Genomic DNA, 230,686 nt, shown 5'->3' on the forward strand with positions numbered 1-230,686 from the left:
TCAGCAGCCGCCGCAGCCTGTCGCACCGCAGCAGCATTATCAGCAGCCGCCGCAGCCTGTTGCACCGCAGCAGCACTATCAGCAGCCGCCACAGCCTGTCACACCGCCGCCGCAGGAAAGCCTGATCCATCCGTTATTGATGCGTAATGGCGACAGCCGCCCTGTACAGCGTCCGACGACACTGCTGCCATCGCTGGATCTGCTCACCCCACCACCGGCGGAAGTTGAGCCAATAGATACATTCGCGCTGGAGCAAATGGCGCGTCTGGTGGAAGCGCGTCTGGCTGATTTCCGTATTAAAGCCGATGTGGTGAACTACTCGCCCGGACCGGTGATTACCCGTTTTGAGCTAAATCTGGCACCGGGTGTTAAAGCTGCGCGTATTTCTAACCTTTCCCGAGATCTGGCGCGCTCGCTATCAACCGCAGCAGTTCGTGTAGTGGAGGTTATTCCAGGTAAACCGTATGTCGGACTGGAGTTACCGAACAAAAAACGCCAGACCGTCTATCTGCGTGAAGTACTGGATAACGCGAAATTCCGTGATAATCCGTCACCGCTTACTGTCGTTCTCGGCAAGGACATTGCTGGTGAACCTGTGACTGCCGATTTGGCCAAGATGCCGCATCTGTTGGTGGCAGGTACCACGGGGTCGGGTAAATCTGTTGGGGTCAACGCCATGATCCTCAGCATGCTCTACAAGGCGCAGCCGGAAGATGTTCGCTTTATCATGATCGACCCGAAAATGCTCGAGCTGTCGGTTTATGAAGGTATCCCGCATCTGCTGACTGAAGTCGTTACGGATATGAAAGACGCAGCCAATGCCTTGCGCTGGAGCGTTAATGAAATGGAACGCCGCTATAAGCTGATGTCAGCGCTGGGAGTGCGTAACCTTGCGGGCTACAACGAGAAGATTGCGGAAGCAGATCGTATGGGACGTCCAATCCCGGATCCGTACTGGAAACCAGGCGATAGCATGGATGTCACCCATCCGGTGCTGAAAAAAGAGCCGTATATTGTGGTTCTGGTCGATGAATTTGCTGACCTGATGATGACTGTCGGTAAAAAAGTGGAAGAACTGATTGCCCGTCTGGCGCAAAAAGCGCGTGCGGCAGGTATCCACCTGGTGCTGGCAACCCAGCGTCCGTCGGTTGACGTTATCACTGGGCTTATCAAAGCAAATATCCCGACGCGTATAGCGTTTACTGTGTCGAGTAAGATTGACTCTCGTACCATTCTTGATCAGGGGGGGGCTGAATCCCTGCTAGGCATGGGTGATATGCTCTATTCTGCGCCAAACTCAACGATTCCAGTGCGTGTACATGGTGCTTTTGTGCGCGATGAGGAAGTTCACGCGGTCGTGCAGGACTGGAAAGCGCGTGGTCGTCCACAGTACGTGGAAGGCATCACCTCAGACACCGAGAGTGAAGGTGGTGGTGGTGGTTTTGACGGTGGGGAAGAGCTGGATCCGCTGTTCGATCAGGCGGTGAATTTTGTTACCCAGAAGCGCAAAGCCTCCATCTCAGGCGTCCAGCGCCAGTTCCGCATTGGCTATAACCGTGCGGCGCGCATCATTGAACAGATGGAAGCGCAGGGAATTGTCAGTGAGCAGGGACATAATGGCAATCGTGAAGTGCTGGCTCCACCGCCCTTTGATTGATTGCAAAGTTAAGTAATTCAGTATTTTCTACTTTCCTCATGCTGATTTTTGGCCTGAAATGGATAGCAGAAGGAGCTCCCCGTTGGGAGTGACGTATTTTGAGGAATAACGATGAAAAGAATCGCAATCACCTGTGCATTACTGTCGAGCTTTGTGGTGAGCAGCGTTTGGGCTGACGCCGCTAGCGACCTGAAAAGCCGTCTGGATAAAGTCAGCAGCTTCCACGCCAGTTTTACCCAGAAGGTAACGGATGGTAGCGGCGCAGCGGTGCAGGAAGGCCAGGGTGATTTATGGGTTAAACGTCCGAATCTGTTTAACTGGCATATGACACAGCCTGACGAAAGCATCCTGGTTTCCGATGGGAAAACGCTGTGGTTCTTTAACCCGTTTGTTGAACAGGCGACGGCGACCTGGCTGAAAGACGCCACGGGCAATACGCCGTTCATGCTGATCGCGCGTAACCAGGCCAGCGACTGGCAGCAGTACAACATTAAGCAAAACGGCGATGATTTCGTGCTGACACCTAAAACCAGCAGCGGTAACCTGAAGCAGTTTACGATCAATGTTGGGCGTGACGGGACGATCCACCAGTTTAGCGCCGTTGAACAAGACGATCAGCGCAGCAGCTATCAGCTGAAATCTCAGCAGAATGGTGCGATCGAACCTTCCAAATTCACCTTTACCCCGCCGCAAGGTGTAACGGTTGACGATCAACGTAAGTAGAGGCGTGTGAGTGAGCAATCTGTCGCTCGACTTTTCTGATAATACTTTTCAGCCACTGGCCGCGCGTATGCGGCCAGAAAATTTAGCGCAGTATATCGGCCAGCAGCATCTGCTGGCTGCGGGCAAACCTTTGCCACGTGCTATTGAGGCCGGGCACCTGCACTCCATGATTTTATGGGGGCCGCCGGGGACGGGCAAAACCACGCTTGCCGAAGTGATTGCCCGTTACGCCAACGCCGATGTTGAACGTATTTCGGCGGTTACGTCTGGTGTAAAAGAAATTCGTGAAGCGATTGAGCGTGCGCGTCAGAACCGTAACGCTGGCCGGCGTACGATCCTGTTTGTGGACGAAGTTCACCGTTTTAATAAAAGCCAACAGGATGCGTTTTTACCGCATATTGAAGACGGTACCATCACGTTTATTGGCGCGACCACTGAAAACCCCTCGTTTGAGCTGAACTCGGCGCTGCTGTCACGCGCACGCGTTTACTTACTGAAATCATTAACCACCGACGATATTGAACAGGTGCTGGACCAGGCGATGTCAGACAAAGCGCGGGGTTACGGCGGCCAGGATATCGTACTGCCGCCGGAGACGCGTCGGGCGATTGCCGAACTGGTTAATGGTGATGCGCGCCGGGCGCTGAATACGCTGGAAATGATGGCCGATATGGCCGAAGTTGATGATTCCGGCAAGCGCGTATTGAAAGCAGAGTTGCTCACTGAAATTGCTGGTGAACGCAGCGCGCGTTTCGATAATAAAGGCGATCGTTTTTACGATCTCATCTCCGCATTACACAAGTCAGTTCGCGGAAGCGCTCCGGATGCGGCGCTTTATTGGTATGCGCGTATCATCACCGCTGGCGGCGATCCGCTGTACGTTGCCCGTCGTTGTCTGGCGATTGCCTCTGAAGATGTAGGCAATGCCGATCCTCGCGCCATGCAGGTGGCGATTTCCGCATGGGATTGCTTTACCCGCGTGGGGCCAGCGGAAGGTGAACGCGCGATTGCTCAGGCGATTGTTTATCTGGCCTGTGCGCCGAAGAGTAATGCGGTTTACACCGCCTTTAAAGCCGCGCTGGCTGATGCCCGGGAACGTCCGGATTACGACGTGCCTGTCCACCTGCGTAATGCGCCGACGAAGCTGATGAAAGAGATGGGCTACGGTCAGGAATATCGTTACGCTCATGATGAGCCAAATGCCTATGCTGCCGGAGAAGAGTACTTCCCGCAGGAAATGGCACAAACGCGCTATTATCACCCGACAAACAGAGGTCTTGAAGGCAAGATTGGCGAAAAGCTCGCCTGGCTCGCCGGACAGGATCAAAATAGCCCTATAAAACGCTACCGTTAGTGTTATCGTTGCGGTAATGTTGTCGATGTATCCCTGTGACCGCAGGCTGTGGTCACTTTCTCCTATTTTAATTCGATAAGCACAGGATAAGCATGCTCGATCCCAATCTGCTGCGTAATGAGCCAGACGCAGTCGCAGAAAAACTGGCAAGCCGGGGCTTTAAGCTGGATGTAGATAAGCTGCGCGCTCTTGAAGAGCGTCGTAAAGTTCTGCAGGTACAAACTGAAAACCTGCAGGCAGAGCGTAACTCTCGATCGAAATCCATCGGCCAGGCAAAAGCGCGCGGGGAAGATATCGAGTCTTTACGTCTGGAAGTGAACAAACTGGGCGAAGAGCTGGATGCCGCGAAAGCTGAACTTGATACCTTACAGGCCGAGATCCGCGATATTGCGCTGACCATTCCTAACCTGCCAGCGGACGAAGTTCCGGTGGGTAAAGATGAAAATGACAACGTTGAAGTCAGCCGCTGGGGTACACCGCGCGAGTTCGATTTCGAAGTGCGCGATCACGTTACCTTGGGTGAAATGCACACGGGTCTTGATTTCGCCGCTGCGGTTAAACTGACCGGCTCTCGTTTTGTTGTCATGAAAGGGCAGATCGCGCGTATGCACCGTGCGCTGTCTCAGTTTATGCTGGATCTGCACACTGAGCAGCATGGTTACAGCGAAAACTACGTCCCGTATCTGGTTAACCATGACACGCTGTACGGCACTGGCCAACTGCCGAAATTTGCTGGTGACTTGTTCCATACGCGTCCGCTGGATGAAGAAGCTGACAGCAGCAACTATGCGCTGATCCCAACGGCGGAAGTGCCGCTGACCAACCTGGTACGCGACGAAATCATCGACGAAGATGCGCTGCCGATCAAAATGACTGCGCATACGCCGTGCTTCCGTTCCGAAGCGGGTTCTTACGGTCGTGACACTCGTGGTCTGATCCGTATGCACCAGTTCGATAAAGTCGAGATGGTGCAGATTGTTCGTCCGGAAGATTCGATGGACGCGCTGGAAGAGATGACCGGCCATGCTGAGAAGGTCCTGCAACTGCTGGGGCTGCCGTATCGCAAGATCATCCTGTGCACAGGCGACATGGGCTTCGGCGCATGCAAAACCTACGATCTGGAAGTGTGGATCCCTGCACAGAATACCTATCGTGAAATTTCCTCCTGCTCCAATGTGTGGGATTTCCAGGCTCGTCGCATGCAGGCGCGTTGTCGTAGCAAATCTGACAAGAAAACACGTTTAGTGCATACACTGAACGGCTCTGGTCTGGCAGTGGGACGTACGCTGGTTGCCGTTATGGAAAACTACCAGCAAGCTGATGGCCGTATTCAGGTACCGGAAGTATTACGTCCGTACATGAATGGCCTGGAATTCATCGGTTAAGTCATTTTTCCTTGCTAAAAAAGCGCCTCAGGGCGCTTTTTTTACGCCCGTTTGATGCCGGACAATAACCCTTACTCCATTAGTGGTAATACTGCCTTCGAATGAAAGTCAGTATTTATCTCTGTCTTTGCATAAATTCGATATATAACGGTCTGTATAACGATAGTATCGATATATAAACGACTATACAACGAACATTCCCTTTTTGTTTATTGTGAGCAGCAGAGTGAGCCACTATGAAAACTAAGATCCCCGATGCCGTACTGGCAGCTGAGGTTAGTCGCCGCGGTCTGGTGAAAACGACGGCGATAGGCGGACTGGCGGTGGCCAGTAGCGCGTTTACCCTGCCATTTACCCGTATCGCAAATGCCGCAGAAGCCCTCAATCCAACACAGATTAATGAGAAAGTGATCTGGAGCGCGTGTACGGTGAACTGTGGTAGCCGCTGTCCGCTGCGTATGCATGTGGTAGACGGTGAAATAAAGTATGTCGAAACCGACAACACCGGTGATGACAACTATGACGGTCTGCACCAGGTACGCGCCTGTCTGCGTGGGCGCTCTATGCGCCGTCGCGTCTATAATCCCGATCGTCTGAAATACCCAATGAAGCGTGTCGGCAAACGCGGCGAAGGTAAATTTGAGCGCATCAGTTGGGATGAAGCCTACGATATCATCGCCAGCAATATGCAGCGTCTGATTAAAGACTACGGTAACGAGTCTATCTATCTGAACTACGGTACCGGCACGCTGGGCGGCACGATGACGCGCTCATGGCCGCCGGGTAAAACGCTGGTGGCACGTTTAATGAACTGTTGCGGCGGTTACCTGAACCACTATGGGGATTATTCTTCTGCGCAAATCGCGGCAGGACTGAACTATACCTATGGCGGATGGGCTGACGGTAACAGCCCGTCTGACATTGAAAACAGTAAGCTCGTTGTCCTGTTTGGTAATAACCCAGGCGAAACTCGTATGAGCGGTGGTGGGGTGACCTACTACCTTGAACAGGCGCGGCAGAAATCTAATGCCCGCATGATCATAATCGATCCCCGCTACACGGATACCGGTGCGGGACGCGAAGATGAATGGATTCCCATTCGACCGGGTACAGATGCAGCGCTGGTTAACGGTATTGCCTATGTATTGATCAGCGAGAATATGGTTGATCAACCGTTCCTCGATAAGTACTGCGTGGGCTATGACGAAAAAACCCTCCCGGCGGGCGCGCCGAAGAACGGTCATTATAAGGCGTATATTCTCGGTCAGGGTAAAGACGGTATCGCGAAGACCCCGGAATGGGCCGCGCAGATAACCGGTATTCCTGCTGATCGAATTGTTAAGTTGGCGCGTGAAATTGGTAGCGCGAAACCCGCCTACATTAGCCAGGGTTGGGGGCCGCAGCGTCACGCCAACGGTGAGATTGCGACCCGTGCCATTTCGATGTTGGCCATTCTGACCGGCAACGTTGGTATTAACGGCGGCAACAGCGGTGCACGTGAGGGATCATACGATTTACCGTTTGAGCGTATGCCAACGCTGGAAAACCCCGTCGAAACCAGTATCTCAATGTTTATGTGGACGGATGCGATTGAGCGTGGTCCGGAAATGACGGCGCTGCGCGACGGTGTTCGTGGTAAGGATAAGCTCGATGTTCCGATTAAGATGATCTGGAACTATGCCGGTAACTGCTTGATTAACCAGCACTCTGATATCAACCGCACGCATGAAATCCTGCAGGATGATAAGAAGTGTGAAATGATCGTCGTTATTGATTGTCATATGACCTCCTCGGCGAAATATGCCGATATTCTGCTGCCGGACTGCACGGCCTCTGAGCAGATGGACTTCGCGCTGGATGCATCTTGCGGGAATATGTCCTACGTGATTTTCACCGATCAGGCGATCAAACCACGCTTTGAATGCAAGACTATCTACCAAATGACCAGCGAGCTGGCGAAACGCCTTGGCGTCGAGCAACAGTTCACGGAAGGCCGTACTCAGGAAGAGTGGATGCGTCATCTGTATGAACAGTCGCGCAAGGCTATACCGGAACTGCCGACATTTGAAGAGTTCCGTAAGCAGGGCATCTTTAAGCAGCGTGATCCTGAAGGACATCACGTGGCGTATAAAGCATTTCGTGAGGACCCCAAAGCCAATCCGCTTACCACGCCGTCAGGTAAGATTGAAATTTATTCTCAAGCGCTGGCAGAAATCGCTGCAATCTGGGAACTGCCGGAAGGCGATGTGATCGATCCATTACCGATTTATACACCGGGCTTTGAAAGCTTAAACGATCCACTGGTGGAAAAATTCCCTCTGCAATTAACGGGCTTCCATTATAAATCTCGCGTCCACTCGACCTATGGCAACGTTGACGTTCTGAAAGCGTCCTGTCGCCAGGAAATGTGGATTAACCCGATGGATGCACAACGCCGTGGTATTAACAACGGTGACAAGGTACGTATCTTTAACGACCGTGGCGAAGTGCATATTGAGGCTAAAGTTACCCCACGTATGATGCCTGGCGTTGTAGCGCTGGGTGAGGGCGCCTGGTATGACCCGGATGTGAAACGTGTGGATCAGGGCGGTTGTATTAACGTGCTGACGACCCAGCGACCTTCTCCTCTCGCTAAGGGGAACCCATCACATACGAACCTTGTTCAGGTTGAAAAGGTGTAAGGAGTAACCGATGACAACCCAGTATGGATTTTTTATTGATTCCAGCCGTTGCACCGGTTGCAAAACTTGCGAACTGGCCTGCAAAGACTTCAAAAATTTAACGCCTGACGTCAGTTTCCGCCGTATTTACGAATACGCTGGCGGTGACTGGCAGGAAGATAACGGTGTCTGGCACCAGAACGTTTTCGCCTACTACCTCTCCATTGCGTGCAACCACTGTGAAGACCCGGCCTGTACCAAGGTGTGTCCAAGCGGCGCGATGCACAAACGTGAAGATGGTTTTGTGGTCGTGGATGAAGACGTGTGCATTGGCTGTCGCTATTGCCACATGGCCTGCCCGTATGGCGCGCCGCAATACAATGCCGCCAAAGGACACATGACCAAGTGCGATGGCTGTCATGAACGCGTTGCTGAGGGTAAGAAACCCATCTGTGTCGAATCCTGCCCGTTGCGTGCGCTGGACTTCGGCCCGATAGAGGAACTGCGTAAAAAACACGGCACCCTGGCCGCGGTTGCGCCGCTCCCTGGCGCGCACTTTACCAAACCGAGTATCGTCATCAAACCAAATGCCAATAGCCGCCCGACCGGGGATACCACGGGTTATCTGGCTAATCCGAAGGAGGTGTAAGATGGGAAGTGGATGGCATGAATGGCCGCTGATGATCTTCACTGTTTTCGGGCAGTGTGTTGTGGGTGGCTTTATCGTTCTGGCGCTGGCGCTGATGAAAGGGGACTTACGCCCTGATTCACAACAGCGTGTGATTGCCTGCATGTTTGGCCTGTGGGTATTGATGGGCATCGGTTTTATTGCTTCCATGCTTCATCTGGGCTCACCGATGCGGGCGTTTAACTCCCTCAACCGTGTCGGTTCTTCCGCGCTAAGTAACGAAATCGCCAGCGGCTCGATCTTCTTTGCCGTTGGTGGTATTGGCTGGTTACTGGCGGTGTTGAAAAAAATGTCACCAGCATTACGCAATCTGTGGTTAGTTCTCACCATGGTGCTGGGCGTAGTTTTTGTCTGGATGATGGTGCGCGTATATAACACTATTGATACGGTGCCTACCTGGTATAGTGTCTGGACGCCGGTTGGGTTCTTCCTGACGTTGTTCATGGGAGGTCCGCTGCTGGGATATCTGCTATTACGCGTTGCCGGAATTGACGGCTGGGCGATGCGACTGCTGCCTGCTATTTCAGTGCTTGCTCTGGTTGTGAGCGGCATCATGTCCGTGATGCAGGGCGCCGAGCTGGCGACAATCCACAGCTCAATTCAGCAGGCATCTGCGCTGGTGCCCGATTACGGTTCGCTGATGGCATGGCGGATTGTGGCACTGGCTTTAGCGTTGTGCTGCTGGATTGTTCCGCAGGTGAAAGGTTACCAGCCGGCAATACCGCTGCTTTCCGTCGCGTTTATTCTGCTGTTAGTCGGTGAGCTGATTGGCCGCGGCGTGTTCTATGGTCTGCATATGACGGTCGGCATGGCGGTCGCCAGCTAACCTGAAAATGCCGAATGGCATCGCGCTTGTCCGGCCTACACATTACAGTACTGAACGTGTAGGTCGGATAAGGCGTTAATATGGTCATCCCACAAATAAAAGATGCCTATTATCCATGAATTTTTTCGACTGAACGTAGCGGGGCAATTTTGTTTTAGATCAATTAAAACAAATAGATGTATTTTCCCATTTTTTATCAATCCGCATTAAGAATCAGTAATACGAATCGATCCCCCTGAAAGCGCCTCAGGCCCCTGATTGCGCCGATTGACAATGTTTTTTGCAGTGGCATGATGCGCATGAAATTTGAACTTCCTCACGGTTTTTATTCATGTCCACCTATACCCGTCCCGTTATGCTATTGCTGTGCGGGCTGCTTCTGTTGACCCTGGCGATCGCCGTGTTAAACACGCTCGTCCCGCTTTGGCTCGCCCATGAAAATCTGCCAACCTGGCAGGTAGGAGTGGTCAGTTCGTCCTATTTCACCGGAAATCTGGTTGGGACGTTACTGACCGGGTACTTAATTAAACACCTCGGTTTTAACCGCAGCTATTACATAGCCTCGCTTATTTTTGCTGCGGGCTGTGTCGGACTGGGCGTCATGGTAGGTTTTTGGAGCTGGATGACCTGGCGTTTTATTGCGGGTATCGGTTGTGCCATGATCTGGGTGGTGGTGGAAAGTGCGTTGATGTGCAGCGGGACGTCGCGTAACCGTGGACGCTTACTTGCCGCCTATATGATGGTCTATTACGTAGGGACGTTTTTAGGACAATTATTGGTCAGTAAAGTCTCGACAGAATTAATGAATGTTCTGCCGTGGGTGACCGGCACTATCCTTGCCGGAGTATTACCGTTGCTCTTTACCCGCATTGTGAATCAGCAGGGTGATGAACAACAGTCAACCCCCATTGTCTCTATGCTGAAGCTTCGCCAGGCGCGTCTGGGCGTGAATGGCTGCATTATTTCCGGGATTGTGCTGGGGTCGCTGTATGGCCTGATGCCGCTGTACCTCAACCATCAGGGTGTCAGCAATGCCAGCATTGGTTTCTGGATGGCGGTACTGGTCAGTGCAGGTATTCTGGGACAATGGCCAATTGGTCGTCTGGCCGATAAGTTAGGTCGCTTGCTGGTTTTGCGCGTTCAGGTCTTTGTGGTGATCGTCGGGAGTATCGCTATGCTGAATCAGGCGGCAATGGCACCTGCATTGTTTATGCTGGGCGCGGCAGGTTTCACCCTTTATCCGGTTGCGATGGCCTGGGCCTGCGAGAAAGTAGAACATCATCAGTTGGTCGCTATGAACCAGGCATTGTTATTAAGCTATACCGTGGGTAGCCTGCTTGGGCCGTCATTTACCGCCATGCTGATGCAAAATTATTCTGACAGTTTACTGTTTATCATGATTGCCAGCGTATCGTTTATTTATTTACTGATGCTGCTGCGTAAGACAGGGCATACACCGAATTCTGTGGCGCATATCTGATTTGATTTAACAGGATAAAAACAGGTTCCCATACATGTTGTTTATGTATACTTTATGGGAGCCTGTTTTATTTAATCATCGCTATTCTTTCCTGAAAATAAAATGTGCAGAAGATTATAGTTTTACATTCTGCCGTTTCCGCTTGGCCATTTTACCGCGCATAATCCCTCGCTTCATTTATTGATTATCAAAAATAGCGTCTACGAAGGATCGCCAATGGCAAGTGTGCAGGAAAAACAATTGCGGTGGTACAACATCGCATTGATGTCTTTTATTACCGTATGGGGATTCGGCAACGTTGTAAACAACTATGCTAATCAGGGATTGGTGGTTGTTTCTTCATGGATATTTATTTTCGCCCTCTATTTTATCCCTTATGCACTGATTGTCGGACAACTTGGCTCCACGTTTAAAGACGGTAAGGGTGGGGTTAGTACATGGATTAAACACACAATGGGACCGGGACTGGCTTATCTCGCAGCGTGGACCTATTGGGTGGTGCATATCCCTTATCTGGCGCAAAAGCCACAGGCTATTCTGATTGCGCTGGGATGGGCTCTGAAAGGCGATGGTTCGCTGATTAAAGAGTATACCGTGGTGGCGTTGCAGGGGCTGACGTTAGCGCTGTTTGTCTTTTTCATGTGGGTTGCATCCCGTGGCATGAAATCGCTTAAAATCGTTGGATCGGTTGCGGGGATCGCGATGTTTGTGATGTCCATTCTGTATGTCGTAATGGCCGTCACCGCCCCGGCGATTACTGATGTGCAAATCGCCACAACCAATATCACCTGGGAATCTTTTATCCCGCACATCGATTTTACCTATATCACAACGATCTCGATGCTGGTCTTTGCGGTCGGTGGCGCGGAGAAAATCTCTCCATACGTTAACCAGACGCGTAACCCTGGCAAAGAGTTCCCGAAAGGGATGTTAGTTCTGGCGGTTATGGTGGCGGTGTGCGCGATCCTGGGTTCTCTGGCAATGGGGATGATGTTTGACTCTCAGCATATTCCTGATGACTTAATGACTAATGGCCAGTATTACGCTTTCCAGAAACTCGGGGAGTATTACGGCATGGGTAACACATTGATGGTTATTTATGCAGTTGCCAACACGTTAGGTCAAATTGCGGCTTTGGTGTTTTCTATTGATGCTCCGCTTAAAGTTTTACTGGGCGATGCTGATCGCAAATATATCCCTGAAAGCCTGTGTAAAACCAATGCCTCTGGTACACCGGTGAATGGCTATATTCTGACACTGGTGCTGGTGGCCATTTTGATTATGTTGCCAACGCTGGGTATCGGAGACATGAACAATTTGTATAAATGGCTACTGAATTTGAATTCAGTGGTGATGCCTCTGCGCTATCTGTGGGTGTTTGTGGCATTTATTGCCGTTATTCGTTTGGCGCAGAAATATAAACCGGAATATGTCTTCATTCGTAACCGCTCTCTGGCGATGACGGTGGGAATTTGGTGTTTTGCGTTTACTGCGTTTGCTTGCATCACGGGGATCTTTCCGAAAATGGAAGCCTTTACTCCAGAGTGGACATTCCAGCTCACGTTGAACATTGTGACGCCGTTTGTGCTGGTTGGGCTGGGATTGATTTTCCCGCTGCTGGCAAGAAGAGGGCGTTAAGGGGAAATGTGGTGGGTAACAGGCTCGTTACCCACCACAAAGCTTAGTACATCACTTTGTGACCATACTGCTCAAGGATACCTTTCACGCGCTCCATGGTCTCTTTTTTCGGCGGCTTCACGCCGTCGAGTTTGTACTCTTCACCCATTGCCACCCATTTGTGTTTGCCAAGTTCGTGGTATGGCAGCAGTTCAATTTTTTCGACATTGCCCATATCACGGGTAAACTCGCCCAAACGGTGTGCTGAATCATCATCATCGGACCAGCCAGGCACGACAACGTAGCGGATCCACACTTTGATGTCTTTGTTAGACAGGTAACGAGCGAACTCCAGCGTACGATGGTTAGATACGCCGACCAGGTTCTGGTGGATCTCGTCGTTCATCTGTTTCAGATCGAGCATCACCAGGTCGGTGACTTCCAGCAGTTCATCAATCACTGGATCGTAACGGCGAACAAAACCGTTAGTATCAAGACAGGTATGAATCCCTTCTTTTTTACAGGCACGGAACCAGTCACGGACGAATTCAGCCTGGAGAATGGCCTCTCCGCCGGATGCCGTTACGCCACCACCGGATGCGTTCATAAAGTGACGATAGGTCACGACTTCTTTCATTAATTCATCGACGGTGACTTCTTTACCGCCGTGCGTATCCCATGTGTCACGGTTGTGGCAGTACAGGCAGCGCATCAGGCAGCCCTGGAAGAAGGTAATAAAACGGATGCCCGGGCCATCTACAGTGCCACAGGATTCAAAGGAGTGAATGCGACCAATAACTGACATTGCGGTGTTTCTCCAGGTGTGGCCCATCCGGGGCCAGTGTTAGTGCACAGTTATTAACTGTGTCGAGTCTGTTTTGGCTGATATCCATAAGTATAGATAGCTGACAAAGCAGGCTATTAAAAAGGCCCCACTTACGTGGAGCCTTTATTGTACGCTTTTTAAAGTACGATTTCAGTCAAAACCAATTACATGGTCTGAGTGAAGGTACGAGTAATAACGTCCTGCTGCTGTTCTTTAGTCAGGGAGTTAAAACGTACTGCGTAGCCAGAAACACGGATGGTCAGCTGCGGATATTTTTCCGGATGTTCCATCGCGTCCAGCAGCATTTCACGGTTCATGACGTTCACGTTCAGGTGCTGACCACCTTCGATGGACGCTTCATGGTGGAAGTAACCATCCATCAGACCAGCCAGGTTGGTCTTACGAACTTCGTCGTCTTTACCCAGTGCGTTCGGAACGATAGAGAAGGTGTAAGAGATACCATCTTTAGCGTAAGCAAACGGCAGTTTAGCAACAGAAGTCAGAGAGGCAACGGCACCTTTCTGGTCACGACCGTGCATTGGGTTAGCACCTGGGCCGAACGGTGCGCCAGCACGGCGACCATCTGGGGTGTTACCAGTTTTCTTACCATAAACCACGTTAGAGGTGATGGTCAGAACAGACTGAGTCGGGATAGCGTTACGATAAGTAGTCAGTTTCTGAATTTTCTTCATGAAACGTTCTACCAGGTCAACCGCCATGTCATCAACGCGAGAGTCGTTGTTACCAAACTGCGGGTATTCGCCTTCGATTTCGAAGTCGATAGCCAGACCGTCTTCGTCACGAATCGGTTTAACTTTCGCATATTTGATTGCAGACAGGGAGTCAGCAGCAACGGACAGACCAGCGATACCACACGCCATGGTGCGGATAACGTCACGGTCGTGCAGCGCCATCAGAGAGGCTTCGTAGCTGTACTTGTCGTGCATGTAGTGAATAACGTTCAGTGCAGTGACGTACTGTTTAGCCAGCCAGTCCATGAAGTGATCCATGCGGTCCATAACTTCGTCGAAGTTCAGAACGTCGCCTTTGATCGGTTCAGATTTAGGACCAACCTGCATTTTCAGTTTTTCATCAACGCCACCGTTGATTGCGTACAGCATGGTTTTCGCCAGGTTTGCACGCGCACCGAAGAACTGCATTTGTTTACCAACAACCATCGGGCTTACGCAGCAAGCGATAGCGTAGTCATCGTTGTTGAAGTCCGGACGCATCAGGTCATCGTTCTCGTACTGCAGAGAAGAGGTGTCGATGGACACTTTAGCGGCGAATTTCTTGAAGTTCAGAGGCAGTTTTTCAGACCACAGAACAGTGATGTTCGGCTCCGGAGAAGGACCCATGGTGTACAGGGTGTTCAGGAAGCGGAAGCTGTTTTTGGTAACCAGAGTACGGCCATCAACGCCCATACCACCGATTGATTCAGTTGCCCAAATCGGGTCACCGGAGAACAGTTCATCATATTCAGGAGTACGCAGGAAGCGAACCATACGCAGTTTCATGACCAGGTGGTCGATCATTTCCTGTGCGTCTTGCTCGGTGATTTTGCCTGCTTTGATATCACGTTCGATGTAAGCATCCAGGAAGGTGGATACGCGACCGAAGGACATTGCTGCGCCGTTCTGAGATTTAACCGCGGCCAGGTAGCCGAAGTAAGTCCACTGGATAGCTTCCTGAGCGTTGGTAGCCGGACCAGAGATATCGCAGCCATATTTAGCAGCCATTTCTTTGATCTGACCCAGAGCGCGGTGCTGTTCAGCAATTTCTTCACGCAGACGGATAGTTGCTTCCAGGTTTACGCCATTTTCCAGATCGGACTGCAGAGAGACGAACTGAGCGTATTTGTCTTTCATCAGGTAGTCGATACCGTACAGCGCAACGCGACGGTAGTCACCGATGATACGGCCACGGCCATAGGCATCTGGCAGACCAGTCAGAACACCGGATTTACGGCAGTTCAGAATGTCTTTGGTATAAACATCGAATACACCCTGGTTGTGGGTTTTACGGTATTCGGTGAAGATTTTTTTCAGCATCGGGTCCAGTTCGCGATTGTACGCTTTGCAGGAACCTTCAACCATTTTGATACCGCCAAACGGGATAATCGCACGTTTCAGCGGAGCTTCAGTTTGCAGACCAACAATTTTCTCAAGTGCTTTGTTGATGTAGCCAGCGTCGTGAGAAGTGATGGTAGAAGCAACGGAGGTGTCAAAGTCAACAGGCGCGTGAGTGCGGTTTTCCTGTTTAACGCCTTCCATTACGCTGTCCCACAGTGCAGTGGTCGCTTCAGTTGCGCCAGCCAGGAAGGACTCGTCACCCTCATACGGAGTGTAGTTTTTCTGAATGAAGTCACGGACGTTTACTTCATTCTGCCAATCACCTTTGGTAAAACCTTCCCAGGCTGTGGCTAACTTTTCATTAAGCTCGGACATGTAACACCTACCTTCTTAAGTGGATTTTTTATTTACTGCGTGTAATGAGCATCAACAGATTAATGATGATCGTTACCACGCAGGTAAATGACCCAGTATGTCAACCCGACCAACAAACCGCCGCCGATAATGTTACCGATCGTAACCGGAATCAGGTTATCGGTGATGAAATTCATCACGGTCAGGTGAGAAAAATTCTCCGGAGAAGAACCGACAGCGGTCCAGAATTCCGGGGTGGCGAAATCGCGTATTACGATACCCATAGGGATCATAAACATGTTTGCGATACTGTGCTCAAAACCGCTGGCAACAAACATTGCGACCGGTAATACCATGATAAACGCTTTGTCCATCAGGCTGCGGCCAGAGTAGCTCATCCATACCGCCAGGCACACCATTAGGTTAGCCAGAATACCAAGGCTTACAGCTTCAACAAAAGTATGGTGCACTTTGTGGTCGGCAGTTTGCAGGACGTTGAGTCCCCACGCGCCGTTGGCGGTCATATACTCGCCAGAAAGCCACATGAGTAACACAAAAATCAGCGCACCAATCAGGTTACCGACATAAACGTTAAGCCAGTTCTTCGCTAACTGACCCCAGGTAATACGACCACTGGCTTTAGCGACGACAATCAGTACGGTTGAAGTGAAGAGGTCAGCGCCGCAGACAACGCAAAGGATCAGCCCCAGGGAAAAGCAGATACCACCCACCAGCTTTGCCATGCCGAAAGGCATTGTGCCGGTACCGGTTGTGGCAGTGATATAGAAAACAAAGGCAATTGAAATGAACACACCGGCAGTAATTGCCAGATAGAACGTCTTAAGCGGATGTTTCGTTGCTTTATAGACGCCTGCTTCTTCGGCAACTTTGGCCATAGCAGCAGGAAGTATAAGATCAAAAGGGTTGTCAGCTTTCACACTAACTCTCTCTTTATTAAGTCGGCGACGAGATACTAACAAAGCATTATAGATGAGAATTTGATATAGATCATATCTCGCCTGGCTTATAGGCCCGTAAGACGCATGGTTTTTATGCAATTACGGTGTAACTTGTTGATTATCCATGTAAAAATAAATTTTAAAAATTATAAAGTGAGTTGAAATTTTTCTTTATACCTCCAGTCGGACGGTTAATTAAAATGGAGTAATTGAGATAAATAGCGATATTAATAAACCAAAAATTTTAATATCAACTACTAATATTTAACCTTGTTTTTACATTTATTTTTGAGTACACAAAAATAAAAAAACAGGGCGCTTAGAGCGCCCCGTAATATAGCCCAGACAATACGTTTAGCCTACTCAACGCGGGCTGTTTGCCACTATTTTGACCAGTGTGCTGCTTTCGCGCGTTGCAGCTTCTCATAGGCTTTCAGCAGAGACTGATGTGCCGGGAAAGCCCGCAGATCGCTATCAACCGTTTGTAATCCGTAGAATGGCGCTTCTCCGCTCATTGCTGCACTTGCTGCTTCAACTGCCTCTGCACCGTACATACGAACAAATGCGTTAAGATACTGCAGCGGCTGACGATCTTCTTCCTGAGAGAGCAGCAGCAGAGTTTGCAGGCAACGGTAATAGTTTGCGCGTTCAGCACTAAAGACGGATGCATTAAATTCCATTGTCCATTCCGTCCAGATCAGTGCCTGCTCAAGGTCACCGCCCGCCAGAGCCAGCATTACTTTGAGCTCGCCAATGCGCAGGGTATACCAGCCATTATCTGCACCGGTCGCCAAACCCAGCAGCTCACGTACGCGAGTGAAGTCGTCAAATCCTTCTTCATCCAGCTGTGCGAGCAGGTTGAGGTAGTCATCTTTTTCCCATTCGCTGCCTGGCAGAGAGAGAATGGTCTCACGCAGGTGCGCTCCCATGCTGTTGTTGGCTAACCACAAATCTTCTGCAGGGTAGATGTCAGACATGCCCGGGACGATAATGCGGCAAGCGTAAACGCTCAGATGCTCGTAGTCGGCTATGTAGACTTCCTTATCTTCCGCTTTGAAGATGGCCATCAGGGTTGCGAACTCTTCTTCCGTTGTGCCGGAGAAATTCCAGTCAACGAACGGGTAATCGGCATCTTGCTTGAACAGATCCCAGGAGATCAGACCGCTGGAATCGATGAAGTGCGTTTCGAGGTTAGTGTGCTCAGCCACTTCTTCATCGTCGAAGGTTGGGGGAGTGAAGACATCAAGATCTTTCAGGCCACGGCCCTGCAACAGTTCAGTGACGGTACGCTCCAGTGCAACACCGAAATCCGGGTGCGCGCCGAAAGAGGCAAAACAGGTACCGTTAGCAGGGTTGAACAGTACAACGCAGATAACCGGGTATTTGCCGCCCAGCGAGCCGTCGTATGCGAAGATTGGGAATCCTTCGGCTTCCAGCTTTGCAATGGATTCAACGACTGCCGGGTAACGCGCCATCACTTCGGCCGGAATTTCCGGCAGGCTGATGCTTTCCGCGATAATGCGGTTTTTCACATAGCGCTCAAAAACTTCAGACAGCCCCTGAACGCGGGCTTCATTCGGTGTGTTACCCGCAGACATACCGTTAGATACGTACAGATTACCGATAATGTTCATCGGAATGTAAACGGTCTGATTATCTGACTGACGGGTAAACGGCAGGCCGCAAACGCCGCGTTCTTCATTGCCGGATTGTAGATCGATAAGCATGCTACCGGTCAGTTCATTGTCTGGATCGTAGAATGCACGCAGACGCGCATCCAGCAAACCTTCAGGTACGTCATCATCTTCTGTCAGTGGGAACCATTTTTCGTTCGGGTAATGTACGAACGGGCCGTTAGCGATGGTGTCGCCCAGCCAGAAATCCGCAAAGAAGTAATTCGTGGACAGACGCTCAAAATATTCGCCCAGTGCGGAGGCCAGCGCCGCTTTTTTCGTCGCACCTTTACCGTTGGTAAAGCACAGCGCGCATTCTTTGTCGCGAATATGCACAGACCAGACGTTAGGAACGGGATTCAACCACGAGGCTTCTTCAATTTGAAAACCGAGGTCGAGTAATTTTTGCTGGAAGCGAGCGATGGAATCTTCCAGTGCGGCATCTTTGCCGGGGATAAATGTTTGCGTCATGAAAATCACTTTTGTCGTACGGAAAGCGCGCAATGATACGGGTTTTCAATGAATGGCGCTATCGCCGCCCGAGCCTCGGCGTAAATAAAGCATTTGATTCACACCGTAGCGTGTTCAGTCGAATGTCTGCGGACTATCTGCTGAAGGGAAGGGGGCTTCTTTCTTTATATATCTCTGCGCTATGCAAAACCAGAATGGTCGAAGGTTGGCTGGGCCAAATGCGCCTCCTGATAGCGAAAATCTCGGTTTTTATCCGTCAATCCGATAGATTCTTTTGTGTGATGCACCGCTCATTTTTGCCCTGGCCAGTTTTACCCATTGCGGCGCGTGTCACTGAATGATAAAACCGATATCCACAGGAATAACTTATACCCAATGTCTGTCACAGGAATTATCGTAAACGACAGGATGTTGATCGGATAACAACACAACGTGGTGAGGGGAAATGGCTCAGGTCTTTAATTTTAGTTCAGGTCCGGCAATGCTACCGGCAGAAGTACTTAAACTGGCTCAACAGGATCTTCGCGACTGGAACGGTCTTGGCACGTCGGTGATGGAAATTAGCCACCGTGGCAAAGAGTTCATCCAGGTCGCAGAGGAAGCGGAGCAGGATTTTCGCGATCTTCTCAGTATCCCCTCCAACTATAAAGTGTTGTTCTGTCATGGCGGTGGCCGTGGGCAGTTTGCGGGTATCCCATTAAATATTCTGGGTGACAAAACCACGGCGGATTACGTCGATGCCGGTTACTGGGCCGCCAGTGCAATTAAAGAAGCGAAAAAGTACTGCACGCCAAATGTTATCGACGCCAAAGTCACCGTTGACGGACTGCGTGCTGTTAAACCGATGAGTGAATGGCAGCTTTCTGACAATGCGGCGTATCTGCACTATTGTCCGAACGAAACCATCGACGGTATCGCGATTGATGAAACGCCGAATTTTGCCAGCAACGTGGTGGTTACGGCGGATCTGTCCTCGACCATTCTTTCCGCACCGCTTGACGTTAGTCGTTATGGCGTAATTTACGCCGGGGCGCAGAAAAACATCGGCCCGGCCGGGCTGACCATTGTCATCGTACGTGAAGATTTGCTGGGTAAGGCTCATATGTCCTGCCCGTCAATCCTCGACTATACCGTGCTGAATGACAACGACTCCATGTTCAATACGCCACCGACCTTTGCCTGGTATCTGTCTGGCCTGGTTTTTAAATGGCTGAAAGAGCAGGGCGGTGTTAACGCGATGGATAAAATTAACCAGCAAAAAGCGGAACTGTTGTACGGCGTGATTGATAACAGCGATTTCTACCGCAACGATGTGGCGAAATCGAACCGTTCACGCATGAACGTCCCGTTCCAGTTGGCTGACAGCGCGCTGGATAAACTTTTCCTGGAAGAGTCGTTTGCTGCCGGTCTGCATGCACTGAAGGGACATCGTGTAGTTGGCGGAATGCGGGCTTCAATCTATAACGCTATGCCGCTGGAAGGCGTAAAAGCACTGACCGATTTCATGGTCGATTTCGAGCGCCGCCGCGGCTAATCTGCTGTACTTTTCATCCCCACAGCCAGCCTGTGGGGTTTTTCTGTCTGTTTTTGAGAGTTGAGTTTCATGGAATCCCTGACGTTACAACCCATTGCGCGGGTGGATGGCACCATCAATCTGCCTGGATCCAAAAGTGTTTCTAACCGCGCTTTGCTGCTGGCTGCATTAGCAAATGGCACCACTGTCCTGACCAACCTGCTGGACAGCGATGATGTCCGCCATATGCTTAATGCTCTGAATGCGTTAGGGATTAGCTATACCCTTTCTGCCGATCGCACGCGTTGCGAGATAATCGGTAACGGCGGCACGCTGCATGCAGAAGGCGCTGTAGAGCTGTTCCTTGGCAATGCCGGAACCGCAATGCGCCCGCTGGCCGCAGCGCTGTGCCTGGGCAGCAATGACATCGTGCTGACGGGCGAACCGCGCATGAAAGAGCGCCCGATTGGTCATCTGGTTGATGCGTTACGCCAGGGCGGAGCCAACATTGAATACCTGGAGCAGGAAAATTATCCGCCTCTACGTCTGCGCGGTGGTTTCACCGGAGGGCAAGTTGAGGTAGACGGCAGCGTATCCAGCCAGTTCCTCACTGCATTGCTGATGACTGCGCCGCTGGCGCCGCAGGACACGACGATCGCCATTAAAGGTGAGCTGGTATCCAAACCTTACATTGATATCACACTGAACCTGATGAAAACGTTTGGTGTTGAAATTGAGAATCAGAACTACCAGCGCTTTGTCGTGCAGGGCAACCAACAGTACCAGTCTCCGGGCGCCTATCTGGTAGAAGGCGACGCTTCATCGGCCTCGTATTTTCTTGCGGCTGGCGCGATCAAAGGCGGTACGGTGAAGGTTACCGGGATTGGGCGTCATAGCATGCAGGGTGATATTCGCTTTGCTGATGTGCTGGAAAAAATGGGCGCGACCGTGACATGGGGCGATGATTTTATTGCCTGTACTCGCGGTGAGTTGAACGCTGTCGATATGGACATGAACCATATTCCTGATGCGGCAATGACCATTGCGACCGCCGCGTTGTTTGCAAAGGGCACAACGACTTTACGGAACATTTACAACTGGCGCGTCAAAGAGACCGACCGTCTGTTTGCGATGGCAACGGAGTTGCGGAAAGTGGGCGCGGAAGTTGAAGAGGGGCATGATTTTATCCGTATCACTCCACCGGTTAAGCTGCAGTTTGCGGATATTGCGACCTATAACGATCACCGTATGGCGATGTGTTTCTCGCTGGTGGCGTTGTCTGACACGCCGGTAACCATTCTGGACCCTAAATGCACCGCCAAAACCTTCCCGGATTATTTCGAACAGTTGGCCCGTATTAGTACTCCTGCCTGATCCTCACGAAACGCCGGTCCCTGGACTGGCGTTTTGGTGTCCGTAACCGCACTGTTTTTACGCTTACAACTAATGCTAATTTGTTGATGATTTAACTTATTTATTTGTTTTTATTATAAATATCATCGGAAGATTAGCATGAAAAATAAATCACTCTTTTTGGCGTTGGCGGTTTCCGCTACGTTGTTGGCAGGTTGTAAAAATGGCGTAAATGGCGACCTTGTTGCCAGTTCCGGTATGGCGGCTTATAAAGCTGCGACGCTTTCCGACGCTGATGTCAAATCTCTCTCTAACAGTTCATGTAAGCAGATGGATAGCGAAAACCAGCTAGCGGGCGCAAAAAGCAAATACACTAAGCGTCTGAATAAAATTGCGAAAGCGTTGGGTAATAACATTGATGGAACGCCGGTCAACTATAAGGTTTATATGACCAGTGATATCAATGCCTGGGCAATGGCGAATGGATGCGTACGTGTTTATTCGGGTTTGATGGACCAGATGACCGACAATGAGATTGAAGGTGTGCTGGGTCATGAGTTGGGCCATGTTTCTTTAGGACACTCACGTAAAGCAATGCAGACTGCGTATGCCACACTCGCTGCGCGCGATGCTATTTCTGCGACCAGCGGCGTCGCTTCTCAGCTTTCCCAGTCTCAGTTGGGCGATCTGGCGGAAGGTGTGATTAACTCAGCGTTCTCCCGTAGCCAGGAATCGGATGCGGATGACTTTTCCTATGATTTGCTGAAAAAACGCGGTATTGACCGTCAGGGGTTAGTGACTGCGTTTGATAAGTTTGCCACGATGGACGCAGGCCATGCAAAATCACTGATGGATTCTCATCCGGCATCTGACGATCGTGCTCAGCATATGCGTGAACGTATCGCTGCAGATAAAAAGTAAAACAGTGTCATCTTCCGGGCTGGTTTCTCGCCAGCCCGCTATAATTGCGCAATTCTTCCTCATATCGTTACAGACTAATCGGGTTTTTACACTCTGTGTTAACGATTATTAGAGTTGGCGCGTATAATGCGCGGCGTTCACGTTAACGTATGCCCGTTTAAGGAGAAAAAGATGACGGCAATTGCCCCGGTTATTACCATTGATGGCCCAAGTGGTGCAGGAAAAGGCACCTTGTGCAAGGCAATGGCGGAAGCATTGCAGTGGCATCTGTTAGATTCAGGCGCGATCTACCGCGTACTGGCGCTCGCAGCGTTACATCACCATGTTGATGTCACTTCTGAAGATGCTCTGGTACCGCTTGCCTCACACCTGGATGTGCGTTTTATCTCAACGGACGGCAACCTGGAAGTCATTCTGGAAGGCGAAGATGTCAGCGGCGAAATCCGCACCCAGGAAGTGGCGAATGCCGCCTCTCAGGTCGCTGCGTTTCCTCGCGTACGCGAAGCGCTGTTACGTCGCCAACGCGCGTTTCGTGAAGCGCCCGGCCTGATTGCCGACGGACGTGATATGGGCACGGTGGTGTTCCCTGATGCGCCAGTAAAAATTTTTCTGGACGCCTCCTCGCAAGAACGTGCGCATCGACGTATGCTACAGTTGCAGGAGAAAGGCTTTAGTGTTAACTTTGAACGCCTTTTGGCCGAGATCGAAGAACGTGATTACCGCGATCGTAACCGTGCTGTAGCGCCGCTGGTTCCCGCTGCTGATGCTTTAGTTTTAGATTCAACCCGATTAAGCATTGAGCAAGTGATTGAAAAAGCGTTACAATACGCGCGCCAAAAACTGGCTCTCGCATAAGTGCGACCGAATTTGCAGTACCCCCGTTGCAATGGATTGACAGCGGGTATGTTAAACAACCCCATCCGGCATGGAGCCAGGTGGACGTTAAATATGAAACCTGAAGATTAAACATGACTGAATCTTTTGCTCAACTGTTTGAAGAATCCTTAAAAGAAATCGAAACCCGCCCGGGTTCCATCGTTCGTGGTGTTGTTGTTGCTATCGACAAAGACGTAGTACTGGTTGACGCCGGTCTGAAATCTGAGTCCGCCATTCCGGCAGAGCAGTTCAAAAACGCCCAGGGCGAGCTGGAAATCCAGGTTGGTGACGAAGTTGACGTTGCTCTGGATGCAGTAGAAGACGGCTTCGGTGAAACCCTGCTGTCCCGTGAAAAAGCTAAACGTCACGAAGCTTGGATCACGCTGGAAAAAGCTTACGAAGAAGCTGCAACCGTTACTGGTGTTATCAATGGCAAAGTCAAGGGTGGCTTCACTGTTGAGCTGAATGGTATTCGCGCGTTCCTGCCGGGTTCCCTGGTAGACGTTCGTCCGGTCCGCGACACGCTGCACCTGGAAGGCAAAGAGCTTGAATTCAAAGTAATCAAGCTGGATCAGAAGCGTAACAACGTTGTTGTTTCCCGTCGTGCCGTTATCGAATCCGAAAACAGCGCAGAACGCGATCAGCTGCTGGAAAACCTGCAGGAAGGCATGGAAGTTAAAGGTATCGTTAAGAACCTCACTGACTACGGTGCATTCGTTGATCTGGGTGGCGTTGACGGCCTGCTGCACATCACCGACATGGCATGGAAACGCGTTAAGCATCCGAGCGAAATCGTAAACGTTGGCGACGAAATCACTGTTAAAGTGTTGAAGTTCGACCGCGAGCGTACTCGTGTATCTCTGGGCCTGAAACAGCTGGGCGAAGATCCATGGGTAGCTATCGCTAAGCGTTATCCGGAAGGTACCAAACTGACTGGTCGCGTGACCAACCTGACCGACTACGGCTGCTTCGTTGAAATCGAAGAAGGCGTTGAAGGCCTGGTTCACGTTTCCGAAATGGATTGGACCAACAAAAACATCCACCCGTCCAAAGTTGTTAACGTTGGCGACGTAGTGGAAGTTATGGTTCTGGATATCGACGAAGAACGTCGTCGTATCTCCCTGGGTCTGAAGCAGTGCAAAAACAACCCATGGCAGCAGTTCGCGGAAACCCACAACAAGGGCGACCGTGTTGAAGGTAAAATCAAGTCTATTACTGACTTCGGTATCTTCATCGGCCTGGACGGCGGCATCGACGGCCTGGTTCACCTGTCTGACATCTCCTGGAACGTTGCAGGCGAAGAAGCAGTTCGTGAATACAAAAAAGGCGACGAAATCGCAGCAGTTGTTCTGCAGGTTGACGCAGAGCGTGAGCGTATCTCTCTGGGCGTTAAACAGCTCGCAGAAGATCCGTTCAACAACTGGGTTGCACTGAACAAGAAAGGCGCAATCGTAAACGGTAAAGTCACTGCAGTTGACGCTAAAGGCGCAACCGTAGAACTGGCTGACGGCGTTGAAGGTTACCTGCGCGCTTCTGAAGCTTCCCGCGACCGCGTTGAAGATGCAACTCTGGTTCTGAGCGTAGGCGACGACGTTGAAGCTAAATTCACCGGCGTTGATCGTAAGAACCGTGCAATCAGCCTGTCTGTTCGTGCTAAAGACGAAGCTGATGAGAAAGATGCAATCGCAACTGTTAACAAACAGGAAGATGCAAACTTCTCTAACAACGCAATGGCTGAAGCTTTCAAAGCAGCTAAAGGCGAGTAATATCGAGTACTCTATACCCGCACATGCAACTTGAAGTATGACGGGTATAAATCCTTTGTGCTGTTAACAGCACAAAGGGTGACGAGTAGCTTGACAGATTACAGGATTCGTCCTGTAATCAATGACAAAGGGCGGCTACGGCCGCCCTTAATCAATGCAGCAGCTAATTTTGCCTTTAAGGAACCGGAGGAATCATGACCAAGTCAGAATTGATTGAAAGACTTGCAACCCAGCAACCTCATATTCCCGCGAAAGCGGTTGAAGATGCAGTAAAAGAGATGCTGGAACATATGGCCTCGACTCTTGCGCAGGGCGAGCGTATTGAAATCCGCGGTTTCGGCAGTTTTTCTTTGCATTACCGCGCACCACGCACCGGACGTAATCCGAAGACTGGCGATAAAGTGGATCTGGAAGGAAAATATGTTCCGCACTTTAAGCCGGGTAAAGAACTGCGCGATCGCGCCAATATTTACGGTTAAGTCCTCAGCAAGACTTAGCCCCGAGAAAAGCACCTGTATGGGTGCTTTTTTCATTTTCACCTCCCTGTGCTGGAATCTCTCTCCCAACATATTTGTATGTTACATCTGCAGTTAAATAACATCGGAACGCACCTCGTTTACCGGTAAATAGTTGCCAGACATCTGCTGAATTGTCCTGCACACTCCCTGTCACAGGGAGGTGTCATATGAAACTAACAACAATCAGTACGTGTGCGTTATGCGGCATTCTCCCGCTGACGGTATTACCCGTATTACCTGACATGCTGTGTGTCAGCTTGGTATTTGGTCTGGCGTGTCTGCTTTGTCTCATTCCTCATCGATATATGCATTACGCTGGATTAGTCCTGCTGTTTTTCCTGTGGGGAATACTGGCTGCGAAAGAGGTTATCTGGGCCGGTAATACGCTGCCTGCGAAAACCCAGCAAGCCATTGTGAGGATAACCGGAACTGATAATATGACAACGCACTACGGCCAAATCACTCACCTTCAGGGGAAACGAATCTTTCCTGCCGTTGGCGTCGTACTGTATGGACAGTACTTACCTGGCGATGTTTGCGCAGGTCAGACATGGGCGATGATGCTGAAAGTTCGCGCTGTGCATGGGCAACTGAATGAAGGTGGATTTGATAGCCAGCGCTATGCATTGGCACAGCATCAGCCGCTAACGGGGCGATTTCTGCAGGCCTCAGTGATTACACCGCAATGCAGTCTGCGTGCACGTTATCTCTCCTCGCTAAAAACCACGCTTGCCGCCTATCCCTGGCAGCAAGTCATACTGGGGCTGGGGATGGGGGAACGTTTGTCTGTATCGCAGGCGGTAAAAAATATAATGCGTGATACCGGAACAGCACATTTGATGGCCATTTCCGGGCTGCATATTGCTTTTGCCGCACTCCTCGCTGGCGGATTGATACGAGGCGGACAATTTTTATGCCAGCACGCTGGATCTGCTGGCAGGCTCCGCTAGTCGGGGGTGTGCTCTGCGCTGCATTTTATGCCTGGCTGACGGGGCTGCAACCACCGGCATTACGCACGGTCATCGCGCTAATGGTATGGGGGGCACTAAAACTAAGCGGCAGGCAGTGGAGTGGCTGGGCGGTCTGGATTACCTGTCTGGCAGCAATTGTGGTAGTAGATCCGGTCGCGGTGATTTCACAAAGTCTGTGGTTGTCTGCTTTCGCCGTAGCGGCGCTGCTATTCTGGTTTCAGTGGATGCCGATGCCGTGCTGGCCGCTCTCGCGTATCGGACGTGCAGTGCTGGCGCTTGCTCATCTTCAACTGGGAATTACGGTACTGCTTCTGCCTGTCCAAATCGCATTATTTCACGGTGTTAGCCTGAGCTCATTGCTGGCCAATTTATTTGCGGTACCGCTGGTCACATTTGTTTCAGTTCCTCTGATATTGGCGGGTATGGTCGTGCATTTAACCGGTCAGGTGATGATCGAGGCAGGGCTGTGGTATCTCGCTGACCGTTCTCTGGAGCTGTTATTTTGGGGTCTCAATAGCTTACCGGAAGGATGGCTCAACATTGATGCGCGTTGGCAATGGCTTGCACTGTCCCCATGGCTGATGCTTATTGCATGGCGATTAAATGCCTGGGAAACGCTACCGGTTGCCTGTTTTACCGGGCTTTTGTTATTGAGTGGACCGTTCTGGAGGACACCCCGCGCTGATTTGTGGCAGGTACATATGCTGGACGTCGGGCAGGGGCTGGCGATGGTGATTGCGCGTAATGGTAAAGCACTGCTTTATGATACTGGTCTGGCATGGCCTGAAGGTGATAGCGCGCAACAGCTGATTATTCCCTGGCTACGTTGGCACAACCTGGAACCGCAAGGGGTAATTCTAAGTCACGAGCATTTGGATCACCGGGGAGGGTTGCAATCGCTACAGCAAGCCTGGCCGTCACTGTGGATCAGAAGTCCGTTGGGCTGGAAAGGGCATCTCCCTTGTTTTCGCGGGGAGCATTGGCAATGGCAGGGATTAACATTTAGTGCACATTGGCCAGTCAGTGGAAATAAAGAGCAGGGGAATAACCATTCCTGTGTGGTAAAGGTGGATGACGGACATCAGAGTATTCTCCTGACTGGTGATATTGAATCCCCTGCTGAACAAAAAATGCTAAGTCACTACTGGCAGCATCTGCAGGCTACGTTTGTGCAGGTTCCACACCACGGGAGTAACACGTCATCCTCATTGGCGCTGATTCAACGCGTTGGCGGACAGGCCGCAATAGCCTCAGCATCCCGCTACAATGCCTGGCGTCTACCGTCATGGAAAGTCCGACAGCGTTACCGGAAACAAAATTATCAGTGGCTGGACACACCCCACCAGGGGCAAATCACGCTAGATATTTATCAAAAAAGTTGGCGCATACGCAGCTTACGGGATCAGATTTTACCCCGTTGGTATCATCAGTGGTTTGGCGTGTTGGAGGATAACGGGTAGAATATGCGGCTATTCTAACAAATGCTGGTTTTTTGAATGCATAACGATAAAGATCTCTCTACGTGGCAGACGTTTCGCCGACTATGGCCAACCATAGCGCCTTTTAAATCGGGTCTGATCGTGGCGGGTATAGCGTTAGTCCTTAACGCGGCCAGCGATACCTTCATGTTATCGCTCCTCAAGCCATTACTGGATGATGGTTTTGGTAAAACTGATCGCTCTGTGCTGCTGTGGATGCCTCTGGTGGTCATTGGGCTAATGATAGTTCGCGGTATTACGAGCTACGTCTCCAGCTACTGTATTTCATGGGTGTCAGGCAAAGTGGTCATGACCATGCGCCGCCGCCTGTTTGGTCATATGATGGGTATGCCTGTCGCCTTTTTTGATAAACAGTCTACCGGTACGCTGCTGTCTCGTATTACCTATGATTCAGAGCAGGTCGCGTCATCATCTTCTGGTGCGCTAATCACCGTAGTACGTGAAGGTGCCTCGATTATTGGCCTGTTTATCATGATGTTCTATTACAGTTGGCAGCTGTCATTGATCCTGATTGTGCTGGCACCAATTGTGTCAGTGGCAATCCGAGTGGTTTCCAAGCGCTTTCGTAGCATCAGTAAAAACATGCAAAACACCATGGGGCAGGTTACGACAAGTGCGGAGCAGATGCTGAAAGGCCACAAAGAAGTTTTGATTTTTGGTGGCCAGGAAGTTGAAACCAAGCGTTTTGACAAAGTCAGCAACAAGATGCGTCTGCAGGGTATGAAGATGGTTTCTGCCTCTTCTATCTCCGATCCTATCATCCAGTTGATCGCTTCTCTGGCTCTGGCCTTCGTGTTATATGCGGCCAGTTTCCCAAGCGTGATGGAAAACCTGACGGCAGGGACAATCACCGTTGTCTTCTCTTCAATGATCGCCCTGATGCGTCCACTGAAGTCACTGACTAACGTCAATGCGCAGTTCCAGCGCGGTATGGCGGCATGCCAGACCTTATTTACGATACTGGATAGCGAACAAGAGAAAGATGAAGGTAAACGCGTCATTGAGCGCGCTTCTGGCGATCTGGAGTTCCGTAACGTGACCTTTACCTACCCGGGCCGTGACATTCCTGCACTACGTAACATCAACCTGAATATTCCGGCGGGCAAAACCGTTGCCCTGGTTGGTCGTTCGGGTTCTGGTAAATCCACTATCGCCAGCCTGATCACGCGCTTCTACGATATTGATGAAGGGCAGATTCTGATGGATGGGCACGACCTTCGTGAATACACCCTGTCATCGCTGCGCGCTCAGGTGGCGCTGGTATCGCAGAACGTTCACCTGTTCAATGATACGGTTGCCAACAACATCGCCTACGCGCGTACCGATATGTACAGCCGCGAGCAGATCGAAAAAGCGGCACAGATGGCCTACGCCATGGATTTCATCAACAAGATGGATGATGGTCTGGATACGGTGATTGGCGAAAACGGCGTGCTGCTTTCAGGTGGTCAGCGCCAGCGTATCGCCATCGCTCGCGCCTTGCTGCGCGACAGTCCGATCCTGATCCTCGATGAAGCTACGTCGGCGCTGGATACCGAATCCGAACGCGCGATTCAGTCTGCACTTGATGAGCTACAGAAAAACCGTACTTCTCTGGTCATTGCTCACCGTCTTTCAACCATTGAACAAGCCGACGAAATCATCGTGGTGGAGGATGGTCTGATTGTCGAACGCGGAACCCATAGCGACCTGATTGAGCAGCGCGGGGTCTATGCGCAATTACACAAAATGCAATTCGGTCAATGATCGCACGTATCTGGTCTGGTGAATCGCCGCTGTGGCGATTGTTACTTCCACTCTCCTGGCTTTATGGCCTGGTGAGTGGCGGGATCCGTCTATGCTACAAGCTTGGGCTGAAACGCGCTTGGCGCGCGCCAGTACCGGTTGTGGTGGTCGGCAATCTTACAGCCGGCGGCAATGGCAAAACACCGGTGGTAATTTGGCTGGTTGAACAACTGCAGCAACGCGGGATTCGCGTGGGCGTGGTGTCGCGTGGTTACGGCGGGAAAGCGGCTGCTTACCCGTTGTTATTGACCGCAGAGACCACTACCGCAGAAGCGGGTGATGAACCTGTGCTGATCGCCCAACGTACCGGCGTGCCGGTAGCGGTATCCCCGGTAAGATCGGATGCGGTAAAAGCGATCCTTGCTCACCATGACGTGCAGATTATTGTGACGGACGATGGTCTACAGCATTATCGTCTGGCGCGGGATGTTGAAATCGTGGTGATTGACGGTGAACGTCGGTTTGGCAATGGCTGGTGGCTTCCTGCAGGCCCAATGCGGGAACGCGCAGGTCGCCTTAAATCGGTAGATGCGACTATTGTGAACGGTGGTATTGCGCAGCAAGGAGAAATCCCGATGCGACTCGAACCTGGACTGGCGGTTAATTTACGCTCGGGCGAACGTCGCGATGTGGCGCAACTGCCTGATATTGTCGCCATGGCGGGCATTGGCCACCCACCGCGTTTTTTTGCCACGCTGAAAGCATGCGGTGCCAGCGTGCAAAAAAGCATTGCGCTGGCAGACCATCAGTCTCTGACCTACAGTGACGTCAGTGCGTTGTTAGCAGAAGGACAAACGCTGGTGATGACGGAAAAAGATGCGGTTAAATGTCGTGCGTTTGCCGATGAAAACTGGTGGTATTTACCGGTTGACGCTCATCTGTCAGGCGAACGGCCTGATGTGTTGCTGGATAGCTTAATCTCGCTGACTCGCTGACTGATTCACGCTGCGGCAGCGAATCATTTATGAGGCCATAAATGTCGTTGCCGCACCTTTCTTTGACAGATGCCCGTCATCTTCACCTTGCTGCCCAGGGGCTACTGAAAAAAACACGCCGCCGGGCAACGCCTGCAGATATTCTTCCCACCATTTCGCGTATGTCGTTACTGCAAATCGATACCATCAATATTGTGGCGCGCAGTCCCTATCTGGTGCTGTTTAGTCGTTTGGGTGACTATTCCCCCCAATGGCTGGATGAGTCCTTACTGCAGGGCGAATTGATGGAGTATTGGGCGCATGAAGCCTGTTTTTTACCACGCAGCGACTTTACGCTGATACGCCATCGTATGTTGGCTCCGGAAAAAATGGGCTGGAAATACAAAGCGGCGTGGATGAAAGAGCATGCTCATGAAATTGAGCAACTGTTACAGCATATCCAGCATAACGGGCCGGTACGTTCAGCCGATTTCGAGCATCCGCGTAAGGGCGCCAGCGGCTGGTGGGAATGGAAACCACAAAAGCGGCATCTGGAAGGGCTTTTTACATCCGGGAAAGTGATGGTGGTGGAGCGGCGTAATTTTCAGCGAGTGTATGATTTAACGCATCGCGTCATGCCTTATTGGAATGACGAGCGTGATCGGCTGTCGCAGGATGAAGCCGAAATTGTGATGCTGGATAATAGCGCCCGTAGTTTGGGTATTTTCCGTGAGCAGTGGTTGGCGGACTACTATCGCCTGAAGCGTCCGGCGTTAAAAAACTGGTGCGATATGCGAAGGGAACAGCGACATATAATTCCTGTTGATGTAGAAGGGCTGGGCACCTTGTGGTTGCACAGCCACCTTCAGCCGCAACTGGAACTTGCTCTGGCGGGAAAGTTGACTGCCACCCACAACGCTGTTTTATCCCCGTTTGATCCGGTGGTCTGGGATCGTAAACGGGCAGAACAGCTGTTTGATTTTAGCTACCGACTGGAATGCTATACGCCAGCGCCGAAACGTCAGTATGGTTATTTCGTCTTGCCGTTGCTGCATCGCGGGCAGTTAGTTGGGCGCATGGACGCCAAAATGCACCGTAAAACCGGCGTGCTGGAGGTTATTTCGCTGTGGTTGCAGGATGGCATCAAACCAGGGGTTAATCTGCAAAAAGGATTGTTTCAGGCGATTGATGATTTTGCCCGCTGGCAGCAGGCGACGCGAGTGACATTGGGGAATTGCCCGGACGGTTTATTTGCTGAATCTCGGCACGGTTGGGAAATAGACCCAGCCTCTTAATTGATTATGTTAATATTTACGGATTCACAATCCGGTCCATCTGGAGGAACTATGGATCATCGTCTGCTTGAAATCATTGCCTGCCCGGTATGCAATGGCAAACTCTGGTTTAACCAGGAAAAACAGGAACTGATTTGTAAACTGGATAACCTTGCTTTCCCACTGCGCGACGGCATTCCAGTTTTGCTGGAAACCGAAGCCCGTGTTCTGACTGCTGATGAGAGTAAATCATGAGTTTTGTGGTCATTATTCCTGCGCGTTATGCGTCCACACGTTTGCCGGGTAAGCCGCTGCTGGATATCAACGGCAAGCCCATGATTGTGCATGTCCTGGAACGTGCGCGTGAATCTGGCGCCGAGCGTATTATTGTTGCCACCGATCATGAAGATGTCGCTCGTGCGGTAGAAGCGGTGGGTGGCGAAGTGTGCATGACCCGTGCCGATCACCAGTCTGGCACGGAGCGACTGGCGGAAGTTGTCGAGAAATGTGGCTTTAGCGATGATACCGTTATTGTGAACGTCCAGGGTGATGAGCCGATGATCCCGGCGGTCATTATTCGTCAGGTCGCTGAGAATCTGGCGCAGCGCCAGGTTGGTATGGCGACCCTTGCAGCCCCGATTCACAGCGCGGAAGAGGCGTTTAATCCGAATGCGGTAAAAGTTGTGCTGGATGCCGAAGGTTATGCTCTCTATTTTTCCCGTGCGACGATCCCATGGGATCGCGACCGTTTTTCCAAAAGCCTCGAAACGGTGGGCGATACCTTCCTGCGTCACCTGGGCATTTACGGTTATCGCGCCGGATTTATTCGCCGTTATGTAAACTGGCAGCCGAGTCCGCTTGAGCATATTGAAATGCTGGAGCAACTGCGTGTGCTGTGGTACGGCGAGAAAATTCACGTTGCCGTCGCAAAAGAAGTCCCAGGAACCGGCGTAGACACTGCCGAAGACCTTGAGCGCGTTCGCGCTGAAATGCGTTAGTTTTTCTCATGACACTCCCCCCGGTGATGCGATTTTTTGGGAGGAGTGTCGTATCGTTACGCTTTCCCTCCACTTTTCTTTTCATCAATTGATCTCATCCGGGTGACATCTGTCTGCACGACGCTCATTATGAAAGCAGTAGCATTAATGAGGGCAATCTGAAATGGAACAGTTGCGTGCCGAACTCAGCCATCTGCTGGGTGAAAAACTCAGTCGTATTGAATGCGTAAATGAAAAAGTGGATACGGCCCTGTGGTCACTGTATGACAGCAAGGGAAATCCGATGCCACTGATGGCGAGAAGTTTCACCACACCGGGGATGGCGCAGCAGTTAGCATGGAAAACCACCATGCTGGCACGTAGCGGGACTGTGCGTATGCCAGTCATTTATGGGGTCTTAACGCACGAAGAGCATCCCGGCCCTGATGTCCTGTTGCTTGAGCGTTTACGCGGTGTGCCGGTAGAAGCGCCAGCCAGAACGCCCGAACGCTGGGAACATTTAAAGGATCAGATTGTAGAAGGTCTGCTTTCATGGCATCGACAGGATAGCCGCGGCTGTGTGGGAATGGTGGATAACACGCAAGAGAATATCTGGCCATCCTGGTATCGTCAGCGAGTTGAGGTGCTGTGGACTACGTTAAGTCAGTTCAACAATACCGGGCTGACAATGCAGGACAAACGGATCCTGTTTCGTACCCGTGAGTGTTTGCCCGCTTTATTTGAAGGATTCAATGATAACTGCGTGCTGATCCACGGTAATTTCAGCTTACGCAGCATGCTTAAAGACGCCCGTAGCGATCAGCTTCTGGCAATGGTGGGGCCGGGGTTGATGCTGTGGGCGCCCAGGGAATATGAACTGTTCCGCTTAATGGATAATGCGCTGGCGGAAAGCCTGCTATGGCAATACCTGCAGCGCGCGCCAGTGGCGGAGTCGTTCATCTGGCGGCGCTGGTTGTATGTGTTATGGGATGAGGTTGCGCAACTGGTCAATACCGGACGTTTTAATCGTTCCAACTTTGACCTGGCAACGAAATCACTGCTGCCGTGGCTCGCCTGAACCTTTTAGCCACTGCCAGATGCGCCCCAACGTTTCGTAACCAACACGATCGCTATGCATCAGCCAGACAGGCGAAGGAATTGCTCGCTCCCACGGATTGAGTGGTGAATCGATGGCCAGTTGATTAGCGGGTGCAGGCAACGGATGCAGTCCGGCCTGCTGGAAGAAAATCATCGCACGCGGTAAGTGCGATGCGGATGTCACCAGCAGGAACGGCGTATCGCCAATGGCCTGTTTTACTTCTATCGCTTCTTCTTCGGTATCTTTAGGTTTGTCCAGCGTAATGATCTCGCTGCGGGGCACGCCCAGCGACTGCGCCACGCGAGCGCCAGCTTCAGCCGTGCTGACATTATTGGTCTTTGCGGCAGCGCCGGTAAAGATAAGCTTCGAGCCCGGGTTTGCGCGCCATAGGCGAATACCTTCATTCAGACGTGGAAGGCTGTTGTTGATCAGGTTTGAACTTGGCGCCCACTGCGGATTCCACGTATATCCGCCACCCAACACCACAATGTACTCCACTTTTTGCGTACCCTGCCAGGTTGGATAACTATCCTCAAGCGGTTTCAGCAGACGATCGGCGACAGGTTGCAGGCTAAGCAGTAAAAGTGCGAGCCAACTCAGGCTGATACACACTTTCCCCGTTTTCTGAAAGCGGCTAAACCAGATTAACCCCAGGCCGATGCCCATCACAAGCAGCATCAACGGAAGCGGCAGCATCATACCGCCAATCACTTTCTTCAGCGTAAAAAGCATCCTTTTTGGTTCCTTTTTTAACCATATAGCAGGGGATCTGCAGCGATATTACACCAGGAAGGTTCATTCTCGGCGTGGGTGTGACAAAATAGCGGTTTTACTTAGTCGCCCTAAAGCCAGCCTGTGGAGAGCCCGATGCGGGATCGCAATTTTGATGACATTGCAGAGAAGTTTTCCCGTAACATTTACGGCACCACCAAAGGTCAATTAAGACAGGCTATTCTCTGGCAGGATTTGGATCGCTTACTGCCCACGCTCGGTGAACAGAAATTACATATTCTGGATGCGGGTGGGGGCGAAGGGCAAACGGCCATCAAAATGGCGGAGCGCGGTCACTTCGTGACATTATGTGACCTGTCCGGTGAGATGATCGCCCGTGCGCAACAGGCAGCAGAGGCAAAAGGTGTGAGCGGAAACATGCATTTCATACAATGCGCCGCTCAGGATGTTGCTGCGCATTTGGAAAGCCCGGTTGATCTGATATTGTTTCATGCTGTGCTGGAATGGGTGGCCGAACCGGTTTGCGTGCTGCAAACCCTGTGGTCGGTATTACGTCCCGGCGGCGCGTTATCGTTAATGTTCTACAATGCTAACGGTCTGCTGATGCACAACATGGTCGCAGGGAATTTCGACTATGTGCAGGTTGGGATGCCAAAACGTAAAAAACGTACGCTTTCACCAGACTATCCGCGTGAACCAGGACAGGTTTACCAGTGGCTGGAAGAGATCGGTTGGCAGATAACCGGTAAGACAGGCGTGCGCGTGTTTCATGATTATCTGCGAGATAAGCATCAACAGCGTGACGGTTATGAAATGTTACTTGAGTTAGAAACGCGCTATTGCCGCCAGGAACCGTATATCAGCCTTGGCCGCTATATTCATGTCACCGCGCGCAAACCGCAGATGCAAGGATAACCTATGAGTGAATTTTCCCAGACAGTCCCCGAACTGGTTGCCTGGGCCAGAAAAAATGACTTCTCCATCTCTCTGCCGGTAGACAGACTTTCGTTCCTGCTGGCGGTAGCCACGTTGAACGGTGAGCGACTTGACGGTGAGATGAGCGAAGGCGAGCTGGTGGATGCGTTCCGCCATGTGAGTGATGCGTTTGAGCAAACCAGCGAAACCATCGGTGTTCGCGCCAATAACGCGATTAACGACATGGTACGTCAACGTCTGCTGAACCGCTTTACCAGCGAGCAGGCGGAAGGTAACGCTATTTATCGTTTAACGCCGCTGGGGATTGGCATCACGGATTACTATATTCGTCAGCGCGAATTCTCTACATTGCGTTTGTCGATGCAGTTGTCGATTGTTGCTGGTGAGCTGAAGCGCGCGGCAGATGCCGCCGCAGAAGGTGGTGATGAATTCCACTGGCACCGCAACGTCTATGCACCATTGAAGTATTCGGTAGCGGAAATTTTCGACAGTATCGATCTGACCCAGCGCATCATGGATGAACAGCAGCAGCAGGTAAAAGACGACATCGCACAGTTGCTAAACAAAGACTGGCGGGCGGCAATTTCCAGCTGTGAAATGCTGCTGTCTGAAACGTCTGGTACGCTGCGTGAACTGCAGGATACGCTGGAAGCCGCAGGCGATAAGCTGCAGGCGAACTTGTTACGCATTCAGGACGCGACGATGGCTCATGACGATTTGCATTTCGTCGACCGGCTGGTGTTCGACCTGCAAAGCAAGCTCGACCGTATTATCAGCTGGGGTCAGCAATCCATCGATTTGTGGATCGGCTACGATCGTCACGTGCACAAGTTTATCCGTACCGCTATTGATATGGACAAAAATCGCGTCTTTGCCCAGCGTTTACGTCAGTCTGTCCAGAGCTATTTTGACGATCCGTGGGCGTTGACCTATGCCAATGCCGATCGTCTGCTGGATATGCGTGACGAAGAGATGGTGCTGCGTGATGAAGAGGTCACCGGTGAGCTCCCGGCCGATCTGGAATATGAAGAATTTAACGAGATCCGCGAACAGCTGGCGGCAATTATCGAAGAGCAGTTGGCTATCTATAAATCCAGACAAACGCCACTGGATCTCGGATTGGTCGTGCGCGAGTATCTGGCGCAATATCCACGTGCGCGTCACTTCGACGTTGCGCGTATTGTTATCGATCAGGCGGTACGTCTTGGCGTAGCGCAAGCAGACTTCACCGGACTGCCAGCCAAATGGCAGCCGATTAATGATTACGGAGCCAAGGTACAGGCGCATGTCATTGACAAATATTGAACAAGTGATGCCGGTCAAGCTGGCGCAGGCGCTGGCGAATCCGTTATTTCCGGCGCTGGATAGCGCGTTACGTTCGGGTCGTCATATCGGCCTGGATGAACTGGATAATCATGCCTTCCTGATGGATTTTCAGGAATATTTTGAAGAGTTTTACAGCCGCTATAACGTGGAATTGATCCGTGCGCCGGAAGGGTTCTTCTACCTTCGTCCGCGTTCAACGACGCTCATTCCCCGTTCGGTCCTGTCTGAATTGGACATGATGGTCGGTAAAATTCTTTGCTATCTCTATCTCAGCCCGGAACGTCTGGCAAACGAAGGGATTTTTACTCAGCAAGAGCTGTACGACGAGCTGCTAACGCTGGCGGATGAAGCCAAACTGCTGAAGCTGGTGAACAACCGTTCGACCGGTTCGGACGTTGATCGCCAGAAACTCCAGGAAAAAGTGCGTTCTTCACTTAACCGCCTGCGTCGTTTAGGCATGGTGTGGTTTATGGGTCACGACAGTAGCAAATTCCGCATTACGGAATCAGTCTTCCGCTTTGGCGCGGACGTGCGCAGCGGTGACGATCCGCGCGAAGCGCAGCGTCGCTTAATTCGTGATGGCGAAGCGATGCCGGTCGAGAACCGCCTGCAGCTCAACGATGAGCCCGAAGAGAATCAGCCGGACAGTGGAGAAGAAGAATAATGATTGAACGCGGTAAATTTCGCTCACTTACGCTGATTAACTGGAATGGTTTTTTTGCCCGTACGTTTGACCTTGATGAGCTGGTTACCACGCTGTCGGGCGGGAACGGGGCGGGTAAATCCACCACCATGGCGGCATTCGTTACAGCGCTTATCCCGGACTTAACCTTGCTGCATTTTCGTAATACCACCGAAGCCGGTGCAACCAGCGGCTCACGCGATAAAGGTCTGCACGGAAAGCTGAAAGCAGGTGTCTGTTACTCGATGCTCGACGTCCTCAACTCGCGTCATCAGCGCGTGGTCGTGGGTGTGCGTCTGCAACAGGTTGCGGGTCGTGATCGCAAAGTGGATATCAAACCGTTTGCCATTCAGGGGCTGCCGATGTCGGTACAGCCAACCCAACTGGTGACGGAAACGCTGAACGAACGCCAGGCGCGCGTACTGTCTCTACCTGAGCTGAAAGAGAAGCTTGATGAGATGGAAGGTGTGCAGTTTAAGCAGTTCAACTCAATAACCGATTATCATTCGCTGATGTTCGATCTGGGCATCATTGCCCGGCGTCTGCGCTCCGCGTCTGATCGTAGTAAATTCTACCGTCTGATTGAAGCCTCGCTGTACGGCGGGATCTCCAGCGCCATTACCCGTTCACTGCGTGACTACCTGCTGCCGGAAAACGGCGGCGTGCGTAAAGCGTTCCAGGATATGGAAGCCGCGCTGCGTGAAAACCGCATGACGCTGGAAGCGATTCGCGTCACCCAGTCAGATCGCGACCTGTTTAAGCATTTGATCAGCGAAGCGACTAACTATGTGGCGGCAGATTATATGCGCCACGCTAATGAACGTCGTATTCACCTCGACAAAGCGCTGGAATATCGGCGTGAACTGTATACCTCGCGCCAGCAGCTGGCCGCAGAGCAGTATAAGCATGTGGATATGGCGCGTGAACTGGGCGAGCATAACGGCGCGGAAGGCGATCTGGAAGCCGATTATCAGGCCGCGAGCGATCACCTGAATCTGGTGCAAACCGCACTGCGTCAGCAGGAAAAAATTGAACGCTACGAAGCGGATCTCGAAGAGTTGCAGATCCGTCTCGAAGAACAAAATGAAGTCGTGGCAGAAGCTGTCGATCGTCAGGATGAGAATGAAGCCCGTGCGGAAGCCGCCGAGCTGGAAGTGGATGAGCTGAAAAGCCAGCTTGCCGATTACCAGCAGGCGCTGGACGTCCAGCAAACGCGCGCCATCCAGTACACTCAGGCGATTCAGGCACTGAGCCGAGCCAAAGAGCTTTGCCACTTACCGGATCTGACCGCCGATAGCGCCGCTGAATGGCTGGAAACCTTCCAGGCCAAAGAGCAGGAAGCGACCGAGAAGTTGCTGACGCTGGAACAAAAAATGAGCGTGGCGCAAACTGCGCACAGCCAGTTCGAACAGGCTTACCAGCTGGTGGCGGCTATCAACGGTCCGCTGGCGCGTGGTGAAGCCTGGAGCGTGGCGCGTGAGCTGCTGCGCGAAGGCGTTGAACAGCGCCACCTGGCGGAACAGGTTCAGCCATTGCGCATGCGTTTGAGCGAGCTGGAACAGCGTCTGCGCGAACAGCAGGAAGCCGAGCGTCTGCTGGCTGAATTCTGCAAGCGTCAGGGTAAACAGTTCGATATCGATGAGCTGGAAGCGCTGCACCAGGAACTGGAAGCGCGTATCGCCGCCTTGTCGGACAGCGTCTCGTCTGCCAGCGAACAGCGTATGACGCTGCGTCAGGAGCAGGAGCAGCTGCAATCGCGTATCCAGCATCTGATGAAACGCGCGCCTGTCTGGCTGGCCGCGCAAAATAGCCTGAACCAGCTTAGCGAACAGTGTGGTGAAGAATTTACCTCCAGCCAGGATGTGACCGAGTATCTGCAACAATTGCTGGAGCGCGAGCGTGAAGCCATTGTTGAGCGGGATGAAGTCGGCGCGCGCAAAAATGCGGTTGATGAAGAGATTGAACGTTTAAGTCAGCCGGGCGGGGCGGAAGATCAGCGCCTCAATGCGCTGGCGGAACGCTTCGGCGGCGTGCTGCTGTCTGAAATCTATGACGATGTTAGCCTTGAAGATGCGCCGTACTTCTCTGCGCTGTACGGTCCTTCGCGCCATGCCATCGTGGTGCCGGATCTATCACTGATTACTGAGCAACTTGATGGGCTGACGGATTGCCCGGAAGACCTCTACTTCATCGAAGGGGATCCGCAGTCGTTTGATGACAGCGTCTTCAGCGTCGATGAACTTGAAAAAGCGGTAGTGGTGAAAACCGCCGAGCGTCAGTGGCGTTATTCCCGCTTCCCGACGGTGCCGATTTTTGGTCGTGCTGCGCGCGAAAGCCGTATCGAAACCCTGCATGCCGAGCGTGAAGGGCTGTCTGAACGTTTTGCAACGCTCTCCTTTGACGTCCAGAAAACCCAGCGTCTGCACCAGGCGTTTAGCCGCTTTATTGGCAGCCATCTGTCGGTGGCATTTGAAGCCGATCCGGAAGCGGAAATTCGCCAACTGAACAGCCGTCGCGTTGAACTCGAACGTGCGCTGACCAATCATGAAAATGATAATCAGCAAAGCCGTATGCAGTTTGAACAGGCGAAAGAGGGGGTTTCTGCTCTTAACCGCCTGCTGCCGCGTTTGAATTTGCTGGCAGATGACACGCTGGCCGATCGTGTGGACGAAATTCGTGAGCGTCTGGATGAAGCCCAGGAAGCGGCGCGTTTTGTGCAGCAGCACGGCAACCAGTTAGCCAAACTGGAACCGATGGTTTCGGTTCTGCAAAATGACCCGGAGCAGTTTGAACAGCTGAAAGAAGACTACGCGTATTCTCAGCAGATGCAGCGTGATGCGCGTCAGCAGGCTTTTGCGCTGACTGAAGTCGTACAGCGCCGGGCGCACTTTAGCTATTCCGACTCCGCCGAAATGCTCAGCGGTAACAGCGATCTGAATGAGAAACTGCGTGAGCGTCTGGAACAGGCGGAAGCTGAACGTACCCGCGCCCGTGAAGCGTTGCGCAGCCATGCCGCGCAGTTGAGCCAGTACAATCAGGTTATGGCCTCGCTGAAAAGTTCTTATGACACCAAGAAAGAGCTACTGAACGATTTACAACGTGAACTGCAGGATATCGGCGTTCGCGCAGACAGCGGCGCTGAAGAGCGTGCGCGTATTCGTCGTGATGAACTGCATGCGCAGCTCAGTAATAACCGCGCTCGTCGCAACCAACTGGAAAAAGCGCTAACCTTCTGCGAAGCGGAGATGGAAAACCTGACCCGCAAGCTGCGCAAGCTTGAGCGCGATTACCATGAAATGCGTGAGCAGGTAGTCACCGCCAAAGCCGGCTGGTGTGCGGTGATGCGGATGGTGAAAGATAACGGCGTGGAACGTCGTCTGCACCGTCGCGAGTTGGCCTATCTTTCCGGTGACGAACTGCGTTCGATGTCGGATAAGGCGCTCGGTGCGCTACGTCTGGCGGTTGCGGATAACGAACATCTGCGCGATGTGCTGCGCATGTCTGAAGATCCAAAACGTCCAGAACGTAAAATTCAGTTCTTTGTTGCGGTTTACCAGCATCTGCGTGAACGTATTCGCCAGGATATTATCCGTACCGACGATCCGGTTGAAGCCATCGAGCAGATGGAGATTGAATTGAGCCGTCTGACGGAAGAGTTAACCTCCCGTGAACAGAAGCTGGCCATCAGCTCTCGCAGCGTGGCAAATATTATTCGTAAGACGATTCAGCGCGAACAGAACCGTATTCGTATGTTGAACCAGGGTCTGCAAAGCGTGTCGTTTGGCCAGGTAAACAGCGTTCGTCTGAACGTCAACGTACGCGAGACGCATGCCACCTTGCTGGACGTACTCTCCGAGCAGCATGAGCAGCACCAGGATCTGTTTAACAGCAATCGTCTGACCTTCTCTGAAGCGCTGGCGAAGCTGTATCAGCGTCTGAATCCGCAGATTGACATGGGACAGCGTACGCCGCAAACCATTGGTGAAGAACTGCTCGACTACCGCAACTACCTGGAAATGGAAGTTGAGGTTAACCGTGGTTCTGACGGTTGGCTGCGTGCCGAATCGGGCGCCCTGTCCACAGGGGAAGCGATCGGTACCGGGATGTCAATCCTCGTGATGGTTGTTCAAAGCTGGGAAGATGAAGGGCGTAGACTGCGTGGGAAAGATATCTCGCCATGCCGCCTGTTGTTCCTTGATGAAGCCGCACGACTTGATGCCCGCTCCATCGCAACCCTGTTTGAACTGTGCGAGCGTTTGCAGATGCAGCTGATTATTGCTGCGCCGGAAAATATCAGCCCGGAGAAAGGCACAACCTACAAACTGGTGCGTAAAGTCTTCCAGAACACCGAACACGTTCATGTGGTGGGTCTGCGTGGTTTTGCCCCTCAGTTACCTGAGCCCTTACCTGGGATAGAAGATGCCTCTTCGCAGGCAAGCTAAGTAAAAAGGCGGCGCTAAAGCCGCCTTTTTCTTTTCCGATATGCACATGATACCTGGTGTAATTTCTTTAGACTTCTTTACATTAGGTTAGGCAAAAATGATTTGATGTTTATATACTGAAGGTAAGCCTAACGCGTCACCGGGCTTGCTCGTCATACTTCAGAATGTATTGGCGTTTTACAGGCCCGCTCCCTTGAGAGTAATGGGGAATACAGGCGGTCTGGCTACTCAAAGTATGATAAAGAAAACAGGGGGCAAGGGATGTTGCTTAATAAAATGTGTGGTCGTCGGCTGTCGGCAATCAGTTTGTGCCTGGCCGTAACATTCGCTCCACTGTTCAACGCGCAGGCTGATGAGCCTGAAATGATTCCTGGCGACAGCTCTGCGGCCGTCAGCGAACAGCCTACAGCGTTATCGCAACCGCAGGTACAATCTTACGCGACAGGTGTGATGGCGGGAATTCAGTCTCTGCCCAATGGCACATCTGTGGACAAAGCCCGCGCTGAATTGCAATCTCAGCTACCAGCAGGCTATACGCCGGTTTATATGAGCCAGCTGGAATTACTGTATGCCGCACGCGAAATGAAACCGATGTGGGAAAATCGTGATGCGGTAAAAGCCTTTCAACAACAGTTAGCCGAGGTGGCGATTGCCGGGTTTCAGCCGCAGTTTAACGCCTGGGTTGCGTTACTAACTGACCCGGCAGTCACAGGCCTGGCACGTGATACTGTGCTTTCTGATGCGATGATGGGCTATCTGCACTTTATTGCCAATATCCCCGTCAAAGGTAGCCGCTGGCTCTACAGCGATAAGCCTTATGCACTGGCAACGCCACCGCTCTCCGTTGTTAACCAATGGCAGGTAGCGCTGGACAACGGTCAGCTAACTTCATTTATCACCAGCCTTACACCTCAGCATCCACAGTATGCTGCGATGCATGAGTCGTTGCTGAAGCTGGTGGGGGATTCGCGACCCTGGCCACGGTTAACCAGCACCACGACGTTGCGTCCCGGTGAATGGAGTAATGATATCCCGGCGCTGCGCGAAATTCTGCGTCGTACCGGAATGCTGAACGCCGGTGTCAGCACTTCTGCCAAAGAAGGGCGTAGCGCCTACGATCGCGAACTTGTTGACGCGGTGAAACGTTTTCAGACATGGCAGGGGCTGGGGGCCGATGGCACGATTGGCCCTGCGACGCGTGACTGGCTGAACGTGACGCCTGCTCAACGCGCGGGCGTACTGGCGTTAAATATTCAGCGTTTGCGCCTGCTGCCGAGCGATCTGTCTACCGGCATCATGGTAAACATCCCAGCCTACTCGCTGGTTTATTATCAGAACGGAAATCAGGTGCTGGCTTCCCGTGTTATTGTCGGACGTCCCGATCGTAAAACGCCGATGATGAGCAGCGCGTTGAATAATGTGGTTGTAAATCCACCGTGGAACGTGCCGCCGACGCTGGCCCGAAAAGATATTCTGCCTAAATTGTGGAACGATCCGGGGTACCTTGAGCGTCACGGGTATACTGTAATGCGCGGCTGGAACAGCAAAGAGACGATAGATCCGTGGCAGGTTGACTGGGCTACAATCACCGCCTCAAATCTGCCGTTCCGCTTCCAGCAGGCACCGGGCGCGCGTAATTCGCTGGGTCGCTATAAATTCAATATGCCGAGTTCGGACGCCATTTATCTGCACGATACGCCAAACCATAATTTGTTCCAGAAGGATACTCGGGCGCTAAGTTCTGGCTGTGTGCGCGTGAATAAGGCCTCGGAACTGGCGAATATGCTGCTGCAGGATGCTGGCTGGAATGATACGCGCATCTCGGATGCCCTGAAGCAAGGGGATACGCGGTATGTAAATATCCGCCAGAATATTCCGGTCAACCTGTACTATCTGACTGCCTTTGTGGGAAGCGATGGACGTACGCAGTATCGAACAGATATTTACAATTACGATCAGACAGCGCGATCCAGCGCACAAATCATGTCGAAAGCTGAGCAATTAATCAGATAAATGAAGCAGTTCGAGGAAAATGATTGTCGTAAGTTATGACGAAAACGGGGCAGGATGGCTGCAAGCCCCGTATTTCCTGGGTTTGGGAGCCTTGACGTGGACTACTTAGCCAGATAAGGTTTCCCGCGTGCGCTAGAGCATACATACGATAACATTGACCTGTAGACCTTAATACCATGGACAAATTTGACGCTAATCGCCGCAAACTGCTGGCGCTTGGTGGCATTGCCCTCGGCGCTGCCATCCTGCCTACGCCTGCGTTTGCTACACTCTCCACCCCACGTCCGCGTATATTGACTCTGAATAACCTGCATACCGGTGAGTCAATAAAAGCAGAGTTTTTTGATGGCAGGGGCTATATTCAGGACGAATTAGCAAAACTTAATCACTTTTTCCGTGACTTTCGGGCGAATAAAGTGAAATCCATCGACCCGGGATTGTTTGATCAACTCTTCCGTCTGCAGGGATTGCTGGGTACGCGTAAACCCGTACAACTGATCTCCGGCTATCGTTCCATCGATACCAATAACGAACTCCGTGCACGTAGTCGTGGTGTGGCAAAGAAAAGCTACCACACGAAAGGCCAGGCCATGGATTTCCACATTGAAGGCATCGCATTAAGCAATATTCGCAAAGCTGCGTTATCTATGCGCGCAGGTGGTGTAGGATACTACCCCAGCAGTAACTTTGTGCATATCGACACCGGGCCTGCACGGCACTGGTGATCCGTAAGCTTAATGAAACAGGAGCTGTATGAACTATCGTATTATTCCGGTCACTGCATTCGCCCAGAACTGCTCGCTAATCTGGTGTGAGCAGACGCGTCTGGCCGCACTGGTCGATCCCGGCGGTGATGCCGAGAAAATCAAACAGGAAGTCGATGCCAGCGGTCTGACGCTCATGCAGATCCTGCTTACCCATGGACATCTTGACCATGTAGGGGCAGCGGCTGAACTGGCACAGCATTATGGTGTTCCGGTTATTGGTCCGGAAAAAGAAGATGAGTTCTGGTTACAGGGGCTCCCTGCTCAGAGCCGCATGTTTGGCCTGGGCGATTGTGAGCCGCTGACGCCCGATCGCTGGCTAAACGAAGGCGATCGGATTAGCGTCGGCAACGTAATCTTACAGGTGCTGCATTGCCCGGGTCACACGCCAGGGCATGTTGTCTTCTTTGATGAACAATCAAAGTTACTGATTTCAGGCGACGTGATTTTCAAAGGTGGCGTAGGGCGCAGTGATTTCCCGCGTGGGGATCACAGCCAATTGATTGATTCGATTAAACGTAAACTCTTGCCATTGGGTGATGACGTGACGTTTATCCCGGGTCACGGCCCACTTTCTACGCTGGGTAACGAACGGCTACATAACCCGTTCCTGCAGGATGAAATGCCAGTCTGGTAACACCGCAGATAAATAAAAAGGCCGCGATTGCGGCCTTTTTATGCGCAATAAATTACAGCACTGCGACAATCGCTTCGCACAGCGGTGCCATGTTATCTGGCGTCATTCCTGCGACGTTTACACGTCCGGAAGCGACGGCATAGACACCAAACTCTTCACGCAGACGCAGAACCTGTTCTTTTGTCAGGCCGCTGAAAGAGAACATACCGTTCTGTTTGATGATAAAGCTGAAGTCGCGGTTTGCACCTTTCTCCTGCAGCGTATTGACAAACAGTAAACGCATGCGCTGAATACGTTGGCGCATGTCAGTCAGTTCCTGTTCCCAGATGGCACGCAGCGCATCGTTGCTCAGAATTGTGGCGACTACGGATGCACCGTGGGCTGGCGGGTTGGAGTAGTTCGCACGAATTACCGATTTCATCTGGCTAAAGGCACGGTCAACGGTTTCAGCATCAGCTGCAACCAGTGTACAGGCACCTACGCGCTCATTGTACAGACCAAAGTTTTTGGAATAGGAGCTGGCGACAATCAGCTCTTTATGCAGCGCGGCGAATGCACGCAGACCCTCTGCATCTTCTTCCAGACCACGCGCAAAGCCCTGGTAGGCGAAGTCGAACAGTGGTAACCAACCTTTTTCGACTGACAGCTGAGCCAGCGTTTGCCACTGCTCCAGCGTCGGATCGATACCGGTCGGATTGTGGCAGCATCCGTGGAATAATACGACGTCGCCAGCTTGTGCTTCAGCCAGGCTTGCCAGCAACGCATCAAAGCCCAGTGAATGGTTTGCAGCATCGTAATAGTTATATTCACGCACTTCCAGACCAGCAGAATTAAATACGCTCTTATGGTTCGGCCAGCTTGGGTTGCTGACCCACACGCGTTTTGCGCTGGTGTTTTTTGCCAGGAAATCAGCGGCCACACGCAGGGCGCCCGTACCACCAGGGGTCTGTGCGGTACGCGCGCGTTTTTCATTAATCAGAGCACTTTCTTTACCAAACAGTAATTCCTGAGTGCAGCGACCAAACTCTGGAATACCGTCAATGCCAAGATAGTTTTTGGTGGTTTCATTTTCCAGGATATATTGCTCGGCTTTTTTAACGCTGGTCAGTACCGGCGTTTTGCCTGTCTCATCTTTATATACACCGATTCCGAGGTTGATTTTCCCCGGGCGGTCATCGGCACGAAACAAATCAGCCAGGCCCAAAATGGGGTCGGCAGGAGCGGCGGTAATGTTCTCAAACATGACGAGGTTCCATTGTGGTTACAGAAGGGAAGTCCGCTATCAGGTTAACGGTAGATTTACAAAATGCCAACCGTTAGTGACGAAAAGCAGGGGTGTTTTTTGAAGACGCAAGAATCCGCTGGCGGATATAAAAAAACAGGACCGAAGTCCTGTTTTTTAGGCATTTAGCAAAGAGGTCTGCTATTAGAACTGGTAAACGATACCCACTGCAACGGTGTCGTCAGAGCCTACGCCCAGTTTGTTGTCAGAATCGATCTGGTTGATGATGTAATCAACATAGGTGGACATGTTTTTGTTGAAGTAGTAAGTCGCGCCCACTTCGAAGTAGTTCACCAGATCTACGTCACCGATACCTTCGATATCCTTACCTTTAGATTTGGTATAGGCGAGGGACGGACGCAGGCCGAAGTCGAATTGGTACTGAGCAACTAACAGTACGTCTTCAGTTTTGTTCGCATAACCGTTAGAAATGCGGGTTGCGTTGCGGGTTTCGCTGTAGTTCGCTGCCAGGTAGATGTTGTTAGCATCGTATTTCACGCCGGTAGCCCACTGCTCAGCTTTGTCGCCATGGCCGCGCAGAAGCGGGTTTTGCTGGGCATCGGTACGGTCAGCCGCGCCGTATGCACCGACGATACCGAAGCCTTCGAATTCGTAGCTTACAGAGCCGCCAACGCCGTCACCATTAGAGCGACGAACGTCATCACGCTCGTTTTTACCCAGGTACTGAACAGCGAAGTTCAGGCCTTCAACCAGACCGAAGAAGTTGGAGTTACGGTAAGTCGCGAGGCCACCGTTACGCTGAGAGAAGAACTGGTCGGAAGCCGCAGTATCGCCACCGAATTCTGGCAGCATATCGGTGTAACCCAGTGCATCGTATACGACGCCGTAGTTACGACCGTAATCGAAGGAACCTGCGTCACCGAATTTCAGACCAGCAAACGCCAGACGGGTTTTGTTCCCATTCTGAGAGTCGTCACCGCCTTCGGAGTTATTGCCGCTGAACTGGTATTCCCACTGGCCGTAACCGGTCAGTTGGTCGTTAATCTGAGTTTCCCCTTTGAAACCAAGACGGGCGTAAGTTTGATCGCCATTAGGTGCGTAGGCGTTGTCACCGTTGTGCTTGGAAAAATAGTGCAGACCTACCGCTTTACCGTAGATGTCTACTTTATTGCCATCTTTGTTATAAACTTCTGCAGCGTTAGCTGCCCCGGCTACCAGCAGAGCAGGGATAACCACTGCAAGAATATTGCGCTTCATCATTATTTATTACCCTCATCGGTTTTTATATGACACCTGCCACTGCCGCCAATAAATTCCGTCAATAAAAATTTACGGAACTATTGATGAGAGTTTGGTGTCTTTATGTGTCTGCAGGCATCTTTCCATTCAAACTACCGTTTCGCTACTCTCAAAGTGCTACAAATATAAAGATTTAGTTTCAAAAAGAAAAAATGTGTAACAAAATGTTATTTTTATGCAACTTTGTGAACGACTTCAAATTTCAGGTGTCCCTGCGATTGAATTTTGCTCAGTTTTATCTATTTATATGATTTTCTTATACTTAATTTTGCTAACGACATTTTTATCTAGCCCCGCAAAAAAGAACCATTTTTACAAATGCATATTTTGGCCGTCCAGAATGCCGTGCGAATGGGTAATAAATGCCTATTTGATCATGAAGTGCTAATCCACAATAAAAATAGTGATTATTTTTTTGTTCTCAAATGTTGCAGTGAAACATTGCGTAACAGGAAGGGGGAATTTACGGGTTGAGTTTAGTGCGGGATGAGAGTCCATCTAAGGCGACAAATACAGCAATGCGCTGAGCGAAAAAAGGCCAGCAATGCTGGCCTTTATGATTAAAGCGACAACGTTAGAAGCTGGCGTTACGCGGTGTACGCGGGAACGGAATAACATCGCGGACGTTCTGTACGCCGGTGACATAAGCGATCAGACGCTCAAAGCCCAAACCAAAACCGGAATGCGGAACGGTACCGTAGCGACGCAGATCGCGATACCACCAGTAATCTTCTTTGTTCAGACCCATCTCCAGCATACGGGCATCCAGCACGTCCAGACGCTCTTCACGCTGAGAACCACCGATGATTTCACCGATTCCCGGTGCCAGCACGTCCATTGCCGCCACGGTTTTACCGTCGTCGTTAAGGCGCATATAAAACGCCTTAATATCTTTCGGATAGTTTTTAACAACCACCGGCGCTTTAAAGTGTTCTTCGGCAAGATAGCGTTCATGCTCAGAAGACAGATCAACACCCCAGTAAACCGGGTTTTCAAACTGTTTGCCGCATTTTTCCAGGATGCTTACCGCATCGGTGTAATCCACCTGCGCGAAGTCAGCATCAATAAAACGTTCCAGGCGTGATACCGCGTCTTTGTCGACACGTTCGGCGAAGAACTTCATATCATCCGCACGTTCTTCCAGTACGGCTTTGAACGCGTATTTCAGCATTGCTTCAGCCAGACCTGCAACATCGTTCAGATCGGCAAAAGCGACTTCCGGCTCAAGCATCCAAAACTCTGCGAGGTGACGGCTGGTGTTGGAGTTTTCCGCACGGAAAGTCGGTCCAAAGGTATAAATTTTGGACAGGGCGCAGGCGTAAGTTTCACCGTTCAACTGACCGGAAACGGTCAGGAACGCTTCCTTACCAAAGAAGTCTTTATCGAAATCGACTTTACCCTGATCGTTACGCGGCAGGTTTTCCAGATCCAGCGTAGAAACACGGAACATTTCACCCGCACCTTCCGTATCGGAAGCGGTGATCAGCGGAGTAGATACCCAAAAGAAACCCTGCTCATGGAAGAAGCGATGCAGCGCTTGCGCCAGCGTATGACGTACGCGCGCTACCGCACCAATCATATTGGTGCGCGGACGCATATGCGCCACTTCACGCAGATACTCAATGCTGTGACGCTTAGCCGCCATTGGGTAGGTATCAGGATCTTCAACCCAGCCCGCGACTTCAACTTCAGTGGCCTGAATTTCAAAGCTCTGTCCTTGTCCAGGTGATGCAACGACTTTACCCGTTACGATAACTGAACAACCCGTCGTCAGGCGCAGTACGTCCTGATTGTAATTGGGCAGAGAATTATTGATGACGGCCTGTACAGGATCAAAGCAGGAACCGTCATAAACGGCGAGGAAGGAGATGCCAGCTTTTGAATCTCGGCGGGTACGCACCCATCCGCGCACGGTGACTTCGCTGTCAACGGCTACGCGGCCCTGGAGTACGTCGGCTACAGGCACAACGCTCATAATATTCTCTCTGTTAATAGTCGGATATATAAACACATGTCCACCCATAATGGGGGGGATACCTATGTTACCTGGCATCTGCAATCAGACAAGCAGAATTCGTAGCTGGAGTGAAAGATTTCGGAAATAAACGTGAAAAGGGAGCCAAAGTGGCTCCCTGGAAGGACTAGCTGGCTTTTTTAATATGCGGGAGATCGAAGGCTTTGCGCAGCGCGCGCACAAACGCTTTATCATGGCAGATGGTTTTACCCGGGCTGTCAGATAACTTCGCCACCGGTTTGCCGTTACATTCGACCAGCTTGATAACGATATTCAGCGGCTTAACCTGGGGGATGTTACACGTCAGGCGTGTCCCGATACCAAAGCTCAACTGCACGCGAGAAGAGAAGTGGCGGTAGAGTTCAATCGCTTTATTCAGATCGAGGTTATCGGAGAACACCAGCGTTTTGCTTTGCGGGTCAATGCCCAGTTTTTCATAATGGGCGATGGCTTTCTCACCCCATTCCACCGGATCGCCAGAGTCGTGGCGCAAACCCTGGTAGCGGGTCGCAAACTCAACGCCAAAGTCGCGCAAAAACGCGTCCATGGTGATGCAATCGGTCAGGGCGATGCCGAGCTGGTCGGGATATTCGTTCAGCCAGGCGGCCAGGGCAACGCGCTGGCTGGTGGCAAGCTCAGGGCTGATTTGCTGGTGTGCCTGGAACCATTCATGCGCCTGGGTTCCCATCGGCGTTAATGACAAACGACGGGCAAGATCGTAGTTGCTGGTGCCAACAAACCACGGCTCTTGCTGCAGGCGTTTAACGATAGCCTGCTGGACTTCACGTGAAAAACGACGACGCGTACCGAAATCCATCAGATGGAAGCGGGACATATCGACATCTTTCGTTAAAGCAGAGAATTCTGCTAATTTGTTTTCCAGCTCAGCCAGCGCCTGTGGGACGCCTGATTCGGGCGAGCGATAACGGTGTACCAGCTCGCTTATCACCGCTAACAGCGGAACTTCCCACATGATCACTTCGCGCCATGGCCCGGTTAAGCGAATGTTCAACTTACCGTTGTCATTGGTGACGCAAACCTGTTCCGGGTTATAGCGGAAATCACGTAACCAGGTGAGGTAATCAGCTTTGAAGAAAGGCAGGCCGGAGAGCCACTGGTACTCGTCCTCCTGCAGTCGCAGGTGCTGCATAGCATTCACCTGTTCGCGAATAGAATCGGCATAAATACCGAGCAGGTCATCGCCACGGCAACGAAATTCAGCCGCTACTTGTACATCATAGTAGTGGTGAAAAACGGCTTGCTGCATATGCAACTTATAAGCGTCTGTATCCAGCAGCGAGTGCAGAACAGGAGAAGCGAATTGTGTCATAGGTGCGCAGTAGCATCCTCTCACGGGAGCGTTTAGTACAATAAACAACTAAGAAAACCGCTGGAGTATACCCTGTTTAGCGATTTATTGAACCCCGATCACACCATAAGCTGTCTTTCTGGTCGAGGGCAATTCGTGCCGCGTGTTATAAAAATGTAGCAAAAAGGGCGTTTGTGCCTGAAAAGATGAACATTCTGCGTAGCGTGATTTACGCAACAGGAATAGACTGAAGCCGAGACTCTACCAAAGATGCTAAAGGTTTTTTTATGACACAACAGCCACAAGCCAAATACCGCCACGACTACCGTGCGCCGGATTACCAGATTACTGATATTGACTTGACCTTTGACCTGGATGCTGAAAAAACCGTGGTCACCGCAGTGAGCCAGGCTGTCCGTCATGGTGCATCCGATGCGCCCCTGCGCCTGAATGGCGAAGATCTGACCCTGGTGTCAATCCACGTGAATGATGAACCGTGGACAGCATATAAAGAAGAAGAGGGCGCTCTGGTCATCAATCAACTGCCGGAACGTTTTACGCTGCGTATCGTGAATGAAATTAGCCCAGCGGCGAATACCGCGCTGGAAGGACTGTACAAGTCAGGTGACGCGCTGTGTACCCAGTGCGAAGCGGAAGGCTTTCGCCATATTACCTGGTATCTCGACAGGCCGGACGTGCTGGCGCGTTTTACGACCAAAATTATTGCCGATAAAACCAGATATCCATTCCTGCTTTCCAACGGTAACCGTGTTGCGCAGGGCGAACTGGAAAACGGTCGCCACTGGGTGCAGTGGCAGGATCCATTCCCGAAACCGTGCTATTTGTTTGCGCTGGTAGCAGGTGATTTCGACGTGCTGCGCGACACCTTTACCACCCGCTCCGGGCGTGAGGTGGCGCTGGAACTGTATGTCGATCGTGGGAACCTGGACCGCGCGCCGTGGGCGATGACCTCGCTGAAAAACTCCATGAAATGGGATGAAGAGCGCTTTGGCCTCGAATATGATCTCGACATCTATATGATTGTCGCCGTGGATTTTTTCAACATGGGCGCGATGGAGAATAAAGGTCTGAACATCTTTAACTCCAAATACGTGCTGGCGCGTACCGATACCGCCACCGACAAAGATTACCTCGATATTGAGCGCGTCATCGGTCACGAATATTTCCACAACTGGACCGGTAACCGTGTCACCTGCCGCGACTGGTTCCAGCTTAGCCTGAAAGAGGGGTTAACCGTGTTCCGCGATCAGGAATTCAGTTCCGATCTTGGCTCACGTGCGGTAAACCGTATCAGCAATGTGCGTACCATGCGCGGCCTGCAGTTTGCTGAGGACGCCAGCCCGATGGCGCATCCTATCCGTCCGGATATGGTCATCGAAATGAACAACTTCTATACCCTGACCGTATATGAGAAGGGTGCGGAAGTGATTCGTATGATCCACACCCTGCTGGGTGAGGCTAACTTCCAGAAAGGGATGCAGCTGTACTTTGAGCGTCACGATGGTAGCGCTGCAACCTGTGATGATTTCGTGCAGGCGATGGAAGATGCCTCCAACGTCGATCTCTCCCATTTCCGCCGCTGGTACAGCCAGTCCGGTACGCCGATTCTGACCGTGCGAGATGACTACAATCCAGCAACGGAACAGTACACGCTGACTATCAGCCAGCGTACGCCAGCCACGCCGGATCAGGCTGAAAAGCAGCCCTTGCATATTCCTTTTGCCCTTGAGTTGTATGACAACGAAGGGAAAGTGATCCCGCTACAAAAAGGCGGGCACCCGGTGAATTCCGTACTCAACGTCACCCAGGCAGAGCAGACGTTTGTCTTTGATAACGTCTACTTCCAGCCGGTTCCGGCGCTGCTGTGCGAATTCTCCGCGCCGGTGAAACTGGAATATAAATGGAGCGATCAGCAACTGACCTTCCTGATGCGCCATGCGCGTAACGATTTCTCTCGTTGGGATGCGGCCCAAAGCCTGCTGGCGACCTATATTAAGCTCAACGTTGCCCGTCATCAGCAGGGACAACCGCTGTCGCTGCCGGTACACGTGGCCGATGCATTCCGCGCAATTTTGCTCGATGAGAAAATCGATCCGGCACTGGCGGCAGAGATCCTGACGCTGCCTTCAGTAAATGAAATTGCCGAACTGTTCGACATCATCGATCCGGTGGCGATCGCCGAGGTACGCGAAGCGTTAACCCGCACGCTGGCGGCCGAGCTGGCGGATGAATTCCTCGCCATCTATAACGCTAATCATCTTGATGAGTATCGCGTAGAGCATGGCGATATTGGCAAACGTACGCTGCGCAATGCCTGCCTGCGCTTCCTGGCCTTTGGCGAAATCCATCTGGCTGACACGCTGGTAAGCAAGCAGTACCGTGAAGCGAATAACATGACCGATGCGCTGGCGGCGCTGTCTGCGGCGGTCGCAGCACAGTTGCCGTGTCGTGACGCGCTGATGCAGGAATACGACGACAAATGGCATCACGACGGTCTGGTGATGGATAAATGGTTTATCCTGCAGTCCACCAGCCCGGCGAGAAATGTGCTGGAAACGGTACGCGGCCTGCTGAAGCATCGTTCCTTTAGTATGAGTAACCCGAACCGAATCCGTTCGCTGATTGGTGCCTTTGCGGGGAGCAACCCGGCGGCATTCCATGCGGAAGATGGTAGCGGTTATCAGTTCCTGGTGGACATGCTGACTGAGCTCAACAGCCGTAATCCGCAGGTGGCGTCACGTCTGATTGAGCCGTTGATTCGTTTAAAACGCTATGATGCAAAACGTCAGGCGAAGATGCGTGCGGCGCTGGAACAGCTGAAAGGTCTGGAGAATCTGTCGGGCGATCTGTTCGAAAAGATCTCTAAAGCGTTAGCCTGATAATATTGCCGGATGGGTCCGGCCTACCATTCACGCGTAGGCCGGATAAGCGGTAGCGCCATCCGGCATTTTTAACCTTGCTTGCGTAGCTGAACTTCATTTTCGCCACGCTGCATCACCCGATTCAACACCTCGGCTTCCAGTTCTGCCAGACGCACCGATCCAATCCGGCGTGGTCGCGCAATATCCACCGTTAAATCCAGTCCGATTTTTCCATCCTCAATCAGCAAAACGCGATCGGCCATTGCCACAGCTTCACTCACGTCATGGGTGACCAGCAGTACGGTAAAGCCGTGCTCTTGCCACAAAGAGACAATCAGCTCCTGCATTTCAAGGCGGGTTAAGGCATCCAGCGCGCCGAGGGGTTCATCCAGCAGAAGCAGACCGGGGCGATGAATTAATGCCCGCGCCAGAGCCACGCGCTGTTTTTGTCCGCCAGAAAGCGCTGCGGGCCACTCCTGAGCACGATTCTCCAGCCCAACTGCGGCCAGCGCATCTCGGGCTGCATTGCGCCACTGACCTTTCAGACCCAGACCCACGTTATCGATAACCGTCTTCCATGGCAGCAGACGCGCATCCTGAAACATCATTCGCGTATCATCCTGAATCTCTGCCAGCGGGGTGGTTCCGGCGAGTAATGCGCCAGAGGTGGGCGACTCCAGCCCAGCCAGCAGGCGCAGCAACGTACTTTTACCTCCGCCACTGCGGCCTACCACGGCAACGAACTGTCCGGCCGGAATATGCAAATCTAACTGATTGAGCACCGTATTGGCGGCGTATTGTTTCGTTACGGCACTTAGCAAAAGCGGTGTGCCCTGGTTCAGGCGAGCGGTGTTCATATGGTAGCCTCCTTCACATGGTAAGCCGGGTTCCAGCGCAGCCAGATTCGCTCCAGCAGTTGGGCACTGACATCGGCTAGCTTGCCGAGCAGGGCGTAGAGAATAATGGCCACCACGACCACATCGGTTTGCAGAAATTCGCGGGCGTTCATCGCCAGGTAGCCAATACCGGCATTGGCTGAAATGGTTTCTGCGACGATAAGCGTCAGCCACATCAGCCCGAGAGCGAAACGCACCCCAACCATAATCGAGGGCAGGGCGCCGGGGAGGATCACATGAATAAACAGTGAAAAACCAGACAACCCATAGCTGCGCGCCATTTCAACCAGCCCGCGGTCGATATTGCGTATCCCGTGCCAGGTGTTGATGTAAATCGGGAACAGCGTGCCCAGGGCGACGAGAAAGATCCTGGCGGATTCATCAATACCGAACCACAAAATCACCAGCGGGATCAGCGCCAGATGCGGTACGTTACGCAGCATCTGCACCGAGGTATCCAGCAGGCGTTCTCCCCAACGCGAAAGACCGCTGATCAGTCCCAGCGTCAGGCCAATCGATCCACCGATAGAGAATCCGATCAGCGCGCGCCAGGCGCTGATCGCCAGATGCTGCCAAAGTTCGCCGCTGGCGGAAAGCGTCCAGAAAGCTTCGACCACGCCCTCCGGTGAGGGCAGGATGCGGTTGGACAGCCAGCCCATTGATGATGCGAGCTGCCAGAGCGCCACCAGACCTACCGGTAAAAACCAGGGCGCGAGGCGCAATAACCATCTGTTTTTCGTCGTTGCCATTAGTCGCTCCTTAGCTTTGTGCGACTTTACGCGGGATGAATTCGTTCGCAACCGCTTCGCCTTGCTGTTGCAGGCGCCGCGGTTGCGGAATTTCTGGTATCGCGACATCCAGATGCGGGAACAGCAGCTCACCAACCCTGTATGCCTCTTCCAGATGCGGATACCCGGACAGCACAAAGCTGTCGATTCCCAGCGCGGCATACTCGTTAATACGCGCTGCGACCGTAGGACCATCCCCAACCAGTGCGGTCCCTGCGCCACCGCGCACCAGTCCTACCCCTGCCCACAGGTTCGGGCTAATTTCCAGTTTGTCGCGTTTACCGTTGTGCAGTGCCGCCATTCGCTGCTGACCAACTGAATCCGTTCTTGAGAAGGCGGCCTGGGCTTTGGCGATGGTGTCGTCATCCAGATGGGCTATCAGACGATCCGCTGCCTGCCATGCCTCGCGCGTTGTCTCCCGTACGATCACATGCAGACGAATACCGAAGCGGATCTTACGCCCGCGCGCCGCCGCTTTAGCCCGCACCTGTTCAATCTTCTGTTTCACCTGTTCGGGCGGTTCGCCCCAGGTCAGGTAGAGATCAACCTGTTCGGCGGCCAGATCTTGTGCGACGTCAGACGAGCCGCCGAAATAGAGTGGAGGATGTGGCTGCTGGATCGGCGGGAAGAACAGTTTTGCCCCGCGAACATGAATATGTTTGCCGTTGAAATCAACGGTTTCACCTTGCAGTAAGCGTCGCCAGACCTGAGTAAATTCGCCAGAGGCTTCATAGCGCGCGGTGTGATCGAGGAACACGCCGTCGCCTGCCAGCTCCTGCGGATCGCTGCCGGTCACCAGGTTAAATAGCGCCCGACCATTAGAAAGCCTGTCGAGCGTTGCAGCCTGACGTGCCGCAACCGTCGGCGAGGTGACGCTTGGGCGTAGCGCGACCAAAAATTTTAACCGCTGGGTGACCGGGATCATCGAGGCGGCGACCAGCCAGGCATCTTCGCAGGAGCGACCGGTGGGGATCAGCACGCCGGTAAACCCCAGACGGTCGGCCGTTTGCGCAATTTGTTGCAGATATCCGTGATCGACCGGGCGCGAACCTTCTTCCGTTCCAAGATAATGACCGTCACCGTGGGTGGGTAAAAACCAGAACATGTTCAGACTCATAATTTTTCTCCTGCCTGCTGAGTGGGTTGCCAGATACGCTGGCGAATATCGATTTTTTTCGGCACCAGACGGTTGTCATAAAACAGATCCGCGGTTTGTTGCTGTAGCGCAGCAACAGAGTCGCTGACGGGCGTAATGGTGGTTGGCGGGCGGTGATCCAGATAAGAGGCAATTACCGGCTCAGGCAGGCCCATGGTTTTAGCCAGCAGGGCAATGCTTTGCTGCCGCTGGCTGAGGGTTAACGCATCGGCCTGGCTAAAGGTATTCAGTACGCCAAGAATAAAAGCGCCATTTTTTTCGGCATAAGGACGTGCGGCGAGATAAAACGAACCGGTTTGCTTGAGGTCTGAGCCGTCTTTCAGCACGCGTACATCACCTTGCAATAACGCGGCGGAATAGTAGGGATCCCAGATAGCCCATGCATCAACGTTTCCTTGCTGGAAGGCCGCTCGCGCATCGGCTGGCGTCAGATAAGTCGGTTGAATATCGGTAAATTTCAGCCCAGCCTGTTGCAGTGCACGGAGCAGTAAATTGTGGGCGCTGGAACCTTTCTGGAAAGCGACTTTATGTCCTTTAAGCTGCGCGACGTTCTGGATCGGGCTATTTTTCGGCACCAGAATCACTTCAGCTTTCGGTTTGGGGGGCTCAACGCCCACGTAAACTAGATCGGCCCCCGCGGCCTGGGCGAAAATGGGTGGAATGTCACCCGTACTGCCGAGATCGATACTGCCGATATTGAGCGCTTCCAGCATTTGTGGCCCGGCAGGGAACTCAACCCACGAGATTTTGGTTTGCGGGTAGCGTTTCTCCAACAATTGATGGCTTTTGGCCAACACCATGCTGACGCTCCCTTTCTGATAACCAATGCGTAGAGCATCGGGCGCAGGTTCTGCGGCGTGCGCCAGCGTTGACAGTGACAGCAGCCCAGCCAGTGTGAACCACGACGTGTGACGTTTGAGCAGATTAAGCATGGGCGGCACCTCGCAGGGCATTCAGTTGAGGGAGTTGGATATCGCGACGATGCAATGCCAGCCAGAAGGTGTCGAGCGCACTATCCATGCGCTGCTGCAGGTTGGGCGTAAACTGCGGTTTATGCTGATAATCGATGACCTGCGAATCATCGGCAAATACGCCGTGCAGGATCTCCTGGGCTTTTAACGCACTCAGTACCGGTTTCAGCGCGTAATCGACGGCCAGTAAATGCGCCACGCTGCCGCCGGTCGCCAGCGGCAACACCACTTTTCCTTCCAGCGCCCGCTCGGGGAGCAGATCGAGCAGCGTTTTCAGTGCGCCAGAGTAAGCGGCTTTGTAGACTGGTGTTGCGACAATCAGCCCGTCTGCATCCTGCAATTGTTCGATAAATGTGTTCAGCGCCGGACTGTCGAAACGAGCATAGATCAGGTCTTCCGGGGCAAAATTGTGCAGGTTCCAGTGAAAGATTTCGATATCCTGACCGTGCAGTTTTTCTCGGGCATATTCCAGTAACGCACTGGAGCGAGAAGGAAAGCGAGGGCTCCCCGCCAGAGTGATGACGCGCATAATTTCAACCTCTCCTTATAACTAATTGTTTGCTTTTAATTAACATTGATAACAATTTATGCAGTCTGGCAGAGGGGCTTTGTTTATCGAAATGATTTATACGGGATAGAAAAGTTGGAAATTGAATAAAAAGGCAGGGGCCAGGAAAACGATTGCTATTTATTGCCGCAGGTCAATTCCCTTTTTGCTCGCGATCGCACATAATACGCCCCCGGTTTGCACACCGGGAATCCAGGAGAGTTCATGTACTACCCCTTCGTTCGTAAAGCCCTTTTTCAGCTCGATCCAGAGCGCGCTCATGAATTGACATTCCAGCAGTTACGTCGCATTACCGGCACGCCGCTTGAAGCGCTTGTCCGCCAGAAGGTACCTGCAAAACCGGTTACCTGTATGGGGCTGACGTTTAAAAACCCGCTCGGTCTTGCTGCCGGACTGGATAAAGACGGGGAGTGCATTGATGCACTTGGCGCGATGGGATTCGGCGCAATTGAAATAGGTACCGTGACGCCGCGTCCTCAGCCGGGTAACGATAAACCGCGTCTGTTCCGTCTGGTCGATGCAGAAGGTTTGATCAACCGTATGGGGTTTAATAACCACGGAGTTGATAACCTGGTTGAGAACGTTAAAAAATCGCATTTTGACGGTATTCTGGGGATTAATATTGGCAAGAATAAAGATACCCCAGTAGAGAATGGCAAAGATGACTATCTGATTTGTATGGAAAAAGTCTATGCTTATGCGGGTTATATTGCGATTAATATCTCTTCACCGAATACGCCGGGATTACGTACGCTGCAATACGGCGAGGCTCTGGACGATCTGCTGACGGCTATTAAAAATAAGCAAAACGATCTGCAAGCGATCCACCATAAATATGTGCCGGTGGCGGTAAAGATCGCGCCGGATCTTTCTGTGGAAGAACTGATCCAGGTTGCTGACAGTTTAGTTCGGCATAATATTGATGGCGTAATTGCGACTAACACCACGCTCGATCGTTCGCTCGTTCAGGGAATGAAAAATTGCGATCAAATGGGTGGTCTGAGCGGGCGACCATTGCAATTAAAAAGTACAGAAATTATTCGCCAGTTGTCTCAGGAATTAAAAGGGCAGTTGCCAATTATTGGTGTTGGCGGGATCGACTCGGTGATTGCCGCGCGGGAAAAAATGGCTGCCGGCGCAAGCCTCGTACAGATTTATTCGGGCTTTATTTTTAAAGGTCCGCCGTTGATTAAAGAAATCGTCAGCAATATCTGATCTATGCCTTAATCCGACAACCAGGGCTTTATTTCTGGCCCTGGTTGTTTTATATTCCTTTACTGTTGCTTATTTAAACATTCTGAGCTTTTATTATTAAGGCAATAAACGAAGCGGCAAAAGGATACTGTCGTAATGGCGATGATTAAGGAAAGGAGAGAAACTGATGCGAATTAAACCCGACGATAACTGGCGCTGGTATTATGATGAAGAGCACGATCGTATGATGCTCGATTTAGCCAATGGCATGTTATTCCGCTCGCGTTTTGCGCGTAAAATGCTCACGCCTGATGCTTTTTCTCCATCTGGTTTTTGTGTTGATGACGCCGCGCTTTATTTCTCCTTCGAAGAAAAATGCCGTTATCTGGATTTAGCTAAAGAACAAAAAGCGGAACTGGTGCTAAATGCGCTGGTGGCTATTCGGTATCTTAAACCGCAAATGCCAAAAAGCTGGCACTTTGTTGCGCACGGTATTAACTGGTCGCCAACCGTGGGTGACGCCGCCTGTGTGGATTTAAGCGATACCGAAGAACAGGTAAATCTGTTAGTGGTAGAGCCGGGTGAAAATGCCGCACTGTGTTTGCTTGCGCAGCCCGGAGTGGTCATCGCTGGTCGCACCATGCAACTTGGCGATGCGATTAAAATCATGAATGACAGACTGAAACCACAGGCAATTGTCGACAGTTTCAACCTTGAGCAGGCGGTCTAACTTTCCAGCCTGATTGCTGTCTTGGGTACACAACTGCAGCAAAGAATCGTTCCGTCATCGCCAATCGCTGATTTTTTCAGTGGGTTGACTTCGCCTTCTACCAGCCGAATCCGGCAGCATCCGCAAATTCCCGCACGACACGAGTAGGGAACACGGATCCCCTGGTTTTCCAGCTGTTCCAACAATACCTGCTGATTATTTCCGCGAAACGTTTGACCCTGCCAGTCAATCATCACTGTTGCATCGGGTTGTTGTTGCAAAGCCGTATCATCAGATTCCGCCGCGCTGTACAGCCGGGCGGGTCGGGTCGCCAGTATTTCGACTTCATCACCTACACGAATTACGCCGCTATTACGGGCGATGAGATTCTGGCCGAAATCGACATCACCGTTGTCCGCCGCCGTGCGGAAGGTTTGCAGCGTTGCCAGTGGCTCGCCAGACGGATGTTTCTGGCCTTTTTCCGGGCTGACGGTAGTGAAAATACAGCGGCTACAGGGTTTTGCCACATCAAAAATGACGTCGCCGATGCGAATCACTTTCCAGGTATCTTCTTCCCAGGCGCCAGCGCCTGAAATCACCAGATTAGGGCGAAACTGTTCCATTTTGACGCTTGCCGGGCAGCGCTGTTGCAGATCGCGTAGCGACGCTTCATTGGTCAGCAGGTAGGGATAACCGTCGGCGAAGGATAAGGGAACGTCATCGTGGCGCTTTACCCGGCGCGTCAGTTGCGGGCCAACCCAACGCAACTGCACATCACGGGAAAAGAAACCGCTGATCCAGCGATTGATATCCGCTGGTGCTACTCGCGCGGTAAAATGGTTTCCCCACACTTCTGTTGGTGCATCCTGGGTGGCAAAGTCGGCAAAGCGCACTAACGCGCTGCTGCCGTCTGGCGCCGTAAGATGCAGTCCATCGTGGAAAGGAGAAGGGGTAAAGCGGACCATTTGCGGGAACTGTCGGGCAGTGATGAACGTTCCGTCAGGTTCAGTGATCATAAATATGCGATCAAAGGCAAGGCCGCTGATATCTGCCAGGGCGTGCGTTAGCCCAATGCCGCGCATTGATTTAACCGGATGGATAAAAAGTCGGGTTAACGTGACCACTGTACAGCCCCTCGAATGAAAATAAGCCTTCAACTTTATGACATACAGCCCATATTAGCTATAATGCGCAGCAATTTTCTTGGAGTAAAAGTGACATTATGAATTCTCTGTTTGCCAGTACGGCCCGCGGGCTGGAAGAGCTGTTAAAAACTGAACTGGAAAACCTCGGCGCGCTGGAGTGCCAGGTCGTTCAGGGTGGGGTCCATTTTAAGGGCGACACGCGGCTTGTTTACCAGAGCCTGATGTGGAGCCGCCTGGCCTCGCGCATTATCCTGCCGATGGGAGAATGCAAGGTCTACAGCGATCTTGATCTGTACCTCGGCGTTCAGGCAATCGACTGGACAGAGATATTTAATCCTGGTGCCACCTTTGCCGTGCATTTTAGCGGCCTGAACGAGACGATTCGTAATAGTCAGTACGGTGCACTGAAAGTAAAGGATGCGATTGTCGATGCCTTTACCCGTAAAAACCTGCCGCGTCCGAACGTAGATCGTGAATCACCCGATCTGCGCATTAACGTCTGGTTGAACAAAGATACCGCCAGCATCGCCCTCGATCTGAGCGGTGACGGCCTGCATCAGCGTGGTTATCGCGATCGCGCTGGTCAGGCGCCGATCAAAGAGACGCTGGCGGCCGCCATTGTGATGCGTTCAGGCTGGCAGCCGGGTACGCCGTTACTCGATCCGATGTGTGGTTCCGGCACACTGCTGATTGAAGCGGCGATGTGGGCAACCGATCGCGCGCCGGGCCTGCACCGTGGCTACTGGGGCTTCAATGGTTGGGCGCAGCACGATGAAGTCGTCTGGCAAGAAGTCAAAGCCGAAGCACAGGTTCGTGCGCGCAAAGGGTTGGCGGACTATACCTCGCACTTCTATGGATCTGACAGCGATGCGCGGGTAATTGAAAAAGCGCGTAGTAATGCCCGCCGCGCCGGTATTGCCGATCTGATGACGTTTGAAGTTAAAGATGTCGCTAAACTGAGCAACCCGCTGCCTAAAGGACCGTATGGTACGGTTATCAGCAACCCGCCATACGGCGAACGTCTGGATAGCGAACCGGCGTTGATAGCTCTGCACAGCCTGCTGGGACGCACGATGAAAAACCAGTTTGGCGGCTGGAATTTGTCGCTGTTCAGCGCCTCGCCGGATCTGCTCAGCAGCCTGCAATTGCGTGCGGATAAACAGTTTAAAGCGAAAAATGGTCCGCTGGATTGCGTACAGAAGAACTATCACGTTGCAGAAACGACCGCTGACAGCAAACCTGCAACGGTGGCGGAAGATTATGCCAACCGCCTGCGCAAGAATATTAAGAAATTGGAAAAATGGGCACGTCAGGAAGGGATTGAATGCTATCGCCTGTATGACGCTGACCTGCCGGAATACAACGTTGCAGTGGACCGCTATGGTGACTGGGTCGTGGTTCAGGAATATGCGCCGCCGAAGACGGTTGATGCGCAGAAAGCACGTCAACGCCTGTTCGACATTATCGCCGCAACGCTGTCGGTACTGGAAATCGCACCAAACAAACTGGTGCTGAAAACCCGTGAGCGCCAGAAAGGGAAGAACCAATACCAGAAAATGAACGAGAAGGGCGAGTTCATTGAGGTGAGCGAGTATAACGCGCGCCTGTGGGTAAACCTGACCGATTATCTGGATACCGGCCTGTTCCTCGATCACCGAATTGCACGCCGCATGTTGGGGCAGATGAGCAAAGGGAAAGACTTCCTTAACCTGTTCTCCTATACCGGCAGCGCCAGCGTACATGCGGGATTGGGCGGTGCGCGCAGCACCACAACGGTAGATATGTCGCGTACCTATCTGGAATGGGCAGAGCGTAACCTGCGACTGAACGGGTTAAGCGGACGTGCGCACCGCTTGATTCAGGCCGACTGCCTGGGCTGGCTGCGTGATGCCAATGAACAGTTTGATCTGATCTTCATTGATCCGCCGACGTTCTCTAACTCTAAGCGTATGGAAGACTCGTTCGATGTGCAGCGCGATCATCTGGCGCTGATGAAAGATCTGAAACGCCTGCTGCGTAAAGACGGCACGATTATGTTCTCCAACAACAAACGTGGATTCCGTATGGACCTCGACGGTCTGGCTGAACTGGGATTGAAAGCACAAGAAATTACCCAAAAAACGCTTTCCCAGGACTTTGCCCGTAACCGCCAGATCCACAACTGCTGGCTGATTACCGCAGCCTGAAAGGAAAAATAAATGTCATTGATCAGTATGCATGGCGCATGGCTGTCGTTCAGCGATTCGCCACTTCTTGATAATGCAGAATTGCATATCGAGGATAACGAACGCGTCTGTCTGGTAGGCCGTAACGGCGCGGGCAAATCGACGCTGATGAAGATCCTGAACCGTGAGCAGGGTCTTGACGATGGGCGTATTATTTATGAGCAGGATCTGGTTGTGGCGCGTCTGCAGCAGGATCCGCCGCGCAACGTGCAGGGTAGCGTCTACGATTTCGTCGCCGAAGGGATTGCAGAACAGGCGGTTTACCTCAAGCGTTATCATGATATCTCGCATCTGGTGATCACCGATCCGAGTGATAAAAACCTCCAGGAACTGGCGAAGGTTCAGGAACAGCTGGATCACCATAATCTGTGGCAGCTGGAAAACCGTATTAATGAAGTACTGGAACAGCTTGGCCTGGAAGCAGACATGGAGCTGGCATCGCTTTCCGGCGGCTGGCTACGTAAGGCGGCGCTGGGCCGCGCGTTAGTGAGCAACCCGCGCGTGCTGCTGCTGGATGAACCGACGAACCACCTGGATATTGAAACCATCGACTGGCTGGAAGGGTTCCTGAAAACCTTCAATGGGACAATCATTTTCATCTCCCACGACCGTTCATTTATTCGCAATATGGCGACGCGCATTGTCGATCTCGACCGCGGCAAGCTGGTGACCTATCCGGGGAACTACGATCAGTATCTGCTGGATAAAGAAGAAGCGTTGCGCGTAGAAGAGTTACAAAACGCGGAATTTGATCGCAAGTTGGCGCAGGAAGAAGTCTGGATCCGTCAGGGTATCAAAGCGCGTCGAACCCGCAATGAAGGTCGCGTGCGTGCGCTGAAAGCCATGCGTCGCGAGCGTGGCGAGCGGCGTGAAGTGATGGGCACAGCGAAGATGCAGGTCGAAGAAGCGAGCCGCTCAGGCAAGATTGTTTTCGAAATGGAGAATGTTGATTACCAGGTTGACGGGAAGCAGCTGGTGAAAGATTTCTCCGCGCAGGTCCAGCGCAGCGACAAAATTGCCTTAATTGGGCCTAACGGCTGCGGCAAAACAACGCTGCTGAAGCTGATGCTGGGACAATTACAGGCCGACAGTGGTCGCATCCACGTCGGGACGAAACTGGAAGTTGCCTATTTCGACCAGCACCGTGCTGAACTGGATCCGGATAAAACCGTGATGGATAACCTTGCTGAAGGTAAGCAAGAGGTGATGGTGAACGGTAAGCCGCGCCATGTGCTGGGCTATCTTCAGGACTTCCTGTTCCATCCGAAACGTGCGATGACGCCAGTACGTGCTCTCTCTGGCGGGGAACGCAATCGCCTGCTGTTGGCGCGTTTGTTCCTGAAACCCAGCAATCTGTTAATTCTCGATGAACCCACCAACGATCTCGACGTCGAAACGCTGGAACTGCTCGAAGAGTTGATTGACGGTTATCAGGGGACCGTATTGCTGGTAAGCCACGACCGTCAGTTTGTTGACAATACTGTTACCGAGTGCTGGATTTTTGAAGGTGGCGGCAAAATTGGTCGTTATGTGGGCGGCTATCATGACGCGCGTGGCCAACAAACACAGTATGTGGCGTTTAAACAACCCGTTGAGAAAAAAACGGAGGAAACTGTTGCGCCTAAAGCAGAAATTGTAAAACGCGGCACCAGCAAACTAAGCTATAAACTACAGCGCGAACTGGAGCAGCTTCCTGCGCTGCTTGAAGAACTGGAAGCTAAGCTGGAAGCCTTACAGACTCAGGTTGCTGACGCCGCGTTTTTTAGTCAGCCGCACGAGCAAACGCAACAGGTGTTAGCTAATCTGAACGAAGCAGAACAAGAACTTGAGCAAGCCTTTGAGCGCTGGGAGTATCTTGAGTCTTTGAAGAATGGCGCATAATTAAAGGAGCACATATGTGCGAACATCACCATGCCGCGAAGCATATTTTGTGCTCGCAGTGTGACATGCTGGTGGCGCTTCCTCGCCTTGAGCATGGTCAGAAAGCGGCATGTCCACGATGTGGCACTACGTTAACGGTTGAGTGGGACGCGCCCCGGCAGCGTCCTACCGCCTATGTGTTAGCAGCATTGTTCATGCTGCTTTTATCAAACCTGTTTCCCTTTGTGAATATGAACGTCGCAGGGGTGAGCAGCGAAGTCACGTTGCTGGAGATCCCGAGCGTTCTCTTTTCGGAGGACTATGCCAGTCTCGGCACTTTCTTTTTGCTCTTCGTGCAACTGGTTCCAGCTTTTTGCCTGCTGACTATTTTGCTGCTGGTAAATCGGGTTGAGATGCCGGGGCGGTTCAAAGTGCGGTTAGCGCGCGTCTTGTTTCAGCTAAAAAGCTGGGGAATGGCCGAAATCTTCCTCGCGGGCGTGCTGGTGAGCTTTGTTAAACTAATGGCCTATGGCGATATCGGTGTGGGCAGTAGTTTCATCCCGTGGTGCTTCTTTTGTCTTCTCCAGTTACGAGCATTCCAGTGTGTCGATCGTCGCTGGCTGTGGGATGATATTGCGCCAATGCCTGTCATAAAGCAGGCCTTAAAACCTGGCGTGCCTGGTATTCGACAGGGACTGCGTTCCTGCTCTTGCTGCACTGCAATACTTCCGGCTGATGAGCTGGTGTGTCCGCGTTGTCAAACGAAAGGCTATGTGCGGCGTAAAAACAGTTTGCAATGGACACTGGCACTACTGTTCACGTCGATCATGCTTTATCTTCCTGCCAATATTCTGCCGATTATGATCACCGATCTGCTGGGGTCAAAACTGCCATCAACCATTCTTGAGGGCGTGGTTTTAATCTGGAGCGAAGGTTCTTATCCCGTGGCTGCAGTTATCTTTATCGCCAGTATTATGGTGCCGACCTTAAAAATGATCGCCATTGCCTGGCTATGTTGGGATGCCAAAGGGCATGGCAAACGTGACAGCGAACGTATGCACCTGATTTATGAGGTGGTGGAATTTGTCGGTCGCTGGTCAATGATCGACGTTTTTGTTATTGCGGTACTCTCTGCGCTGGTGCGCATGGGAGGGTTAATGAACATTTATCCTGCAATGGGTGCTTTGATGTTTGCTTTAGTCGTCATTATGACAATGTTTTCTGCGATGACATTTGATCCGCGTCTGTCGTGGGACCGTGAACCAGAACCAGGCCATGAGGAGTCCTGACAGCATGGAATCTAAAAGTGGGGAAGCCAAAGTGCAGAAGGTAAAAAACTGGTCGCCCGTGTGGATATTCCCGATCGTCACTGCACTCATTGGCGCATGGGTTCTGTTTTACCACTACAGCCATCAGGGGCCGGAAGTCACGTTGATTACGACCAATGCCGAAGGTATTGAAGGGGGCAAAACGACGATTAAGAGCCGCAGTGTGGACGTCGGCATCGTTGAGAGCGCAACCCTGACGGATGATCTGACCCATGTGGAGATTAAAACGCGTCTTAATTCCGGTATGGAAAAGCTGCTGCATAAAGATTCTGTTTTTTGGGTTGTGAAGCCGCAGGTGGGGCGTGAAGGTATCAGTGGCCTGGGAACGCTGTTGTCCGGGGCATATATTGAGCTGCAACCCGGTAATAAAGGCAGCAAGCTGGAAAATTACCAATTGCTCGATTCTCCACCGCTGGCGCCGCCTGATGCGAAAGGGATCCGCGTGATCCTGGACAGTAAAAAAGCCGGTCAATTGAGTCCGGGTGACCCGGTGCTGTTCCGTGGATATCGCGTGGGCTCGGTTGAGACCAGCACGTTTGATGCTCAAAAACGCACGATCAGCTACCAGCTTTTCATCAATGCGCCAAACGATCGACTGGTAACCAGTAATGTCCGTTTCTGGAAAGACAGCGGTATTGCCGTCGATCTCACTTCGGCAGGTATGCGAGTAGAAATGGGCTCGCTCACGACGCTGTTTGGCGGTGGGGTAAGCTTTGACGTACCGGAAGGGCTGGAGCAAGGCCAACCGGTTGAACAGCATTCCTCTTTTAATCTGTATGACGATCAAAAAAGTATTCAGGATTCCTTGTATACCGATCACATTGATTACCTGATGTTCTTCAAGGATTCAATTCGTGGTCTGCAGCCGGGTGCGCCGTTGGAATTCCGTGGTATACGCCTGGGTACAGTAAGTAAAGTGCCTTTCTTCGCGCCAAATATGCGCCAGGTATTTAACAATGATTACCGCATTCCTGTTCTGGTGCGTATTGAACCTGAACGGCTGAAAGCGCAGTTGGGTGAAGACACCGATGTGGGGGCTCATCTTGCTGAGTTGCTCAAACGTGGGCTGAGAGGCTCATTGAAGACGGGGAACCTGGTGACCGGCGCGCTGTATGTCGATCTCGACTTTTACCCGAAAGAGCCGCCAATTACAGGGGTACGCGAGTTTAATGGTTATCAAATTATCCCAACAGTGAGTGGCGGTCTGGCGCAGATTCAGCAACGTCTGATGGAAGCGTTGGATAAGATTAATGGCCTGCCGCTGAACCCGATGATTGAGCAGGCAACCAATACGCTGTCGGAAAGCCAGCGCACGATGAAGCATCTGCAAACTACGCTGGATAACATGAATAAGATCACGTCCAGCCAGTCGATGCAGCAGCTTCCTGCGGATATGCAGAATACGTTGCGTGAACTGAATCGCAGCATGCAGGGCTTCCAGCCGGGTTCTGCGGCCTACAACAAGATGGTGGCAGATATGCAGCGTCTTGATCAGGTACTGCGTGAACTGCAGCCGGTTCTGAAAACGCTGAACGACAAGAGCAACGCGCTGGTGTTTGAAGCGAAGGACAAAAAAGATCCAGAGCCGAAGAGGGCGAAACAATGAAAAAGTGGCTAGTGGTGATGATGGCGGTCTGGCTGACGTCATGTAGCTCCGGCGGAGAGAGTAAAAGCTATTATCAGCTCCCCATTGCGCAAGGGGGGGGACAAAGTTCAGCTAATCAGGGCAATCGCCTGTTGTGGGTTGAACAGGTTGCAGTACCTGATTACCTGGCGGGGAATGGTGTGGTGTACCAGACCAGCGACGTGAAGTATGTGATAGCAAATAACAATCTCTGGGCCAGCCCACTGGATCAGCAGCTGCGTAATACCCTTGTCGCAAATCTCAGTATGCAACTTCCTGGTTGGGTGGTCGCTTCTCAGCCGTTGGGAAGCACTCAGGATACGCTTAACGTGACGGTGACAGGCTTTCACGGACGTTACGACGGCAAAGTGATTGTCAGCGGTGAATGGTTGCTGAATCACCAGGGGCAATTAATCAAGCGTCCGTTCCATATCGAAGTTGTACAGACGCAGGATGGCTACGATGAAATGGTGAAAGTTCTGGCCAGCGCCTGGAGTCAGGAAGCGACGGCAATCGCCCAGGAGCTGAAACGCATTCCATAAGCTTAAATAATTGTAAATTATGCCGCCTCAGGCTCATCGCCAGAGGCGGTTTTTTTTTTTTTTTTTAGCAGTTGAGGTAGCTGTTCTGACAGAGAATTTTTGTACAAATGATTTACCAGCTAGCTCACAAATATGACACTGGCGTGAATTTTGCGCATTGACGAGTCTGATGTTTAGGGGTATTCGTTTAGTGTGATTGCACACTTAGTAATCACTGTTTTCTTTTCCACCAGACCTAAAAATGAGGGAAACGAGGCATGAAGAGACAAAAACGAGATCGCCTGGAACGGGCACATCAACGTGGATATCAGGCCGGCATTGCCGGACGCTCAAAAGAAATGTGTCCCTATCAGACGCTGAATCAGAGGTCATACTGGCTGGGAGGCTGGCGAGAAGCCATGGGGGATAGGGTTTTAATGGCCTGATTCTGTCTCTTTAGATAAAAGAAACCTCCGCTAAGCGGAGGTTTCGCCTTTTGTAGACCGGCAAAATAACGTGCGCTGCCATTCGGCCATGTCGCACTGCCAGACCTACAGATGTCTGCGATTAGAACGCCGAGGTGTCCTGGAACAGACCCACTTTCAGATCATTTGCGGTGTAGATCAGGCGACCATCAACCAGCACTTCACCATCAGCCAGACCCATGATCAGGCGGCGGTTAACGATGCGTTTGAAGTGAATGCGGTAAGTGACTTTCTTCGCGGTCGGCAGAACCTGACCTGTGAATTTCACTTCGCCCACGCCCAGTGCACGGCCTTTACCTTCGCCGCCCAACCAGCCGAGATAGAATCCAACCAACTGCCACATGGCATCCAGACCCAGGCAACCTGGCATTACCGGATCGCCGATAAAATGGCATCCGAAGAACCACAGGTCCGGGCTGATGTCCAGTTCAGCTTCCACATAACCTTTGTCAAAGTTGCCGCCGGTTTCGGTCATCTTGATGACACGATCCATCATCAGCATGCTTGGTGCAGGCAGTTGTGGGCCTTTAGCACCAAACAGCTCACCGCGACCAGAGGCAAGAAGGTCTTCTTTTGTATAGGATTCGCGTTTATCTACCATGTTCTCTGTAAGCCTTATTTTATTGAAGCACGCAGGATAGCTAACACGTGTACGCTGAACAAGTCCGATCAGTTCGGAATAATCCAATTCAGCCAACGTAGCGGCCATGGAAAACGGTGACGGCCTTCCTGTTGCGTTGCCGCAGCAATACGCTCCTGGATAGTTTGCATCAGCGTCGTCTGACCTTCTCCATCCCACACCAAATTTAATAGCAGTGGCAGCGCATCGGTCACGTCGTCTACTGCCCAGATAGTGAATTTTTCTTCTTCAACAGCCTGCAACAGTGCGGGTGGCAGGCTCAGATGTCTGACGTTGGCTGCGGGGATAATCACACCCTGAGTCCCCGTTAATTCACGCTGCTGGCAGATGGCAAAGAAGCCTTCAATTTTCTCATTCAGACCGCCGACAGGTTGAGCACGACCAAACTGATCGACAGAACCGGTTATCGCGATGCTTTGATTGACGGGAACGTCAGCGAGGGCGCTTATTAGCGCACACAGTTCTGCCATAGAGGCGCTGTCACCGTCTACTTCACTGTATGATTGCTCAAATGTCAGAGAGGCAGAGAACGGTATTTGCTGTTCAAGCTGGAGTTCCGACATCAGGAACGCCTGCATAATCATCATACCCTTGGCATGAATATTTCCGCCCAGCTCGGCTTTACGTTCAATATCGGTAAATTCGCCATCGCCAATATGCACGACGCAACTGATACGTGAAGGTTCACCAAATGCGCGGGGATGACCTGGAAATTCGATCACCGACAGGGCGTTTATTTGTCCAATACGCTCGCCTTCCGTTTCAATGAGGATCTGCTCTTGCAGGATCTCATCCTGCATCCGTTCAGAGAGGAATCCTTCTCGCCATTCACGCTGAGCAAGCATCAGGCTCAATTGCTCCGCAGTGCAGGTATCACTGTCGCAAAGAGGGGCCACTTCTTTGAGCTGGCGGGTGATCCATAGCGGATTAAGCGGCAGCGTATCCTGTTCGCCGGTATAGCGAACGGCTTCGCGGATGAGAACCTGCCAGGCATCGGCAGCGGGATAGGGCAGATTGTTGCGGCGGGCAGTATGCGTTACCCACTGACACCACTGTGTCATGGTTTCGGCATCCACTATCTGCAAGTTATCTTCAAATTCGCTGTAGATAGCCTGTTCTGCCAGTTCTGGTTCCATTTCCTGGAAGTCTGCCAGCGATTCACGTTCGCCGACCAACACCACTTTCAGTTTAAGCGGCATAGAAGGGACGGAGACTGGCAGGGGGCGAGACTCATCAAAGGCCACCCAGTCAAAACGTTCGTGGCTGACAATGGCTTTCAGGCGCATCCACAACAACGGCTGAGCCAGAAGTGTGCGCAATGAGATAACCAGCACACCGCCGTTGGCCTGATGGACCAGTCCCGGTTGCAGCGTAATTTCGCCATTGAACTGGCGCAGACAGCCAAACAGTTGTTCGGCCTCAACCCAGTCAGCATTAACCACCTGAGTTAACGTCGCAAAGTTGTCGTCTGCTTTCTCTGCTGCGCGGTAACGAATAGTGTGGCCGGATACATCGTAATGCCCCCCGGTTAACTTATCGGCATCCGCATGCAAGGTACGTGCAGCCGTTGCAATAAGATTGAGATACTCCAGCTCTTCGGGCGCTTTCACCAGCATAAACGAGGACGTAGCCCAGTGCTGAAGAAGTTGCTCTAGCGCGAATTGTAAACGTGGCTGAGTATCACTGAGTAAGGTGTCGGTGTCGTCAGTGACGTGCGGCTGTGCAAATATTTCCTGATAGCTATCGGTATCAGGAACCAGATCACGCCATGCAAGTTTCGTAATGGTCAAAGTTGATGTTTTTTAGTCTGTTGTAAAAAACGAGATTATACCGTAACCATCAGCACTGCACACGTGGAAAGCGCCGCTAAACGAATGTGATGACGAGCGACAGTTCACAGGCTGGATATTCTTTTCTTCAGATGCCGAAAAAGCTGATATTCTGATAAGAGTTACACGGTAACATTGAGATCGCAATGAAATATCAACAACTTGAAAATCTTGAAAGCGGATGGAAATGGAAGTACCTGGTGAAGAAGCATCGCGAGGGGGAGTTGATTACCCGCTATGTGGAAGCCAGCGCTGCCAAAGAAGCCGTTGATTTGTTGCTAACCCTCGAAAATGAACCGGTTCGGGTCAACGCCTGGATTGAAGAATACATGAACCCAGCACTGCTCAATCGTATGAAGCAAACGATCCGGGCGAGGCGTAAGCGGCACTTTAATGCAGAACATCAGCATACGCGTAAGAAATCGATCGATCTGGAGTTTATGGTCTGGCAGCGTTTAGCCGGGCTTGCGCAGCGACGTGGTAAAACTCTCTCAGAAACGATTGTGCAGTTGATTGAAGATGCGGAACATAAAGAAAAGTATGCGAACAAGATGTCGACATTGAAACAGGATCTACAGGCGTTACTGGGTAAAGAGTAGGGTACGGGTAACGTCAATATGGAGCGTGTCTGTGCTTTTGCATGATATGTAGGTGAAAAAAAACCCCGCCAGGCGGGGTTTTTTTATAAGACGATAACTTAAGCCTGAGGCTGAGTTACAACGTCTTTGATGCCTTTAACTTCGATCTCAACACGACGATCCGGAGCCAGGCAGTCGATCAGCGCAGCGCGAGCTTTCACGTTGTCACAGGTGTTGCCGGTAACCGGGTTGGATTCGCCCATACCACGTGCGGAGATTTTGTCAGAAGGAATACCTTTAGAGATCAGGTAATCAACAACAGACTGAGCACGTTTCTCAGACAGACCCTGGTTGTAAGCGTCAGAACCGATGCGGTCAGTGAAGCCCAGAACAACGACGGAACCGTCTTTCGGATCCAGGTTGCTCAGCTGGCTGTACATCTGATCCAGAGCCTGCTGGCCTTCTGGTTTCAGAGTCGCTTTGTTGAAGTTGAACAGAACGTCAGACTTCAGAGTGAAGTGTTTGGTCTGTACTTCTGGAGCCGGAGCCGGAGCCGGAGCAACTACCGGAGCTGCTTCTTCCTGCTGGCCGAAACGGTAAGAAACACCAACGCTCAACAGACCGTTGTCTGGACGACCACCAACGGTGTTCGCGTCACCGATGTTGTTGGTCCACTGGTATTCCAGACGGGTAGCGATTTCAGGAGTAATTGCATACTCTACGCCGCCAGCGAATACTGGGGATACACCAGTGTCGTGGTCTTTGAAGCCGTCGTTGTTTTTAGCATCTGCACGCCAAACCATACCACCCAGACGGGTATAAACGTCCAGATCGTCAGTGATTGGGTAACCCAGTTTAGCGGTCAGCTGAACGCCCTGAGCTTTGAATGCGCCATTTTCAGTGTTGCCTTTGTACGGCATACGACCTAACCAGTCGTAACCCATTTCAAAACCAACGTACGGGTTAACCTGGTAACCACCGAACGCACCAGCACCCAGTTGGCTTTCGTGGGTCGGTCCGTTGTTGTTGATCTGATTGTTGCCGATGTCATGGAACTGGGACCAACCCAGTTTAGCACCAGTATACCAGGTGTTATCTTTCGGAGCGGCCTGCGCCACGGTAGCGAAACCAGCCAGTGCCACTGCAATTGCGATAGCTGTCTTTTTCATTTTATGCGCCTCGTTATCATCCAAAATTCGCCATGAATATCTCCAGAGAGATAACACGGTTAAATCCTTCACCCGGGGACCAGTTCAATAGTTACTCTACCGATATCTGCGGCTTACGCCGAGCACCCCTGGCGATGTAAAGTCTACAACGTAGTTGAAAACTTACAAGTGTGAAGTCCGTCAGGCATATGAAAAAAAAAGGCTTGTATACACAATATTTAACATTTGTGGATGATTAATTGTACAGCTACTATTGCGGAAACCGCTTCACACAGGCGTTCTCACAAAAAAGGTGTTAAAGCTCAAAGCCGAATTTGAGGGTGAAAAAAAATTCCAGGATAAATCCTAATTTTACTTAATGATACAAATTCGAGTGAATTTTTAGCCCGGAATGCTGTCTCCCCGCAAGTGTCTGAGCGCGTACAGGACGCATGATAAATCCCATCGCATTGCCTTCATCTGCTGCTTTTACCAGCTCGGCATGTTCATCTTCGGTTAATTCTTCCGTCAGCCAGCCAATTACGACGCTGTAGTTACCCGTGCGTAGCGCACGAACCATAGATTCCAGCGTATTGCAGGGAGAGAGTTGGCTAATTTGCATGACTTTCGTCAATGGAAGCCCGGCCGACTGCACCCACTCCCGGCTTAGTTTTTGCTGAGGCGTCAGCCACAGCTGCCAGCGCGACTGCTGACCTAATTGCTGAAGCAGGGGAAGCAGCAGGAGCTGCGTCATCATGGGCTGGTCCTCGCGATAGACCACTTCACTGATAAGCCCAGCGGTAGTGTGCTCTGACGACACGCGCGCAATTTTGCTTGCTGTGGAAGAGAACGACGAAGAACGATTTGCATAGCCTGAAGTGTACATAATCAATCCAGCCCTGTGAGTTACTGTATGGATATACAGTAACCCTGCTATCACCAAAGATCAACCTTATTTTCTGAAACAGGTTCGCAGTTTTTGGTTGTTGTTACGGGAAAAACAAAATTCATCTTGCCCCTTGCGAATAAGTTGCCTATTTTCGTCATTAACGGATCCGCTACTGCAAATCATTTTATTACGTTATGATTTAAAAGGATTTTTATGAAAAAACTTTCTTATGCAAGGATCTATAAATCACAAGAATATCTGGCGTCATTGGGGACTATTCGTTATCGATCGCTGTTTGGGGGTTATAGCCTGACGGTTGAGGACACGGTATTCGCCATGGTCGCCAGTGGCGAGTTATATCTTCGGGCCTGTGAACAGAGTGCGCAGTACTGTGTAAAACATTCCCCTGTCTGGCTGACATTTATAAAACGTGGACGTCCGGTGGTGCTCAATTATTATCAGGTGAACGATACGCTGTGGCAAAACCAGCAACAACTGGTGTCGCTATCACGGTATTCACTGGATGCGGCGTTAAAAGAAAAGCAAAGTCGTTTTGCACAGCATCGCCTGCGTGGACTGCCGAACATGACATTCCATCTGGAAACCCTGCTGAATGAAGCAGGTATAAAAGATGAAAGCACATTACGCATGTTGGGGGCAAAAATGTGCTGGTTGAAACTGCGACAGGTTAATCCCGCGCTGACGGTGAAAATACTCTATGCCCTTGAAGGCGCAATTGGGGGAATTCATGAGGCGGCGCTCCCGGCGATTCGTCGCCAGGAGCTTGTGGAGTGGGTGAGTTCTCTTACGCCTGAACCGGTGTACTAGACGGCAATGCGGCAATTTGCTGCTGTAATCGTCTGATTTCTGGTAGTAGCGCTATCAATAGGCCAACTTGCTGTACGACCAGTGGTTCTTTACTGTCCGGGCGTGGTTCAAGATGCTGAATCCGTTGCTTCAGTCCTTCAAGCGCCTGGTATACGCGTTGCTCGTCAGCGGGTTGGTGATGAAGTGCATCATCAACATAGCAAACGGCATCGTCCAGTAATGCCAGAACGTCCGGGTTGGTTAACTGTTCACGGTGTGCGCCCAGTGCTGAGATATAACTGGTAAAGGTATGGTTGAGGCACAGCAAGCGGAATGCCGTTTCGCGCGTTTGGGCAGTGACATCCGGTTCACTCGACATATTCGACACCACGGATGCCAGCTCCGCATCACGATTATGCGCATCGCGGCGCGCAATACGGTATGCCAGACGATTGTCTCGCCCCTGATGATACTGTTCGAGAATGGCATCAAGGTAACGACAGTTTGCATCGGTCGCCCGTTCAATCACCCGTGGCAGGTTGCGAAAGCGCCAGTCTGGCCAGATGAAACTGACGGCTGCCCATGCGATGGCACAACCAATCAGCGTATCGATGACGCGCGGCAGTGCGACTTCAAACCCTTCACCAAGCAGGTTAAAGCACAGCAATACCAGCAGCGTGATAAACATTGTGGCATGTGCGTACTGAACATTGCGGAAAGCAAAAAAGAGCACGCCGGTGATCACCAGCAGTATTAATTGCCCTTCCAGCGATGGGACGAACCACAGGATGGGCAGTCCAATCGCTATCCCGACTAATGTGCCGATAATCCTTAACGCCAGACGATGTCGTGTGGCGTTGTAGTTGGGCTGGCAGACAAACAGGCTGGTCAGCAGGATCCAGTAGCCATGGTTCATGCCCGTTATCTGGATAATGGCGTACCCGACGCAGAGCACCAGAGACATGCGAACCGCGTGGCGAAACAGCGCCGACTCTGGCGTAAAATTGCGACTCAGACGCAGCCAGATATCACTGAATCCGTGCGGACTGTCATCGGCAAGCTGATTTTCTGACTCATTGCGCGAGAGTACCTGAGCCTGTTCAGACTCAATGGTGGCCAGTTGCGCATCGATAGCCCGCAGGTTCGATAGTAAGAATCCCAGCGTATTGAGCAGATCTGCAGGGGCACCGCTTGCACGCATGCGCTCAAGGGCAGCATCTATATGTGTAAAGACTCGCTCAAAGTGTGGATCGTGCTGGTAAGGGGTGCGTAGCAAAATGCAGCGAGACAGTTGCGTACAGGCTTGTCCCTGCATCGACATTAGTCGCTGGAAACGAAACATCACATCGCTGTGACGGAAATGGTCGCGTAGCGTCTGGTACTGAATATGTGAGGAACTTGCGCGTTCGTGAATATCCTGCGCGACAAAATAGTAATGCAGTGTGCGGCGGGTTCCTCGCTGTCCGCGGTCACCGCGCAGACGGGTCAGTAATGATACTTTTGTTTGGTTCAGCGTCGCCATCAGTTGCCCATTGGCCAGCGCTAACTCATACAAGGGGGCCTGACTTTCATCTTCAATGTCGGGATCAAAAAGGCGGGATTTCAGCTCCAGGTAGTGTGCCAACTGTTCGTAGCTGCGTGCCAGATTGTCCTGCAGTGGACGAATCGGGAACAGAAGGTGACCGATGAGCGTCAGAAGGTTATACCAGATGGCGCCTGCAAGCAGCAGGATCGGTTGCTGATACCACTGGTCGTACAGTGATGTTCCCAGCATGGTGTAAATGGCGATCAGTAATGCACCAAAGGCGATGGTCGCATAACGCTGACCTAAGCCCCCCAGCAAAATAAAGCCGCTGGTGGAAAGCGTTAATCCAATTGCGAAAAGCCACGGCCAAGGGAAGAGCAATTCGACGGAAGCCGAAGCAATGAAAAAGCAGATCAGCGTAATGATCAAATTACGCAGACGACCCGCGAGCCGATCGTCCAGATCGGTCAGCGCGGCAGCAACCATGCCCAGCGTGAGCGGGATGGTCAGTTTGACGTCACCCAGCCACCACGGCAGCGCCGTAGTGCCGCAGAGCGCGATAAAAATCCGCACGTAGTACAGCCAGGTGCTGTTCCAGGTATAGCGTTTAAGCAGTGGACTTAACATAAAGGCCATCAGTTCCGATTATTCAAAGCGACGACGCGCGTTGGCTTCGCGTGCGGCACGGGCAACTTCGACTGAAACCACGCGACGACCAACGGGCCAGAGTGCAATTGCGGCGATTTTAAAGTTCGCAATACCAACCGGAATACCAATAATCGTAATGCACTGGGCAATACCGGAAACAATATGCATCAGGCACAGCCACCAGCCGAAGAAAATCAGCCAGAAAATGTTGAGCAGCGTACCGCCGGTATTCAGAAGCACGTTTTTACCCGCCGGGTTGAGTTCATCAACGTGAATCGCCTCATTACCGTAGGGGAACAGCGACAAGCGTGTGATTTCCCAGCAGGAGCGGGTCAAGGGTAGTGTGAAGATAAGCACGATACTGACTAACGTCGCCAGTAACCAGGCTAAGGTGGTGGCGAATCCCCCAAGCACAAAATTTAAAATATTCAGAACAGTACGCATAAACCCTCGGTTAACTCTGGTTTTCTGTGAGTTTGGCAATTGTAACGTTTTTTTGGGCTGGAGCACGTTTTCTCTGGCGGTTACACTGATAAGCAAACCTCTTCGTGTGGATCCGCGTAAGTCTTATGGAACTGAAAGCAACTTCTCTGGGAAAACGTCTGGCGCAACACCCTTACGATCGGGCCGTTATTCTCAATGCCGGCATTAAAGTCTCTGGCGACCGTCATGAGTATCTTATTCCATTCAATCAGTTACTGGCTATCCATTGTAAAAGGGGTCTGGTATGGGGTGAGCTGGAATTTGTGCTTTCTGATGATAAAGTTGTACGCCTTCACGGCACTGAATGGGCGGAAACCCAACGTTTCCACCATCATCTGAACATCCTCTGGCAGCAGTGGAGCCAGGAGATGAGCGACGTCGCTGCGGGAGTTTTACAGCAACAGCTGGATGCGATTGCGGCGCGTACCAGTGATAACAAATGGCTGACGCGCGAACAAACGTCAGGGCTGCAGCAGCAGATCCGCCGTGCCTTTGCCGCGCTCCCGCTCCCGATCAACCGACTGGAAGAATTTGATAATTGCCGTGAGGCGTTGCACCAATGCCAGGCATGGTTGAAGGACATTGAAGCCTGTCGCTTACAGCACAATCAGGCATACACCGATGCGATGCTGGCGGAGCATACCGAGTTTTTCCAGAAGATTGAGTCTTCACCGCTGAATCCAGCCCAGGCTCGTGCGGTGGTGAATGGCGAGCAGTCGCTATTGGTGCTTGCGGGGGCAGGAAGTGGCAAAACATCCGTTCTGGTTGCGCGTGCGGGCTGGTTGCTGGCGCGGGGAGAAGCGGCCGCTGAACAAATCTTGCTGCTGGCGTTTGGTCGCAAAGCCGCTCAGGAAATGGATGAGCGCATTCGCGAACGACTGAATACGCAAGACGTCACCGCGCGGACGTTTCATTCACTGGCGTTGCATATTATTCAACAGGGTAGCAAAAAAGTTCCGACAGTCAGCAAACTCGAAAATGATACTGCCGCCAGAAATAAGCTTTTTATCGCCACATGGCGTCAGCAGTGCAGCGAGAAAAAAGCCCAGGCTAAAGGCTGGCGACAGTGGCTGGAAGAAGAGATGCAGTGGTCCGTGCCAGAAGGCAATTTTTGGGACGATGAAAAATTACAACGTCGCCTGGCCTCACGTCTGGATCGCTGGGTTAGCCTGATGCGTATGCATGGTGGAGCACAGGCGGAGATGATCGCCAATGCGCCTGAGGCGATCCGCGACCTGTTCAGCAAACGTATAAAGCTGATGGCGCCGTTACTCAAGGCCTGGAAGAGTGCTCTGAAAGAAGAGAATGCCGTCGATTTTTCTGGATTGATCCATCAGGCGATTGTCATTCTGGAGAAGGGACGCTTTATCAGCCCCTGGAAGCATATCCTGGTTGATGAATTTCAGGATATCTCCCCACAGCGCGCCGCCCTGTTAGCCGCATTGCGCAAGCAAAACTCACAGACCATGCTATTTGCCGTAGGGGATGACTGGCAGGCCATTTACCGTTTCAGTGGTGCACAACTTTCGTTAACTACCGCCTTCCGGCAACACTTTGGTGAGGGCGATCGCTGCGATCTGGATACGACATACCGTTTTAATAGTCGTATTGGCGAAATAGCCAATCGGTTTATCCAGCAAAACCCGCATCAGCTTAAAAAACCGCTCAATAGCCTGACAGCAGGCGACAGGAAAGCCGTCACTCTGCTCGATGAAAGTCAGCTGGATGCGCTGTTGGATAAGCTATCCGGCTTTGCGAAAGCAGAAGAACGCATACTGGTGCTGGCGCGATATCACCACCTCAAACCTGCCAGTCTTGAGAAAGCAGCGACCCGCTGGCCCAAACTACAACTGGACTTTATGACTATTCATGCCAGTAAAGGACAGCAGGCGGATTATGTCATTGTCGTTGGGCTTCATGATGGCAACGATGGTTTTCCGGCCCCGGCCCGTGAGTCGATTATGGAAGAAGCATTACTGCCAATGGTCGAGGATTTTCCGGATGCAGAAGAGAGAAGGTTGCTCTACGTGGCACTTACCCGTGCCCGGCATCGGGTGTGGTTGCTGTTTAATAAAGACGCGCCATCCTGTTTTGTTGATGAACTAAAACAACTGGATGTCCCGGTAGCGAGAAAACCCTGAAGAACAGGCGGCGACGGCGGCCGCCTGTCTGGCGATTATTTGAGGCGCTCTGCCAGATAACGGGCGTAATCCGGGATCAGGATGTCCGTTGCATCGTTGAAGTTTGGCGACTGGATAATAAAATCGGCGGTAGATACGTTGGTGGCAACCGGAATATTCCAAACTGTGGCCAGGCGCAGAAGGGCTTTAACATCCGGATCATGAGGCACGGCGTTGAGTGGATCCCAGAAGAAGATCAGCACATCAATTTTCCCTTCAGAGATCAGTGCGCCGACCTGCTGATCGCCGCCCATTGGACCGCTAAGCATGGCGTTGACATCCATGCCGGTCGCGCGTTGAATGAGATTTCCTGTCGTGCCTGTCGCATAGAGGACATGCTTTTCTAACAATGGCTGGTGGCGTTCCACCCAGCTCATCAGCATCTGTTTACAGTGATCATGTGCAACCAGCGCAATATGCTTACGCGCCGGTAAAGTGCGAGTCGTCAGTTCCATAGTACAGCTCCCAAGTTAACCTTATTACAGAGTACTGGAAGCGTTTGACGCTGCAAGAGAAAGACAAAAAAAATGCGTAGGTGAACATAAACGTCATGAGGGTGGCTGTTTCTCTGCCCATTGCAGAAAATTACTTCGTGTTTGCGCATCGGCCTGGCCAAACCAATATTTCAAACGCTGTTCGGTGAGTGTTTGTGACTGCGGCGGCACCCGATCCAGTTCAGAGACCCCTGAGAGCAATGCGCTGTCATCTGCCATCATAGTGGCAAATTGTGGGAGTGAAGCATGCTTAGACGATTTGTTATAGCGTTCAGTCTCGAGTTCATAATCCACGATTTTTGCCGATGAGGTAATCGACAAAATATCCAGCTTGACTGGAATGGGCATGGAATCGCCATCTAATAGTTCCACTCGGGGAGCTTCATCGAAATGCGTTGCGTCACGTTCGTTGTTCAGACGGGGGAGATGAAAATTGACCTGACTAACCAACTGAGTATCAAAACTGATGACCAGCGGAGGAGAAATATACAGACGTTCTTCATGGCTGGAGAGACGAATCGTTTTCTCAACGCGAAAGACAAGCTGATGCCGACCATTCTCCAGCTCAATACTGTCGGCACCGCGCAGTAAAGAGCTGGACACCTTTTTTCCGTCCAGCACCAGCAGGTCAATATCATTAGACAGGCGCAAAGAGGTCGCACAAACGGTTACCGGCAAAAACAGAGCAATCAGGGCTGTCACAATGCCGGTTTTCATAAGGTTCTCCTGTCCAGAAGATTTCTGTATAAGATGTATCTAAATTTTTCGACAATCATGTTTACTAACATATAGACATATTTTCTAGTTTAGCTCTCATGCGCCAGTATGGGATGAATGGTTGCGACGTCAGCTTTGTCGTACACTTTGCAAAACAGCCTGGAGGAAGACGATGAAAGAGACCGATATTGCTGGCATTTTGACATCTACCCGTACGATTGCGCTGGTAGGAGCAAGCGATAAACCCGATCGCCCGAGCTATCGGGTGATGAAGTATTTACTCGATCAGGGTTATCACGTTATCCCCGTGTCTCCTAAAGTTGCCGGGAAAACGCTGCTGGGGCAGCAGGGCTATGCGACACTGGCAGACGTACCAGAGAAAGTGGATATGGTGGATGTCTTTAGAAACTCAGAAGCAGCATGGGGAGTCGCACAGGAGGCTATTGCTATTGGTGCGAAGACTTTGTGGATGCAGCTTGGCGTGATTAATGAGCAGGCTGCCGTGCTGGCGCGCGATGCGGGCCTGGCGGTAGTGATGGATCGTTGCCCGGCGATTGAAATCCCCAGACTGGGACTGGCGAAGTAAGGTTGTACTGTTGCCGGATGGCGCATTGTATATCCGGCCTACAACTGTGTTTGTCGTAGGCCGGATAAAATGTTGTCAGTTGCGCAGGCGTGGAGCCTGGAGCTGTTTACGGATTGTCCGTGCCAGTTCATCCATCGATGGTTGCTCTGGATGTTCTTCCTGTAGCTCGCTACTCAACTGTGCTTCAGCCAGATACGTATGTACTGGCAGGCCATTATCGTCTTCCATCACCACGTGATACCAGGGAGCGGCGCGAAGTTCGTCGTTAACCGCCAACTCATCAGGTGACGGGTCATCAAGCGAATATTCCGGGTCGATATCCACGACCACTCCGAGGTAACCTAACAGGGAATGGCGGACCTGCTGGCCGATACCGAATTTGCTGGCAATCATAGTCACCTCCCGGGAAATAGATACCCTCTATGTAAGGGTAATATTCCACTTTTCAAGTTACATGATGCGACAGGCAAACCCTTTCAGATACAGCCCTTCCGGGTAGGTAGCGATCACAGGATGATCGGCGGCCTGACGGAACTGCTCTATAAATTGTACATCACGCCCGGCATCTATTGCGGCATCGGCGATGATTTTCTGAAATAAATCGGTGGTCATCAATCCGGAGCAGGAGAATGTCAGCAGTACGCCACCCGGATTCAGCAACTGAATTGCCAGCATATTGATGTCTTTATAGCCACGGCAGGCGCCCATCAACTGGCTCTTGTTTTCGACAAACTTCGGCGGGTCCATCACGATAACATCAAATTTCTCACCACGATCGCGATATGCGCGCAGCAACTTGAACACGTCATCACGCACAAACTCAGCTTTGCTCAGATCCAGCTTGTTCAGCTCTACGTTCTGGCGGGCAATATCGAGCGCTTCCTGGGAGGTGTCGACGCTGACCACCTGACGGCATCCGCCCATTAATGCTGAAACCGCAAAGCCGCCGGTATAAGAGAAACAGTTCAGGACACGTTTGTTTTCCACGTAACGACGCGTGGCCAGGCGGCTGTCACGCTGATCGAGGTAATAACCGGTTTTATGTCCGTGCTGAATATCAACCAGCAGTTTCATCCCGTGCTCTTCAATCGGCAGTAGGGCTGGCGGCAGTTCACCCGTGACGGGGCCCTGAGTCAGTTCCATGCCTTCTTTTTTACGCACGGCAACATCGCTACGGTCATAAATTGCGCACTCCGGGAAGACAACCTGCAGGGCGCTAATCAATGCGGCGCGTTGATATTCAGCACCGGCGCTGAGCAACTGCAATACCAGGAAGTTGCCGAAGCGGTCAATGGTGACGCCCGGCAGACCATCGGATTCGCCGGCGATCAGACGGTAGCTATCCAAACCATCTTTGTTCGCCAGCCAGTCTCGCCATTTCTGTGCCTGTTGCAGACGGCGGGTAAAGAAATCAATATCGATGGATTCAGACTTGTCGAATGTCCAGACGCGTGCACGGATCTGCGACGCGGGTGAGTACGCGCCGCGTGCTAACCATTTACCCTGATGGTCAACAATATCGATGGTTTCACCGAGGTTGGCTTTACCTTCCATACGTGCGACGGCACCGGAAAATACCCACGGATGGCGACGAAGTAATGATTTTTCGCGCCCTTTGGCTAACACTAAACGTACACTCATAATTTACTATTCTGTCAATTCAAAGAAATGGGCGCCATTGTCCTGAGTTTTACGTGTATTTGCAACGCGCACCGCGATGATAAGGAGAACCATAATGTCGAAAGTCTGCATAATTGCCTGGGTCTATGGCCGGGTACAGGGGGTGGGATTTCGCTATACCACTCAGCATGAAGCGCAACGGCTGGGATTGACTGGCTACTCGAAGAATATGGATGACGGCAGCGTAGAGGTTGTCGCCTGCGGTGAAAGCGACCGGGTGGAACAACTGATGAAGTGGTTAAAAGCCGGGGGCCCGCGTAGCGCCAGGGTAGACAGAGTCCTCAGCGAACCGCATCGGCCTGGCGAAGAGTTAACGGGATTTAGTATCCGCTATTAAATACATTTGACCGGTTTTGGCAGACCGGCAATTTTGGTTGCCTGCTTGGCCGGACCTTTCGGGAACAGGCGGTAGAGATAACGGCTGTTGCCTTTCTCTTCGCCAAACTTATTGGCCATCGCTTTGACCAGCATACGAATAGCGGGGGAGGTATTAAACTCCAGATAAAACTCGCGCACAAAGCGCACTACTTCCCAGTGTTCAACTGACAGCGTAATTCCTTCGTTTTCAGCAATGGCAACTGCCAGCGGTTCGCTCCATTCGGTTGTGTCTTTTAAATAGCCTTCGCTATCAGTACTGATTTCTTTACCTTCAAAGATCAACATAATTCTTCACTGCGTTAGTCAAACTGGCGGCAGTTTACCAAAAAAGAAAGCCCCGCATAAGCGGGGCTGGATAATGTACGTGGTCATTTTAATCGCGGCTGGCGAAGCCCAGAATGCTAAGCAGGCTGACGAAGATGTTGTACAGCGATACATATAGGCTGACGGTTGCACGGATGTAGTTGGTTTCACCACCACGGATGATGTTGCTGGTTTCAAACAGGATGGCACCTGAAGAAATCAGGATAAACACCGCGCTAATCGCCAGATGCAGCGCTGGCAGTTGCAGGAAGATATTCGCAACCATACCAATCAGCACCACCACGATACCTGCCATCAGCATACCGCCGAGGAAGGACATGTCTTTACGCGTGGTCAGAACATACGCAGAGCAGCTGAAGAAGACCAGCGCCGTACCACCCAGTGCCATACCGATCACGTCACCCATACCTGCCGACAGGTAAGTGTTCAGAATCGGTCCCAGGATGTAACCCAGGAAACCGGTGAAAGCGAAAGCAGACAGAATACCTACTGGTTTATCTGCCGTTTTGTAGGTCAGGAACATCAGACCATACATACCAACCAGCGTCAGAATCAGACCCGGAGATGGCAGCATCAGTACTGTACTGGCAGTTGCGGTGATCGCTGAAAACGCCAGCGTCAGGCTGAGCAGGAAATAGGTATTACGCAGCACCTTATGTGTGCTGAGTAGCGATGTACGATCGCGCGAAGAACTAATAATACGATCCATGAGTCACTCTCTTATGACAGATGTAATTAATGATGGAGGATAATGAAATCAAGGGGAATGACACAGCGGTTTTACCCATCTTTACGCATTTTAACCCGCCAGGCTTAAGCATATTATTTCAACAAAAGCTCCCGAATCAGATGTTAGCACTATAAGTGCAAAAATGTCAGATCCACCTCTCCCAGGTAACTGAAAAATATTGCGTTATTCCCGAATCTCTCTGACAGTGACAGCGGTGTTTACATAAAACAGAGCAATAAGGTAAAGGGAATGACTCAACATAAATCGAAGATATTGACGTTTACGCTGTTGGCTGTCTGTTTGATGTCTATTAACGGCGCGGCAAGGGCGGCAAATGTGCCTGCAGGTACACTACTTGCAGAAAAACAGGAGCTGGTCAGAAACAACGGCAGTGAGCCAGCCTCACTGGATCCGCATAAAGTCGAAAGCAACGTTGAGTTTAATTTAATCAGCGATATGTTCGATGGGCTGGTGGCCGTAAACCTGGATGGCACTATTGCGCCCCGTCTTGCTGCCTCCTGGGAGAATAAAGATAACACTGTCTGGACCTTCCATTTACGCCCAGGCATAACCTGGTCAGATGGATCGGCTATTACTGCACAGGATGTCGTCTGGAGCTGGCAGCGCCTGGTTTCACCGCAAACTACCTCACCCTATGCCTCTTATCTGGGCAATATGCATGTCGCAAATGCGGTTGATATTGCTCAGGGGAAAAAAGATCCCGCGACGCTTGGAGTCAAGGCGCTGAATGACACCACGCTGGAAATTACCCTGACGCAGCCGACTGCGGCATTTTTAGCGATGCTGGCGCATCCATCGCTGGTGCCGCTGGATAAAGTGCTGATTGGCCGCTTTGGCGATAAGTGGACTCGTCCGGAGCACTTTGTCAGCAGTGGTGCGTATAAGTTGTCGCAGTGGGTCGTCAACGAGCGGATTGTTGCCGTGCGCAACCCGCATTACTGGGACAATCAGCACACGGTCATTAATAAAGTGACGTATTTGCCCATCAGTTCAGAGGCTGCAGACGTTAACCGTTACAAAGCCGGGGAAATCGATATTGTTTTTAGTGTTCCGGTCAATCAGTTCGCTCAATTGAAAAAGACGATGGGTGATGAACTCCATGTCTCACCTCAGCTTTCAACTTATTATTATCAGTTTAATACCACGCGTGCGCCGTTTAACGACCCACGCGTGCGTCGGGCGTTGAATATGGCGCTGGATAAGGACATCATCGCACAAAAGGTGATGGGACAGGGACAGCGTGCGGCGTGGGTTATCAGCCAGCCTGAAATTGGCGGGGTAAAATTACACGCGCCGGACTACGCATCATGGCCACTCGACAAACGCATTGCCGAGGCAAAAAAACTGCTGGCGGAAGCGGGCTACGGTCCTGAGCATCCGCTTAACTTAAATCTGCTCTACAACACTTTCGAAACGCATCAGCGAATCGCGATTGCCGCCTCGTCAATGTGGAAGAAAAATCTTGGCGTTGAGGCAAAACTGCAGAACCAGGAATGGAAAACGATGCTGGATACCATGCATACCGGCAATTTTGACGTCGTACGCTATGCATGGATAGCGGATTACGACGATGCGTCGAGTTTCCTCAATATTTTCCGCACAGGTGATAGTGAAAACACCACCCGATACAGTAATCCAGCCTTTGACGAAGCGATGCACAATGCGGCGAAAGCAACTTCGCTCCAGGAGCGAGGCAAATATTACCAGCAGGCTGAAGACCTTTTAGGGGAAGATGTGCCAGCGATTCCGGTTTACCACTATGTTCGTACCCATCTGGTGAAGCCATGGGTGGGGGGATTTGCACCGGATAACCGGGGAAACTACTACACCAAAGATATGTACATCAAAAAACAGTAAACAGCAGCAGCCCGGATTTGTGTTGAATAAACGGTCAATTTGTTGTTATTTAAGTCGATTAACAACATTTTGGCTGTTTTTCAGGCAAACGAACACATTGGTGCTTTACAGGTTCGTTCGGGATGTTTATAGTGCGCCTCATTGGAAGCGTGGCCGAGCGGTTGAAGGCACCGGTCTTGAAAACCGGCGACCCGAAAGGGTTCTAGAGTTCGAATCTCTACGCTTCCGCCAATTTCTTAACAAAATCAACAGCTTAGGTATTAGTTCTGATTTTGTACTGCATAAAGTATTGCATTAAAAGCCCGTGTAAACGGGCTTTTTTTGTATCTAAAATCCCTGTTTTTCATCAAAAAACTTATCCAGTCTTCATCCCTTCCTATACAACTAAATCCTTTAAAAGCAGTAATCCGAGAGAGGAAGCCTCTGGAAATTTAGTGATCGATGGATGATTTCACACCAATCTTAAGAACCTACCAGCAATAAGCTCAGCTGAACTACGCCATTACTGGACAACCTATTGTTCTGTCAGTTAAAACAACTAAAAATGGTAAAATGGACAGCACAGCAATGAAACGAAGCGAACTCAGGAAAGTATTGGAAGAATGGTTTGACGTTGAACGGTATGAAGCGATAAAGAAACTCACCCTACAGCAATTTTATGTTGAGGTTGAGCGGCGTATCTTGGCCTACAAGATGTTGCTGAGAAGGGATACGTTACCGCCTTTGAACAGATTCTTATTGGATGATTACCGCTATAAGATCCTAAGAGGAGAAATTTTGTTTAGCGGCGACACGTCCACGCAAGGACATGGGCTTGCCAGAACTTACGCAGTGGTCCCCGTAACCCGGAGCAACGCACAATTATATGCGAAAAGTTTAACACTGATTGGAACACATCCTGAAACATCCCAGATAAGTCAGTCTGAATACATGTCGGAGTACCTGAAGGAATCCGGTATCAAAAGTCTGTCCTCAGTTACTGTCGATATATTCCTGCAAGAGGCTTCAACCGAAGACATCATCGAACACCTGAAAGTGCTCATACCCCAATGGAAAAAACAGCTAAAAATGAACGATCCGGGTGTTCGGAAGTATCGTTTTGGCAAAAGCACGTTGAGAAAAATCATCGACTATCGACTCATCCCGATGATGGATCTCATTTTTTGGGGAGCAGATAATAATGACACCAAAATCTCACTTTCACTGATGTCATCGCTGCTGCATGAGAACAGCGAGAAGGATAGGGATGAGGGAATGCTTAAGGTGACTGACTATCCGCTGGCAATGGCGTTGCTGACAGACGAGAACTATCTGAAATCGTTTGAAGATTACATGATGGAAAACAATGTCTTAAAAGACACAAAGATTGTAGATCACGTCAAAGACGAGAAGAAGACGAAAGAAGACAAGTAAAAAAGGGTTACGTTCGCCGTGAGCGAACGTGATCACATCCATCCTCAACCATTTTTTTTCTGTTCACATACCCCCATTTTTTTTGAAAAACTCTTTTGCCAACATCCCTAAAACGCCATAAGCGAATTCGCTATTATTGTCCTCGTTGAAACAACAGAGGAAAAAACAAATGAGAAATGAAATCGCAGGTAAAAGATTAATCCGTGTTCCAGAAGTTCTGAGAAGAGTCGGATTTAGTCGAACCACAATGTATGAGCTTATCAAGGAAGGACGATTCCCGGATAAGGTAATCATAGGGGCAAGATCTGTAGCCTTTGTGGAAAGTGAGATTGATGCATGGATTGAAAATACTATTTCCGATTCACGCAGAAATAATAAATAACATAAAAGAGGAAGCGAAAATGAAAGTGCAAAAAATAGAAATAAATGTTAGCAATGATGATACAAAATACTTTGTTCTGAAAAGCGGGGAAGACTATGACTACTATTTGCGATGTATGCATGAGTATATGGGGGAAAGATTCTATCATAACCTTGAAGACGATGGTTATATGGAGTGTGTTTTAAAATCAATAATAGAGAATGGTAAGAAAGATTTTAATGAGTTCTTGAAAAAACATAAATATAAAGCATCGATTAAAAACGTATATTTTGATGAAGTGCTTGTCAACCTGAGGCAGATACATCATGTGATGAGTCACTATATTTTACATACATAATCGCTGTCGTCATCTATTCGGCCCCGCAAGGGGCTAATATAAAACGAAATGAATAAAATAAGCATTTAATTATGAGGGTATAAGTATGTCTAAAGAAACTGTTATTGAAAATAAATCAACAGAACTGTTTTATGATCTTGCTTGTAGATCGTTTACAGCAAGCTGGAATCTGTTCATGGAAGTTAATGGCGATGGAGATGCCAATGACTATCTGGATGATCCTGATTTTATGAGTCCCTTTATTATTTATGTGATTGACCATATTCAGAATAACTTTGAGAGATTTACCACGCAAGAGGGAAACTGTGGTGATATTAATCAGGTCAACTTTGAACAAGTAGCAGCCTTGCTGGTAGGGTATTCAGAAAACTTTAGAAAGTAAGAACTAATCTTGCCCCGAAAGGGGCTAACTATAAAAAAAGGAAAAACAGATGAATAATGATATGACAGTAATCGTAAGTATGTTATGTGAGAAAACACCTAAAGTGATGAACCTTATCCAAGAGAGCTTGGATATATTTATCGCATTAAGAGGAAGCTCCGTCGAAGAAATCATGAATGATAAGACCTTGTTAGATGATTTAAATCGTTATGTAAATGAGACACTGTATGATGAGTTAGATCTGGAATATGGTTCTGTTATCATCAATATCGTTTATAACAACTAATTATTTTTAATAACTATCAACATAACAAAAGGATTAAAGATGAAAGAGATTATATTGAACAGCTATGATAAAACAAAAAATGAACTCATTGCTAACATCTTACAAGGGTTCTGTGATGAGATATATGCTATTTACGAAAAAGATCCTGAAACAGCAATCTCGATTTTGAGTTGGGGGAAATATTCAGAAGTTATTTATGATGTATTGATAACTCGTGAGATAATGAAATACTCTATTAAAAATAATACATATGATATCGATAAAAATGATTTGAAGGAAGAGATTTTACATTGGCATCTGGAGCATATCATTGAACTCGCGTTTAAGAATATAAATCAGGATGAAAATCAAGACCCTGTTTATTGGAAGTTAAAAATGACAGTGATGTGATATTAAAATATGAAGAATATTCCCTCGTGTAGAGGGAAATAATTCTGTAATGAAGCGGAGATAACCAATATGATTGATGAATTCCATGTTATGTATATGTATAAAAAAATCCAAGCTGAAGCTGCGACGACAGATATGAAAACACTGGAACAGTTTTTGAAAAAGTTCCGCCAAGTAGTTGCGGAGCGGCGGGAAGAATACTATCAGGAGATTGGTGAGAAAAAAGCGCAGAAATTGAGGGTCAAGAGATTACAACAGTTGCTTGAGAAAATGGAGCGTGACCGTGTATCGCCGGAATGCTTATTCAAATAATGATAGCCCGGACACGAAATGTGAACGAACATACAGGGTAAACTGATAACAGCAATTGTAATTACTCGACTGGTGAAGGTATTGTTAGTTTGTCTAAAGCATACAGGGGTGTTGAACTGATGTGATAGTTGCCATCTGGCAAAGTAGTGCCTGATAGCCTTTCTACTTCCTCAGTGGAGATAACTGAGTGAGGTTTTGGGCAGACCATTCCATTGCTAAGCTGGCTTTTCATGTTGAGAAGGGTTCTGATGAAATTAGAGAGGACTTGCATGGATTTTGAAGAGAAAAAAGAACGAGCCATTTCCATTATGAAAAGCAAGAAAATGTGGAGCAGTAACTATGCTCCCCCTCTGTTACGCATTGCATGGAAAATGGGTATCAGGATACCTCCGTTGCCTTTCGCTCGATTCTGGCAAGTCGCTTTGTTGATGGGGATACCGATTGGCTCTGTCTGGGGAATACTGATGTGGTTTTTTACATGGAAGGAATCGGGGATGGATCCAACAGATGCTATTGCTAGAAGTTTGCTATTTGACGTTTGGATGGGGATTTCTATGGCGTTGTACCATTGGTGGAGAAGGATAGCCAATAATCTTCCAGACTGGGATGGCCTCAAGTAAAACTGACACTAAGATAAGCTGCATCCAACAGGGCCGAAGCAGAAAGTGATGGAAAGATGTCGTGGTGTTAGCTCCCAGATCTAGGCATATGCTTGTGATAATTCAAAAGCATGATTCTGTGAGAAAATTATGGTCATGCAGGCCTGATGAAAATTGAACTGACAACAAAAAACAACACTCGAAGAGCTACAGCCGTGTAGCCGCAATCATCATGCTCATTACAGATACGCGTTCTTACGAACGCAGCTCAACTGCTATGATCACTTAGTCACAACGTATTAATAAAAAAAGGACCCACGGGGGTCCTGTAAAAGGATGATAATTTTGTAGTTGTGAGAAATACAAGATAACTATAACAGCGGAAGGAACGGATAAAAACAACGAAAAGTATGCAATTATGTACATTTATGGCGGGGGCATGCCGTAGGCTACTGCGGGGATGTTGTAGGGAATTACTATTTGACAATAAACATCATAATAAAACCGCCAAAAAAATTGACGGTTTTATTGAGGTTAGATCGCAAAGTCTTCCAGTGTTCTACCTGCTTCAATAGCAGCAGCGATCGCTTTAGGAGTACGGCCTTGACCCGTCCAAGTCTGCTCATTACCGTTTTCATCTGTATATTTGTATTTAGCGGGGCGAGGAGCACGAGTCGATTTAGCTTTAGGCTGAGATGAGCCAACAGTAGCAAGGAGTTCTGCCGGATCAATGCCATCTTCTAACAGTTTCTGACGGAAGGCTTCAAGCTTAGCCTGACGTTCTTCTTGTTCTTTACGGACGGCACTTTCTTCCTCACGACGATCTTCAACGACAGCAGAGAGTTTTTCCAGCATCTCTTCCAGAGTTGCCAGATCTGTTTCACGAGCATGTGCGCGAAGTGTACGAATATTGTTCAGTGCCTTGAGAGCTTCACTCATAGTATGTTATCCGATGTTTTAAAAGGGGGCGATTAATAAAAATAATGTATGCGGTGTTGTTGAACAATCAAAAGCATACCTGTTATTAAATAATATAGTAAATATTGTCGGTTAAGCAATCTTAAAACATCCCATTTGACACGCATAACATAGGGTAGTTCTTTAAAGATACATTTTTCTGCGCTTTTGGCTTGATGGCTCGAACTCTGACGAGATATGAGAGAGTTGCCCAAGGCTTTGTTCAATTGAACGCTGGAACTCAACAGCAGCTTCTGTACGCTGTTTTATGACTAAGGCAATTATTTCTTCATCGCTCTTTTCTGAAATGGCCTTACGGTATAATACACGTTCGTTAAACAGATCAAGATTACCTGATGATCTTGCTGATGTGTTAGCTTTTGAACTGCTGATGGGATTTAACTCGTCAATAAAGTATTCAATAAGAGATTCTCTCTTTTTTTCCAGCCTGCGAAGTTCAGTATGTGCAGATTTAAACTTTTGGGCTTTAATCAAAGGAACATCATCGGAGCGTAGCCTACGGTATTCATTCCTGTATTCTTCTATCGAAATATGATTTTTTAGTTCTTTGACTGTCTCTAAATACTGGATTAAATCACTGTTGTCTGTTTTTACTTTTCTCATAGGAATACCTCGTTAATAAATAGTGGATATATTTATATTACGAGATATGGTGTTAGTGTCAAATTAGCTCTTTAGCTCTGTTTCTCTCTTGGCAAGAAAATATCTTTAATGCAATCGTGGTTTATTTCGGCGGTTTTTTAACCTGTTTTCTCGTAGGTAATTAATTTTTATTATTCGCTGTTTTTTTGTCCTTCAAGTAATAAGTTTTCATGAAAGTTAAACGATCACCATTAAACATATAGTCTGGATTAATAAAATAATAGTTTTGTATCATGGTCTCAGCAATAAATTTCTTGTCAGCAAGTTCTTTCATACCCTTGAAATAAGTAGTTCTTGATATTTTTACGATATCTTGATCAACGATATCGAATGACATTAATATCGTGTCTGTATCTTTATTATCCCTGATAGCAAGATAAAGTATCTTGAACACTTTTTTACCGGAGGAAGACAAACCTTCAATAGCTGATACACCATCAACATAAAGTTTCACAAACTGTGTCTTGTCTACTTCCATTGACTGAAAGAAACCACCATGTCCAACCTGTTCTCCTGTATTTTCATTTACTAATGCTAATCGATCTTTTCCTGTAGTAATACGTCTGACGCCAGTTTTTGTATGTAGACTTGTATCATTAAGAAATGGATTTTTAGTATGACGTGGGAGACCTCTTCTTGATTTCTTTACTTCAGTTTGTATCTTATTTTCTATCATGGCATTTACTCCTTTATTTTTTAGTTATATATTTAAGTAAATACTATATTTTGCGTGCAAGTCAATAGTTAAAGTTTATATTTTTTAAAATAACTAACACTTAATGTGTTTACTGTTGAAACTTGTAGTGCCACAGCATATATATAAATAATACTTTATCATTTTTATTCGAGAATAGTTATCAACTTAAGTACCGGGATTCAGGACTTTAACTCCCGGATGTCGGTACTTGGTTTTAAGCTATAGCTGGCCTGAGAGCATTTTTCTTCTTCATTATTCAATTAGCGAAGCTGAGAACAACTATGCAGAGGTACTTTGGGGTACAGTTCTACTTTTTATTTCATTGGTTTCTTCTCTTCAATTTATATCTCAGCAAAGTGATTGTTTCAAACAATCACTAAGCGCTGCTGATATCTTATTAAAGTTGAAATTGTTTCCCATTTACCTCATAGCGGCTGTCGCCGCAATTCTTCATGGATAAATCCATCATCAACAGGGATGAACCCTGTTCCAGCAATGTGATTGTTCAAAACAATCACGAAGTGCTGCTTCTGAAAATATAGTTTTCCAATGTGTTTAAGAGCAAATGCCATATGTCGAGAATAAGATATTATGTGCAGGCACATGGTCGGTTTTCGATATTAGTATAATACTTTGAACATTAAATCTCATTTCATATCAGTGTCAGGGCGTAGCCGTGCGGTAGCACATGAGCATTAGCTCATAAGATAAATATTTTTTTCAAACAGAATGATAACAAAGAAGTAATCAATGCTGCGCATGGTGAGTTAAATTTGATTTTACTCAGTGATAATGGTATTTAATTACATAACAGACAAAATAAGGAAGGCGTGTAATGAAAAAAATAAAAACAATAAGTATCTTTAAATCAAATGAAAACATCCCTTTTATGACGTGTATCGTAAACGATATAGAAGAAAGTAAAAATGGAATAAAGCTTATTCTGGAAAACGGCGAAAGCATCAATATTAAAGATTACGGTTATTTCTTCCTGTCAGAGGGCGAAGGCGATTTGGACAGGGAGCGAATGGTAAGTAGTTACAGAAGGTTGATTTCTGAACTCAGTCAGATCAGTGAAGAAACCGTAAAATCATTAATGTTCTGACCTGAACATCCCACTGCTGCTGTTATGATATTAACTTCATGAAAGATATTACTTTTTAAGTAAAACCAGAAATCGGTAAGTGATAAAACTCGTGCGGTATCACCGAGCAGCAGGGGTATAAGCTATGCCATGTCGGCTTAGGTCAAGTCTGTGACATTTTCCTCTGCTTCAGATCGCTGTAGACAGGTTTTGTTCCACCTATAAAAGTATCAGAACAAATCATGTGTGCTGCTTCATTCCTTATCCCTTGATCATTTAGCTAAAGCAGGCCAACTGTGGCTATCGAACATTTCCCATCACTCCCAATCAATTGATACAAAAGATCGATAAATCACTATTGATAGTTTTAATCGATTGAAAGCTGATTATCGATCGATGTTTTAATTGTTAGTATCGATCGATAATCATTGTTTGATAGTTTTAAGCTATCATTTGTTTTGTATCGATCGATTTAAACGATATGACGAACAACAAAAATAATTCAATCCTATCAATTGATTAGAAGATGATTCCTGATCTGCGGGCAAGAATACTTGGATCGGGCGAGACAAATCGGACTAAATCTTTGAGGAATAAATGAAAGGACATAACTTCTTACCACTGGTGGTCTCTCTGGCATTTCTTACTGGATGCCAACAGCTCAACGATGGCGTGAATAGCGTTAACGGGGCAATTAACTCTTCACTGTCATCATTGAACAGCACCGTTGATAAAGCGCTGGGGGTTACAGCTTCCGGTCAGGATAGTGGTCCAGCAACGTCCATTACTGGTCTTGGTGCTGTCTGCAAAGACCATGAAGAAAATCCGATGGCAGCAGAAAAGAAATGGACTGGCAAAAGGATCGCTATCACCAATGCCACTGTTCTTGAAGTTACGAAGGGCAGAAGTGCCAGCGATATGATGACGGGTATGCCCAAAACAGCCCCTAACTATTACCTGCTCTTTAAAACAGCCGATACAAGCTACTGCGGCGGGATGGTCTGGCTGGATTACTACTCTGGTATTGATGATGCCGTTCTTACCTATAAGAAAGGCCAGAAAGTCAGTGTCACCGGAACGGTAAACAATTTCGAAGTCCGCGGGTTCGCTACCGTCAACAACGCAGATATGCCAGTTCGTCTGGTTGTTCTGAGAAACGGCACTATCAACAAATAAATCTGGGGTAACATCATGCGTAAAATTTTACTCGCTGCAGGTATTGCTGCTCTTTTATCTGGCTGCGGTGAAAAAGGCGACTTTGAGAAAGCGATCAACACGAAAATATCGCAATCAAAGCTGTGCTACTCACTGCAGGACAACGACATTGTATTCAACAAAGGTTTTCCGATTAAGGTTAACCTTAGCTACCGTTCTGCCGGATACAGTGCCAGTGATGAAATCCTTAAAGGACTTGTTGAACAAGGGCTGCTGACTGTTTCACAACAGGCAAATGGCTTTAGCAGTATCGATGTTCTAGAAGTAACAGATAAAGGCCAAGAGGTTGAGTTTTGGGACCGTGAGAAAGGTGCCTGTGTCGGTCATCGGGAAGTTTCTGAGATAAAGGAGTGGACTGAACCGGGAAACGGTAATCAGAAAGTTGTTCGCGTGTCTTATACGTGGAAGTTGACGGATGTTCCTTCTTGGGTAGACAAAAAAGCGTTCTCCAGCGTCAAGGGTATGAATGAACCTGAAGAGAGCATGATTAATCTTGTTAAAACAAGCAATGGCTGGAAAGCGATCTAAGGTGTCTATCATGGAAAACAATACAATCCAGTGTCCGTTTTGCCTGAAAGAGAGCCAGCGCGGTGTGCATGTCTGCACCGGCTGCATGGCGACTGTTTTATATGGGGCTTATCCGCAGTGGTATGCTTTCGTGGTTATATTGCTTACCTTTGGCATGTCAATTCTTATCGGAATGTCTACAGGAATTGCGGGGGCTACTATCAGCCTACCAATAATTGCGGTTATTGGATTTGTCGCTGGTAAGGTAATTTTCTCTGATAATGTTGTTTTCAGGCGAAGAATGTAATATTAAATCATAATTATTTAAACCACATCCTTCACAATGATGTGGTTTAAAATCTGCTATTTTGCAGAGCTAATCATTATAATTCTAGCATTCATAATGATAGTTGTATTTATCAACGTGTAATATTTTGCTTATCAAGAAAAATAGCACGATTCATACCTGCGCGTTCAAAGATTGCAAGGTTAAGTAAAAACGCTTCAGACCGAACAGTATCGCAAGAAAGAAACAATGAAACAGGATCCCCTGAAATCGTTAACATAAAACAAAGATTATTAAGGAGATTTATCAATCTAAGGTAGTTTCCTTTTGTATAGTATTCCGTCATGAAGCCATGAAGTATACTGTGTCGATTTAAATTACTTATCCCTGTATCATTCTGTGTATTTTGATAAAGATGTTTTTCTATATAGTTTCTACCATTTAATGCAATCTGGTATCTTTCTTCAAATCCGGAGAAGAATTCTTTGGAGCTAATGCAAATAGGTTTCCAGTCATAATCACGGTAGACATAGTCATTAATGTAGAACTTTAGCCATGCATCATAAATACTAAGTAAAAATTTAGTTCCCACATTTTCAGGTTCATCTAGTCCAAGCCTAATACCTAACGATCGAATAATGCTTTCAATACAAGGTAGGAGAGTAGTTATTGCTGAACGGTATAATCCGAGACAATATGTCTCTGTTGTTTCTCTTATCTGTACTAAACATTTTTCGAGAACGGGAAATTTTGTGTAGTGTTCTATAACTAAAAGTGAAAGCACTTCAGGAGGGAACATTGATGTGAGAGAACGTTCACCTGCCAGTATTTTCATATCTCGACTTGGCGCTTTATTTATTTGACCACAGTGGTGTGAAATAATACCGAGTGATACATAATTGGGAAGGATTATCTCAGCTTCATTTAATGTTTCACCCATAGCTTTTATAAGCGTATTCTTTGATCTATATACTTCAAGTTGTGGGATAAATGCCTTGTATTCTTTATAGCAAACACAGAAGCCATGAAGATTGTTCATAGTGTTTGTAATCGCTGTCGGATGAACAGAAAATTCACCAATGCCCAATTTCTCATTCAGTATAGCATTCAGGATTTCAATGTTATCGCATTTGTTGTTCTTTCTTTTAAAAGTGCGGTGGATTTTTCTGAATATATTATCGATGTTATTTTGCATTGCAAGTTAACTTCCTTTGAAAATAATATAAAATCTACCACTATCCATCAGGATAAACTAGCTGAAATCTTAAATATAGACATCCTTCTGTGTCTGGCTGGGTTTGTTTACGATTTTTTTGGATGCAGCTGGTTATGTTATGTGAGTCACTTCTGGGTTAGAATTTACTCGCCATAGGTGAATCACGTTGAGCAGTTGTGGCAGGCCCTGCACGACACAATAACACGAAATCATCAGTGTCATTCCATGTGGCAGTTGCTGAAAAAAGTTCGCCATTTTATGGAAACCGCCAGCCCATTCCCCGGAGGTCGACATGGACTCGCAAAAGTGTTGTGGTATTAGGCGCAGCTATTTAGGATATACTCGTTGTCGAAATTTCTAGTGTGAGGAACCGCTAAAGTATTATCGCATAATGCCGATACTGATGGTGTAGATTAGCAATTTAAAAGGATTATGACATGGATATTACGTTTTCCGATGCTCAAGTACTTAACAGTTTGATGGGGCATTCTAACTTTGTTCAGTTGACATATTCTGTTTCTGATTTATGGTTAACTTCTGATTCTGTAGTTGTATATTGTTCTTCTTTTCAAATAGCAATTCTTCGCAATGATAATAATAACGTCATCAATGTTATTAACTTAAGATCAAGTGCTTGTGTAAACAGAGAAACGATTATAGTTCCACCAATACCTCTCATCACAACATGTCTTCAAAATGAACTATCAGTAACTAGACCATTTAATATGTCGTGCAATGAGTTTTTTGATGCAAGTAATAATAGAAAACCTCTGGGGGGATATATATCAATCCAGTAATCATGCTTGTATACACATCGTGTAGAGAAGACCGATAATAAAATTGAAAATGGTTACTATAGTTGTAAATTAAATCCCCCTCCCTTATATAGACAATGCGAAGAGGGGGGTTATTGGTCCTAAAATTCTTCTTTGGAAAACAATACAATCCAGTGCCTTTTTGCCTGAAAGAGAGCCAGCGCGGTGTTCATGTCTGCACCGGCTGCATGGCTAGTGTTTTATATGGAGCCTTCCCCGGCAGGTATGCTTTCGTGATTGTAGTATTGTCCTTTGGCCTGTCTATACTAATTGCAATGTCTAAAGGAGTGGCGGGAGCTACTATGGGTCTACCTATAATTTTTGCTGTAACTTTTATAGCTGGTAAGACTATCATCTCTGACAATGTTGTATTCAGAATAATAATGTAAATTATATTAGCTTTGATTTGCCACGTTTACATTTATTTTAAACGTGGCTTTTTAATTGGATAGTCGGAATGTAAATAATCAGATACCTATGGCAAGTTTTTTGAGATTATACATTACTGTAGATTTTTCATCATTTGTTATTTGTGGGTTAAAGACTGGCTCAAGTCCTCTGATTTGTACAGGCGCATAAAATTCCTCATATTCAAGCCATATGCAATCATTTACTTGAAAAACAACTGCGTAAACTTTATTACTGAACCTTTCAAATAAAACTGGTTTGTCATTACGAAAGAAATCTAGGGATTCATGTATTATTACCGACGCTTCATGCGTGGCATATGAACAAATTGAACTTATCATGTTTCTGTTTGAGCAGCAGTTATCAAAAATCTCTTTCTTACTTAGATGAATATTTTCAAAACTCTCCATATACATTTTTAATGTATTATTTGCAAAAGATTTTATCCGTTCTTTGTTGCAGACATTTGTTGCATTAATTGCTGAAAAGCCTTCGGATGCTAATCCGGTATTTATTCTTTTCTCAACTTGTTCGAGTGATTTTTTTAAATTAGCTCTAACCGAGTTCTTGCTTCTGCTATGTAAGTATTTACATTCTATTGCCACTTTATTATCAATGATAACATCGCAGATAGTTTTCATATCAACTTTTGCAGAAGTGTCATGGCCCTTAGCAAATCGAATTGCCATCGATAACTCGTAGAACTTATCATTGTAATTATGACTTCCATCATTTATATTTTTCTCACCTTCTATAATTTCAATTAGATCAGATGTATTATATTGTATTTTACAATCTTTTGTGAACAGATAATCAAGTTCATTAAATCTTGTAACTAAACCAAATAATTCAAGTAAGTCATTATCGCTTAGAGTGGATGTATTTTCGTTTATATACTTATTAAGTAAATCGTAATAGTATCCAAATTTAGTATTCATTATATTAGAGTTTTTATTTCTCTGTATTGAAGCTTCCTGTAGACGACATATTAGGTTATGAAATCTTTTAAGGATTTGATCTCTGTGGTGAACATTTTTCACGCCCATAATTATTCCTTTTGCAATATATATAACAGTTATTTATTTTACTTGTTTTCTTAGTTAAGGTAAAGATAAACATGTAATACACAATGCTGTAGTGTTGATTTTATTGATTATTTCCGAAAAGATTTAATTAGCGACCTTTAATTACAGCGATAATATTTTTGCTTTAATTTTGGGGTGCTGGTTTTTACATAATGTTTTGAAGACGTGGATGGAGTGAGATCTGTAAGCATCCCGGCAAACCGGACCATTCATTTTCAGAGCTCTTCTGAGATACTGATTATGTCCTCTGAGGAGATCACCATGCGCAAAGCCTGATTCACTGAACACCAGATTATCGCCGTTCTGAAGTCCGTCGAAGCCGGACGTACCGTTAAGGATGTCTGCCGTGAGGCCGGTATTTTAACCCTGTTCCTGCCCATATAGGGGGGATGCAGCGCTCAGCTAGCTTCTGGTTTTCAAACTGTTCCGGGCAGAGTCCCCTCAAAATGATCTACTATTTGGCACAGCTATTTAGCAAAAAATCAATTAAGATTAATATCTTGAGAGCACTACGTGTGATTCACATCATGGTTATATGGAGTGGTATATGATTATAAAGAAAACATGTACAAATGATAGTTTCATTGAGCAACTATTGAATGGATGGATTCAGGCAAATCAACGCTATGTCGATCTCTTAGGAAAGAGAGATTGTTGTTGGTGGTATAACGAACGGACGAATGTGAGTGTACTTGCTGGTGCTGCATGGTCATTAGGCTGGGCTGCAATTGAAGAATACCCTTCAAATAAAAGAATGAAGGGCTGTCTTCAGGAAGATACTGATACCAGTAAAGGTCGTGTTGATCTTTACATTACAAATAAAAATGATGATGTTGCTATCGAAGCTAAACATGCGTGGTACAATCTTGATAATATAAACGAAAGTAATGTTATTACTAATTTTAAAATGGATGAAGCACGTAGTGATGCTAATCGTTTGGTAGGGCAGGCCGATCGCCATTTTTCAGCAACTTTTGTTGTTTTTTATACTAAGACAAATTCACAAGAAACTACTATTGGAGATCATATCGATGATCTGATCAACAAAGCTATAGAGAACGTAAAAACAAAGACTATTTCATATGCATATCTCATTGATACGGATTCTATGTTTAAAAATGCTTTGGGGTGTTATTATCCAAGTGTTGCATTGATAATGGAAGAAATTTAATAACAATGGTTAATGTTGGGTTTTTATTAATTGGTTCACATTTTAGGGGTAAGTAATTAATATGGCTTTCACATCTGTAGCTATAGTTTCTGGTACAGCAGCATTAGCATCAACTCTTTTTAAAGAGAAAGAATTAAAAGCAAAAGAGATCATTGAGTTATCAAAGATACCTCAAGAAGAAATTAATCTCAGCCCTCAATTGATAATTGTGCAGAATGAAATTAATTCACATATTACTGGAGTTAAAGATGTGCGCTTTCATAAAGTATTGCTAGAAATCATGGCTAAGAACAATAAGCCAGTAGGCTATTTTCTAAACTCAATGGCAAGTTGAGTTTTATTACTCCAAATCATATCTCAATTGAAGAATGTCCATCTTTCAGCCGCAAGTTTTATAACTACATTAGTAATAATGAAACTTTGTTTTCAAACTTCATGCATATCGCTTTCATTTTAGTAGCACTTTCTTTGAGTATTGATACTGCTCAAAATGGAATTACACCTATAGAAAAAGCATTATCTGTTCTGTTGGCTGCTATTTCAGGTTTTATGATATTTAACTGGTTTTCTTTAATGAGTATTATTTTTAGAAATGGTACTAACAAAACGAAAACTCATGAATATAAGGTTTTGTTTGAGGAATATGCTGATATGAAAAAGGAGTGACTATTATCAATCATAAAGAAACCTTGCGTTGCAAGGTTTCTTTATCACATTATTCACAATGTTGCAGAACCAATTTGAGAAAATATGAGGAAGGAATTTATCATTTTTCTGATAATATATACGATACATTATGATTTATGTGGGAATAAACTGTGATTATTTCCACTCAGGAGGAAAACCCGGAGGTCTTAACTTCGGCTCTAGCGGTTTCCTATCAGCTGCTGGTGTTGGTATATAGTCCAGATCGCTATCAGTAAGTTCGCGCTGTGGACGACTTGGAAAGCGCCTGATCTCCTCTTTGGTTGGACTATAAGTGTCACTGTTAAATCTGACACGTCTTTCATACTCTGTGCGTGATACATAGATACCCTGAACCTCATCAAAGACATAGTTTTCAGCGATACGCTTATCATGTTCAGCATCAACTGAAACAGGGGACGGTTTCTTTCTGGCCCAGACGAATTTCTCTTTTATGTATTCGACTACCAACAGCGTGAAACGCTTAAACACACCGCTCTGACGAGGTTCAACTTTCTTCCTCTTAACTTTAACAGGAGCGCGTTTGAGTGCTTTTGCCGTTGAAGAGGATAGGGTTTTCAATTTAGTGTGTGTATGAGGTACAGGGGCAACCAGAACAGGTTTCTGCAAGCCTGTAGATGAAGCTCTACCTGTGTTATCCGGGAGAACAATTTCTTCCGGTTCAGCCAGTGCATGAACCCTAAAGCTGGCAACATCAACAACGATGTCTAATGGCAGATCTTTAAAGGCAAAGTAGGCTTCCCCAGCTTCTTTTTTTAGCTCATCTCGTATAGCTTGCTCTGTAGCACGTTGTTCCTGAGCTGCAACAGTTCCCCAACGGTCACGAGGGATATGAAGTATTGGGTCGCGGTTTGTTTCAATAGCTTTAGCAAGCCAGATAGCTTTCTCTTCATTGGTAGCTGCAACCGTTGCCTGTTCAAGAGCTTCCTCATACTGAACCCTGATAGAACGGTGATCAACGCGTTCATCACGACCATACAGTTCAAGGAAGCTATTACAGATGTCCTGCCAGCCTTTACGCCAGTTATCGAGCGTTTCAGGCTTATCCCACTCACGGACCTTTTTACCAAAGCCGGTAGAAAGAACCTCACGGGTTGTTCCCATGATATGGATATGCGGGTTATGACCATTAATATCGTGGATAACAACATCAGCAATGATGCCTTGCTTGGTAAAGTGCTCAAGAACAAAAGCAGCAGTGAGTTCAATGTTCTGTTCTGGTGTTAGCTCGGCAGGAAGAGCAATTTTAAACTCTTTGGCAAGACGAGCATCTTTTCTCTTCTCTGAGGCTTCAACAGCATTCCAGAGTGTTTCACTGTCAACAATCAGGTCAGGTGGAGTATGTTCAGGTGCAAAAATCTGCGCAAAGGCAAGGTCCTTTTTATGTGCTGTTTTGCGGCCACAAATTTCACCCGTTCTGTTATCGAAGAAAACTTTACGGTGACGATATGCAGCAGAGTTAACCGAAGACTGACCTTCGCCTCTGCTGATGTTCTCCATTTTAAAACTGTATATCGCCATCCAAATATTCCTCAATGCCAAATGCTGCTTTTCGTTTTACATAAGGAAAACGCCGGGGTTGACGTTGACCTTGATTTTGTTTCCGAAGGAAACGGTTTTAGCCTGCGGCAGCAACCGTCGGTAGACCCCACGGCATTAGAGCGAAGCGATAATGCGTAAGTGGGCATTGCTTTATTTTTTTATCGCCATAAATGGCTCAAAAAATAACAACAATGTATAAGGCTTACCCTTATTAATTAATACTAAATATATGAATGACTGTAAAACATACCGCCGAATTAAGCGGCGCAATATGGATGGGCGGGCGAAGTATTCCGCGATATTATACGGATTGGGCTTTGATAGCGTCCGTAGGACAAAAAGAGTGTTATTTCATCCCGCCGTAAGGCGGGGAAACACTAAAAGACATAAAGCGGATAAAAATAGTGGTAGTTTCCCCTGTTGCACAATTCACTGGTGAGGGTAAGAAATTAGAGCGAAAAACCGGAAGGTGAAATGAAAACCATTAATAAACAAAAATAAGTAACGCGGAGAGAGTCGTTTAAAAAATTAGTGTGTGCTAGCATACGAGTGTACTATTATTCAACTTCTCTAAATCAGACTTGATCTTATGTCTGAGATAGCTTAATAATATCGCCGTTGATTGGTATCAACATAGTATCAGGAAAGTTACTTTTTTATGGTGATAAGTATGCAAGAAAGTTGGCAGTTTTTGGTAACCACAGTAATACCTATCTTAGCTTTAATGACTGCTATCAGTGCTAGAAATGAAGCAAAAAAAGCGAATCGAATTGTGACAGAGGCTCATAAGCGGAACGAACTTAATCAGTATTACCCCTCATTGAAATTCAGTTCGGAAATTATTGATGAAAAGATTCATCTTGTGATTGCAAATGCATCAAATAGTAATAGTGCGTCTTTAGGAAAAATACGATATAATATTTTTTTACAATCTGGTGATTACAAGTTTGATAAAGAAGGATTCATTGAATTAGATGAGGTTATTAATTCCAATTCAGAAAAGAAAATTCCTTTTTATTTATTGAACGAAAATGTGGAAGGGATTAACTCTATTGTTTTAAAAATGACCAGTCAAAAAGCAGACGCTGTTTCTATACGCTTGAAAGCATGGTTAGACTATAAACCAACAATATATGAGGGTAAAGAGGTCGTGGAATATTTTGGTATAACTTATTCATATGAGAATGGAAAGTTTAATCTTTCTGGGCCAATCCGATACTAATTAACTTGATAAAACGCTCTATGAAAATCTGTGAGCGTTTTTAGACTTAGAATGATTGTTTAGAACGCAACAACGTTGTGGCAGTCAAGCTCAACATTAACAAGACCATTTTCTAAGTCAAGACTATAAAATTAGATTGTCAGCTGACTATAATAAAGCCTTTTTTGATGCTTTCATATTGAGCATTTTCTGCGGAACAGTGATATTAAGTTTATCAGAAACGTACTCCTACTCCCTGTCAGGAATAATAAACTTTGGTCCACAACTTTAAGATGTATTAATTACTTGGTATCAGTTATTTTCTTTAGTGATCATGGGCATTCCTGATATACATCATAAATTTTAGTTTTTCACACAGAACAGCTGTTCCAGTAATTCATTGAGGCAAGCAGTATCGCCATCCGATATGAAAACTTTAGTGATCATATTAAGTTATATGGTGTTAATACAGGCATAATTTGCCAAAATAAAATATTTACTATAAAAGAACATAAGAACATGAAATAAACGGGGTGAATATGAATGTCGGTGGGTTATGCGAATCAGAAGTAATACTGATCTGTGTCAATGCTGCATTATGGACTATTAACATTGGCTTTATGAGCATTTGGGTTGTCAGATAAAATATTACACCTTACTTATTGATTTATCTGTAAATTGTGTTAGTACATAATCAGGAAATCAATACAGGGAGGTTTTATGTATAAAAATAATGATGAAGCCATCGATCTCGAAGCAAAACGATTACTTGATAATGGAATCTATACCGATCTGGAAAAGGCATATAGTGAAGCAGAAAAGATAATAACAGAGGTGCGAGTTGAATTTAAAAAGAGGCAGGAAAAAAAACAGTTCCGATCTCGGATTAAATCAATCAAACGAGCACTTTCAGATGATGAGTTCAGGAATAATGTTCCTTATAATCATAGAAATCAATGGAGTAAATAATGAACGATGATGAAATAAAAAATACCTATCTAACAGGTAAAGCCTTTCTGGGGGATAGAAGCAGGGCCGAAATAAAGAAAACACTTGAGCAAAAAATTGCGGGAGCACAAAATAAGCTCAATTATCTAAAAGCGAAAGAAAAAAGAGATAGCAAAAAAGAAAATACACGACAAAAAATAATTCTCGGTGCAGAGGTTGCCAAGGTTTTAAACTGTGATATTAGTGAGGTAGATAAACAATTACTATTTGGTTTGTTGTTGGAGGTTCCATCCTTACATACACATGATATCGAACGGTATAAAATAAATGGAAAAATCTACATCGAAAGAGTTCTCAAAAAATTCAGACCATAAAATCAATTCACGTCCGAACAGCTCTCCGGCTTAAAACTTGTTTTAGGCTGGGGAGCTGTTGACCAAGCCCCAGAGGGCGCGGTAGTCAATTTTTACGGCCATCCGTGGCAATAAATCACAACCAAACTCAGATGGCAAAGTCTTCAAGAGCTTTACCACCTTCGAGTGCAGCAGCAATCGCTTTTGGTGTACGACCTTGACCCGTCCACGTCTTTTCATCACCATTTTCGTCAATGTACTTGTATTTAGCAGGACGAGGAGCACGAACAGCAGCCGGACGAGAAGATTTAGGATTGCCCAGCAGTTCAGATGGATCAATACCATCTTCAAGCAGTTGTGCACGAAGCGCTTCATTTTTGGCCTGACGTTCAGCATTTTGTTGCAGTACAAGTGATTCTTCTTGGCGTCTGTCTTCGACAATAGCAGTTAATTTTTCCAGCATCTCTTCCAGTGTTGCCAGATCTGTTTCTCGTGCCTGAGCGCGAAGGGTACGGATGTTATTAAGTGCTTTAATAGCTTCAGTCATTATCTTTTATCCTGAATGTTTAAGGTCATGAGCAGGATACCATACAAAAGACGATCATGGATCACATTACCCCTTCTAAATTTTATTGTTGATTTTTTATGGACTAGTTCTTAACCAGTCTTGACCTCTTTTTTATTTTTGTTAATTGATTAGTACGTGAAATAAAAAAGGACGATGAAAATGAAAAAGAAAAATAAGAAAGGTTTCTCATTACTGGAACTCATTTTAGTGTTGAGTGCAGGTAGTATGATGGCATTTCTAAAATTTCAAGACATGAAAACTAATCAAGAAAACATGATGGCTGATTCTGTTGGTAATCAGATAAAGCAAATAGGAGAGGCGGCAAATCGCTATATCAGTATCCACTATGACAAGCTATCAACACTTTCTTCAAGTAGCAGTCAGTCAAGTGATCCGGGACCAAGAACATGTACATCTAATAGCTGTGAAATCACATATCAAACATTAGTAAATGAAGGGTTTCTTCCTGTAGGTTATACAGGCATTAACATGCAAAAGTCATCTTACAAAATAGTATTAAAACGTGCAGGGACTGCTCCCAATTTTGTTATCAATGGTCTTATTACAACAACATCGCCTTGGCTGGAAGGCGGTAAATATCGTTATGATTTGTTAGGAAAAGCTATGCAGGTCGCTGGTATTGATAGTGGAATGACGAAATCAGCTACTTTAGTATCAGGTCTACAGGGCGCATGGACAGAAACTTCATCAGCTTTTAATAACATCACTGCAGCGGGTCTACTGGCTTATCGTGTTGGCTACGATTCCTCTATGTATTCTGTGTATTTGCGTCGTGATGGCACATTACCTATGACAGGTAATTTAAACATGGGTAATCAGGACATAAATAATGCCAGAAATATAACGGCAGCGGGAACCACAACTACGGAGGCATTACGAACTAGCGGGGCAGCAGCGATAGGATCAACATTAGACGTTGGCGGTGTGGCAACGTTAAACTCTGATTTGAATGTAGCAGGTAATGGTCATGTCAATGGTAATTTAAATTCTAATAATACCGTATCAGGAACAACCATAACGTCCAGAGGTGAGACCTATACTAATAACTGGTTCAGAACTATGGGAGATGGGGGGATTTACTTCCAGAAATACGGTGGCGGTTGGAATATGACGGACACGAATACCATAACTGCTTACGCAGGTAAAAATATTCAAACAGCGGCGGGATTATATGGTGGTTATGTAAAATCAACAGGAAACATAGACGCTAATGGAACGGTAAATGCTTCATATGTGTGGGCATCAGGGAACCTCAACTCAAATTATGTTCATTCCAATGGTAATATAGATGCCGCAGGGCAAGTTTATGGTGCTGGAGGGGTTGTCTCAGGTGGTAGAACAACAGTTGGAGAGTATCTTCATCTAAATGGAGTGGCCTATGCCGGAAATGGATGTTCTCCTAATGGTTTACAAGGGCGAGCAGTTGATGGTTCTATATTATCTTGTACTAATGGCGTGTGGAAAGAAGGTGGCGGAAGTGTAAATAGAATGTTCATTGTTGTTGAAGGAAAGTGTTATGTTCCAAATAAAGATACCGGCGGTTGTTCTTGTCCAAACGACCCAAATCGTCTAAAACAGATAGAAGTGTCAAGATATAGAGGAAATGAATGTAATAATGGTGGAAGTAACTGTAGAGAGCCAGATAGAAGATTATATACATGTAATTAGGTGACTGGCGGCATTACGAAAAGTTTATTTCCACTGGGGCTGATTTAGTTGCCCCATGTTTGGGAATATATATTCTCTCCAATGTGGAGTTTCCTTTAAGGGAAAATGAAAGGGCCGTTAGGCCCTCTTGTTTAAATATTTATTTCATTTAAGTAATGACTCAAGTTGTTCAGCAATTTCATCAATGGTATTTATCGATGTATTTAATGCCATTTTATCTACTAGTGTAGGGCTGAATTTTAAGATATCAGATTTAGATACTTCGTGCCAGATTGGTAATATTACTTGGTCTTCACCGTTCATTTCTCTGGCAGTCAAACCATTTAATTCATACTCTGTCCAGTCCTTTTTGATAAAGGATTTAGATAAAACAACAACTCCAAACCGAGAGTTTGCTAATCCATAATCGATTGTCTTACGTAGACTTTTACCCCAACCTAAAGAGAATTCGTCATACCATACATTTATCCCTTTTGCTTTTAACAACTCAGCAAGGGGACGGACAAAACTATCTTTATCTTCTGTTGCATGAGAGATAAAAACATCATAACTCTCTAGAATATCTTCTGTCTCATCAGGTTTGTTGATAATTTGACGATTGAAATTATGGCTTGAAGATATTGCTCTTTTTTGTGATTCCAACTCCCTTGTGATTTTTTTCTGATGATCTAACTGTTCTTTTTCAATTTTCTTTTGAGCTGCAATCCTTTTTTTCTGCTCATTATCTTGCTCTTTAAGGAGTTGGACTTGATAACGATGTAAGTCTCCAGTTTTAGTTGCTATTTTTTTATTGATATCTGCTTTTTTAGAACTACATTTTGAAACGTCGTTATTATAACGATTGATTTCTGACATTTTTGAGTTCAAGGTGCTTAATGATGTCGATTTAGTGATACTACGTTCTATTTGATTTATTTTCCCTGAAAGTTGAGCTTCTTTACGTTGCTCGTCGGAAAGTTGTTTTTGTAAATTAGCAATGTCTTTTTGTAGTCTGTTGATATTTGACATGGTAGTACTTATTGACATTAGATGTTCTCCCAGACGATATTGTGTGCAATATACTACGTCGCTAATGAATTTTAAAGCTTTCTCTCGATGTTTTAATTACTCCACGGGCTGTAAAAATAATTGCCGTAGTGGGGTTTTCTTAATGATAATATCTCCAGTAGTTATTAATATACCTCTATCAATCAAAGGTTTTAGAGTCTCATGGATTATATGTCTTCTAAAAATAAGATGGCGATGAGGTAATTGAATGGTTTTCTTATTGGCGATTGCCTCTGCTTCTAAAAATATAAATTCAGGATCGAGAGGTAGGATGTTACTCATTTCATCAAATATGTTATAAACAGTAATGCTGCTTCCATTTGGTATATTATCTATTATGTTAAGCATAATGCTAATTATTAAAATTGACCATCTCTGGAACATCCACAGGCTGGGGGATTCTTTCATTTCTTTAAGCATTATAGGTAATTTGGGCCACTTCCTCTGCATGCTCGGAGTAAATAGATTATTGTTTATAAGCCATTTATTCCATGTACTGTAGTCTCTATTGAATAGTTCATCAGTCATGTCTAAATACTCATATGAGCGATTTCTCAATCTATTGCTCATATGAATTGTTAGGGATTTTGTGTGTATATTTTCTTTGCAATTTTTAATGAACTGAGATCGTAGTCGTGATTTTTCTTTTTCAAGTGATGGATATTTCAGCCAGCGCCATTGAGGTTTGTTACTATCTATAGGATAGAATCTTATAATTACACTTCCATCAAAATCATCCATCAGATTCAAATCAAATTCATTTAGTAAATATATTATCCATATATGAAATTCTTTCCCTTTATGCAAGGTGTCTCCACGTAGGATAAAACAATCATCGTTTTTTTGTATAACCGATATTTTATCAACGGCACGATTCTTCTTTTTGTAAAGGCAGAAGCTTTCAGTAAAAACCTCATTAGATTCTTCATAAGTTATATTCTCATGAATGCTTGGCAGGAATATGATTTTATTTTTCAGTATTTTATTGATTGAATTTAGTGTGTTTTTTAATCTTCTTGAATGTCTTTCATTTATTTCTTTTTCAACAGCGAACTCATGACATTCAATCGCTTTAATACACTCAGAGTAATAAAACCATTCATTGGGAACTTGATTGTTTTTAATACGTTGATACCATTCTTCTATCTCGATATCTTCAGAGTATTCAAACGCTAACTCTACTGCATTTATTTTGTTATTTTTAAAGTAACGTACTTTTTCAGGCTCGCATTTGTGTGTTACGCAGATCTCGACGATGTATAATCCAGTATCTGTGTTAAGACAGACATCTGACACATAGGTTCCAATTCTATGTTCTAAGGTTGCGGATAGTATTTTGGTTTTTACTAGTGGTGTTTTTAGCGTGTGATTCTTATACGCAAAAGTCATTTGAGGTATTGTTAATACATCTAAGCTAAGAAAATAATGTTGCATTGCTAAATGCAACTGTGTCATTCGGCAAGCACGTTTTTCAATAAGATTTCTATGGGCGAAATGATGCTTTTTTAATTTTCCACCATTGCGAGCAATTAATTCATCATTACATGACTTACATATGCAATTACACTTAGCTCCATTAGGAACATCATCAATATGCATGATCTGTTTTGTTTCTTTTTCCACAGCATATTCAATGATCACTACAAACTCCATTTCTTTACTATGACTGACTTGTCTAGATTAAATCCTTATATTGAATATGTCTACTGTATAAGGCAACGTAATCCTTAGCTTTCAGGTCTTTATTTGCTGCGAGCAAATTGAGATAGTATAACCATGTCATTAATATTGGTACCTAAATAGCTGTGCGGGATTGTAATCCATTTATAGCGTAAGGCTTTGGCGCTGTTTTCTCTTTCTGCCACGCTGTATCAGGTCTACGATGTATGCCTTTACGCAACATGTTACATGCCAGTCAGCGTAAGTGTAGTGGTATTAGATACAGCTATTTAGATAACAAATCCACCACTGCAACATCAGAAGGAGCTGATCAAGGTGCTTGGCCTTGTGGGTATAAGCAGCACGGACGCTATTGCTTTCCTTATGGCTCATTTGAAGCGCTACAGCGTCTTCTGACCACAAACCTGACTCAATTAAGGCACTACAGGCCAGCGTGCGAAAACCGTGTCCACAGATGTCCTGCTTCGTGTCATAGCCCATATTGCGAAGGGCTTTGTTGATGGTATATTCAGACAGAACAGCTAAACATGGGTAAGACAATAGCCCGACCACTCATCCATTAACGCCACACGCTTAGGCCATAACGTCCCACGTTGATATGCAGCCTCAGCCTTATCAGCTAACTGGTGAGCCAGCGCATGTTCAATCACCTCACGCTGATGATCTGTTGTTTCACCAGCCCAATCACGAAATGTTGAACGGAAGCCATGCTGTGTCAAACCACTGTGTCCCATCCGTTTCAATACAGCCAATAATGACATATCAGATAGTTGTCCACCTCTTGGGGCAGGGAATACGAGATTATTGTCCTTAAAGCGCGGTAAATCCTTTAACAGGACAATGGCTGCATCAGACAGTGGAACACGGTGTTCTTTCCCAGCCTTCATTCTGTTAGCGGGTATAGTCCATGTTTTACCTTTCAGATCTATCTCTGACCATTCAGCGCCACGGATTTCACCAGAACGGGCGACGGTCAGGATGGAAAACTCAAGTGCTCGTGCTGAAATGCCAGCTCGTTTCTGTAGTTCAGAGATGAAGGGTTTGATCTCACTGTAAGGCAATGCTGCATGATGCTTTTGTTGCTGAACCTTGCTTGGCATTGGCAGGAGAGGCTTAAGCATACCTTTCCATGCTGCAGGGTTATCACCTTCAAAGTATTCTTTCGCTTTTGCGTAATCGATGATCGCTTCAATACGACCGCGAAGACGACTGGCAGTTTCATTTTTCGTTAACCAGATCGGTTCAAGTATCGCTAATAGGTCAGTCTTTGTAATCTCAGCGATGGGTTTTTGAGCAATAACAGGATAAGCATACGTTTCCAGCGTGGACCGCCATTGAGCAATGTGTTTTTGGTTCTTTAGCTCTTTGGTTTTAATTGCGATAACGTCTTCAGCACAGCTTGCGAAGGATTTGTTCTTGTGCGCCAGACGTTCCTGATGCGCTTTTTGGGCGTGTTTTTCTGCAAGAGGGTCAATACCATTACGGATTTGTTTACGCAGCTCACGAGCTTTGTCACGCGCTTCCGCTAATGAAACTTCAGGGTAGGGGCCAAGACCCATGTTTAAACGTCTCGGAACGGTTCTTCCTAGAGCATTAACTCTTACTCCCATAGCGACGCAAAGCACCCATGAACGGGACTGGCCTCTGTTTCGAAGATACAGGCCGTCAACGCCACCGACGGCAAAAGAGCCTTCTTTTTTTAACTTAGCAACTGCTAGTCCGGTGAGTTCTTTTGCTTTTTTCGGCATAGTAAATCCTGTCATACAAACCGCCATGCATAAGGTACTGCATAAAATGTCAGATTTTTTCGAATGTAGCAAGACGTCCTCGAACAATCTATTTTGACAACACATTGTTTATTAATGATAAAAAATTACTTTTTCTGGCATTCTCGGACATTGATTTGGCGGACTACGCTTCCGCCAAACATGAAAAGGGGTTACCGAAAGGTAACCCCTTTTTGCTTTTGAAGCATTAGAATAGACTTGCAATCTTGACCAATCCCCTTATGTAACATTCAAACACTTGCCTACCCCAATCCCAGGCTTTTCTTTTTAGTGCTATACGCTGCAATTTAACTGCACATTGAAAGTCTTTCCATATTGGCGTGGCTGAAGGCATGGCCATGATGTATTCATGACCTGTAAAAGCCTTAACTGAACCCAGGCCAGTCCAGTAGTGTTTGCCTGGGGGGCAAGTTCAGATCATCAGCAAATTGATGCGTTGCGCAGAAGGACATTGTCGGTACTAGTGAGACGGTTACCCATAAACGTTATTTCTGGCTAAAAAGCTGACGCGGATAGAGTCATTCATCCACAGTTTTTCTGAATATCTGCCGGGCAGGTACCGAGCTGGGCAATCCGTAGCCGAGAAATCGAATCTGATGAGTTTGGTTCTTTATAAAAAATACGCCCTGCTTACCTGTAGGTGCGGCTCATCGCCGCACTCTTAACATATTCACGGATGGCTAATAAATCGGGACAGGCGTTGGCGCAAAAAGCGGTTTTCCTGCCGCAGTTGCGCGTTCTCCTCGAGCAACGTCAGTGCGACGGCAATTCCTGGCCAGTCAAGCGCCAGTTCATGGCGCAGACGCAGTGCGCGTTGCACCACGGTCAGTGCATGGTCATCAAAGGTCTCATCTTCACGGGGTTCGATTACCCCTAAACCGACAATTTCATTCAGTTCTTCTGCAGAAACACCGGTATGCAGACAAAACTCGGTAATGGTAAAGGTAACGGTCACGTTAGCCATTATGCTTTCCCCCACTCTTTGCGCGGATCAAAGGACTTCTGCGCATCCGCCAGCTGTTGCCACAAGGCGGCGCTGTTGTCGTCAGGTTTCGGCGGCATCACGATTTTGATGACCGCGTACAGGTCGCCAGTCTGTTTTTTTCCGACCAGACCTTTGCCTTTGATACGTAATCGCTGTCCAGCCTGGCTTCCTGCGGGGATGGTCAGCAAAATACTCTCTTTGAGTGTTGGTACAGTCACTTTTGCGCCCAATGCGGCTTCCCATGGGGCAAGCGGAACGACAACTTCCAGATCCTGATTAACAATATCAAACAGCGGATGCGGCGCGATATGAATCACCAGCCACAAATCACCGTTCGGGCCACCGTTTTCACCAGGGGTTCCCTGACCTTTCAGGCGAATGCGCTGCCCATTGCCGACACCGGCCGGGATCTTAACGTTGAGGGTTTTGGGGATTTCCCGCTCGATCATGCCAAACGCATTGTATACCGGCAGGTTGTAACTGATGGTGCGGCTATGCTCAGCAAGGGTTTCTTCGAGGAAAACGGCGACCTCGATTTCAATATCATGCCCGCGACTGGCGTGGCGCTGCCGTGACTGATGTGCGTGCTGGCCAAAAATTGAAGAGAAGATATCGTCGAAATCTTCAGCGCTGTAGCTTTGACCTTCTCCTTGCTGGAACTGACGATTAAACTGCGGGTCGTTGCGATGCTGCCACAGCTGGTCGTATTCGGCGCGGCGCTGTTCATCGCTCAGTACTTCCCAGGCTTCGGCAACTTCTTTAAAACGAGCTTCAGCGTCGGGTTCTTTGCTGACATCGGGATGGTATTTTCGCGCGAGACGACGGTAGGCGGTCTTGATTGTCTTGAGATCGTCTGTCGGCTTCACGCCCATAATGGCGTAATAATCCTTTAATTCCATAGCGTTCTCTCGTGTAAATCAACACATGAAGAAGGCAATCCCTCTCAAAAGGTATCACCGTTAAGTTTAGGGTAATCCCGATAGGCGCGAATGCCAACCATGAAAAAGGGGGGCGCAGGTCATAAAAGGGTCACCGGCTAATGCGGTGAGCCTGCTTGTTTATTTACCTGTCATACTCACATTTTCCCTTTTCACCAGACTGTTCGTTGTTGAGCGAAGCATCGCATTTTATCCAGTAATAGAGTGGCTGAAATTAACAAGGGAGAGATACTGAATGATCGCCGTTATTTTTGAAGCAGATGTGCATCCTCAGGCTGGAGAGCGATATCTTCAACTGGCCTCAGAGCTGAAGCTGTTGTTGGCAGAGATCCCTGGGTTTATTTCTATCGAACGATTTCAGAGCATTAATACGCCCGGGAAAATGCTGTCACTTTCATGGTGGGAGAATGAGGATGCAGTGCGCAGGTGGAAATGCAACGTCAGGCATCAGGCCGCACAACAGGAGGGTAAACAGTTGATTTTTTCATACTACAGAATACGTGTTGCCACTGTTTTGAAGGATTACGCCTCTGAATAAGGTTCTGCCAGCGTATATGACAGCTGACAGTCAACAATGTCTGCCTGTAGCAACAGGAGCCAGAACAGGCTCTGGCTCCTGTTGGTGGTGCGTCAGTAATATTAACGGCTTATCAAGGTCTGGAAAAAAGAAAACGAACGGTATCAGCGTAGTTCTGGACAAAAGCGTTAACGTTATCTGATTTTAATCCTTTCGGGTTAATCATATATTTACCCTTGATAAAGATAGCCGGTACACCTTTCAGGTCTACCGCTTTAGCCAACTCCTGTTGCTTCGCCGTTAATGATTTTACGGCAAAGCTATTCCATGCAGCATCATAGTCATTTGCACTGACACCAGCGCGGATAAATACATTGCGAATATCATCTGCTGTTTTAACAGTTTGTTTTTTCTGCACGGCATCAAACAGTAAAGGTTTTACTTTATCTTCCACGTTTAACAGCATAGCGACAGACCACGCGTGCGTCATCTCCGGCCCCAACGGACCTAAGAAATCAACGTGATAGTCAGTAAGTTTGACATCAGTAGGTAATGCTTTTTTCACATTATCAGTGACTTCCAGAACTTCATCGTATTGGTAGCATGAAGGGCAATAAAATGAAAAGAACTTAAGCGCAGCGGGCGCTGACGCAACTGGCTTTTCAAGTGAAATATATTCCTTGCCATCGGTAAATGTTGCTGCCTGAACGCTCACAGTAAAAATCAGGCCTAGAAGAGGAAGTAAGATTTTTTTCATTTCCATATACTCTAAATAACATTTAACAAACAATTGTTTTGATGATGAACATAATGTTCATGGCGGTAAGTTATAATACAATATTTATCCGAAAATGTGCTGGCCCTTACTTTCATTTACGCAGGCATATCTACTGGCATACTTGTCATTCAATTTCATGGTCAGTGGTGAAATACTTGTAGGGACGCTTTGTGAATAGTAAATAATAAACCCCGTGATATTTTTAGCTTTGTTTTATTAGCGCCATTATTTTGCAATAATGAAATTAATTAACAATATTAATTATCATTTCTGGGCAGCGCGCTGGGGCGGAATGAGAATTGACCGGCCTCTGCCGACATAACTTTACAGGGTAAAGGTTGCCAAAACCTCGCCAGTGACTAAGATAACTCGCGTCAATCAGTGAGGGTATAATGGCGAAACGTCAACGGATGGGATGGTGGTTCCTCTGCCTGGCATGTGTTGTGGTGATGGTATGCACCGCGCAGCGCATGGCGGGTCTGCACGCGTTGCAGATGAACACCACGACCACTGCTGTTGTCGCGAGCGCCCAGGCCGATACCGATGAAGCTTCGCCCGTTACGCCTTGTGAGCTGAGCGCAAAATCATTGCTGGCTGCACCGCCAGTATTGTTTGAAGGCGCGATTCTGGTGCTATGTTTGCTGCTGTCGCTGTTGGCACCCGTGCGGGCATTTCGCCTACCTTTTTTCCCTCCGCGCGCTATCTCGCCGCCCACTCTCCGGGTGCATCTCCGATTTTGCGTCTTCCGTGAATGACAGAACAGCCGTTGCTGACTGTTAGATAATTATTCACGGAGAAAAACTATGATGACTGTTTTCAGGCAGGCACTGCTCTGTCTGTTATTGCTATGGCTGCCCGTATCCTGGGCAGCTGAACCCGGCTGGCTGCGTTCACCCGATAACAATCACGCCAGTGTGCGGTTACGTGCCGATACAGCAGCTGACGGTGAAACCCGTCTGCTGCTCGATGTTAAACTGGAGGATGGCTGGAAAACCTACTGGCGATCGCCGGGTGAGGGAGGCGTTGCGCCTGCTATCGCCTGGAAAGATAAAATGCCTGCTGTTGATTGGTACTGGCCGACTCCCGCGCGTTTTGAGGTCGCCAATATCACCACCCAGGGATATCTCGATAATGTCACCTTCCCGATGGTAGTACGTGGCACCACGCCAGCCGCTCTTAACGGTGTATTGACCCTATCAACCTGCAGCAATGTCTGCCTGTTAACGGATTTTCCCTTTTCCGTGACGCCGAGCGTCCAGGACCCGTCTTTTGCTCATGACTATGCGCAAGCGATGGGGCAGATACCGCTGGCTAGCGGGCTGACCGATGCGCTTAGTGCCGGGGCGCGAGCCGGAGAGCTGGTGGTTGAGGCTCGTCGTGCGGGGGGCTGGTCTGCGCCAGGCCTGTACCTGGACACCGTTGATGATGCGGATTTTGGTATGCCGCAAATCCGCGTAGAGGGCGAAATACTACGGGCAACGGTTCCGGTTCATGACAGCTGGGGGGAAGGGGCGCCGAATCTTCGTGGTAAACAACTTACACTGGTTCTGGCTGATAACGGCGTTGCACAGGAAAGTCGTCTTACGATTGGCGAAGCCCCGGTTATTGAAAACGCTTCACTCCCGCTGTGGCAAGTGACGCTTATGGCGTTATTGGGCGGTTTGATTCTCAACCTGATGCCCTGCGTTTTACCGGTTCTGGGCATGAAGCTGGGCTCGATTTTACTGGTTGAGGAGAAAAGCCGTCTTCAGGTTCGCCGCCAGTTTCTGGCATCGGTGGCTGGGATCCTGGTCTCTTTTATGGCTCTCGCGCTGCTGATGACGGTGCTGCGCCTGACCAATCAGGCGCTTGGTTGGGGGATCCAGTTCCAGAGTCCGTGGTTTATCGGCTTTATGATGCTGGTGATGCTGACGTTCAGCGCCAGCCTGTTTGGGCTGTTTGAATTTCGCCTTCCTTCAGCAATGACCACCATACTGGCAACTCGCGGCGGTAACGGCTTGTCAGGGCATTTCTGGCAGGGCGCGTTTGCGACGTTGCTTGCCACGCCGTGCAGTGCGCCGTTCCTGGGGACGGCAGTGGCGGTGGCGTTGACCGCCTCGCTGCCGACGCTATGGGGGCTGTTCCTCGCGCTCGGGCTGGGGATGAGTTTGCCATGGTTGCTGGTGGCACTGCGTCCGGGTCTGGCGCTGCGTCTGCCGCGTCCGGGGCGTTGGATGAATATCTTGCGGCGTCTTCTTGGCGTGATGATGCTTGGCTCGGCTATTTGGCTGGCAACATTGCTGCTCCCGCACCTAGGGTTCGCAAGCCAAAGTACAGCCAAAGAGAGTGTGAACTGGCAACCGCTGAGCGAGCAGGCCATTGAAGATGCACTGGCTCAGCATAAGCGCGTAGTTGTAGATGTGACGGCTGACTGGTGCATTACCTGTAAAGTCAATAAATTCAATGTTCTACAAAAAGAAGATGTCCAGACTGCACTGCAACAACCCGATGTGGTGGCTCTGCGGGGTGACTGGACGCTGCCCTCTGAAGCGATCACCGAATTCCTGAAAAAACGCGGCCAGGTTGCTGTGCCGTTCAACCAAATTTATGGTCCCGGTTTGCCGCAAGGTCAGGCATTGCCGACGTTGTTAACCCGCGATGCGCTGCTGAATACACTGGCCGATGCCAAAGGAGTGAACCCATGAAAATGATGATTGTCCTGCTGCTAACCCTGTTTTCTGCCGTCAGCGTGGCGAAAGAACCTGCACCGTTTACCCCGGAACAGGAAAAGCAAATTGAAGCATTAATTCAGGAAGCCCTGTTTAACGATCCCAACAGCCCGCGGATTGGCGCAAAGCAGGCAAAACTGACCCTGATAAACTTCACCGATTACAACTGCCCATACTGCAAGCAATTGGATCCGATGCTGGAAAAAATTGTACAGAAATATCCTGATGTGGCGGTGGTGATTAAACCGCTGCCGTTTAAAGGGGAAAGTTCGGTTCTGTCGGCGCGAACTGCGCTGACGACCTGGCGTGAGCATCCGCAGCAGTTTCTGGCGTTACATGAGAAACTGATGCAGAAGAAGGGCTACCACACGGCAGTGAGTATTAAACAGGCACAGGAGAAAGCCGCTGCCAGCCCTGTGACGCTGGATGCACAAAGTGAGGAGACGCTGAGCACCAACCTGCAACTGGCACGTCTGGTCGGTGTGCGAGGCACGCCTGCAACGATTATTGGCGATGAGCTGATCCCGGGTGCAGTACCGTGGGAAACACTGGAAGAGGTGGTCAAAGAAAAGCTGGCGGCCGCAAATGGTCAGTAAACTGCGCCGCTGGCTGCGCGAAGGACTGATCTTACTGGTGTTATTCGCCGGGGCGATGTTGTTGATGGATGCCTGGCGAGCGCCCCAGCTTCCCGTAGCGTTTGACAGTACGCCTTTGCAGACGCTGGATGGTGAAAACGTTACGCTGGCCTCGCTCAGCAAAGAGGAGCCAGTGCTGATCTATTTCTGGGCGAGCTGGTGCGGCGTGTGTCGGTTCACAACACCGGAAGTCGCCAGACTGTACTCAGAAGGCGAGAACGTGATAACCATTGCGCTGCGTTCTGGTAATGAGGCGGAGGTGACGCGCTGGCTGGCGCGTAAAGGCGTAGACTTTCCCGTCATCAACGATGCCGACGGGACCATCTCCCGCAGCTGGGACATCAGCGTCACGCCAACGCTGGTCGTGATGTCGCACGGTCGCGTGGTGTCGACAACCAGCGGCTGGACCAGTTACTGGGGAATGAAGCTACGCCTCTGGTGGGCAAAAAACGTCTGATTCTGATGCCGGGGAAACCCGGCATTTTTTTTACGATAAAAAGGTAAGAAAAACATGTTGTTCTGATATTGGATCCTGAAATTATATACTAATAGTTATATATTTTTGATTTTTTCTGTAGTTGCAAATCCACAAAGGTAATGGCATATCTGATGGTGTTTTAAATATCTTATTTCTCGCAGGGATTAAAGAATAATGCGCAAGGGTAAAGTTATTGTTATATCAATGATGTTTTTTTGTATCCTTATTTTTATTGCTGCTATTGTCTGGTTTATGATGTATCAGGGGGAACTCGCTGAACCTACCGGTGAAGAGAAACATGCCGCCATTCTGCATGCTTCAGGCCTGTTGAAATCAGATGCGCAGGATAAAAAAACAATTAACAATTTGTATCAACGTTATATTTTAGCGCGTAAGGTTAATCTGGATTCCGGTGAATGGGTCGCTGATGACGTCCAGACGCAGGGATGTAAAAAACTTGCTCCGGAACATGATCCCGCGAAGATCCATCAGCGCTGTACGATTGCAGATGTATATCTGGTAAAAGATAAAAGCAATAAAATTCAACAAATTATACTCCCTGTTTTCGGTAAGGGCGCGAAGTCAATGATGTATGCCTTTCTGGCTCTTGACCCAGACGGACGTACGGTTAAAAACCTGTATTACTATCAGCAGCGGGAAACTCCTTTTTTGGGAGCCAGAGTGGAAGATGAGAGTTGGCGCAAGCAATGGCCGGGTAAAAAAGTAGTTGATAATAACAGGATGCCAGCACTAAGAATAACTCAGGAGAAACCACAGAATATCGATGAATATACAGTAGATGGTATTTCTGGTGCGACCCTGACATCGAATGGGGTTGAGAGAAGCATCAACTACTGGACAGGCGAACAGGGTTACGGCCGTTTTTTACAACGGATTACTCGTGGTCCTGATATAATAGTTCCCTGATCGCTTTTGTTTTAAATAACGTTTATCTTCATACTCATTGCCGGCCTCATTTGCGTCAGTGAGTATGGGGCAACTCAATTCCATATCACCGATAAATTCTCCTGTATTGACGGCATCATTAATAAATCCCGAATGTCTCAATTTCGTATTCATCACATTTTCATGAGATAAATTTACATAACTTGTTACCTATTGACATTTTTATGATCCAGGTCATGTACAACGCAAGCCAAAATCGATAATGATAATAATTATCATTTGTATTTTACGGGATGCGTACCGTGCGTAAGTTCTGTGTTTTCCTGCTGACCACTTTGTGTAGCTTGCTTGTAAGCCTTCATGTATGGGCCGCAACAAACTATGCTCCGTTAATTGAGGATATTGAACAACGTCTTGATAAAACAGCAGAACTTTACTCTCAGCAACAAACTGATGAAGCGCGGCGAACGGTGCAAATGGCTTACTTTGAGGTATTTGAAAACCTTGAAGGTCCTATTCGAATCAACATTTCCGCCAGCAAAAGCTATGAGATGGAAAGCGCTTTTGGTGAGATTCGTCGCATGATTGGCGAAAAAAAATCGCTCTCTGACGTGCAGTCTAAAATCGACTGGCTCAAAGCCTCGCTGCGCGAAGTTGAACCTGTGTTAGATGGCGGACATCGCCTGGTTGCCGAAGAGCAGCACAATGCGTTTTCCAGGACAGATATCGCCGTACACTGGCAAGAAAGTTTTCGCGTTATCGACGATTTGTTGGCTCAGGCAGTAAATAACTATCAGGCCGGGAATTTAAGCGTAGCCAGCCAGAACGTTCAACAAGCGCACTATCAGGGTTTTAAAAACTCAGAGATGGAAATGTCGGTCAGACAGAATCGATCGGCAAAAGACGCTGCTGCGATTAACCAGCAATTTTCTGCGTTGATTGCGCTCACCGCAGAGCCGGATCGCCTTAATGATGTCTCTTATCAGGTCACGACGTTGTTACAGGATATTGAGGATCTTCTGCCTGGTCTGCCTACTACCCGTGACGAACAGCAGGTCACGGCGGTGCAAAACACGGGGAATACGCCCACGGCACAGGATGATATAGCCCGCGCAGACTGGGCTGCCGTCTCGTTGGGTATCCATCAAAGTATTCAGAAAGCGATTGCCCGTTACCAGGAGGGCGATGCGAAGAATGCCATTCTGGATGTGCAAGACAGTTATTTTGACCGCTTTGAAGCTAGCGGTATGGAAAACAAAATCGGTTCTCGCGATTCGGCATTTAAAACCTCGCTGGAGGCTTACTTCACGCGTCTGGTTAGTCTGATGAAAGCGGGTCAGCCAGTGGAAAGACTCAACGCTGAAGCCAGCGCACTGGAGCAGGATTTACAAAAAGCAGTGGTGATGTTGGGGGAAGGAGAAGAAACCCAGTGGAGCCTGCTGCTCTACAGCCTGATGATCATTGTCCGCGAAGGACTGGAGGCCCTGCTTATTGTGGCGGCCATCGTGGCTTATATGGTGAAAAACAATCACCAGGATAAGCTTCCGTTAATTCGCCAGTCGGTGATTGTCGCATTAATCGCAAGCGTCATTACCGCTGTGATATTCCAACTCCTGTTCACGAATTCCGGCGCCAGCCGAGAACTGCTGGAAGGCGTAACGATGCTGATTGCCGTCGTCATGCTGTTCTTCATGAGCTACTGGTTACTGTCTAAAGTCGAGGCTCGCCACTGGAAAGCATGGCTGGAAGGGAAACTGTCCCACTCACTTTCCCGTGGTTCACTGGTTGGACTGTGGCTTACCAGCTTCCTGGCGGTTTACCGCGAAGGGGCGGAGACCGTGCTGTTTTACTACGCCCTGATCGGGGATGCGAATGATATTTCTGGGCATATGGCGATTGCGGCAGGTTTTGTTATCGGCTGTGTTGTTCTGCTGGTCGCCTGGCTCATCATGCGCTACTCGGTTGTACGCCTGCCTTTGAAGCCGTTCTTTATGTTTACCGGCAGTTTTATGTACCTGATGGCCTTTGTATTTGCGGGCAAAGGGGTTCTGGAACTGGTGGAAGGTAAGCTGTTCCAGCCAACGTTGATTAACGGCTTCCCTGAAATCAGTTGGTTGGGAATTTATCCCTACGTGGAAACGTTATTACCGCAGGCCATATTGCTACTTGCGGCGCTGGTGGCGCTGTGGGTGATGCGGCGGAAAAGCACTGTTCCTGGGGAAACGATAAAAACTAATCTATAGCTGTTATTTGAGACGAGAGGATATGTCTGATGACCATGAAGAAAACCCTGATTGCCAGTGCAGTGATGGCCGGTATTTTCACTGCTCCGGCAGCGTTTGCCTTTAAGGAGTATCCGGCAGGCGAGCCTGTCACCATGAATGAGATGGAACTGGCCGCTGTGTACCTGCAGCCAATCGATATGGAACCGCGTGGCATGGGATTACCGGCAGCAAAAGCCGATATTCACCTTGAGGCGGATATTCATGCCGTGGAAGGCAGTAAAAATGGTTTTGGCGCAGGCGAATGGATCCCTTATCTGACTATCAGTTACACCTTGATTAACAGTGATACGGGTGAAAAACAAGAAGGTACGTTCATGCCGATGGTTGCCAGCGATGGCCCTCATTACGGTGCGAACATCAAAATGATGGGGGTGGGTAACTATAAAGTGACCTATCACATCGAACCGCCGTCAAAAGCAGGTATGCACCGTCATACAGACAGTGAGACCGGCGTTGGTCGCTGGTGGAAACCATTTGATGTGAGTTATGAATTTAAATACGTCGGCCTGAACTAAGCGCTTTTCCATCAGGCTGCTTGATTTGCCATTTTGGACCGGGCAGTGCTCACAATCTTACGTACGAAGTGTACCCACGATTTGTTTTGCGCTGCTCATGTCTTAACTGACCGCGAACTTATCCCCCTGATGGGCAGGCTCTAAATTATCGATGTACCTGGATAGTTACATCATTCAATCCGCCGTACAGAGTCGATGTTATGAGTTATTTTTTTGTCACGACGCTACAGGTTTTTTTCTGCATTGCGCTGCTCTCCGGGGTTCTCTGGAGTCGCATCGATCCCCCTTCATTGCGCCCACTCGTCTGGACCTTATTCACAGGCTTAATCCTTGGCGTGCTGGTGGGACTTACCCTCCGCGGCTCGCAGCCAGTGCAATTGTTGCTGGTTGGCACAGAAGTGATGATTACGCTGCTGTTTGTATTGAGCTTCTGGTGGGTATCAAAGCGCATTCGCTACCTGTGGCAAGGGATTTTGGTGTTTGGCGCAGCCCGACATTGGGCTTTGGATCCCAATCTCGGCGGATTAACCAGCACCCATGTGCTAAATACCGATCTGCTGTTGAATCTGACGGCAATGCTATTGGCATTTGCGATCCTCTGCCTGGCGGGGGTACTGAGCGCTATGCTGTTGCGTCGTATTCGTGGACTCTACTGGCCGTTGACGCTGATTCTGATGGTCATGATTTGGCTGCCATTAAGCGGTAATTTGTTGCTGCTGTTAATGAAACTGCAGGTGCTACCGCTGGCGAAATCGCTATTGAGTTTCGTGGCCAAAGTGACAAACAACGCGGCGATGTATAACTGGTTGGGGGCCGCCTTATTACTTGCTCTGGCACTGTGCTGGGTACCGGCGTTGTTACGCGCGATCCGCCAGACGCGTAAAGCCGATGAGCCGATTGCTTATCGACTGGCGCTGGCGCATCGTCGAAATGCATTTCGTCTTTGGCTGGTCACGTTAGGTTGTGCGGTGGTGGTGATCGCCGGGCAACTGTGGTGGGAAAAAGTCGCCTCTCAACCGCCGCAGTTGTCAGAAGCCATTCCGGTACAACTTGCCAGTGATGGCATGGTTCATCTGCCAATAGAACGACTCCGTGATGGCAAGCTGCACCGCTTTGTTTGGGTGGCCGATGATGGTAAAGCGGTACGTTTTTTCGTGATTAACCGCTATCCCGACAAGTTGCGTTTGGGGGTGGTTTTTGATGCCTGTCTACTGTGTGGCGATCAGGGTTACGTGATGGAAGGTAATCAGGTTATCTGCGTGGCATGCGGGGTACACATTTTCATTCCTTCGATTGGTAAACCTGGTGGTTGCAATCCGGTGCCGATTGAAAACTGGCGTAATGATGAGAAAGAGCTGGTGATCCCAGGTAAAGAGCTGGCTGCTGGCGTGAATTACTTCTCGACGGTCATGACCATCAAGGTGACCGACCCGGTTGATGGTTCCACATTGACCAATACTTCTGCTGACTACAAATACAGCTATGGTGGCAAAACCTGGTTTTTCTCGTCCGAGGCCAATTACGATCGCTTCCGTAAAACTCCGGAACAGTTCGTCCCTGCTGAATTGAGGGAGGAGTAACAAAATGCTGTGGCGAATGTTACGACAATCCTGGGGGCGTAATCTCCGACGCAAGGGGCTGGCTATTATGACTGTCTTTCTTGCGTCCAGCCTTATCTCCGCCCTGCTGGCGGTGTCGATTGATATTGGCGATAAAATGTCCAGAGAATTGAAGTCCTATGGTGCCAATATTTTGATTGAACCTGCCGGACAGGCGGCGCTGCCTGCACTTTTCAGTGAAAACAGTAATCCACTATCAGGACAGGATTTCCTTGATGAAGCGGAACTCCCCAACATTAAGGATATCTTCTGGCGCAACAACATTGTCGGCTTTGCCCCTATACTTGGCGGTGATGTCGACGTTAACGGCAAAGAAGTACGTATTCTCGGCACCTTCTTCAGCCAACCGGTAGATATTCCAGATGAAGAAGGGTTTGAGACGGGGCAAAAAACGGTAAGCCCGTTCTGGCAAGTGACAGGCCATTGGCCGCAAGAGCCTGCTGGTGATGCTCCTCAAACACTGGTAGGGCATGCGTTGGCGCGACAAACGGGCTGGAAGCCAGGCGATCAACTGGTGATCCGTACCAGCAATACAACGTTGAATGTGACCGTCAGCGGCATCCTCTCCAGCGGCGGGGATGAGGATAACCAACTGGTTATGCCGTTGAGCTCGGCGCAAACGTTGCTGGGTTTACCCGGCAAAGTGCAGGCCATTCGTGTCTCGGCGCTGACGGTGCCGGAAAATGAGTTGTCGCGTCGGGCGCGTGAAAATCTCGATGCACTGAATGCTGAAGAGTACGACCTTTGGTACTGCACGGCCTATGTCTCGTCCATTGCTCATCAACTGGAGGAGGCTATTTCCGGTGCAGAAGTTCGCCCTGTGTGGCAGGTTGCTGCATCTGAGGGGGTTGTAATCGATAAAATTCAGTTGCTGATGGCCGTCGTGACCGTCGCAGCACTGGCAGCTTCGGCTATGGGAATCGCGTCACTGATGACCAGCACCATTATGGAGCGCGCTAAAGAGATCGGCCTGATGAAGGCGCTTGGCGCGCATCAGTGGCAAATCATGCTGTTGTTCTATCTTGAAGCCGCGTCCAGTGGACTGGCCGGTGGGGCATTGGGATGTGTTGCTGGATGGGGAATGGCGAAAGCGATTGGCCTGATGCTATTTGATGCGCCATTGAATTTTGCCTGGATTGTGGTGCCATGTGTATTGGTTATTGCGGTCCTGATTGCCCTGATTGGCACCTGGTTCCCGGCCCGCCGTATTGCCCGCCTGTATCCTGTGGAGGTGCTGTATGGCCGCTAAACGTACCATGCTCTGGTTGCTGGTATGGCGGGCGCTGCGTCTGCGTTTTCAGCGAGTTAGCGTAGTATTTGCCGCATTGATGGTCGGGGCGACCATTGTGACCGCGCTATCTGCGGTGTGGTTCGACATCAATACCAAAATGAGTGAAGAATTGCGGACCTTTGGCGCAAATTTCTACATCGGGCCAGGCCATGGCTCCAGCATGCCGCAGCAAGCGTTGCAGACTATTTTAGATCAGGCACCGCAAGGCCTGGTTCACGGAGCCAGTCCTTGGCTTTACGGTATGGCGCGTACCGAGCTGGAGAAGGTGGTGATTGTCGGCGTGTGGTTTGAATCCTTGCAAAAGCTGGTGCCGTACTGGCAGGTTCAGGGGAGTTGGATTGGTGTTAGCTTTGACGATCGCAATGCGATGATTGGCGTCAAATTGGCTGAGCGTCTTAACGTCCAACCGGGCGATAACATCATCCTGGTGGATCACAATCAGCGCAAAAACTTACAGATAAAAGGCATTGTTGAAGCCGGTGATGCGACAGATAACATGCTAATTGTGAGTCTTGATGTGGCGCAGGCGTGGTTGCATCAGCCCGATAAAATCAGCCATGGGCTGCTGAGTGTCAGTAACGATGTCGGTCAGGTGGAAAACTATGCCAGCCGATTGCAGGCTCAATACCCGGATCTGGAGATCCGTCCTATACGGAAAGTCTCCGCATCAGAAGGACAGGTACTGGATAAAATAAAAGGGTTAATGGGGCTGGTATCGGTTGTGATCCTTGCGCTGTCATCTTTGTGCGTGAATACCACGTTGATGGCCATTGTGGGTGAGCGGGCCAGGGAATTTGCGCTGCAAAAAGCGTTGGGGGCCAGCAACGGTGATATTGTCCGGCAAATTCTCCTTGAAACCTGCATTATCGCGCTGGCTGCAGTGGTTTGTGGGTGGATCTTAGGGTACATGTTGGCCCAACTACTGGGACTGACCGTATTCAATGCCGCAATAGCGCTACGCTGGCCAGTGCTGCCCATCACCCTGACATTATCTTTACTGGTCGCCATTCTGGCGGCGATTGTTCCGGTCCGTCGCGCGGTTAGCGTCGAACCCGCAAAAGTGTTGAAAGGAGAGTAACGCAATGTCCGTTGTGCAGACCCCGTCAATGGCGATTGAAACCCGCCATTTATATAAACGGTTCGGCGATGTTACCGCCTTAGATGACATTAACCTGCAAATAGTGCAGGGGGAGTTTGTCGCGATTATGGGCGCTTCTGGTTCGGGTAAAACGACACTGATGAATATTCTGACCTGCCTGGACACCGCGACAGAAGGTCAGGTGTTTTTAGATGGGATTGATGCTGCCGCACTGGATGAAGAGGGGCATCGCCGTTTTCGCGCTGAGAAAATAGGGTTGGTATTCCAGCAGTTTCATCTGATCCCGTTTTTAACCGCGCTGGAGAATATCATGCTGGCGCAACACTACCATAGCGTGGTAGATGAAGCGGCGGCCAGAAAGGTTCTGGAACAAGTCGGTCTTGGGCATCGAGTAACGCACCTGCCGAGTCAACTTTCTGGGGGAGAGCAGCAACGGGTGTGCATTGCCCGGGCGCTGGTCAATGAGCCGCCGGTGATTTTTGCCGATGAACCTACGGGTAACCTTGATGAAGAGAATGAACAGCGGGTGTTGGATCTACTCACTGACCTGCATCGGCAGGGGCGCACTATTGTGATGGTGACGCATAATCCGGCGCTGGGGTTATTTGCCGATCGTATTATCCGTTTGCAGCATGGCAAATATCAGGGTGAGGAGGCGAATCAACATGCGCTGGATTAACGTATTAACTTTCGCCATTTTGGTTCTGATTAGTGGGTGTAAAGAAGAGAAGTTGGTGGTTGGGCAGCAAGCCCCGGCGCTGGCAACATTCGACCTGCAGGGGGGAGAAGCAGGGCTTGAACGCTGGCGTGGAAAGGCTGTTTATCTAAACTTTTGGTCGGCGGGATGCGGTGGCTGTCTTGCCGAAATGGACGCGCTGGAAGCGCTAAGTAAAAAGTGGGGCGATAACGTTGTGGTCGTGGCTGTGAATACCGATCCGGCAACGGTTAACATAGATGACTTACTGGCGAAACATCAGGTTCCTTACCCGGTACTCCGCGATCAGCTTAAGATTTCCCAGGAGCGCTATCAGGTCATCGGTACGCCAACCTCTGTGTTAATTGACAGGGACGGTCGTGTACTGGAATTACACCAGGGGATGCGGAAACCGCCTGAGTTAGATGCAACGTTTGCGCGACTGGCCGCCCGATGAACGCGATACAAAGAGAAACACTATATGGCATTCAGGTGGAATAAAGAGAGTCTGGCCGTCCTGCGTGAAAACGCAGGCGTTCTCACGACGGAGCAGATTGCGGGGATGCTTCGCACTAATATTACGGTTGTGCGCAATATGGCGTATCGACTGAAACTCAGCCTGCGAGTATCCGCCTACAATCAAAAACGTATTGAGCAGGTACAAACTCTCTATACGTCTTCTGAACCACTAAATCTGAAAGAGATTGCTGCAAAAACTGGACTGACATTCAGTACGGTGCAATACATTGTATATGTGAAATTAAAAAGTAAACCATATACCAAACGGGAATATGTTTCCTTTGAAACTGATGATGCGGTTCATTATCGGATACAACGAGAGTTCATTGATACTGAGCGTTCCCTTTTACACAACATCCCAGATAACACGTGCTTTCATCAATTGTATCTGACAGACGGAACCTTATATTGTGCACGTAATATCCGCAGCGAAGTGATTATCTGCGAATAATTGGATGGCATATTTCGTCACCCGACGAAGCAAGTATTCATAGTTGCGTTTAACCTGGCTTATCTTTTTTTGTGGGAAAATAAAGAATGGCCAATGTATACGCATTTGAACCCTCCCTGGTGATGATGATTACCGTCACGTTTGTCCTCGCCGGGATGGTGAAAGGTGTCACCGGTATGGGTTTGCCCACGGTGGCGATGGGGATCCTCGGATCGCTTATTTCTCCGGTCGCAGCGGCGGCGATGTTGCTGTTACCCTCTCTAATTAGCAATCTGTTTCAGTTTGGCGGTGGTGGTAACACTGGCCGATTGCTGCAACGATTGTGGCCTATGCTGCTGGCGGTGGTGATTGCCACTTTGCTTGCCAGTGTCTGGATCACCGGGGGCGACACAACCCGGACCCAGTTTGCGCTGGGTATGGCACTGGTTGCTTATGCTATCTGGACGCTGGCGGGAAAGAAAATTACCGTGGATCCGCAGCGTGAAAAACCCTTTTCCCTTGTCATTGGATTCGTGACCGGTTTATTGACGGGGGGAACGGGGGTATTTGTCATGCCCGCCGTGCCATGGATCCAGTCTTTGGGCTTTGAAAAGGATGAACTGGTACAGGCGCTTGGGATCTCTTTTACGTTTTCGACACTGGCGTTAGCACTGGGCTTGTGGTGGCACAACGCGCTGCCCGTACAATCCCTAAGTTTGTCGGCTTTGGCCATTGTTCCTGCACTTATTGGCCAGTGGATAGGAACCCGTGTGCGAAGAGTTATTTCTCCGCTCGTGTTTAAACGCTGTTTTCTGTTTTGTCTGATCGGGCTTGGCGTAGAGATGATGCTGCGAGCGGCGTGACCTGTGCAGTGACTTTAGGGCGCTCTCATGGCATCGTTCATTCAGCTATTTAGGGTCAAAGGGGGCGTTATGGCATCAGTGGTGTTAAATGAAGAAGAGGACGATCTGGAGTCGAGAATGGCGCTTACTGCGGCGGTAATGGCCGATAAGTCGCGCTCGCGTATGCTGTGCGCCCTGATGGATGGGCGCGCCTGGACTGCAACCGAACTTAGCGCTGTGGCGGATGTGTCTGCGTCGACCGCCAGCGCGCATCTGGCGCGTCTGTGCGAACAACGCTTTGTTGTGGCGCTTGCGCAGGGCAGGCATCGTTATTTTCGCCTTGCGAGTCCCGATATCGCCGAACTGCTGGAGCGCCTGATGGGCGTGGCGTGGAGCACATCCGTACCACGAAAAATTACTACGCCGCTAAGCTTGCGGCATGCCCGAACTTGCTACGATCATCTGGCTGGAGAGGTGGCGGTAAGGCTGTTCGATACGCTGGTTTCCCGCCAGTGGTTAACGCCGGATGGCGAAACGCTGACGTTACTTGGACAGGAAAAGCTGGCGCTGATGGGGATTGTCCTCACTGCTGGCTCATCCCGGCGGAAATTAACCTGTGGTTGTCTGGACTGGAGCGAACGACGTTATCATCCCGGCGGCGTGCTTGGCGCATCGCTGCTGCGCTGGTTGATTGAAAAGCAATGGATAAAAACGCAGACAGGCAGCCGCCACGTTACCTTTACCCCACTTGGTGTGCGCAAACTTCAGACGGAGTTTGGCATCCAAACGACACGGTAGATGCCCCATTTTTGCGAAAGCGTTCCCGGAAAAATGTCATATATCTGTCACACTCTGTGGTGATTGATAACAACAAGAGGTCGTAGGGATGAATAAATCGTTAATCGCCGCCGCTGTGGCAGGGGCTGTATTACTGTCCACCGCCGCGCAGGCGCAGACCGCGCCGGAAGGCTATCAGCTTCAACAAGTATTGATGATGAGTCGGCATAACTTACGCGCACCTTTAGCCAATAACGGCAGCGTTCTTGAGCAGTCCACCCCCAAACAATGGCCAGAATGGGATGTCCCCGGCGGACAACTCACCACCAAAGGCGGTGTGCTGGAAATCTATATGGGTCACTATATGCGAGAGTGGCTGGCAGAGCAGGGGATGGTGAAATCGGGCGAATGTCCGGCGCCGGATACGGTTTATACCTATGCTAACAGCCTGCAGCGCACTGTTGCTACGGCGCAGTTCTTTGTCACCGGTGCTTTCCCTGGTTGCGATGTTCCGGTCCATCATCAGGAAAAAATGGGCACCATGGATCCCACCTTTAATCCGGTGATCACCGATGATTCCGCGGCATTTAGTCAGCAGGCCGTTCAGGCGATGGAGAAAGAGCGTAGCAAAATGCAGCTCGACGACAGTTACCAACTGCTTGAGCAAATGACAAACTACAAAGGCTCGCCGTCCTGCAAAGAAAAACAGCAGTGTTCTCTGACTGATGCGAAAGACACATTCAGTGCTAAGTATCAGCAGGAGCCAGGCGTGTCGGGGCCGCTGAAGGTGGGGAATTCGCTGGTTGATGCCTTCACCTTGCAATATTACGAAGGCTTCCCGATGGACAAGGTTGCCTGGGGCGAGATTAAATCCGATCAACAATGGAAGGTGCTGTCGAAGCTGAAAAACGGCTATCAGGACAGTCTGTTCACCTCCCCGGAAGTGGCGCAGAACGTCGCCAAACCGCTGGTGAAATATATTGATAATGCGCTGGTTACTGAACGCGCGAAAGCACCGAAAATAACTGTGCTGGTGGGACATGACTCAAACATCGCTTCGCTGCTCACCGCGCTGGATTTCAAACCCTACCAGCTTCACGATCAGAACGAGCGTACGCCGATTGGCGGGAAGATTGTCTTCCAGCGCTGGCATGACAGCAACGCAAATCGTGATCTGATGAAAATCGAGTATGTGTATCAGAGCTCGCAGCAGTTGCGTAATGCAGACGTTCTGACGCTGAAATCCCCGGCGCAGCGCGTAACGCTGGAGCTGAAAGGTTGCCCGATAGATGCGGATGGTTTTTGCCCGATAGATAAGTTCGACAGCGTGCTGAATGAGGGGGCGAAGTAAAAGAAAAACTCCCCCGTGTTCGCGGGGGAGTCTGAGCGCTAGACGTTTTTACGTTCGATAGTCTGTTCACCCCAAAAGAGCGAATCTTTGTCTGTTTTTTCAAAGGCTTTGATGAGTACCTCGTCGCTACCTTCTTCCCAAATTTTTTCCGCCAGTTTTTCGTCATAATTCGCGACTTCAAAAATGGCTTCGGCTATTTCCGGCGATGTATTGCGCAGACTTGCCCATTCACCAACGTGATGAGCTTTCGCTTCTTGAGTTGGCATTCGAATCCTCCTGTTGAAGATTAGCCGTTGAGTTTTACTGCCAGACCCGCGACATATTCACCCTGATAGCGGGCGATAGATAACTCTTCCTGACTTGGCTGACGAGAGCCGTCGCCTCCGGCGATGGTCGTTGCGCCGTAAGGTGTGCCTCCACGAACTTGTGAGACATCAAACAGTTCTTGCGCCGCATAACCGATGGGTACAATCACCATCCCATGGTGGGCAAGTGTTGTCCAGGTTGATGTAATGGTTTGTTCCTGACCGCCGCCAGTGCCTGTTGAGCTGAATACGCTGGCGAGTTTGCCGTAAAGGCCGCCAGAAGCCCACAGTCCGCCAGTCTGGTCGAGGAAGGTGCGCATCTGGCCGGACATATTGCCAAAGCGTGTCGGGGTACCAAAAATAATGGCGTCGTAATCAGCCAGTTCTTGCGGGGTGGCGACTGGTGCGTTTTGGGTTTTGCCGCCAGCCTTGAGGAAAATCTCAGGCTGCATGGTCTCTGGTACGCGCTTAATAATCACTTCCGCGCCATCTACCTTATTTGCGCCTTCTGCGACTGCATGGGCCATAGTTTCAATGTGTCCGTACATGGAATAATAAAGCACCAGAACTTTTGCCATTTTACACTACTCCTCGAGTTAACTGTGTCCGTAGCGATTCGCTACCTCCCTTTAAAGATATGACGTACGGCCAGGAGTGCAAATTTCACAATCACTTCTTTGATTTATAACAATTTTTATAACAACTGTTTTTGTTGCAAAATGATACATTTTTAACCGAGCGGAATTTGGTAGCCATAAGAAAGACTTATTGATTTCATGCCGCGATTATTAACATCTGGCGGCCATTCCTGTTGCAGAATATTACAGTTCGCCGGTTATCCGGTTACTCTTCACTATGCTTAATCCCACGCAGTAAAAATCAGGGCACGGCCCTTGCGCTGCGTGAGGTATCACTCCTCAGTACCTATGCAATATGATGGCTAATCAATGACGGAGGTCAGTAATGGCAAACCATCGGGGCGGTTCCGGCAACTTTGCGGAAGACCGCGAAAGAGCATCAGAAGCAGGTCGAAAAGGTGGCCAGCACAGCGGGGGCAACTTCAAGAATGACCCGCAACGCGCTTCAGAAGCAGGAAAAAAAGGGGGCAAGAATAGTCACGGCAATAACAAATCGTAATTGTCGGGCTGTCTGTTAGAGATATCGTGACGGCTGAGTGTTCAGAGACAGACGTTACGTCGCCGCCGCCGCCGGGTCGTTCCGGCGGTTTTTTTTGTCTGCAAGGTTGAACTGTAACAAAACGCAACGCAGACTAATGACATTCAGATAATCGGGTGTCTCATGTCATTACTTTCTCGTTATTCCTTCTCTGTTAAACCCCAGGAGGCGATCCTTATTGTGATCACCATGTTCTGGGGCGGAACGTTTTTGGCTGTGCAATATGCTGTCACGCTGAGCGGTCCCTTTTTCTTTGTCGGCGTGCGTTTTGCCACCGCCGCGCTGGCGGTCGCGCTTTTGTCGTTACGCACATTGCATAAGCTAACGTGGCTGGAATTCAAAGCAGGCGTGGCAATCGGTATCGCCATTGCGCTGGGCTATAGTCTGCAAACCTGGGGACTACAGTTTATTCCCAGCAGTAAATCGGCGTTTATTACTGCGATGTACGTGCCACTGGTACCGCTTTTACAATGGCTGTGTCTGGGACGTATGCCCGGACTGATGCCGTGTGTCGGTATTGTGCTGGCTTTTATCGGGTTGATTTTTCTCGCCGGGCCAGGAGGCAATTTGCTGGCTTTGGGCGAAGGAGAGTGGATCACGCTCGCCGGTGCGGTGGCGATTGCGGCGGAAATTATCCTGATTAGCGCGTGGGCGGGAAAAGTGGATGTACGGCGGGTAACGGTAGTGCAACTGGCAACTGCTTCGATAGTGGCGTTTATTGCGATGGGACCAGCCGGAGAGACCGTACCGCCAATGTCTACCGGATTGCTGGTTGTGGCGTTGGGGCTGGGGATTTTCAGTGCGATTATCCAGGTCACCATGAACTGGGCGCAGCGTAGCGTTTCGCCGACGCGCGCGACGGTTATTTATACCGGTGAGCCTGTATGGGCGGGGATCTTTGGCCGTCTGGCGGGTGAACGCTTACCGCTACTTGCATTGCTTGGTGCGGCATTCATTATTGTTGGTGTGCTGGTCAGCGAGCTGAAGTTCAAAAAGAAGAAAGCCGTCCAGCAGGAGGCTCCGCCCGAGTCGCTTTAATTTAACGTTTCAGTGTGCGATTTGTTATGCTGGCGCCCTCAGAACAAGGAGAGGGTGCATGGCTCAAGGCGCAGAGAAAAAAACAGGTAAACGCTCGCAGGCCGTGAGTGCAAAACGCCAGGCTATCTTAACCGCGGCATTAAATGTCTTTTCCCAGTATGGCATTCATGGCACGCGTCTGGAGCAGATTGCGGAACTGGCGGGGGTGTCTAAAACGAATCTGCTTTATTACTACCCTTCTAAAGAAGTGCTCTATATTGCCGTATTACGCCAGATCCTCGATATCTGGCTGGCACCGCTGAAGGCCTTTCGCGAGGACTTTGCGCCACTGGCGGCGATTAAAGAGTACATCCGACTCAAACTGGAAGTGTCCCGCGATTATCCGCAGGCATCGCGACTATTTTGTATGGAAATGCTGGCAGGCGCGCCGTTGTTGATGGCTGAGTTAACTGGCGATCTCAAAACGCTGATTGATGAGAAATCTGCGCTGATTGCTGGGTGGATTAAAAGCGGGAAGCTGGCGCCGGTCGATCCGCATCATCTGATTTTTATGATTTGGGCTTCAACCCAGCATTACGCCGATTTTGCCCCACAGGTAGAGGCAGTGACGGGCGCAACGCTGCGTGATGAAGCCTTTTTTAACCAAACCGTTGAGAGCGTACAGCGGATGATTATTGAAGGGATCCGCGTGCGTTAACCTGCCGGCGGTAACGGACAGCTTAAATCACCTTCTTCGCACTGTAAGAGCGAGGCGAGAAACGCTTCGCGCTCGTTGGTTTTGTCCGTTAAACACTGGCTGGTGATCATCGACTGTATGCTGCCGCCTTCCGTGCCTGAACTGATCAATGCGCAGTCTGCATCGCGCAGGGTAATCCATGCGACCTGTGCTTTTTTCAGTAAATCACGTTGGGTGGGGGCGGCGCGCTTCAGTGCATTCTGATAAGTATCATTTAGCTTTGCGTCGGCCGTCTTATACTGCTCAGCGGCGCAGGCATTCATTTCAATTTGGTTGTTTGCGTTGGCGCAGTCATCCGCCAGTGCGTGACTGCTTAGCAGCAGTGCGGCACAGGTCAGTACAATTCGTTTCATGCTTCCCTCTGGCTTCATAAAAAAGGCTCCGTTGCCGGAGCCTTAATTAACCACAACCTTAGCCGATTGTCATCAGGCTGGCGTTCCCCCCGGCAGCGGCAGTATTGACGCTCAGGGAGCGTTCAATGTACAGCCTCTCCAGCAGAATATTGCTTTCGCCACGGGCAAAGCCCTGGACCGAGACAATCGCCCCTTCGCGGGCTGCCACAGATTCGCACAATGCGCGAAGCTGATCGGAATCGCCGTGGAAAATAACGGCATCAAACGGCTGCGAGCTGATGTTGTCCGCTTTGGCAAACTGAATACGCCCGGAAACCGCAGTTGGCAGACGTTTTGCCAGGTCGCGATGGAATGCATCATCAGGCCACAGGATTAAGCTACCTACGGAAGCCACCGCGGCAACCTGTACCAGTGCATCCTGCTCATCATCGGCGATACACAGCACGCGTTCGCGCGGCAACAGCGTCCAGGTATTGCGCTCGCCGGTGGGTCCTGGCAGCAGGCGTTGCGTTCCGGCCTGTGCGAGTTCGCCAAACTGCTGACAGAGCGCATGCAGCGACGGGCGATCGATTGCCCATGCGGTGAGCGCTTCCAGCGGTTGAATCAGCGCTGATTTAAGCTGTGCATCGACAGGGTAGTCTGCATCCTGACGCGTAAGCGTAATGCCTAACGCATTTTCCGGACGGTTAGCCAGCAGGCGGTACAGATACAGCGGTCCACCCGCTTTTGGTCCGGTGCCTGACAAGCCTTCGCCACCGAATGGCTGCACTCCGACGACGGCGCCGACCATATTGCGGTTAACATACAGGTTCCCCACATGTGCCGAGCCCGTGACCTGGGCGATGGTTTCATCGATACGGGTGTGTACGCCCAGCGTCAGACCGTAGCCGGAGGCATTAATTTGCTCAATCAGGCTGCCCAGATTGTTACGGGTGTAACGCACGACGTGCAGTACCGGACCAAACACCTCTTTTTGTAATTCATCGAAGCTTTCCAGCTCAATAAGCGTCGGGGCGATAAAGGTACCGGTTTGCCATTCCCGCGCATCGTCGCTATTTTCGCGCACGGCCTGGAACACCGGACGCCCTTTGGCGCGCATGGCCTGAATATGGCGCTCAATATTGGCTTTGGCTTCTTCATCGATAACCGGCCCGATATCGGTAGTCAGGCGGCCCGGGTTGCCCATGCGGCATTCCGACATCGCGCCGCGCAGCATTTTCAGCGTATGGTCGGCAATATCATCCTGCAGACACAGGACGCGCAGTGCCGAGCAGCGTTGTCCGGCACTGTCAAAGGCAGAGGCCAGAACGTCGACCACGACTTGTTCCGTCAATGCGGAGGAGTCGACAATCATTGCGTTCATCCCACCGGTTTCGGCGATAAGCGGGATTGGACGCCCCTGCGCATCGAGACGAGTCGCGATATTGCGTTGTAACAGCGTGGCGACTTCCGTGGAGCCGGTAAACATGACGCCGCGAACGCGCTCATCGGAAGTGAGCTGCGCCCCGACCGTTTCACCCTGACCAGGCAACAGTTGCACCACGCCCGGCGGTACACCCGCTTCGAGTAAAATGGCAATACCCTGGGCGGCAATCAGCGGGGTTTGTTCCGCAGGTTTCGCCAGCACGCTGTTGCCCGCCGCCAGCGCGGCGGCAATCTGTCCGGTGAATATAGCCAGCGGGAAGTTCCAGGGGCTGATACAGACCACCGGGCCTAACGGACGATGGGTTTCATTATCGAAGTCATCGCGCACCTGGCCGGCATAATAGTGCAGGAAGTCGACCGCTTCGCGTACTTCCGCAATGGCGTTGCTGAAGGTTTTACCCGCTTCTCGCACCAGGATGCCAATCAACTGCTGCATCTGACCTTCCATCAGCACGGCGGCGCGATGCAAAATAGCGGCGCGCTCTTGTGGCGGTGTGGCGAACCAGATCGGCGCGTTATTTACCGCGTTCTGTAATGCCTGTTCCACCTCGCTGTGAGTCGCTTCACGCACGTAACCGACAATGTCTTTCGGTTCGGCCGGGTTGACGACGGGCGTCATTTCACCGTCAGCAACCGGATGTTCGAGTATTGGCTTAGCGTGCCATTTTTGCAGCGCGCTGTTGAGCAGGGCAGAGGACAGCGAGGCCAGATGATGTTCGTTAGCTAAATCCAGCCCGCCTGAGTTTTCCCGGCCTTTACCGTACAGGTCATGCGGCAGGGCAATCTTCGGATGCGGCAGCCCGGCCTGACCTTCCTGCTGTGCCAGTTTTTCAACAGCTTCGACTGGATCGGCAACCAGTTCGTCCAGCGGCAGGGTGGTGTCTGCAATACGGTTGACGAATGAGGTGTTGGCGCCGTTTTCCAGCAGACGACGCACCAGGTACGCCAGCAGCGTTTCGTGCGTGCCGACCGGCGCATAAATGCGGCATGGACGGTTCAGCTTGCCATCAGCGACTTTACCGGTGACCTGTTCATACAGCGGTTCACCCATACCATGCAGACACTGGAACTCATACTGACCTGGATAGTAGTTTTGACCCGCTAACTGATAAATGGCCGCCAGCGTATGCGCGTTGTGGGTGGCGAACTGTGGGTAGATCAGATTCGGTACAGCAAGCAGTTTTTTCGCACAGGCCAGATAGGAAACGTCGGTGTACACCTTACGGGTATAGACCGGATAACCTTCCAGACCGTCCATTTGCGCACGTTTGATTTCGCTATCCCAGTAGGCGCCCTTAACCAGGCGGATCATCAGGCGACGGCGGCTGCGCGTGGCGAGGTCAATCAGGTAGTCGATAACATACGGGCAGCGCTTCTGGTAGGCCTGGATAACAAAACCGATACCGTTCCAGCCCGCCAGCTCAGGTTCAAAGCACAGTTTTTCCAGCAGATCGAGGGAGATCTCCAGTCGGTCAGCTTCTTCGGCGTCAATATTGATACCGATGTCATACTGGCGTGCCAGCAGGGTCAGCGACTTCAGGCGCGGATAAAGCTCATCCATCACGCGGTCATACTGCGCGCGGCTGTAACGCGGGTGCAGCGCCGACAGCTTGATAGAAATGCCAGGCCCTTCATAGATACCGCGCCCGTTTGAGGCTTTGCCAATGGCGTGGATCGCCTGTTGGTACGACACCATATAAGCCTGGGCATCGGCGGCGGTCAGTGCGGCTTCACCCAGCATGTCATAGGAGTAGCGGAAGCCTTTTTCTTCCAGCTTACGTGCGTTAGCCAGTGCTTCTGCAATGGTTTCTCCGGTGACAAACTGCTCGCCCATCAAGCGCATTGCCATGTCGACGCCTTTACGCACCAGTGGTTCACCGCTCCTGCCGATAATACGGTTGAGTGAGCGTGAAAGGCTGGCTTCATTATGCGTAGAAACCAGACGACCGGTAAACAACAGCCCCCAGGTCGCCGCGTTGACGAAAAGTGACGGGCTGCGTCCAATGTGCGACTGCCAGTTGCCGTTGCTGATCTTGTCGCGGATTAACGCATCGCGGGTTGCCTTATCAGGAATACGCAGCAAGGCTTCCGCCAGACACATCAGCGCGACGCCTTCCTGTGAAGAAAGGGAGAACTCCTGCAATAAACCTTGTACCATCCCGGCGCGGCCGCTGGCGGTCTTCTGGTTACGCAGTTTGTCTGCCAACTGATAGGCCAGTTTATGGGCCTGCTCTGCGATGGGTTGCGGCAGACGAGCCTGCTCCATCAGCATCGGCACTGCGTCGGTTTCGGCGCGGCGGTACGCGGCGGTGATTGCTGCGCGGGAAACAGACTGCGGCAGGATCTGCTCTGCAAATTCAAGGAAAGGCTGGTGCGCTTCATTTTGTTGCGCAGTGGATTCCTCGCTCTCATTTGCCGCACCCGCCAGCAGAGCAGGCAGCTCCGGAAGCGCATCATCATTTTCCAGTCTTTCGAGATAATTAAAGATGGCTTGTTTGATCAGCCAATGCGGCGTGCGATCGATTCGTGATGCTGCTGTTTTAATCCGCTCGCGCGTAGCGTCGTCCAGTTTAACCCCCATCGTGGTGGTTCCCATGCCGTTTACTCCTGTTGTACTGAAATACGGGTCTGATAGTTACCGAGAAATATCCACTATGTTGCAACTTTGTGCAACCGTGTTAAATGTGACTTGGTTTGCAAGCTTGGAAATGAATGAAATGTTAATAAATGTGAGTTTTATGATGTGGGCTGTAAAAATTACAAAATCTTTTTCTCTGCGGTAGTTAACACTTTTAAAAGGTGCAACCGAAAAAAATGTGAGAGAGTGCAACCTACAGAAAAATGCTATCTACTCTGGATCAAATTTGATGTAAATGGTGTGTTAAATCGATTGTGAATAACCATCGCTTCCGGCAGGATACGGTCGCCCTGGTCAACATAGATATCTTTGCCACGTTCCGGCAGGGTAATAAAACGGCAAGCCACGGCATTGCTGATACATAATTTTGGAGAGTTTTGATGGCTATTAGCACACCGATGTTAGTGACATTCTGTGTCTATATTTTCGGCATGATATTGATAGGGTTTATTGCTTGGCGTTCGACCAAAAACTTTGACGATTATATTCTGGGTGGACGCAGTCTGGGTCCGTTCGTAACGGCGTTGTCCGCCGGGGCATCTGACATGAGCGGCTGGCTGCTGATGGGGCTGCCTGGCGCGATTTTCCTGTCGGGGATTTCAGAAAGTTGGATCGCTATCGGTCTGGTATTAGGGGCATGGATTAACTGGAAACTGGTGGCCGGGCGTTTACGTGTACACACCGAATACAATAACAACGCGCTGACGTTACCGGATTACTTTACCGGTCGCTTTGAAGATAAAAGCCGAATTCTACGTATTATCTCCGCGCTGGTTATTCTGCTGTTTTTCACCATCTATTGTGCTTCAGGGATTGTGGCAGGGGCGCGTCTGTTTGAAAGCACCTTTGTATGAGCTACGAAACCGCGCTGTGGGCGGGCGCGGCCGCGACGATCATTTACACCTTTATCGGTGGTTTCCTGGCAGTAAGCTGGACCGATACCGTCCAGGCCAGCCTGATGATCTTCGCCCTGATCCTGACGCCGGTGATGGTTATTATTGGCGTGGGTGGGTTTGATGATTCGCTGGAAGTGATTAAACAAAAGAGCATTGAGAACGTGGATATGTTCAAAGGGCTTAACTTTGTTGCCATCATTTCCCTGATGGGATGGGGACTGGGCTATTTCGGTCAGCCGCATATTCTGGCGCGCTTTATGGCGGCAGATTCTCACCATAGCATTGTCCACGCACGTCGCATTAGTATGACCTGGATGATTCTGTGTCTGGCTGGCGCGGTTGCCGTTGGGTTCTTCGGCATTGCTTACTTCAATAACAACCCGTCGTTGGCGGGTGCCGTGAACCAGAACGCCGAGCGTGTGTTTATTGAACTGGCGCAGATCCTGTTCAATCCATGGATTGCCGGTATTCTGTTGTCTGCGATCCTTGCGGCGGTGATGTCGACGCTGAGCTGCCAACTGCTGGTATGCTCCAGTGCGATTACCGAAGATTTGTACAAAGCGTTCCTGCGTAAAAATGCCAGCCAGAAAGAGCTGGTATGGATTGGGCGTATCATGGTGCTGGTCGTGGCGCTGGTGTCCATCGCGCTGGCGGCAAACCCGGAGAACCGTGTGCTCGGCCTGGTGAGCTACGCCTGGGCTGGCTTTGGTGCTGCCTTTGGTCCGGTTGTTCTGTTCTCCGTAATGTGGTCGCGTATGACCCGTAACGGCGCACTGGCAGGGATGGTCATTGGTGCAGTGACGGTTATCGTCTGGAAGCAGTTTGCCTGGTTGGGCCTGTATGAAATCATCCCGGGCTTCGTGTTCGGCAGCATCGGGATTGTGGTCTTCAGTCTGTGGGGGAAAGCGCCATCAGCAGCAATGCAGAAACGTTTTGCCGAGGCTGATGCGCATTATCATTCAGCACCGCCGTCGCGTTTGCAGGAAGAATAATCAGCCTCTGTCCTCAAGCCCGCCGTGTGCGGGCTTTTTTATTGACCCGGTCGTAAAACCGTCATAACCGTTACCTACCTAACCTTTTACATTCAGTCATCATTCTCAAAACATTCTGCTTGAGTTTTTCTTTGCTGTAATGATAATCACTATCACTGTAATTTACTTTTCTTTGCATCAGTTGACTGAGAATAACGTTAAAGGGTACTTCGCATGTTTGTTCCATTTCTAATTATGTTGCGCGAAGGGTTAGAGGCCGCGCTGATTGTCAGCCTGATTGCCAGCTACCTGAAACGGACTCAGCGTGGTCGATGGATTGGTGTGATGTGGATTGGTGTTCTGCTGGCGGCGGCGTTATGCCTGGCGTTAGGGATTTTCATCAACGAAACCACCGGTGAATTTCCGCAAAAAGAACAGGAGCTGTTTGAAGGCATCGTGGCGCTCATTGCCGTGGTGATCCTCACCTGGATGGTTTTCTGGATGCGTAAAGTTTCCCGCAACGTCAAAGTCCAGCTTGAACAGGCTGTCGATAACGCGTTGCAACGCGGTAATCATCACGGCTGGGCGCTGGTGATGATGGTCTTTTTTGCCGTTGCCCGTGAAGGGCTGGAGTCTGTCTTCTTCCTGTTGGCGGCATTTCAGCAGGATGTGGGTATTTGGCCACCGCTAGGTGCGATGCTGGGACTGGCTACCGCGGTGGTACTGGGTTATCTGATTTATCTCGGCGGGATTCGCCTTAATCTCGGGGCTTTCTTTAAATGGACCAGCCTGTTCATTTTGTTGGTTGCCGCAGGTCTTGCTGCGGGGGCCATTCGTGCATTCCACGAAGCCGGGTTATGGAATCATTTCCAGGACGTGGCGTTTGATATGAGCAGCGTTCTGTCAACGCATTCGCTGTTTGGCACATTGATGGAAGGGATCTTCGGTTATCAGGAAGCGCCAAGCGTCAGTGAAGTTGCTGTCTGGTTTATCTATCTGATTCCGGCATTGATTATGTTTGCACTACCGCCGCGTTCAGGCACTACGGCATCGCGTACCGCACCTTGATAAAAACGCGATGCAGAATACTTTTTAGTTACAACATACTTATTTATAGGGATAGGTTATGACGTTTAATTTTCGCCGTAGTGCGCTGCAGTTGGGTATTGCCGCGCTGTTTGCATCCGCTTTTTCTGCACAAGCCGCCGATATCCCGCAGGTAAAAGTCACGGTTAACGACAAACAGTGTGAACCGATGACGATCACGGTTAACGCCGGGAAAACGCAGTTCATCATCCAGAACCACAGCCAGAAAGCGCTGGAGTGGGAAATTCTTAAAGGCGTTATGGTGGTTGAAGAGCGCGAAAACATTGCGCCCGGTTTTAGCCAGAAAATGACGGCTAACCTGCAGCCGGGTGAATATGATATGACCTGCGGTCTGTTGACTAACCCGAAAGGTAAACTGATCGTAAAAGGTAGCGCAACGGCGGATGCTGCGCAAAGCGACGCTCTGCTGAGCCTGAGTGGTGCAATTACTGAATACAAAGCCTATGTAACGGCAGAAACCGCGCAACTGGTGACAGGCACGAAAGCCTTCACGGATGCCATTAAAGCAGGCGATCTGGAGAAAGCCAAATCGCTGTATGCGCCAACCCGTCAGCATTATGAGCGTATTGAACCGATTGCTGAACTGTTCTCCGATCTCGACGGCAGCATCGATGCGCGTGAAGACGATTACGAGCAAAAAGCCGCCGATCCAAAATTCACCGGCTTCCACCGTCTGGAGAAAGCGCTGTTTGGCGACAATACCACTAAAGGTATGGACAAGTACGCCGACCAATTAAACAGTGATGTTCTTGACCTGCAAACGCGTATTAGCGAGCTGGCTTTCCCACCGTCTAAAGTGGTTGGCGGAGCAGCAGGGCTGATTGAAGAAGTTGCTGCCAGCAAAATCAGTGGGGAAGAAGATCGCTACAGCCATACCGATCTGTGGGATTTCCAGGCTAACGTCGATGGCGCGCAGAAAATTGTCGATCTCCTGCGTCCTCAATTACAAAAATCCAATGCTGAACTGCTGGCGAAGGTGGATGCGAACTTCAAAAAAGTCGATACCATTCTGAGCAAGTACCGTACCAAAGACGGTTTTGAAACCTATGACAAACTGACCGATGCCGATCGCAATGCGCTGAAAGGGCCAATCACGACGCTGGCGGAAGACTTGTCGCAATTACGCGGTGTTCTGGGTCTGGATTAAGCACTATGCAGCAAGATAATGAAAACGGCGTGAGCGAACCGTCACGCCGACGTTTACTGAAAGGGATGGGCGCCCTGGGTGGGGCGCTGGCGCTGGCGGGTGGATGCCCGGTCGCTCACGCGCAAAAAACGCAAAGCGCGCCGGGAACACTGTCACCTGATGCACGCAGTGAACAACAACCGTTTTATGGCCAGCACCAGGCCGGGATCCTGACGCCGCAGCAAGCCTCAATGATGCTGGTGGCGTTCGATGTGCTCGCCAGTGATAAAGCTGATCTTGAGCGTCTGTTTCGTTTACTAACCAGCCGGTTTGCGTTTCTAACCACCGGTGGGCCGGCACCAGAAACGCCGAATCCACGTTTACCGCCAATGGATTCCGGTATTCTTGGGGCATACATAGCGCCGGATAATCTGACGATGACGCTGTCGGTTGGATCTTCACTGTTTGATGATCGCTATGGTCTGAAAGCACAGATGCCGAAAAAACTGCAAAAAATGACGCGTTTTCCGAATGACTCACTGGATGCTGCGTTATGTCATGGCGATTTGCTGTTGCAGATTTGCGCCAACACGCAGGACACCGTTATCCATGCGCTGCGCGATATCATTAAGCACACGCCTGATCTGCTCAGCGTGCGCTGGAAGCGGGAAGGGTTTATTTCCGACCACGCCGCACGCAGTAAAGGTAAAGAGACACCTGTCAATTTGCTGGGATTTAAGGATGGAACCGCGAATCCCGACGCAGCCAATGCAACGCTGATGCAAAACGTGGTGTGGGTCACTGCGGAGCAGGGGGAACCGGCATGGGCACAAGATGGTAGCTATCAGGCCGTCAGGCTCATCCAGTTCCGCGTGGAATTCTGGGACCGTACGCCGCTTAAAGAGCAGCAAACGATTTTCGGCCGCGATAAACATACCGGCGCACCGCTGGGTATGCAGCACGAGCATGATGTGCCGGATTACGCCAACGATCCCGAAGGCGAGGTAATTGCACTCGACAGCCATATCCGTCTGGCAAATCCGCGCACCAAAGAGACTGACTCCAGTTTGATGATGCGCCGTGGCTACAGCTATTCGCTCGGCGTGACCAATTCTGGTCAACTGGATATGGGACTGTTGTTTGTTTGCTATCAGCACGACCTGGAAAAAGGGTTTTTGACGGTGCAAAAACGCCTGAACGGTGAAGCGCTTGAGGAGTATGTCAAACCTATTGGTGGGGGATACTTCTTTGCCTTGCCGGGCGTCAAAACTGCAGACCATTATCTGGGACAGGCCCTGCTCGAAGCATGATGATTGTGCCCCGCAGTGCGGCGGGGCATTTCCTGACACTCTGATGAATGAAAAAATTATTTTTCATGATCGGCGGCGACTGAAATAATTCTGTCATCTCTCTGCAAGAGACTGTTGCTGGCGATAAGATGAAATTAAGTTAACAATAAGTAAAAATATTGTTGCATTAACGAAGGGTTATGATGTAATTATAAGTAATAGCGGTAGTTCCCGGCGGTGATAGTCGTTCACTATGGAGATCGCGAATGGAAAAGTCCTGTACTGGACATGTTTTTCAACGTTATTGCAGTCCCTTACGCGGACGTTTCTCTTCCGGTAGCCATCTCGTCACCGTTAAATCTCTCTCCCTTTCACTTCTTATCCTTGTAACTGACACCCTGTACGGTGCGCGTAGCCGTGTATGGCGTCTTATCCGAAGGCAGGCAATGGCTTACAAGGAAGCCAACCCTCAGATGTTCGTGCGCATAATCGTGCCGCCAACGGCGCGTGTGATGTATACCTACAACTCAAGGTGCTATCCATGGGAAGACAAAAAGCAGTGATCAAAGCTCGTCGCGAAGCAAAACGTGTGCTGAGGCGGGATTCGCGTAGCCATAAACAGCGCGAAGATGAATCGGTCACCTCGCTTGTGCAGATGGGCGGCGTAGAAGCGATTGGTATGGCGCGTGATAGCCGCGACGCCACACCGATCACGGCGCGAAATGAAGCTCAGGCGCACTACCTGAATGCTATCGAGAGCAAGCAGCTGATCTTCGCCACCGGTGAAGCCGGGTGTGGTAAAACCTGGATCAGCGCGGCGAAAGCAGCAGAAGCCCTGATCCACAAAGATGTGGACAGGATCATTGTAACCCGTCCAGTTCTGCAAGCTGATGAAGACCTCGGCTTCTTACCTGGGGATGTCTCCGAGAAGTTCGCTCCCTATTTTCGTCCGGTTTATGACGTGCTGGTAAAACGTCTGGGAGCCTCCTTTATGCAATATTGCCTGCGACCTGAGATTGGTAAGGTAGAAATCGCGCCGTTCGCGTATATGCGGGGACGTACATTTGAAAATGCTGTTGTTATTCTGGATGAGGCTCAGAATGTGACTGCTGCGCAAATGAAGATGTTTTTGACTCGCCTCGGAGAGAATGTGACGGTGATTGTGAATGGGGATATTACCCAGTGCGATCTCCCCGCTCATGTTCGTTCAGGGCTAAGCGATGCGCTGGCCCGTTTCGAAGAAGATGACATGATTGGGATCGTTCGATTCAACAAAGATGATTGCGTTCGCTCGGCACTGTGTCAGCGGACGCTCAATGCTTACAATTGATCTGTTTTGCGTCTTCAAGGCCCGGGAAACCGGGCTTTGTTTTTTGTACCCCTATGAGCACAACGGACTGATGGCGTGGCCAACATTGTTGGTGAGGTCAGGTGTTCACGTTGTATCCCGCATGGGAAAATAGCTATAAAAAAGCCGCTGGCCGCGGCTTTTTAAATAAAACTGAGGTTACTGTGGGAACCACTGGTCACTGATTTTCTGGTACGTGCCGTCCGCTTTGATGGCGGCCAGCGCAATGTTCAGTTTTTCCAGCAGTGCTTTGTTATCCGGGCGAACAGCAATGCCAAGACCCGTACCAAAGTATTGCGGATCGGTGACTTTTGCCGTTGCAGTACCTAACTGTGGATTAGTTTTCAGCCACTCATTGACGACGGCAGTGTCGCCAAATACGCCATCAATACGGCCATTTTTCAGGTCGATAATCGCATTCTGATAGCTGTCGTAGGCCACGGTTTTTACTTCAGGATGTTTGTCCTGCAGGTATTTCTGGTGCGTGGTGCCGTTTTCCATCCCAATACGTTTGCCTTTCAGATCATCAAAGCTTTTATAGGTGTCTTTCTTCGCAATTACCAGCGCTGAGTTGGCATAGTACGGCTGGGTGAAGGAAACCTGCTTGCTACGTTCAGGCGTGATGTCCATGCCGGAAATCACCGCATCATATTTTTTGAATTTCAGCGCGGGGATCAGGCTGTCAAAAGCGTGATTGGTGAAAGTACAGTCAGCCTGCATTTGTTTGCACAGCGCCGTCGCCAGATCGATGTCAAAACCGACAATTTTATTGCTGGCGTCCAGCGACTCAAATGGCGGGTAAGTCGCTGATACACCGAAATTAATTTTATCTGCAGCTGAGGCGCCAGCGGCGAAAGTAGCAAGTAATGCGGCCAGTACTAACTTTTTCATGGTGGAACTCCCGTCTGTCAATCTTATGATTATTTACCGTGTCTGCGGCGTGGATTAACAATGCCATTTAATGAATTTGTATGCAATAAAAATGATTAAATATTTTTATTGGCATAAAAAAAGACGGGCAATTGTGACACTTGCCCGTCTTGTGTTTTTCAGTTTATGCAGTTATTCGGCTTAATTACGCTGTTCAAACGCCAGCGCTTTACGTTCGATTAAGCGCATCATCAGCGTCAGCAAGCCGTTGACGATCAGGTAAATCACGCCGGCTGCGCCGAAAACCATCACGTCATAAGTACGACCGTACAGCAGCTGGCTATAACCCATGACTTCCATCAGGGTGATGGTGTAAGCCAGTGAGGTACTTTTAAATACCAGCACCACTTCGTTGGAATATGAGGAGAGGGCGCGTTTAAAGGCGTACGGCAGCAGAATGGCCAGCGTATCCTTCTTGCTCATCCCCAGCGCACCACAGGACTGCCACTGGCCTTCCGGGATTGCTCGAATCGCACCGTAAAACAGTTGCGTGGTATAGGCCGCACTGTTTAAGGACAGCGCGATTAACGCGCACAGCCACGGTTCTGACAGCAAATGCCAGAGCACCGGATATTCCTGCAGCGCAGGGAACTGCCCTGGTCCGTAGTAGATCAGGAAAATTTGCACCAGCAGCGGTGTACCGGTAAACAACGTGATATAGGCGCGAACCAGCCAGACCACAATCGGCGTCTTAAGCGTCAGGATGACAGTGAAAATCAGCGCCAGCACCAGAGCAACTACGATGGAGGCGACCGTCAGCGTCAGGCTGGTATGCAGCCCTTTCAACAATTCAGGTAAATACTCAAGCATCAGCCCGGTCTCCGCTCAAAACGTGTCGCGCGCAGGTCAATGCGTTTGAGAATGTACTGACTCACCAGTGTAATCACCAGGTAAATAGCGGCCGCCACAATGTACCAGGTAAAGGGTTCCTGGGTACGGGTAGCGATGCTCTTGGTTTGCAGCATCAGATCGTTCACGCTGATAAGGCTGACCAGCGCGGTATCTTTCAGCAATACCAGCCACTGGTTACCGAGCCCCGGCAGCGCGTGACGCCACATTTGCGGCATCACCAGGCGAAAGAAAATCGCGGTTTTAGATAAACCCAGCGCCTGGCCTGATTCCCATTGCCCGAGTGGTACGGCTTTCAGCGCGCCACGCAGCGTTTGCGACGCGTAAGCGGCATACAGCAATGACAGTGCAATGACACCGCACAGGAACGGGCTGACGTCGAAGTTTTCGATCTGCATCTGCACCGGAATTTGTACAAATCCGAGATTGATCGTAAAGCCATCGGCCAGCGTCAGCAGCAACTGTGAGGAGCCGAAATAGATAAACAGAACCACCAGAATTTCTGGTAACCCGCGCAGAATGGTGACCAGCGCTGAACCTGCCCATGCCACTGGACGCCATTTTACGGACTCCCAGACGGCAAAAAACATGGCGAGCGCGAGGCCGATGATCAGCGCACAAACGGCAAGGCCGACGGTCATCCCGGCGGCGCTTGCTAAAGGAAAAAATTCATTCATCAAATATTACTTCTGGAACCATTTGTTGTAGATGGTCTCGTAAGTCCCATCTTTCTTCACTTTTTCCAGCGCAGCGTTAAATTTCTGCTGCAGCTCGGTATTACCCTGGCGCACAGCAATGCCCAGACCGGTACCGAAGTAATCTTTATCCGTGACTTTGTCGCCAACCGCGGCCAGTTTCGGATTGTCTTTCAGCCATTCCGTTACTACTGCGGTATCACCAAAGACGCCGTCAATACGACCGTTTTGCAGATCGAGTTTGGCATTCTGATAACTGTCATACGGCACGGTAGTCACTTCCGGATGTTTATCCATGATGAATTTCTGGTGCGTAGTACCGTTTTGAACACCGACTTTTTTGCCTTTCAGCTGCTCAATGCTGGTGTATTTACCCTGTTGGCCAACAAACAGCGCAGAGTTGTCGTAATACGGGGTGGTGAACAGAACCTGTTTTTCACGTTCAGGAGTGATGTCCATACCGGCCATCACCGCGTCAAAACGACGGAATTTCAGGCTCGGGATCAGGCTGTCGAAGGCCTGATTGGTGAAGGTACATGTGGCGTCAATCTCTTTACATAGCGCATTCGCCAGATCAACGTCAAAGCCTACGATCTTGTTGTTAGCATCGATCGATTCAAATGGAGGATAAGACGCTTCGGTGGCGAAACGAATGGTTTGGGCTGCGGTAGCGGAAAGGCTAAAACCTGCGATTAGCGCGGCAATCAGAACTTTTTTCATTGTATTGTCCCGAATCTTAGTGAGAAAGATAGTTTTTAAACGCTTCGGTTTGCGGGTTGGCAAAGCAGCTCGCATCCCCAAACTCGACGATATGACCGTTTTCCATGTACACCACGCGACTGGCCGTTTTACGAGCAACTTCCACTTCGTGGGTGACGATCACCTGAGTAATATTGGTTTCTGCCAGCTCACGAATGATGCTGACGATTTGGGCGGTAATTTCCGGATCAAGCGCTGCGGTAGGCTCATCAAACAGCAGCACCTGTGGCTCCATCATCAATGCGCGGGCAATAGCCACACGCTGCTGCTGGCCGCCGGAGAGATGCAGCGGATAGCGATCGCTGTATGGCTTCAGGCGCAGACGTTCCAGCAGTTTCTCGGCGCGCGCCATCGCTTGCTCTTTTGTCAGACCCAGTACGCGGCAGGGCGCTTCAATCAGGTTCTGCACCACCGTGAGATGCGGCCAAAGATTATATTGCTGAAAGACCATGCCCACGTTTTGACGCAGATCCCGAATGGCTTTATCTGACGGGGTTTTCGTGAAGTCGAAACGGTTACCCGCAATAGAGAGCGTGCCCGAGCGCGGCATCTCAAGCAGGTTGAGTACGCGCAGTAGCGAGCTTTTCCCGGCTCCACTTGGGCCAAGTAACACCAGTGTTTCACCCTGAGGGCAATCCAGCGTGATATCGAACAGCGCCTGATGTGCGCCGTAGAAGCAGTTAATGCCGTTTAATTGAATACTCATTGACACTCGATACTGGCAGTCTGATAGCTATTGAAGCCGCAGATACTACCTTTGACAGAATAGTTATGCAATATTTATGCGTTAAAAGTTAAATGCAAACCGCATTCTTATCTAAACATAGCACAAAATAGCGGGGCTACCAGTGGGCAAGAATAATTGTCGGCATTCTATGCAGAATGCCAGACAATTTAAGGGGTTTATGATTTTGACGGTGAATGGGGCGGTTAGCGGTTTTCGACAGACTGGCGCAGCGTCCCGGCTGGCGCGTGTACGCTGCCGCCCAGATAACGCACATCATCGATCACCCAGCACTGGCCTTCGCGGATCATTAGCACTTCATCGCGCCAGCTCTGATCGCCTTGTTTGAGTTCGACGCGCAGCGGAATATTGCGTGCATCGCTATTCGGAATGGTTGATGCGCTGGCGACGCTGGCGCTATCTGGTAATGTGGCACGACTGGAGAACGGATCGCTGTTAAACAGAGCGCGATGCGCGTTATCACGGCTGGCATCGTTCAGCAGTTTAGCCAGGTTGTCGCTGAGGTATGGGCGCAGGGCGGTAAGATCGTTGTTTCGATGCTGAATACGGTAATCATAGAATTGTTGAGCCACGCTGTCTGGCCCGCCTTCTACGCATGAACCGCTACGCGTGCCGTTATCTTTATAGACCGGCGTCACGGTAGTACAGGCGCTGAGAAGGAGTGCACAGGGAACCAGCAGAGAGAGTTTCGAGTAGCGCATAATGATTTCCTTATTAGCTTTCTACTATTAGTATTCTACGTTGATATACACGTCATACTTCAAGTTGCATGTGCGTTGGCTACGTGCGTTCACCCCAGTCACATAGTTATCTATGCTCCTGGGGATTCACTCTCTTGCCGCCTTCCTGCAACTCGAATTATTTTGTGTATAGAATATATCCTTTCAATGATAGTGGATCGGTTCGATAATGCTTTTGAGATCGTGCTCTTAGCGCAAAAAGGAGATTAACCATGCAGTTTTCGACTACCCCTACGCTGGAAGGGCAGAGCATCGTGGAATACTGCGGTGTTGTTACTGGCGAAGCCATTTTAGGCGCGAACATTTTCCGCGATTTTTTCGCCGGCATTCGCGATATTGTCGGCGGTCGCTCCGGCGCGTATGAAAAAGAGCTGCGTAAAGCGCGTGAAATTGCTTTCCAGGAGCTGGGTGAACAGGCCAAAGCGCTGGGTGCTGATGCGGTGGTCGGTATTGATATTGATTACGAAACCGTGGGCAAAGACGGCAGTATGCTGATGGTGAGCGTCAGCGGCACGGCGGTGAAAACCCGCCGATGAAGCGTCTGTTGTGTCTGCTGGCATTTACGCTGTTGCTGGTGGGATGTGCTGGCGAAAAAGGGATTGTCGACAAAGGCGGGTATCAGTTAGATACCCGCCGTCAGGCGCAGGCTGCTTACCCGCGCATTAAAGTACTGGTTATCCATTACACGGCCGATGATTTTGACTCTTCTCTGGCTACGCTGACCGATAAAAACGTCAGCTCGCACTATCTGATCCCGGCTGTGCCGCCGCTCTACCACGGCAAACCTCGTATCTGGCAACTGGTGCCGGAAAAAGATCTGGCCTGGCATGCGGGGATTAGCTTCTGGCGTGGCGCTACGCGTATTAACGATACCTCGATTGGCATTGAGCTGGAAAACCGCGGCTGGCAAAAATCGGCAGGGATAAAATATTTTGCGCCGTTTGAGCCCGCGCAGATTCAGGCGCTGATCCCATTGGCGAAAGATATTATCGCCCGCTACGACATCAAACCGCAGAACGTGGTAGCCCATGCGGACATCGCGCCGCAACGTAAGGACGATCCTGGACCGCTTTTCCCATGGAAAGTGCTGGCCGAACAGGGAATTGGCGCGTGGCCGGATGCTCAGCGCGTGGCATTTTATCTTGCCGGGCGAGCGCCTCATACGCCGGTAGCAACCGAATCTTTACTCGATCTGCTGTCGCGCTACGGCTATGAGGTAAAATCTGACATGACGCCGCGTGAACAGCAGCGGGTGATTATGGCGTTCCAGATGCACTTCCGCCCGACGTTGTGGAACGGCGTGGCGGACGCAGAAACTCAGGCGATTGCTGAAGCGTTACTGGAAAAATATGGGCAGGGCTAACGCAGAACACCAATGCCTGATGGCGCTTCGCTTATCAGGCCTACGGCTAATTTAGGCTGGATTTTGTAGGCCGGATAAGGCGCTTGCGCCGCCATCCGGCAATGGTTAACGCGGCAGCTTACCGTGGTCGCGCAGCCAGGCCGCGGTACGTTCAATCCCTGCATCCAGCGTCACAATGGGCTGATAACCCAACTCTTCCTGAGCGCGGGTAGTATCCAGCGTAAAATCAAAATTCAGCTTCGAGACGCCGTAATGCGTCAGCTTTGGCTCTTTTGCCGATTTATTGCCCAAACGCTCCATGCTGCGGGCAATCATGTCCAGCATCGGGTAGGGAACGGAGCGGATCCGACAATCAATATTCAGCTCGTCGATGAGCTTCTGCACAATGCTGCGCAGAGTGCGATGCTCGCCGTTGGTAATGTTGTACGCGCGACCTGAAGGCAGCTTATCGCAGGCTTGCTGACTTGCCAGCCACATCGCGTGCACTGCATTTTCGTAGTAGGTCATATCTACCAGCGCACTTCCGCCGTGCGGCAACAGGATGCTGCCATAGTGGTACATCATATGGGCCAGGCGCGGAATAAAGACCTTATCGTGTGGCCCGAACAGGCTTTGCGGACGCAATACCGTAAAACGCGTCTGCGGGTTGGCCTGCGCCAGCAACGCGATCACGTCTTCGCCAGCTGCTTTGCTGCGGGCAAATTCATTGGCGAAGCGGTGCGGACGAAAGTCCTCTTTGATATCGCGATGGTGGTGATAATCAAAATAGAGCGACGGCGAGGAGATATGAATGAAGTTACGCACGCCCCAGGCCACGGCCCACTCGCCCAGACGGCGAGTTGCGCGAACGTTAGCCAGATCGAAGGCTTCCTGAGTTCCCCACGGTGAGGTAAAACTGGAGCAGTGCCACAGCGTGTCGATGCCGGCAAGCATCACTTTTGCCTGCGAAGAAACCAGCTCGGTCAAATCGGCATGCACAAATTCTGCGCCCATTTTCTCCAGCAGCTTGCCCATCGCTTCGTTGCGACCGGTGGCTCTGACGCTGACGCCTCTGCTGCATAAAAACTCAACCGCGTTTCGGCCTAAGCCGCTGGTGGCTCCGGTAACCAGTACCTTCATATCAATCCACTGTGTTTAAAAAACGTCGTGCGCATTCTTCCGTGAATTACGTCTGTATGCAATGGGAAACATGAAAGAATACAGTCTCTTTTTCGCATTAGTCTGTGATTTGTTCTGCAAGTTTGGCAATACGCTTCGCCATCCCTCTGAAAATGAACAGGTGGGCGGGGATCATCAACAGCCAGTAGAAGAGGCCAGGCATACCGTGCGGATGCCACCAGGCGCGTACATCAATGCGTCGATGATCGCCTTTATCTTCCAGTGTGAAGCTCAGGCGACCCAATCCCGGCGCTTTCATCCCAAACAGCAGCGTCAGCTGTTTCTCCGGCTCAACGATGATGACTTTCCAGCTATCAACGGTGTCGCCAACTTGCAACAGTGGGTGTTCGGGACGACCTTTTGCCAGCTTATGGCCGACCAGCAGGTCCAACGCCGCGCGCGTCTTCCATAGAATATTGCCAAAAAAATAGCCCTCTTTGCCGCCGAGCCGGTTCACTACCTGCCACAGCGCTTTTTTGCTGGCGGAGGTTTCGACGCTAAAGCCAGCCTGTTTGGCGAAATAGCCATATTCTGGACGCCAGCGGGCAAACGCCTGCGCGTCGTAACCCCAGTCGCTGGAGTTGACCAGCTTCTCTTCTTCCTTCAACGTGCTGCGCACCGCGTCATCAAAGGCAATCAGCTTTTGCGGGATCAGCGCACGTAGTTCGGTGTCATCGGCCAGCAGGTCGTGTTTTAAGCCCTGGATCAGCGCTTTGGCCGTGGTTGGCGGCACTGACGTAATGACGTTTAAAAACCAGACCGAAATCCAGCGGGTAGGGAAGGGGATGGGGATGAGCAGGCGATGTTTACCGCTGACCGCCATAAAATGTTCGAACTGCTCCTGATAGCTCAACACCTGCGGGCCGGCGGCTTCGAGTATGCGGTGATGTTGTGTAGGATGTTCCAACAACGCCACCAGGTAGTACATCAAATTCTCCAGCGCGATAGGCGTGGTACGTGAGCGCACCCAGCGCGGAGGGGTGAGAACCGGCAGGTTGTAAACCATATCGCGCATTACTTCAAAGGCAGCGGAACCTGCCCCCACGATAATGCCCGCACGCAATTCCGTCATTGGCACGCCTGATTCACGCAGAGTATCTGCGGTTATCTGTCGCGCACGCAGATGATCGGATTGTTCATGCCGGGGAGCCTGTAATGAGCTCAGGAAAATAAGCTGTTTGACCGGTGTATTACGCAGCGCATCGCGCACGTTCATCGCCACCTGACGTTCGTGGGCGATAAAATCACCGCCTTCACCCATGCCATGGACCAGGTAATAAACCGTATCAACGCCGGTCAGCAACGGCGTAAGGTTATCTGGCCAGTTTAAATCGACCTTATGGCAACTGACGTGGGCCAGTTGCTGCTTTTCCAGCCGTTCAATGCGGCGTGCCGCAGCCAGCACCTGATGCCCTTGCTGGCTGAGCGCCTGTACCAGATGCTGACCAATGTAACCACTGGCGCCAAGAACCAAAATCCGTTGCGGCACGCCCATCTCCTTAGCGGGTTAAAAAAGCGCGCCAGTGGGCGACGACTTCGGTAAGTTGTTCACGCGATACGTCCAGATGCATCACCAGGCGCACAATCGGCGAGGCGTTAATCAGCACGCCTTGTGCTTTCATGTATTCGCCCAGCGCGGCAGCGTGCTCTTCGCCAACGCGAACAAACAGCATGTTGGTGTCGTGGCGCATGACGTCCGCCCCTGCTTCGCGCAGTTGCTCCGCCATCCAGGCGGCGTTGTCATGGTCTTCCTGCAAACGCGCCACGTTATTTTTCAGCGCATACAGTCCGGCCGCCGCCAGAATACCCGCCTGGCGCATTCCGCCGCCGGTCATTTTGCGCCAGCGAATGGCACGCTTGATGTACTCGTGGCTGCCGACCAGCAGCGAGCCTACCGGCGTTCCCAGACCTTTGGAAAGACAAATGGTGAACGAGTCGCAGTATTGCGTGACATCTTTAAGCTCACAGCCATAGGCGACGATGGCGTTAAAAATACGCGCGCCGTCGACGTGCAGGGCAAGATTGCGCTCCCGGGTGAATTCCCAGGCCTCTTTCAGATACTCGCGTGGCAGCACTTTGCCGTTATGCGTGTTTTCCAGGCTGAGCAGACGGGTGCGGGCAAAATGGATATCGTCTGCTTTGATTTTTGCTGCAACTTTGTCCAGCGGCAGGGAGCCATCCGGAGCGGCATCAATGGGTTGCGGTTGAATGCTACCAAGCACCGCTGCGCCACCCGCTTCGTAGAGATAGTTATGCGCGCCCTGACCGGCGATATACTCTTCGCCGCGCTGACAATGGCTGAGCAGGGCCACCAGGTTCGCCTGAGTGCCGGTAGGTAAGAAAATTGCGGCTTCTTTGCCAGAAAGCTCGGCTGCGTATTGCTGGAGGGCATTAACGGTAGGGTCATCACCGTAGACGTCGTCCCCGACCGGGGCGGCCATCATCTCTTCGAGCATGGCGCGACTGGGTCGGGTGACGGTATCACTGCGTAAATCAATCATGGTATCTCCTTATTACACTTCATCCTTCAAGCTGCCTCGGCGTTGGCCTCACCCTCAAACCCCAGTCACATAGTATTCCTATGCTCCTGGGGATTTTCGGGCTTGCCGCCTTGATGCATCATGAATGATTTTGTGTGTGGTTTAATAAGGATGTTTTACCTGAGCCAGTTAGTTTTCGCCAGTTCGATCACTTCATCACCGCGTCCGCTGATGATTGCGCGCAGCATATACAGGCTAAAACCTTTGGCTTGTTCGAGCTTGATCTGCGGCGGGATTGCCAGCTCTTCTTTCGCCACAACGACATCGACCAGAACCGGACCATCGATTGACATGGCGCGTTGCAGCGCCTCATCAACCTCTAAGGATTTCTCCACGCGAATGCCCGTGATGCCACAGGCCTCGGCAATCCGCGCGAAATTCGTGTCGTGCAGTTCGGTGCCGTCGGTCAGATAACCGCCAGCCTTCATCTCCATCGCCACAAATCCCAGCACGCTGTTGTTGAAGACAATAATCTTCACCGGTAACTTCATTTGCACAACCGACAGAAAATCGCCCATCAGCATGCTAAAGCCGCCGTCACCGCACATGGCGACGACCTGGCGTCCCGGTTCGGTCGCTTGTGCGCCGAGCGCCTGCGGCATGGCATTGGCCATCGACCCATGGTTAAAGGATCCAATCAGGCGGCGTTTGCCGTTCATTTTCAGATAGCGTGCCGCCCAAACCGTTGGCGTGCCCACGTCGCAGGTGAAGATGGCGTCGTCAGCGGCAAAGTGGCTGATTTGCTGTGCCAGATACTGCGGGTGAATGGCTTTATCACTGGGTTTGGCTAAATCATCCAGCCCTTTACGCGCCTCGCGATAGTGTTCCAGCGCTTTATCCAGGAACTGTCGCTCGGTTTTTTCTTCCACCAACGGTAGCAGGGCGCGGAGGGTGGATTTAATATCGCCTACCAGCGCCATATCCACTTTGCTGTGTGCGCCAATGCTTGCGGGATTGATATCAATCTGAATAATTTTGGCATCAGAGGGGTAGAACGGGCGATAGGGGAACTGGGTGCCGAGCAAAACCAGCGTGTCGGCATTCATCATGGTATGGAAGCCGGATGAAAAGCCAATTAACCCGGTCATACCCACGTCGTACGGGTTGTCGTACTCAACATGCTCTTTCCCACGCAGAGCGTGAACAATCGGGGCTTTGATTTTAGCCGCAAACTCAACCAGTTCTTTATGCGCACCGGCGCAGCCGCTGCCGCACATCAGGGCGATATTGCTGGAGTAGCGCAGCAGTTGCGCCAGTTTTCTCAGCTCTTCTTCTTCCGGGGTAACTACCGGGAGCGGCGCATGATACCAGTGCGTGGTGGCGCTTTCAGGGGCGGGCTTCAGCGCCACGTCGCCGGGTAATACCACCACGGAGACGCCACGGTTGAGCACCGCTTTACGCATAGCTATAGCCAGCACCTGGGGGATCTGCTCAGGGCTGGAAACCAGCTCGCAATAGTGGCTACATTCGCGGAACAACTCCTGCGGGTGGGTCTCCTGAAAATAACCACTGCCTATCTCACTGGAGGGAATATGCGCGGCAATCGCCAGCACCGGGACATGGTTGCGGTGGCAATCAAACAGGCCGTTAATCAGGTGCAGGTTTCCCGGTCCGCATGAGCCGGCACAGACGGCCAGCTCACCGGTCAGTTGGGCTTCTGCGCCTGCGGCAAAAGCGGCAACCTCTTCATGGCGGGTTGGCATCCAGTCAATCGTGCCCATACGATTCAGACTGTCACTAAGGCCATTGAGCGAGTCTCCCGTCACACCCCAAATACGTTTAACGCCAGCTTGTTCGAGTGTTTTAGCAATAAAAGCGGCAACCGTTTGTTTCATGGTTTTCCTTCTCCTCTAATGTGATACCGGTTACAAGTTTAGATGAAGATAATCGTTATGCTTCTCATTACCCCTTATTTCCGGCAGGTTTCATTTAATCTGTATTAAGCGTAGTTTGTTAATTGCACATGGTGAAACAAGGAATAAATTCAAATGGTTATAAAACTATTAAATACAGTTAACCGGGTACTGGCTCACGAAGATTTTGGCAAGTTTTTGTTACGCCTTGCTGTCGGTGGACTGATGCTGTTTCATGGGCTGCATAAACTGTTCGCGGGTATTGATGGCATCAGCGGCATGCTGATAGCGAAAGGTTTCCCGGGCTTTATTGCGTACGGCGTTCTGCTGGGAGAGGTTGTAGCGCCGTGTCTGATTATTCTTGGGATCCTGACACGCCCGGCGGCATTAGGGCTGGCGTTTACGATGGTTGTGGCATGGCTGATGGTCGGGATGGGCGAAACCTGGACACTGGATAAAACCGGTGCATGGGCGATTGAAAGTCTGGTGTACTTTTTTGTTGGCGCGATGGCGGTGGCGTTCCTGGGCGCGGGAAAATATGCCCTGGGCGGCAATTCAGCCTGGCGGTGATAAATGACCGGATGACGGTATTAATACTCCGTCCGGCCTACAACGGTTCTTGTAGGCCGGATAAGTATGCCATCCGGCAATGACTCTTTACGCAAGTACCAGATCACCCTGCGGATGACAGGAACAAGCCAGAACGTAACCTTCCGCAATTTCCGCATCGGTCAGCGTCATGGTGCTGCTGACCGTGTAGTTACCGTCAACCACTTTGGTTTTGCAGCAGCCGCAAACGCCTGCACGGCATGCGGCAACGACCGGAACCTTGTTGCTTTCCAGTGCTTCCAGTAGCGTCGTGCCCACCGGCGCATAGAACTCTTGTGCGGGTTGCAGCTTGGTGAATTTCAGACCACTGGTGGCGGCTTCGGCAACAGGTGTGAAGAACTGCTCTTTAAAGAAGCGTGTTACGCCAAGCGCTTTCACTTCTTTTTCGACCAGATCCATATACGGTGCCGGGCCACAGGTCATCACGGTACGCGAGGTCAGATCCGGGACGTTCTTCAGCAGTTCGGTGGTCAGTCGGCCGGAAACAAAACCCTGAGTGGCATTGTTTTCAGCGACTAATGTCACCGGATATTCACGCCATTCATCGGCAAAGATGACATCTTCTGGCGAGCGAACGTTGAAAATCACCTTCACGTCGGCTTGTGGACGGTACTTCGCCAACCAGCGACGCATCGACATGATTGGCGTTACGCCACAGCCGGCAGCCAGCATCAGGAACTTGTCTTCTGCTTTATCTTCACAGGTAAATTCACCCATGGCATCGGACAGCCAGATGTAGTCGCCGCGCTTCACGTCACGGGTCAGCCACTGCGAACCTGCACCCTCGTCAATGCGGCGGATGGTCAGCGTAATGTATTCGCTAACGCCCGGCGTTGAAGAAATGGTGTAAGCACGCAGCGTGTCCGCTGAATTACGTACGCTGACCAGTGCATACTGCCCGGCGCGGTACGGATAATAGTCGTGGCACAGCAACGAAATTGTCCATACATCCGGCGTTTCCTGATGGATGTGATGAACCTGCATCCGCCATGGGCACTGATGAGTTGGCATTGTCATTCTTTACTCCTTACGCGCTCAGCAGTTGCTTCATGTCTTCTTCAACGGTGGTCACGGAACGCAGACCAAATTTCTCGTTGAGAACTGCCAGCAGATCCGGTGTGAAGAAGCCAGGCGCAGTCGGGCCAGTGACGATGTTTTTCACGCCCAGCGACAGCAGGGTCAGCAGAATAACAATCGCTTTCTGTTCGAACCATGAGAGCACCAGAGACAGCGGCAGATCGTTCACGCCACAACCCAGTTTCTCCGCCAGCGTGACCGCCAGGATAATGGCAGAGTAGGCATCGTTACACTGACCGGCATCGACCAGACGCGGCAGACCTTCGATATCGCCGAATTCCAGTTTGTTGAAACGGTATTTACCACAGGCCAGAGTCAGGATCAGGCAGTCATCCGGTACGCTGGTGGCGAAATCGGTGAAGTAGTTACGTTCACCACGTGCGCCGTCGCAGCCGCCAACCAGGAAGATGTGACGCAGTTTTTCACGGCTCACCAGGTCAATCAGGGTATCAGCTGCACCCAGCAGCGTCTGACGACCGAAACCTACGGTGATCAGATGAGGAATTTCGCTGTACGGGAAGCCAGCCATCTGCTGCGCCTGAGCAATAACCGGACCGAAGTCATCACCTTCGAGGTGGCTCACACCCGGCCAACCGACGATGCTACGGGTCCAGATGCGGTCATCATATGCGCCAACGGTTGGGTCGATGATGCAGTTAGAGGTCATCACGATTGGGCCAGGGAAACGGGCGAATTCCACCTGCTGGTTCTGCCAGCCGCTGCCGTAGTTACCGATCAGATGTTTGAACTTACGTAGCTCAGGGTAGCCGTGTGCTGGCAGCATTTCACCGTGGGTATAGACGTTAACGCCGGTGCCTTCAGTCTGCTCAAGCAGGTTGTAGAGATCTTTTAGATCGTGGCCGGAGATCAGAATGCACTTCCCTTCGGTTGCTTTTACGTTGACCTGAGTTGGGGTCGGGTGACCGTATTTCGTGGTTTCACCGGCGTCCAGAATGCTCATCACTTTAAAGTTCATCTGGCCGATTTCCATTGAACACTCCAGCAGAGCATTCATATCGGAAGGCCAGGTACCCAGCCACGCCATGATTTTGTGGTACTGAGCGTAGATATCGTTGTCGTACTGGCCGAGAACGTGTGCGTGCTCCATGTAAGCTGCCGCACCTTTCAGACCGTACAGACACAGCAGACGCAGGCCGAGGATATTCTCGCCGATGGTCGCTTTGTCTTTGTTCGGAGTAAATTCAGCGGCCTGACGTTGCAGGTCGCCCAGATCGTCGCTGACCAGTTGCAGGTCGGCCATCGGGTTTTCAACAGTGGCGTTAGCATCAATGTTCAGGCATTGCGCTTTCAGTGCATCGCGCATGGCGATAGCTTCACGAGCATAGCCAACAATACGCGGGGAATCGAAGTTCACGTTGGTCAGCGTGGAGAAGAATGCACGCGGCGCAAAGTTATCAACCTCATGGTCGATGATGCCGTATTCACGTGCTTTAACAGCCCATGCAGACAGACCTTGTAGGGCAGCAATCAGCAGATCCTGCAGATCGGAGGTTTCAGCCGTTTTACCGCACATACCCTGCGCGTAAGAGCAGCCGTTTCCTGCCGGAGTACGGATGGTTTGTTCACATTGCACACAAAACATGGTCACACCTTTTAAAGTTATATTTGATATACATGTTTAAGGTTATGCCTGCGCGCGAAGGGATTAAAGGGATTTCTGCTACAACTTGCAGGGAGATTGATTTAGCGCAATTTTGGCGGTAGCTGACTACCGCCAGAGAGGTATTTGTCTGTGTATCAGGCGGAGAAAAAGGCCATCAACAGTGGCACTAACAGACTCAGAATAAAGCCGTGCACAATGGCTGCGGGAACCATCTCCAGACCGCCACTGCGTTGTAACACGGGCAGCGTGAAATCCATTGACGTCGCCCCGCAAAGACCCAATGCGGTTGAACGGCTGCGAACCACCAGTCCAGGGATCAGCATAATGGCAATCAACTCACGCGCCAGGTCGTTAAAGAAGGCGGCGCTGCCAATGACTGGACCGAATGATTCGGTCAACAGAATGCCTGACAGGGAATACCAGCCAAAACCCGATGCCATCGCCAGTGCTGTTTTCAACGGCAGGCCGAGGATCAGCGCATTGATGACGCCGCCCAGCAGAGAACTGGCCACCACGACCACGGCAACAATCATGCCCCGACGGTTCAGTACAATCTGCTTTAATGTCATACCGCTGTTTCGCAGTTGGATCCCGACCAGGAATAATAAAAAGATCAGCGTATATTCGCTGGCTTCGGTCGCGTGCTGCAACATCGACAATCCGCTAAGACCCAACAGAAAACCCAGCACCACGACGCCGCAAAGCTGTAGCGACTCAAGCGCCATCGCGATCCGGGAGGGGAGCTTCTCTTGCTGGTGGCTGTGTCGCCAGGGGAGTGAGCGCTCCAGCCACAGCAGCGCTGCGATATTACACAGCAGAATGACCGTCACACTAACGGCAGAATAATAAAGAATGGATAACAGATTACTGGCGAGATTATCCAGAAACGCCAGACTGATCCCCATAAAAAAGAGAATAAGGTAGACGATCCAACTCAACAGCCGATTGATAAGTTTTAATGCGGCTCTGTGTCGAAGCGGAATGAGGTAACCCACAATAAGGGGTACCAGAATGATTAACAGCCCTGAGAACATGAAACCCCGATCCTTGCTGAGAAGTAAGACGAAATGCACAACTATAACCTAAATAATTCAAGTTGCAGGAAGGCGGCAAGGGAGTGAATCCCCGGGAGCGTACATAAGTACGTAGCTGGGGGGAGCGAGCGCAGTCAACACATCTGCAACTTGAAGTATGACGGATATACACACTACTGAAAGCAAAGAGGGGAGTAAAGTTGCAAATAAAAGGAAATATAGCGAGGAAAAAAAGGCCTGACAATTCATCAGGCCTTGTTGTTAGCGATTAATCGCGTTTTTCCAGCAGGGTGCGGTAAATAAGACCGCCGACGATCCCGCCGATAATCGGCATAACCCAGAATAACCAAAGCTGTTGTAATGCCCAGCCACCCTGGAAGATAGCAACCGCAGTACTACGAGCGGGGTTTACGGATGTATTGGTGACCGGGATACTGATCAGGTGGATCAACGTTAATGCAAGACCGATGGCAATTGGCGCAAAACCTGCCGGAGCATGTTTATCGGTCGCACCGTGGATCACTAATAAGAAACCTGCGGTCAGGACGATTTCAATTACGATGGCAGAAAGCATGGAATACCCGCCAGGTGAATGCTCACCGTAACCGTTTGAGGCGAAGCCACTGGCTGCTGCATCAAAACCGGCTTTGCCGCTGGCAATAAGATAAAGTACTGCTGCTGCTACAATGCCGCCCACAACCTGAGCAATAACATAACCAATAACGTCTTTCGCCGGGAAGCGACCACCAGCCCATAAACCGAATGTCACTGCTGGGTTAAAATGGCCACCTGAAATATGACCCACAGCGAATGCCATGGTTAATACTGTCAGACCAAAGGCCAGGGCGACACCGGCAAACCCAATACCTAACTCCGGGAAAGCCGCGGCCAGAACGGCACTACCACACCCGCCAAAAACAAGCCAAAACGTGCCGAAGAATTCGGCTGCTAATTTCCTGAACATAACCACCTCAATTAAAAGTTCCGGGTTAGTTTTTCTATCCCGGTATTTCATCGCTAAAAGGGACGATGATTAAAACGCGCTTATTCTAGAAAAAAATCTCATCCCTTCGCCACTTAAATTAATAAAAAAATTTGATTTAAGGCAATGTGATGCGAATCCTTTTTGGAGTTCAGGTGAATAAAGCATAGTTCAGTTATCAGAAGTCTGATGATTGACGTCTGAAATTATATTCAAAAGTAATTTTTAAAGAGAATATTCTTAACTCTTTCGATTTATCTGCGGATGATATCGGGTGTTCTGAGCGCCCGCTTACCGTTATACTCCTGATAACTTGAAGGAAAAAGTGAGCATTTCCGGAGGCTATATGATTCTCGAACGCGTTGAGATTGTTGGGTTTCGTGGTATTAATCGGCTGTCGTTGATGCTGGAGCAAAACAACGTGCTGATTGGGGAAAACGCGTGGGGTAAGTCCAGCCTGCTGGATGCGTTAACCCTGCTGTTGTCGCCAGAGTCGGATTTGTACCACTTTAACCGCGAAGATTTCTGGTTCCCGCCGGGTGACATCCAGGGCCGGGAACATCATCTGCATATTGTCCTGACATTTCGTGAATCTCAACCGGGTCGCCATCGTGTGCGTCGATATCGCCCGTTAGAAGCGTGCTGGTCGCCGTGCCATGATAACTATCACCGTATATTTTATCGGCTGGAAGGCGAGTGCGCTGATGACGGCAGCGTCCTGACATTACGCAGTTTTCTTGATGGCGAAGGCCACCCATTACCCATCGACAATATTAACGATCAGGCGCGTCATCTGGTGCGTTTGATGCCAGTATTACGTTTACGTGATGCGCGTTTTATGCGGCGCATCCGTAATGGAACGGTGCCGGATTCCGCGGATGTTGAAGTGACTGCGCGTCAACTGGATTTTATGGCACGTGAGTTGGCCACCCGACCGCAGAATCTGACAGATGGGCAGATTCGCCAGGGGCTTTCGGCGATGGTTCAACTGCTGGAGCACTACTTTTCAGAACAAGGTTCCGGTCAATCCCGCTATCGTCTGATGCGCCGACGCTCCAACAACGAGCAACGCAGCTGGCGTTATCTGGATATTATCAACCGTATGATTGATAAACCCGGAGGGCGCACGCACCGTGTGATTCTGCTGGGACTGTTTTCTACGCTGTTACAGGCCAAAGGGTCGCTAAGACTGGATAAAGATGCTCGCCCGTTGCTACTGGTAGAGGATCCTGAAACGCGCTTACACCCCATTATGTTGTCTGTTGCCTGGCAGCTGTTGAATCTGCTTCCCCTACAGCGGGTGACGACGACCAACTCTGGTGAACTGTTATCGCTTACGCCCGTTGAACATGTGGTCCGTTTGGTTCGAGAATCTTCCCGCGTCGCGGCCTGGCGACTGGGACCGGGAGGACTAAATGCGGAAGATGGGCGGCGCATTGCCTTCCATATCCGTTTTAATCGGGCGTCTTCACTGTTTGCCCGTTGCTGGCTGTTGGTGGAGGGAGAAACAGAAACATGGGTCATTAACGAACTGGCTCGTCAGTGTGGGCATCACTTTGATGCCGAAGGGATTAAAGTCATTGAATTTGCCCAGTCAGGGCTTAAACCCCTGGTGAAGTTTGCCCGCCGGATGGGAATTGAGTGGCATGTGTTGGTCGATGGCGATGAGGCGGGGAAAAAGTATGCGGCCACGGTACGCAGCCTGCTGAACGATGACAAAGAGGAAGAGCGCGAGCATTTGACCATGTTACCTGCGCTGGATATGGAACACTTTATGTACCGCCAGGGGTTCTCGGACGTTTTTCATCGGGTGGCGCAAATACCGGAAAATGTGCCGATGAATATGCGGAAAATTATAGCGAAGGCGATCCATCGCTCGTCAAAACCGGATCTGGCGATTGAAGTGGCGATGGAAGCGGGGCGACGCGGTGTTGAAGCGGTGCCAACGTTGCTGCGGAAAATGTTCTCCCGCGTGCTGTGGTTAGCACGCGGGCGAGCGGATTAGCGGCGGAACATGACTGATAACTGCGAGTGGATACTGTCGAGTAACTGATAGCGGCGGCGATATTCCGCGCGCTTCTTACTGGCAATATCTGTTTCGCTTTTACGCGCCAGCGTACGCGGAATATGATAGTAGCCATTGCTGTCACATTCGCCGCCAACTGACTCCCAAAATGAATTGTAGTCAGAAAGAATAACCTTGTTTTTATCATGGTAACGCTGGCTGCGAAAAATATGCTGGTCATTGCTGACGGCCAGTACTTGTTCAATATTCAATTGTTCTGCAAAACGACAAATAGCTTCCATTACAATACGTTTAGGAAACAAACCATGGCATGATTTTGTCGCTTTTTGAATTTCTTCGTGCGGCATTAATCGGTTACCCCCCTGCAAGCCACCAATAAAAAGCGCGCTGCGCCCTTCATAGTTGCACAGGGTGAAGGTCATTTCTGCTAATGTCTCGCCCTCACTATTACGGACAAGAATGGTACTTTCACCTTCTTTATCCAGGGCAATAAATGATGACATTATAATGGTGTATATTGCGCTGTCTTTGCCTTCAATTTGTGCCAGTTGTAACCCATCGGCACTTAAATAATCATTAAATTCTGTCGATGAAAAAGCGTTGCGAATAACATTGTAATGAAAACGCACAGCATCGAGTTTTGTTTTACGGTCAAGGTTTACTGCGAGATACGCGCGATGCAGGCGAACCGGTATACGGGGTTGGATCGCGAGAATTTTTTCGAGATCCGGCCATTGCGCCAGCTCAGCCATCCATTCACGTGTTAATCGTGGCATCAGCAATGAGCGCCATACAAACTTACGGCGAAAGCTTCGTTGATGCCAAAATTTACCTGGCCGCCATTGTCCGGTTGTCAGACGACAAAAAAGACTAAAACTTGTGGCGGGTCTGGAAGAATGAAAAGTGCTTTCTGTTAGCTGGCTCATAATAACAATCCAATAGATACTCTGATACCAATTTCAGCACAGTGGACCTTAACGGTTCATCAATAACTCTGTTATTCTTTGCACTTTTCAACGTCTGTTAATTTATCGTTGATGGTTATCACTCCACTCTGGTAGGCGTATTGGGGGACACTGGGACATTTATGAAGCTCAAGGGAAAAATTAAAAAACGTTATTTTCTGCTCGCCATCATCATTATTGTGGCGATGATTTCACTTTGGCGAACGCTTAATGCGCCACTACCACAGTATCAAACGTTAATTGTACGTCCAGGCGATCTCCAGCAAAGTGTGCTGGCTACCGGGAAACTGGATGCGTTACGCAAAGTTGATGTCGGTGCACAAGTGAGTGGGCAGTTAAAAACGCTGTCAGTAGCCATCGGCGATAAAGTTAAAAAAGATCAGTTGCTCGGCGTTATCGATCCTGAGCAGGCGCAAAACCAAATCAAAGAAGTAGAAGCGACGCTCATGGAGCTGCGGGCTCAGCGTTTACAGGCCGAAGCTGAGTGGAAACTGGCGCGCGTAACGCTTTCTCGTCAGCAACAACTGGCGAAAACGCAGGCGGTTTCGCAGCAGGATCTCGATACGGCAGCGACCGAAATGGCGGTCAAGCAGGCACAGATTGGCACTATTGATGCACAAATTAAGCGTAATCAGGCTTCCCTTGATACGGCAAAAACGAACCTCGATTACACGCGAATCGTCGCGCCAATGGCGGGTGAAGTGACGCAAATCACCACCCTCCAGGGGCAAACCGTGATTGCCGCCCAGCAGGCGCCCAACATTTTGACGTTGGCAGATATGGGCACCATGCTGGTAAAAGCGCAGGTCTCCGAGGCAGATGTTATTCACCTGCAGCCAGGCCAAAAAGCCTGGTTCACTGTGCTGGGCGATCCGCAGACACGGTATGAAGGCGTGCTCAAAGATGTCCTTCCGACGCCTGAGAAGGTGAATGACGCCATTTTCTACTACGCCCGCTTCGAAGTGCCTAACCCGAAAGGGATCCTGCGCCTTGATATGACCGCGCAGGTGCACATCCAGCTCACAGACGTTAAAAATGTACTGACGATCCCGCTGTCGGCGTTGGGCGATCCTATTGGCAACAACCGCTATAACGTCAGGCTGCTGCGCAATGGTGAAACCCGCGAGCGCGAGGTGGTCATCGGTGCCCGTAATGATACCGACGTAGAGATTGTGAAAGGGTTGGAAGAGGGTGATGAAGTTATCACCGGTGAGGGTAAAGCGGGAGTGGCACAATGACGGCATTGCTTGAGTTGAGCAATATCCGCCGCAGTTACCCGTCAGGCGAGGGACAGGTCGAGGTATTAAAGGACGTTTCCTTGCGCATTCAGGCCGGTGAAATGGTGGCGATTGTCGGGGCGTCAGGCTCGGGTAAATCGACGCTGATGAACATTCTGGGATGCCTGGACAAGCCGACCAGTGGAACCTATCGGGTTGCGGGGCGGGATGTTTCTACACTGGATAGCGATGCGTTAGCGCAACTGCGGCGTGAGTATTTCGGCTTTATCTTCCAGCGTTATCATTTGCTGTCACATTTAACGGCGGCACAAAACGTAGAGGTCCCGGCGGTGTATGCCGGGACTGAACGTAAGCAGCGTCTGGCGCGTGCTCAGGAATTACTTCAGCGCCTGGGATTGGGCGACCGGGTTGATTATCAGCCTTCCCAGCTTTCCGGTGGTCAGCAGCAACGTGTCAGTATTGCGCGTGCGTTGATGAACGGTGGTCAGGTTATTCTGGCCGATGAACCCACTGGCGCGTTGGACAGCCACTCCGGCGAGGAGGTGATGGCTATTCTGCATCAGCTACGCGATCGCGGGCATACGGTAATTATCGTCACGCACGACAGCCAGGTTGCCGCCCAGGCAGAACGTGTCATTGAAATTCGTGATGGCGAGATTGTGCGTAATCCACCACCACAAAAGCCCACTGCCGGACGTGATATTGATGAACCAACGGTGACGACGGCTTCTGGCTGGAGCCAGTTTGTCAGCGGTTTTCGTGAAGCATTGACCATGGCATGGCTGGCCATGGCCGCCAACAAGATGCGTACACTGCTCACAATGCTGGGTATTATCATCGGTATCGCTTCGGTGGTGTCGATTGTGGTGGTGGGCGATGCGGCAAAACAGCTGGTGCTGGCAGACATCCGGGCGATTGGTACGAATACTATCGATATCTATCCGGGCAAAGATTTCGGTGATGACGACCCACAATATCAGCAGGCGCTGAAGTATGACGATTTAGTCGCGATTCAGAAGCAACCCTGGGTCAGTTCTGTTACGCCTGCGGTATCGAAGAACCTACGCCTGCGCTATGGCAATATTGATGTCGCCGCCAGCGCAAACGGCGTTAGCGGTGATTACTTCAACGTCTATGGCATGACGTTCAGTGAAGGCGCCACCTTTAATGCAGAACAGCTGGCGGGTAGGGCGCAGGTGGTGGTGCTCGACAGCAATACCCGACGTCAGTTGTTCCCCAGCAAAGCAAAAGTGGTGGGTGAGGTTATTCTGGTGGGAAATATGCCAGCCACCGTTATTGGCGTCGCGGAAGAAAAACAATCGATGTTTGGCAGCAGCAAGATCCTGCGCGTCTGGCTGCCATACAGCACCATGTCAGGGCGGATTATGGGGCAATCGTGGTTAAACTCTATTACCGTGCGGGTAAAAGAGGGTTTTGATAGCGCCCAGGCCGAGCAGCAACTCACCCGTCTGTTATCGCTGCGTCATGGCAAAAAAGATTTCTTCACCTGGAACATGGATGGCATCTTGAAAACCGCCGAAAAAACCACACGTACATTACAGCTCTTTCTGACGCTGGTGGCGGTGATTTCGCTGGTGGTGGGCGGGATCGGTGTGATGAACATTATGCTCGTATCGGTGACAGAGCGTACGCGTGAAATCGGTATTCGGATGGCCGTGGGTGCGCGGGCCAGCGATGTATTACAACAGTTCTTAATTGAGGCTGTGCTGGTGTGTCTGGTGGGCGGCGCGCTCGGCATCAGTTTGTCGATGTTAATTGCCTTTACGTTACAGCTGTTCCTGCCCGGGTGGGAAATTGGTTTCTCTCCTGTCGCGCTGCTAACGGCTTTCCTGTGTTCAACCGCCACCGGAATTTTGTTTGGCTGGCTTCCGGCCCGTAATGCAGCGCGTCTGGATCCCGTTGATGCTCTGGCACGAGAATAACGCGTTGTATTGCATAAGAAATAAAAATGCCAGCCTTAGGGGCTGGCATTTTGTCTGCGGGATGTACACAATGAGACAGAAGAGCTATGCGACAGCTTCTGCTTCAATGACGGGCACGATAAGACTGGCATGATTGCCTTTTGGCCCCTGGTGGACATCAAACTGGACAGACTGTCCGGCTTTTAGCGTTCTGTAACCATCCATCTGAATGGTGGAGTAATGGGCGAAGATATCTTCACCACCGCCTTCGGGGCAGATGAAACCAAACCCTTTGGCATTGTTGAACCACTTAACAGTACCCGTTTCCATACTTCGACATCCTTCGTAAATCTTATATAAGTAAGATGGAATGAACCGGTGGCGGAGTGGGGGCTGTTCAAAACCTCGCCAACTCTCGAAACTACAATTTAGAGAAATCAGGCGAGGCGTCAAGCGCCAGGCAGGTGGAATAGGGTAAAAATGCATCAAAATTTGAAGCAGTTAACGCTATTGTCGGATATGTGACAGATGTCGCGGATGGCACTGATAGATGATAGTTATCTAATACTTGAGGTAGATTGATTGTGCGCATAGGCTCTTGTCAGCGGCAAGTTATTCTGCCGGTAACCGTAACTGAAGATGACGACTGACAATGGGTAAGACGAACGACTGGCTGGATTTCGAACAGCTGGCGGAAGACAAATTGCGCGACGCGCTAAAACCGCCATCTATGTATAAAGTGATATTAGTCAATGATGATTACACTCCGATGGAGTTTGTTATTGACGTGTTACAAAAATTCTTTTCTTATGATGTAGAACGTGCAACGCAACTGATGCTTGCTGTTCACTATCAAGGTAAAGCCATCTGCGGCGTATTTACCGCCGAGGTTGCTGAAACCAAAGTGGCGATGGTGAACAAATATGCGAGGGAAAACGAGCATCCGTTGCTGTGTACGCTGGAAAAAGCCTGAATGCAGGCATAAATATTGGGGGAGGTGCCTATGCTCAATCAAGAACTGGAACTCAGTTTAAACATGGCTTTCGCCAGAGCGCGCGAGCACCGACATGAGTTTATGACCGTCGAGCACTTGTTACTGGCGTTGCTCAGTAACCCATCGGCCCGCGAAGCGCTGGAAGCGTGTTCTGTGGATCTGGTGGCGCTCCGTCAGGAACTCGAAGCCTTCATTGAACAAACCACACCCGTATTGCCTGCCAGCGAAGAAGAGCGCGACACGCAGCCGACGTTGAGTTTTCAGCGTGTTTTGCAACGCGCTGTCTTTCATGTTCAGTCTTCCGGGCGCAATGAAGTGACCGGCGCGAATGTGCTGGTCGCTATTTTCAGCGAGCAGGAGTCACAGGCGGCCTATCTGCTGCGTAAGCATGAAGTCAGTCGCCTGGACGTGGTGAATTTCATTTCTCATGGCACGCGTAAAGACGAACCGAGTCAATCTTCTGACTCCGGGAATCAGCCAAATAACGAAGAGCAAGCTGGCGGGGAGGACCGTATGGAGAACTTCACGACTAACCTTAACCAGCTTGCCCGTGTGGGCGGAATTGATCCGCTCATTGGCCGGGACAAAGAGCTGGAGCGCGCCATTCAGGTTCTGTGCCGTCGCAGAAAAAACAACCCGCTGCTGGTGGGAGAGTCTGGTGTCGGTAAAACCGCCATTGCCGAAGGTCTCGCCTGGCGTATCGTCCAGGGCGACGTGCCGGAAGTGATGGCTGATTGCACCCTTTACTCTCTGGATATCGGTTCGCTGCTGGCTGGTACCAAGTACCGCGGCGATTTTGAAAAACGCTTTAAGGCGCTGCTGAAACAACTGGAACAGGATACCAACAGCATTCTGTTTATCGATGAGATCCACACCATTATCGGTGCGGGTGCGGCATCGGGCGGTCAGGTGGATGCGGCTAATCTGATCAAGCCGCTGCTCTCCAGCGGGAAAATCCGTGTGATAGGTTCAACCACTTATCAGGAGTTCAGCAATATCTTTGAGAAAGACCGTGCGTTAGCGCGTCGCTTCCAGAAAATCGATATCACTGAGCCGTCAGTGGAAGAGACCGTGCAGATCATCAACGGTCTGAAACCGAAGTACGAAGCGCACCATGATGTTCGCTACACCGCCAAAGCGGTACGTGCAGCGGTCGAACTGGCGGTGAAATACATTAACGATCGTCATCTGCCGGATAAAGCGATTGACGTGATTGATGAAGCGGGCGCACGTGCGCGTCTGATGCCGGTCAGCAAGCGCAAGAAAACCGTCAACGTGGCAGATATCGAGTCCGTCGTGGCTCGCATTGCGCGGATCCCGGAGAAGAGCGTTTCGCAGAGCGATCGTGATACGCTGAAAAATCTGGGCAACCGTCTGAAAATGCTGGTATTCGGGCAGGATAAAGCCATTGAAGCACTGACCGAAGCGATCAAAATGAGCCGTGCTGGTCTGGGACACGAGCATAAACCGGTCGGGTCGTTCCTGTTTGCCGGGCCGACTGGCGTTGGTAAGACCGAGGTCACGGTACAACTGTCCAAAGCGCTCGGCATTGAGCTGCTGCGTTTTGATATGTCCGAATATATGGAGCGCCACACCGTCAGCCGCCTGATTGGTGCGCCTCCGGGTTATGTCGGTTTTGATCAGGGTGGTTTACTGACCGATGCGGTGATTAAACATCCTCATGCGGTACTGTTGCTGGATGAAATCGAAAAAGCGCACCCGGACGTCTTCAACCTGCTGCTGCAGGTGATGGATAACGGTACGCTGACCGACAATAACGGGCGTAAAGCGGATTTCCGCAACGTGGTGCTGGTGATGACGACCAACGCCGGGGTACGTGAAACTGAGCGTAAATCGATTGGGCTTATTCATCAGGACAACAGTACTGATGCGATGGGCGAAATCAAAAAAGTGTTTACGCCGGAATTCCGTAACCGCCTCGACAACATTATCTGGTTCGATCATCTCTCTACTGAGGTGATTCATCAGGTGGTGGATAAATTTATTGTCGAGCTGCAGGTTCAACTGGATCAGAAAGGTGTCTCTCTGGAAGTGAGTCAGGAAGCACGTAACTGGCTGGCGGAAAAAGGCTACGACCGCGCAATGGGCGCACGTCCGATGACGCGAGTGGTTCAGGACAACCTGAAAAAACCATTGGCCAACGAATTGCTGTTTGGTTCGCTGGTGGATGGCGGTCAGGTTACCGTCGCACTGGACAAAGAAAAAAATGAGCTGACCTATGGTTTCCAGAGTGCGCAAAAGCACAAGCCAGAAGCTGCCCATTAATTTCTAATTACATGATAAACCGGGTGTAATGCCCGGTTTTTTTTCGCCTGAAAGTAGTGATTTGAATTGGGGGGACTCGGAGAGTATAAACGGCAGGCAAAAAATAAGCCTGCGTAAGGGCGTTTTTATACCCCTACAACAGGGGCTTTCAGCGGTACAATGCGGGTTTGCGCGGCACGCAAGACCACTGAAAGCCACTATAAATCATTCAAGTGTGGACATTGTGTGGACACTCAGAGCATCAGTGCCACCGCGTAAAGGATTAAGAGTTACCGCGTCCTGCAGGTACTCAGGGGCGAAATGTGCATAGGTCATTGTCTGCTCAATTCGTGAGTGCCCGAGTATCCGTTGAAGCGTGATAATGCTGCCTCCGTTAATCATAAAGTGAGTGGCAAAGCTGTGACGCAATGCGTGCGTAGCCTGACCCGGTGGCAAGTCCGGTTTCAACTCCTTCATTAATCGTCTGAATGCAGGATAGTTAGCGTTCGTGAACAGATAGCCACGCTTTCCTGATGTGATCATTGTTGCCAGCTCCTCGGATATCGGAACTGTTCGCGGTTTGTTGGTTTTTGTCTTAACGAACGTGACGCGATTTTGGATGATGTTTTCAGCTTTCAATTTTGCAGCCTCACTCCATCTCGCGCCGGTGCTAAGACAAAGAATCGCTATTTTCTTATTATCCCCATCGACTTTCGACAGTAGATCAGCGATCTCCTCTTGCGTGAGGTAGCCAGTTTCAGGTTTGTCCTCTTTCAGTCGCTTAAGACCCCTAAAAGGGTGTTCACCGAAAAATAGCTCTGCATCTATCAACGAGGTAAACATTCCGCTAAGGCAAGTCAAATCCCGGTTGATGCTCGATGGTTTGATGCCCTGAGAACGGCGCACCGTGCCGTACTGGCTAATCAATGATTTAGTAATCTGAAATGCACATGGGTCATTTGTAATCCTTGTGAATAACTCAATTTTTCCTAGATAATCTCGACCATGAGTCTCATGCTTGCCCTTCAGATCCCACCAGACTTTTGTTAATTCAGACAGATGCCGCTTATCTGTCGGTTTAGCCAACCAATCTTTGTTGTGATGGTTGTACTGCGTATGTTTTTCAAAAGCGATAGCTTCACTTTTCTTATCGAACTTCCTGCGGATGCGCTTTCCGTTGCGCCCTGCAGGTCTGACGTCCACTTCATATCGACCATCATCGAGCTTTTTAACAGACATAAAGCCTCCCGATGATGTTACTGCGTACTTCAATTTCCTGATTTAAATAACAAAAACTCACTGTGCATTTACTGCACAAAAAAGCGCCGTAAATTGTTAGCCAGTTTTCTGGTCTGAGTGGGGTGACGTTGTTGTCGGCTGCCCAAAGTGCGCGAGAGCCGGTGCAACTTGCCCAGCTTCAGGTGCTATTTGGTCAGTCATAAACCACATCGTGTACTTCGTGAAACGAGGGTGTTGGAGAATTTTCATGATGGATTCCACACCTGCATTTTTTGAACGGCTCTCATAGCTTGAAAGTGAGCTGTAAGGTACGCCAGTTAACTCGCTGACTTCTTTACGGTTTAGTCTTTCTGACTCCCGCATAAGCTTTAGCTTCTCTGAAACGTCTATTGACATGGTTACTCCTATTGCGTAATTTTGCGTTTATCGTAGTTTGTGTTTCACATTCGTAGTCTCATTAAAGGCAATTATAAGCCATTAAGAGCAATTAAAACGCTAACGGAGAAGTGTACCAGATGAAGAAGTCATTAGAGAGCGCCACTGACGCAGTTCCTTATCAAGAGTTTGCACGCCTGATAGGTAAAAGCCCTGCAGCTGTTAAGGGGATGATTGAGAAGGGCAAATTACCCATCGTTGAGATGACCGATCCACAGTCTGCAACTGGTAGAGCTGGAGAATATTGGGTTTATCTTCCTGCATGGAACAACGGCATGAAAATGGCGTATGAGAGCCGCCCAAAAGCGATTCGAGAAGGGTGGCTAATGTGGCTCGGTCTAGGGGAACCACGTTAATGAATATTGAAAGTACAAATGAACCTCGTTGCATTGCCCAGCTACTCCGGAGAGAAAGCCCTAACCCGATTAACTTTACTATCACTCACGGGTCCGGCCGCAGGGGCATCATCATCTGCACTCGTAAGCCTGGCATTATTGAGACACTTTTCCGTTTGGTCAGAAAAAGAGGGATATGGTTATGACCGTTATGACTCTTGATGTGATCCAGAAACAGCCAGCGGCACTTCGAGGGCTGGTTGGTAAGTACCTGGCTCAGCCACGCTGGCAAGACACCTGTGATTTTTACAATCAAATGATGGAGCGCGAACGACTGACAGTTTGTTTTCATGCTCAATTAAAACAGCGTCACTCTGTCATGCGCTTAGAAGAAATGGACGAAGCAGATCGCGAGCGCCTTGTCTGTGCGCTGGATGAACTGAGATTCGCATTTTGTCGGTTTCGTCAGCATGGCTCTACTAGGGCGACTTTCATTAGCCGTCTTACTGTTAGCCAAAGGCGTTCTCTTTTTCGTCATGCCGGGCTCACAGATCAAGAATTCAGTATGCCGCACTGGCGATTGAACGAGGACGACTGCTATTGGCGGGACAAACTTTTCCGTGCCTTGCGAGAGCTGTTTAGCCTTTTTGAGTACGCGCCGACCATTTTAACCTCGGTAAAACCTGAGCAGTATTTACATTAATTAATCTGGATTCGATTTATTACACGCCTTACAGCGTGGGGACTCCTTTTGTCTGGAGATAGGTAAATGCAAAAACAAAAAACAGCTCAGCGGGGTGCGTTTTCGGCACTTCTGGAGCAGGCCATAAGTGAAGCACAGCGCGATACGGCGACCCGTTTCTCTTCTCAATTTGACGGGCTTATCGCGCACATCAGTAAGTCAGAACTTAACCGCACTGAGATTATCGATTTGTTAGGTCAAGAATCAGAAAAATTGCACAACTCAATTTTTGGTTGAGCGGTTTATCCACTTTAGAAGGAAGTAAGAATGAGTATCCGTATCGATATAAATAACCAGTACGTTATTACCAGCGACCGCTATCAATTTATTTTGCAGGAAAAGAAAATCGCTACCTCCGGGAAAAACGAAGGTAAGGAATGGCTGGATGTTGTGGGTTACTACCCAACTATCACTAAGCTCGTTTCAGGCCTTGCTTTGCATGACCTTTTAACGGGAGATGCTACCTGTTTCTCGGCGCTTGAAACTCAGATTGAGCGCGTAGCGAAGCAATGTCTGGACGCCTTCAATTCGAATGGCCGCTGAACCTCGGGGGCGTACTGCTCCTTCGCCACCGCCTCCTTTCTCGAAGCACACCGATGATACATTCGTCGGTGCTTATCCCTGGAATGCTCCACGTTCTGCAATTGGCCGTGACAGACCCCTTACACGTGGCGAATTCCGCCAGGTGCAAGGTGTTTTAGGTAAAGTTAATCGCCTGCCATATGTCTTAAAAACGCTGTTTAACTCGCGTTATGATTTCATCCGTCGTAATAAAAGCCCCCTTCATGGTTTCTATTTCCTCAAGAACACTGTCGAGCAAAGGGTGGGGCTGCGTCTTGAGCGGGTCAATCAGCTAAACGGAATGAACGAGACGGCATCGCTACTCTTCCTGAGTGAGCGCGAAAGCTATTCGCGTTTAGCTGGTATGAGTGACAAGGCTCTCAAAAAATTTGCTGCCCGTATCGCTTCGCAGCTCTATGTTGCTTATGAGGAACTTAGCGACGCTTGGGCTGATACTCACGGCGGTAAAGAGACTCTTTTTACTGATGAGGCTCAGGCGCATTTGTATGGTCACGTTGCTGGTGCAGCTCGCGCATTCAACATTACACCGATGTTCTGGAAAAAATACTGCAAAGGGCAAATCACGATCCGCCAGGCATTTTCCGCTATATCTCGTTTGATTAATGATGAGTGGTGGATTAACCAGTTTAAGGCGCAGCGTATGCGCTGGCACGAGGCATTGCTGATTGCAGCCGGTGAGGTGAATAAAGACCGTTCCCCATACGCCAGCAGAACGGCGATCCGCGACGTGCATTCTCGTCGCCTGGCTAATCTCGAATACCTCAAATCTTGCGAGCTGGAAAATAAAGTTACCGGTGAGCGTATCGATCTCATCAGCAAAGTCATGGGAAGTATTTCAAACCCTGAAATCCGTCGTATGGAACTGATGAACACTATCGCAGGCATTGAACGCTATGCGGCTGGGCAGGGTGACGTCGGTATGTTTATCACTATCACCTCGCCATCGAAGTATCACCCTACACGTCAGGTCGGAAAGGGCAATAAAAAGACGGTGCAACTTAATCACGGTTGGAATGACACCGCTTTTACGCCGAAGGATGGTCAACGGTATTTATGCCGTATCTGGAGCTTGATGCGTACAGCCTTTAAAGATAATGATTTGCAGGTTTATGGTATGCGCGTTGTAGAGCCGCATCATGACGGAACGCCGCACTGGCACATGATGCTTTTTTGCAAACCAGAGCAACGTAAACATATTACTGAAATCATGCGACGCTATGCCTTAAAGGAAGATGGCGACGAAAAGGGTGCAGCAGCACAGCGTTTTGAAGCGAAGCACCTAAATCAAGGTGGTGCAGCCGGTTACATCGCAAAATACATTGCGAAGAATATCGACGGGTATGCACTTGATGGGCAAGTCGATCACGATACCGGTAAACCTCTCACTGATACTGCAGCAGCAGTAACCGCATGGGCGTCAACGTGGCGTATCCCGCAATTTAAATCTATTGGATTGCCAACGATGGGTGCATATCGTGAGCTGCGCAAATTACCTCGTGGCGTAAGCATTGCTGATGAATTTGATGAGCGTGTCGAGGCTACAAGAGCCGCAGCTGACGAGGGTGATTTTGACCTTTATATCGCTGCGCAGGGTGGGGCGAACGTACCACGTGATAGTCAGACTGTCCGTGTGGCTCGTAACGTGACTGACGAGGTTAACGCCTACGAAGAGGATATAGAGAGAGTCGTGGGCATCTACGCTCCGCACTTGGGCTCTGAGCTGGTACATGTTACCCGTACAGCCGAATGGCGCATCGTTCCAAAGCTGTTGGCCGTTGAGCCTTTGACTTTAAAAAGCGGCATTGCCGCGCCTCGGAGTCCTGTCAATAACTGTGGACATTGTAATGAAAACGTTAATACTGCAGAGGTGGTTTTAGCAGCAGCCTACGACTCTACAGCATTTACTTCGCTAAAAATGAGCAATACCACTGCGGATAGTTTTCAATCTGAACGGGAACTATGATGGGGGAAGATAAAATCTCGAAATGTGACACCATTTTACGAATATGTTTCAGAACCCTTGAAAGATAGCTAAGAAAATCCTAACTTTTTATAAAAATTGTCAAATTTATTAAGTAGACTATACTGGACTTATACACAGTATTTATGTTAAACAGTAAACGAGTGAGATGCTTAAAGAGCAAGTTACGCCGTTAGCAGCTATGAAAAGGAGGTTAAATGATAAATATATTCGAACGAATTATAGGTAAAGCAGCAGTTGAGAAGGAAAGAGAGCTTGCGAGGAGACTCGAAGCCTCTGGGACAAACACTGTTGAGGTGGTCGGTAGAGGTGCTATTGTTACGTCTAAAGAAGATTTAGCAAGCTCTGATACAGTAAAGCTTATGAAAATCAAGGCAAAAAAAATAATTTCTGAGCAAATAAATCAGGAAGAAAAACAGGACTAAAAAGGATTAATGATGTTTGCTTTGTTAATTATTCCATTGCTTGTGAGTGGTTATATAGTGTTAACCACTCACCCTTATCATTTCTACAGATTGCACCGTTATGATGGCCAGCTATTATATATGAAATCTGCAACCTTTGGGTTGTGGTGTTTTGTATGGACTTTGGTTATTGCTTATTTAGCCAAATGGATGTGGCCAAACTTTCATTTGGTAATGATGGTTAGAGAACAATTAGATTTAAAACTGAATGACCAAGGCAGCGAAAGAATTATTGGATGGATCGTTTTACTCTCATGTGGCTCAATATTTTTGGCTTGGATGTGGAGTGTAGGTGCTCGTTATCTTGTTATATATAGAACAAAGGTTATAAATTATATTCAAGGAATAAAATCCTCAAAAATAGACTATCAAAATCTCGTTATGCTTAGGATGAGACAGGAACTAATTAGTGATAATCCAATGGATGAGATTTTTTTTGATTCATTAGTAGATAGACGATCAATACTTATTACATTACAAAATAAAAAAGTATATGTTGGCATTGTCAACGCATTAGGAGAACCTAATGAAAAAGAAGGGCCTAACCAGTATATATCAATATATCCTATTATTTCTGGGCATAGAGATAAGGATACATTAAAAGTAATTTTGGAAAATGAATATCGAGAACTCCAAGATGCGGATACTAGCATTATCTTCCCATTAAAGGAAATTGCACAAGTATCTTGGTTCGATATGGATATACATAAAAAAGTTGAGAATAATAAAGTATAGTAAATGGTCACCTGTGCTTCAGGTGACCAAAATATTTATTTCTGTCGAATCCTAATTTGTGGCTGCTCACGAATTACAATATCAGCTTCTTTCCATCCAAGGCTTTTTAATTCAACTTCAGCATCATTATAAACTGTAGTAGAATTTGCAAGAGACCTAAGTGTAATAGCCAAGACCGCTCTCTGTGGTGAAGATAAAGGCTCTTGTTCTGCTCGACGTTGAACATCAAGCTTAAGTCTCCATTGATCTCCATTCACCCCTTGAGGGAATTGTTTTCTATAAACCTTGACAGGAGACCATTTGAAACCATTTTCTATTAGCACCTTCTCGAATAATTCACTCTTTTCTTTCATCTGAGGAACTTTTCCACTATGAACCCATTTATCATTGACAGGATCATAGGTGTAAGTGCCAAATGATACATCTACATTTGAACGACAATATTCTGATGGATAGTCATAATCCAAAGGTGGGGAATAAACTAGAGTCATTAGAATTTCACCAGTGAATTTACCATCCTCAGTTCGCAATGATTGTGGTATCACAAATGGTGTTCTACTAAATTCAATACCTTCCCTAGTGTCAACTTCGAACAAAAATGTAATTTCATTCTTATTGCAGCCTATAATATCCGCTATATTATCACTTGGCCGACCAAAGCCTTGGTAATTGAAAGCGTTATGTGCTGTTTTGCATGGTGAGTTTTTAAGAGCAGAATGGATCAGTAATGTTTTAATTCGTTCAGGTGATGGTGAAATTGAACCATTAACCTCTAATTCGTGCCATAAAGATGCAGCCAAACTCGAAATTAAAGGAGCGGATAAACTTGTGCCAACACTTTCACAGAGAGAGTTATCATCACCAATAGCGATAATCCCAGTACGATCACAATTTAATTCACTGTCACAATTGCCACCAAAATGATTTATCTCTGGCTTTGGTATAAACGCAGGCCCGGGGCCTCTTCTGGAGAATGAAGAAGGTTCAAACCTTTTTACTACAGAGTCAGATGAATCTAAATGAGCAACCGAACCAACGGTCAATGAACGAACTGAATCTGCAGGCGCGGATATTCTATCGTGACCTCCTAACTCTTGGGGCGGCCAAGTTCGTTGAGGGTCGTAAATATAGTTTCCAGAGGCTACGACAAAGAGACAATTATATTCATCGTGTAGGGCATTTAAAAAATGGCCTAATTCTGAGAAACTTTCATCAGAGCAGGGAGATTGGCATCCTAATGATAAATTCCATACTCGAACTTCTGGATATGTCGTAACTGCTTCTCGGATAGCCTTCATTAACTGTGGTAATTTGAGAGTTCCATTCTTGGGAAAGGCTGCAACATCAACAATTTCAGCTTGGCATTGAGGGAATCCAGCATAGTTGTTTAGCCATCTTCCGTTAATTGCTAAACTTGCAACCATATTCCCATGAGAGTAATCATGATCTCCTTTTACCAAATCTAAACTATCCCAAATCCATGGTCTAAGTGCATCATTAGCTGGGTCGACACCACTGTCTATAATTCCGAGTAAAGGATAATGTTTATCCTCTTGAGGCACAGGAAAGTCATCTAGATCCAAAGTTTCAGCTGAAATATGTTCGGTAACAGTATGGGCAAGACCAAATGTTGGCATTGGCTCTAACTTTCTGATGCCAATAAAACTTGCTAACTTAGCAATATTATCATTCCCTTTTACTTCATAAATACTTAAGTCCGAGCTAATGTCATATTTTTTAGGTTTTTGAATTCCGAGTTCATCAGCATATTCCATTAATTCCTTATCAATGCTGCGATTAGTTGTTCTATTTTTATGGTCAAAAAGTTTGACTAAAAAACTCTCCGAATCGCTTATATCAATTGCATCTTGATTTACAGTGAAAGGTTCAATGCTTTCAATTACAGCAATATGTACTGTCCCACTGTGTGAGCTGGTACTATTTTCAATCTTCTTGCGAAGTTGTGCCAACCCTTTTTCTGTAACACTTATTAATAACTCTCCAAAATTACCACTCCCTATTACTGGACATGTATTATCACCCAATAAACTTGATGGTCGGTGTGACTTAGCAAGAGCTTTCTCATGAAGAGTAACTTTGGCTACTGCCGGTATATCTGGCCATTTCTTGAACGAGGTTCGAAAAAAATCCTTAACGTCATCGACTTCTTGCTTGAGTCTATTTTTTAGGCTGGCTGTTACTGCTCGGATAGGTTCTTTTTTTCCAAAATTATAAGTTTTGTCAGTAAAATCTTGAGGGATTGCCTCAATGATTTTTATCGGCCTTTCTTTGTTACTCATAATGTCCCTCTATGGTCTTTAGTTAGCCTTGAAACTTTAGCATTTGAAAGCCCTAACATTTTTGCTATTTTTCGAATTGTAAATCTTTTCGGATTATGTTCTCTGAGTTTGGTCACAATACTGACTAGTAAATCCTCTTCCTCATCAAAAACAATACCTTTTGCTTCGAAGATGGCTTCAATCAGAAAACGGGTATCGACTTTTTTGTTATTGTAAACTAATGCGTGACGAACAGATCTTAAGCAGCACTGCTCTATAAATGAGCAATTAAGGCCTGAGGATAGTTCCGCCAGATCATCAACAAAGTCTTCGTAAGCTTCTCTGATATCCGAATGCTGTCCAAATAATTGTTTTCTTACGTCAAGATCTGGCAGGCCAATTGGTATTCTATATTCAAAGCGTCTCCATACTGCACTATCTAAAAGATTTTCATGATTGCTTGCGGCGATCAATATTGTCTCTTCGGGTAAGTTGTCAATATTTTGTAATAAAGAAACTACAACTCTCTTCAACTCACCTAATTCATGATGATCATCTCTGGCTTTTGCTAAAGCGTCAAGTTCATCAAGAAATAGAACACATGGAGTTTTGCTAGCATACTCAAAAAGTTGTCTTATATTTTTAGAGGTAGAACCCAAATAAGATGAAACTAGAGAATCACATCTTGCAGTTAGAAGAGGTAAGTTCAAACATGAGGCAATATATTTTGATGCCAATGTTTTACCACAACCTGGTGGACCATATAATATCATTGATGATGTCACTCCAAGCCCAGCATCCTTTAAATCTTTAGCTCGTTCAGTGAAAACTAAAAACTCTTTTATTTTTTTTAACGTGTTTTCTTTCAGCAATGGAGCTTGAATTTGAGAAGAGGGCTGAGTTACATCGGCTAAATCAAATTTAGTTTCCTGATCGATAGGCAACGATTCAAGCCGTTCAAAAACAGGTGAGGCATTACGCGACATTTTTTGTAAATTAAAAGTACTTTTATCCTGAATACTTTCTCTAATTGATTTAGCGAACTCTGGCATTCCTATGGAGTCATAGGAACGTGCGAGTTTTGATGCTTGTCGAGCAAAAGCAACTTTGTCTCCTCTCAGCCCAAGGCTGATAAGCTGGGCTAGCAATTCGTTATTGGTCATTGTGATACAAACCTCACTGTATTCTTGTTTATTTCGCATTTAAGCGATACAAATCTCGCCTTTAGCATAGTTTATACGTGTTTTGATGAAACTAATACCGAGTTTTTTGATTTTGCGAAGTTCATTCAAAACTAATGATTGCAGAGCGCATTGAGGTGCATGATTTTGCATTCATTCCTGGAAATTTGTCGAATGCTTCAAAACCATGCGTAGCGCCAGCTCACAGGTCAACTCATCTGCATTAAAACCGCCTCATCAAGCGCGCAGGCGAGGCGGGGATAGCACTGCGCGCCAGAGGCGGTGACAGCATTTAATTTAATGCGCCTGTGGGCGTCGTGACGGCGCTGATGCTTTGCCGGTCTGCGATGATGTGTTCGTGGGATTGTGCGGCGTGTGGTGTATCTGAGGCTGTCAGGGATGAGGCCGCCCTGAGGCGGCAATTTTTGCGCGGTTACTCTGATTCGAGGCTGTAATCTTTAAAGCGGATCACCTCCATTCCGAGCCAGTCGTTAATCTCTTTAAAACGCTCCTGCAACGGGGTCAGTTCGTTACGCACAAATACTCGTGCCACCTTCTCAACATCCCCCATTGAGCCAATATTTTCCGGCTTGCCGCCCATGAGCTGGAACGGTACGCGGTGCGCATCGAGCAGGTCAGCAGCGCTCACCTTTTTGATATTGAAAAAGTCATCTTTCGTGGCGACCTCACTCAGCGGCACTATCTTGATGCCATCAGGTTTCCCGTTGGGCGCGTAGAAAAACAGGTTTTTAAAATTCCCGAGTCCCTTTGAATCACGCATTGCTGAACGCAGCGATTCGACGTCAGTGCTGCTTTGCGCTGCGTCGGTGACGTACATGATGTAACCCGCGTGCGCGCCATTCTGGTAATACTTGCGACGAAACAGGGTGGCGGATTCATTCAGCCAGGCGGAATTGAGTGCGCTCAGGTATTCCGGCATGCCGTAAAGCTCCTGATTGATATCAGGCTCCAGCAGGTGAAACACCGAGCCGGGTGCGAACTGGTGCGGGTTGTTAAAGCTTGATATGTACCAGTAAACGCCATCCTCGACACCACGACGGGTATATTTTGCCGGTGTTGTTTCCAGTTTCAAAAGCTGGCCGGTAACGCTCATGCGCTTCTCAAGATAGCCGTTGGCAAAGACCAGATAATCCAGCACGAGGCGGCTGAAATCCTGACGCGACAGGAGCGGGTGCGGGATGTAGGTGCTCGTCAGGATATTTCGTTTCACGTAAATCGGCGAGCTGTGATGCACGGCGGCGCGCAGGCTTTTTGCCAGACCTGAGAAGTTGACCGGCGGCTCGTACCACTTACCGTTATTGATGCACTCGACATAATCGAGGATATCGCGGCGATCCAGAACGGCTGAAGGCTCGCCAAAGGTGAACGCCTCCATTTTCTGCGGTGTGCTGGCAGTCGTTGTGGCGGGTTTCTTCTGTTGTTTTTTCATGTCAGTTAATATCCAGAATTGACGTTGAATGCATACCACTACCGGCGGAAAGCGGCTCGTTTAACAGGGCGTGCATAGTTGCCCATGCGATGTCTGCGTGGCTGGCCTCTTCGCTGCGGCTGGCCTCATAGGTGGAGCTGCGCCCGCTGCTGGTCATGGTTTTACGGATAGCCATAAATGATTGTGTGATATCGGTTGCCCCGGCGTCGTATTCCAGACATCCGCGTCTGATGGTGTCTTTCGCTTTCAGCACCATCGCGGTTTTCATTTCCGGTGTGTAGCGAATGGCGCGTGCCGCCGGGAAGAACGAGCGCACGAGCTGGTAAACACCCTGGCCGATGCCGGTCGCATCGATGCCGATATACTCGACGCAGTATTTTTCGGTCAGCTCGCGTATGGCCCCGGCCTGCGTCGCAAAATCCATGCCTTTCCACTGGTGACGCTCAAGGATGCGGAACTTGCCACCGGCAACCAGCGGCGGAGCCAGTACCGCGCAGCCTGCGCTGTCGCCGGTGTGTGACGGGTCATAGCCAATCCACACCGGACGCCAGTTAAACGGACGGTCGGAAAACGGCTCGAAGTCCTCCCATTCTTCCATCGCATCAACCATGCAGCGCTGCAGCTCCTCGAACGGGAATACCGACGCTTTGTCGTCGACAAACTCACACATGAAGAGGTTGCGGAAATCATCGGCGCTGTTTTCCTGTTTCAGCTGATCCAGATTAAACAGCGTGCATCCCCCGGCGAGCGCGTCCTCGATGGTGACAATCTGCCGCCACTGACCGTCCGGGCACAGCACGCCCCCGGCCAGCGCTTTATGACTGATATCGATGTCGACACACTCGGCAGCGCTGCTGCGTCCCCGGTTAAACAGCTCACCTGACCAGAACGGATAAGCGCCATGTGCCAGCGTCGAGGGGGTTGAAAAATAGGTGGTGCGCAGGTGGGACTGTGACGCCATCCCCGAGGCGACTTTGCGCAGTTTCTGAAAGTTGGGGATCCAGAAGATTTCATCAACATACAGGTCGCCGTTATGGCTCTGCGCCGTGTTGGAGTTGGTCCCGAGAAAAATCAGCTCTGCGCCATTGTTACCGATGACAATCGGGTCGCCTGACAGGTCGACGTCGACCATGCGGGCAAAGGCGATGATGTACTTTCGGAACACGTAAGCCTGCGTCTTACTGGCTGACAAAAATATCTGGTTTTGCCCGGTTTTCAGGGCGCGCAACAATGACTCGCGGGCAAAGTAAAATGTGGCGCCAATCTGGCGCGATTTGAGGATGTGGCGAATACGGTGCGCGATACCGGCCTTGTGCCAGTTGAGCTGATACTCAAAGGACTGATCGAAGAAAATCTCTTCGAGCTTTTCGATGGCCTCATCGCTGAAAAAATTACGTTTTGGCTTGCGGCGATCGCCTTTGTTGCGGCTGGCAATGTTGGGGTTTAAATCTGCCTCGTTTCCGGTCTGGCCGTAGCGGCTGACGCGTGCGAGCCGTTCCATCTGGCGTGACAGAAAATCAGCGACCTTGAAGTCATGCGGCGTGAGGTCAGGCTTTGCATAAAGCTGAATCAGGCGCGCTTCAAGCGTGGATTCCACGCGGTTAAGCGGGGCGGTTTCCTCCCACCCGTCACGCTGTTTCCAGCTCTGCACGGTCGGGCGCTTGACCTGCAGCGTGTCGGCGATTTGTGGCACGGAAAACCCCTGCCAGAACAGCAGGCGCGCCTGTCGTCGTGGGTCGTGCAAAAGGGAGAGGTCAGTCGAAATGGTCATGGTTTCCTCGTGTCAGTGAATACGGGGCAAGGCTAAGGAAATAGCGGGGCATTATCGCTAACCCCCTGTTGTATCAGGGATCGCACGTCTGCAAGCGGTGGCTGATGCGGGGCGGAGTCGGGAAACTACACCCGAACCGAAAACCCAACATCAGGACACCTGAACAATGGCAAAGAAAGTTTCTAAATGGTTTCGCATCGGCGTCGAGGGTGACACCTGCGATGGCCGTGTCATTAACGGCGATGACATTCAGGACATGGCGGATACCTTTGACCCGCGTGTCTACGGTTGCCGTATTAACCTCGAACACATCAAAAGCCTCTGGCCTGACAGTCCGTTTAAACGCTATGGCGACGTGACCGAAGTGAAAGCGGAAATCATCAGTGATGACTCTGCGCTGAACGGCAAAAAAGCGCTGTTTGGCAAGATTGCACCGCTTGATGAACTGATGAGCATGGTGCGTGCCGGTCAGAAGGTTTACACCTCGATGGAAATTCGCCCGAATTTCTCCAACACCGGTAAATGTTATCTCGTTGGCCTTGCTGTAACCGATGACCCGGCAAGCCTCGGTACGGAATATCTCGAATTCTGCAGCCGTGCTGCGCAGAACCCGCTCGCCGGTAAAAAAGACCAGCCGGGCGACCTCTTCTCGGTGGCCTCCCTTGCTGAGCTGGAATTCGAGGATGTTCCCGACTCCATGCTCAACAGCCTGACCGATAAGGTCAAATCGATTTTTAGCCGCAAACAGGTCAGCGATGACGCCCGTCTTGCTGATGTGCATGAAGCGGTGACCGCCGTCTCTGAGCAGGTACAGACCAACCTGACCGCCACCGAAACGCGCGTCAGTGAGCTGGAAACCGCCTTTGCACAGCTAAAGCAGGACGTGACCAGCCAGACCACGCAAAGCGCGCAGGCGCTTAATGCCCTGAAAAGCTCCCTCGATAACACCGAAAGCTATCGCCAGCCGCGCCGCGAGAAATCGAAAGGCGGGGCGGGTGACGAGCTGCTGACCAACTGCTGACAGACCTGCCGGGTGCGTGTCGCCCGGCCTGATGCCCCTTTTTAGAAAAACAGGAATAACAATGCGTAAAGATACCCGCTTTAAATTCAATGCTTACCTGTCCCGCGTGGCGGAGCTGAATGGCGTCGACACCGACGACGTGGCAAAAAAATTCACCGTTGAGCCGTCCGTGACGCAGACCCTGATGACCACCCTGCAGGCGTCATCCGCGTTTCTGACCAAAATTAATATCGTGCCGGTCGACGAGCTGAAAGGCGAAAAGGTAGGGGTTGGCGTCAACGGCACGATTGCGAGCACCACGGACACCGCCGCCGATGACGAGCGTAAGACTGCTGATTTCACTGCGCTCGAATCCAACAAATACGAATGCGCGCAAATCAACTTTGATTTCCATATTCGTTACAAACAGCTCGACCTGTGGGCGCGTTTCCAGGACTTTCAGACCCGTATCCGTGACGCGATTATCAAGCGTCAGTCGCTCGATTTCATCATGGCCGGTTTCAACGGTATCACCCGCGCGGAGACCTCCAACCGCAAAACGAACCCGATGCTGCAGGATGTCGCGGTGGGCTGGCTGCAGAAATACCGCAATGAAGCTGCCGCGCGCGTGATGTCCAACGTCACCGATGATGACGGCAAGGTCATTTACGATGTGATCCGCGTGGGTAAAAACGGTGACTATGAAAACCTCGATGCGCTGGTGATGGATGCGACCACCAACCTGATTGATGAGATTTATCAGGATGACCCGGAGCTCGTCGTTATTACTGGCCGTAAGCTGATGGCGGATAAATATTTCCCGCTGGTTAACAAGGCGCAGGAAAACAGCGAAACGCTGGCCGCTGACATCATCATCAGCCAGAAGCGTATCGGCAACCTGCCTGCTGTGCGCGTGCCGTATTTCCCGGCGAATGCCCTGATGGTGACTCGCCTCGATAATCTGTCGATTTACTTCATGGATGATGCACACCGCCGCGCCATTATCGAGGAGCCGAAAAAAGACCGTGTCGAAAACTACGAGTCGATGAATATTGACTATGTGGTCGAGGCTTACGCCGCCGGTTGCCTGATTGAAAACATCAATCTCGGTGACTTCACCGCACCTGCCGCACCGGAAAGCGGGGAATAAGCCATGACGAGTCCCGCAGCGCGTCACATGATGCGGGTCTCGGCCTCTGAGAATGCGCGGCGGGCTGCTGCTCCGCTGCGCAATGCAACTGCCTATGAGCAGATGCTCGTCAAGCTGGCCGCAGACTGTCGCACGTTAAAACAAATCCGCTCCAATGAACGCAAGGCAGACAAAAAGCGTGAGCTGCTGCCGTTCTATCTGCCGTGGGTGTCGGGTGTCCTCAGCGCCGGAAAAGGGGCGCAGGATGACATTGTCATGACCGTCATGCTGTGGCGTCTCGATGCGGATGACATCGCCGGTGCGCTGGAGATTGCCCGCTATGCGATGACCTATGGCCTGACCATGCCGACCGGCGGCCACCGGCGCACCACGCCGTATTTACTGGCCGAAGAGGTCGCCCTGTCAGCGCAGCGCCTGCTCGATGCGAAACAGCCTGTCGGGCTGTCTCTCCTGCTCGACACCATCGCACTGACCGAACGGGCAGACATGCCGGATATCGTGCGCGCGAAGCTGCACAAAATTACCGGCTACGTGCTGCGTGAGGCTGGCCGTCTGCCTGACGCGCTGGCGCACCTGCAGCGTGCGATCCAGTTAGAGCGGGCTGTCGGTGTGAAAAAAGATATTGAACAGCTCGAGCGCGCGCTGAAACCCAAACCAGAACCCGCACCCAAACAGAATAAACCGCGCACGCGCAAACCTGCCGCTAAACCGGCGGCACGGCGCGGGCGTCCCCCGAAAGCGGAAAAAGCCGCAGGTTAACAGAACGCTCCCCGAGCCGGGCGGCACGCCGGTCAATGCGGGTATTGATTGCCCTGACTGCGACCGGCGTCCACCGCCCACCCATTACCCGAGGTTGTCATGACGACAGTGATTATTGAGCCAAAAAAAGAGCCGCAGGATGTGCCGGGCGTGGTGATACCACCACCGGGCGTGAGCGAGCCGGTAATAAAAAATACTTTCTTTTTCCCTGATGTGGATCCGAAGCGTGTGCGCGAGCTGATGCGTCTGGAGCAGACCGTTTCCGCGCTGCGCCTGAATGATGCGATTAAAGCCGGTATGGCTGAAACCAATGCGGAGCTTGCCCTGTGGCGGGTTGAGCAAATGGCCGCAGGGCATGACACGCTGGCTGATGTGCCTGCCGATGATATCGATGGCGAAAGCGTGCGCTGTTTCCATTATTTCCGCGCCGTCTGCGCCATGACCAGTGCCACGCTGTTTGAGCGCTATCGCGGCATCGATGCGACGGCGAAAGGTGACCGCAAAGCGGAAAGCACCGAGGCGGTTATCGATGAGCTGTGGCGGGATATGCGCTGGTCTGTGGCGCGTATTCAGGACAAGCCGCGCTGTATTGTCGGCCAAATCTGATGAAGGTCAGGGCTATGCAGGGCGACACCCTCGATGCGATTTGCGCCCGGTATTACGGGCGCACTGAGGGCGTCGTTGAAACGGTGCTGCAGGCGAATCCGGGGCTGTCGGAGCTGGGCGTTATTCTGCCGCACGGCACGGCAATCGAACTGCCCGAAACTGACAGCGCCCCGAAAACCGAGACGGTGAATTTATGGGACTGAGTGTGGAAAAAATCACGACGTTTATCGCTTACTGGCTGGCCGTGGGGCTGGCGTATTTCGGGGCGATGTCCCCCGAAAAGCTGGCGCTCTATGTGGGTAGTGCCTGCGCCATTTTTACCGCGCTGACTAATTACTGGTTTAAGCGCAAAACCTACCGCTACCTGACCTCACTCGGACTCGATAAGGAGGCTGTCCGTGAGCTCAATCATTAAACGCTGCAGTGTGGCCGCCGTGCTGGCGCTGGCGGCACTGGTGCCTGACTTTCGTCTGCTTAACACCTCGCTCGAGGGGCTTGCACTGATTGCCGACCTCGAAGGATGTCGCCTGACACCTTACCAGTGCAGCGCGGGAGTGTGGACGTCGGGCATCGGCCACACTGCCGGGGTTGTCCCGAAAGGGGATATCACAGAGCGACAGGCGTCGGAGAATCTCGTTTCCGATGTGCTTAACGTCGAGCAACGGCTCGCGGTCTGTGTGCCGGTGGATATGCCACCGCGCGTCTATGACTCGCTGGTCAGTTTTGCGTTTAACGTCGGAACCGGTGCGGCCTGCAGGTCGACGCTGGTCTCGTATCTCAAACGTCATCAGTGGTGGCAGGCGTGCGACCAGCTCACCCGCTGGGTGTATGTCAATGGCACAAAAAACAAAGGGCTGGAGAACCGCCGCGCGCGGGAGCTGGCGTATTGCATGAAAGGAGTGACTCAATGAAACAACACATTACCTCACTGATTTTTGATTTCCTGCTGGCGCTGATGCTGCTTATGGGGCTGACGAACCCGCAGAGCGTGGCGGTCAATTTCGTTGCTGTATGGGCGCTGTTTGGCTGTCTGGTCTGCATTGCTGCCAGCATCGCCGGTGTGGCTGCCTATGAGCACTGGCAGGGAAACCGGCAAAAGGGTATCCCGCTGAATGATGCGGTAATGAAGATTTTTCGTTTTGTGTTTTGTCGTAAACCTTCCCCGCTGCACCGCTTCTGGTCGCTGCTTATTTTTGCTGGCGTTTTTTCCTGTCTGGTAGGCGCGGGATGGGTGTTTACAGCGCTGCTGTATCTGATTTGTGTTCTGGTGCTTAAGGCTGTGCGCACTGCTTACCGTCAACGCATCGAGGGGGAGGGGATGTGTCCAGATTCATTGTGATCCTTCTGGTTGCTGCGCTGGCCGGGGTGCTGTGGCTGCGACATGAAAATGAGAACTTATCACGGTCATTTGAGAAAGCGAATCGCGTCGCCAGTGCGCAAAAGACGACGATTGGCATGCTGAAAAATCAGCTTGCCGTATCGCAGCGAATCGCCAGGGCGAATGAGGATGCGCAGGTCAGACTCGGAGATGAGCTGGCCGTTGCCGGTGAGCAGGCGGCAAGACGGGAAGAAACCATAACGAGGCTGATGAATGAAAACGAGACGTTACGCCGCTGGTACAGCGATAAGTTGCCTGATGCTGTGCGCCGGTTGCACATCCGAACAGGCTGCGCCTCCGCCGCCCGTTGTTTACAACGCCTGTCCGAAGGTGAGCCTCTGCCCGATGCCGGGAAGCGACCCCGTCAATAACGGTGATCTGAGTGCCGATATTCGCAGGCTGGAGCACGCGCTCACCGCCTGTGCGATTAAGGTCGAAACCATCAAAGACTGTCAGGATAAAATCGATGCAGAAAATGAAAAGCCTGCGCAAAGCGCTGAATGACGCCGTCCCACAGCTCATGAATAACCCCGAGATGATGCGTATCTTTGCCGATGAGGGGAATATCGATGCGCGTCTCGCGGCTTCGCTGTCCCATGAAAAGAAATACACGCTGAATGTGATCGTGAGTGACTTTGTCGGCGACCCCGACCTGATTTTTGTGCCGGTGGCGGCGTGGCTGCGAGAAAACCAGCCGGATATCTGCACGCTCGATGACGGGCGCAAAAAGGGCTATCGATTCCAGATGGACTTAAACGACGGGGACAATGTTGATATCAGTATCAGCCTGCAACTGACGGAGCGCACCCTTGTCCGGGAGGAAAACGGCGCGTTACACGTCAGCTATGCCCCGGAGCCACCCCTGCCGGAGCCTGTTACACGACCGACTGAGCTTTATATCAATGGAGAGCTGGTGAGTAAGTGGGATGAATGAATTTAAGCCTTTTGACGACAAACTTGCGGGGCTTATTGGGGCATTGTCACCGGCGTCTCGCCGTAAGCTGGCCGCTGAAATTGCGAAGGAACTGCGCAAATCGCAGCAGCAACGCATCAAACAGCAAAAAGCACCTGATGGCACGCCGTATCAGGCGCGAAAGCACCAGCCACTCAGGGCGAAAAAAGGGCGAATAAAACGGGCGATGTTCCAGAAGCTGCGAATGAGTCGCTACATGAAAGCCAGTGGCAGCAATGATGCTGCTGTGGTGGAGTTCACGGGCAAGGTACAACGTATTGCACGGGTGCATCAGCTAGGGCTAAAAGACCGACCAACCCTCCATAGCAATGACGTGCAATATCCTGAACGTCGATTACTTGGATCCAACCAAGCAGATAAACGACTGGTTGAGGAACTGATAGTTAAGCATCTGCTCTGAAGAAGTGAAACGGTGCTATGAGTTACCTGCAGAATAATGAAGCTATATGTGCGAGGCATCTATTAATTAACTTTAGACATTGGACTTTATGGTTTTATGAGATAGTCTGTTTCCTGAAAAATGACGTTTAAATACAAGGTAACTATTCGTTATATAAGGATGTGTCAAAGTGGAAGCGAACAAATTAGTAACAACAGAAGTTAAAACACTTGAGTCAGAGATTAAAGCTTTTATTAGCGCTCAACCGTATTGGGCAAAATATTTATGCTCTGAGATATTGGCTGGTAATGAAATTACAAATGATATTATTGATAATGGATATGCTTATCTTCTTCAAGAATTAGGTCTTAAGGAAAGGGTTGAAGTCCCCGAAATAACAATATCTTATAATCCGAATGCCTCGAATGATTTCAAAGATGACTTGTTGCTTCATTCAATTGTAAATGTTGAAGGTGTTAATGCACTTGCTGAAAATCAGATTATCGAACTAACTAAAAATCTAACGATTATTTATGGTGCGAACGGCGCAGGTAAGTCTGGATATGTTAGGTTGTTGAAGAATGCATTTTATTCAAAAGATAAAAGCGTAATACTTCCAAATGTTAATGTCGATGTAGTACACAAACCCGTGTCGGCAACCTTTAATTTTTGTTCTGGTGGGGATAGTATTTCGTTAAAATATCCATCAGATGCAGCTAATGGAATTTTTACTCAATTCTCTGTTTTTGATGGTGATATCGGTAAAAAACATCTCAGTGTAAGAAATGATTTTAGTTTTCGCCCTGCCAGCTTAAAACTTTTTAACGAGTTCAATATAGTTATTGATAAACTAAGTGAAAAGTTAAAAAGCGAAATTCTAACAAAAGCTACTGCAAATCCATTTGGTGATGATGATATTTTCTCAGGTGAGTCAAAAATAAAAAGCTTTCTCATTAATCTTTCGCATAATTCAAAGATGGAGGTTTTAAAGTCTCATTTACCGTATACTGATAGTGAGAGAGAATGTAGGGCTGAACTTGATAGTCAATATGATAATCTGAAAATAGCATTGGCTCAAAAGGATGAAACGCTCAAGCAATTGAGGAACATCAAAAAACAGTTATCAATTAAAAAGACTAATTTGTTAAAGGTGAATGGTTTTTTTGCTGAAACAAAATTAAATATAATGACTAAGGCTATTTCTGACTGTAGACAGAAAGTAGACACATCTCAAAAAGAAGGTGTTGACAAGTTTAATACTGAAAAAATTAGTAATATTGGATCTACTGAATGGAAAACATTTATTGAGGCAGCACAGGCTTTTGCATCAAATCAAAATAATAGTGAATATCCTCAAGTTGGAGATAATTGCCTTTTTTGTCATCAGGATATTAGCAGCGACGCTCCAATGAACTTGATTAAAAGTTATTGGGAGTATATTAAAAGTGTAGCAGAACAAGATGCAAAAACAGCTATCGAGGAACTTGCAGAAGTGATAGATAGTTATGAGGCAATAGACTTTAATCAATTTCCAGAAAATGAAGTGCTGACTATTTGGCTGAATGATAGATATGAAAATGGATTGTCTAATCTTCTAGGTGATTTACAAAGGCAAAAAACATTATGCCAAGTGATTATTGAATGTGTAAACGATAAGAAAGATATAAATACATCAGAGGTGCAGTTAGATTTAAGCTTCATTGATGATGTCGAAAGTAAAGTTGATGAGGAAATTCAAGCTTATGAAGAAGATGAGCAAACTAAAAGGTTAGCATCTCTTTTAGAAAGTAAAACATATTTGGCTCATAAGGAAAAACTTGAATCGCGGTATGCGGATATTGAAATATTGCATGAGAATTTAATTTGGGTTCAAAAAGCCAAGTTATTCAATAAAGCTTCTTTTAAAACACAGTCCACAAATGCTGAGAAAAAATTATCCGGTGTTTATTTTAATTCAGCTTACATTGACGCATTCAATGCGGAGTGTGAAAGTCTGAATGGGAATTTTGGTATTGAAATAGATGCAAAAAGTTCAGATGCACAGTCAAATAGACAACTATTTCTTAAAAATAAAGATCCAGCATCAATACTGAGTGAAGGTGAGCAAAGGGTAATTGCACTTGCTGATTTTATTGCGGAAACTAATATTGCATCGGTTAATAAAGGTGTGGTGTTTGATGACCCGGTCAACTCTTTAGATGAAGAGAGGAAGAGTGTTATAGCCAAGCGTCTTGTATCTATCTCTGAAGAAAAGCAAGTGGTGGTTTTTACACATGATTTAGTGTTTGTTTCAGCCCTAATTAACTATGCAACAGATACAGATTTGATCCATGAATGTCATTGGATTGAAAAAAGAAATGGAAATCCTGGACAAGTTTGGTTAAAAAATTCACCTACGCATGAAAAGGTTTATCGTAATTCTGAACCTGTCAAAAAATTCTACAACGATGCAAATAAGGATGACTGTCCACCTGAACAAAGAGAGTTTTTAGTTAAAAGTGGATTTACTGCTTTACGTACTTGCTATGAAGTTTTGGTTATTAATGATCTATTTAAAAATGTAGTGCAGAGATATAATGAACGAGTAAGTGTTGATAGTCTCTCTAGCGTATATTTTGATGAGGAGTTGATTGGTGAACTTCTGGAAAGCTTTGGTCAATGCTGTAGATATATGGAAGGGCATACGCATAGCGATAAGTACGCATATAGGAGACCTGAGTCAGTGAATCTCAATGAAGAGATTCAACGATATGACGGAATACGAAACAAAATTAAGAAGTTTAAAAAGTCATAACTTTTGTCATCTGGTTATTATTGGTGAACTATTTGTTGATGAGCTTTTTATTAGCGCTGTAAAGCGAAATATATGATATGTTTATGCGCCTGTTATTATTGACGCTATATGGAACTCAGGCGCATCTATCATCAGTAAAAATACTGGCATCATTATGGAGGTGACTCCTTTTGTTATAGTTTGCACAGGTAATCGAAAATATCGTTTTATTATGAATTGTTTTTTTCTTAAAAGTTGTGTCATTCCTGATAAAACCCATCTCGATTGCCGCAGCTCATGCCCGGCGGCATCCTTTCCCCATGAATACTTTAAATTCCATTCAGGATATCGCCCGCGCTATCCGTAACCTTATCCGCACCGGCATTGTGATTGCAGTCAATCCCGATGAGGGTCTCTGTCGTGTCCAGACCGGTGGGATGCAAACCACCTGGTTAAACTGGCTGACCTGCCGCGCCGGTCGCTCGCGCGTCTGGTGGGCCCCCTCGGTTGGCGAGCAGGTGCTCATTCTTGCCATTGGCGGCGAACTCGATACTGCCTTTGTGCTGCCCGGCATTTTTTCTGATGAACATCCCGCGCCGTCGGCCTCGCCTGATGCCTTTCACGTTTCCTTTCCAGATGGGGCGGTTATCGAGTACGAACCCAAAAGCGGGTCGCTCACGGTGAGTGGCATCAAAACCGCTGACGTCACCGCGTCGGACGCCATTGCCGCAACTGTGCCGCTGGTACTGGTCAAAGCGTCCACCCGCATCACGCTCGATACCCCCGAGGTGGTCTGCACCAACAAGCTGACTACCGGCACGCTTGAGGTGCAAAAGGGCGGGAAGATGAGCGGCGACATTGAGCACGGCGGCGGTACGTTTAAATCCAACGGCGTACAGGTGGATGACCATGACCACGGCGGCGTGAAACGGGGTGATGACAGAACGGTGGGGACAAAATGACAACGAGCTATCTGGGCATGAACCGTCATACCGGGCTCAGTGTTTCTGAGGTTGAGCATATCAGGCAGAGCGTGCGCGACATTCTGGTCACGCCGGTTGGCTCGCGCGTCATGCGCCGTGAATACGGCTCGCTGCTGTCGGCATTGATGGACCAGCCGCAGACCCCGGCACTGCGCCTGCAGATTATGGCCGCGTGTTATTCCGCGATCCAGAAGTGGGAGCCGCGCGTGAGCCTGACGACCATCACCTTTGAACTCGGGGAGAATGACGGCGCGATGTATGTCGATATCACCGGCACGCGGTCGGCGTCAGGCCAGCCTTTTTCTATCACCATTCCACTGAGTTAAACACTATGGCTATTGTTGACCTGAGCCTGCTCGCTGCGCCTGATGTGGTGGATGAGCTGGATTTTGAAACCATTCTGGCAGAGCGAAAGGCGACGCTTGTCTCACTGTATCCCGAGGAACAGCAGGAGGCGGTTGCGCGCACGCTGACGCTTGAATCGGAGCCGATGGTTAAGCTGCTGCAGGAGAACGCTTACCGGGAGGTTATCTGGCGTCAGCGCGTGAATGAATCGGCGCGCGCGGTCATGCTGGCGTATGCCGCCGGTAATGACCTCGATAATATCGGCGCAAATTTCAGCGTCGGGCGTCTTGTTATCACGCCAGCGGATGAGACCATGCTGCCGCCCACACCTGCCGTTATGGAGTCGGACACTGATTACCGCCTGCGCATTCAGCAGGCTTTTGAAGGAATGAGCGTGGCCGGGTCTGGCGGTGCTTATCAGTTCCATGGCCGCAGCGCTGACGGACGGGTCGCGGATATCTCAGTGACCAGTCCGTCGCCCGCCTGCGTGACGATTTCTGTGCTGTCGCGGGAAAACAACGGCGTCGCCTCTGATGAGCTGCTCACTGTTGTCCGTAACGCGCTGAATGCCGAAGATGTCAGACCGGTCGCCGACCGAGTGACGGTGCAGTCAGCCGACATTGTTGACTACCAGATAACCGCCTCGCTGTATCTCTATCCCGGTCCCGAGAGTGAACCCATTCGCGCCGCTGCCTTGAAAAAACTGGAGGGCTATATCAGCGCGCAGCACCGCCTCGGGCGTGATATTCGCCTGTCTGCCATTTATGCCGCGCTGCATGTCGAGGGTGTCCAGCGCGTCGAGCTGGCTGCGCCGGTGGCTGACCTTGTGCTCAGCAGTGCGCAGGCGTCATTTTGCACTGATTACCGCATTGTGATCGGGGGCTCGGATGAGTGATACCCGTCTGCTGCCGGTGGGCTCGTCACCGCTTGAGGTGGCGGCGGCGCGTGCCTGTGCGGATATTGAAAACACCCCCGTCCCGCTGCGTCGTCTGTGGAGTCCTGACTCCTGCCCGGCTAATTTGCTGCCGTGGCTGGCGTGGGCGTTTTCTGTCGACCGCTGGGATGAGAACTGGCCGGAGGAAACGAAGCGCGCAGTCATCCGTGATGCGTACTTTATTCACTGCCACAAAGGCACTATCGGGGCTGTTCGTCGGGTGGTGGAGCCGCTCGGCTATGTCATCAACGTCACGGAGTGGTGGGAGACCCGCGACCCGCCCGGCACATTTCGGCTTGATATTGGTGTGCTGGAAAGCGGTATTTCTGAGGAAATGTATTTTGAAATGGAGCGCCTGATTGCGGATGCGAAACCTGCCAGCCGTCACCTGATTGGCCTGAATATTATCCAGGACATTCCCGGTCATATGTATGTCGGTGGTGTGGTGTATGACGGCGACATTATTACGGTTTATCCCGGATGAGTGAGGAATAATGAGCACGAAATTTAAAACAATTATTACCACTGCCGGTGCTGCAAAACTGGCGGCGGCGACGGTGTCGGGTGGTAAAAAAGTGAACCTTACCGCGATGGCCGTCGGTGATGGCGGCGGCGCACTGCCGGATCCGAACGCTGGTCAGGTAAAACTCATCAATGAAGTCTGGCGTCATGCGCTGAATAAAATCAGCCAGGACAACAAAAGTAAAAACTATATCGTGGCCGAACTGGTCATTCCTCCCGAAGTGGGCGGCTTCTGGATGCGTGAGCTGGGTCTGTATGATGATGCCGGCACGCTGATTGCCGTTGCCAATATGGCGGAGAGCTACAAGCCGGAGCTGGCTGAGGGCTCCGGGCGAGCGCAGACCTGTCGCATGGTGATTATTGTCAGCAGTATCGCCTCGGTGGAGCTGTCCATTGACGCGACAACGGTGATGGCGACGCAGGATTATGTCGACGACAAACTGGCAGAGCATGAGCAGTCCCGCAGGCATCCTGACGCCACGCTGAAAGAAAAAGGTTTCACGCAGTTAAGCAGTGCGACCGACAGCACGTCTGAGACGCTCGCCGCGACGCCGAACGCGGTCAAGGCGGCGTATGACCTTGCGAAAGGCAAATACACGGCTCAGGACGCGACCACGATGCAGAAGGGGATTATCCAGCTCAGTAGCGCCACTGACAGCGAGTCTGAGGCGCACGCCGCGACGCCAAAAGCGGTTAAGGCGGCTCATGATCTTGCCAGTGAGAAATATACGGCTCAGGACGCGAGTACGGCGCGAAAAGGTCTTGTGAAGCTGAGTAATGAGGCTGACAGCGTCAGCGAAGAACTGGCCGCCACGCCGAGAGCGGTCAAAATCGCAATGGATAATGCCAGTGCACGACTTTCCAGAGACCGTAATGGTTCAGATATTCCGAATCCATCGTTGTTTGTCCAGAATATTGGTTTAAAGCCCACGGTTGATAAAGCCACTAATTCGGTCGATAAAAATGGTGACACGATGACGGGAACACTGACGTTGTCTGAGTCTGGTGTAACCATTAAAACGACAAATGGCGACAGTCCACAATATTCTATTCAGAACATTGTGTCGGGTGCTGAGTTTAACACAGACCTTCTTGGCGCAGAGGTTCGTATATTTGGTAAAGGTTCCGGCGCCGGGCAAACGCGTATAGCGTCATTCAATCTCAATAACGGTGACTGGTCTGTACCTGGTTACCTGAGAGCCGGTACAGCCGCATTTACTCCTGATGGCAGTATTTATGGTACCCGGTGGAGTGGCTGGTTACATGACTGGCTTAGTACGAATTTTTCTTCACGAGATAACAACATCAATACCCGTGCAACGTGGGACTGGGTTAACCAGAACTTTGTATCGAATGTCAGATTCGGTGCTGTTGAAACTGCGTTGGTTCAGACTGTTCCGTTTGGTGGATTTAATGATCAGGCCGGGTATGTGCTGACAGGGTTAACCCAGAACGACGGGGATCGTGTCCCTGATAATGTTTACCGTCGCACATTACAGATTTGTTTCCCGTCGCGGGGCTGGTTTGTCGTTGGGCAATAGCAGGAGGAATAACGCATGCAGCAAAATATTAAAAATTTCAGCCGTGGTGAACCCGTCACCGTTGAACAAATTGAACTCGCAAAGCATAACGTCTTATTTTTATTTTCTGAAGATGGTCAGGATTGGTACGAGAGCCAAAAGCTATTTTCAGCAGATTCGATTAAATTTACATACGATAATGATCGCGTCATCCGTAGTATCAGCAAAGACGTATCGATGTTGTGGCCTGAAAATCTCAGTGTTGCCGAAGTTCCTGATACCACAGCTAATCGCCGGGCGGATATTCGTGGAGAGTGGATATTTGATGGGAATACGATAACGCCCCGAACTTACACTGCTGAAGAGTTAAAAAAACAAACAGAGGTAAAGAAACAAACGTTGCTTGCTGAAGCCGAAACCGTAATTGCCCCGCTTGAACGTGCGGTCAGGTTAGAGATGGCCACTGAAGAAGAAATCAGACGACTCGACGCGTGGGAACGATACAGCGTACTGTTAAACCGGACGGATGAGTCCACGCGAGAGTGGCCTCCAAGACCGGAATAACTCAGGCGGGCGGTTGCCCGCGCTTTCCTGCTCCCCGGTTGTGTCAGACCTTATCCAACCCTGACAAATAGCCCGCCATCACCACACAACAGAAAATACACTCACCCTTAACCACGGAGTTAAACGGATGAGTGATTTTCATCATGGCGTAGAGGTCATCGAGCTTAATGATGGCGTGCGCACCATTTCCACCGTCTCAACGGCTATTATCGGCATGGTCTGCACGGCCAGCGATGCTGACGAAAAAACGTTTCCTCTCAATGAGCCGGTGCTCATTACTAACGTGCAAAGCGCCATCGGTAAGGCGGGCAAAAAGGGGACGCTGTCGACGTCCCTGCAGGCCATCGCTGACCAGTGTAAGCCGGTCATTGTGGCCGTGCGCGTGGCCGAAGGTGTCGAAGACCCGGACGACCCGGAGGCCGGGAAGAAACAAACTATTTCCAACATCATCGGCACGACTGACGAAAACGGCAAATATACCGGCCTGAAAGCACTGCTGACGGCGCAGACCGTCACCGGCGTGAAGCCGCGCATTCTCGGCGTGCCGGGTCTGGACTCACAGGAAGTGGCGACGGCGCTCGCGTCCACCTGCCAGAGCCTGCGCGCGTTTGGCTATGTCAGTGCGTGGGGCTGCAAAACCATTTCTGACGCCATCGATTACCGCGAGAATTTCAGCCAGCGCGAGCTGATGGTTATCTTCCCGGATTTTCTGGCATGGGACACCACGGCGAATGAGACTGCGACAGCCTGGGCAACGGCGCGCGCGCTCGGTCTGCGTGCCAAAATTGACCAGACCGTCGGCTGGCATAAAACCCTGTCAAACGTCGGCGTGAATGGCGTCACCGGCGTCAGCGCCTCCGTGTCGTGGGATTTGCAGGAACCCGCGACCGACGCCAACCTGCTTAACAAAGCCGGTGTTACGACGCTTATCCGCAATGACGGTTTCAAATTCTGGGGAAACCGCACCTGCTCAGATGACCCGCTTTTCCTGTATGAGAACTACACCCGCACCGCGCAGGTACTGGCCGACACAATGGCGGAGGCGCATGCGTGGGCGATGGATAAACCCATCACCCCGACGCTCATTCGCGACATCGTATCGGGCATCAATGCCAAATTCCGCGAGCTGAAAAATAACGGCTATATCGTTGACGGCTCCTGCTGGTATGACCCGGAGTCAAACGAGACTGCGACCCTGAAAGTCGGGAAGCTGTATATCGATTACGACTACACCCCCGTCCCGCCGCTGGAGAACCTGACCCTGCGCCAGCGCATCACCGATACCTATCTGGCGAATCTGTCGGACTCGGTCAACAGCTAAGGAGCTCAGAGCATGGCGTTACCCCGCAAACTTAAATATCTGAATATGTTCAACGATGGCCTCAGCTACATGGGCGTCGTAGAGTCCGTCACCCTGCCAAAGCTGACCCGCAAGCTGGAGAAATATCGCGGCGGTGGGATGCCGGGCGCGGTGTCGATTGACCTCGGACTCGATGACGACGCGCTGTCGCTGGAGTGGACGCTCGGCGGTCTGCCTGACGTTGAGCTGTGGGCGCAGTATGCCTCGCCGGGCGCTGACAGTGTGCCGCTGCGCTTTACCGGCTCTTTCCAGCGTGATGACACCGGCGCGATTTCTGCCGTCGAGGTGGTGATGCGTGGCCGTCACAAAGAATATGACGGCGGTGAGAACAAGCAGGGCGAAAGTGGCACGACCAAAATGTCGACTGAGTGCGCCTATTACCAGCTCACGATTGATGGCCGCGAAGTCATCGAGATTGACGTCGTTAACATGGTGCTGAAAGTCGACGGCGTCGACCGTCTGGCGGAGCACCGCCGGGCGATTGGCCTGTAATCCCTTAACCGGTCAGTGAGGCTGGCCGGTCCCTTTTCCTGATGAGAATACCCATGAAAAATATCAATGAAACTGCCGTTGCTGACACTGAAACCGTCAATCCGCATGTGGTGATTTTTGATACCCCGCTGATGCGCGGTGAGCAGAAAATTGAGCAGGTCACGCTGACCAAACCGAATGCCGGAACCCTGCGCGGGGTGTCACTGGCCTCACTGGCGAATTCTGACGTTGATGCGCTGATTAAAGTGCTGCCGCGCATGACGTATCCCGCCCTGACCGAGCACGAGGTCACGCGTCTCGATGCGTCTGATCTGATTTCGCTGGCCGGGAAGGTGGTCGGTTTTTTGTCGCCTGCTTCGGGTCGCTGACCTTTCCGAAAAACCTGTCGGTCGATGACCTGATGGCGGATATCGCGGTGATTTTCCACTGGCCGCCATCAGAGTTACATTCCCTGAGCGTGACCGAGCTCCTGACATGGCGCGACAAGGCGCTGCAACGAAGCGGAAACCATCATGAGCAATAACGTCAGAATCGAGGTGCTGCTGAATGCCGTCGACCGGGCGAGCCGCCCGCTCAAAGCGATCCAGAACGCCAGTAAATCCCTGTCCGGTGATATCCGCACGTCACAGAAAAGCCTGCGCGAGCTGAATGCGCAGGCATCCCGTATCGACGGATTCCGAAAAGCCAGCGCACAGCTTGCCGTGACCGGTCACGCGCTTGATAAAGCGAAACAGGAAGCCGAAGCGCTCGCCACGCAGTTTAAAAACACGGAGCGCCCGACGCGCGCACAGGCGCAGGTGCTTGAATCCGCGAAGCGTGCCGCCGAAGGGCTGCAGACGAAATACAACAGCCTCACGGAGTCAGTAAAGCGCCAGCAGCGCGAGCTTGGTGCGGCGGGAATTAATACCCGTAATCTGGCAAATGATGAGCGGGGGCTTAAATCCCGTATCAGTGAAACCACCGCCCAGCTCAACCGTCAGCGTGAGGCACTGGCGAAAGTCAGCGCACAGCAGGCGAAGTTAAGCCGGGTGAAAGAGCGGTATCAGGCCGGTAAATCACTGGCCGGTAACGCGGCGGCGGCGGGCGCTGCCGGGGTCGGTATTGCGACGGCGGGAACGATGGCCGGGGTTAAGCTGCTGACGCCGGGCTATGAGTTTGCGCAGAAGAACTCAGAGCTGCAGGCGGTGCTCGGTGTCGACAAACAGTCACCCGAAATGCAGGCGCTGCGCAAACAGGCGCGTCAGCTCGGGGACAATACGGCGGCCTCTGCCGATGATGCGGCGGGGGCGCAGATTATTATCGCCAAAAGTGGCGGGGATGCGGCGGCCATTCAGGCGGCGACGCCGGTCACGCTGAATATGGCGTTATCTAACAGGCGCACGATGGAAGAGAACGCCGCGCTGCTGACCGGGATGAAATCAGCGTTTCAGCTCTCAAATGACAAGGTCGCGCATATTGGTGATGTTCTCTCGATGACGATGAACAAAACCGCCGCCGATTTTGACGGGATGAGCGATGCGCTGACCTATGCCGCGCCGGTGGCGAAAAATGCCGGGGTGAGTATCGAGGAAACCGCCGCGATGGTGGGGGCGCTGCACGACTCCAAAATCACTGGCTCGATGGCGGGAACGGGAAGCCGTGCCGTCATGAGTCGCCTGCAGGCACCGACCGGCAAAGCCTACGACGCCATCAAAGAGCTCGGGGTGAAAACCTCCGACAGCAAGGGCAACACGCGCCCGATATTTTCCATCCTGAAAGAAATGCAGCGCAGTTTTGAGAAAAATAATCTCGGGACGGGTCAGCGCGCGGAATACATGAAAACCATTTTCGGGGAGGAAGCCAGCTCGGCGGCCGCCGTGCTGATGACGGCGGCCTCAACCGGCAAGCTCGATAAGCTCACCGCCGCGTTTAAAGCCTCGGACGGCAAGACCGAGGAGCTGGTTAAGGTTATGCAGGATAACCTCGGCGGCGACTTCAAAGAATTTCAGTCAGCCTATGAGGCGGTCGGGACTGACCTGTTTGACCAGCAGGAGGGCTCTCTGCGTAAGCTGACGCAGACGGCCACGCAGTATGTGCTCAGACTCGACGGCTGGATCCAGAAAAATAAGGGGCTGGCGACCACTATCGGCGTGGTGGTCGGGGGCGCGCTGGCGCTAATGGGGGTGATGGGCGGGATTGGCCTTATCGCATGGCCGTTGGTAATGGGGATAAATGCCATCATTGCGGTGGCGGGCGTACTCGGGGTGGTTTTCAGTACGGTCGGCGGCGCGATTGTCACGGCCATTGGCGCAATCAGCCTGCCGGTGCTGGCGGTTGCCGGGGCGGTGGTGGCCGGGGCGCTGCTCATCCGTAAATACTGGGAGCCGATTGGCGCATTCTTCTCGGGCGTGGTGGAGGGGCTGAAAGCTGCCTTTGCCCCGGTGGGGGCGATGTTTACCCCGCTCGCGCCGGTGTTTGATGCCATTGCGGAAAAGCTGGGCGTTGTCTGCCAGTGGTTTAAAGACCTGCTTGCGCCGGTGAAAGCCACGCAGGACACGCTCGACAGTTGCAAAAATGTCGGCGTGGCGTTTGGTCAGGCGCTGGCTGATGCGCTGATGACGCCGCTCAACCTGTTTAACAGCCTGAGCGGCAAGGTTGACTGGCTGCTGGAGAAACTCGGCGTTATCAAAAAAGAATCGACCGACCTCGACCAGACTGCAGCGAAAGCGGATAAGGCTTCACCGGGTGGCGGGTATATCCCTGCGACAGCAAGTTATGGCGGGTATCAGGCGTATCAGCCGGTCACTGCGCCTGCAGGTCGCTCTTATATAGACCAGAGCAAAAGCGAATACAACATCACCCTGCAGGGTGGCGTTGCGCCGGGTGGAGACCTTGACCGCCAGCTCCGCGACGCCGTCGACAAACTTGACCGTGAAAAGCGTGCGCGTCAGCGATCCAACATGAGACTCGACTGAGAGAGGGGGCAAAATGTTAATGGTGCTGGGATTTTTTGTGTTTGAACGGCGCACCCTGCCGCATCAGTCAATGCAGTATTCGAAGGACTACCGCTGGGTGTCCAATGACCGTATCGGCAAACGACCGGCTTATCAGTTTCTCGGGGAGGGGGAAACCTCACGCACCCTGTCGGGGACGCTGTACCCTGAAATCACCGGCGGGCGTCTGTCGCTGCTGGCGATTGAGCTGATGGCCGACGAGGGGCGTGCATGGCCGCTGATTGACGGAACCGGCATGATCCACGGGATGTACGTTATCGATAAAGTGACCCACAACCACACCGAGCTTTTCAGCGACGGCGCAGCGAGAAAAATCGAGTTCACTCTGTCCCTGAAACGCGTCGACGAGTCGCTCGCGACCATGTATGGCGACCTGAAAACGCAGGCGGATAATCTGGTCACGTCTGCCGGTGAATGGGCGGGAGGGCTGGCAGGATGATAACAGGAATGAATATTCAGGCCGGGGCGCGTGTTGCCCCTGCGTATATGCTCACGCTGGACGGGGCGGATATCACGCAGAATTTCAGCGACCGGCTTATCGGTCTGACCATGACCGACAATCGCGGGTTCGAGGCTGACCAGCTCGATATCGCGCTTGATGATACTGACGGGCTGGTCGAGCTGCCGCCGCGTGGGGCATCGCTGACGCTGTGGCTGGGCTGGCAGGGATCCGCACTGGTTAACAAGGGGAGTTTCACGGTTGATGAAATCGAGCACCGGGGCGCGCCTGATACGCTGACCATCCGGGGACGTAGTGCCGATTTTCGCGGGACGCTGAACTCGCGGCGCGAGCAGTCATGGCACGACACCACGCTTGGGGTGATTGTGGAGACCATCGCGCAGCGTAATAAGCTGACGGCCAGTGTTGCTGACTCTCTGAAAGCCATCGCCATTCCCCATATCGACCAGACGCAGGAATCCGACGCGGCGTTTTTGTCCCGCCTTGCTGAGCGTAATGGTGCATCCGTGTCGGTGAAAGCCGGGAAGTTATTATTCCTGAAAGCCGGTAGTGCGATGACGGCCAGTGGTAAGCCGATCCCCCAAATGACCGTCGAACGTGGCGACGGCGACCGCCATCAGTTCGCCATTGCAGACCGGGAGGCTTACACCGGCGTGACAGCGAAATGGCTACATACCAAAGACCCGAAACCACAAAAGCAAAAGGTAAAGCTCAAACGTAAACCCAAAGAGCAGCACCTGCGCGCGCTGCAGCACCCGAAAGCCACCAAAACATCAGCAAAGGCTAAGAAGAAAAAAGAGCAGGAAGCGTGGGAAGGTGAGTACATGGCCGGAGAGTCGGACAACGTTCTTGAGCTCACGACCATCTATGCCACAAAGGCGCAGGCCATGCGCGCGGCTCAGGCAAAGTGGGACAAGATACAGCGAGGCGTGGCGGAGTTTTCCATTACCCTTGCCACTGGCCGGGCTGATTTATTTCCTGAAACGCCGGTGGCCGTGAAAGGCTTTAAGCGCGTGATAGACGAGCAGGCATGGATAATCAGCCGTGTGGTGCACAGCCTTAACGGGAGTGGCTTCACGACGGGCTTAGAGCTTGAGGTTAAGGTTTCTGATGTGGAGTATGAGAGCGAAGAAATAGCGCAGTAATGTAATATATGTATTTGTTTTATAAAGTTAAAGTGAGTAAAATTACTGTATTGAAAACGCTCAGAGGTGCTCATCATGTTTCACTGCCCGAAATGCCATTACGCCGCCCATGCCCGCACGAGTCGCTATTTTTCTGATACCACAAAAGAGCGGTATCATCAGTGCACAAACATCAACTGCAGTTGTACTTTTGTCACGACAGAAACCGTTGAGCGTTTCATTGTTTCACCGGGGGAAGTCGTACCGGCTCCACCGCATCCGACGATGACCGGTCAGCATCAAATGCCCTGGCTGTGAGCCAAAAGAAAACCCCGCGAATGCGGGGGGTTTCTGTATTTTCGCGATTAGACATCGTCCGGTAGTTCGCGTATCGCTTTGCGTATGTTTGATTCAGCGTCGTCAAGTTCACTTATAGCCCTGTTGATATCTGAACGGCCATTCTCTACCTTGGAGCGAGTACGCTTCAAAACGGTCATGGCGTCTTCAATTGCACTTAGAGCCCGCTTTAATCTTCTCTTGGTATCCATCTTTGCCAATTCCTTGTTTTCATAGATATTTCACAATATTTAATGAGAATACATTGGTATTACTCGAAAATAAGTGTCTGGTGTCTCATTTATACAACCCGAAAACATGAGGTGTGAAGGCTTCTTCTTGCCTAGTGTGGCATTACTTTTTAGTTCAGGTGACGAAGGGATAAGCCTCGCAAAAGCGAGGCTTTTAGTATCGATGTGGTCAATGTGTGGACATTGTAAGAAATAAATCCATTTATTTCAGTAGATTGCAGGCAAAAAATAAGCCTGCGTAAGGGAGATTACGCAGGCTAAGGAGGTGGTTCCTGGTACAGCTAGCATTTATGGGTTATGTTTTTCAGCGGGTGGGATAATACCCTTAATGAACGAAACGGTATGTGATCGATTTCTAAGAATCTTCCGAACGCTGAAAAATAACCGTAATTAACTACTTAGCATGCGGGTTGCGCGTGGACTCACCGGCAAAATTACGCATCAACAATGCATAATTCAGATCGATATCCTGCGGTACGGGCATCCATACGGTATAACCATCACCAGGCGCAACTGGCATAGCTTCGCCTTTCGCGTTTTCCATCTGCTCAAGGGTGAAATTGACGTTACCCTGAGGCGTCATCAGCTCCAGACTGTCACCGACGGTGAATTTGTTTTTCACCAGTACAGCGGCCAGATCGCCTTTGCGTTCGCCGGTGAATTCGCCGACAAACTGCTGACGTTCGGAAACAGAAAAACCGTATTCGTAGTTCTGATAGTCGTCATGCGTATGGCGGCGCAGGAATCCTTCGGTATAACCACGGTGCGCCAGGCCTTCCAGTGTTTCCAGCAGTTGCGGATCGAACGGTTTACCGGCTGCAGCATCGTCAATGGCTTTACGATAGACCTGTGCGGTACGGGCGCAGTAATAGTAAGACTTGGTACGGCCTTCGATTTTCAGCGAATGCACGCCCATCTGGGTCAGGCGTTCAACGTGGGCAATTGCGCGTAAATCTTTTGAGTTCATGATGTAAGTACCGTGTTCGTCTTCGAACGCGGTCATGTATTCACCCGGACGCTGGGCTTCTTCAATCATAAACACTTTGTCCGTAGGCGCGCCGATCCCAAGCGTCGGTTCCACGTTTTGTACCGGTATGGGTTCATATTTGTGTACGATATTACCCACTACATCTTCTTTCCCTTCCTGCACGTTGTATTCCCAGCGGCAGGCATTAGTACAGGTTCCCTGGTTTGGGTCACGCTTGTTGATGTAGCCAGAGAGCAGGCAACGGCCGGAGTAGGCCATGCACAGCGCGCCGTGAACGAAGATCTCAAGCTCCATATCCGGCACCTGGGTGCGGATCTCTTCAATTTCTTCCAGCGACAGTTCGCGAGACAGGATCACGCGGGTCAGCCCCATTTGTTTCCAGAATTTCACCGTTGCCCAGTTTACGGCGTTAGCCTGTACTGAAAGGTGAATGTCCATCTCCGGGAAGTTTTCGCGCACCAGCATGATAAGCCCTGGATCGGACATGATCAGCGCATCCGGCCCCATTTCCACAACGGGTTTCAGGTCACGAATGAAGGTTTTCAGCTTGGCGTTGTGCGGGGCAATGTTCACCACCACATAGAATTTTTTACCCAGTTCATGGGCTTCATTAATGCCGAGCTGCAGGTTTTCGTGGTTGAATTCGTTGTTGCGTACACGCAGAGAGTAACGCGGTTGGCCCGCATACACAGCATCTGCGCCATAGGCGAAAGCGTAACGCATATTTTTCAGCGTTCCCGCCGGGGAAAGGAGTTCCGGTTTAAACATAGTTTTCTCGTTCTGATGACAGGTCAGACTCGCTTCACTGAATGAAGCGGTTGGGGGAGTGCCCCCATATTAAGGGCGGGCATTGTATCGCTGCGTGACGGGTAGGTAAAGTTATTGTGCCGGGTGGGCGTTTCGCCTTACCCGGCCTTTTTGACTTCTGGCAGATTAAGCAATCCGGCAGGCATCGGCTTCCCAGCGATATCCTACGCCATAGACCGCGCGGATAAACGACTGCTCTGTATCCAGCGATTCCAGTTTACGGCGCAGGTTCTTGATATGGCTGTCGATAGTGCGGTCAGTAACCACGCGGTAATCGTCGTAGAGATGATTAAGCAACTGTTCGCGAGAGAATACTTTTCCCGGTTCATGCGACAGCGTTTTGAGTAAGCGGAATTCGGCGGGTGTTAAGTCGAGCATTTTCCCACGCCAGGACGCCTGAAAACGACCTTCATCGACAATCAGCGGGCTGTCTGCATCCATTTGTTGCAGTTCGCGCTGTGGCTTGCAACGGCGCAGGATCGTTTTCACTCGCGCGACGACTTCCCGCGGGCTGTACGGTTTACAAATGTAGTCATCGGCGCCGATCTCCAGCCCCAGCAGGCGGTCAATCTCTTCGATTTTGGCGGTCACCATCATGATGGGGACTTCCGAGAAACGACGAATCTCCCGACACAGAGTCAGACCGTCGGTACCTGGCAACATCAGATCTAACAAGATCAGATCGGGCGGCGTCTGGCGTACGTAAGGCAACACCAGATCACCGTGATTGATGAGCGTAGGGGCATAGCTTGCCGCACGCAGGTAGTCGATTAGCAGTTGCCCCAGCTTGGGTTCGTCTTCCACGATCAGAATACGCGGCGTGTTTTCATCAATGGGTAACTCAGTCATACATCTCTCTGTAAATCGCGTTCCAGCGGTAATTCTACTGTAATGCTAACCCCGCCAAAAGGCGAATGGGCGGCGCGGATCAGACCATTATGCGCCTGGACGATGTTGACGCAAATTGCCAGCCCCAGCCCGGACCCTCCGCTGGCCCGGTTACGGGACCCTTCGGTGCGGTAAAAACGTTCAAACAGTTTCTGTAGCTGTTCGTCGCTAACGCCGGGGGCGGAATCGGCGAAGGTTAATAACACCATCCGCTCGCGCTGTTCGGCGCTGATATGCAGACCGCCACCGCTGTCGGTGTAGCGCAGGCTGTTTTCCAGTAGGTTGTTAAACAGTTGCAGCAGGCGATCCCTGTCGCCAAAGACTGTCATGCTGTCCGGGAGTGAAAGTTGGATCGTCAGTCCACGGCTGGCAAAACGTTCACGAAACGCGCCGCTGGCCACTTCCAGCAGAGGGATCAGGTCCAGCGAGGTTTTCTGATAGGCCAGCGCACCTTCATCAGACATAGAAAGCTGATGGAGATCGTCTACCAGTTTGGTGAGCGTACCGACTTCGGCCTGCAGTGAGGCTACCGAATCCGGCGTGAACTGACGTACACCATCCTGGATGGCTTCGAGTTCGCCGCGCAAAACTGCCAGCGGCGTGCGCAGTTCATGAGAAATATCGGCCATAAAGTCACGGCGCATCTGCTGGTTTTTTTCCAGCGTACTGGCGAGCTGGTTAAAGTCCAGCGCCAGTTTACCCAGCTCATCCGTACTGGTCGGCGCAACGCGAGTGGTGAAATCACCAGCCGCAAGTTTGTGCGTGCCTTCCACCAGCCGTTTGACCGGGGCCAGCAGGCTACGCGCCAGCGTAAACGTTGCCAGCGCCGCCAGGATCGTGGAGAGCGCAACGATAAGCCAGCTGGAACGTCTTTGCTGCATGTCGAAATTGATATCGGTATTACGCGTTAAGCGCTCCACCGGAGAGGCAATCACAGCACCCACTTCGCTACCGTTGACGCGGATGGGATGGCGCATACCGTCGCGGGGGATCGGAGCCCGCGGGCCGACCAGTACGTGGGCATTTTGATCGACAACCCAAAACTGTGTACGCCAGCCGTGCGGCGGCATACCTGGACCCGGTTTATCATCGTCGTTGTCGTGTTCAAAAGAACGTAGGATCTGAAAAACAAACCGATCGTTATTGCGCAAAAATCGCCAGTTGCCATGTTGTTCATACTGTTCGCCGAGCGCATCACTCAACATTTGCAGCCGCTGTTCGTTACCGTGCTTAATATAGTCGATAAAACCGCGTTCGAAGCTTATGCGTACGGCCCAGTGCATGCTGATCAGCAACACAATGCAGGTGGCGAAAATCGCCAGAAACAGTTTGCCGGTGATACCGGGCCGCCAGAACTTCATCAGGTACTCCTTTTGCGCCGTGAAATCACCGCGTTGGTCTGCGTGTCGTCCGGCACGCGGGCAAAAATGATGGCGGGCAGTGCGATAAGGAACGCAATGCACAGCCAGGTATACATAAAGACGGTATGCGTAGACGCGCTGTCGATGGCGATATGTTGCTGCCCGAACATGCCTAACAACAGACCGGCGATGGTTACCCCGATACTCATCGACAGTTGCATGATCATCGACAGCAGGCTGTTGCCGCTGCTGGCGAGATCGTCAGGCAGATCTTTTAACGTCAGGGTATTCATGGATGAAAAGCGCGTTGAGTTGACCATACCCTGTAAGAACAGCACGAAGGGCAGGGCGTAATACCAGCCGAGCAGCGCGGTGGTCATCAACAGCAAACTGACCAGCGACAGGCCAAGCGTCGTCGCGACCAGTACGCGACGGTAGCCAAAGCGGTTAACGACCTGCACCACAATACGCTTCATGCCCATACTGCCCAGTACCATCGGGATCATCATCAGCCCGGCATGAAACGGTGAAAAACCGAGGCCAATCTGTAAAAACACCGGCGTCATAAACGGCAGCATACCGCTGCCGATGCGACCGGCAAAACTACCAAAAAGACCTAGTGAGAAGGTCGGTGTGCGAAACAAATTCAGACTGAACAGCGCGCGGGGATTTCGATGGGCGTGTTTCAGATACAGCGCAATAGCCAACACCCCGCAGGTAACCAGCGCCGCCAGCGTGAGACTGGAGAGGCCGGTTCCTTTGCTGCCATCGAGCGCCAGCGTCAGCACCGCCATACCGACCGCCAGCATCGCGAATCCGGAGAGATCGAAGCGTCGGGTTTGCATGGTGTAGTTGGGCATCAGCATTAACGTCGCTATTGCCCCGACAATGCCTACCGGAATGTTAATCAAAAAGATCCAGTGCCAGGAGGCGTACTCAACCAGAATACCGCCTAATGCCGGGCCCAGAAGTGGACCAATCTGACCGGGCAAGGTGACGAATGTCATTGCCGCCATGTATTGCTCGCGTGGGACGATTTTCATCACCGTCAACCTGCCGACCGGCACCATCATCGCGCCGCCTACACCTTGTAACACGCGAGCCATCACCAGTTCATTCAGCGTTCCGGACCAGGCGCAAAAAAGCGATCCCAGCGTAAACAGAATGATAGCGGTGAAGAATATATTGCGCACACCGATTTTATCAGCCAGCCAGCCGCTGGCGGGGAGCATTACGGCAACGGTAAGCACATACGACACAATGACCATGTGCATATGCAGTGGGCTTTCCCCGAGGCTTTTGGCCATCGAGGGAAGCGCGGTGTTGACGATGGTGGTATCCAGCGACTGCATAAAAAAGCCAAATGCCACAATCCAAAGTTGCCAGCGGGTGCTGTCGGGAAGTTCTGTCATAACTCTGCTACCGGTTTGCTGTTTTTACGCGAAAAACGCAGACGCAGACGGTCGAAAAAGAGATAGACCACGGGCGTGGTGTACAGCGTCAGGAGTTGGCTCACGACCAGGCCGCCAACAATGGTTATCCCCAGTGGCTGGCGCAGTTCGGAGCCATCCCCTGCGGATAACACCAGCGGCAGCGCACCAAACAGGGCCGCCAGCGTGGTCATCATTATTGGGCGAAAACGCAGCAGGCAGGCCTGGAAAATCGCTTCTTCCGGCTGCAAATTGCCATTTCTCTGCGCTTCCAGCGCAAAATCGACCATCATGATGGCGTTTTTCTTCACAATGCCAATTAATAGCATGATCCCTATCAGGGCGATTAGGCTGAACGGGGCATTGAACAGCTCCAGCGCCAGCAAAGCCCCAACGCCCGCTGAAGGTAGCGTGGAGAGAATGGTCAGCGGGTGAACATAGCTTTCATACAGCATGCCCAGCACGATGTAGACCGTGGCAATAGCGGCGATGATCAGGATCACCTGTGAGTTCATGGTGTCCTGAAATACCTGCGCCGTACCGGCAAAGCTGCCGCGAACCGTGGAGGGAACGCCGAGCTGGGTCATGGTTCGGTTGATGGCCTCTGTCGCCTCAGATAAAGAAGAACCCGTCGGCAGGTTAAACGACACGGTTGAGGCGGCAGATAATCCCTGATGGTTTACCGATAGCGGCGCATTCGCCGGTTGCCATTTGGCAAAGTACGATAACGGGATCGCCTTACCGTCATTGTTGATGACGAACATTTTGTCCAGCGCGCTAATGTCCTGGGTGTAACGCCTGTCGACCTCCATCACCACTTTGTACTGGTTCATCGGCTGATAGATGGTTGAAATTTCTCGCTGACCAAAGGCGTTATTCAGCAGGCTGTTGGCGGCTGCGACGTCGATCCCCAGACGAGACATGGTGTCGCGATCGTAGATAAGATTCATCTCCGCGCCATTGTCCTGCTGATCGGAGTTGACGTCAGCCAGTTGGGGCAGGGCGGCAAGCGCCTTACGGATTTTCGGTTCCCACTCGCGTAGTGCTGCGAGGTCATCTGATAACAGAGTGTATTGGTAGCTGGCATTAGCCTGACGACCACCGACGCGAATATCCTGCACCGCCATCAGAAACAGGTTTGCGCCGGGTTCTTTGGCAAGCGCGACACGCAGGCGGTCGATCACCTGTTGCGCCGTTTCGTGACGTTCGCCACGTGGCTTCAGGGTGATAAACATCATTCCGCTGTTGACGCGTGATCCGCCGGTAAACCCGGTAACGTTATTCACCGCAGGATCGTCGCGGATGATCTTCATAAAGTCCTGCAGTTTGCCGCGCATCGCCTGGAAAGAGATGCTCTGGTCGGCCTGGATCCCGCCCATGAGTACGCCGGTATCCTGCTCCGGGAAGAAGGTTTTGGGGATTGAAATATAGAGCCAGACGTTCAGGGCAATGGTTGCGAGTAGCACCACGCCCACCATGCGCGTGTGGCGTAGCACCCACTTCAGCGAGGTGGCGTAGCTTTGTTGTAATGCCACCAATACACGGCCAAATCCCCGCTTACGCGATTGTTCGCGTGGCGTGCTGGATTTGAGCATCCAGCCGCACATCATCGGCGTCAACGTCAGCGATACCAGCAGTGAAATGCCGATGGCAACCGACAGCGTGACGGCAAATTCGCACAACAGGCGCCCAGGCAATCCCCCCATTAACAGCAGAGGCAGGAAAACCGCCACCAGCGACAGGCTCATGGAGAGCACCGTGAATCCCACTTCGCGCGTACCCTGTAATGCCGCCTGGAGTGGCTTCATTCCCGCTTCCAGGTGGCGGGCAATATTTTCCAGTACCACAATGGCATCATCGACGACAAATCCCGTCGCAATGGTTAACGCCATCAACGACAGGTTATTCAGGCTGAATCCGCACAGATACATGGCGGCAAAGGTACCAATCAGCGAGACCGGAACCGCTACTGCGGGGATTAAGGTCGCGCGCCCGGAGCGCAGGAAAACAAAGACCACCAGGATAACCAGCGCCACGGAGATAATCAGCGTCTGTTCGACTTCCTCTAGTGAAGCGCGAATGGTCGGTGAACGGTCCTGGGCGATTTGCAGGTCGATGGCGGCCGGGACCAGCGTTTGTAACTCAGGTAATTTGGCGCGAATGCTGTCTACCGTCTGAATAATATTGGCTTCCGGCAGCTTGCGGATCATCAACAGAATGGCCGGTTTGGCGTTGGTCATCCCGGCATTGCGTACGTCCTGCACCGAGTCGCTCACCGATGCAACGTCACCCAGCCGTACCGCTGCGCCGTTGTTGTAGTGAATGATAATCGGTTGGTACTCAGCTGCGGTTTTCAGTTCATCGTTAGTTTGTACCTGCCAGCGATGGGTATCATTCTCGATAGCGCCCTGCGGCTTACGCACGTTAGCGTTGTCGATCGCGCTACGCACGTCGTCCAGCGACACGCCCTGGTTAAACAGCGCCTGCGGGTTGAGTCCTACCCGCACGGCAGGCAGAGAACTGCCTCCAACGTCCACGTCGCCCACACCGTCGATTTGCGCGATGGTCTGCGCCAGTTGTGTTGATGCGAAATCGTACAGTTCACCCTGCGAGTAAGTGTCCGACGTCAGCGTCAGGATCATGATTGGCGCATCTGAAGGGTTAGCTTTGCGATACGTTGGTCGGCTCGGCATCCCGCTGGGCAGCAGGCTTTGCGCGGCGTTAATCGCGGCCTGAACGTCCCGCGCCGCGCCATTGATGTCACGGTCGAATTTGAATTCGAGAATAATACGCGTACTGCCAAGCGAACTACTCGAAGTCATTTCGTTTACGCCCGCGATGCGGCCCAGCGATCGCTCCAGCGGAGTTGCGACCGAAGACGCCATCGTTTCAGGGGAGGCACCGGGTAATGATGCGCTGACCATTATCACCGGAAAATCCACCTGCGGCAGCGGAGCGACCGGCAGCAGACGAAAGCCCAGAATACCGCACAGGGTGATAGCCACCGAAATGAGAATGGTCGCCACCGGCCGATGAATGAAAAGCGCGAAAAATTTCATTTACGCTTCCTCTTCCTGACGCGGGAAGCGGCTTTTCACATACAGCGACAGACGGTCAAACAGCAGATAAATTACCGGGGTGGTAAACAGGGTTAATACCTGACTCACCAGCAGTCCACCGACCATGCCAATGCCTAATGGACGGCGTAACTCTGCGCCCACGCCGGTACTTAACATCAGCGGCAACGCGCCGAGCAGTGCCGCCAGCGTAGTCATCAGAATTGGGCGGAAACGCAGCAGACAGGCCTGGAAAATAGCATCGCACGGTGCCATGCCTTGTTCGCGCTCAGCGGCAAGGGCAAAGTCGATCATCATGATGGCGTTTTTCTTGACGATACCGATGAGCAAAATAATGCCAATAATCGCGATGACGTCCAGTTCGCTGCCGGCAATCATTAACGCCAGCAGTGCCCCGACGCCCGCCGTCGGCAGCGTGGAGAGAATAGTAATTGGGTGAATAAAGCTCTCATACAGCACGCCGAGGACGATATACATCGCCACAACCGCCGCCACAATCAACCAGATGGTATTGCCCAGGGCAGCCTGGAAGGCCAGCGTACTGCCCTGGAACTGAGTGGTAATGTTAGCAGGCAGGTTAAGCGTTTTTTCAGCATCCAGAATCGCCTGTACCGCATCACCCAGCGAATGTTCGTCTGGCACGTTGAACGAGATGGTGGTGACCGGGAACTGATCGAGGTGGTTAATCGACAGCGGGGCAAAACGCTGTTCAATACTGGCGATCGCGCTGAGCGGTACTATGCCACCGTCGCTACTGGTCAGACGTATTGTATCCAGTGCCGCAAGCCCCAGCGTATTGTTGGTGTCATGTTCTAACACCACGCGATACTGGTTGGCCTGGGTGTAGATGGTTGAAATCAGCCGCTGACCGAAGGCGTTGTACAGGGCGTTGTCGACATCCGCCATGCTGATGCCCAAACGGCTGGCGCTGTCGCGATTGACGTTCACATACGCTACCAGCCCTTTGTCCTGCCAGTCGCTGCTGACATCGGACAGTTGCGGTAGCTGCTGTAGTTTTGCTAACAGCTGTGGAACCCAGGTGCTGAGGGCATCAAGGGATGTCGCTTGCAGCGTGAACTGATATTGCGTCCGGCTGACCTGAGTATCAATCGTCAGATCCTGAGTGGGCTGAAGATAAAGGTCAACTCCGGGAACCCTGTCAACCGCGTCCTGTAAGCGCGCAATCACTTTCTGCACCCGATCGTCACGTTCGTCCAGCGGTTTAAGGTTGATTTGCAAACGCGCGCTGTTCAATGCCGTATTAGTACCATCCACACCGACAAAAGCGGTCAGGCTCTCTACCGCCGGATCTTTAAGGATGACATCTGAAACCTGACGCTGGCGCTCGGCCATGCTGGCGAATGAGCTGGACTGCGGCACCTGTAGCGTACCCTGGATAATACTGTTGTCCTGGATTGGGAAGAAACCTTTGGGGATGAAAACCCATAGCATGACGCTCAATGCCAGCGTGCCGAGCGCTACGCTCAGCGTCAGCCACGGGTGGTTAAGTACTTTTGCCAGCCAATGACCGTACCCGGCTATGACGCGATCAAACATTCGCTCTGAGGCGCGGGAGAAGCGATTCTGCTTACGCAATGAGGCCTGATTCAGCATACGCGCGCACATCATCGGCGTAAGAGTGAGCGAGACAACGGCGGAAATCAGAATCGCCACCGCCAGCGTAACGGCGAATTCACGGAACAAGCGCCCGACGATATCGCCCATGAATAGCAGTGGGATCAATACCGCAATCAATGAAAACGTCAGGGAGATGATGGTAAAACCAATCTCGCCCGCGCCCTTCAGGGCAGCAGTCAGCGGTTTTTCGCCTTTTTCGATATAGCGTGAAATATTCTCGATAACCACGATAGCGTCATCCACAACAAAGCCTGTCGCGATGGTTAGCGCCATTAAGGTCAGATTGTTGATGGAGAAATCAAGAAATACCATCACCGCGAAGGTGCCGATTAACGACAACGGTACGGCGACTGCAGGAATAATCGTCGCCGGAACATTGCGCAGAAACAGGTAGATAATCATCACCACCAGCGCTATCGCCAGCATCAACTCGAACTGGGTGTCTGCAACAGAGGCACGAATATTGGTGGTACGATCGGAAAGTACGCTGACCTTAACCGATTTGGGCAGGCTTTCGGTGAGTTGTGGCAGCATCTGGCGGATACTGTCTGCCGTGGAGATAATGTTCGCCCCAGGCTGGCGCTGCACATTCATCACTATAGCTTGTTGCTTATTTGCCCATGCACCCAGCCAGCTGTTTTCTGCTCCTTGTTCGACGGTAGCGACATCGCCCAGACGAACCGGCGCACCGTTTTTATAGGCAATAATGAGCTGACGATATTCATCTGCGGACTGCATCTGGTCGTTAGCTGAAAGGGTAACGGCGCGCGTTGGGCCATCAAGACTCCCTTTTGCTGAATTGACGTTGGCACCGGTAATGGCCGTACGGATGGTTTCGCTGGTCAGACCCAGTGCGGCAATGGCCTGAGCGTTAAGTTTCACGCGGACCGCCGGACGTTGCCCACCGGAAAGTGTTACCAGACCCACGCCGGATACCTGAGAGATTTTCTGCGCGACGCGGGTTTCGACCATATCTTCCACCTGCGTCATCGGCATGGCGCTGGAAGTGACCGCCAGCGTCATGATCGGCGGATCTGCCGGGTTTACCTTGCTGTAGACCGGAGGGTTAGGTAGATCGCTGGGTAATAAATTGGTGGCGGCGTTAATCGCGGCCTGAACTTCCTGCTCGGCAACATCCAGCGGGAGCGTCAGTTGAAACTGCAACGTGACGACCGATGCGCCACCGGAGCTTTGTGATGACATCTGTTTTAAGCCAGACATCTGGCCAAACTGACGTTCAAGCGGCGCGGTTACCGCCGAGGTCATGACGTCCGGGCTGGCGCCGGGGTAGAGCGTAACGACCTGAATCGTGGGGTAATCCACTTCAGGTAAGGCGGCGATTGGCAGGAAGCGATAACCGATAATACCGGCAAGCAAAATCGCGACCATCAGCAGCGTAGTGGCTACGGGGCGCAGAATGAACAGGCGCGATGGCCCGCCTGTGTTGTCCGGAGGTAACACCTGCATCAGGAGTTGGCTCCTTTTTTGCCGTATCCGCGTGGCGCTGTTTTCTCATCGGAAACAGAGGCGTCGTGCGCCTCAACGACTTCGACTTTTGCGCCTTCCGTCAGACGGTCAATACCGTCAGTCACGACCCGATCGCCAGCGGACAACCCTGCGGCGATCACCACTTTTTGGCTGTCCTGAATACCCGGTTTAACCAGATGCTTGCTCACTTTGTTGTCGCTATTCAGTACCCAGACAAAGTGGCCTTCGTTGCCCATCTGCAGGGCTGCTGTTGGGATCACAACGGCATTTTGCTGCGTGTCGACCAGCATGCGGGCGTTGACGAACTGGTTAGGGAATAACGCATCATCCTGATTGTTAAAACGGGCTTTAACTTTGATGGTTCCTGTAGTGGCATCAATCTGATTGTCGAGACTGAGCAGGACGCCTTCACTCAGTTTTTGTGAATTGGTTCGGTCCCAGGCTTCGACCTTCAGCTGGCTCCCCGATTTTTGTGCCTGCAACACGGTAGCAATGTCGTTTTCAGGCAAAGTAAATATCAGGTCGATGGGATGAGTTTGCGTAATGACGACGATCCCGGTGGTATCGCCGCTGGAAATTTGGTTACCGACATCGACCAGCTTCAGGCCGACACGACCATCGACAGGTGCGGTTATCCGACTCCAGTCGAGCTGCAACTGAGCGCTGGCGACGCTGGCTTCATCCGCTTTGATTGTGCCTAACGTCTCATTGACCAGCGCCTGTTGCGCATCCAGTTCCTGACGAGAGACCAGATTGGTTTTAACCAACTGCTGATAGCGGGCGAGGTCGCGACGGGCATTGGCCAGCGTGGCTTTATCTTTTGCCAGTTGCCCCTGCGCCTGCGCCAGTGCGACTTTGAACTGACTGGGATCTATCTCTGCCAGCAGGTCGCCGGCTTTTACCTGTTGTCCTTCCTCAAAGTGTAAGGCAATGAGCTGACCGTCCACGCGACTGCGTACCGTGGCGGTATTGGCGGCAGTAATGGTACCCAGCCCTGTCAGGTAACGTGGAACGGCTTCCTCGGTGGCGGTGGCAGCCTGCACGGGAGCCAACGGTCCGGAGCGCATTCCACGGCGTGCCGACCCAGGCGTGTGCTGCGCTGGTTTGGTCGCGCCCGGTGCGGTTTCCTGGGAAGCGCTACGGCTTTGCCAGAACCAGATGGCGGCGACGGCGGCCACGACGATCACGATTGCTATCACCCAGCGGGATTTCTTACTGCCTTTCATTGTTATGAGTTTCTCATCCTGAAACGATTCGCGGAATGATACTAGTTTAGCCAGCGAACAAGGGAGAAAAATGGAGGAATTATGAAACACTGTCTGGATTCGTCTGAATGCTGACGCGGCTTTGCGAGGCGTGACGCAACATTAAGCGCTGAAAACGGCGAAGAAGAAATAGTGCGCTAGAGTGCGTTTAAGGCAAAAGGAGGTAAGCCAGAGATTTCAGCGGGACGCTGGAACGGGAAAGCCCCTCCCGAGGAAGGGGCCAAAATAAGGAAAGGGTTATGATGAAGTACGTCATCATACTGGTGATACTCTTAGTCATTAGCTTCGCGGCTTACTAAGACACCAGGGGGAGGGGAAACCCTCCCTAACCCTCACTCCTGAAAATAAGCCACAGCAACGGTGATGTCAATACGCACACCTTTCAGCTTGCGAGCGGCTTAGCGGAAAACAACGTCAGCCCAGCGGGCCAGACCGGCGGTGACAGAACCGAAGTCATCGCCACCCGCGATAGGGATCCCCGGAAGCTGCTGGGCGAGGGCTTTTTTAATCAGCGGTGAACGCGCGCTGCCGCCGGTCAGATAAATCACGTCCGGTTTTTCCTGCGCGTTGTCCAGCGCCAGTTGGACCTGCTCCAGAATGCGCGCCAGGGGCTGATTGAGCGCGGCTTCCAGTCCATGTTGGCTAATATCGGTTGCCAGCATGTCGCTGATAAACGGTATCGCCGCCGTTACAATAGTCTGGTCGGAAAGCGCGATCTTGCTCTCTTCTGCGCTGCGCACCAGGCGATAGCTCAGACGCTCGCGCCAGACTTTGAGCAGCAAGGCTACTTTATCGGCTTCTTTCGCGTCGCGGACAAGATCGTTGAGTAAACGTCCATTGGCGGTACTGTAGAAATCACTTTGCGCGGGAACATCGTTGATCGCGACCGCATTCCACCAGGGTAAAATCGGCAATGCGATGCCTTTTTCCGTTTCGCCGCCCATGCCCAGCAGTGGCATCAGATGTTTAAAGGCTAACGCAATATCCAGATCGTTACCGCCCACGCGGCAGCCACTGTGTCCCAGCAGGCTGTTTTCGCGATCGGCGCGCTGATGCCATTGCGGCCCCATCAGCAGTAGCGAACAGTCAGTGGTGCCACCGCCGATGTCCACCACCAGTACGCGTTTTTCTTCCTGCAAGGTTGCTTCAAAATCCAGACCCGCGGCTACCGGCTCGTACTGGAAGACGACATCCTGAAAACCGGCGCGTTTGGCCGCACGTTCAAGAATACCCTGCGCCTGGGCGTTGGCGTCATCACCGCCTAACCCCTGGAAGTTGATCGGGCGACCGATAACGGCCTGGGTGATCGCTTCCGGCAGCTGGTTTTGCGCCTGATTGCGAATATGCAGCATCATCGCGCAGACCAGATCCTCAAACAGCGCAACCTGCTGCGGCTTCAGACCGCTAGCACCCAGGAATGATTTTGGCGATTTAACAAAGTACACCTCTTCCGGGTCGTCAATGTATTGCGCCAGTGACGCCAGACCAAACTGCACGCTATTGGCGCTAACATCGATGTCTTCATCGCGGTTATAGCGCATTGCACGACTCAGTAGCGCCTGTGTTTCGGCATCCGTCGTGGGGACATCATGATGGCGATACAACCATTCGCTCACCGCTTCGCGCGTAGGCGCACAAAGCATTGAGGGCAGTAACGTGCTGTTGTTTTCCATTTTGAGCAAGTGTGGCTGCCCGTCACGCATTACGGCTACTGAACAGTTTGCCGTACCGTAGTCAAAACCAATAAACACCGTAGAAATCCCCATGCCAGTGAAGAAGGGGCGTGACTTTAGCGAAATGTCGCCGCCCCGACAACTGGAATATGAAAGCAAGGCGTATCGATTGAATACTGTTTATGCTGTAGGTTTAACTAAAAAGGACACCTGAATGTTAACACTGAGCTGGCAGCCGCCTTATGACTGGTCCTGGATGCTAGGGTTTCTTGCCGCCCGTGCGGTGGATGGCGTCGAAACCGTCGGGGAGCTGTATTACACCAGAAGCCTGGTTATCGGTGAATATCGTGGACTGGTGAGCGTAGTGCCTGACCTGAAGACACACCAGCTGCAGGTCAGGCTAAGTCCGGGGTTACAGCCCGTTGCGCCAGAATGCCTCGCCAAAATTGAGCGGTTGTTCGATCTTCGCTGTTGCCCACAGCATATTGCTAACGCGCTGGGCAGCCTGGGCGCAGCGCGTCCTGGACTGCGGCTGCCTGGCTCTGTCGATGCCTTTGAACAAGGTGTGAGGGCGATATTAGGCCAGTTAGTTAGCGTTGCAATGGCGGCAAAACTGACCGCGAAAGTTGTACGCGCCTACGGTGACCGGCTTGATGACGCGCCTGAGTATGTTTGTTTTCCCACACCACAAGCGCTGGCTGCAGCTGAGCCTTTGCATCTGAAAGCCTTAGGGATGCCGCTCAAACGCGCCGAAGCGCTCATTCATCTGGCACGAGCAATGCTTACCGGAAGGCTTGCATCGGTTGCACCAGTTGATATTGAGCAAGGCGTAAAGCACTTACAAACGTTTCCCGGTATAGGGCGCTGGACTGCCAATTATTTCGCGCTACGCGGTTGGCAGGCGAAAGATGTTTTTCTTCCTGACGATTATTTGATCAAACAACGCTTTCCGGGCATGACACCAGCCCAGATCCGGCGCTATGCCGAGCGCTGGAAGCCGTGGCGCTCCTATGCGTTATTACATATCTGGTATACGGAAGGGTGGCAGCCGTCAGTTGATAGCGAAGTTGCTGGTATTGAGTAGCAGATCCAACGGCTGAGCATCAGCAATGATGTCGCCGTAGATCATATCAATACCGATACCAGAAAGTGCGTCCATAATAAGCGGCATTTGCACAGGGCCGGCGATCGTTTTGATATCCAGTCGCTGTGCATGACCCTGGATAATAGAAACCCACATTTCATCCATCAGGTTGCCGTGAACACTGGCGCTGATCTCGCTGTCGAGTAACAGGTAATCGACGGTGTGAAACTTCAGGTTTTCAACAATCTCTAAGTCGCGTCCGACCTGGCTTAAAATAATCCGACAACCCGCGTGACGAAGTCGCTGAATGGCCGATAGGCTCTGAGCTGGATGCGATTTCATCACTCCAGCTGGAACGGTCAGGTGTAATAAGCGTGGTGGTAGCGGACTATGCTGCAACTGCGCCAGCAGTTCATCCACAAGTTCGGTACTCAACAGTCCGGCGGCAGAAAGGGGCAGGGCAATACTGAGCCCCTTACTGGCAATCGCCGTCGCTGCATGCTGGAAAAATTCGTTAAAAACCCGGCGGTCAAGCGCATGATTAAGCGTGGGGTCAACGAGTCCGGTACGGAAAATATGCTCTTCGATAACATCACCGTCCTCTGTTCCCAGGCGCAGTGAGAGTAGCCAGAAGCTGAATGTCTCAGGAATGCGTGGAGAGGCCACTCCCCGGGCGATCATGAGCATCGGGTTGTGCGCAATAATGTGCTTCTGTTCATCAAACGACAGCAGTTCCCGTGAGTCGTGCGTCTGACTTTGCTGGGGTTCATACACGCAGACCCGGCCACGCCCACTATTTTTGGCGGCATAACAGGCGATATCTGCCTGAGACATGACCTCAGTCGCGACATGATTTTTCTCATCGATCAGCGTAATACCCGCACTGGCGCCTATGCGGTGCAGACGGCCTTCCCACCTGAACTGATACTCGTTGATGGCGCTGATAATACGGCCTGAGATAAAGCGAGCGCTTTCGATGTTGCAATCCGGCAGCAACAGGCCGAATTCATCGCCACCGAGACGAGCCAGTACATCGCTGGTACGCAGCATGCTGAGCATCAGAGAAGCAAGTTCGCGCAGCAGGGCATCGCCTGCAGCATGGCCCGCGCTATCGTTCACGGCTTTAAACCTATCCAGATCGATAAAGACCAGAACATGGCGCTGATGCGTATTGTGTACGGCTTGTAGCAATTGTTTCAGATGGTTCTCGAAGCTGACCCGGTTAGCAAGATGGGTGAGGTCATCATGCGACGCGCTGTAGCTCAGTTGGCGTAACATCTTACGCGACTCGGTGACATCCTGAATGACCAGTACGGAGCCAATGCTACCACCGTCAAGGGTACTGAGTGGCGTAATGCTGTACTGAATGTCGTAACTGCTGCCGTTACGGCAATGCAGAACCACCTCCTGCTCTATGGCAGTACGCGACATATCGGCACTGTAGATGTTTTCCATCAATGGGCCGTTATCGCCAAAGGTAATTCGCAGCACTGTCAGTAACGGAATACCTATCGCGTCGCCCTGCTGCCAGCCGCTCATCTTCTCGGCAACCGGGTTCATGAAGGTCACGTTCATGTCGACATCAATGCAAATCACCGCTTCGCCGATTGAGTCCAGCGTGATGTGCAGGCGCTCTTTTTCCTGGTACAGCGCTTCGTTAAGCTGCTTCACTTCGGTCATATCCAAATTGATACCGAGTAATCGTTCAACTTCTCCGTCTTTATTCAGTACCCTGTTAGCCAACGAGCGGATATGGCGTACGCCGTCACGTACTGCAATACGAAATTCGAGCTTAAAGGGAATTCGTGCGGCCAGAGAGTCGCGAATCACATTTTCAGCATGCTCGCGATCTTCCGGTACGACGCACTCGTACCAGACTTGCCAACTGGGTTTGATATGTAGCGGGACTTCATAGAGATCGAACATGCGCTTATCCCAACTGATCACGTCGGGTTGCAGTTCCCACTCCCAGATACCGATACCGCCCGCTTCGTTGGCGAGGGTAATGCGTTCCATCAGCCGCTTATTCATCCACTCGGTGTGCTTCAGGTCGTTTATGTCTTCAACCTGTGCAATAAAGTAGAGCGGGGTGTTGTCGCTGTGGCGTACCAGCGAAACGGCCAGCAATGCCCAGACAACGTCGCCCGCGCGCGTGTAATAGCGCTTTTCCATGGAGTAACTGTTGATTTCACCACGGACCAACATGCCGAGTTGTTCGAGGTCGTTATTCAGATCTTCCGGCCAGGTGAGCTGCTGGAAGGTCAGCGCTCTCAGCTCTTCCTGACTGTAGCCAAGAAACTGACACAACGCCTTGTTTGCCTGTAACCACTGCCCTTCGGTACCGACCAGCGCCATGCCAATCGCGGAATATTCCATAGCATTACGAAAACGCGATTCGCTTTCCGAGATGTGTTTTCGCTCGGCCCGAAATGCGTACATCACCATAGTCATCATGTTGGCTGGCAACAGAATCATCAAAAACGGCAGCCACGGAATACTTGTCATCACATTCGCTTTCGGGGTGTAGAGCAGCGATGGGTTGGCCGCCAGCATCAGAGAGACCATCAGGACGGTGCTGAGGAAAATTAAAAATGCTTCCATACGCGGCAAACGGACGGCGCTCCACATCAGCAACACAATGACGCAGGTAAACGGCCACGGCACGTACATCATGGAGAGCCAACTGAACGTTAAGGTGACGAGCAGCGTGATGAGGGTCTCAAGCAGTAAACGTGGATCGCGGTGGCGCAGCAGATAATGAGGCTTGAATAACAGACCTAATGGCACCAGCGCCAGCGCGCCGATGGATTCGGAAAGCACCCAAATGAGAAACGTATTTAACGAGGTTCCCTCCGGGAGCAGTAGCCACATCAGCACACCACCTAACAGCGGAGGGATGACGGCGCTACCCAAGGCCAAACGCGCCCAGTCATTCAGATTCTGTAAAGGGTTATACCATGGGAGCAGTTTGCGCAATAACATCGCGCCGGCGACCGCTTCAATAATATTGATGGTCGTATAAGTATAGTTAAGCGAACCTCCAGGAAAAAACAGCAAAGACGCGCCGATGCTGCCGAATGAGCAAGCCAGCGCTATCCCGGGCCACATTTTTCCTGCATGGCGGTAAAACGCCACCATCATGATTGAGGTTGGAAACCAAAGCGGTGCCAGTTGGGTACCGAAGCGCGACAGCTCCAGCGAAAATAGCGTAAAGATAAATGCTACCAGACCTAAACTGGCCAGGCGCAGCAGAGGATGGGGTAGGGTAACTAAAACATGTTGGAATTGTTTACTCATTACCACTTTACCCAAATAGCCGATGTCGGCCAGCAGAGTTACCGGCCGCATCACGTTTAATCTTCGTTTATGCTAGTACAAATAATTTACAATTTATACGCCAGTTGCTCATAAATTAACACGCCCAAGCCATTAATTCCTAAGGCGGGTGAATAAAATTTGAGCCTGCTTTAAAATTAACCGTTTTAATTTGCGACAGGGAAAGCATTGGTGCAGCCTGGGCTGGCATCGCGCTGCTGAAATCCCTATAATTGCCGCGTTTGGCGTTTCGACGCCGCCCTTCCTTACATCCAGGTTAATCAGGTCGCTAAATTTATGACTGATCAGTCCCATCAGTGCGTCATTATCGGCATTGCCGGCGCATCGGCTTCCGGCAAGAGTCTTATTGCCAGTACCCTTTATCGCGAATTGCGTGAACAAGTCGGTGACGAACATATTGGCGTTATTCCCGAAGACAGCTATTACAAGGATCAAAGCCATCTGTCGATGGAAGAACGCGTAAAAACGAACTACGACCATCCGAACGCGATGGATCACAGTTTGCTGTTTCAGCATCTGCAAACACTTAAACGTGGTTCCGCCATTGAATTGCCCGTTTATAGCTATGTTGAACACACGCGCACACAAGAAACTATTCATATTGAACCCAAGAAAGTCATTATTCTGGAAGGCATTTTGTTGCTGACGGATGCGCGTTTGCGTGATGAAATGAACTTCTCTATTTTTGTTGATACGCCGTTGGATATTTGCCTGATGCGCCGTATCAAACGGGATGTGAATGAACGTGGTCGTTCAATGGATTCGGTGATGGCGCAATACCAAAAAACCGTACGTCCGATGTTCCTGCAATTTATTGAGCCTTCAAAACAATACGCCGATATCATCGTGCCTCGCGGGGGTAAAAACCGCATTGCTATCGATATTCTGAAGGCGAAAATCAGTCAGTTCTTTGAATAAGTTCAGCGAATTGTGTACCGTTCAGTGATAACCTGGTTCACCCTTAACGCGCCTGGCATTAAGGGTTTGAAGCACGAAAGGAGAAAGTGCCATGCGTTTATGTGACCGAGATATTGAAGCCTGGTTGGATGAAGGTCGTCTGTCGATCAATCCACGTCCTCCTGTCGAGCGTATCAATGGCGCAACGGTAGATGTGCGTCTTGGTAACAAATTTCGTACGTTCCGCGGTCATACGGCGGCGTATATCGATTTGAGCGGACCGAAGGATGAGGTCAGTGCTGCGCTTGACCGCGTAATGAGTGATGAAATTGTCCTCAAAGACGGTGAGGCGTTTTTCCTGCATCCGGGTGAATTAGCGCTGGCGGTAACTTTCGAATCCGTTACGCTGCCTTCCGACCTTGTTGGCTGGTTAGACGGCCGTTCTTCGCTGGCACGTCTGGGCCTGATGGTACACGTTACGGCACACCGTATTGATCCGGGCTGGTCGGGGTGCATCGTCCTGGAATTTTACAACTCAGGAAAATTACCGTTGGCTCTGCGCCCCGGTATGCCGATAGGGGCACTGAGCTTCGAACCGCTTTCCGGCCCGGCAGCGCGACCTTACAACCGTCGCCAGGATGCGAAGTATCGCGATCAGCAGGGCGCGGTAGCCAGCCGGATCGATAAAGACTGAGTGTTTTCAGTCCATTGGGGATAGCATGAGACGATTTCTGACGACGCTGATGATTATTCTGGTCGTGCTGGTGGCCGGTTTCTCTGCGTTAGTATTGTTGGTTAATCCGAATGATTTCCGCGCATACATGGTGAAGCAAGTTGCGGCGCGTAGCGGATATCAACTGCAGTTGGATGGTCCTCTGCGCTGGCACGTATGGCCCCAGTTGAGCATTCTCTCCGGGCGCATGATGCTAACGGCCGAAGGTGCCAGCGAACCGCTGGTTCGTGCCGACAATATGCGTCTGGACGTCGCCTTGTGGCCGTTGTTGAGTCACCAACTCAGCGTAAAGCAAGTCATGCTCAAAGGCGCGGTGATTCAACTCATACCTGAAACCGAGGCTGTGCGCGGAGTCGATGCCCCTGTTGCGCCAAAAGATAATACACTGCCGGATCTGGCAGAGGATCGTGGATGGTCGTTTGATATCGCTCGCCTGCGCGTGGCTGACAGCGTTCTGGTATTCCAGCATGAAGACGATGAACAGATAACGGTTCGTGATATTCACCTGAATATGGAACAGGATGCCCAGCATCGTGGAACGTTCGATTTCACCGGCCGCGTTAACCGTGACCAGCGCGACCTGACGTTGTCCATCAGCGGCGCTGTCGATGCGTCTGACTATCCGCATGATTTAGTCGCCAATATTGAGCAGCTGAGCTGGCAGTTACAGGGCGCTGACTTGCCGCCGCAGGGGATCCGCGGCCAGGGTCAGCTTCAGGCTCGGTGGCAGGAAGAGAAAAAACAGCTCAACTTTACGCAGATTAACTTAACTGCTAATGACAGTTCACTCGCCGGGCAAGCTCAGGTGACGCTGGCGGAGAAACCCGCATGGGACGTCAATCTGAAATTCGGCCAGCTCAATCTGGATAACCTGATTGTACAGCATGATGCTCTGGCGGCGACAGATACCGGGGCACAGCAGAGTCAGAGCCAGTCGACGCTGGCGCGACCAGTCATTTCCTCGCAGGTTGATGCCGTCTCTTATCAGGGGCTGCAAGGATTTTCCGCCAACATTGCACTACAGGCGGATAAAGTTCTCTGGCGGAAAATGGCATTTGATCATGTTTCTGCAAAAATCGTCAACCAGGCTGGCTTGTTGAATATCAATGAGTTGCAGGGGAAAAGTGACGGTGGATTGATCTCACTTCCAGGTTCGCTGGATGCCAGAAAAGGCTCACCACGGGCAGTCTTTCACCCACGGCTGGAAGGCGTAGAAATCGGCACTATCCTGAAAGCTTTTGACTATCCGATAGCCCTTACTGGCAAGCTGTCACTGGCTGGCGATTTTTCGGGCTCTGACATTGATGCGCAGGCATTTCGCCACAGCTGGCAAGGACAGGCCAATGTTGAGATGAGCGGCACGCGTATGGAAGGCATGAACTTCCAGCAACTGGTGCAACAGGCGGTTGAACGTAGCGGCGGTAATGCAGGGTCACAACAGGATTTGGATAATGCGACGCGGCTGGATCGCTTTGTGACCGATCTGACGCTGGATAACGGCAAGGTTACGCTGGATAACATGGAAGGGCAGTCTGCCATGTTGGCGCTTTCGGGTAAGGGCACGTTAGATCTGGTTGAGCAAAATTGTGATACTCAGTTTAACGTGCGCGTGCTGGGCGGATGGAATGGGGAAAGTAAATTGATCGATTTCCTCAAAGCGACCCCAGTTCCGCTCAGGGTCTATGGTAAGTGGCAGTCGTTGAACTATAACCTGCAGGTGGACCAACTCTTGCGTAAGCATATGCAGGATGAAGCGAAACGCCGATTGAACGACTGGGCCGATCGCAACAAAGACTCTCGCAACGGCAAAGACGTTAAAAAGCTGCTGGATAAACTTTGAACCCTGGTGCCGGATGGCGGCTTCAGCCCCATCCGGCATGTCGCTTATACCTCGTAATCCATCTCTTCTTCACTGCGCAGTGGTATCAACTGGACTTTCTGCACTCGATGGTTTTCTACTTGCAAGGTTTTCAGCAAATAGTCGCCAACCTGTACTTCCTCTCCGGTTTTCGGGATGCGCTGCAGATACTCCATTAACAGCCCGGCAATGGTGTGGTACTCACGTTTCTCATCTAATGGGATCGGGACATACTGCACCAGGTCTTCAAGCGGCATATGGCCGTTTGCCGTCCACGACCCATCGGCATTTTTCTGAATATCATGACGAGCGTCGATCTCTTCGACTTCATTTGGCAAGTTACCCGCGATGGTTTCCATCACGTCGCTGAGCGTCACAATTCCTTCCACCGAACCAAACTCATCAGCCACAAAAGCGAAGTGTGTACGGGCATTACGGAACTGCTCCAGCGCAGGAAGAAGCGGCAGGGTTTCCGGGAATACCAACGGCTGGCGAAGTAAGACGCGCAAATCGAGCGGTTCGCCACGCAGCGACTGTTGCAGAAGGTCAATTACATGCACCACACCGAGCAGTTCTTCCTGTTCATCTTCTCCGGTTACGACCAGGCGCGTATGCTGGTTTTTCTCCAGTAGTGTGCGAATTTCTGCTTCCGGAGCATTGAGATCAATATGCTCGATATCATGGCGTGACGTCATGATACTGCTGACGGTTCGCTGATTAAGGTT

General features: G+C 50.2%; 210 protein-coding genes, 1 tRNA gene and 7 pseudogenes (1 of these 218 cut by a window edge). 141 read left to right on the top strand and 77 right to left on the bottom strand.

What is annotated here, in order from left to right:
* From ftsK to EHN13_RS13135, 9 genes and pseudogenes are all read left to right on the top strand, one after another.
* Positions 1 to 1,657: pseudogene (gene ftsK, locus EHN13_RS13095) on the top strand (DNA translocase FtsK); the annotation flags it as partial.
* A gap of 111 nt (positions 1,658 to 1,768) precedes the next feature.
* Positions 1,769 to 2,380, top strand: coding sequence for an outer membrane lipoprotein periplasmic chaperone LolA (gene lolA / locus EHN13_RS13100; RefSeq protein ID WP_003831898.1), 612 nt, complete (start codon positions 1,769 to 1,771; stop codon positions 2,378 to 2,380).
* Positions 2,381 to 2,390: 10 nt separating this feature from the next.
* Complete coding sequence (gene rarA, locus EHN13_RS13105; RefSeq protein ID WP_048212145.1) at positions 2,391 to 3,734, top strand: replication-associated recombination protein RarA; 1,344 nt, start codon at positions 2,391 to 2,393, stop codon at positions 3,732 to 3,734.
* A 92-nt stretch (positions 3,735 to 3,826) separates the two neighbouring features.
* Positions 3,827 to 5,119, top strand: coding sequence for a serine--tRNA ligase (gene serS, locus EHN13_RS13110; RefSeq protein ID WP_003836908.1), 1,293 nt, complete (start codon positions 3,827 to 3,829; stop codon positions 5,117 to 5,119).
* 236 nt (positions 5,120 to 5,355) lie between these two features.
* Entirely contained in the window at positions 5,356 to 7,800 is a 2,445-nt protein-coding gene (gene dmsA / locus EHN13_RS13115; RefSeq protein WP_124021523.1) for a dimethylsulfoxide reductase subunit A, read from the top strand.
* 10 nt (positions 7,801 to 7,810) lie between these two features.
* Positions 7,811 to 8,428, top strand: a complete 618-nt coding sequence (locus EHN13_RS13120) for a DMSO/selenate family reductase complex B subunit (RefSeq protein WP_005123570.1) — start codon at positions 7,811 to 7,813, stop codon at positions 8,426 to 8,428.
* A gap of 1 nt (position 8,429) precedes the next feature.
* Positions 8,430 to 9,293: a dimethyl sulfoxide reductase anchor subunit family protein gene (locus EHN13_RS13125; RefSeq protein WP_048212144.1), complete on the top strand. Its 864-nt coding sequence runs from the start codon at positions 8,430 to 8,432 to the stop codon at positions 9,291 to 9,293.
* A gap of 331 nt (positions 9,294 to 9,624) precedes the next feature.
* The gene (locus tag EHN13_RS13130; protein ID WP_005123568.1) at positions 9,625 to 10,773 is read left to right on the top strand and encodes an MFS transporter; all 1,149 of its coding nucleotides are present in this window, start codon (positions 9,625 to 9,627) and stop codon (positions 10,771 to 10,773) included.
* A gap of 216 nt (positions 10,774 to 10,989) precedes the next feature.
* The gene (locus EHN13_RS13135) at positions 10,990 to 12,411 is read left to right on the top strand and encodes an amino acid permease (protein ID WP_124021524.1); all 1,422 of its coding nucleotides are present in this window, start codon (positions 10,990 to 10,992) and stop codon (positions 12,409 to 12,411) included.
* A gap of 43 nt (positions 12,412 to 12,454) precedes the next feature.
* Here EHN13_RS13135 and pflA read toward each other — a convergent pair whose 3' ends face one another.
* From pflA to ycaO, 4 genes are all read right to left on the bottom strand, one after another.
* Positions 12,455 to 13,195: a pyruvate formate lyase 1-activating protein gene (gene pflA / locus EHN13_RS13140; RefSeq protein WP_003035751.1), complete on the bottom strand. Its 741-nt coding sequence runs from the start codon at positions 13,193 to 13,195 to the stop codon at positions 12,455 to 12,457.
* Positions 13,196 to 13,380: 185 nt separating this feature from the next.
* Positions 13,381 to 15,663: a formate C-acetyltransferase gene (gene pflB / locus EHN13_RS13145; protein WP_048212143.1), complete on the bottom strand. Its 2,283-nt coding sequence runs from the start codon at positions 15,661 to 15,663 to the stop codon at positions 13,381 to 13,383.
* A 59-nt stretch (positions 15,664 to 15,722) separates the two neighbouring features.
* Entirely contained in the window at positions 15,723 to 16,580 is an 858-nt protein-coding gene (gene focA / locus EHN13_RS13150) for a formate transporter FocA (protein ID WP_003831909.1), read from the bottom strand.
* Positions 16,581 to 16,984: 404 nt separating this feature from the next.
* Positions 16,985 to 18,745, bottom strand: coding sequence for a 30S ribosomal protein S12 methylthiotransferase accessory factor YcaO (gene ycaO / locus EHN13_RS13155; RefSeq protein WP_124021525.1), 1,761 nt, complete (start codon positions 18,743 to 18,745; stop codon positions 16,985 to 16,987).
* Positions 18,746 to 19,190: 445 nt separating this feature from the next.
* Here ycaO and serC point away from each other — a divergent pair, with 445 nt between their 5' ends.
* The 13 genes and pseudogenes from serC to EHN13_RS13225 all read left to right on the top strand — a co-directional run bounded on the left by serC (position 19,191) and on the right by EHN13_RS13225 (position 34,190).
* Positions 19,191 to 20,279, top strand: coding sequence for a 3-phosphoserine/phosphohydroxythreonine transaminase (gene serC, locus EHN13_RS13165; protein WP_115602308.1), 1,089 nt, complete (start codon positions 19,191 to 19,193; stop codon positions 20,277 to 20,279).
* 69 nt (positions 20,280 to 20,348) lie between these two features.
* Positions 20,349 to 21,632 (top strand): 3-phosphoshikimate 1-carboxyvinyltransferase, encoded by a 1,284-nt coding sequence (gene aroA / locus EHN13_RS13170; protein ID WP_124021527.1) that lies wholly within the window; start codon positions 20,349 to 20,351, stop codon positions 21,630 to 21,632.
* A gap of 138 nt (positions 21,633 to 21,770) precedes the next feature.
* A complete protein-coding gene (gene loiP / locus EHN13_RS13175; RefSeq protein ID WP_048212141.1) occupies positions 21,771 to 22,532 on the top strand; it encodes a metalloprotease LoiP in 762 nt (253 codons plus the stop codon).
* 171 nt (positions 22,533 to 22,703) lie between these two features.
* Complete coding sequence (gene cmk / locus EHN13_RS13180) at positions 22,704 to 23,387, top strand: (d)CMP kinase (RefSeq protein WP_005123561.1); 684 nt, start codon at positions 22,704 to 22,706, stop codon at positions 23,385 to 23,387.
* A 113-nt stretch (positions 23,388 to 23,500) separates the two neighbouring features.
* On the top strand, positions 23,501 to 25,174 hold the full coding sequence (gene rpsA, locus EHN13_RS13185) for a 30S ribosomal protein S1 (protein ID WP_003035776.1): 1,674 nt from the start codon (positions 23,501 to 23,503) through the stop codon (positions 25,172 to 25,174).
* 194 nt (positions 25,175 to 25,368) lie between these two features.
* Complete coding sequence (ihfB, locus tag EHN13_RS13190) at positions 25,369 to 25,653, top strand: integration host factor subunit beta (protein WP_003035780.1); 285 nt, start codon at positions 25,369 to 25,371, stop codon at positions 25,651 to 25,653.
* A 206-nt stretch (positions 25,654 to 25,859) separates the two neighbouring features.
* A pseudogene (locus tag EHN13_RS13195) lies at positions 25,860 to 28,123 on the top strand (ComEC family protein).
* A gap of 36 nt (positions 28,124 to 28,159) precedes the next feature.
* Positions 28,160 to 29,908: a lipid A ABC transporter ATP-binding protein/permease MsbA gene (gene msbA, locus EHN13_RS13200; protein ID WP_124021528.1), complete on the top strand. Its 1,749-nt coding sequence runs from the start codon at positions 28,160 to 28,162 to the stop codon at positions 29,906 to 29,908.
* Positions 29,905 to 30,882 carry a tetraacyldisaccharide 4'-kinase gene (lpxK, locus tag EHN13_RS13205; protein WP_124021529.1) on the top strand — a complete coding sequence of 326 codons (978 nt, stop codon included), beginning with the start codon at positions 29,905 to 29,907 and terminating at the stop codon, positions 30,880 to 30,882. Before msbA ends, lpxK begins: the two co-directional genes overlap by 4 nt.
* A 41-nt stretch (positions 30,883 to 30,923) precedes the next feature.
* The gene (locus EHN13_RS13210; protein WP_124021530.1) at positions 30,924 to 32,156 is read left to right on the top strand and encodes a winged helix-turn-helix domain-containing protein; all 1,233 of its coding nucleotides are present in this window, start codon (positions 30,924 to 30,926) and stop codon (positions 32,154 to 32,156) included.
* A gap of 51 nt (positions 32,157 to 32,207) precedes the next feature.
* Positions 32,208 to 32,390 carry a protein YcaR gene (gene ycaR, locus EHN13_RS13215; RefSeq protein ID WP_003035793.1) on the top strand — a complete coding sequence of 61 codons (183 nt, stop codon included), beginning with the start codon at positions 32,208 to 32,210 and terminating at the stop codon, positions 32,388 to 32,390.
* Positions 32,387 to 33,133, top strand: coding sequence for a 3-deoxy-manno-octulosonate cytidylyltransferase (gene kdsB, locus EHN13_RS13220; protein ID WP_048212136.1), 747 nt, complete (start codon positions 32,387 to 32,389; stop codon positions 33,131 to 33,133). Before ycaR ends, kdsB begins: the two co-directional genes overlap by 4 nt.
* Before the next feature lie 163 nt (positions 33,134 to 33,296).
* A complete protein-coding gene (locus EHN13_RS13225) occupies positions 33,297 to 34,190 on the top strand; it encodes a YcbJ family phosphotransferase (protein WP_124021531.1) in 894 nt (297 codons plus the stop codon).
* Here the strand turns inward: EHN13_RS13225 and elyC are convergent.
* A complete protein-coding gene (gene elyC / locus EHN13_RS13230) occupies positions 34,167 to 34,943 on the bottom strand; it encodes an envelope biogenesis factor ElyC (protein ID WP_124021532.1) in 777 nt (258 codons plus the stop codon). The two genes, EHN13_RS13225 and elyC, sit on opposite strands and share 24 nt — an antisense overlap.
* A gap of 135 nt (positions 34,944 to 35,078) precedes the next feature.
* Here elyC and cmoM point away from each other — a divergent pair, with 135 nt between their 5' ends.
* The 7 genes from cmoM to EHN13_RS13265 all read left to right on the top strand — a co-directional run bounded on the left by cmoM (position 35,079) and on the right by EHN13_RS13265 (position 45,743).
* On the top strand, positions 35,079 to 35,858 hold the full coding sequence (cmoM, locus tag EHN13_RS13235; RefSeq protein ID WP_040231810.1) for a tRNA uridine 5-oxyacetic acid(34) methyltransferase CmoM: 780 nt from the start codon (positions 35,079 to 35,081) through the stop codon (positions 35,856 to 35,858).
* 3 nt (positions 35,859 to 35,861) lie between these two features.
* Complete coding sequence (gene mukF / locus EHN13_RS13240; protein ID WP_048212134.1) at positions 35,862 to 37,184, top strand: chromosome partition protein MukF; 1,323 nt, start codon at positions 35,862 to 35,864, stop codon at positions 37,182 to 37,184.
* Positions 37,165 to 37,869, top strand: a complete 705-nt coding sequence (gene mukE / locus EHN13_RS13245; RefSeq protein ID WP_016152457.1) for a chromosome partition protein MukE — start codon at positions 37,165 to 37,167, stop codon at positions 37,867 to 37,869. The genes mukF and mukE overlap by 20 nt, the downstream gene beginning before the upstream one ends.
* Positions 37,869 to 42,329: a chromosome partition protein MukB gene (gene mukB / locus EHN13_RS13250; protein ID WP_124021533.1), complete on the top strand. Its 4,461-nt coding sequence runs from the start codon at positions 37,869 to 37,871 to the stop codon at positions 42,327 to 42,329. Before mukE ends, mukB begins: the two co-directional genes overlap by 1 nt.
* A 261-nt stretch (positions 42,330 to 42,590) precedes the next feature.
* Positions 42,591 to 44,342, top strand: a complete 1,752-nt coding sequence (ldtD, locus tag EHN13_RS13255) for a L,D-transpeptidase (RefSeq protein ID WP_115602301.1) — start codon at positions 42,591 to 42,593, stop codon at positions 44,340 to 44,342.
* 176 nt (positions 44,343 to 44,518) lie between these two features.
* Positions 44,519 to 45,067, top strand: a complete 549-nt coding sequence (gene mepK, locus EHN13_RS13260; RefSeq protein WP_003831948.1) for a peptidoglycan L,D-endopeptidase MepK — start codon at positions 44,519 to 44,521, stop codon at positions 45,065 to 45,067.
* 28 nt (positions 45,068 to 45,095) lie between these two features.
* Entirely contained in the window at positions 45,096 to 45,743 is a 648-nt protein-coding gene (locus EHN13_RS13265; RefSeq protein WP_124021534.1) for an MBL fold metallo-hydrolase, read from the top strand.
* A gap of 52 nt (positions 45,744 to 45,795) precedes the next feature.
* Here the strand turns inward: EHN13_RS13265 and aspC are convergent, their stop codons facing one another.
* The 4 genes from aspC to pncB all read right to left on the bottom strand — a co-directional run bounded on the left by aspC (position 45,796) and on the right by pncB (position 51,629).
* Positions 45,796 to 46,986: an aspartate transaminase gene (gene aspC, locus EHN13_RS13270; RefSeq protein WP_124021535.1), complete on the bottom strand. Its 1,191-nt coding sequence runs from the start codon at positions 46,984 to 46,986 to the stop codon at positions 45,796 to 45,798.
* Between the two features lie 183 nt (positions 46,987 to 47,169).
* Entirely contained in the window at positions 47,170 to 48,246 is a 1,077-nt protein-coding gene (ompF, locus tag EHN13_RS13275; protein WP_048212129.1) for a porin OmpF, read from the bottom strand.
* Positions 48,247 to 48,859: 613 nt separating this feature from the next.
* Positions 48,860 to 50,260, bottom strand: coding sequence for an asparagine--tRNA ligase (gene asnS, locus EHN13_RS13280; protein WP_048212128.1), 1,401 nt, complete (start codon positions 50,258 to 50,260; stop codon positions 48,860 to 48,862).
* Between the two features lie 166 nt (positions 50,261 to 50,426).
* Positions 50,427 to 51,629 carry a nicotinate phosphoribosyltransferase gene (gene pncB / locus EHN13_RS13285; RefSeq protein WP_101742835.1) on the bottom strand — a complete coding sequence of 401 codons (1,203 nt, stop codon included), beginning with the start codon at positions 51,627 to 51,629 and terminating at the stop codon, positions 50,427 to 50,429.
* Positions 51,630 to 51,895: 266 nt separating this feature from the next.
* Between pncB and pepN the strand changes: the two genes are divergently transcribed.
* Positions 51,896 to 54,508, top strand: coding sequence for an aminopeptidase N (gene pepN, locus EHN13_RS13290; RefSeq protein WP_124021536.1), 2,613 nt, complete (start codon positions 51,896 to 51,898; stop codon positions 54,506 to 54,508).
* A 71-nt stretch (positions 54,509 to 54,579) separates the two neighbouring features.
* Here the strand turns inward: pepN and ssuB are convergent, their stop codons facing one another.
* Genes ssuB through ssuE form a run of 5 tightly spaced genes read right to left on the bottom strand, consistent with a single transcriptional unit; the run spans position 54,580 to position 58,830 of the window.
* Complete coding sequence (gene ssuB / locus EHN13_RS13295; RefSeq protein ID WP_124021537.1) at positions 54,580 to 55,347, bottom strand: aliphatic sulfonates ABC transporter ATP-binding protein; 768 nt, start codon at positions 55,345 to 55,347, stop codon at positions 54,580 to 54,582.
* Positions 55,344 to 56,135 carry an aliphatic sulfonate ABC transporter permease SsuC gene (ssuC, locus tag EHN13_RS13300; RefSeq protein WP_124021538.1) on the bottom strand — a complete coding sequence of 264 codons (792 nt, stop codon included), beginning with the start codon at positions 56,133 to 56,135 and terminating at the stop codon, positions 55,344 to 55,346. The genes ssuB and ssuC overlap by 4 nt, the downstream gene beginning before the upstream one ends.
* Before the next feature lie 10 nt (positions 56,136 to 56,145).
* On the bottom strand, positions 56,146 to 57,291 hold the full coding sequence (ssuD, locus tag EHN13_RS13305) for an FMNH2-dependent alkanesulfonate monooxygenase (RefSeq protein ID WP_101742831.1): 1,146 nt from the start codon (positions 57,289 to 57,291) through the stop codon (positions 56,146 to 56,148).
* A complete protein-coding gene (locus tag EHN13_RS13310; RefSeq protein WP_061067632.1) occupies positions 57,288 to 58,262 on the bottom strand; it encodes a sulfonate ABC transporter substrate-binding protein in 975 nt (324 codons plus the stop codon). Before EHN13_RS13310 ends, ssuD begins: the two co-directional genes overlap by 4 nt.
* A complete protein-coding gene (gene ssuE / locus EHN13_RS13315; protein ID WP_124021539.1) occupies positions 58,255 to 58,830 on the bottom strand; it encodes an NADPH-dependent FMN reductase in 576 nt (191 codons plus the stop codon). Before ssuE ends, EHN13_RS13310 begins: the two co-directional genes overlap by 8 nt.
* A gap of 243 nt (positions 58,831 to 59,073) precedes the next feature.
* Here ssuE and pyrD point away from each other — a divergent pair, with 243 nt between their 5' ends.
* Entirely contained in the window at positions 59,074 to 60,084 is a 1,011-nt protein-coding gene (gene pyrD, locus EHN13_RS13325) for a quinone-dependent dihydroorotate dehydrogenase (protein ID WP_124021540.1), read from the top strand.
* Positions 60,085 to 60,250: 166 nt separating this feature from the next.
* Entirely contained in the window at positions 60,251 to 60,793 is a 543-nt protein-coding gene (gene zapC, locus EHN13_RS13330) for a cell division protein ZapC (protein ID WP_061067635.1), read from the top strand.
* Here the strand turns inward: zapC and EHN13_RS13335 are convergent.
* A complete protein-coding gene (locus EHN13_RS13335; RefSeq protein ID WP_048212118.1) occupies positions 60,790 to 61,896 on the bottom strand; it encodes a YcbX family protein in 1,107 nt (368 codons plus the stop codon). The two genes, zapC and EHN13_RS13335, sit on opposite strands and share 4 nt — an antisense overlap.
* Before the next feature lie 98 nt (positions 61,897 to 61,994).
* Between EHN13_RS13335 and rlmKL the strand changes: the two genes are divergently transcribed.
* The 6 genes from rlmKL (at position 61,995) to rmf (ending at position 69,921) form a co-directional block, all read left to right on the top strand.
* On the top strand, positions 61,995 to 64,103 hold the full coding sequence (gene rlmKL / locus EHN13_RS13340) for a bifunctional 23S rRNA (guanine(2069)-N(7))-methyltransferase RlmK/23S rRNA (guanine(2445)-N(2))-methyltransferase RlmL (protein ID WP_101742827.1): 2,109 nt from the start codon (positions 61,995 to 61,997) through the stop codon (positions 64,101 to 64,103).
* Between the two features lie 12 nt (positions 64,104 to 64,115).
* Positions 64,116 to 66,023 carry an ABC transporter ATP-binding protein gene (locus tag EHN13_RS13345; protein WP_101742826.1) on the top strand — a complete coding sequence of 636 codons (1,908 nt, stop codon included), beginning with the start codon at positions 64,116 to 64,118 and terminating at the stop codon, positions 66,021 to 66,023.
* A gap of 14 nt (positions 66,024 to 66,037) precedes the next feature.
* Positions 66,038 to 67,291: a membrane integrity-associated transporter subunit PqiA gene (gene pqiA / locus EHN13_RS13350; protein WP_101742825.1), complete on the top strand. Its 1,254-nt coding sequence runs from the start codon at positions 66,038 to 66,040 to the stop codon at positions 67,289 to 67,291.
* A gap of 4 nt (positions 67,292 to 67,295) precedes the next feature.
* Positions 67,296 to 68,936 (top strand): intermembrane transport protein PqiB, encoded by a 1,641-nt coding sequence (gene pqiB, locus EHN13_RS13355; RefSeq protein ID WP_124021541.1) that lies wholly within the window; start codon positions 67,296 to 67,298, stop codon positions 68,934 to 68,936.
* Positions 68,933 to 69,496 carry a membrane integrity-associated transporter subunit PqiC gene (pqiC, locus tag EHN13_RS13360; RefSeq protein ID WP_124021542.1) on the top strand — a complete coding sequence of 188 codons (564 nt, stop codon included), beginning with the start codon at positions 68,933 to 68,935 and terminating at the stop codon, positions 69,494 to 69,496. The genes pqiB and pqiC overlap by 4 nt, the downstream gene beginning before the upstream one ends.
* A gap of 257 nt (positions 69,497 to 69,753) precedes the next feature.
* A complete protein-coding gene (gene rmf, locus EHN13_RS13365; RefSeq protein ID WP_003035871.1) occupies positions 69,754 to 69,921 on the top strand; it encodes a ribosome modulation factor in 168 nt (55 codons plus the stop codon).
* A gap of 121 nt (positions 69,922 to 70,042) precedes the next feature.
* Here rmf and fabA read toward each other — a convergent pair whose 3' ends face one another.
* A complete protein-coding gene (gene fabA, locus EHN13_RS13370) occupies positions 70,043 to 70,561 on the bottom strand; it encodes a bifunctional 3-hydroxydecanoyl-ACP dehydratase/trans-2-decenoyl-ACP isomerase (protein ID WP_101742843.1) in 519 nt (172 codons plus the stop codon).
* A 68-nt stretch (positions 70,562 to 70,629) separates the two neighbouring features.
* Positions 70,630 to 72,390 (bottom strand): AAA family ATPase, encoded by a 1,761-nt coding sequence (locus EHN13_RS13375; protein ID WP_048212112.1) that lies wholly within the window; start codon positions 72,388 to 72,390, stop codon positions 70,630 to 70,632.
* A 185-nt stretch (positions 72,391 to 72,575) separates the two neighbouring features.
* On the opposite strand from EHN13_RS13375, the gene matP reads away from it, so the two are divergent.
* Positions 72,576 to 73,028 carry a macrodomain Ter protein MatP gene (gene matP / locus EHN13_RS13380; RefSeq protein WP_005123520.1) on the top strand — a complete coding sequence of 151 codons (453 nt, stop codon included), beginning with the start codon at positions 72,576 to 72,578 and terminating at the stop codon, positions 73,026 to 73,028.
* 98 nt (positions 73,029 to 73,126) lie between these two features.
* On the opposite strand, the gene ompA is transcribed toward matP, so the two are convergent.
* Positions 73,127 to 74,176 (bottom strand): porin OmpA, encoded by a 1,050-nt coding sequence (gene ompA, locus EHN13_RS13385; protein ID WP_048212110.1) that lies wholly within the window; start codon positions 74,174 to 74,176, stop codon positions 73,127 to 73,129.
* A 355-nt stretch (positions 74,177 to 74,531) separates the two neighbouring features.
* Positions 74,532 to 75,041 carry an SOS-induced cell division inhibitor SulA gene (gene sulA, locus EHN13_RS13390; RefSeq protein WP_040231828.1) on the bottom strand — a complete coding sequence of 170 codons (510 nt, stop codon included), beginning with the start codon at positions 75,039 to 75,041 and terminating at the stop codon, positions 74,532 to 74,534.
* A 216-nt stretch (positions 75,042 to 75,257) separates the two neighbouring features.
* Here sulA and EHN13_RS13395 point away from each other — a divergent pair, with 216 nt between their 5' ends.
* Positions 75,258 to 75,872, top strand: coding sequence for a TfoX/Sxy family DNA transformation protein (locus tag EHN13_RS13395; RefSeq protein WP_048212109.1), 615 nt, complete (start codon positions 75,258 to 75,260; stop codon positions 75,870 to 75,872).
* Here the strand turns inward: EHN13_RS13395 and yccS are convergent.
* Both yccS and EHN13_RS13405 read right to left on the bottom strand, forming a co-directional pair.
* Positions 75,850 to 78,003 carry a YccS family putative transporter gene (gene yccS / locus EHN13_RS13400; RefSeq protein WP_005123516.1) on the bottom strand — a complete coding sequence of 718 codons (2,154 nt, stop codon included), beginning with the start codon at positions 78,001 to 78,003 and terminating at the stop codon, positions 75,850 to 75,852. The genes EHN13_RS13395 and yccS overlap by 23 nt on opposite strands.
* Positions 78,004 to 78,021: 18 nt before the next feature.
* Complete coding sequence (locus tag EHN13_RS13405) at positions 78,022 to 78,468, bottom strand: YccF domain-containing protein (RefSeq protein WP_005123514.1); 447 nt, start codon at positions 78,466 to 78,468, stop codon at positions 78,022 to 78,024.
* Between the two features lie 125 nt (positions 78,469 to 78,593).
* Between EHN13_RS13405 and helD the strand changes: the two genes are divergently transcribed.
* Complete coding sequence (gene helD, locus EHN13_RS13410) at positions 78,594 to 80,648, top strand: DNA helicase IV (RefSeq protein WP_124021543.1); 2,055 nt, start codon at positions 78,594 to 78,596, stop codon at positions 80,646 to 80,648.
* Between the two features lie 35 nt (positions 80,649 to 80,683).
* On the opposite strand, the gene mgsA is transcribed toward helD, so the two are convergent.
* Together mgsA and csgI are read right to left on the bottom strand one after the other, a co-directional pair.
* Complete coding sequence (gene mgsA / locus EHN13_RS13415) at positions 80,684 to 81,142, bottom strand: methylglyoxal synthase (RefSeq protein WP_048212106.1); 459 nt, start codon at positions 81,140 to 81,142, stop codon at positions 80,684 to 80,686.
* A gap of 93 nt (positions 81,143 to 81,235) precedes the next feature.
* Entirely contained in the window at positions 81,236 to 81,898 is a 663-nt protein-coding gene (gene csgI, locus EHN13_RS13420) for a curli synthesis inhibitor (protein ID WP_048212105.1), read from the bottom strand.
* Positions 81,899 to 82,070: 172 nt separating this feature from the next.
* Between csgI and EHN13_RS13425 the strand changes: the two genes are divergently transcribed.
* Positions 82,071 to 82,484, top strand: a complete 414-nt coding sequence (locus tag EHN13_RS13425; protein ID WP_006685217.1) for a CoA-binding protein — start codon at positions 82,071 to 82,073, stop codon at positions 82,482 to 82,484.
* A 75-nt stretch (positions 82,485 to 82,559) separates the two neighbouring features.
* Here the strand turns inward: EHN13_RS13425 and hspQ are convergent, their stop codons facing one another.
* Positions 82,560 to 82,877: a heat shock protein HspQ gene (gene hspQ / locus EHN13_RS13430; RefSeq protein ID WP_005123508.1), complete on the bottom strand. Its 318-nt coding sequence runs from the start codon at positions 82,875 to 82,877 to the stop codon at positions 82,560 to 82,562.
* A 57-nt stretch (positions 82,878 to 82,934) separates the two neighbouring features.
* Positions 82,935 to 84,125, bottom strand: a complete 1,191-nt coding sequence (rlmI, locus tag EHN13_RS13435; RefSeq protein ID WP_115602288.1) for a 23S rRNA (cytosine(1962)-C(5))-methyltransferase RlmI — start codon at positions 84,123 to 84,125, stop codon at positions 82,935 to 82,937.
* Positions 84,126 to 84,219: 94 nt separating this feature from the next.
* Here rlmI and yccX point away from each other — a divergent pair, with 94 nt between their 5' ends.
* On the top strand, positions 84,220 to 84,501 hold the full coding sequence (yccX, locus tag EHN13_RS13440; RefSeq protein ID WP_101742817.1) for an acylphosphatase: 282 nt from the start codon (positions 84,220 to 84,222) through the stop codon (positions 84,499 to 84,501).
* On the opposite strand, the gene tusE is transcribed toward yccX, so the two are convergent.
* Entirely contained in the window at positions 84,498 to 84,827 is a 330-nt protein-coding gene (gene tusE / locus EHN13_RS13445; RefSeq protein WP_048212102.1) for a sulfurtransferase TusE, read from the bottom strand. The two genes, yccX and tusE, sit on opposite strands and share 4 nt — an antisense overlap.
* 88 nt (positions 84,828 to 84,915) lie before the next feature.
* Positions 84,916 to 85,575 carry an FtsH protease modulator YccA gene (gene yccA, locus EHN13_RS13450; RefSeq protein ID WP_003035917.1) on the bottom strand — a complete coding sequence of 220 codons (660 nt, stop codon included), beginning with the start codon at positions 85,573 to 85,575 and terminating at the stop codon, positions 84,916 to 84,918.
* Positions 85,576 to 85,845: 270 nt separating this feature from the next.
* On the opposite strand from yccA, the gene EHN13_RS13455 reads away from it, so the two are divergent.
* From EHN13_RS13455 to EHN13_RS13500, 10 genes are all read left to right on the top strand, one after another.
* Positions 85,846 to 87,474 (top strand): ABC transporter substrate-binding protein, encoded by a 1,629-nt coding sequence (locus EHN13_RS13455; RefSeq protein ID WP_124021544.1) that lies wholly within the window; start codon positions 85,846 to 85,848, stop codon positions 87,472 to 87,474.
* Between the two features lie 143 nt (positions 87,475 to 87,617).
* Positions 87,618 to 87,705: transfer RNA gene (locus EHN13_RS13460), tRNA-Ser, on the top strand.
* A 336-nt stretch (positions 87,706 to 88,041) separates the two neighbouring features.
* A complete protein-coding gene (locus EHN13_RS13465; RefSeq protein ID WP_124021692.1) occupies positions 88,042 to 88,887 on the top strand; it encodes a DUF6387 family protein in 846 nt (281 codons plus the stop codon).
* A gap of 169 nt (positions 88,888 to 89,056) precedes the next feature.
* The gene (locus tag EHN13_RS13470; RefSeq protein WP_023302112.1) at positions 89,057 to 89,269 is read left to right on the top strand and encodes a helix-turn-helix transcriptional regulator; all 213 of its coding nucleotides are present in this window, start codon (positions 89,057 to 89,059) and stop codon (positions 89,267 to 89,269) included.
* A 19-nt stretch (positions 89,270 to 89,288) separates the two neighbouring features.
* Positions 89,289 to 89,606: a hypothetical protein gene (locus EHN13_RS13475; RefSeq protein WP_124021545.1), complete on the top strand. Its 318-nt coding sequence runs from the start codon at positions 89,289 to 89,291 to the stop codon at positions 89,604 to 89,606.
* An 85-nt stretch (positions 89,607 to 89,691) separates the two neighbouring features.
* Positions 89,692 to 89,988: a hypothetical protein gene (locus EHN13_RS13480; RefSeq protein WP_016243654.1), complete on the top strand. Its 297-nt coding sequence runs from the start codon at positions 89,692 to 89,694 to the stop codon at positions 89,986 to 89,988.
* A 49-nt stretch (positions 89,989 to 90,037) separates the two neighbouring features.
* Positions 90,038 to 90,274: a hypothetical protein gene (locus EHN13_RS13485; protein ID WP_123268211.1), complete on the top strand. Its 237-nt coding sequence runs from the start codon at positions 90,038 to 90,040 to the stop codon at positions 90,272 to 90,274.
* Between the two features lie 39 nt (positions 90,275 to 90,313).
* The gene (locus EHN13_RS13490; protein WP_123268210.1) at positions 90,314 to 90,664 is read left to right on the top strand and encodes a hypothetical protein; all 351 of its coding nucleotides are present in this window, start codon (positions 90,314 to 90,316) and stop codon (positions 90,662 to 90,664) included.
* 69 nt (positions 90,665 to 90,733) lie between these two features.
* The gene (locus EHN13_RS13495; protein ID WP_123268209.1) at positions 90,734 to 90,976 is read left to right on the top strand and encodes an H-NS family histone-like protein; all 243 of its coding nucleotides are present in this window, start codon (positions 90,734 to 90,736) and stop codon (positions 90,974 to 90,976) included.
* Positions 90,977 to 91,245: 269 nt separating this feature from the next.
* Entirely contained in the window at positions 91,246 to 91,596 is a 351-nt protein-coding gene (locus tag EHN13_RS13500; RefSeq protein WP_123268515.1) for a DUF6404 family protein, read from the top strand.
* Positions 91,597 to 92,109: 513 nt separating this feature from the next.
* Here EHN13_RS13500 and EHN13_RS13505 read toward each other — a convergent pair.
* From EHN13_RS13505 to EHN13_RS13515, 3 genes are all read right to left on the bottom strand, one after another.
* The gene (locus tag EHN13_RS13505; RefSeq protein ID WP_124021546.1) at positions 92,110 to 92,514 is read right to left on the bottom strand and encodes an H-NS family histone-like protein; all 405 of its coding nucleotides are present in this window, start codon (positions 92,512 to 92,514) and stop codon (positions 92,110 to 92,112) included.
* Between the two features lie 162 nt (positions 92,515 to 92,676).
* Positions 92,677 to 93,156 carry a DUF4756 family protein gene (locus EHN13_RS13510; RefSeq protein ID WP_123268207.1) on the bottom strand — a complete coding sequence of 160 codons (480 nt, stop codon included), beginning with the start codon at positions 93,154 to 93,156 and terminating at the stop codon, positions 92,677 to 92,679.
* A 160-nt stretch (positions 93,157 to 93,316) separates the two neighbouring features.
* On the bottom strand, positions 93,317 to 93,871 hold the full coding sequence (locus EHN13_RS13515) for a replication/maintenance protein RepL (RefSeq protein ID WP_123268206.1): 555 nt from the start codon (positions 93,869 to 93,871) through the stop codon (positions 93,317 to 93,319).
* An 856-nt stretch (positions 93,872 to 94,727) separates the two neighbouring features.
* Here EHN13_RS13515 and EHN13_RS13520 point away from each other — a divergent pair.
* The 4 genes from EHN13_RS13520 (at position 94,728) to EHN13_RS13535 (ending at position 97,005) form a co-directional block, all read left to right on the top strand.
* The gene (locus EHN13_RS13520) at positions 94,728 to 94,997 is read left to right on the top strand and encodes a hypothetical protein (RefSeq protein WP_123268205.1); all 270 of its coding nucleotides are present in this window, start codon (positions 94,728 to 94,730) and stop codon (positions 94,995 to 94,997) included.
* A gap of 576 nt (positions 94,998 to 95,573) precedes the next feature.
* Positions 95,574 to 96,152 (top strand): hypothetical protein, encoded by a 579-nt coding sequence (locus tag EHN13_RS13525; RefSeq protein WP_124021547.1) that lies wholly within the window; start codon positions 95,574 to 95,576, stop codon positions 96,150 to 96,152.
* Positions 96,153 to 96,167: 15 nt separating this feature from the next.
* Positions 96,168 to 96,719 (top strand): lipoprotein, encoded by a 552-nt coding sequence (locus EHN13_RS13530; protein WP_123268203.1) that lies wholly within the window; start codon positions 96,168 to 96,170, stop codon positions 96,717 to 96,719.
* Between the two features lie 10 nt (positions 96,720 to 96,729).
* On the top strand, positions 96,730 to 97,005 hold the full coding sequence (locus tag EHN13_RS13535; protein ID WP_124021548.1) for a hypothetical protein: 276 nt from the start codon (positions 96,730 to 96,732) through the stop codon (positions 97,003 to 97,005).
* Between the two features lie 112 nt (positions 97,006 to 97,117).
* On the opposite strand, the gene EHN13_RS13540 is transcribed toward EHN13_RS13535, so the two are convergent.
* Positions 97,118 to 98,179 carry a hypothetical protein gene (locus EHN13_RS13540; RefSeq protein WP_124021549.1) on the bottom strand — a complete coding sequence of 354 codons (1,062 nt, stop codon included), beginning with the start codon at positions 98,177 to 98,179 and terminating at the stop codon, positions 97,118 to 97,120.
* Between the two features lie 177 nt (positions 98,180 to 98,356).
* Here EHN13_RS13540 and EHN13_RS13545 point away from each other — a divergent pair.
* The 3 genes and pseudogenes from EHN13_RS13545 to EHN13_RS13555 all read left to right on the top strand — a co-directional run.
* Positions 98,357 to 98,521, top strand: a pseudogene (locus tag EHN13_RS13545) (IS630 family transposase); the annotation flags it as partial.
* A 116-nt stretch (positions 98,522 to 98,637) separates the two neighbouring features.
* Positions 98,638 to 98,997, top strand: coding sequence for a hypothetical protein (locus tag EHN13_RS13550; RefSeq protein WP_124021550.1), 360 nt, complete (start codon positions 98,638 to 98,640; stop codon positions 98,995 to 98,997).
* 132 nt (positions 98,998 to 99,129) lie between these two features.
* Positions 99,130 to 99,404: pseudogene (locus EHN13_RS13555) on the top strand (hypothetical protein).
* 78 nt (positions 99,405 to 99,482) lie between these two features.
* Here EHN13_RS13555 and EHN13_RS13560 read toward each other — a convergent pair.
* The gene (locus EHN13_RS13560; RefSeq protein ID WP_124021551.1) at positions 99,483 to 100,469 is read right to left on the bottom strand and encodes a hypothetical protein; all 987 of its coding nucleotides are present in this window, start codon (positions 100,467 to 100,469) and stop codon (positions 99,483 to 99,485) included.
* A 300-nt stretch (positions 100,470 to 100,769) separates the two neighbouring features.
* On the opposite strand from EHN13_RS13560, the pseudogene EHN13_RS24340 reads away from it, so the two are divergent.
* From EHN13_RS24340 to EHN13_RS13575, 4 genes and pseudogenes are all read left to right on the top strand, one after another.
* Positions 100,770 to 100,868, top strand: a pseudogene (locus EHN13_RS24340) (transposase); the annotation flags it as partial.
* A gap of 187 nt (positions 100,869 to 101,055) precedes the next feature.
* On the top strand, positions 101,056 to 101,679 hold the full coding sequence (locus EHN13_RS13565) for a hypothetical protein (protein WP_124021552.1): 624 nt from the start codon (positions 101,056 to 101,058) through the stop codon (positions 101,677 to 101,679).
* A gap of 61 nt (positions 101,680 to 101,740) precedes the next feature.
* Positions 101,741 to 102,013 (top strand): hypothetical protein, encoded by a 273-nt coding sequence (locus EHN13_RS13570; protein ID WP_124021553.1) that lies wholly within the window; start codon positions 101,741 to 101,743, stop codon positions 102,011 to 102,013.
* Entirely contained in the window at positions 102,010 to 102,345 is a 336-nt protein-coding gene (locus EHN13_RS13575; protein ID WP_124021554.1) for a hypothetical protein, read from the top strand. Before EHN13_RS13570 ends, EHN13_RS13575 begins: the two co-directional genes overlap by 4 nt.
* Before the next feature lie 156 nt (positions 102,346 to 102,501).
* Here EHN13_RS13575 and mobQ read toward each other — a convergent pair whose 3' ends face one another.
* Entirely contained in the window at positions 102,502 to 103,905 is a 1,404-nt protein-coding gene (gene mobQ / locus EHN13_RS13580) for a MobQ family relaxase (protein ID WP_124021555.1), read from the bottom strand.
* 691 nt (positions 103,906 to 104,596) lie between these two features.
* On the opposite strand from mobQ, the gene EHN13_RS13585 reads away from it, so the two are divergent.
* The 3 genes from EHN13_RS13585 (at position 104,597) to EHN13_RS13595 (ending at position 106,449) form a co-directional block, all read left to right on the top strand.
* The gene (locus EHN13_RS13585; RefSeq protein ID WP_124021556.1) at positions 104,597 to 105,148 is read left to right on the top strand and encodes a hypothetical protein; all 552 of its coding nucleotides are present in this window, start codon (positions 104,597 to 104,599) and stop codon (positions 105,146 to 105,148) included.
* A gap of 699 nt (positions 105,149 to 105,847) precedes the next feature.
* Entirely contained in the window at positions 105,848 to 106,096 is a 249-nt protein-coding gene (locus EHN13_RS13590) for a hypothetical protein (protein ID WP_071444962.1), read from the top strand.
* Entirely contained in the window at positions 106,096 to 106,449 is a 354-nt protein-coding gene (locus EHN13_RS13595; protein WP_071444961.1) for a conjugal transfer protein TraD, read from the top strand. Before EHN13_RS13590 ends, EHN13_RS13595 begins: the two co-directional genes overlap by 1 nt.
* 127 nt (positions 106,450 to 106,576) lie before the next feature.
* Here EHN13_RS13595 and EHN13_RS13600 read toward each other — a convergent pair whose 3' ends face one another.
* Entirely contained in the window at positions 106,577 to 106,975 is a 399-nt protein-coding gene (locus tag EHN13_RS13600) for an H-NS family histone-like protein (RefSeq protein ID WP_124021557.1), read from the bottom strand.
* 180 nt (positions 106,976 to 107,155) lie between these two features.
* On the opposite strand from EHN13_RS13600, the gene pilV reads away from it, so the two are divergent.
* Positions 107,156 to 108,685 carry a shufflon system plasmid conjugative transfer pilus tip adhesin PilV gene (pilV, locus tag EHN13_RS13605; RefSeq protein ID WP_124021558.1) on the top strand — a complete coding sequence of 510 codons (1,530 nt, stop codon included), beginning with the start codon at positions 107,156 to 107,158 and terminating at the stop codon, positions 108,683 to 108,685.
* Between the two features lie 144 nt (positions 108,686 to 108,829).
* On the opposite strand, the gene EHN13_RS13610 is transcribed toward pilV, so the two are convergent.
* From EHN13_RS13610 to cbpA, 6 genes and pseudogenes are all read right to left on the bottom strand, one after another.
* Positions 108,830 to 109,711 (bottom strand): TIR domain-containing protein, encoded by an 882-nt coding sequence (locus EHN13_RS13610; RefSeq protein ID WP_124021559.1) that lies wholly within the window; start codon positions 109,709 to 109,711, stop codon positions 108,830 to 108,832.
* Between the two features lie 78 nt (positions 109,712 to 109,789).
* A complete protein-coding gene (locus tag EHN13_RS13615; RefSeq protein WP_124021560.1) occupies positions 109,790 to 111,373 on the bottom strand; it encodes a competence protein CoiA family protein in 1,584 nt (527 codons plus the stop codon).
* Positions 111,374 to 111,667: 294 nt separating this feature from the next.
* Positions 111,668 to 111,925 (bottom strand): annotated as a pseudogene (locus tag EHN13_RS13620) (tyrosine-type recombinase/integrase); the annotation flags it as partial.
* A gap of 8 nt (positions 111,926 to 111,933) precedes the next feature.
* Positions 111,934 to 113,160, bottom strand: coding sequence for a tyrosine-type recombinase/integrase (locus EHN13_RS13625; RefSeq protein ID WP_123268189.1), 1,227 nt, complete (start codon positions 113,158 to 113,160; stop codon positions 111,934 to 111,936).
* Between the two features lie 709 nt (positions 113,161 to 113,869).
* Positions 113,870 to 114,163: a chaperone modulator CbpM gene (cbpM, locus tag EHN13_RS13630; RefSeq protein ID WP_048212100.1), complete on the bottom strand. Its 294-nt coding sequence runs from the start codon at positions 114,161 to 114,163 to the stop codon at positions 113,870 to 113,872.
* The gene (gene cbpA / locus EHN13_RS13635; protein WP_048212099.1) at positions 114,163 to 115,083 is read right to left on the bottom strand and encodes a curved DNA-binding protein; all 921 of its coding nucleotides are present in this window, start codon (positions 115,081 to 115,083) and stop codon (positions 114,163 to 114,165) included. The genes cbpM and cbpA overlap by 1 nt, the downstream gene beginning before the upstream one ends.
* Before the next feature lie 274 nt (positions 115,084 to 115,357).
* Here cbpA and EHN13_RS13640 point away from each other — a divergent pair, with 274 nt between their 5' ends.
* Positions 115,358 to 115,660, top strand: coding sequence for an antibiotic biosynthesis monooxygenase family protein (locus tag EHN13_RS13640; RefSeq protein WP_124021561.1), 303 nt, complete (start codon positions 115,358 to 115,360; stop codon positions 115,658 to 115,660).
* Positions 115,661 to 115,772: 112 nt separating this feature from the next.
* Here EHN13_RS13640 and dsbA read toward each other — a convergent pair whose 3' ends face one another.
* Positions 115,773 to 116,396, bottom strand: coding sequence for a thiol:disulfide interchange protein DsbA (gene dsbA, locus EHN13_RS13645; RefSeq protein ID WP_048212097.1), 624 nt, complete (start codon positions 116,394 to 116,396; stop codon positions 115,773 to 115,775).
* Positions 116,397 to 116,809: 413 nt separating this feature from the next.
* Between dsbA and EHN13_RS13650 the strand changes: the two genes are divergently transcribed.
* The 16 genes from EHN13_RS13650 to agp all read left to right on the top strand — a co-directional run bounded on the left by EHN13_RS13650 (position 116,810) and on the right by agp (position 132,566).
* Positions 116,810 to 117,172, top strand: coding sequence for a hypothetical protein (locus EHN13_RS13650; RefSeq protein WP_048212096.1), 363 nt, complete (start codon positions 116,810 to 116,812; stop codon positions 117,170 to 117,172).
* Positions 117,173 to 117,220: 48 nt separating this feature from the next.
* Entirely contained in the window at positions 117,221 to 119,101 is a 1,881-nt protein-coding gene (locus tag EHN13_RS13655; RefSeq protein WP_124021562.1) for a protein-disulfide reductase DsbD family protein, read from the top strand.
* Complete coding sequence (locus EHN13_RS13660) at positions 119,098 to 119,721, top strand: DsbA family protein (RefSeq protein WP_061067645.1); 624 nt, start codon at positions 119,098 to 119,100, stop codon at positions 119,719 to 119,721. Before EHN13_RS13655 ends, EHN13_RS13660 begins: the two co-directional genes overlap by 4 nt.
* Positions 119,711 to 120,217 (top strand): protein disulfide oxidoreductase, encoded by a 507-nt coding sequence (locus tag EHN13_RS13665; protein WP_101741511.1) that lies wholly within the window; start codon positions 119,711 to 119,713, stop codon positions 120,215 to 120,217. The genes EHN13_RS13660 and EHN13_RS13665 overlap by 11 nt, the downstream gene beginning before the upstream one ends.
* A 195-nt stretch (positions 120,218 to 120,412) precedes the next feature.
* A complete protein-coding gene (nqrC, locus tag EHN13_RS13670) occupies positions 120,413 to 121,165 on the top strand; it encodes an NADH:ubiquinone reductase (Na(+)-transporting) subunit C (RefSeq protein ID WP_124021563.1) in 753 nt (250 codons plus the stop codon).
* Between the two features lie 272 nt (positions 121,166 to 121,437).
* The gene (locus EHN13_RS13675; RefSeq protein ID WP_048212091.1) at positions 121,438 to 123,387 is read left to right on the top strand and encodes an FTR1 family iron permease; all 1,950 of its coding nucleotides are present in this window, start codon (positions 121,438 to 121,440) and stop codon (positions 123,385 to 123,387) included.
* Between the two features lie 29 nt (positions 123,388 to 123,416).
* The gene (locus EHN13_RS13680; RefSeq protein WP_003035987.1) at positions 123,417 to 123,944 is read left to right on the top strand and encodes an iron transporter; all 528 of its coding nucleotides are present in this window, start codon (positions 123,417 to 123,419) and stop codon (positions 123,942 to 123,944) included.
* Positions 123,945 to 124,144: 200 nt separating this feature from the next.
* A complete protein-coding gene (locus EHN13_RS13685; protein WP_061067648.1) occupies positions 124,145 to 125,524 on the top strand; it encodes a Fe-S-containing protein in 1,380 nt (459 codons plus the stop codon).
* A gap of 4 nt (positions 125,525 to 125,528) precedes the next feature.
* Positions 125,529 to 126,812 carry an ABC transporter permease gene (locus EHN13_RS13690; protein ID WP_124021564.1) on the top strand — a complete coding sequence of 428 codons (1,284 nt, stop codon included), beginning with the start codon at positions 125,529 to 125,531 and terminating at the stop codon, positions 126,810 to 126,812.
* Positions 126,802 to 127,932, top strand: coding sequence for an ABC transporter permease (locus tag EHN13_RS13695; RefSeq protein ID WP_061067650.1), 1,131 nt, complete (start codon positions 126,802 to 126,804; stop codon positions 127,930 to 127,932). The genes EHN13_RS13690 and EHN13_RS13695 overlap by 11 nt, the downstream gene beginning before the upstream one ends.
* A gap of 4 nt (positions 127,933 to 127,936) precedes the next feature.
* Positions 127,937 to 128,632, top strand: a complete 696-nt coding sequence (locus EHN13_RS13700) for an ABC transporter ATP-binding protein (RefSeq protein ID WP_124021565.1) — start codon at positions 127,937 to 127,939, stop codon at positions 128,630 to 128,632.
* The gene (locus EHN13_RS13705) at positions 128,619 to 129,104 is read left to right on the top strand and encodes a TlpA family protein disulfide reductase (protein WP_124021566.1); all 486 of its coding nucleotides are present in this window, start codon (positions 128,619 to 128,621) and stop codon (positions 129,102 to 129,104) included. Before EHN13_RS13700 ends, EHN13_RS13705 begins: the two co-directional genes overlap by 14 nt.
* A 24-nt stretch (positions 129,105 to 129,128) precedes the next feature.
* On the top strand, positions 129,129 to 129,617 hold the full coding sequence (locus EHN13_RS13710; RefSeq protein WP_061067652.1) for a hypothetical protein: 489 nt from the start codon (positions 129,129 to 129,131) through the stop codon (positions 129,615 to 129,617).
* Positions 129,618 to 129,703: 86 nt separating this feature from the next.
* Positions 129,704 to 130,459, top strand: a complete 756-nt coding sequence (locus tag EHN13_RS13715) for a sulfite exporter TauE/SafE family protein (RefSeq protein ID WP_101741507.1) — start codon at positions 129,704 to 129,706, stop codon at positions 130,457 to 130,459.
* Positions 130,460 to 130,528: 69 nt separating this feature from the next.
* The gene (locus tag EHN13_RS13720; RefSeq protein WP_124021567.1) at positions 130,529 to 131,236 is read left to right on the top strand and encodes an ArsR/SmtB family transcription factor; all 708 of its coding nucleotides are present in this window, start codon (positions 130,529 to 130,531) and stop codon (positions 131,234 to 131,236) included.
* An 88-nt stretch (positions 131,237 to 131,324) separates the two neighbouring features.
* Positions 131,325 to 132,566 carry a bifunctional glucose-1-phosphatase/inositol phosphatase gene (agp, locus tag EHN13_RS13725; protein ID WP_124021568.1) on the top strand — a complete coding sequence of 414 codons (1,242 nt, stop codon included), beginning with the start codon at positions 131,325 to 131,327 and terminating at the stop codon, positions 132,564 to 132,566.
* Between the two features lie 38 nt (positions 132,567 to 132,604).
* On the opposite strand, the gene EHN13_RS13730 is transcribed toward agp, so the two are convergent.
* Positions 132,605 to 132,832 (bottom strand): YccJ family protein, encoded by a 228-nt coding sequence (locus EHN13_RS13730; protein ID WP_061067654.1) that lies wholly within the window; start codon positions 132,830 to 132,832, stop codon positions 132,605 to 132,607.
* A 20-nt stretch (positions 132,833 to 132,852) separates the two neighbouring features.
* On the bottom strand, positions 132,853 to 133,449 hold the full coding sequence (gene wrbA, locus EHN13_RS13735) for an NAD(P)H:quinone oxidoreductase (RefSeq protein ID WP_003832057.1): 597 nt from the start codon (positions 133,447 to 133,449) through the stop codon (positions 132,853 to 132,855).
* 385 nt (positions 133,450 to 133,834) lie between these two features.
* Between wrbA and EHN13_RS13740 the strand changes: the two genes are divergently transcribed.
* From EHN13_RS13740 to rutR, 3 genes are all read left to right on the top strand, one after another.
* Positions 133,835 to 134,008 carry a con-10 family general stress protein gene (locus EHN13_RS13740; protein WP_003036022.1) on the top strand — a complete coding sequence of 58 codons (174 nt, stop codon included), beginning with the start codon at positions 133,835 to 133,837 and terminating at the stop codon, positions 134,006 to 134,008.
* Positions 134,009 to 134,170: 162 nt separating this feature from the next.
* On the top strand, positions 134,171 to 135,085 hold the full coding sequence (locus tag EHN13_RS13745) for a DMT family transporter (RefSeq protein WP_124021569.1): 915 nt from the start codon (positions 134,171 to 134,173) through the stop codon (positions 135,083 to 135,085).
* A 58-nt stretch (positions 135,086 to 135,143) separates the two neighbouring features.
* Positions 135,144 to 135,782: an HTH-type transcriptional regulator RutR gene (gene rutR / locus EHN13_RS13750; protein ID WP_048212080.1), complete on the top strand. Its 639-nt coding sequence runs from the start codon at positions 135,144 to 135,146 to the stop codon at positions 135,780 to 135,782.
* Here the strand turns inward: rutR and EHN13_RS13755 are convergent.
* On the bottom strand, positions 135,779 to 136,174 hold the full coding sequence (locus EHN13_RS13755; protein ID WP_124021570.1) for a lysozyme inhibitor LprI family protein: 396 nt from the start codon (positions 136,172 to 136,174) through the stop codon (positions 135,779 to 135,781). The genes rutR and EHN13_RS13755 overlap by 4 nt on opposite strands.
* Positions 136,175 to 136,232: 58 nt before the next feature.
* Positions 136,233 to 140,195, bottom strand: coding sequence for a trifunctional transcriptional regulator/proline dehydrogenase/L-glutamate gamma-semialdehyde dehydrogenase (gene putA / locus EHN13_RS13760; RefSeq protein ID WP_124021571.1), 3,963 nt, complete (start codon positions 140,193 to 140,195; stop codon positions 136,233 to 136,235).
* A 422-nt stretch (positions 140,196 to 140,617) separates the two neighbouring features.
* Here putA and putP point away from each other — a divergent pair.
* From putP to phoH, 5 genes and pseudogenes are all read left to right on the top strand, one after another.
* Positions 140,618 to 142,125 (top strand): annotated as a pseudogene (gene putP / locus EHN13_RS13765) (sodium/proline symporter PutP).
* Between the two features lie 213 nt (positions 142,126 to 142,338).
* Positions 142,339 to 143,172, top strand: coding sequence for an iron uptake transporter permease EfeU (gene efeU / locus EHN13_RS13770; protein WP_124021572.1), 834 nt, complete (start codon positions 142,339 to 142,341; stop codon positions 143,170 to 143,172).
* 58 nt (positions 143,173 to 143,230) lie between these two features.
* Complete coding sequence (gene efeO, locus EHN13_RS13775; protein ID WP_124021573.1) at positions 143,231 to 144,358, top strand: iron uptake system protein EfeO; 1,128 nt, start codon at positions 143,231 to 143,233, stop codon at positions 144,356 to 144,358.
* Between the two features lie 5 nt (positions 144,359 to 144,363).
* Positions 144,364 to 145,647, top strand: a complete 1,284-nt coding sequence (gene efeB / locus EHN13_RS13780; RefSeq protein ID WP_048212075.1) for an iron uptake transporter deferrochelatase/peroxidase subunit — start codon at positions 144,364 to 144,366, stop codon at positions 145,645 to 145,647.
* A gap of 520 nt (positions 145,648 to 146,167) precedes the next feature.
* Positions 146,168 to 146,956: a phosphate starvation-inducible protein PhoH gene (gene phoH / locus EHN13_RS13785; RefSeq protein WP_005122110.1), complete on the top strand. Its 789-nt coding sequence runs from the start codon at positions 146,168 to 146,170 to the stop codon at positions 146,954 to 146,956.
* 177 nt (positions 146,957 to 147,133) lie between these two features.
* On the opposite strand, the gene artJ is transcribed toward phoH, so the two are convergent.
* The 6 genes from artJ to EHN13_RS13815 form a co-directional block, all read right to left on the bottom strand.
* Positions 147,134 to 147,865 carry an arginine ABC transporter substrate-binding protein ArtJ gene (artJ, locus tag EHN13_RS13790; RefSeq protein WP_124021574.1) on the bottom strand — a complete coding sequence of 244 codons (732 nt, stop codon included), beginning with the start codon at positions 147,863 to 147,865 and terminating at the stop codon, positions 147,134 to 147,136.
* A gap of 180 nt (positions 147,866 to 148,045) precedes the next feature.
* Entirely contained in the window at positions 148,046 to 148,714 is a 669-nt protein-coding gene (gene artM, locus EHN13_RS13795) for an arginine ABC transporter permease ArtM (RefSeq protein ID WP_048212073.1), read from the bottom strand.
* Positions 148,714 to 149,430, bottom strand: a complete 717-nt coding sequence (artQ, locus tag EHN13_RS13800; RefSeq protein ID WP_040231854.1) for an arginine ABC transporter permease ArtQ — start codon at positions 149,428 to 149,430, stop codon at positions 148,714 to 148,716. The genes artM and artQ overlap by 1 nt, the downstream gene beginning before the upstream one ends.
* 6 nt (positions 149,431 to 149,436) lie before the next feature.
* The gene (gene artI, locus EHN13_RS13805; RefSeq protein ID WP_048212071.1) at positions 149,437 to 150,168 is read right to left on the bottom strand and encodes an arginine ABC transporter substrate-binding protein ArtI; all 732 of its coding nucleotides are present in this window, start codon (positions 150,166 to 150,168) and stop codon (positions 149,437 to 149,439) included.
* A 16-nt stretch (positions 150,169 to 150,184) separates the two neighbouring features.
* Positions 150,185 to 150,913 (bottom strand): arginine ABC transporter ATP-binding protein ArtP, encoded by a 729-nt coding sequence (gene artP / locus EHN13_RS13810; protein ID WP_003027295.1) that lies wholly within the window; start codon positions 150,911 to 150,913, stop codon positions 150,185 to 150,187.
* Positions 150,914 to 151,137: 224 nt separating this feature from the next.
* Positions 151,138 to 151,653, bottom strand: coding sequence for a lipoprotein (locus EHN13_RS13815; protein WP_115643593.1), 516 nt, complete (start codon positions 151,651 to 151,653; stop codon positions 151,138 to 151,140).
* 251 nt (positions 151,654 to 151,904) lie between these two features.
* On the opposite strand from EHN13_RS13815, the gene EHN13_RS13820 reads away from it, so the two are divergent.
* Together EHN13_RS13820 and EHN13_RS13825 are read left to right on the top strand one after the other, a co-directional pair.
* Positions 151,905 to 152,228 carry a heavy metal-binding domain-containing protein gene (locus tag EHN13_RS13820; RefSeq protein ID WP_001160725.1) on the top strand — a complete coding sequence of 108 codons (324 nt, stop codon included), beginning with the start codon at positions 151,905 to 151,907 and terminating at the stop codon, positions 152,226 to 152,228.
* Entirely contained in the window at positions 152,225 to 153,055 is an 831-nt protein-coding gene (locus EHN13_RS13825; RefSeq protein ID WP_124021575.1) for an N-acetylmuramoyl-L-alanine amidase, read from the top strand. Before EHN13_RS13820 ends, EHN13_RS13825 begins: the two co-directional genes overlap by 4 nt.
* Positions 153,056 to 153,160: 105 nt before the next feature.
* Here EHN13_RS13825 and EHN13_RS13830 read toward each other — a convergent pair whose 3' ends face one another.
* The 4 genes from EHN13_RS13830 to poxB all read right to left on the bottom strand — a co-directional run bounded on the left by EHN13_RS13830 (position 153,161) and on the right by poxB (position 158,588).
* On the bottom strand, positions 153,161 to 154,174 hold the full coding sequence (locus EHN13_RS13830) for an NAD-dependent epimerase/dehydratase family protein (protein WP_115643591.1): 1,014 nt from the start codon (positions 154,172 to 154,174) through the stop codon (positions 153,161 to 153,163).
* A gap of 97 nt (positions 154,175 to 154,271) precedes the next feature.
* Entirely contained in the window at positions 154,272 to 155,702 is a 1,431-nt protein-coding gene (locus tag EHN13_RS13835) for an SDR family oxidoreductase (protein ID WP_124021576.1), read from the bottom strand.
* 10 nt (positions 155,703 to 155,712) lie between these two features.
* Positions 155,713 to 156,714 (bottom strand): low-specificity L-threonine aldolase, encoded by a 1,002-nt coding sequence (gene ltaE, locus EHN13_RS13840; RefSeq protein WP_048212067.1) that lies wholly within the window; start codon positions 156,712 to 156,714, stop codon positions 155,713 to 155,715.
* Positions 156,715 to 156,869: 155 nt separating this feature from the next.
* On the bottom strand, positions 156,870 to 158,588 hold the full coding sequence (gene poxB, locus EHN13_RS13845) for a ubiquinone-dependent pyruvate dehydrogenase (protein ID WP_124021577.1): 1,719 nt from the start codon (positions 158,586 to 158,588) through the stop codon (positions 156,870 to 156,872).
* 153 nt (positions 158,589 to 158,741) lie between these two features.
* On the opposite strand from poxB, the gene EHN13_RS13850 reads away from it, so the two are divergent.
* Positions 158,742 to 159,176, top strand: a complete 435-nt coding sequence (locus tag EHN13_RS13850) for a DoxX family protein (protein WP_048212065.1) — start codon at positions 158,742 to 158,744, stop codon at positions 159,174 to 159,176.
* An 87-nt stretch (positions 159,177 to 159,263) separates the two neighbouring features.
* Here the strand turns inward: EHN13_RS13850 and hcr are convergent, their stop codons facing one another.
* From hcr to aqpZ, 4 genes are all read right to left on the bottom strand, one after another.
* The gene (gene hcr / locus EHN13_RS13855) at positions 159,264 to 160,232 is read right to left on the bottom strand and encodes an NADH oxidoreductase (protein ID WP_124021578.1); all 969 of its coding nucleotides are present in this window, start codon (positions 160,230 to 160,232) and stop codon (positions 159,264 to 159,266) included.
* Positions 160,233 to 160,242: 10 nt separating this feature from the next.
* Positions 160,243 to 161,895 (bottom strand): hydroxylamine reductase, encoded by a 1,653-nt coding sequence (gene hcp / locus EHN13_RS13860; RefSeq protein WP_048212063.1) that lies wholly within the window; start codon positions 161,893 to 161,895, stop codon positions 160,243 to 160,245.
* Between the two features lie 155 nt (positions 161,896 to 162,050).
* Positions 162,051 to 162,950, bottom strand: coding sequence for a LysO family transporter (locus tag EHN13_RS13865; RefSeq protein WP_101741491.1), 900 nt, complete (start codon positions 162,948 to 162,950; stop codon positions 162,051 to 162,053).
* A 268-nt stretch (positions 162,951 to 163,218) separates the two neighbouring features.
* Positions 163,219 to 163,914 (bottom strand): aquaporin Z, encoded by a 696-nt coding sequence (gene aqpZ / locus EHN13_RS13870; protein WP_048212061.1) that lies wholly within the window; start codon positions 163,912 to 163,914, stop codon positions 163,219 to 163,221.
* Between the two features lie 364 nt (positions 163,915 to 164,278).
* Here aqpZ and EHN13_RS13875 point away from each other — a divergent pair, with 364 nt between their 5' ends.
* Complete coding sequence (locus tag EHN13_RS13875; protein WP_048212060.1) at positions 164,279 to 165,937, top strand: ATP-dependent endonuclease; 1,659 nt, start codon at positions 164,279 to 164,281, stop codon at positions 165,935 to 165,937.
* On the opposite strand, the gene EHN13_RS13880 is transcribed toward EHN13_RS13875, so the two are convergent.
* Entirely contained in the window at positions 165,934 to 166,884 is a 951-nt protein-coding gene (locus tag EHN13_RS13880) for a VirK/YbjX family protein (RefSeq protein WP_048212059.1), read from the bottom strand. The two genes, EHN13_RS13875 and EHN13_RS13880, sit on opposite strands and share 4 nt — an antisense overlap.
* A gap of 161 nt (positions 166,885 to 167,045) precedes the next feature.
* On the opposite strand from EHN13_RS13880, the gene macA reads away from it, so the two are divergent.
* Entirely contained in the window at positions 167,046 to 168,161 is a 1,116-nt protein-coding gene (gene macA, locus EHN13_RS13885; protein ID WP_048212058.1) for a macrolide transporter subunit MacA, read from the top strand.
* Positions 168,158 to 170,104, top strand: a complete 1,947-nt coding sequence (gene macB, locus EHN13_RS13890; RefSeq protein WP_101741488.1) for a macrolide ABC transporter ATP-binding protein/permease MacB — start codon at positions 168,158 to 168,160, stop codon at positions 170,102 to 170,104. The genes macA and macB overlap by 4 nt, the downstream gene beginning before the upstream one ends.
* 84 nt (positions 170,105 to 170,188) lie before the next feature.
* On the opposite strand, the gene cspD is transcribed toward macB, so the two are convergent.
* Positions 170,189 to 170,413 carry a cold shock-like protein CspD gene (gene cspD / locus EHN13_RS13895; protein ID WP_005128369.1) on the bottom strand — a complete coding sequence of 75 codons (225 nt, stop codon included), beginning with the start codon at positions 170,411 to 170,413 and terminating at the stop codon, positions 170,189 to 170,191.
* A 322-nt stretch (positions 170,414 to 170,735) separates the two neighbouring features.
* Between cspD and clpS the strand changes: the two genes are divergently transcribed.
* Together clpS and clpA are read left to right on the top strand one after the other, a co-directional pair.
* Complete coding sequence (clpS, locus tag EHN13_RS13900) at positions 170,736 to 171,056, top strand: ATP-dependent Clp protease adapter ClpS (protein ID WP_005128368.1); 321 nt, start codon at positions 170,736 to 170,738, stop codon at positions 171,054 to 171,056.
* Positions 171,057 to 171,086: 30 nt separating this feature from the next.
* A complete protein-coding gene (gene clpA / locus EHN13_RS13905; RefSeq protein ID WP_048212056.1) occupies positions 171,087 to 173,363 on the top strand; it encodes an ATP-dependent Clp protease ATP-binding subunit ClpA in 2,277 nt (758 codons plus the stop codon).
* Between the two features lie 204 nt (positions 173,364 to 173,567).
* On the opposite strand, the gene EHN13_RS13910 is transcribed toward clpA, so the two are convergent.
* Positions 173,568 to 174,581, bottom strand: coding sequence for a phage integrase (locus EHN13_RS13910; RefSeq protein ID WP_119921962.1), 1,014 nt, complete (start codon positions 174,579 to 174,581; stop codon positions 173,568 to 173,570).
* A 96-nt stretch (positions 174,582 to 174,677) separates the two neighbouring features.
* Positions 174,678 to 174,977 (bottom strand): helix-turn-helix domain-containing protein, encoded by a 300-nt coding sequence (locus tag EHN13_RS13915; RefSeq protein WP_016153649.1) that lies wholly within the window; start codon positions 174,975 to 174,977, stop codon positions 174,678 to 174,680.
* A 119-nt stretch (positions 174,978 to 175,096) separates the two neighbouring features.
* Between EHN13_RS13915 and EHN13_RS13920 the strand changes: the two genes are divergently transcribed.
* From EHN13_RS13920 to EHN13_RS13955, 8 genes are all read left to right on the top strand, one after another.
* Entirely contained in the window at positions 175,097 to 175,372 is a 276-nt protein-coding gene (locus EHN13_RS13920; protein ID WP_049002087.1) for a Cox family DNA-binding protein, read from the top strand.
* Positions 175,372 to 175,557, top strand: a complete 186-nt coding sequence (locus EHN13_RS24345; RefSeq protein WP_119921964.1) for a hypothetical protein — start codon at positions 175,372 to 175,374, stop codon at positions 175,555 to 175,557. The genes EHN13_RS13920 and EHN13_RS24345 overlap by 1 nt, the downstream gene beginning before the upstream one ends.
* A complete protein-coding gene (locus EHN13_RS13930) occupies positions 175,554 to 176,054 on the top strand; it encodes a hypothetical protein (protein WP_029139596.1) in 501 nt (166 codons plus the stop codon). Before EHN13_RS24345 ends, EHN13_RS13930 begins: the two co-directional genes overlap by 4 nt.
* Before the next feature lie 66 nt (positions 176,055 to 176,120).
* Entirely contained in the window at positions 176,121 to 176,330 is a 210-nt protein-coding gene (locus EHN13_RS13935) for a DUF2732 family protein (RefSeq protein WP_124021579.1), read from the top strand.
* Positions 176,331 to 176,360: 30 nt separating this feature from the next.
* Positions 176,361 to 176,636 (top strand): DUF5405 family protein, encoded by a 276-nt coding sequence (locus EHN13_RS13940; RefSeq protein WP_119921966.1) that lies wholly within the window; start codon positions 176,361 to 176,363, stop codon positions 176,634 to 176,636.
* On the top strand, positions 176,626 to 178,638 hold the full coding sequence (locus EHN13_RS13945; RefSeq protein ID WP_249039297.1) for a replication endonuclease: 2,013 nt from the start codon (positions 176,626 to 176,628) through the stop codon (positions 178,636 to 178,638). Before EHN13_RS13940 ends, EHN13_RS13945 begins: the two co-directional genes overlap by 11 nt.
* A 215-nt stretch (positions 178,639 to 178,853) precedes the next feature.
* A complete protein-coding gene (locus EHN13_RS13950; RefSeq protein WP_124021580.1) occupies positions 178,854 to 179,081 on the top strand; it encodes a hypothetical protein in 228 nt (75 codons plus the stop codon).
* Between the two features lie 9 nt (positions 179,082 to 179,090).
* Positions 179,091 to 179,855, top strand: coding sequence for a hypothetical protein (locus EHN13_RS13955; protein ID WP_232034644.1), 765 nt, complete (start codon positions 179,091 to 179,093; stop codon positions 179,853 to 179,855).
* A gap of 35 nt (positions 179,856 to 179,890) precedes the next feature.
* On the opposite strand, the gene EHN13_RS13960 is transcribed toward EHN13_RS13955, so the two are convergent.
* The 4 genes from EHN13_RS13960 to EHN13_RS13975 all read right to left on the bottom strand — a co-directional run bounded on the left by EHN13_RS13960 (position 179,891) and on the right by EHN13_RS13975 (position 186,536).
* Positions 179,891 to 182,155, bottom strand: coding sequence for a S8 family peptidase (locus tag EHN13_RS13960; RefSeq protein ID WP_124021582.1), 2,265 nt, complete (start codon positions 182,153 to 182,155; stop codon positions 179,891 to 179,893).
* A complete protein-coding gene (locus EHN13_RS13965) occupies positions 182,152 to 183,297 on the bottom strand; it encodes an AAA family ATPase (protein WP_124021583.1) in 1,146 nt (381 codons plus the stop codon). The genes EHN13_RS13960 and EHN13_RS13965 overlap by 4 nt, the downstream gene beginning before the upstream one ends.
* 451 nt (positions 183,298 to 183,748) lie before the next feature.
* Entirely contained in the window at positions 183,749 to 184,765 is a 1,017-nt protein-coding gene (locus EHN13_RS13970) for a phage portal protein (protein WP_124021584.1), read from the bottom strand.
* Position 184,766: 1 nt separating this feature from the next.
* Positions 184,767 to 186,536, bottom strand: coding sequence for a terminase ATPase subunit family protein (locus EHN13_RS13975; RefSeq protein ID WP_124021585.1), 1,770 nt, complete (start codon positions 186,534 to 186,536; stop codon positions 184,767 to 184,769).
* A gap of 166 nt (positions 186,537 to 186,702) precedes the next feature.
* Here EHN13_RS13975 and EHN13_RS13980 point away from each other — a divergent pair, with 166 nt between their 5' ends.
* The 27 genes from EHN13_RS13980 (at position 186,703) to EHN13_RS14110 (ending at position 207,169) form a co-directional block, all read left to right on the top strand.
* A complete protein-coding gene (locus EHN13_RS13980; RefSeq protein ID WP_088168989.1) occupies positions 186,703 to 187,557 on the top strand; it encodes a GPO family capsid scaffolding protein in 855 nt (284 codons plus the stop codon).
* 61 nt (positions 187,558 to 187,618) lie between these two features.
* On the top strand, positions 187,619 to 188,686 hold the full coding sequence (locus tag EHN13_RS13985) for a phage major capsid protein, P2 family (protein WP_124021586.1): 1,068 nt from the start codon (positions 187,619 to 187,621) through the stop codon (positions 188,684 to 188,686).
* 3 nt (positions 188,687 to 188,689) lie between these two features.
* Positions 188,690 to 189,445, top strand: coding sequence for a phage terminase small subunit (locus EHN13_RS13990; RefSeq protein WP_124021587.1), 756 nt, complete (start codon positions 188,690 to 188,692; stop codon positions 189,443 to 189,445).
* A gap of 99 nt (positions 189,446 to 189,544) precedes the next feature.
* A complete protein-coding gene (locus tag EHN13_RS13995; RefSeq protein WP_046276225.1) occupies positions 189,545 to 190,051 on the top strand; it encodes a head completion/stabilization protein in 507 nt (168 codons plus the stop codon).
* A complete protein-coding gene (locus EHN13_RS14000) occupies positions 190,051 to 190,254 on the top strand; it encodes a tail protein X (RefSeq protein ID WP_046276226.1) in 204 nt (67 codons plus the stop codon). The genes EHN13_RS13995 and EHN13_RS14000 overlap by 1 nt, the downstream gene beginning before the upstream one ends.
* Positions 190,245 to 190,466, top strand: coding sequence for a phage holin family protein (locus EHN13_RS14005; RefSeq protein ID WP_088168994.1), 222 nt, complete (start codon positions 190,245 to 190,247; stop codon positions 190,464 to 190,466). Before EHN13_RS14000 ends, EHN13_RS14005 begins: the two co-directional genes overlap by 10 nt.
* On the top strand, positions 190,450 to 190,962 hold the full coding sequence (locus tag EHN13_RS14010; RefSeq protein ID WP_124021588.1) for a lysozyme: 513 nt from the start codon (positions 190,450 to 190,452) through the stop codon (positions 190,960 to 190,962). The genes EHN13_RS14005 and EHN13_RS14010 overlap by 17 nt, the downstream gene beginning before the upstream one ends.
* Positions 190,959 to 191,390 carry a DNZ54_00345 family protein gene (locus EHN13_RS14015; protein WP_124021589.1) on the top strand — a complete coding sequence of 144 codons (432 nt, stop codon included), beginning with the start codon at positions 190,959 to 190,961 and terminating at the stop codon, positions 191,388 to 191,390. Before EHN13_RS14010 ends, EHN13_RS14015 begins: the two co-directional genes overlap by 4 nt.
* A complete protein-coding gene (lysB, locus tag EHN13_RS14020) occupies positions 191,372 to 191,800 on the top strand; it encodes an Rz-like lysis system protein LysB (protein ID WP_124021590.1) in 429 nt (142 codons plus the stop codon). The genes EHN13_RS14015 and lysB overlap by 19 nt, the downstream gene beginning before the upstream one ends.
* Positions 191,688 to 191,933: an Rz1-like lysis system protein LysC gene (gene lysC, locus EHN13_RS24350; RefSeq protein WP_232034640.1), complete on the top strand. Its 246-nt coding sequence runs from the start codon at positions 191,688 to 191,690 to the stop codon at positions 191,931 to 191,933. The genes lysB and lysC overlap by 113 nt, the downstream gene beginning before the upstream one ends.
* Complete coding sequence (locus tag EHN13_RS14030; RefSeq protein WP_124021591.1) at positions 191,896 to 192,363, top strand: phage tail protein; 468 nt, start codon at positions 191,896 to 191,898, stop codon at positions 192,361 to 192,363. Before lysC ends, EHN13_RS14030 begins: the two co-directional genes overlap by 38 nt.
* Complete coding sequence (locus EHN13_RS14035; protein ID WP_124021592.1) at positions 192,356 to 192,802, top strand: phage virion morphogenesis protein; 447 nt, start codon at positions 192,356 to 192,358, stop codon at positions 192,800 to 192,802. Before EHN13_RS14030 ends, EHN13_RS14035 begins: the two co-directional genes overlap by 8 nt.
* Before the next feature lie 169 nt (positions 192,803 to 192,971).
* Complete coding sequence (locus EHN13_RS14040; protein WP_124021593.1) at positions 192,972 to 195,575, top strand: AAA family ATPase; 2,604 nt, start codon at positions 192,972 to 192,974, stop codon at positions 195,573 to 195,575.
* 299 nt (positions 195,576 to 195,874) lie between these two features.
* Entirely contained in the window at positions 195,875 to 196,516 is a 642-nt protein-coding gene (locus EHN13_RS14045; protein WP_124021594.1) for a phage baseplate assembly protein V, read from the top strand.
* On the top strand, positions 196,513 to 196,863 hold the full coding sequence (locus EHN13_RS14050; protein ID WP_124021595.1) for a GPW/gp25 family protein: 351 nt from the start codon (positions 196,513 to 196,515) through the stop codon (positions 196,861 to 196,863). Before EHN13_RS14045 ends, EHN13_RS14050 begins: the two co-directional genes overlap by 4 nt.
* Before the next feature lie 5 nt (positions 196,864 to 196,868).
* Positions 196,869 to 197,777: a baseplate assembly protein gene (locus EHN13_RS14055; RefSeq protein ID WP_124021596.1), complete on the top strand. Its 909-nt coding sequence runs from the start codon at positions 196,869 to 196,871 to the stop codon at positions 197,775 to 197,777.
* Positions 197,770 to 198,300 (top strand): phage tail protein I, encoded by a 531-nt coding sequence (locus EHN13_RS14060; RefSeq protein ID WP_124021597.1) that lies wholly within the window; start codon positions 197,770 to 197,772, stop codon positions 198,298 to 198,300. Before EHN13_RS14055 ends, EHN13_RS14060 begins: the two co-directional genes overlap by 8 nt.
* Before the next feature lie 10 nt (positions 198,301 to 198,310).
* Entirely contained in the window at positions 198,311 to 199,879 is a 1,569-nt protein-coding gene (locus EHN13_RS24355) for a phage tail-collar fiber domain-containing protein (protein ID WP_232034639.1), read from the top strand.
* 15 nt (positions 199,880 to 199,894) lie between these two features.
* Positions 199,895 to 200,422, top strand: coding sequence for a tail fiber assembly protein (locus EHN13_RS14070; RefSeq protein ID WP_124021598.1), 528 nt, complete (start codon positions 199,895 to 199,897; stop codon positions 200,420 to 200,422).
* 127 nt (positions 200,423 to 200,549) lie between these two features.
* Positions 200,550 to 201,743, top strand: coding sequence for a phage tail sheath protein (locus EHN13_RS14075; RefSeq protein ID WP_124021599.1), 1,194 nt, complete (start codon positions 200,550 to 200,552; stop codon positions 201,741 to 201,743).
* A gap of 12 nt (positions 201,744 to 201,755) precedes the next feature.
* Complete coding sequence (locus tag EHN13_RS14080) at positions 201,756 to 202,274, top strand: phage major tail tube protein (RefSeq protein WP_041327772.1); 519 nt, start codon at positions 201,756 to 201,758, stop codon at positions 202,272 to 202,274.
* 53 nt (positions 202,275 to 202,327) lie between these two features.
* Positions 202,328 to 202,642 (top strand): phage tail assembly protein, encoded by a 315-nt coding sequence (locus EHN13_RS14085; protein WP_124021600.1) that lies wholly within the window; start codon positions 202,328 to 202,330, stop codon positions 202,640 to 202,642.
* Complete coding sequence (locus EHN13_RS14090) at positions 202,639 to 202,797, top strand: GpE family phage tail protein (protein ID WP_306308100.1); 159 nt, start codon at positions 202,639 to 202,641, stop codon at positions 202,795 to 202,797. The genes EHN13_RS14085 and EHN13_RS14090 overlap by 4 nt, the downstream gene beginning before the upstream one ends.
* Positions 202,787 to 205,228 carry a phage tail tape measure protein gene (locus EHN13_RS14095; protein WP_124021601.1) on the top strand — a complete coding sequence of 814 codons (2,442 nt, stop codon included), beginning with the start codon at positions 202,787 to 202,789 and terminating at the stop codon, positions 205,226 to 205,228. The genes EHN13_RS14090 and EHN13_RS14095 overlap by 11 nt, the downstream gene beginning before the upstream one ends.
* A 13-nt stretch (positions 205,229 to 205,241) precedes the next feature.
* A complete protein-coding gene (locus tag EHN13_RS14100) occupies positions 205,242 to 205,706 on the top strand; it encodes a phage tail protein (RefSeq protein WP_124021602.1) in 465 nt (154 codons plus the stop codon).
* The gene (locus EHN13_RS14105; protein WP_124021603.1) at positions 205,703 to 206,872 is read left to right on the top strand and encodes a phage late control D family protein; all 1,170 of its coding nucleotides are present in this window, start codon (positions 205,703 to 205,705) and stop codon (positions 206,870 to 206,872) included. The genes EHN13_RS14100 and EHN13_RS14105 overlap by 4 nt, the downstream gene beginning before the upstream one ends.
* Positions 206,873 to 206,947: 75 nt before the next feature.
* On the top strand, positions 206,948 to 207,169 hold the full coding sequence (locus tag EHN13_RS14110; RefSeq protein WP_047090157.1) for a DNA-binding transcriptional regulator: 222 nt from the start codon (positions 206,948 to 206,950) through the stop codon (positions 207,167 to 207,169).
* A gap of 663 nt (positions 207,170 to 207,832) precedes the next feature.
* On the opposite strand, the gene trhP is transcribed toward EHN13_RS14110, so the two are convergent.
* From trhP to EHN13_RS14150, 7 genes are all read right to left on the bottom strand, one after another.
* Complete coding sequence (gene trhP / locus EHN13_RS14120) at positions 207,833 to 209,194, bottom strand: prephenate-dependent tRNA uridine(34) hydroxylase TrhP (protein ID WP_048212055.1); 1,362 nt, start codon at positions 209,192 to 209,194, stop codon at positions 207,833 to 207,835.
* A 165-nt stretch (positions 209,195 to 209,359) separates the two neighbouring features.
* A complete protein-coding gene (gene baeR / locus EHN13_RS14125; protein WP_008785214.1) occupies positions 209,360 to 210,082 on the bottom strand; it encodes an envelope stress response regulator BaeR in 723 nt (240 codons plus the stop codon).
* Complete coding sequence (gene baeS, locus EHN13_RS14130) at positions 210,079 to 211,482, bottom strand: envelope stress sensor histidine kinase BaeS (RefSeq protein ID WP_124021605.1); 1,404 nt, start codon at positions 211,480 to 211,482, stop codon at positions 210,079 to 210,081. Before baeS ends, baeR begins: the two co-directional genes overlap by 4 nt.
* The gene (mdtD, locus tag EHN13_RS14135; protein WP_124021606.1) at positions 211,482 to 212,894 is read right to left on the bottom strand and encodes an MFS transporter; all 1,413 of its coding nucleotides are present in this window, start codon (positions 212,892 to 212,894) and stop codon (positions 211,482 to 211,484) included. The genes baeS and mdtD overlap by 1 nt, the downstream gene beginning before the upstream one ends.
* Positions 212,891 to 215,971 (bottom strand): multidrug efflux RND transporter permease subunit MdtC, encoded by a 3,081-nt coding sequence (gene mdtC, locus EHN13_RS14140; protein ID WP_124021607.1) that lies wholly within the window; start codon positions 215,969 to 215,971, stop codon positions 212,891 to 212,893. Before mdtC ends, mdtD begins: the two co-directional genes overlap by 4 nt.
* A complete protein-coding gene (locus EHN13_RS14145; RefSeq protein WP_124021608.1) occupies positions 215,972 to 219,094 on the bottom strand; it encodes an MdtB/MuxB family multidrug efflux RND transporter permease subunit in 3,123 nt (1,040 codons plus the stop codon). It lies immediately after the preceding gene.
* Positions 219,094 to 220,341 carry an MdtA/MuxA family multidrug efflux RND transporter periplasmic adaptor subunit gene (locus EHN13_RS14150; protein WP_124021609.1) on the bottom strand — a complete coding sequence of 416 codons (1,248 nt, stop codon included), beginning with the start codon at positions 220,339 to 220,341 and terminating at the stop codon, positions 219,094 to 219,096. Before EHN13_RS14150 ends, EHN13_RS14145 begins: the two co-directional genes overlap by 1 nt.
* A gap of 278 nt (positions 220,342 to 220,619) precedes the next feature.
* Here EHN13_RS14150 and EHN13_RS14155 point away from each other — a divergent pair, with 278 nt between their 5' ends.
* Positions 220,620 to 220,679, top strand: a complete 60-nt coding sequence (locus tag EHN13_RS14155; protein WP_101741518.1) for a type I toxin-antitoxin system Ibs family toxin — start codon at positions 220,620 to 220,622, stop codon at positions 220,677 to 220,679.
* A gap of 99 nt (positions 220,680 to 220,778) precedes the next feature.
* Here EHN13_RS14155 and yegD read toward each other — a convergent pair whose 3' ends face one another.
* On the bottom strand, positions 220,779 to 222,131 hold the full coding sequence (gene yegD, locus EHN13_RS14160; RefSeq protein ID WP_124021610.1) for a molecular chaperone: 1,353 nt from the start codon (positions 222,129 to 222,131) through the stop codon (positions 220,779 to 220,781).
* 136 nt (positions 222,132 to 222,267) lie between these two features.
* Here yegD and alkA point away from each other — a divergent pair, with 136 nt between their 5' ends.
* Positions 222,268 to 223,137 (top strand): DNA-3-methyladenine glycosylase 2, encoded by an 870-nt coding sequence (gene alkA / locus EHN13_RS14165; protein WP_115602256.1) that lies wholly within the window; start codon positions 222,268 to 222,270, stop codon positions 223,135 to 223,137.
* Here alkA and EHN13_RS14170 read toward each other — a convergent pair.
* Positions 223,105 to 226,434, bottom strand: coding sequence for a diguanylate cyclase (locus EHN13_RS14170; protein WP_124021693.1), 3,330 nt, complete (start codon positions 226,432 to 226,434; stop codon positions 223,105 to 223,107). The two genes, alkA and EHN13_RS14170, sit on opposite strands and share 33 nt — an antisense overlap.
* Positions 226,435 to 226,749: 315 nt before the next feature.
* Between EHN13_RS14170 and udk the strand changes: the two genes are divergently transcribed.
* The 3 genes from udk to asmA all read left to right on the top strand — a co-directional run bounded on the left by udk (position 226,750) and on the right by asmA (position 229,943).
* Positions 226,750 to 227,391 (top strand): uridine kinase, encoded by a 642-nt coding sequence (udk, locus tag EHN13_RS14175; RefSeq protein WP_005128328.1) that lies wholly within the window; start codon positions 226,750 to 226,752, stop codon positions 227,389 to 227,391.
* A 91-nt stretch (positions 227,392 to 227,482) separates the two neighbouring features.
* Complete coding sequence (gene dcd, locus EHN13_RS14180) at positions 227,483 to 228,064, top strand: dCTP deaminase (RefSeq protein ID WP_003036774.1); 582 nt, start codon at positions 227,483 to 227,485, stop codon at positions 228,062 to 228,064.
* Positions 228,065 to 228,089: 25 nt separating this feature from the next.
* Positions 228,090 to 229,943: an outer membrane assembly protein AsmA gene (gene asmA / locus EHN13_RS14185; protein ID WP_124021611.1), complete on the top strand. Its 1,854-nt coding sequence runs from the start codon at positions 228,090 to 228,092 to the stop codon at positions 229,941 to 229,943.
* A 44-nt stretch (positions 229,944 to 229,987) separates the two neighbouring features.
* Here asmA and EHN13_RS14190 read toward each other — a convergent pair whose 3' ends face one another.
* Positions 229,988 to 230,686 carry the 3' portion of a TerC family protein gene (locus tag EHN13_RS14190; RefSeq protein ID WP_048212046.1) on the bottom strand. It continues 885 nt past the right edge of the window, so the window shows 699 of its 1,584 coding nt (coding positions 886-1,584); the start codon falls outside the window, past its right edge; its stop codon occupies positions 229,988 to 229,990.

The sequence above is a fragment of the Citrobacter youngae genome (assembly GCF_003818115.1).
GTDB classification, from domain to species: Bacteria; Pseudomonadota; Gammaproteobacteria; order Enterobacterales; family Enterobacteriaceae; genus Citrobacter; species Citrobacter youngae.

What these genes read in the sequence shown, in the direction of transcription:
- lolA (WP_003831898.1), top strand. Translation starts at nt 1,769, where the DNA reads ATGAAAAGAATCGCAATCACCTGTGCATTACTGTCGAGCTTTGTGGTG.
- serS (WP_003836908.1), top strand. Translation starts at nt 3,827, where the DNA reads ATGCTCGATCCCAATCTGCTGCGTAATGAGCCAGACGCAGTCGCAGAA.
- dmsA (WP_124021523.1), top strand. Translation starts at nt 5,356, where the DNA reads ATGAAAACTAAGATCCCCGATGCCGTACTGGCAGCTGAGGTTAGTCGC.
- EHN13_RS13120 (WP_005123570.1), top strand. Translation starts at nt 7,811, where the DNA reads ATGACAACCCAGTATGGATTTTTTATTGATTCCAGCCGTTGCACCGGT.
- EHN13_RS13125 (WP_048212144.1), top strand. Translation starts at nt 8,430, where the DNA reads ATGGGAAGTGGATGGCATGAATGGCCGCTGATGATCTTCACTGTTTTC.
- EHN13_RS13130 (WP_005123568.1), top strand. Translation starts at nt 9,625, where the DNA reads ATGTCCACCTATACCCGTCCCGTTATGCTATTGCTGTGCGGGCTGCTT.
- EHN13_RS13135 (WP_124021524.1), top strand. Translation starts at nt 10,990, where the DNA reads ATGGCAAGTGTGCAGGAAAAACAATTGCGGTGGTACAACATCGCATTG.
- pflA (WP_003035751.1), bottom strand. Translation starts at nt 13,195, where the DNA reads ATGTCAGTTATTGGTCGCATTCACTCCTTTGAATCCTGTGGCACTGTA.
- pflB (WP_048212143.1), bottom strand. Translation starts at nt 15,663, where the DNA reads ATGTCCGAGCTTAATGAAAAGTTAGCCACAGCCTGGGAAGGTTTTACC.
- ycaO (WP_124021525.1), bottom strand. Translation starts at nt 18,745, where the DNA reads ATGACGCAAACATTTATCCCCGGCAAAGATGCCGCACTGGAAGATTCC.
- serC (WP_115602308.1), top strand. Translation starts at nt 19,191, where the DNA reads ATGGCTCAGGTCTTTAATTTTAGTTCAGGTCCGGCAATGCTACCGGCA.
- aroA (WP_124021527.1), top strand. Translation starts at nt 20,349, where the DNA reads ATGGAATCCCTGACGTTACAACCCATTGCGCGGGTGGATGGCACCATC.
- loiP (WP_048212141.1), top strand. Translation starts at nt 21,771, where the DNA reads ATGAAAAATAAATCACTCTTTTTGGCGTTGGCGGTTTCCGCTACGTTG.
- cmk (WP_005123561.1), top strand. Translation starts at nt 22,704, where the DNA reads ATGACGGCAATTGCCCCGGTTATTACCATTGATGGCCCAAGTGGTGCA.
- rpsA (WP_003035776.1), top strand. Translation starts at nt 23,501, where the DNA reads ATGACTGAATCTTTTGCTCAACTGTTTGAAGAATCCTTAAAAGAAATC.
- ihfB (WP_003035780.1), top strand. Translation starts at nt 25,369, where the DNA reads ATGACCAAGTCAGAATTGATTGAAAGACTTGCAACCCAGCAACCTCAT.
- msbA (WP_124021528.1), top strand. Translation starts at nt 28,160, where the DNA reads ATGCATAACGATAAAGATCTCTCTACGTGGCAGACGTTTCGCCGACTA.
- lpxK (WP_124021529.1), top strand. Translation starts at nt 29,905, where the DNA reads ATGATCGCACGTATCTGGTCTGGTGAATCGCCGCTGTGGCGATTGTTA.
- EHN13_RS13210 (WP_124021530.1), top strand. Translation starts at nt 30,924, where the DNA reads ATGTCGTTGCCGCACCTTTCTTTGACAGATGCCCGTCATCTTCACCTT.
- ycaR (WP_003035793.1), top strand. Translation starts at nt 32,208, where the DNA reads ATGGATCATCGTCTGCTTGAAATCATTGCCTGCCCGGTATGCAATGGC.
- kdsB (WP_048212136.1), top strand. Translation starts at nt 32,387, where the DNA reads ATGAGTTTTGTGGTCATTATTCCTGCGCGTTATGCGTCCACACGTTTG.
- EHN13_RS13225 (WP_124021531.1), top strand. Translation starts at nt 33,297, where the DNA reads ATGGAACAGTTGCGTGCCGAACTCAGCCATCTGCTGGGTGAAAAACTC.
- elyC (WP_124021532.1), bottom strand. Translation starts at nt 34,943, where the DNA reads ATGCTTTTTACGCTGAAGAAAGTGATTGGCGGTATGATGCTGCCGCTT.
- cmoM (WP_040231810.1), top strand. Translation starts at nt 35,079, where the DNA reads ATGCGGGATCGCAATTTTGATGACATTGCAGAGAAGTTTTCCCGTAAC.
- mukF (WP_048212134.1), top strand. Translation starts at nt 35,862, where the DNA reads ATGAGTGAATTTTCCCAGACAGTCCCCGAACTGGTTGCCTGGGCCAGA.
- mukE (WP_016152457.1), top strand. Translation starts at nt 37,165, where the DNA reads ATGTCATTGACAAATATTGAACAAGTGATGCCGGTCAAGCTGGCGCAG.
- mukB (WP_124021533.1), top strand. Translation starts at nt 37,869, where the DNA reads ATGATTGAACGCGGTAAATTTCGCTCACTTACGCTGATTAACTGGAAT.
- ldtD (WP_115602301.1), top strand. Translation starts at nt 42,591, where the DNA reads ATGTTGCTTAATAAAATGTGTGGTCGTCGGCTGTCGGCAATCAGTTTG.
- mepK (WP_003831948.1), top strand. Translation starts at nt 44,519, where the DNA reads ATGGACAAATTTGACGCTAATCGCCGCAAACTGCTGGCGCTTGGTGGC.
- EHN13_RS13265 (WP_124021534.1), top strand. Translation starts at nt 45,096, where the DNA reads ATGAACTATCGTATTATTCCGGTCACTGCATTCGCCCAGAACTGCTCG.
- aspC (WP_124021535.1), bottom strand. Translation starts at nt 46,986, where the DNA reads ATGTTTGAGAACATTACCGCCGCTCCTGCCGACCCCATTTTGGGCCTG.
- ompF (WP_048212129.1), bottom strand. Translation starts at nt 48,246, where the DNA reads ATGATGAAGCGCAATATTCTTGCAGTGGTTATCCCTGCTCTGCTGGTA.
- asnS (WP_048212128.1), bottom strand. Translation starts at nt 50,260, where the DNA reads ATGAGCGTTGTGCCTGTAGCCGACGTACTCCAGGGCCGCGTAGCCGTT.
- pncB (WP_101742835.1), bottom strand. Translation starts at nt 51,629, where the DNA reads ATGACACAATTCGCTTCTCCTGTTCTGCACTCGCTGCTGGATACAGAC.
- pepN (WP_124021536.1), top strand. Translation starts at nt 51,896, where the DNA reads ATGACACAACAGCCACAAGCCAAATACCGCCACGACTACCGTGCGCCG.
- ssuB (WP_124021537.1), bottom strand. Translation starts at nt 55,347, where the DNA reads ATGAACACCGCTCGCCTGAACCAGGGCACACCGCTTTTGCTAAGTGCC.
- ssuC (WP_124021538.1), bottom strand. Translation starts at nt 56,135, where the DNA reads ATGGCAACGACGAAAAACAGATGGTTATTGCGCCTCGCGCCCTGGTTT.
- ssuD (WP_101742831.1), bottom strand. Translation starts at nt 57,291, where the DNA reads ATGAGTCTGAACATGTTCTGGTTTTTACCCACCCACGGTGACGGTCAT.
- EHN13_RS13310 (WP_061067632.1), bottom strand. Translation starts at nt 58,262, where the DNA reads ATGCTTAATCTGCTCAAACGTCACACGTCGTGGTTCACACTGGCTGGG.
- ssuE (WP_124021539.1), bottom strand. Translation starts at nt 58,830, where the DNA reads ATGCGCGTCATCACTCTGGCGGGGAGCCCTCGCTTTCCTTCTCGCTCC.
- pyrD (WP_124021540.1), top strand. Translation starts at nt 59,074, where the DNA reads ATGTACTACCCCTTCGTTCGTAAAGCCCTTTTTCAGCTCGATCCAGAG.
- zapC (WP_061067635.1), top strand. Translation starts at nt 60,251, where the DNA reads ATGCGAATTAAACCCGACGATAACTGGCGCTGGTATTATGATGAAGAG.
- rlmKL (WP_101742827.1), top strand. Translation starts at nt 61,995, where the DNA reads ATGAATTCTCTGTTTGCCAGTACGGCCCGCGGGCTGGAAGAGCTGTTA.
- EHN13_RS13345 (WP_101742826.1), top strand. Translation starts at nt 64,116, where the DNA reads ATGTCATTGATCAGTATGCATGGCGCATGGCTGTCGTTCAGCGATTCG.
- pqiA (WP_101742825.1), top strand. Translation starts at nt 66,038, where the DNA reads ATGTGCGAACATCACCATGCCGCGAAGCATATTTTGTGCTCGCAGTGT.
- pqiB (WP_124021541.1), top strand. Translation starts at nt 67,296, where the DNA reads ATGGAATCTAAAAGTGGGGAAGCCAAAGTGCAGAAGGTAAAAAACTGG.
- pqiC (WP_124021542.1), top strand. Translation starts at nt 68,933, where the DNA reads ATGAAAAAGTGGCTAGTGGTGATGATGGCGGTCTGGCTGACGTCATGT.
- rmf (WP_003035871.1), top strand. Translation starts at nt 69,754, where the DNA reads ATGAAGAGACAAAAACGAGATCGCCTGGAACGGGCACATCAACGTGGA.
- fabA (WP_101742843.1), bottom strand. Translation starts at nt 70,561, where the DNA reads ATGGTAGATAAACGCGAATCCTATACAAAAGAAGACCTTCTTGCCTCT.
- matP (WP_005123520.1), top strand. Translation starts at nt 72,576, where the DNA reads ATGAAATATCAACAACTTGAAAATCTTGAAAGCGGATGGAAATGGAAG.
- ompA (WP_048212110.1), bottom strand. Translation starts at nt 74,176, where the DNA reads ATGAAAAAGACAGCTATCGCAATTGCAGTGGCACTGGCTGGTTTCGCT.
- sulA (WP_040231828.1), bottom strand. Translation starts at nt 75,041, where the DNA reads ATGTACACTTCAGGCTATGCAAATCGTTCTTCGTCGTTCTCTTCCACA.
- EHN13_RS13395 (WP_048212109.1), top strand. Translation starts at nt 75,258, where the DNA reads ATGAAAAAACTTTCTTATGCAAGGATCTATAAATCACAAGAATATCTG.
- yccS (WP_005123516.1), bottom strand. Translation starts at nt 78,003, where the DNA reads ATGTTAAGTCCACTGCTTAAACGCTATACCTGGAACAGCACCTGGCTG.
- EHN13_RS13405 (WP_005123514.1), bottom strand. Translation starts at nt 78,468, where the DNA reads ATGCGTACTGTTCTGAATATTTTAAATTTTGTGCTTGGGGGATTCGCC.
- helD (WP_124021543.1), top strand. Translation starts at nt 78,594, where the DNA reads ATGGAACTGAAAGCAACTTCTCTGGGAAAACGTCTGGCGCAACACCCT.
- mgsA (WP_048212106.1), bottom strand. Translation starts at nt 81,142, where the DNA reads ATGGAACTGACGACTCGCACTTTACCGGCGCGTAAGCATATTGCGCTG.
- csgI (WP_048212105.1), bottom strand. Translation starts at nt 81,898, where the DNA reads ATGAAAACCGGCATTGTGACAGCCCTGATTGCTCTGTTTTTGCCGGTA.
- EHN13_RS13425 (WP_006685217.1), top strand. Translation starts at nt 82,071, where the DNA reads ATGAAAGAGACCGATATTGCTGGCATTTTGACATCTACCCGTACGATT.
- hspQ (WP_005123508.1), bottom strand. Translation starts at nt 82,877, where the DNA reads ATGATTGCCAGCAAATTCGGTATCGGCCAGCAGGTCCGCCATTCCCTG.
- rlmI (WP_115602288.1), bottom strand. Translation starts at nt 84,125, where the DNA reads ATGAGTGTACGTTTAGTGTTAGCCAAAGGGCGCGAAAAATCATTACTT.
- yccX (WP_101742817.1), top strand. Translation starts at nt 84,220, where the DNA reads ATGTCGAAAGTCTGCATAATTGCCTGGGTCTATGGCCGGGTACAGGGG.
- tusE (WP_048212102.1), bottom strand. Translation starts at nt 84,827, where the DNA reads ATGTTGATCTTTGAAGGTAAAGAAATCAGTACTGATAGCGAAGGCTAT.
- yccA (WP_003035917.1), bottom strand. Translation starts at nt 85,575, where the DNA reads ATGGATCGTATTATTAGTTCTTCGCGCGATCGTACATCGCTACTCAGC.
- EHN13_RS13455 (WP_124021544.1), top strand. Translation starts at nt 85,846, where the DNA reads ATGACTCAACATAAATCGAAGATATTGACGTTTACGCTGTTGGCTGTC.
- EHN13_RS13465 (WP_124021692.1), top strand. Translation starts at nt 88,042, where the DNA reads ATGAAACGAAGCGAACTCAGGAAAGTATTGGAAGAATGGTTTGACGTT.
- EHN13_RS13470 (WP_023302112.1), top strand. Translation starts at nt 89,057, where the DNA reads ATGAGAAATGAAATCGCAGGTAAAAGATTAATCCGTGTTCCAGAAGTT.
- EHN13_RS13475 (WP_124021545.1), top strand. Translation starts at nt 89,289, where the DNA reads ATGAAAGTGCAAAAAATAGAAATAAATGTTAGCAATGATGATACAAAA.
- EHN13_RS13480 (WP_016243654.1), top strand. Translation starts at nt 89,692, where the DNA reads ATGTCTAAAGAAACTGTTATTGAAAATAAATCAACAGAACTGTTTTAT.
- EHN13_RS13485 (WP_123268211.1), top strand. Translation starts at nt 90,038, where the DNA reads ATGAATAATGATATGACAGTAATCGTAAGTATGTTATGTGAGAAAACA.
- EHN13_RS13490 (WP_123268210.1), top strand. Translation starts at nt 90,314, where the DNA reads ATGAAAGAGATTATATTGAACAGCTATGATAAAACAAAAAATGAACTC.
- EHN13_RS13495 (WP_123268209.1), top strand. Translation starts at nt 90,734, where the DNA reads ATGATTGATGAATTCCATGTTATGTATATGTATAAAAAAATCCAAGCT.
- EHN13_RS13500 (WP_123268515.1), top strand. Translation starts at nt 91,246, where the DNA reads ATGGATTTTGAAGAGAAAAAAGAACGAGCCATTTCCATTATGAAAAGC.
- EHN13_RS13505 (WP_124021546.1), bottom strand. Translation starts at nt 92,514, where the DNA reads ATGAGTGAAGCTCTCAAGGCACTGAACAATATTCGTACACTTCGCGCA.
- EHN13_RS13510 (WP_123268207.1), bottom strand. Translation starts at nt 93,156, where the DNA reads ATGAGAAAAGTAAAAACAGACAACAGTGATTTAATCCAGTATTTAGAG.
- EHN13_RS13515 (WP_123268206.1), bottom strand. Translation starts at nt 93,871, where the DNA reads ATGATAGAAAATAAGATACAAACTGAAGTAAAGAAATCAAGAAGAGGT.
- EHN13_RS13520 (WP_123268205.1), top strand. Translation starts at nt 94,728, where the DNA reads ATGAAAAAAATAAAAACAATAAGTATCTTTAAATCAAATGAAAACATC.
- EHN13_RS13525 (WP_124021547.1), top strand. Translation starts at nt 95,574, where the DNA reads ATGAAAGGACATAACTTCTTACCACTGGTGGTCTCTCTGGCATTTCTT.
- EHN13_RS13530 (WP_123268203.1), top strand. Translation starts at nt 96,168, where the DNA reads ATGCGTAAAATTTTACTCGCTGCAGGTATTGCTGCTCTTTTATCTGGC.
- EHN13_RS13535 (WP_124021548.1), top strand. Translation starts at nt 96,730, where the DNA reads ATGGAAAACAATACAATCCAGTGTCCGTTTTGCCTGAAAGAGAGCCAG.
- EHN13_RS13540 (WP_124021549.1), bottom strand. Translation starts at nt 98,179, where the DNA reads ATGCAAAATAACATCGATAATATATTCAGAAAAATCCACCGCACTTTT.
- EHN13_RS13550 (WP_124021550.1), top strand. Translation starts at nt 98,638, where the DNA reads ATGGATATTACGTTTTCCGATGCTCAAGTACTTAACAGTTTGATGGGG.
- EHN13_RS13560 (WP_124021551.1), bottom strand. Translation starts at nt 100,469, where the DNA reads ATGGGCGTGAAAAATGTTCACCACAGAGATCAAATCCTTAAAAGATTT.
- EHN13_RS13565 (WP_124021552.1), top strand. Translation starts at nt 101,056, where the DNA reads ATGATTATAAAGAAAACATGTACAAATGATAGTTTCATTGAGCAACTA.
- EHN13_RS13570 (WP_124021553.1), top strand. Translation starts at nt 101,741, where the DNA reads ATGGCTTTCACATCTGTAGCTATAGTTTCTGGTACAGCAGCATTAGCA.
- mobQ (WP_124021555.1), bottom strand. Translation starts at nt 103,905, where the DNA reads ATGGCGATATACAGTTTTAAAATGGAGAACATCAGCAGAGGCGAAGGT.
- EHN13_RS13585 (WP_124021556.1), top strand. Translation starts at nt 104,597, where the DNA reads ATGCAAGAAAGTTGGCAGTTTTTGGTAACCACAGTAATACCTATCTTA.
- EHN13_RS13590 (WP_071444962.1), top strand. Translation starts at nt 105,848, where the DNA reads ATGTATAAAAATAATGATGAAGCCATCGATCTCGAAGCAAAACGATTA.
- EHN13_RS13595 (WP_071444961.1), top strand. Translation starts at nt 106,096, where the DNA reads ATGAACGATGATGAAATAAAAAATACCTATCTAACAGGTAAAGCCTTT.
- EHN13_RS13600 (WP_124021557.1), bottom strand. Translation starts at nt 106,975, where the DNA reads ATGACTGAAGCTATTAAAGCACTTAATAACATCCGTACCCTTCGCGCT.
- pilV (WP_124021558.1), top strand. Translation starts at nt 107,156, where the DNA reads ATGAAAAAGAAAAATAAGAAAGGTTTCTCATTACTGGAACTCATTTTA.
- EHN13_RS13610 (WP_124021559.1), bottom strand. Translation starts at nt 109,711, where the DNA reads ATGTCAATAAGTACTACCATGTCAAATATCAACAGACTACAAAAAGAC.
- EHN13_RS13625 (WP_123268189.1), bottom strand. Translation starts at nt 113,160, where the DNA reads ATGCCGAAAAAAGCAAAAGAACTCACCGGACTAGCAGTTGCTAAGTTA.
- cbpM (WP_048212100.1), bottom strand. Translation starts at nt 114,163, where the DNA reads ATGGCTAACGTGACCGTTACCTTTACCATTACCGAGTTTTGTCTGCAT.
- cbpA (WP_048212099.1), bottom strand. Translation starts at nt 115,083, where the DNA reads ATGGAATTAAAGGATTATTACGCCATTATGGGCGTGAAGCCGACAGAC.
- EHN13_RS13640 (WP_124021561.1), top strand. Translation starts at nt 115,358, where the DNA reads ATGATCGCCGTTATTTTTGAAGCAGATGTGCATCCTCAGGCTGGAGAG.
- dsbA (WP_048212097.1), bottom strand. Translation starts at nt 116,396, where the DNA reads ATGAAAAAAATCTTACTTCCTCTTCTAGGCCTGATTTTTACTGTGAGC.
- EHN13_RS13650 (WP_048212096.1), top strand. Translation starts at nt 116,810, where the DNA reads ATGGCGAAACGTCAACGGATGGGATGGTGGTTCCTCTGCCTGGCATGT.
- EHN13_RS13655 (WP_124021562.1), top strand. Translation starts at nt 117,221, where the DNA reads ATGATGACTGTTTTCAGGCAGGCACTGCTCTGTCTGTTATTGCTATGG.
- EHN13_RS13660 (WP_061067645.1), top strand. Translation starts at nt 119,098, where the DNA reads ATGAAAATGATGATTGTCCTGCTGCTAACCCTGTTTTCTGCCGTCAGC.
- EHN13_RS13665 (WP_101741511.1), top strand. Translation starts at nt 119,711, where the DNA reads ATGGTCAGTAAACTGCGCCGCTGGCTGCGCGAAGGACTGATCTTACTG.
- nqrC (WP_124021563.1), top strand. Translation starts at nt 120,413, where the DNA reads ATGCGCAAGGGTAAAGTTATTGTTATATCAATGATGTTTTTTTGTATC.
- EHN13_RS13675 (WP_048212091.1), top strand. Translation starts at nt 121,438, where the DNA reads ATGCGTACCGTGCGTAAGTTCTGTGTTTTCCTGCTGACCACTTTGTGT.
- EHN13_RS13680 (WP_003035987.1), top strand. Translation starts at nt 123,417, where the DNA reads ATGACCATGAAGAAAACCCTGATTGCCAGTGCAGTGATGGCCGGTATT.
- EHN13_RS13685 (WP_061067648.1), top strand. Translation starts at nt 124,145, where the DNA reads ATGAGTTATTTTTTTGTCACGACGCTACAGGTTTTTTTCTGCATTGCG.
- EHN13_RS13690 (WP_124021564.1), top strand. Translation starts at nt 125,529, where the DNA reads ATGCTGTGGCGAATGTTACGACAATCCTGGGGGCGTAATCTCCGACGC.
- EHN13_RS13695 (WP_061067650.1), top strand. Translation starts at nt 126,802, where the DNA reads ATGGCCGCTAAACGTACCATGCTCTGGTTGCTGGTATGGCGGGCGCTG.
- EHN13_RS13700 (WP_124021565.1), top strand. Translation starts at nt 127,937, where the DNA reads ATGTCCGTTGTGCAGACCCCGTCAATGGCGATTGAAACCCGCCATTTA.
- EHN13_RS13705 (WP_124021566.1), top strand. Translation starts at nt 128,619, where the DNA reads ATGCGCTGGATTAACGTATTAACTTTCGCCATTTTGGTTCTGATTAGT.
- EHN13_RS13710 (WP_061067652.1), top strand. Translation starts at nt 129,129, where the DNA reads ATGGCATTCAGGTGGAATAAAGAGAGTCTGGCCGTCCTGCGTGAAAAC.
- EHN13_RS13715 (WP_101741507.1), top strand. Translation starts at nt 129,704, where the DNA reads ATGGCCAATGTATACGCATTTGAACCCTCCCTGGTGATGATGATTACC.
- EHN13_RS13720 (WP_124021567.1), top strand. Translation starts at nt 130,529, where the DNA reads ATGGCATCAGTGGTGTTAAATGAAGAAGAGGACGATCTGGAGTCGAGA.
- agp (WP_124021568.1), top strand. Translation starts at nt 131,325, where the DNA reads ATGAATAAATCGTTAATCGCCGCCGCTGTGGCAGGGGCTGTATTACTG.
- EHN13_RS13730 (WP_061067654.1), bottom strand. Translation starts at nt 132,832, where the DNA reads ATGCCAACTCAAGAAGCGAAAGCTCATCACGTTGGTGAATGGGCAAGT.
- wrbA (WP_003832057.1), bottom strand. Translation starts at nt 133,449, where the DNA reads ATGGCAAAAGTTCTGGTGCTTTATTATTCCATGTACGGACACATTGAA.
- EHN13_RS13740 (WP_003036022.1), top strand. Translation starts at nt 133,835, where the DNA reads ATGGCAAACCATCGGGGCGGTTCCGGCAACTTTGCGGAAGACCGCGAA.
- EHN13_RS13745 (WP_124021569.1), top strand. Translation starts at nt 134,171, where the DNA reads ATGTCATTACTTTCTCGTTATTCCTTCTCTGTTAAACCCCAGGAGGCG.
- rutR (WP_048212080.1), top strand. Translation starts at nt 135,144, where the DNA reads ATGGCTCAAGGCGCAGAGAAAAAAACAGGTAAACGCTCGCAGGCCGTG.
- EHN13_RS13755 (WP_124021570.1), bottom strand. Translation starts at nt 136,174, where the DNA reads ATGAAACGAATTGTACTGACCTGTGCCGCACTGCTGCTAAGCAGTCAC.
- putA (WP_124021571.1), bottom strand. Translation starts at nt 140,195, where the DNA reads ATGGGAACCACCACGATGGGGGTTAAACTGGACGACGCTACGCGCGAG.
- efeU (WP_124021572.1), top strand. Translation starts at nt 142,339, where the DNA reads ATGTTTGTTCCATTTCTAATTATGTTGCGCGAAGGGTTAGAGGCCGCG.
- efeO (WP_124021573.1), top strand. Translation starts at nt 143,231, where the DNA reads ATGACGTTTAATTTTCGCCGTAGTGCGCTGCAGTTGGGTATTGCCGCG.
- efeB (WP_048212075.1), top strand. Translation starts at nt 144,364, where the DNA reads ATGCAGCAAGATAATGAAAACGGCGTGAGCGAACCGTCACGCCGACGT.
- phoH (WP_005122110.1), top strand. Translation starts at nt 146,168, where the DNA reads ATGGGAAGACAAAAAGCAGTGATCAAAGCTCGTCGCGAAGCAAAACGT.
- artJ (WP_124021574.1), bottom strand. Translation starts at nt 147,865, where the DNA reads ATGAAAAAGTTAGTACTGGCCGCATTACTTGCTACTTTCGCCGCTGGC.
- artM (WP_048212073.1), bottom strand. Translation starts at nt 148,714, where the DNA reads ATGCTTGAGTATTTACCTGAATTGTTGAAAGGGCTGCATACCAGCCTG.
- artQ (WP_040231854.1), bottom strand. Translation starts at nt 149,430, where the DNA reads ATGAATGAATTTTTTCCTTTAGCAAGCGCCGCCGGGATGACCGTCGGC.
- artI (WP_048212071.1), bottom strand. Translation starts at nt 150,168, where the DNA reads ATGAAAAAAGTTCTGATTGCCGCGCTAATCGCAGGTTTTAGCCTTTCC.
- artP (WP_003027295.1), bottom strand. Translation starts at nt 150,913, where the DNA reads ATGAGTATTCAATTAAACGGCATTAACTGCTTCTACGGCGCACATCAG.
- EHN13_RS13815 (WP_115643593.1), bottom strand. Translation starts at nt 151,653, where the DNA reads ATGCGCTACTCGAAACTCTCTCTGCTGGTTCCCTGTGCACTCCTTCTC.
- EHN13_RS13820 (WP_001160725.1), top strand. Translation starts at nt 151,905, where the DNA reads ATGCAGTTTTCGACTACCCCTACGCTGGAAGGGCAGAGCATCGTGGAA.
- EHN13_RS13825 (WP_124021575.1), top strand. Translation starts at nt 152,225, where the DNA reads ATGAAGCGTCTGTTGTGTCTGCTGGCATTTACGCTGTTGCTGGTGGGA.
- EHN13_RS13830 (WP_115643591.1), bottom strand. Translation starts at nt 154,174, where the DNA reads ATGAAGGTACTGGTTACCGGAGCCACCAGCGGCTTAGGCCGAAACGCG.
- ltaE (WP_048212067.1), bottom strand. Translation starts at nt 156,714, where the DNA reads ATGATTGATTTACGCAGTGATACCGTCACCCGACCCAGTCGCGCCATG.
- poxB (WP_124021577.1), bottom strand. Translation starts at nt 158,588, where the DNA reads ATGAAACAAACGGTTGCCGCTTTTATTGCTAAAACACTCGAACAAGCT.
- EHN13_RS13850 (WP_048212065.1), top strand. Translation starts at nt 158,742, where the DNA reads ATGGTTATAAAACTATTAAATACAGTTAACCGGGTACTGGCTCACGAA.
- hcr (WP_124021578.1), bottom strand. Translation starts at nt 160,232, where the DNA reads ATGACAATGCCAACTCATCAGTGCCCATGGCGGATGCAGGTTCATCAC.
- hcp (WP_048212063.1), bottom strand. Translation starts at nt 161,895, where the DNA reads ATGTTTTGTGTGCAATGTGAACAAACCATCCGTACTCCGGCAGGAAAC.
- EHN13_RS13865 (WP_101741491.1), bottom strand. Translation starts at nt 162,950, where the DNA reads ATGTTCTCAGGGCTGTTAATCATTCTGGTACCCCTTATTGTGGGTTAC.
- aqpZ (WP_048212061.1), bottom strand. Translation starts at nt 163,914, where the DNA reads ATGTTCAGGAAATTAGCAGCCGAATTCTTCGGCACGTTTTGGCTTGTT.
- EHN13_RS13875 (WP_048212060.1), top strand. Translation starts at nt 164,279, where the DNA reads ATGATTCTCGAACGCGTTGAGATTGTTGGGTTTCGTGGTATTAATCGG.
- EHN13_RS13880 (WP_048212059.1), bottom strand. Translation starts at nt 166,884, where the DNA reads ATGAGCCAGCTAACAGAAAGCACTTTTCATTCTTCCAGACCCGCCACA.
- macA (WP_048212058.1), top strand. Translation starts at nt 167,046, where the DNA reads ATGAAGCTCAAGGGAAAAATTAAAAAACGTTATTTTCTGCTCGCCATC.
- macB (WP_101741488.1), top strand. Translation starts at nt 168,158, where the DNA reads ATGACGGCATTGCTTGAGTTGAGCAATATCCGCCGCAGTTACCCGTCA.
- cspD (WP_005128369.1), bottom strand. Translation starts at nt 170,413, where the DNA reads ATGGAAACGGGTACTGTTAAGTGGTTCAACAATGCCAAAGGGTTTGGT.
- clpS (WP_005128368.1), top strand. Translation starts at nt 170,736, where the DNA reads ATGGGTAAGACGAACGACTGGCTGGATTTCGAACAGCTGGCGGAAGAC.
- clpA (WP_048212056.1), top strand. Translation starts at nt 171,087, where the DNA reads ATGCTCAATCAAGAACTGGAACTCAGTTTAAACATGGCTTTCGCCAGA.
- EHN13_RS13910 (WP_119921962.1), bottom strand. Translation starts at nt 174,581, where the DNA reads ATGTCTGTTAAAAAGCTCGATGATGGTCGATATGAAGTGGACGTCAGA.
- EHN13_RS13915 (WP_016153649.1), bottom strand. Translation starts at nt 174,977, where the DNA reads ATGTCAATAGACGTTTCAGAGAAGCTAAAGCTTATGCGGGAGTCAGAA.
- EHN13_RS13920 (WP_049002087.1), top strand. Translation starts at nt 175,097, where the DNA reads ATGAAGAAGTCATTAGAGAGCGCCACTGACGCAGTTCCTTATCAAGAG.
- EHN13_RS24345 (WP_119921964.1), top strand. Translation starts at nt 175,372, where the DNA reads ATGAATATTGAAAGTACAAATGAACCTCGTTGCATTGCCCAGCTACTC.
- EHN13_RS13930 (WP_029139596.1), top strand. Translation starts at nt 175,554, where the DNA reads ATGACCGTTATGACTCTTGATGTGATCCAGAAACAGCCAGCGGCACTT.
- EHN13_RS13935 (WP_124021579.1), top strand. Translation starts at nt 176,121, where the DNA reads ATGCAAAAACAAAAAACAGCTCAGCGGGGTGCGTTTTCGGCACTTCTG.
- EHN13_RS13940 (WP_119921966.1), top strand. Translation starts at nt 176,361, where the DNA reads ATGAGTATCCGTATCGATATAAATAACCAGTACGTTATTACCAGCGAC.
- EHN13_RS13945 (WP_249039297.1), top strand. Translation starts at nt 176,626, where the DNA reads ATGGCCGCTGAACCTCGGGGGCGTACTGCTCCTTCGCCACCGCCTCCT.
- EHN13_RS13950 (WP_124021580.1), top strand. Translation starts at nt 178,854, where the DNA reads ATGATAAATATATTCGAACGAATTATAGGTAAAGCAGCAGTTGAGAAG.
- EHN13_RS13955 (WP_232034644.1), top strand. Translation starts at nt 179,091, where the DNA reads ATGATGTTTGCTTTGTTAATTATTCCATTGCTTGTGAGTGGTTATATA.
- EHN13_RS13960 (WP_124021582.1), bottom strand. Translation starts at nt 182,155, where the DNA reads ATGAGTAACAAAGAAAGGCCGATAAAAATCATTGAGGCAATCCCTCAA.
- EHN13_RS13965 (WP_124021583.1), bottom strand. Translation starts at nt 183,297, where the DNA reads ATGACCAATAACGAATTGCTAGCCCAGCTTATCAGCCTTGGGCTGAGA.
- EHN13_RS13970 (WP_124021584.1), bottom strand. Translation starts at nt 184,765, where the DNA reads ATGAAAAAACAACAGAAGAAACCCGCCACAACGACTGCCAGCACACCG.
- EHN13_RS13975 (WP_124021585.1), bottom strand. Translation starts at nt 186,536, where the DNA reads ATGACCATTTCGACTGACCTCTCCCTTTTGCACGACCCACGACGACAG.
- EHN13_RS13980 (WP_088168989.1), top strand. Translation starts at nt 186,703, where the DNA reads ATGGCAAAGAAAGTTTCTAAATGGTTTCGCATCGGCGTCGAGGGTGAC.
- EHN13_RS13985 (WP_124021586.1), top strand. Translation starts at nt 187,619, where the DNA reads ATGCGTAAAGATACCCGCTTTAAATTCAATGCTTACCTGTCCCGCGTG.
- EHN13_RS13990 (WP_124021587.1), top strand. Translation starts at nt 188,690, where the DNA reads ATGACGAGTCCCGCAGCGCGTCACATGATGCGGGTCTCGGCCTCTGAG.
- EHN13_RS13995 (WP_046276225.1), top strand. Translation starts at nt 189,545, where the DNA reads ATGACGACAGTGATTATTGAGCCAAAAAAAGAGCCGCAGGATGTGCCG.
- EHN13_RS14000 (WP_046276226.1), top strand. Translation starts at nt 190,051, where the DNA reads ATGAAGGTCAGGGCTATGCAGGGCGACACCCTCGATGCGATTTGCGCC.
- EHN13_RS14005 (WP_088168994.1), top strand. Translation starts at nt 190,245, where the DNA reads ATGGGACTGAGTGTGGAAAAAATCACGACGTTTATCGCTTACTGGCTG.
- EHN13_RS14015 (WP_124021589.1), top strand. Translation starts at nt 190,959, where the DNA reads ATGAAACAACACATTACCTCACTGATTTTTGATTTCCTGCTGGCGCTG.
- lysC (WP_232034640.1), top strand. Translation starts at nt 191,688, where the DNA reads ATGCTGTGCGCCGGTTGCACATCCGAACAGGCTGCGCCTCCGCCGCCC.
- EHN13_RS14030 (WP_124021591.1), top strand. Translation starts at nt 191,896, where the DNA reads ATGCAGAAAATGAAAAGCCTGCGCAAAGCGCTGAATGACGCCGTCCCA.
- EHN13_RS14035 (WP_124021592.1), top strand. Translation starts at nt 192,356, where the DNA reads ATGAATGAATTTAAGCCTTTTGACGACAAACTTGCGGGGCTTATTGGG.
- EHN13_RS14045 (WP_124021594.1), top strand. Translation starts at nt 195,875, where the DNA reads ATGAATACTTTAAATTCCATTCAGGATATCGCCCGCGCTATCCGTAAC.
- EHN13_RS14050 (WP_124021595.1), top strand. Translation starts at nt 196,513, where the DNA reads ATGACAACGAGCTATCTGGGCATGAACCGTCATACCGGGCTCAGTGTT.
- EHN13_RS14055 (WP_124021596.1), top strand. Translation starts at nt 196,869, where the DNA reads ATGGCTATTGTTGACCTGAGCCTGCTCGCTGCGCCTGATGTGGTGGAT.
- EHN13_RS14060 (WP_124021597.1), top strand. Translation starts at nt 197,770, where the DNA reads ATGAGTGATACCCGTCTGCTGCCGGTGGGCTCGTCACCGCTTGAGGTG.
- EHN13_RS24355 (WP_232034639.1), top strand. Translation starts at nt 198,311, where the DNA reads ATGAGCACGAAATTTAAAACAATTATTACCACTGCCGGTGCTGCAAAA.
- EHN13_RS14070 (WP_124021598.1), top strand. Translation starts at nt 199,895, where the DNA reads ATGCAGCAAAATATTAAAAATTTCAGCCGTGGTGAACCCGTCACCGTT.
- EHN13_RS14075 (WP_124021599.1), top strand. Translation starts at nt 200,550, where the DNA reads ATGAGTGATTTTCATCATGGCGTAGAGGTCATCGAGCTTAATGATGGC.
- EHN13_RS14080 (WP_041327772.1), top strand. Translation starts at nt 201,756, where the DNA reads ATGGCGTTACCCCGCAAACTTAAATATCTGAATATGTTCAACGATGGC.
- EHN13_RS14085 (WP_124021600.1), top strand. Translation starts at nt 202,328, where the DNA reads ATGAAAAATATCAATGAAACTGCCGTTGCTGACACTGAAACCGTCAAT.
- EHN13_RS14095 (WP_124021601.1), top strand. Translation starts at nt 202,787, where the DNA reads ATGAGCAATAACGTCAGAATCGAGGTGCTGCTGAATGCCGTCGACCGG.
- EHN13_RS14100 (WP_124021602.1), top strand. Translation starts at nt 205,242, where the DNA reads ATGTTAATGGTGCTGGGATTTTTTGTGTTTGAACGGCGCACCCTGCCG.
- EHN13_RS14105 (WP_124021603.1), top strand. Translation starts at nt 205,703, where the DNA reads ATGATAACAGGAATGAATATTCAGGCCGGGGCGCGTGTTGCCCCTGCG.
- EHN13_RS14110 (WP_047090157.1), top strand. Translation starts at nt 206,948, where the DNA reads ATGTTTCACTGCCCGAAATGCCATTACGCCGCCCATGCCCGCACGAGT.
- trhP (WP_048212055.1), bottom strand. Translation starts at nt 209,194, where the DNA reads ATGTTTAAACCGGAACTCCTTTCCCCGGCGGGAACGCTGAAAAATATG.
- baeR (WP_008785214.1), bottom strand. Translation starts at nt 210,082, where the DNA reads ATGACTGAGTTACCCATTGATGAAAACACGCCGCGTATTCTGATCGTG.
- baeS (WP_124021605.1), bottom strand. Translation starts at nt 211,482, where the DNA reads ATGAAGTTCTGGCGGCCCGGTATCACCGGCAAACTGTTTCTGGCGATT.
- mdtD (WP_124021606.1), bottom strand. Translation starts at nt 212,894, where the DNA reads ATGACAGAACTTCCCGACAGCACCCGCTGGCAACTTTGGATTGTGGCA.
- mdtC (WP_124021607.1), bottom strand. Translation starts at nt 215,971, where the DNA reads ATGAAATTTTTCGCGCTTTTCATTCATCGGCCGGTGGCGACCATTCTC.
- EHN13_RS14145 (WP_124021608.1), bottom strand. Translation starts at nt 219,094, where the DNA reads ATGCAGGTGTTACCTCCGGACAACACAGGCGGGCCATCGCGCCTGTTC.
- EHN13_RS14150 (WP_124021609.1), bottom strand. Translation starts at nt 220,341, where the DNA reads ATGAAAGGCAGTAAGAAATCCCGCTGGGTGATAGCAATCGTGATCGTC.
- alkA (WP_115602256.1), top strand. Translation starts at nt 222,268, where the DNA reads ATGTTAACACTGAGCTGGCAGCCGCCTTATGACTGGTCCTGGATGCTA.
- EHN13_RS14170 (WP_124021693.1), bottom strand. Translation starts at nt 226,434, where the DNA reads ATGAGTAAACAATTCCAACATGTTTTAGTTACCCTACCCCATCCTCTG.
- udk (WP_005128328.1), top strand. Translation starts at nt 226,750, where the DNA reads ATGACTGATCAGTCCCATCAGTGCGTCATTATCGGCATTGCCGGCGCA.
- dcd (WP_003036774.1), top strand. Translation starts at nt 227,483, where the DNA reads ATGCGTTTATGTGACCGAGATATTGAAGCCTGGTTGGATGAAGGTCGT.
- asmA (WP_124021611.1), top strand. Translation starts at nt 228,090, where the DNA reads ATGAGACGATTTCTGACGACGCTGATGATTATTCTGGTCGTGCTGGTG.